This window comes from Chryseobacterium sp. FR054, from assembly GCF_056844565.1.
The window spans coordinates 57,672-288,357 of record NZ_JBXDSA010000003.1; the positions used below are offsets into that span (position 1 = coordinate 57,672).

Annotated in this window: 212 protein-coding genes, 2 tRNA genes and 1 riboswitch (2 of these 215 only partly in view); of the genes, 96 read left to right on the forward strand and 118 right to left on the reverse strand. The window is 39.8% G+C overall.

Annotated features, from left to right (window positions below; all coding sequences use genetic code 11):
• Window positions 1-1,103 carry the 5' portion of a flexirubin biosynthesis tyrosine ammonia-lyase FlxA gene (gene flxA, locus AC106S_RS12995; protein ID WP_482439658.1) on the reverse strand. 418 nt of this gene lie to the left of the window's left edge, so 1,103 of the gene's 1,521 nt are visible here — the first part of the coding sequence; it begins with the start codon at window positions 1,101-1,103; the stop codon falls past the left edge of the window.
• 98 nt (window positions 1,104-1,201) lie between these two features.
• On the opposite strand from flxA, the gene AC106S_RS13000 reads away from it, so the two are divergent.
• Window positions 1,202-2,458 (forward strand): NAD(P)/FAD-dependent oxidoreductase, encoded by a 1,257-nt coding sequence (locus tag AC106S_RS13000; RefSeq protein ID WP_482439660.1) that lies wholly within the window; start codon window positions 1,202-1,204, stop codon window positions 2,456-2,458.
• A 30-nt stretch (window positions 2,459-2,488) separates the two neighbouring features.
• Here AC106S_RS13000 and AC106S_RS13005 read toward each other — a convergent pair whose 3' ends face one another.
• The 6 genes from AC106S_RS13005 to AC106S_RS13030 form a co-directional block, all read right to left on the reverse strand.
• Window positions 2,489-3,094, reverse strand: a complete 606-nt coding sequence (locus tag AC106S_RS13005) for a hypothetical protein (protein ID WP_482439662.1) — start codon at window positions 3,092-3,094, stop codon at window positions 2,489-2,491.
• Between the two features lie 158 nt (window positions 3,095-3,252).
• On the reverse strand, window positions 3,253-3,573 hold the full coding sequence (locus AC106S_RS13010) for a hypothetical protein (RefSeq protein ID WP_482439664.1): 321 nt from the start codon (window positions 3,571-3,573) through the stop codon (window positions 3,253-3,255).
• A gap of 15 nt (window positions 3,574-3,588) precedes the next feature.
• Window positions 3,589-3,858 carry a hypothetical protein gene (locus tag AC106S_RS13015; protein ID WP_482439666.1) on the reverse strand — a complete coding sequence of 90 codons (270 nt, stop codon included), beginning with the start codon at window positions 3,856-3,858 and terminating at the stop codon, window positions 3,589-3,591.
• Between the two features lie 71 nt (window positions 3,859-3,929).
• Window positions 3,930-4,529, reverse strand: a complete 600-nt coding sequence (locus AC106S_RS13020; RefSeq protein ID WP_482439668.1) for a hypothetical protein — start codon at window positions 4,527-4,529, stop codon at window positions 3,930-3,932.
• 23 nt (window positions 4,530-4,552) lie between these two features.
• Window positions 4,553-5,845: a flexirubin biosynthesis putative acyl-CoA ligase FlxY gene (gene flxY / locus AC106S_RS13025; protein WP_482439669.1), complete on the reverse strand. Its 1,293-nt coding sequence runs from the start codon at window positions 5,843-5,845 to the stop codon at window positions 4,553-4,555.
• 148 nt (window positions 5,846-5,993) lie between these two features.
• The gene (locus tag AC106S_RS13030) at window positions 5,994-7,661 is read right to left on the reverse strand and encodes a M23 family metallopeptidase (protein ID WP_482439670.1); all 1,668 of its coding nucleotides are present in this window, start codon (window positions 7,659-7,661) and stop codon (window positions 5,994-5,996) included.
• A 478-nt stretch (window positions 7,662-8,139) separates the two neighbouring features.
• Between AC106S_RS13030 and ileS the strand changes: the two genes are divergently transcribed.
• From ileS to AC106S_RS13070, 8 genes are all read left to right on the forward strand, one after another.
• Window positions 8,140-11,529, forward strand: coding sequence for an isoleucine--tRNA ligase (gene ileS, locus AC106S_RS13035; protein WP_482439672.1), 3,390 nt, complete (start codon window positions 8,140-8,142; stop codon window positions 11,527-11,529).
• A 59-nt stretch (window positions 11,530-11,588) separates the two neighbouring features.
• Window positions 11,589-11,969: a TraR/DksA family transcriptional regulator gene (locus tag AC106S_RS13040; RefSeq protein WP_002983772.1), complete on the forward strand. Its 381-nt coding sequence runs from the start codon at window positions 11,589-11,591 to the stop codon at window positions 11,967-11,969.
• Between the two features lie 79 nt (window positions 11,970-12,048).
• Entirely contained in the window at window positions 12,049-12,294 is a 246-nt protein-coding gene (locus AC106S_RS13045; RefSeq protein ID WP_482439674.1) for a DUF6576 domain-containing protein, read from the forward strand.
• A gap of 16 nt (window positions 12,295-12,310) precedes the next feature.
• Window positions 12,311-12,502, forward strand: coding sequence for a DUF2683 family protein (locus tag AC106S_RS13050; protein WP_482439676.1), 192 nt, complete (start codon window positions 12,311-12,313; stop codon window positions 12,500-12,502).
• Window positions 12,502-13,140, forward strand: a complete 639-nt coding sequence (locus AC106S_RS13055; RefSeq protein WP_482439678.1) for a lipoprotein signal peptidase — start codon at window positions 12,502-12,504, stop codon at window positions 13,138-13,140. Before AC106S_RS13050 ends, AC106S_RS13055 begins: the two co-directional genes overlap by 1 nt.
• Before the next feature lie 12 nt (window positions 13,141-13,152).
• Window positions 13,153-13,797 carry a SanA/YdcF family protein gene (locus tag AC106S_RS13060; RefSeq protein ID WP_482439679.1) on the forward strand — a complete coding sequence of 215 codons (645 nt, stop codon included), beginning with the start codon at window positions 13,153-13,155 and terminating at the stop codon, window positions 13,795-13,797.
• Window positions 13,798-13,828: 31 nt separating this feature from the next.
• Complete coding sequence (locus AC106S_RS13065; RefSeq protein ID WP_482439681.1) at window positions 13,829-14,998, forward strand: hypothetical protein; 1,170 nt, start codon at window positions 13,829-13,831, stop codon at window positions 14,996-14,998.
• 6 nt (window positions 14,999-15,004) lie between these two features.
• On the forward strand, window positions 15,005-15,529 hold the full coding sequence (locus tag AC106S_RS13070; RefSeq protein ID WP_482439682.1) for a hypothetical protein: 525 nt from the start codon (window positions 15,005-15,007) through the stop codon (window positions 15,527-15,529).
• 227 nt (window positions 15,530-15,756) lie between these two features.
• Here AC106S_RS13070 and AC106S_RS13075 read toward each other — a convergent pair whose 3' ends face one another.
• Window positions 15,757-17,118: a hypothetical protein gene (locus tag AC106S_RS13075; protein ID WP_482439684.1), complete on the reverse strand. Its 1,362-nt coding sequence runs from the start codon at window positions 17,116-17,118 to the stop codon at window positions 15,757-15,759.
• 141 nt (window positions 17,119-17,259) lie between these two features.
• On the opposite strand from AC106S_RS13075, the gene trpS reads away from it, so the two are divergent.
• Window positions 17,260-18,228, forward strand: coding sequence for a tryptophan--tRNA ligase (trpS, locus tag AC106S_RS13080; protein WP_482439686.1), 969 nt, complete (start codon window positions 17,260-17,262; stop codon window positions 18,226-18,228).
• Between the two features lie 67 nt (window positions 18,229-18,295).
• On the opposite strand, the gene AC106S_RS13085 is transcribed toward trpS, so the two are convergent.
• The 9 genes from AC106S_RS13085 to AC106S_RS13125 form a co-directional block, all read right to left on the reverse strand.
• Window positions 18,296-19,585 (reverse strand): sensor histidine kinase, encoded by a 1,290-nt coding sequence (locus tag AC106S_RS13085; RefSeq protein WP_482439688.1) that lies wholly within the window; start codon window positions 19,583-19,585, stop codon window positions 18,296-18,298.
• Window positions 19,585-20,256: a response regulator transcription factor gene (locus AC106S_RS13090; RefSeq protein ID WP_482439689.1), complete on the reverse strand. Its 672-nt coding sequence runs from the start codon at window positions 20,254-20,256 to the stop codon at window positions 19,585-19,587. The genes AC106S_RS13085 and AC106S_RS13090 overlap by 1 nt, the downstream gene beginning before the upstream one ends.
• A 103-nt stretch (window positions 20,257-20,359) precedes the next feature.
• Window positions 20,360-20,569, reverse strand: coding sequence for a hypothetical protein (locus tag AC106S_RS13095; RefSeq protein WP_482439690.1), 210 nt, complete (start codon window positions 20,567-20,569; stop codon window positions 20,360-20,362).
• Window positions 20,570-20,604: 35 nt separating this feature from the next.
• Window positions 20,605-21,054 (reverse strand): PepSY-like domain-containing protein, encoded by a 450-nt coding sequence (locus tag AC106S_RS13100; RefSeq protein ID WP_482439692.1) that lies wholly within the window; start codon window positions 21,052-21,054, stop codon window positions 20,605-20,607.
• 419 nt (window positions 21,055-21,473) lie between these two features.
• On the reverse strand, window positions 21,474-22,169 hold the full coding sequence (locus AC106S_RS13105) for a YjjG family noncanonical pyrimidine nucleotidase (RefSeq protein ID WP_482439694.1): 696 nt from the start codon (window positions 22,167-22,169) through the stop codon (window positions 21,474-21,476).
• 200 nt (window positions 22,170-22,369) lie between these two features.
• Entirely contained in the window at window positions 22,370-22,960 is a 591-nt protein-coding gene (locus AC106S_RS13110; RefSeq protein WP_482439695.1) for an RNA polymerase sigma factor, read from the reverse strand.
• 197 nt (window positions 22,961-23,157) lie between these two features.
• Window positions 23,158-23,649, reverse strand: coding sequence for a hypothetical protein (locus tag AC106S_RS13115; protein WP_482439696.1), 492 nt, complete (start codon window positions 23,647-23,649; stop codon window positions 23,158-23,160).
• 84 nt (window positions 23,650-23,733) lie between these two features.
• Entirely contained in the window at window positions 23,734-25,014 is a 1,281-nt protein-coding gene (gene metK / locus AC106S_RS13120; RefSeq protein WP_482439697.1) for a methionine adenosyltransferase, read from the reverse strand.
• Between the two features lie 232 nt (window positions 25,015-25,246).
• Window positions 25,247-26,197 (reverse strand): LysR substrate-binding domain-containing protein, encoded by a 951-nt coding sequence (locus AC106S_RS13125; RefSeq protein WP_062698641.1) that lies wholly within the window; start codon window positions 26,195-26,197, stop codon window positions 25,247-25,249.
• A 132-nt stretch (window positions 26,198-26,329) separates the two neighbouring features.
• On the opposite strand from AC106S_RS13125, the gene AC106S_RS13130 reads away from it, so the two are divergent.
• The 5 genes from AC106S_RS13130 (at window position 26,330) to AC106S_RS13150 (ending at window position 30,631) form a co-directional block, all read left to right on the forward strand.
• Complete coding sequence (locus tag AC106S_RS13130) at window positions 26,330-27,817, forward strand: catalase (protein WP_482439699.1); 1,488 nt, start codon at window positions 26,330-26,332, stop codon at window positions 27,815-27,817.
• 104 nt (window positions 27,818-27,921) lie between these two features.
• Entirely contained in the window at window positions 27,922-28,689 is a 768-nt protein-coding gene (locus AC106S_RS13135; RefSeq protein WP_482439701.1) for an enoyl-CoA hydratase/isomerase family protein, read from the forward strand.
• 43 nt (window positions 28,690-28,732) lie between these two features.
• Window positions 28,733-29,155 (forward strand): deoxycytidylate deaminase, encoded by a 423-nt coding sequence (locus AC106S_RS13140; protein WP_062698645.1) that lies wholly within the window; start codon window positions 28,733-28,735, stop codon window positions 29,153-29,155.
• A 6-nt stretch (window positions 29,156-29,161) separates the two neighbouring features.
• A complete protein-coding gene (gene xerD / locus AC106S_RS13145; protein WP_482439702.1) occupies window positions 29,162-30,076 on the forward strand; it encodes a site-specific tyrosine recombinase XerD in 915 nt (304 codons plus the stop codon).
• Between the two features lie 42 nt (window positions 30,077-30,118).
• A complete protein-coding gene (locus tag AC106S_RS13150; protein ID WP_482439703.1) occupies window positions 30,119-30,631 on the forward strand; it encodes an NUDIX hydrolase in 513 nt (170 codons plus the stop codon).
• Window positions 30,632-30,755: 124 nt separating this feature from the next.
• Here the strand turns inward: AC106S_RS13150 and AC106S_RS13155 are convergent, their stop codons facing one another.
• From AC106S_RS13155 to AC106S_RS13190, 8 genes are all read right to left on the reverse strand, one after another.
• Complete coding sequence (locus AC106S_RS13155) at window positions 30,756-31,214, reverse strand: heme-binding domain-containing protein (RefSeq protein ID WP_482439704.1); 459 nt, start codon at window positions 31,212-31,214, stop codon at window positions 30,756-30,758.
• A gap of 4 nt (window positions 31,215-31,218) precedes the next feature.
• On the reverse strand, window positions 31,219-32,979 hold the full coding sequence (locus AC106S_RS13160; protein WP_482439705.1) for an Ig-like domain-containing domain: 1,761 nt from the start codon (window positions 32,977-32,979) through the stop codon (window positions 31,219-31,221).
• 25 nt (window positions 32,980-33,004) lie between these two features.
• Entirely contained in the window at window positions 33,005-34,267 is a 1,263-nt protein-coding gene (locus tag AC106S_RS13165) for a serine hydrolase domain-containing protein (RefSeq protein WP_482439706.1), read from the reverse strand.
• A gap of 327 nt (window positions 34,268-34,594) precedes the next feature.
• Complete coding sequence (locus AC106S_RS13170; RefSeq protein ID WP_482439707.1) at window positions 34,595-35,524, reverse strand: 2-hydroxyacid dehydrogenase; 930 nt, start codon at window positions 35,522-35,524, stop codon at window positions 34,595-34,597.
• A gap of 235 nt (window positions 35,525-35,759) precedes the next feature.
• Window positions 35,760-36,311 (reverse strand): acyl-CoA thioesterase, encoded by a 552-nt coding sequence (locus AC106S_RS13175; protein ID WP_482439708.1) that lies wholly within the window; start codon window positions 36,309-36,311, stop codon window positions 35,760-35,762.
• Window positions 36,299-37,051, reverse strand: coding sequence for an HU domain-containing protein (locus AC106S_RS13180; RefSeq protein ID WP_482439710.1), 753 nt, complete (start codon window positions 37,049-37,051; stop codon window positions 36,299-36,301). Before AC106S_RS13180 ends, AC106S_RS13175 begins: the two co-directional genes overlap by 13 nt.
• Window positions 37,052-37,189: 138 nt before the next feature.
• Entirely contained in the window at window positions 37,190-39,328 is a 2,139-nt protein-coding gene (locus AC106S_RS13185) for a TonB-dependent receptor (RefSeq protein ID WP_482439711.1), read from the reverse strand.
• A 284-nt stretch (window positions 39,329-39,612) separates the two neighbouring features.
• Entirely contained in the window at window positions 39,613-40,317 is a 705-nt protein-coding gene (locus AC106S_RS13190; RefSeq protein WP_482439712.1) for a WG repeat-containing protein, read from the reverse strand.
• Window positions 40,318-40,676: 359 nt separating this feature from the next.
• Between AC106S_RS13190 and AC106S_RS13195 the strand changes: the two genes are divergently transcribed.
• On the forward strand, window positions 40,677-43,460 hold the full coding sequence (locus AC106S_RS13195; RefSeq protein ID WP_482439713.1) for a bifunctional aconitate hydratase 2/2-methylisocitrate dehydratase: 2,784 nt from the start codon (window positions 40,677-40,679) through the stop codon (window positions 43,458-43,460).
• A gap of 319 nt (window positions 43,461-43,779) precedes the next feature.
• A complete protein-coding gene (locus tag AC106S_RS13200) occupies window positions 43,780-46,050 on the forward strand; it encodes an aconitate hydratase (protein ID WP_482439715.1) in 2,271 nt (756 codons plus the stop codon).
• Between the two features lie 258 nt (window positions 46,051-46,308).
• Here AC106S_RS13200 and AC106S_RS13205 read toward each other — a convergent pair whose 3' ends face one another.
• Both AC106S_RS13205 and AC106S_RS13210 read right to left on the reverse strand, forming a co-directional pair.
• On the reverse strand, window positions 46,309-46,989 hold the full coding sequence (locus tag AC106S_RS13205; RefSeq protein WP_482439716.1) for a LytR/AlgR family response regulator transcription factor: 681 nt from the start codon (window positions 46,987-46,989) through the stop codon (window positions 46,309-46,311).
• Window positions 46,976-48,001 (reverse strand): sensor histidine kinase, encoded by a 1,026-nt coding sequence (locus AC106S_RS13210; protein ID WP_482439717.1) that lies wholly within the window; start codon window positions 47,999-48,001, stop codon window positions 46,976-46,978. The genes AC106S_RS13205 and AC106S_RS13210 overlap by 14 nt, the downstream gene beginning before the upstream one ends.
• A gap of 193 nt (window positions 48,002-48,194) precedes the next feature.
• Here AC106S_RS13210 and AC106S_RS13215 point away from each other — a divergent pair, with 193 nt between their 5' ends.
• Window positions 48,195-50,321, forward strand: coding sequence for a TonB-dependent receptor domain-containing protein (locus AC106S_RS13215; protein WP_482439718.1), 2,127 nt, complete (start codon window positions 48,195-48,197; stop codon window positions 50,319-50,321).
• Between the two features lie 325 nt (window positions 50,322-50,646).
• Here the strand turns inward: AC106S_RS13215 and AC106S_RS13220 are convergent, their stop codons facing one another.
• From AC106S_RS13220 to AC106S_RS13230, 3 genes are all read right to left on the reverse strand, one after another.
• Window positions 50,647-51,663 carry a threonine aldolase family protein gene (locus AC106S_RS13220; RefSeq protein ID WP_482439719.1) on the reverse strand — a complete coding sequence of 339 codons (1,017 nt, stop codon included), beginning with the start codon at window positions 51,661-51,663 and terminating at the stop codon, window positions 50,647-50,649.
• Window positions 51,664-51,758: 95 nt separating this feature from the next.
• Entirely contained in the window at window positions 51,759-52,553 is a 795-nt protein-coding gene (locus AC106S_RS13225) for a hypothetical protein (protein WP_482439720.1), read from the reverse strand.
• A 23-nt stretch (window positions 52,554-52,576) separates the two neighbouring features.
• Entirely contained in the window at window positions 52,577-53,392 is an 816-nt protein-coding gene (locus tag AC106S_RS13230) for a hypothetical protein (RefSeq protein WP_482439721.1), read from the reverse strand.
• A 705-nt stretch (window positions 53,393-54,097) separates the two neighbouring features.
• Here AC106S_RS13230 and AC106S_RS13235 point away from each other — a divergent pair.
• A complete protein-coding gene (locus AC106S_RS13235) occupies window positions 54,098-54,895 on the forward strand; it encodes a LuxR C-terminal-related transcriptional regulator (RefSeq protein WP_482439722.1) in 798 nt (265 codons plus the stop codon).
• 130 nt (window positions 54,896-55,025) lie between these two features.
• Window positions 55,026-57,251: a TonB-dependent receptor domain-containing protein gene (locus AC106S_RS13240; protein WP_482439723.1), complete on the forward strand. Its 2,226-nt coding sequence runs from the start codon at window positions 55,026-55,028 to the stop codon at window positions 57,249-57,251.
• 139 nt (window positions 57,252-57,390) lie between these two features.
• Here the strand turns inward: AC106S_RS13240 and AC106S_RS13245 are convergent, their stop codons facing one another.
• The 12 genes from AC106S_RS13245 to AC106S_RS13300 all read right to left on the reverse strand — a co-directional run bounded on the left by AC106S_RS13245 (window position 57,391) and on the right by AC106S_RS13300 (window position 68,235).
• The gene (locus tag AC106S_RS13245; protein ID WP_482439724.1) at window positions 57,391-58,101 is read right to left on the reverse strand and encodes a HesA/MoeB/ThiF family protein; all 711 of its coding nucleotides are present in this window, start codon (window positions 58,099-58,101) and stop codon (window positions 57,391-57,393) included.
• A gap of 2 nt (window positions 58,102-58,103) precedes the next feature.
• Window positions 58,104-59,228, reverse strand: coding sequence for a 2-iminoacetate synthase ThiH (thiH, locus tag AC106S_RS13250; RefSeq protein ID WP_482439725.1), 1,125 nt, complete (start codon window positions 59,226-59,228; stop codon window positions 58,104-58,106).
• Between the two features lie 9 nt (window positions 59,229-59,237).
• Entirely contained in the window at window positions 59,238-60,014 is a 777-nt protein-coding gene (locus AC106S_RS13255) for a thiazole synthase (protein ID WP_482439727.1), read from the reverse strand.
• Window positions 60,015-60,103: 89 nt separating this feature from the next.
• Window positions 60,104-60,718, reverse strand: coding sequence for a thiamine phosphate synthase (thiE, locus tag AC106S_RS13260; RefSeq protein WP_482439729.1), 615 nt, complete (start codon window positions 60,716-60,718; stop codon window positions 60,104-60,106).
• A 20-nt stretch (window positions 60,719-60,738) separates the two neighbouring features.
• A complete protein-coding gene (locus tag AC106S_RS13265) occupies window positions 60,739-61,326 on the reverse strand; it encodes a thiamine phosphate synthase (RefSeq protein ID WP_482439731.1) in 588 nt (195 codons plus the stop codon).
• A complete protein-coding gene (gene thiC / locus AC106S_RS13270; RefSeq protein WP_482439733.1) occupies window positions 61,323-63,134 on the reverse strand; it encodes a phosphomethylpyrimidine synthase ThiC in 1,812 nt (603 codons plus the stop codon). Before thiC ends, AC106S_RS13265 begins: the two co-directional genes overlap by 4 nt.
• Window positions 63,135-63,146: 12 nt before the next feature.
• Window positions 63,147-63,353, reverse strand: a complete 207-nt coding sequence (gene thiS, locus AC106S_RS13275) for a sulfur carrier protein ThiS (protein ID WP_482439735.1) — start codon at window positions 63,351-63,353, stop codon at window positions 63,147-63,149.
• A 57-nt stretch (window positions 63,354-63,410) separates the two neighbouring features.
• A riboswitch (TPP riboswitch) is annotated at window positions 63,411-63,507 on the reverse strand.
• Between the two features lie 98 nt (window positions 63,508-63,605).
• Window positions 63,606-65,444 carry a T9SS type A sorting domain-containing protein gene (locus AC106S_RS13280; RefSeq protein ID WP_482439737.1) on the reverse strand — a complete coding sequence of 613 codons (1,839 nt, stop codon included), beginning with the start codon at window positions 65,442-65,444 and terminating at the stop codon, window positions 63,606-63,608.
• Window positions 65,445-65,636: 192 nt separating this feature from the next.
• The gene (locus AC106S_RS13285; protein ID WP_482440603.1) at window positions 65,637-66,317 is read right to left on the reverse strand and encodes an RluA family pseudouridine synthase; all 681 of its coding nucleotides are present in this window, start codon (window positions 66,315-66,317) and stop codon (window positions 65,637-65,639) included.
• A 5-nt stretch (window positions 66,318-66,322) separates the two neighbouring features.
• Complete coding sequence (locus tag AC106S_RS13290) at window positions 66,323-66,640, reverse strand: hypothetical protein (RefSeq protein WP_482439739.1); 318 nt, start codon at window positions 66,638-66,640, stop codon at window positions 66,323-66,325.
• Window positions 66,641-66,643: 3 nt separating this feature from the next.
• A complete protein-coding gene (panB, locus tag AC106S_RS13295) occupies window positions 66,644-67,459 on the reverse strand; it encodes a 3-methyl-2-oxobutanoate hydroxymethyltransferase (protein ID WP_482439741.1) in 816 nt (271 codons plus the stop codon).
• 62 nt (window positions 67,460-67,521) lie between these two features.
• The gene (locus tag AC106S_RS13300; RefSeq protein WP_482439742.1) at window positions 67,522-68,235 is read right to left on the reverse strand and encodes a Crp/Fnr family transcriptional regulator; all 714 of its coding nucleotides are present in this window, start codon (window positions 68,233-68,235) and stop codon (window positions 67,522-67,524) included.
• Between the two features lie 89 nt (window positions 68,236-68,324).
• On the opposite strand from AC106S_RS13300, the gene AC106S_RS13305 reads away from it, so the two are divergent.
• From AC106S_RS13305 to AC106S_RS13350, 10 genes are all read left to right on the forward strand, one after another.
• On the forward strand, window positions 68,325-70,703 hold the full coding sequence (locus tag AC106S_RS13305; RefSeq protein ID WP_482439744.1) for a heavy metal translocating P-type ATPase: 2,379 nt from the start codon (window positions 68,325-68,327) through the stop codon (window positions 70,701-70,703).
• A 109-nt stretch (window positions 70,704-70,812) separates the two neighbouring features.
• Window positions 70,813-71,019, forward strand: a complete 207-nt coding sequence (gene ccoS, locus AC106S_RS13310; RefSeq protein ID WP_482439746.1) for a cbb3-type cytochrome oxidase assembly protein CcoS — start codon at window positions 70,813-70,815, stop codon at window positions 71,017-71,019.
• A gap of 27 nt (window positions 71,020-71,046) precedes the next feature.
• Window positions 71,047-73,308: a cytochrome-c oxidase, cbb3-type subunit I gene (gene ccoN, locus AC106S_RS13315; RefSeq protein WP_482439748.1), complete on the forward strand. Its 2,262-nt coding sequence runs from the start codon at window positions 71,047-71,049 to the stop codon at window positions 73,306-73,308.
• 18 nt (window positions 73,309-73,326) lie between these two features.
• Window positions 73,327-73,527: a CcoQ/FixQ family Cbb3-type cytochrome c oxidase assembly chaperone gene (locus tag AC106S_RS13320; RefSeq protein ID WP_062698701.1), complete on the forward strand. Its 201-nt coding sequence runs from the start codon at window positions 73,327-73,329 to the stop codon at window positions 73,525-73,527.
• Window positions 73,528-73,537: 10 nt separating this feature from the next.
• Complete coding sequence (locus tag AC106S_RS13325) at window positions 73,538-74,416, forward strand: c-type cytochrome (protein WP_482439750.1); 879 nt, start codon at window positions 73,538-73,540, stop codon at window positions 74,414-74,416.
• A 97-nt stretch (window positions 74,417-74,513) separates the two neighbouring features.
• Window positions 74,514-75,968: a cytochrome c oxidase accessory protein CcoG gene (ccoG, locus tag AC106S_RS13330; RefSeq protein WP_482439751.1), complete on the forward strand. Its 1,455-nt coding sequence runs from the start codon at window positions 74,514-74,516 to the stop codon at window positions 75,966-75,968.
• Window positions 75,969-75,977: 9 nt separating this feature from the next.
• The gene (locus tag AC106S_RS13335; RefSeq protein ID WP_482439753.1) at window positions 75,978-76,430 is read left to right on the forward strand and encodes a FixH family protein; all 453 of its coding nucleotides are present in this window, start codon (window positions 75,978-75,980) and stop codon (window positions 76,428-76,430) included.
• On the forward strand, window positions 76,421-77,179 hold the full coding sequence (locus AC106S_RS13340) for a sulfite exporter TauE/SafE family protein (RefSeq protein ID WP_482439754.1): 759 nt from the start codon (window positions 76,421-76,423) through the stop codon (window positions 77,177-77,179). Before AC106S_RS13335 ends, AC106S_RS13340 begins: the two co-directional genes overlap by 10 nt.
• 20 nt (window positions 77,180-77,199) lie before the next feature.
• Window positions 77,200-77,940, forward strand: coding sequence for a hypothetical protein (locus AC106S_RS13345; RefSeq protein ID WP_482439756.1), 741 nt, complete (start codon window positions 77,200-77,202; stop codon window positions 77,938-77,940).
• Window positions 77,941-78,021: 81 nt separating this feature from the next.
• On the forward strand, window positions 78,022-78,798 hold the full coding sequence (locus tag AC106S_RS13350; protein ID WP_482439757.1) for a hypothetical protein: 777 nt from the start codon (window positions 78,022-78,024) through the stop codon (window positions 78,796-78,798).
• A gap of 123 nt (window positions 78,799-78,921) precedes the next feature.
• Here the strand turns inward: AC106S_RS13350 and AC106S_RS13355 are convergent, their stop codons facing one another.
• From AC106S_RS13355 to AC106S_RS13365, 3 genes are all read right to left on the reverse strand, one after another.
• Entirely contained in the window at window positions 78,922-79,818 is an 897-nt protein-coding gene (locus AC106S_RS13355; protein ID WP_482439759.1) for a hypothetical protein, read from the reverse strand.
• Window positions 79,819-79,925: 107 nt separating this feature from the next.
• Window positions 79,926-81,194, reverse strand: coding sequence for a serine--tRNA ligase (gene serS, locus AC106S_RS13360; protein WP_482439760.1), 1,269 nt, complete (start codon window positions 81,192-81,194; stop codon window positions 79,926-79,928).
• A 68-nt stretch (window positions 81,195-81,262) separates the two neighbouring features.
• Window positions 81,263-81,787 (reverse strand): hypothetical protein, encoded by a 525-nt coding sequence (locus AC106S_RS13365; protein WP_482439762.1) that lies wholly within the window; start codon window positions 81,785-81,787, stop codon window positions 81,263-81,265.
• A gap of 71 nt (window positions 81,788-81,858) precedes the next feature.
• Between AC106S_RS13365 and AC106S_RS13370 the strand changes: the two genes are divergently transcribed.
• Window positions 81,859-83,091, forward strand: a complete 1,233-nt coding sequence (locus tag AC106S_RS13370) for an oligosaccharide flippase family protein (RefSeq protein WP_482439764.1) — start codon at window positions 81,859-81,861, stop codon at window positions 83,089-83,091.
• Window positions 83,078-83,686 (forward strand): acyltransferase, encoded by a 609-nt coding sequence (locus AC106S_RS13375; RefSeq protein WP_482439765.1) that lies wholly within the window; start codon window positions 83,078-83,080, stop codon window positions 83,684-83,686. The genes AC106S_RS13370 and AC106S_RS13375 overlap by 14 nt, the downstream gene beginning before the upstream one ends.
• A gap of 21 nt (window positions 83,687-83,707) precedes the next feature.
• Here the strand turns inward: AC106S_RS13375 and AC106S_RS13380 are convergent, their stop codons facing one another.
• The 6 genes from AC106S_RS13380 to AC106S_RS13405 all read right to left on the reverse strand — a co-directional run bounded on the left by AC106S_RS13380 (window position 83,708) and on the right by AC106S_RS13405 (window position 90,668).
• Window positions 83,708-84,196 (reverse strand): hypothetical protein, encoded by a 489-nt coding sequence (locus tag AC106S_RS13380; protein ID WP_482439766.1) that lies wholly within the window; start codon window positions 84,194-84,196, stop codon window positions 83,708-83,710.
• A 495-nt stretch (window positions 84,197-84,691) separates the two neighbouring features.
• A complete protein-coding gene (locus AC106S_RS13385; RefSeq protein WP_153396378.1) occupies window positions 84,692-85,471 on the reverse strand; it encodes a (Fe-S)-binding protein in 780 nt (259 codons plus the stop codon).
• Window positions 85,461-86,084 (reverse strand): hypothetical protein, encoded by a 624-nt coding sequence (locus tag AC106S_RS13390; RefSeq protein ID WP_482439768.1) that lies wholly within the window; start codon window positions 86,082-86,084, stop codon window positions 85,461-85,463. Before AC106S_RS13390 ends, AC106S_RS13385 begins: the two co-directional genes overlap by 11 nt.
• Window positions 86,085-86,096: 12 nt before the next feature.
• On the reverse strand, window positions 86,097-87,425 hold the full coding sequence (locus AC106S_RS13395) for a 4Fe-4S dicluster domain-containing protein (RefSeq protein ID WP_482439769.1): 1,329 nt from the start codon (window positions 87,423-87,425) through the stop codon (window positions 86,097-86,099).
• 9 nt (window positions 87,426-87,434) lie between these two features.
• Window positions 87,435-88,385, reverse strand: coding sequence for an MlaD family protein (locus AC106S_RS13400; protein WP_482439770.1), 951 nt, complete (start codon window positions 88,383-88,385; stop codon window positions 87,435-87,437).
• 129 nt (window positions 88,386-88,514) lie between these two features.
• Window positions 88,515-90,668 carry a peptidylprolyl isomerase gene (locus AC106S_RS13405; RefSeq protein ID WP_482439772.1) on the reverse strand — a complete coding sequence of 718 codons (2,154 nt, stop codon included), beginning with the start codon at window positions 90,666-90,668 and terminating at the stop codon, window positions 88,515-88,517.
• Between the two features lie 262 nt (window positions 90,669-90,930).
• Here AC106S_RS13405 and lon point away from each other — a divergent pair, with 262 nt between their 5' ends.
• Together lon and AC106S_RS13415 are read left to right on the forward strand one after the other, a co-directional pair.
• A complete protein-coding gene (gene lon, locus AC106S_RS13410) occupies window positions 90,931-93,336 on the forward strand; it encodes an endopeptidase La (protein ID WP_482439774.1) in 2,406 nt (801 codons plus the stop codon).
• Window positions 93,337-93,525: 189 nt separating this feature from the next.
• Window positions 93,526-94,638, forward strand: coding sequence for an AI-2E family transporter (locus AC106S_RS13415; RefSeq protein ID WP_482439776.1), 1,113 nt, complete (start codon window positions 93,526-93,528; stop codon window positions 94,636-94,638).
• Window positions 94,639-94,742: 104 nt separating this feature from the next.
• Here the strand turns inward: AC106S_RS13415 and AC106S_RS13420 are convergent, their stop codons facing one another.
• Window positions 94,743-94,994 carry a bacteriocin-like protein gene (locus AC106S_RS13420; RefSeq protein WP_482439777.1) on the reverse strand — a complete coding sequence of 84 codons (252 nt, stop codon included), beginning with the start codon at window positions 94,992-94,994 and terminating at the stop codon, window positions 94,743-94,745.
• Window positions 94,995-95,146: 152 nt separating this feature from the next.
• Here AC106S_RS13420 and AC106S_RS13425 point away from each other — a divergent pair, with 152 nt between their 5' ends.
• A complete protein-coding gene (locus AC106S_RS13425) occupies window positions 95,147-95,524 on the forward strand; it encodes a DoxX family protein (protein ID WP_482439778.1) in 378 nt (125 codons plus the stop codon).
• A gap of 47 nt (window positions 95,525-95,571) precedes the next feature.
• On the opposite strand, the gene AC106S_RS13430 is transcribed toward AC106S_RS13425, so the two are convergent.
• Window positions 95,572-96,930 (reverse strand): acyl-CoA dehydrogenase family protein, encoded by a 1,359-nt coding sequence (locus AC106S_RS13430; RefSeq protein ID WP_482439779.1) that lies wholly within the window; start codon window positions 96,928-96,930, stop codon window positions 95,572-95,574.
• A 207-nt stretch (window positions 96,931-97,137) separates the two neighbouring features.
• Between AC106S_RS13430 and AC106S_RS13435 the strand changes: the two genes are divergently transcribed.
• The 12 genes from AC106S_RS13435 to AC106S_RS13490 all read left to right on the forward strand — a co-directional run bounded on the left by AC106S_RS13435 (window position 97,138) and on the right by AC106S_RS13490 (window position 107,374).
• Window positions 97,138-97,554 carry a hypothetical protein gene (locus AC106S_RS13435; RefSeq protein ID WP_482439780.1) on the forward strand — a complete coding sequence of 139 codons (417 nt, stop codon included), beginning with the start codon at window positions 97,138-97,140 and terminating at the stop codon, window positions 97,552-97,554.
• The gene (locus AC106S_RS13440) at window positions 97,512-98,051 is read left to right on the forward strand and encodes a hypothetical protein (RefSeq protein WP_482439781.1); all 540 of its coding nucleotides are present in this window, start codon (window positions 97,512-97,514) and stop codon (window positions 98,049-98,051) included. The genes AC106S_RS13435 and AC106S_RS13440 overlap by 43 nt, the downstream gene beginning before the upstream one ends.
• A 155-nt stretch (window positions 98,052-98,206) precedes the next feature.
• Entirely contained in the window at window positions 98,207-99,085 is an 879-nt protein-coding gene (locus tag AC106S_RS13445; RefSeq protein WP_482439783.1) for a TraB/GumN family protein, read from the forward strand.
• A gap of 99 nt (window positions 99,086-99,184) precedes the next feature.
• Window positions 99,185-99,619 (forward strand): RNA polymerase sigma factor, encoded by a 435-nt coding sequence (locus AC106S_RS13450; RefSeq protein ID WP_482440604.1) that lies wholly within the window; start codon window positions 99,185-99,187, stop codon window positions 99,617-99,619.
• Entirely contained in the window at window positions 99,609-100,214 is a 606-nt protein-coding gene (locus tag AC106S_RS13455; RefSeq protein WP_482439784.1) for a hypothetical protein, read from the forward strand. The genes AC106S_RS13450 and AC106S_RS13455 overlap by 11 nt, the downstream gene beginning before the upstream one ends.
• 243 nt (window positions 100,215-100,457) lie before the next feature.
• A complete protein-coding gene (gene pgi / locus AC106S_RS13460) occupies window positions 100,458-102,098 on the forward strand; it encodes a glucose-6-phosphate isomerase (protein ID WP_482439785.1) in 1,641 nt (546 codons plus the stop codon).
• 62 nt (window positions 102,099-102,160) lie between these two features.
• Window positions 102,161-103,045: a bifunctional 5,10-methylenetetrahydrofolate dehydrogenase/5,10-methenyltetrahydrofolate cyclohydrolase gene (locus tag AC106S_RS13465; protein ID WP_482439787.1), complete on the forward strand. Its 885-nt coding sequence runs from the start codon at window positions 102,161-102,163 to the stop codon at window positions 103,043-103,045.
• Between the two features lie 7 nt (window positions 103,046-103,052).
• Window positions 103,053-103,682, forward strand: a complete 630-nt coding sequence (locus AC106S_RS13470) for a 7-carboxy-7-deazaguanine synthase QueE (protein ID WP_482439789.1) — start codon at window positions 103,053-103,055, stop codon at window positions 103,680-103,682.
• Between the two features lie 43 nt (window positions 103,683-103,725).
• Window positions 103,726-105,096 carry an exopolysaccharide biosynthesis polyprenyl glycosylphosphotransferase gene (locus tag AC106S_RS13475; protein WP_482439791.1) on the forward strand — a complete coding sequence of 457 codons (1,371 nt, stop codon included), beginning with the start codon at window positions 103,726-103,728 and terminating at the stop codon, window positions 105,094-105,096.
• A gap of 115 nt (window positions 105,097-105,211) precedes the next feature.
• Window positions 105,212-105,964 (forward strand): MlaE family ABC transporter permease, encoded by a 753-nt coding sequence (locus AC106S_RS13480; protein ID WP_482439793.1) that lies wholly within the window; start codon window positions 105,212-105,214, stop codon window positions 105,962-105,964.
• On the forward strand, window positions 105,964-106,779 hold the full coding sequence (locus AC106S_RS13485; protein WP_482439794.1) for an ABC transporter ATP-binding protein: 816 nt from the start codon (window positions 105,964-105,966) through the stop codon (window positions 106,777-106,779). Before AC106S_RS13480 ends, AC106S_RS13485 begins: the two co-directional genes overlap by 1 nt.
• Window positions 106,763-107,374: an outer membrane beta-barrel protein gene (locus AC106S_RS13490; RefSeq protein ID WP_482439795.1), complete on the forward strand. Its 612-nt coding sequence runs from the start codon at window positions 106,763-106,765 to the stop codon at window positions 107,372-107,374. The genes AC106S_RS13485 and AC106S_RS13490 overlap by 17 nt, the downstream gene beginning before the upstream one ends.
• 39 nt (window positions 107,375-107,413) lie before the next feature.
• Here AC106S_RS13490 and AC106S_RS13495 read toward each other — a convergent pair whose 3' ends face one another.
• The gene (locus tag AC106S_RS13495; protein ID WP_482439796.1) at window positions 107,414-107,725 is read right to left on the reverse strand and encodes a hypothetical protein; all 312 of its coding nucleotides are present in this window, start codon (window positions 107,723-107,725) and stop codon (window positions 107,414-107,416) included.
• Between the two features lie 87 nt (window positions 107,726-107,812).
• A complete protein-coding gene (locus AC106S_RS13500; protein WP_153396418.1) occupies window positions 107,813-108,619 on the reverse strand; it encodes a M48 family metallopeptidase in 807 nt (268 codons plus the stop codon).
• Window positions 108,620-108,727: 108 nt separating this feature from the next.
• Between AC106S_RS13500 and AC106S_RS13505 the strand changes: the two genes are divergently transcribed.
• Window positions 108,728-109,282, forward strand: coding sequence for a DUF4251 domain-containing protein (locus tag AC106S_RS13505; protein WP_482439798.1), 555 nt, complete (start codon window positions 108,728-108,730; stop codon window positions 109,280-109,282).
• Here AC106S_RS13505 and meaB read toward each other — a convergent pair.
• Entirely contained in the window at window positions 109,279-110,265 is a 987-nt protein-coding gene (gene meaB, locus AC106S_RS13510) for a methylmalonyl Co-A mutase-associated GTPase MeaB (RefSeq protein ID WP_482439799.1), read from the reverse strand. The genes AC106S_RS13505 and meaB overlap by 4 nt on opposite strands.
• 166 nt (window positions 110,266-110,431) lie before the next feature.
• Here meaB and AC106S_RS13515 point away from each other — a divergent pair, with 166 nt between their 5' ends.
• Both AC106S_RS13515 and AC106S_RS13520 read left to right on the forward strand, forming a co-directional pair.
• Window positions 110,432-110,722, forward strand: a complete 291-nt coding sequence (locus AC106S_RS13515; protein WP_482439800.1) for a c-type cytochrome — start codon at window positions 110,432-110,434, stop codon at window positions 110,720-110,722.
• Window positions 110,723-110,746: 24 nt separating this feature from the next.
• The gene (locus tag AC106S_RS13520) at window positions 110,747-111,034 is read left to right on the forward strand and encodes a cytochrome C (RefSeq protein WP_482439801.1); all 288 of its coding nucleotides are present in this window, start codon (window positions 110,747-110,749) and stop codon (window positions 111,032-111,034) included.
• A gap of 21 nt (window positions 111,035-111,055) precedes the next feature.
• Here AC106S_RS13520 and AC106S_RS13525 read toward each other — a convergent pair whose 3' ends face one another.
• From AC106S_RS13525 to AC106S_RS13595, 15 genes are all read right to left on the reverse strand, one after another.
• A complete protein-coding gene (locus tag AC106S_RS13525; protein ID WP_482439802.1) occupies window positions 111,056-112,057 on the reverse strand; it encodes an enolase C-terminal domain-like protein in 1,002 nt (333 codons plus the stop codon).
• A gap of 83 nt (window positions 112,058-112,140) precedes the next feature.
• Window positions 112,141-112,653 (reverse strand): tetratricopeptide repeat protein, encoded by a 513-nt coding sequence (locus AC106S_RS13530; protein WP_482439803.1) that lies wholly within the window; start codon window positions 112,651-112,653, stop codon window positions 112,141-112,143.
• A complete protein-coding gene (prfH, locus tag AC106S_RS13535; protein WP_482439805.1) occupies window positions 112,640-113,338 on the reverse strand; it encodes a peptide chain release factor H in 699 nt (232 codons plus the stop codon). The genes AC106S_RS13530 and prfH overlap by 14 nt, the downstream gene beginning before the upstream one ends.
• A 2-nt stretch (window positions 113,339-113,340) precedes the next feature.
• Complete coding sequence (locus tag AC106S_RS13540) at window positions 113,341-113,886, reverse strand: nucleotidyltransferase domain-containing protein (protein WP_482439807.1); 546 nt, start codon at window positions 113,884-113,886, stop codon at window positions 113,341-113,343.
• 311 nt (window positions 113,887-114,197) lie between these two features.
• On the reverse strand, window positions 114,198-115,589 hold the full coding sequence (locus AC106S_RS13545; protein WP_482439808.1) for an RtcB family protein: 1,392 nt from the start codon (window positions 115,587-115,589) through the stop codon (window positions 114,198-114,200).
• A gap of 26 nt (window positions 115,590-115,615) precedes the next feature.
• Window positions 115,616-116,350 carry a hypothetical protein gene (locus tag AC106S_RS13550; RefSeq protein ID WP_482439810.1) on the reverse strand — a complete coding sequence of 245 codons (735 nt, stop codon included), beginning with the start codon at window positions 116,348-116,350 and terminating at the stop codon, window positions 115,616-115,618.
• 413 nt (window positions 116,351-116,763) lie between these two features.
• The gene (locus AC106S_RS13555) at window positions 116,764-117,747 is read right to left on the reverse strand and encodes a M28 family peptidase (protein ID WP_482439812.1); all 984 of its coding nucleotides are present in this window, start codon (window positions 117,745-117,747) and stop codon (window positions 116,764-116,766) included.
• A gap of 46 nt (window positions 117,748-117,793) precedes the next feature.
• A complete protein-coding gene (gene scpA / locus AC106S_RS13560; protein ID WP_482439814.1) occupies window positions 117,794-119,914 on the reverse strand; it encodes a methylmalonyl-CoA mutase in 2,121 nt (706 codons plus the stop codon).
• 137 nt (window positions 119,915-120,051) lie between these two features.
• Window positions 120,052-123,096, reverse strand: a complete 3,045-nt coding sequence (locus AC106S_RS13565; protein ID WP_482439815.1) for a reprolysin-like metallopeptidase — start codon at window positions 123,094-123,096, stop codon at window positions 120,052-120,054.
• Between the two features lie 136 nt (window positions 123,097-123,232).
• Window positions 123,233-125,335 (reverse strand): prolyl oligopeptidase family serine peptidase, encoded by a 2,103-nt coding sequence (locus tag AC106S_RS13570; protein ID WP_482439817.1) that lies wholly within the window; start codon window positions 125,333-125,335, stop codon window positions 123,233-123,235.
• Window positions 125,336-125,431: 96 nt separating this feature from the next.
• Entirely contained in the window at window positions 125,432-126,103 is a 672-nt protein-coding gene (locus AC106S_RS13575; protein ID WP_482439819.1) for a hypothetical protein, read from the reverse strand.
• A 72-nt stretch (window positions 126,104-126,175) separates the two neighbouring features.
• Window positions 126,176-127,261 (reverse strand): peptide chain release factor 1, encoded by a 1,086-nt coding sequence (gene prfA, locus AC106S_RS13580; RefSeq protein ID WP_482439821.1) that lies wholly within the window; start codon window positions 127,259-127,261, stop codon window positions 126,176-126,178.
• A 55-nt stretch (window positions 127,262-127,316) separates the two neighbouring features.
• Window positions 127,317-128,606 carry an APC family permease gene (locus AC106S_RS13585; RefSeq protein ID WP_482439823.1) on the reverse strand — a complete coding sequence of 430 codons (1,290 nt, stop codon included), beginning with the start codon at window positions 128,604-128,606 and terminating at the stop codon, window positions 127,317-127,319.
• Window positions 128,607-128,749: 143 nt separating this feature from the next.
• On the reverse strand, window positions 128,750-131,587 hold the full coding sequence (locus tag AC106S_RS13590) for an alpha-amylase family glycosyl hydrolase (RefSeq protein WP_482439825.1): 2,838 nt from the start codon (window positions 131,585-131,587) through the stop codon (window positions 128,750-128,752).
• 224 nt (window positions 131,588-131,811) lie between these two features.
• Entirely contained in the window at window positions 131,812-132,864 is a 1,053-nt protein-coding gene (locus AC106S_RS13595; protein WP_482439827.1) for a T9SS type A sorting domain-containing protein, read from the reverse strand.
• Window positions 132,865-133,013: 149 nt separating this feature from the next.
• Between AC106S_RS13595 and AC106S_RS13600 the strand changes: the two genes are divergently transcribed.
• A complete protein-coding gene (locus tag AC106S_RS13600; RefSeq protein WP_482439829.1) occupies window positions 133,014-133,886 on the forward strand; it encodes a helix-turn-helix transcriptional regulator in 873 nt (290 codons plus the stop codon).
• Window positions 133,887-134,262: 376 nt separating this feature from the next.
• Here the strand turns inward: AC106S_RS13600 and AC106S_RS13605 are convergent, their stop codons facing one another.
• Window positions 134,263-134,547 (reverse strand): hypothetical protein, encoded by a 285-nt coding sequence (locus AC106S_RS13605; RefSeq protein WP_309429220.1) that lies wholly within the window; start codon window positions 134,545-134,547, stop codon window positions 134,263-134,265.
• Window positions 134,548-134,641: 94 nt separating this feature from the next.
• Window positions 134,642-136,249 carry a fumarate hydratase gene (locus AC106S_RS13610; RefSeq protein ID WP_482439830.1) on the reverse strand — a complete coding sequence of 536 codons (1,608 nt, stop codon included), beginning with the start codon at window positions 136,247-136,249 and terminating at the stop codon, window positions 134,642-134,644.
• 224 nt (window positions 136,250-136,473) lie between these two features.
• On the opposite strand from AC106S_RS13610, the gene fumC reads away from it, so the two are divergent.
• On the forward strand, window positions 136,474-137,868 hold the full coding sequence (gene fumC / locus AC106S_RS13615; RefSeq protein ID WP_482439832.1) for a class II fumarate hydratase: 1,395 nt from the start codon (window positions 136,474-136,476) through the stop codon (window positions 137,866-137,868).
• A 566-nt stretch (window positions 137,869-138,434) separates the two neighbouring features.
• On the opposite strand, the gene AC106S_RS13620 is transcribed toward fumC, so the two are convergent.
• The 13 genes from AC106S_RS13620 to AC106S_RS13680 all read right to left on the reverse strand — a co-directional run bounded on the left by AC106S_RS13620 (window position 138,435) and on the right by AC106S_RS13680 (window position 150,846).
• Window positions 138,435-139,475 carry an outer membrane beta-barrel protein gene (locus tag AC106S_RS13620; protein ID WP_482439834.1) on the reverse strand — a complete coding sequence of 347 codons (1,041 nt, stop codon included), beginning with the start codon at window positions 139,473-139,475 and terminating at the stop codon, window positions 138,435-138,437.
• Window positions 139,476-139,504: 29 nt separating this feature from the next.
• Window positions 139,505-140,113, reverse strand: coding sequence for a hypothetical protein (locus AC106S_RS13625; protein WP_482439835.1), 609 nt, complete (start codon window positions 140,111-140,113; stop codon window positions 139,505-139,507).
• The gene (locus AC106S_RS13630) at window positions 140,094-140,660 is read right to left on the reverse strand and encodes an RNA polymerase sigma factor (RefSeq protein WP_482439837.1); all 567 of its coding nucleotides are present in this window, start codon (window positions 140,658-140,660) and stop codon (window positions 140,094-140,096) included. Before AC106S_RS13630 ends, AC106S_RS13625 begins: the two co-directional genes overlap by 20 nt.
• 124 nt (window positions 140,661-140,784) lie before the next feature.
• Entirely contained in the window at window positions 140,785-141,720 is a 936-nt protein-coding gene (locus tag AC106S_RS13635; RefSeq protein WP_482439838.1) for a Dyp-type peroxidase, read from the reverse strand.
• A 233-nt stretch (window positions 141,721-141,953) separates the two neighbouring features.
• Window positions 141,954-142,685 carry an ABC transporter ATP-binding protein gene (locus tag AC106S_RS13640; protein ID WP_482439839.1) on the reverse strand — a complete coding sequence of 244 codons (732 nt, stop codon included), beginning with the start codon at window positions 142,683-142,685 and terminating at the stop codon, window positions 141,954-141,956.
• A 4-nt stretch (window positions 142,686-142,689) separates the two neighbouring features.
• Window positions 142,690-144,156, reverse strand: coding sequence for a DUF5687 family protein (locus AC106S_RS13645; protein WP_482439840.1), 1,467 nt, complete (start codon window positions 144,154-144,156; stop codon window positions 142,690-142,692).
• A 54-nt stretch (window positions 144,157-144,210) separates the two neighbouring features.
• The gene (locus AC106S_RS13650) at window positions 144,211-145,860 is read right to left on the reverse strand and encodes a DNA repair protein RecN (RefSeq protein ID WP_482439841.1); all 1,650 of its coding nucleotides are present in this window, start codon (window positions 145,858-145,860) and stop codon (window positions 144,211-144,213) included.
• A 96-nt stretch (window positions 145,861-145,956) separates the two neighbouring features.
• Complete coding sequence (locus tag AC106S_RS13655) at window positions 145,957-146,475, reverse strand: SMI1/KNR4 family protein (RefSeq protein WP_482439843.1); 519 nt, start codon at window positions 146,473-146,475, stop codon at window positions 145,957-145,959.
• 3 nt (window positions 146,476-146,478) lie between these two features.
• Window positions 146,479-147,384, reverse strand: coding sequence for a type IX secretion system protein PorD (gene porD, locus AC106S_RS13660; RefSeq protein WP_482439844.1), 906 nt, complete (start codon window positions 147,382-147,384; stop codon window positions 146,479-146,481).
• A gap of 38 nt (window positions 147,385-147,422) precedes the next feature.
• On the reverse strand, window positions 147,423-148,628 hold the full coding sequence (gene coaBC / locus AC106S_RS13665) for a bifunctional phosphopantothenoylcysteine decarboxylase/phosphopantothenate--cysteine ligase CoaBC (RefSeq protein WP_482439845.1): 1,206 nt from the start codon (window positions 148,626-148,628) through the stop codon (window positions 147,423-147,425).
• 124 nt (window positions 148,629-148,752) lie between these two features.
• Window positions 148,753-149,076, reverse strand: a complete 324-nt coding sequence (locus AC106S_RS13670; protein WP_027372958.1) for a DNA-directed RNA polymerase subunit omega — start codon at window positions 149,074-149,076, stop codon at window positions 148,753-148,755.
• A gap of 41 nt (window positions 149,077-149,117) precedes the next feature.
• Entirely contained in the window at window positions 149,118-150,113 is a 996-nt protein-coding gene (locus AC106S_RS13675) for an outer membrane protein assembly factor BamD (protein ID WP_482439846.1), read from the reverse strand.
• Window positions 150,114-150,216: 103 nt separating this feature from the next.
• The gene (locus AC106S_RS13680) at window positions 150,217-150,846 is read right to left on the reverse strand and encodes a TetR/AcrR family transcriptional regulator (protein ID WP_482439847.1); all 630 of its coding nucleotides are present in this window, start codon (window positions 150,844-150,846) and stop codon (window positions 150,217-150,219) included.
• A 96-nt stretch (window positions 150,847-150,942) separates the two neighbouring features.
• Between AC106S_RS13680 and AC106S_RS13685 the strand changes: the two genes are divergently transcribed.
• From AC106S_RS13685 to AC106S_RS13700, 4 genes are all read left to right on the forward strand, one after another.
• A complete protein-coding gene (locus AC106S_RS13685) occupies window positions 150,943-151,572 on the forward strand; it encodes a TatD family hydrolase (protein WP_482439848.1) in 630 nt (209 codons plus the stop codon).
• Window positions 151,565-152,290: a tRNA threonylcarbamoyladenosine dehydratase gene (locus AC106S_RS13690; protein WP_482439849.1), complete on the forward strand. Its 726-nt coding sequence runs from the start codon at window positions 151,565-151,567 to the stop codon at window positions 152,288-152,290. The genes AC106S_RS13685 and AC106S_RS13690 overlap by 8 nt, the downstream gene beginning before the upstream one ends.
• Window positions 152,291-152,665 carry a ribonuclease P protein component gene (gene rnpA / locus AC106S_RS13695; RefSeq protein WP_482439850.1) on the forward strand — a complete coding sequence of 125 codons (375 nt, stop codon included), beginning with the start codon at window positions 152,291-152,293 and terminating at the stop codon, window positions 152,663-152,665.
• A 237-nt stretch (window positions 152,666-152,902) separates the two neighbouring features.
• A complete protein-coding gene (locus AC106S_RS13700; protein WP_482440606.1) occupies window positions 152,903-153,502 on the forward strand; it encodes a DUF4126 domain-containing protein in 600 nt (199 codons plus the stop codon).
• On the opposite strand, the gene AC106S_RS13705 is transcribed toward AC106S_RS13700, so the two are convergent.
• The 15 genes from AC106S_RS13705 to AC106S_RS13775 all read right to left on the reverse strand — a co-directional run bounded on the left by AC106S_RS13705 (window position 153,499) and on the right by AC106S_RS13775 (window position 170,257).
• A complete protein-coding gene (locus tag AC106S_RS13705) occupies window positions 153,499-154,608 on the reverse strand; it encodes a tetratricopeptide repeat protein (protein WP_482439851.1) in 1,110 nt (369 codons plus the stop codon). The genes AC106S_RS13700 and AC106S_RS13705 overlap by 4 nt on opposite strands.
• Window positions 154,609-156,768: a hypothetical protein gene (locus tag AC106S_RS13710; RefSeq protein WP_482439852.1), complete on the reverse strand. Its 2,160-nt coding sequence runs from the start codon at window positions 156,766-156,768 to the stop codon at window positions 154,609-154,611.
• Window position 156,769: 1 nt separating this feature from the next.
• Window positions 156,770-157,300, reverse strand: coding sequence for an LptE family protein (locus AC106S_RS13715; RefSeq protein ID WP_482439853.1), 531 nt, complete (start codon window positions 157,298-157,300; stop codon window positions 156,770-156,772).
• Entirely contained in the window at window positions 157,297-157,998 is a 702-nt protein-coding gene (locus AC106S_RS13720; RefSeq protein WP_482439854.1) for a DUF4013 domain-containing protein, read from the reverse strand. Before AC106S_RS13720 ends, AC106S_RS13715 begins: the two co-directional genes overlap by 4 nt.
• Before the next feature lie 18 nt (window positions 157,999-158,016).
• Window positions 158,017-159,306: a sigma-54 interaction domain-containing protein gene (locus AC106S_RS13725; RefSeq protein ID WP_482439855.1), complete on the reverse strand. Its 1,290-nt coding sequence runs from the start codon at window positions 159,304-159,306 to the stop codon at window positions 158,017-158,019.
• 33 nt (window positions 159,307-159,339) lie between these two features.
• Window positions 159,340-160,137, reverse strand: coding sequence for a tetratricopeptide repeat protein (locus AC106S_RS13730; protein ID WP_482439856.1), 798 nt, complete (start codon window positions 160,135-160,137; stop codon window positions 159,340-159,342).
• Window positions 160,109-160,627, reverse strand: a complete 519-nt coding sequence (locus AC106S_RS13735) for a hypothetical protein (RefSeq protein WP_482439857.1) — start codon at window positions 160,625-160,627, stop codon at window positions 160,109-160,111. The genes AC106S_RS13730 and AC106S_RS13735 overlap by 29 nt, the downstream gene beginning before the upstream one ends.
• A 9-nt stretch (window positions 160,628-160,636) precedes the next feature.
• Window positions 160,637-162,073: a tRNA (N6-isopentenyl adenosine(37)-C2)-methylthiotransferase MiaB gene (gene miaB / locus AC106S_RS13740; RefSeq protein ID WP_482440608.1), complete on the reverse strand. Its 1,437-nt coding sequence runs from the start codon at window positions 162,071-162,073 to the stop codon at window positions 160,637-160,639.
• A gap of 113 nt (window positions 162,074-162,186) precedes the next feature.
• Window positions 162,187-162,924, reverse strand: a complete 738-nt coding sequence (locus AC106S_RS13745; RefSeq protein ID WP_482439859.1) for an energy transducer TonB — start codon at window positions 162,922-162,924, stop codon at window positions 162,187-162,189.
• A gap of 50 nt (window positions 162,925-162,974) precedes the next feature.
• Window positions 162,975-163,190, reverse strand: coding sequence for a hypothetical protein (locus AC106S_RS13750; protein ID WP_482439860.1), 216 nt, complete (start codon window positions 163,188-163,190; stop codon window positions 162,975-162,977).
• A 13-nt stretch (window positions 163,191-163,203) separates the two neighbouring features.
• Window positions 163,204-163,689: an energy transducer TonB gene (locus tag AC106S_RS13755; protein WP_482439861.1), complete on the reverse strand. Its 486-nt coding sequence runs from the start codon at window positions 163,687-163,689 to the stop codon at window positions 163,204-163,206.
• 113 nt (window positions 163,690-163,802) lie between these two features.
• Entirely contained in the window at window positions 163,803-165,536 is a 1,734-nt protein-coding gene (locus tag AC106S_RS13760) for a thiamine pyrophosphate-dependent enzyme (protein ID WP_482439863.1), read from the reverse strand.
• A gap of 215 nt (window positions 165,537-165,751) precedes the next feature.
• Window positions 165,752-166,951: a diaminopimelate decarboxylase gene (gene lysA, locus AC106S_RS13765; RefSeq protein WP_482439864.1), complete on the reverse strand. Its 1,200-nt coding sequence runs from the start codon at window positions 166,949-166,951 to the stop codon at window positions 165,752-165,754.
• A 259-nt stretch (window positions 166,952-167,210) separates the two neighbouring features.
• Window positions 167,211-168,434 carry a 3'-5' exonuclease gene (locus AC106S_RS13770; RefSeq protein ID WP_482439865.1) on the reverse strand — a complete coding sequence of 408 codons (1,224 nt, stop codon included), beginning with the start codon at window positions 168,432-168,434 and terminating at the stop codon, window positions 167,211-167,213.
• A gap of 299 nt (window positions 168,435-168,733) precedes the next feature.
• Window positions 168,734-170,257 carry a helicase HerA-like domain-containing protein gene (locus AC106S_RS13775; RefSeq protein WP_482439867.1) on the reverse strand — a complete coding sequence of 508 codons (1,524 nt, stop codon included), beginning with the start codon at window positions 170,255-170,257 and terminating at the stop codon, window positions 168,734-168,736.
• A 377-nt stretch (window positions 170,258-170,634) separates the two neighbouring features.
• On the opposite strand from AC106S_RS13775, the gene AC106S_RS13780 reads away from it, so the two are divergent.
• The 3 genes from AC106S_RS13780 to AC106S_RS13790 are packed head-to-tail and all read left to right on the forward strand — an operon-like array spanning window position 170,635 to window position 172,743.
• Entirely contained in the window at window positions 170,635-172,044 is a 1,410-nt protein-coding gene (locus tag AC106S_RS13780; RefSeq protein ID WP_482439868.1) for an MBL fold metallo-hydrolase, read from the forward strand.
• A gap of 4 nt (window positions 172,045-172,048) precedes the next feature.
• Window positions 172,049-172,426, forward strand: a complete 378-nt coding sequence (locus AC106S_RS13785; protein ID WP_482439870.1) for a rhodanese-like domain-containing protein — start codon at window positions 172,049-172,051, stop codon at window positions 172,424-172,426.
• 17 nt (window positions 172,427-172,443) lie between these two features.
• Window positions 172,444-172,743, forward strand: a complete 300-nt coding sequence (locus AC106S_RS13790) for a thioredoxin family protein (RefSeq protein WP_482439871.1) — start codon at window positions 172,444-172,446, stop codon at window positions 172,741-172,743.
• 70 nt (window positions 172,744-172,813) lie between these two features.
• Here the strand turns inward: AC106S_RS13790 and AC106S_RS13795 are convergent, their stop codons facing one another.
• Complete coding sequence (locus AC106S_RS13795) at window positions 172,814-173,566, reverse strand: nitrilase family protein (RefSeq protein ID WP_482439873.1); 753 nt, start codon at window positions 173,564-173,566, stop codon at window positions 172,814-172,816.
• Window positions 173,567-173,674: 108 nt separating this feature from the next.
• Here AC106S_RS13795 and AC106S_RS13800 point away from each other — a divergent pair, with 108 nt between their 5' ends.
• The 12 genes from AC106S_RS13800 (at window position 173,675) to AC106S_RS13855 (ending at window position 183,423) form a co-directional block, all read left to right on the forward strand.
• Window positions 173,675-174,115, forward strand: coding sequence for a DUF6646 family protein (locus AC106S_RS13800; protein WP_482439874.1), 441 nt, complete (start codon window positions 173,675-173,677; stop codon window positions 174,113-174,115).
• 104 nt (window positions 174,116-174,219) lie between these two features.
• Complete coding sequence (gene rseP, locus AC106S_RS13805; RefSeq protein WP_482439876.1) at window positions 174,220-175,701, forward strand: RIP metalloprotease RseP; 1,482 nt, start codon at window positions 174,220-174,222, stop codon at window positions 175,699-175,701.
• An 80-nt stretch (window positions 175,702-175,781) separates the two neighbouring features.
• Window positions 175,782-175,855, forward strand: a tRNA-Asn gene (locus AC106S_RS13810).
• Window positions 175,856-176,402: 547 nt separating this feature from the next.
• Complete coding sequence (locus tag AC106S_RS13815) at window positions 176,403-177,329, forward strand: contractile injection system protein, VgrG/Pvc8 family (protein ID WP_482439878.1); 927 nt, start codon at window positions 176,403-176,405, stop codon at window positions 177,327-177,329.
• Window positions 177,275-178,624, forward strand: a complete 1,350-nt coding sequence (locus AC106S_RS13820; RefSeq protein WP_482439879.1) for a phage baseplate assembly protein V — start codon at window positions 177,275-177,277, stop codon at window positions 178,622-178,624. The genes AC106S_RS13815 and AC106S_RS13820 overlap by 55 nt, the downstream gene beginning before the upstream one ends.
• Before the next feature lie 5 nt (window positions 178,625-178,629).
• Complete coding sequence (locus AC106S_RS13825) at window positions 178,630-179,703, forward strand: hypothetical protein (protein ID WP_482439880.1); 1,074 nt, start codon at window positions 178,630-178,632, stop codon at window positions 179,701-179,703.
• Window positions 179,704-179,713: 10 nt separating this feature from the next.
• Window positions 179,714-180,145, forward strand: coding sequence for a hypothetical protein (locus tag AC106S_RS13830; protein ID WP_482439882.1), 432 nt, complete (start codon window positions 179,714-179,716; stop codon window positions 180,143-180,145).
• A complete protein-coding gene (locus tag AC106S_RS13835) occupies window positions 180,145-180,474 on the forward strand; it encodes a DUF4280 domain-containing protein (RefSeq protein ID WP_482439883.1) in 330 nt (109 codons plus the stop codon). The genes AC106S_RS13830 and AC106S_RS13835 overlap by 1 nt, the downstream gene beginning before the upstream one ends.
• Window positions 180,475-180,758: 284 nt before the next feature.
• Window positions 180,759-180,832: transfer RNA gene (locus AC106S_RS13840), tRNA-Asn, on the forward strand.
• Window positions 180,833-180,894: 62 nt separating this feature from the next.
• Window positions 180,895-181,086 carry a hypothetical protein gene (locus AC106S_RS13845; protein WP_482439884.1) on the forward strand — a complete coding sequence of 64 codons (192 nt, stop codon included), beginning with the start codon at window positions 180,895-180,897 and terminating at the stop codon, window positions 181,084-181,086.
• A gap of 57 nt (window positions 181,087-181,143) precedes the next feature.
• On the forward strand, window positions 181,144-181,905 hold the full coding sequence (locus tag AC106S_RS13850; protein WP_482439885.1) for a hypothetical protein: 762 nt from the start codon (window positions 181,144-181,146) through the stop codon (window positions 181,903-181,905).
• A gap of 78 nt (window positions 181,906-181,983) precedes the next feature.
• On the forward strand, window positions 181,984-183,423 hold the full coding sequence (locus AC106S_RS13855; RefSeq protein ID WP_482439886.1) for a serine hydrolase: 1,440 nt from the start codon (window positions 181,984-181,986) through the stop codon (window positions 183,421-183,423).
• A 90-nt stretch (window positions 183,424-183,513) separates the two neighbouring features.
• Here the strand turns inward: AC106S_RS13855 and AC106S_RS13860 are convergent, their stop codons facing one another.
• Together AC106S_RS13860 and AC106S_RS13865 are read right to left on the reverse strand one after the other, a co-directional pair.
• The gene (locus AC106S_RS13860; RefSeq protein WP_482439888.1) at window positions 183,514-186,087 is read right to left on the reverse strand and encodes a DUF4132 domain-containing protein; all 2,574 of its coding nucleotides are present in this window, start codon (window positions 186,085-186,087) and stop codon (window positions 183,514-183,516) included.
• Window positions 186,088-186,097: 10 nt separating this feature from the next.
• Complete coding sequence (locus tag AC106S_RS13865; protein WP_482439890.1) at window positions 186,098-186,490, reverse strand: hypothetical protein; 393 nt, start codon at window positions 186,488-186,490, stop codon at window positions 186,098-186,100.
• A 274-nt stretch (window positions 186,491-186,764) separates the two neighbouring features.
• Here AC106S_RS13865 and AC106S_RS13870 point away from each other — a divergent pair, with 274 nt between their 5' ends.
• The 3 genes from AC106S_RS13870 (at window position 186,765) to AC106S_RS13880 (ending at window position 190,707) form a co-directional block, all read left to right on the forward strand.
• The gene (locus AC106S_RS13870; RefSeq protein ID WP_482439891.1) at window positions 186,765-186,986 is read left to right on the forward strand and encodes a hypothetical protein; all 222 of its coding nucleotides are present in this window, start codon (window positions 186,765-186,767) and stop codon (window positions 186,984-186,986) included.
• A 92-nt stretch (window positions 186,987-187,078) separates the two neighbouring features.
• Window positions 187,079-189,607, forward strand: coding sequence for a DUF5686 family protein (locus tag AC106S_RS13875; RefSeq protein ID WP_482439893.1), 2,529 nt, complete (start codon window positions 187,079-187,081; stop codon window positions 189,605-189,607).
• Window positions 189,608-189,882: 275 nt separating this feature from the next.
• Window positions 189,883-190,707 carry a T9SS type A sorting domain-containing protein gene (locus tag AC106S_RS13880; protein ID WP_482439895.1) on the forward strand — a complete coding sequence of 275 codons (825 nt, stop codon included), beginning with the start codon at window positions 189,883-189,885 and terminating at the stop codon, window positions 190,705-190,707.
• Between the two features lie 188 nt (window positions 190,708-190,895).
• Here the strand turns inward: AC106S_RS13880 and AC106S_RS13885 are convergent, their stop codons facing one another.
• The 4 genes from AC106S_RS13885 to rplU form a co-directional block, all read right to left on the reverse strand.
• A complete protein-coding gene (locus AC106S_RS13885) occupies window positions 190,896-191,063 on the reverse strand; it encodes a bacteriocin-like protein (RefSeq protein ID WP_482439896.1) in 168 nt (55 codons plus the stop codon).
• 33 nt (window positions 191,064-191,096) lie between these two features.
• Window positions 191,097-191,261, reverse strand: a complete 165-nt coding sequence (locus tag AC106S_RS13890) for a bacteriocin-like protein (protein WP_482439898.1) — start codon at window positions 191,259-191,261, stop codon at window positions 191,097-191,099.
• Between the two features lie 195 nt (window positions 191,262-191,456).
• Entirely contained in the window at window positions 191,457-191,714 is a 258-nt protein-coding gene (gene rpmA, locus AC106S_RS13895) for a 50S ribosomal protein L27 (protein WP_002984034.1), read from the reverse strand.
• 12 nt (window positions 191,715-191,726) lie between these two features.
• A complete protein-coding gene (gene rplU / locus AC106S_RS13900; protein WP_482439899.1) occupies window positions 191,727-192,302 on the reverse strand; it encodes a 50S ribosomal protein L21 in 576 nt (191 codons plus the stop codon).
• A gap of 184 nt (window positions 192,303-192,486) precedes the next feature.
• On the opposite strand from rplU, the gene AC106S_RS13905 reads away from it, so the two are divergent.
• The 7 genes from AC106S_RS13905 to AC106S_RS13935 all read left to right on the forward strand — a co-directional run bounded on the left by AC106S_RS13905 (window position 192,487) and on the right by AC106S_RS13935 (window position 199,933).
• Window positions 192,487-193,374 (forward strand): metalloprotease, encoded by an 888-nt coding sequence (locus AC106S_RS13905; RefSeq protein ID WP_482439901.1) that lies wholly within the window; start codon window positions 192,487-192,489, stop codon window positions 193,372-193,374.
• 113 nt (window positions 193,375-193,487) lie between these two features.
• Complete coding sequence (locus tag AC106S_RS13910; RefSeq protein WP_482439902.1) at window positions 193,488-194,576, forward strand: acyltransferase family protein; 1,089 nt, start codon at window positions 193,488-193,490, stop codon at window positions 194,574-194,576.
• Window positions 194,577-194,726: 150 nt separating this feature from the next.
• A complete protein-coding gene (locus AC106S_RS13915) occupies window positions 194,727-195,305 on the forward strand; it encodes a MiaE family protein (protein WP_482439904.1) in 579 nt (192 codons plus the stop codon).
• 13 nt (window positions 195,306-195,318) lie between these two features.
• Complete coding sequence (locus AC106S_RS13920) at window positions 195,319-195,936, forward strand: DUF502 domain-containing protein (protein WP_482439905.1); 618 nt, start codon at window positions 195,319-195,321, stop codon at window positions 195,934-195,936.
• A gap of 86 nt (window positions 195,937-196,022) precedes the next feature.
• Entirely contained in the window at window positions 196,023-197,399 is a 1,377-nt protein-coding gene (gene tnaA, locus AC106S_RS13925) for a tryptophanase TnaA (protein WP_482439907.1), read from the forward strand.
• Between the two features lie 289 nt (window positions 197,400-197,688).
• Window positions 197,689-198,768 carry an FAD-dependent monooxygenase gene (locus AC106S_RS13930; protein WP_482439909.1) on the forward strand — a complete coding sequence of 360 codons (1,080 nt, stop codon included), beginning with the start codon at window positions 197,689-197,691 and terminating at the stop codon, window positions 198,766-198,768.
• 7 nt (window positions 198,769-198,775) lie between these two features.
• Window positions 198,776-199,933, forward strand: coding sequence for a pyridoxal phosphate-dependent aminotransferase (locus AC106S_RS13935; protein ID WP_482439911.1), 1,158 nt, complete (start codon window positions 198,776-198,778; stop codon window positions 199,931-199,933).
• A gap of 70 nt (window positions 199,934-200,003) precedes the next feature.
• Here AC106S_RS13935 and AC106S_RS13940 read toward each other — a convergent pair whose 3' ends face one another.
• Window positions 200,004-201,221: a PQQ-dependent sugar dehydrogenase gene (locus AC106S_RS13940; RefSeq protein WP_482439912.1), complete on the reverse strand. Its 1,218-nt coding sequence runs from the start codon at window positions 201,219-201,221 to the stop codon at window positions 200,004-200,006.
• 108 nt (window positions 201,222-201,329) lie between these two features.
• Here AC106S_RS13940 and AC106S_RS13945 point away from each other — a divergent pair, with 108 nt between their 5' ends.
• The 4 genes from AC106S_RS13945 (at window position 201,330) to AC106S_RS13960 (ending at window position 207,160) form a co-directional block, all read left to right on the forward strand.
• Window positions 201,330-201,701, forward strand: a complete 372-nt coding sequence (locus AC106S_RS13945; protein WP_482439915.1) for a BlaI/MecI/CopY family transcriptional regulator — start codon at window positions 201,330-201,332, stop codon at window positions 201,699-201,701.
• A 2-nt stretch (window positions 201,702-201,703) separates the two neighbouring features.
• Window positions 201,704-203,146, forward strand: a complete 1,443-nt coding sequence (locus AC106S_RS13950) for a M56 family metallopeptidase (RefSeq protein ID WP_482439917.1) — start codon at window positions 201,704-201,706, stop codon at window positions 203,144-203,146.
• 209 nt (window positions 203,147-203,355) lie between these two features.
• Window positions 203,356-205,347, forward strand: a complete 1,992-nt coding sequence (uvrB, locus tag AC106S_RS13955) for an excinuclease ABC subunit UvrB (protein WP_482439918.1) — start codon at window positions 203,356-203,358, stop codon at window positions 205,345-205,347.
• A gap of 370 nt (window positions 205,348-205,717) precedes the next feature.
• Window positions 205,718-207,160, forward strand: a complete 1,443-nt coding sequence (locus tag AC106S_RS13960; protein WP_482439920.1) for a T9SS type A sorting domain-containing protein — start codon at window positions 205,718-205,720, stop codon at window positions 207,158-207,160.
• A gap of 106 nt (window positions 207,161-207,266) precedes the next feature.
• On the opposite strand, the gene AC106S_RS13965 is transcribed toward AC106S_RS13960, so the two are convergent.
• The 4 genes from AC106S_RS13965 to AC106S_RS13980 form a co-directional block, all read right to left on the reverse strand.
• Window positions 207,267-207,494: a DUF3820 family protein gene (locus AC106S_RS13965; RefSeq protein ID WP_047098941.1), complete on the reverse strand. Its 228-nt coding sequence runs from the start codon at window positions 207,492-207,494 to the stop codon at window positions 207,267-207,269.
• 11 nt (window positions 207,495-207,505) lie between these two features.
• Window positions 207,506-208,597 (reverse strand): AI-2E family transporter, encoded by a 1,092-nt coding sequence (locus tag AC106S_RS13970; RefSeq protein WP_482439923.1) that lies wholly within the window; start codon window positions 208,595-208,597, stop codon window positions 207,506-207,508.
• A gap of 11 nt (window positions 208,598-208,608) precedes the next feature.
• On the reverse strand, window positions 208,609-209,346 hold the full coding sequence (locus tag AC106S_RS13975) for a beta-carotene 15,15'-monooxygenase (RefSeq protein ID WP_482439926.1): 738 nt from the start codon (window positions 209,344-209,346) through the stop codon (window positions 208,609-208,611).
• 71 nt (window positions 209,347-209,417) lie between these two features.
• Complete coding sequence (locus AC106S_RS13980) at window positions 209,418-210,140, reverse strand: hypothetical protein (RefSeq protein ID WP_482439927.1); 723 nt, start codon at window positions 210,138-210,140, stop codon at window positions 209,418-209,420.
• A gap of 46 nt (window positions 210,141-210,186) precedes the next feature.
• Here AC106S_RS13980 and AC106S_RS13985 point away from each other — a divergent pair, with 46 nt between their 5' ends.
• Window positions 210,187-211,164, forward strand: a complete 978-nt coding sequence (locus tag AC106S_RS13985) for an aminodeoxychorismate synthase component I (RefSeq protein WP_482439930.1) — start codon at window positions 210,187-210,189, stop codon at window positions 211,162-211,164.
• The gene (locus AC106S_RS13990) at window positions 211,148-211,774 is read left to right on the forward strand and encodes an aminotransferase class IV (protein ID WP_482439934.1); all 627 of its coding nucleotides are present in this window, start codon (window positions 211,148-211,150) and stop codon (window positions 211,772-211,774) included. The genes AC106S_RS13985 and AC106S_RS13990 overlap by 17 nt, the downstream gene beginning before the upstream one ends.
• On the opposite strand, the gene menD is transcribed toward AC106S_RS13990, so the two are convergent.
• On the reverse strand, window positions 211,771-213,447 hold the full coding sequence (gene menD / locus AC106S_RS13995; RefSeq protein WP_482439936.1) for a 2-succinyl-5-enolpyruvyl-6-hydroxy-3-cyclohexene-1-carboxylic-acid synthase: 1,677 nt from the start codon (window positions 213,445-213,447) through the stop codon (window positions 211,771-211,773). The genes AC106S_RS13990 and menD overlap by 4 nt on opposite strands.
• Before the next feature lie 84 nt (window positions 213,448-213,531).
• Between menD and AC106S_RS14000 the strand changes: the two genes are divergently transcribed.
• Entirely contained in the window at window positions 213,532-214,482 is a 951-nt protein-coding gene (locus AC106S_RS14000; protein WP_482439938.1) for an isopenicillin N synthase family dioxygenase, read from the forward strand.
• A gap of 364 nt (window positions 214,483-214,846) precedes the next feature.
• Window positions 214,847-215,011, forward strand: coding sequence for a bacteriocin-like protein (locus tag AC106S_RS14005; protein WP_482439939.1), 165 nt, complete (start codon window positions 214,847-214,849; stop codon window positions 215,009-215,011).
• Window positions 215,012-215,113: 102 nt separating this feature from the next.
• Here AC106S_RS14005 and AC106S_RS14010 read toward each other — a convergent pair whose 3' ends face one another.
• Entirely contained in the window at window positions 215,114-216,160 is a 1,047-nt protein-coding gene (locus tag AC106S_RS14010) for a PA0069 family radical SAM protein (RefSeq protein WP_482439940.1), read from the reverse strand.
• 123 nt (window positions 216,161-216,283) lie between these two features.
• Window positions 216,284-216,478 (reverse strand): hypothetical protein, encoded by a 195-nt coding sequence (locus AC106S_RS14015; RefSeq protein WP_153396584.1) that lies wholly within the window; start codon window positions 216,476-216,478, stop codon window positions 216,284-216,286.
• Between the two features lie 174 nt (window positions 216,479-216,652).
• Here AC106S_RS14015 and AC106S_RS14020 point away from each other — a divergent pair, with 174 nt between their 5' ends.
• Complete coding sequence (locus AC106S_RS14020) at window positions 216,653-217,003, forward strand: hypothetical protein (protein WP_482439941.1); 351 nt, start codon at window positions 216,653-216,655, stop codon at window positions 217,001-217,003.
• 40 nt (window positions 217,004-217,043) lie between these two features.
• Here the strand turns inward: AC106S_RS14020 and AC106S_RS14025 are convergent, their stop codons facing one another.
• Both AC106S_RS14025 and AC106S_RS14030 read right to left on the reverse strand, forming a co-directional pair.
• Window positions 217,044-219,689, reverse strand: a complete 2,646-nt coding sequence (locus AC106S_RS14025; RefSeq protein WP_482439943.1) for a hypothetical protein — start codon at window positions 219,687-219,689, stop codon at window positions 217,044-217,046.
• Between the two features lie 25 nt (window positions 219,690-219,714).
• Window positions 219,715-220,512 (reverse strand): DUF2797 domain-containing protein, encoded by a 798-nt coding sequence (locus tag AC106S_RS14030; RefSeq protein ID WP_482439945.1) that lies wholly within the window; start codon window positions 220,510-220,512, stop codon window positions 219,715-219,717.
• Window positions 220,513-220,599: 87 nt separating this feature from the next.
• Here AC106S_RS14030 and AC106S_RS14035 point away from each other — a divergent pair, with 87 nt between their 5' ends.
• The 6 genes from AC106S_RS14035 to AC106S_RS14060 all read left to right on the forward strand — a co-directional run.
• Window positions 220,600-221,622: a GDP-mannose 4,6-dehydratase gene (locus AC106S_RS14035; RefSeq protein ID WP_482439947.1), complete on the forward strand. Its 1,023-nt coding sequence runs from the start codon at window positions 220,600-220,602 to the stop codon at window positions 221,620-221,622.
• 143 nt (window positions 221,623-221,765) lie between these two features.
• Complete coding sequence (locus AC106S_RS14040) at window positions 221,766-221,987, forward strand: DUF2795 domain-containing protein (protein ID WP_002662059.1); 222 nt, start codon at window positions 221,766-221,768, stop codon at window positions 221,985-221,987.
• A 127-nt stretch (window positions 221,988-222,114) separates the two neighbouring features.
• Window positions 222,115-225,189, forward strand: a complete 3,075-nt coding sequence (gene secA / locus AC106S_RS14045; RefSeq protein ID WP_482439949.1) for a preprotein translocase subunit SecA — start codon at window positions 222,115-222,117, stop codon at window positions 225,187-225,189.
• A 152-nt stretch (window positions 225,190-225,341) separates the two neighbouring features.
• Window positions 225,342-227,507 (forward strand): TonB-dependent siderophore receptor, encoded by a 2,166-nt coding sequence (locus AC106S_RS14050; protein WP_482439950.1) that lies wholly within the window; start codon window positions 225,342-225,344, stop codon window positions 227,505-227,507.
• Between the two features lie 40 nt (window positions 227,508-227,547).
• Window positions 227,548-228,744, forward strand: a complete 1,197-nt coding sequence (locus tag AC106S_RS14055; RefSeq protein WP_482439952.1) for a PepSY-associated TM helix domain-containing protein — start codon at window positions 227,548-227,550, stop codon at window positions 228,742-228,744.
• Window positions 228,744-230,686 carry the 5' portion of a TonB-dependent receptor gene (locus tag AC106S_RS14060; protein WP_482439954.1) on the forward strand. It continues 181 nt past the right edge of the window, so only the first 1,943 of its 2,124 coding nucleotides appear in the window; the start codon lies at window positions 228,744-228,746; its stop codon lies beyond the right edge, outside the window. The genes AC106S_RS14055 and AC106S_RS14060 overlap by 1 nt, the downstream gene beginning before the upstream one ends.

The window sequence follows — 230,686 nt, forward strand, 5'->3', positions numbered from 1 at the left end:
AAAAGGTAGTTCAACTGCCTTTCTGCGAGCATTGTAAGCTTGGTGACTACAATCTTCAATTTGTCCATTTCCAGAGAAATGTAATCTCCGTGGAAATTTCCTCCGTGATATACATGCTGGGTCTCTACATTGATGATCGGGTTATCATTTGCTGAATTGATCTCATTTTCAAGAACATTTTCGGTATATTCCAATGTATCCAGAACCGGTCCCAGGATCTGCGGAACGCATCTCAATGAATAATATTCCTGTACTTTTTCTTTAAATACTTTCTCCTGCTCTTCAAAATGCGTGTAAAGGTGATCTTCTCTTTTTCTGATCAGCTTACTGTCTGCAAGATGGGTTCTCATTCTTTCAGCTACTTTTTGCTGACCGTAATGTTTTTTGGTTCCGTTCAGCGCTTCAGAAAGGTGATCGTCATAAGCCTGTACAATTTCATTGATGGCACAGGAAAGTCTGATTGATATTTCCGTTAACTGATTGGCTTTATAGGCATTCACAATACCGATTCCCGACATCACGGAAGTCCCGTTCATTAAAGCAAGACCTTCACGGATTTCTACTTTTATCGGTTCAAGACCTTCAGCTTCAAAAACTTCTTTGGTAAGTTTTCTTTCCCCTTTATAAAAAACCTCCCCTTCTCCAATAAGAACTAAGGCCAAATGGGCAAGCTGTACAAGGTCTCCGCTGGCTCCCACTCCTCCGTGTTCAAAGATCAGCGGTGTAATATCCCTGTTGATGAGTTCTGCAAGCAGATGTACAACGGATTGATGTACTCCCGAATTTCCAAGTGAAAGGGTATTCAGCCTTGCCAGCATACAGGCTTTTACTTCCTGAGCAGGTAAAGGATTTCCGATTCCTGAAGAGTGGCTTCTGATCAGGTTATACTGAAGCTGGTGGGTATCCTCATCACTGATCTTGAACTGTGCCATTGGCCCAAAACCTGTATTCACACCATATATTACTTTATTCTTTGAAAATTCCTTTAAAAACTGAAAACTCGTCTCCACTCTGTCTAAAAGTTCTCCGTCCAGTTCTATTTTTTTGTTTTCAATAATGATCTTTTGAAAATCCTTCAGTTGTAAAAAGTTATTTATTTTCATCAATTAAAAGTAATAGTTGATAATTTTGTAAAATATTAATTATTTGTCACTAATTTTGCGGCAAAGATAAAAGTTATTATTAAAATAAAAAATCAAAGATGAGCAAAGAATTTGTTGATGTTCTCGTAATCGGTGCTGGACCTTCCGGATGCGTATCTTCTTCATACTTAAAGAAGAACAATGTCAGCGTAAAAGTTGTCGAAAAAACAAAATTCCCCAGACTGGTGGTGGGCGAAAGTCTGATACCGAGGGTAATGGATCATTTTGATGAAGCCGGGCTCTTTCCTGCTCTGGACAAAATGGGTTTCGAGAAAAAATTAGGGGCGCGTTTCCTTCGTGGCAACGAGGTCTGCATTTTTGATTTCAGCAATAAGTTCGGGGAAGGCTGGGACTGGACCTGGCAGGTTCCCAGAGCTGATTTTGATAATACTTTGGCCCAGGAAGTAATCAATAAAGGAGTTGATCTGGAATTTGAAACGGAAGTAACAGGAATTGAGTTCAACGGAACAGATTCTGTAACCACCGTAAGAACAAAGGACGGAGAGACTAAAGAAATACATGCTAAGTTTGTAATTGATTCCAGCGGATACGGCCGGGTACTTCCGCGCCTGCTGGACCTTGAAAAACCATCAAAACTTTCTCCACATTCTGCTATTTTCTCACACGTAAAAGACATCAACCGGGAAGAAGGGGAAGAAGGAACACTGATCTCTTTCGACATTATAGAAACTGAAGTATGGCTTTGGGTAATCCCTTTTTCCAACGGCAATACCAGCCTGGGAATTGTGGGACCCACGGAATATATTGAAAAGCTATCTGAAAACGGAGATACCGCAGAAGCACTCAGAAAGGCAATTTCTCTGTCGGACTATTATATCAGACGTTTCGGTGATGTGGAATTTCTTTTTGAGCCGAGACACCTGAAAGATTATTCATGTTCTGTGAAAAAATTATATGGTGACGGATTTGCCCTTACCGGAAATGCTTCGGAATTCCTTGACCCTGTCTTTTCATCGGGAATGGCTTTTGCCACAGAATCCGGAATGCTTGCGGCAAAACTGGCGTTGAGACAGCTTAACGGAGAAAAAATCGACTGGCAGACAGAATACACTGATTATATTTTATACGGAGTAGATGTGTTTACGACTTATGTAAAGGAATGGTATACGGGAAATCTTCAGGAATTATTTTTCCATCAGCCTGAAAATCCGGATGTGAAGAAAAAAATATGCGCCGTACTGGCCGGATATGTCTGGAACAAAGACAATCCTTTTGTAAAAAAACATGATACGGTAATAAAGAATCTTGCCAACCTCATCAAACTTGAAAAGGAACAGCAGCAGGAACCATCATAAAAAAACGGTCTGAAATTCAGACCGTTTTTTTTATTTTATCTCCTGATTGATGTTTTTTGCCAGCATCTTTCCGGTGCTTTCATAAGCCGCAGCAATCCGTCCGTATTCCCAGGAAAATTCATTATTCAGTTTTTTTCCGAGAATTTTATCCCCATATAATTTCATCACGGCTTTTGAAGGATTATCTGTTTCTACAAAGGTCATTTCTGATGTCAGCTTTCCTTCCTGAGAGCCGATAAATCCGCCGTACCATCCTGCATAAACCCATTTTGCATCAATAATCAGGGTGTATTTTGTTTTAGCATCACTTTTGAATGTTATTTTCTTTGATTTCCCGTTAAGACCTTTCAAAAAATAATCTAAATATCCTGATGTTTTAAACCCTTCCCATTGGGAGATCCAGTTTCCCCAGACAGCTTCTCCTTTTTTAGCGGTAATATCTGCCTTTCTGTTATCAAGATATTCTGCTTCTGAAAGATTCTTTTCCTGAAAAACAGCATCACTGAATTTCAGTTCGACGTTTACTTCAGTCTGATCTTTTAAAAAATCGAAATTTCCCCATTCAAAATTTATTTTATTCTGGGCAGAAAATGTAGCGGTAAGTGCAATAAATAATAGCAATAGTAATCTCTTCATGGTTATTGATGATTTTTAAATTTTAAAGCTGTAAATATAGAGGAAAAGCCGTGGTTTGGAAATGCTAAATTTTATATTTATTTCCAATCCGGGGAGTTTTCTGGTATTCCTACTGAAAACAGATAAAAAAAGACCGCCGTCAGCAGTCTTTATTATGATTATTTCACTTCTTTCTCAATTTTCTGAGCGAGTGTTTTTCCTGTTTTGGCAAAGCCTTCTCCCACTCTTGTTTCGTTGTTGAAATTACTTCCCCACTGGTCTCCCGGTGCTTCTGTACTTTCTATATCGCACATTACTTTTTTTGTAGTGCTGTCCACAAAAGTAAGTTGTGTTGTTACTTTTGCAGGCTGTTTTACGATTCCCGCATCCCAGCCCGGATAAACCCATTTCACTTTTACCATCAGGGTATACGGACTTTTTGTATTTTCTTTCAGCGTGGTATTGATGTTTTCTTTGGAAAGAACTTTGTTGAATATCACGATAAATTTAGGATTTCAGAGTTCTTCTTTGCTTCTTTCCCACTGTTTTTTCCAAATGTCACCGGAACCTGCTGTTTTTTTGTTCAGCTCTTCCATTCTTTTGGGAATATATTCTGCTTCTGTATAGTTTTCTTTTAGCAGTTTCATGTCGGAGTAGTCAAAAACAACATTAACGGTTTCAACACCTTTCAGGAATTTAAGGTCTCCGCTCTGGATTTTTATTTTTTGTGCCATTGCAGCAACAGACACTGCCAGAACAAGCATTAATGACAATAATTTTTTCATAGTTATACAATTTTATAGTTTTTTCAGTAGTGTAAATATAAATCAAAATCCACTTCAACGGAATCCTGTTTTTATTTTTTCGTATAATGCTCAACCTTCAGGGCCAGCATTTTACCAGTCTTCGCATAGCACTCTGCTATTCTGTCGTTATGATTGGGTATTCCGAAACCGTTATCTCCGGTTGCTTTTATTCCTTCCACCACCATCAGAACATGATCAGGATTATCTGTTTCCACAAATGTCATTGTACTGGTAAGTAATGAAGGATCACTTGCAAGAGGCATGAATGCTCCCAAGTGGATCCATTTGGGTTCAACAATGAGGGTATATCTGGTTTTTTCGAAATGGGTTGAAGCTTCAATCTTTGTATTTTTATTCCACGATAATACAAACTTCTCAGGAAAAGTTTGTGTTTTGGTCAGTTCCCAGTCTGCTCTCCATTTCTCAGACTCTTCTTTTCCTTTGGATTTTTCAATTTCATTCATTCTTTTGGTGATGAATTCATCTTCAGTAATTTTTTTTCTGTCGAAGGTTACTCCTTCAAATCTGAATACTACTTTTAAGAACTTTTCACCTTTTAAAAAGTTATAGTCTCCGGAAATTACTTTTATTCTCTGGGCTGTCAACCCTGCTGAAAGGACAAGCAGGAATAATAAAAAAATTCTTTTCATGGTTATCTGGAATGGTTATCAGTTTATCTTAAATCTATAAATGTTACCGGTTTTCTGCTGTTGGGATGAAAAACGGTTTTAGACAGGATTTCAAAATCAATCACTTCAATTTTAGGACTTACCCTCAGTTTTGCACGGAAATGATCTCTTACTTCATTCACAAAATTTTCATGATCACTTTCTGTACTCAGTCTGATAATGATTTCATCCAGCCCGATCTCATTAGACTGAATAACGATCTGGTAGCATAAAATAGTATTGAAATCGTTTAAAATATCATTCATTGCAGGCGGATACAGTGTTGTTCCTTTGTATTTGATCATCTGCTGTTTTCTTCCAACAACCGGGCCCAGCCTCATGGTATTTCTTCCGCATTTACAAGGCTCATAATGTGCTTTCACAATATCTCCGGTCCTGAATCTGAGCAAAGGAATGGCTTCTACGCCTAACGTGGTAATGGTTAATTCTCCATCTTCACCCTCTTTTACCGGTTCTTCATGATCATCTAAAATCTCTGTGATAATAAGTTCCGGATGATGATGCCCGCCGATCTGAAATTCACATTCAGTAAAAGCCGTACTCATTTCAGTTGAAGCATAGGTAGAAAACAGCTTAATATCCCATTTTTCTTTAATCTTCTGCGAAAGTATATTATCTGTAAAGTCCTGATTCTTGATGCTTTCTCCTATACAAACCGCGCCGTATACGCTGGAATTCTTATAATCGAGTCCGTGTTTTTCGGCATAATCAATCATTTTCAGCAGGAATGAAGGAACCGTAATCAGATACTTAGGTTTGTACCTGAAAATAGAATCCCACTGCAGCTCAGGAATACCCGGACCCATTCTCACTACGCTGGCTCCCATTTTTCTCAGACCTAAAAAATAGGCCAGTCCTGCCATGAAGCGTTTATCAATGGTGGTAATCATCTGGACAACATCCCCTTTCTGAATTCCTGCACAGGCAAAGGAAATAGCTTCATTGTAGGCAAGCCTTTCAAGATCGCTGTCAGACAGTCCAAAAGTTACCGGATCTCCTAAAGTTCCTGATGTGGTGCTGTAATCAACAATTTGGGTCTGTGGAATACAGAAAAAATCATCGTTATGCTGCTGAAGATCATTTTTGGAAGTTGTCGGGATTTTCTGAAGATCTTCCAGTGTCCGGATCTCCGCAGGATTGATGTGGTGTTCCCTGAACAGTTTCTGATAAAAAGGGGAATGGGTTTCAAGATAGGTGATAAGCTCCCGAAGCTTTTGCTCCTGGAACTTTTTTATTTCCTGAATGTCTGATTTCTCGATAGCCGGATGAAAGTCCAATGATTTTAATTTTGGACAAATTTATTAAATTGTAGAATGTATTCCGGTAAAATGAGCCTACGATTTTCAACTGTCAATCCTCAGATGGCCTTGCCGGCTGCCATTTATTCCATAAAAATCCGATAATAAAAAGGTTCTTTGTCCTGTATTATCTCTGAAAAGTAAAGGTTTGCGTATTGGTATTTCCGGCTGTGTTGGCTGTTGTCACTTTTAATGTATGCAATCCGGAACCTTTAGGGCATTGGTCATCAAAAACATATACAAAATCGTTCTTTACCCGGGCAAATCTAAGCCACTTCCCATCCAGTTCCGCACGGAATGAAACAATGTCTCCAACTTTTGTACTTCCTTTTAGCCTCAAAGATCCGCCGCTAATTAACACGCCATCCTTCCAGCCGGGAGAAACTGAAGGCAGGCTGTTATCCAGAACAAGTTTTGCGGTACCCAGTCTGTTAAACCGACCTTCTGCCCAGTCTCCGGTCCAGTTTCCTTTTACAGCTTTTGTATCGCTTCCATAATCCAAAAGGATGATCACTTTCTCTTTATCTTCCCCGTTTAGTTTTCGATTCGGTTTTATTTTCAGGGTATAATCATCATGAACCGGAATATATGGATTATGTAAAACAATAGCATTGGAAACTGAATTGGCTCCGGCATCCTGTTTTTCAGAGATTCTGAAGTTTACAGCATCATAAATCTCATTTTTCCCCAACCGGAGTTCTGCATTTTCTGATGTGATTGTTTTTTCCTGACCCGGCATCACAGTCTTATCTGTGGAAGAAACTTTGTCATTAACTTTACTTAACTGAACTTTTGTTGTCAAACGACCTGTATTTCCATTCACATCCTTCAGGATAATTTCAATATGGTGGATTTCTTCATCCTGAAGACTGATGATCCCCGATAAATCGGGAGAACTGTAATTCTGAAGCTTCATACCCGGAAGGGAAGACAGATGCTGTATTGCTGTTTTATCCCTGATGAATTTAGTGTAATCTATACAGCCATTCAGGTAACGGGTATCATCATAGCTTACTTTGTCGATAGAAAAACCATAGATCAGCTTTCCGTCCATCAGCAGTTCTGCCTGGTAAATCCCAAGATTAAAACCCTGATTGGCTTTATCTACGGCTTTGATTCCCAGACTTATCATTGGTGAATTAACCTTTATCACATCAGTAGTATAATTATTTCCTGATTTTTTAACCGCCACTCCATTAGCTCCCGGTTCATAGGTACTGAAGCGTCTGTCGTACCAGTACAGTCCGCTAATTATCGGAGCTACATGATCCGGAATATTAAATCCAAAGAGTAAAGGATTCAGGCATTCTTCTGTTTTGGTATCCCGTATTTCAAAGTGAAGATGCGGACCTGCCGAACCTCCTGTATTTCCGCTCAAAGCAATCAGTTGTCCTTTCTTGACAGGAAACTGCCCCGGCTGGAAAGTAATATCCTGTTCCCACGTTTCGTCTTTATACTGTCTTTCTTTAACGAATTCATCCAGCTTATCGAAATATTTATTTAAATGAGCATATACTGTCGTATATCCATTCGGATGGGTAATGTACACTGCGTTTCCGAAGCCGTAACGTTCCACTTTGATCCTGCTTACATAGCCATCCGCAGCGGCAACCACTGATAAATTTTCCTGACTGTTCGTTCTCAGATCCAGCCCCATGTGAAAATGATTGGTACGGACTGCACCAAAATTGGCGGCAAGCTGCATGGGAATATTCAGCGGATTCCTGAAAAAGTTTTGGGGATAATGATTCTGAGCTTGTGTGATAACGGTAATAATCAAACAAATAATAAACATTAGTTTGGAAAAGATTTTCATACGGCATTTGGTTTTTTAGGTCTACATTAAATATACGGGTATTCAAGCAATGATCATGCTATTTTATTGCCGCAAACCAAGCAGACTTTTATTTATCTCGCACATGAGCAGATGATTTCGTATAAATAAAAATTCCCAATTAAATAATATGCTGTATGTAAAGGATCTGTACCAGCTGCGGGGATTGGGTTTTGGCCAAAGCCAATGTTTTTTTTATTTTTCCAGCGGGCTAATAAAGCCTGCTTCCATTGAATAAAAGAGCTCCAGGCGACTTGTGATTAACAGCATTAAAACCCAATCATACACCATTCATCATTCACTTTTTGCCATTCTCTGCGTTTATATTTCTGAGATTGAACTTTTTAATAGAAATTACCTGCTGAAAACATATCTTATAAACCGACAAAATTCACTAAATTTGCAGACTTAATTAATCAACGATATTGAGATATTTACAATGAGCCAATTTAAAGAATACAAAAACCTCAACCTTATTGACGTAGCCGACAATGTAGCGGAATTTTGGAAACAGAATAAAACGTTCAGTAAAAGTGTTGAGATTCGCGAGGGCAATCCCGAGTTTGTTTTTTATGAAGGTCCGCCTTCAGCAAACGGTATGCCCGGAATTCACCACGTAATGGCCAGAGCATTAAAGGATATTTTCTGTCGTTTCCAGACGCAGAACGGGAAACAGGTTTTCCGTAAAGCGGGCTGGGATACACATGGACTTCCTGTGGAGCTGGGCGTAGAAAAGGAATTAGGAATTACCAAAGAAGATATTGGCAAAAAGATCTCTATTGAAGACTACAACAGGGCGTGCCGTGAAGCGGTCATGCGTTATACGGATGTCTGGAACGACCTTACCGAGAAAATCGGGTATTGGGTAGACCTTGAGGATCCGTATATCACCTACAAATCCAAGTATATGGAAACCGTATGGTGGCTGTTGAAGCAGTTATACGACAAAGAATTACTGTATAAAGGATATACCATCCAGCCTTATTCACCGAAAGCGGGAACAGGGCTTTCTTCCCATGAGCTGAACCAGCCGGGAACGTACCGTGATGTTTCTGACACTACGGTTGTGGCCCAGTTCAAAGCTAAAAAAGAATCTTCCGAATTATTCAGTGAGGTAGACGGTGATGTACATGTTCTGGCATGGACGACAACCCCATGGACGCTTCCTTCCAATACAGCCCTTGCCGTAGGAAGAGATATTGAATATGTTTTAGTAAAAACCTTCAACCAATATACTTTTGAACCGATAACGATTGTTTTATCAAGAGTTCTTCTTCCAAAGGTTTTCGGTAAAAAATATGCCGAAGGAACCAATGAGGATTTTACCAACTATACTCCGGAAAGCAAAGTAATTCCGTTTAAAGTTCTTAAGGAATTTACAGGGGAAAAACTCGCAGGAACACAGTACGAGCAGCTGATCCCCTGGTTTACGCCGAATGATACGCCTGAAAATGCTTTCAGAGTGATCTTAGGTGATTTCGTAACGACTGAAGACGGTACAGGTATCGTTCACATCGCGCCTACCTTTGGTGCGGATGATGCCAGAGTAGCGAAAGATGCAGGAATTCCTCCGATGCTGGTAAAAGATGAAAATGACAACCTGGTTCCGCTTGTGGATCTTCAGGGTAAATTCATCATAGGGGAAAATGTTCCTGAAGTATTTTCAGGGAAGTATATCAAGAACGAATATTACGATGAAGGTACTGCTCCTGAAAAATCATGGGACGTAGAACTTGCGATCCTTCTGAAGACAGAGAACAAGGCTTTCAAAGTAGAAAAATATGTCCATTCCTATCCGCACTGCTGGAGAACAGATAAGCCGGTATTGTATTATCCGCTGGATTCTTGGTTTGTGAAAATGACGGCTGTAAAAGACAGACTGGTAAACCTGAACAAAGAGATCAACTGGAAACCGAAAGCTACCGGTGAAGGACGTTTTGCCAACTGGCTGGAGAATGTAAACGACTGGAATTTATCCCGTTCAAGATATTGGGGAATTCCGTTGCCGATCTGGAGAACAGACGATCTGAAAGAAGAAAAGATCATCGGATCCGTGGAAGAACTGTACAATGAGATCGAAAAATCCATTGCAGCAGGCTTTATGAAGGAGAACCCGTTCAAAGGTTTTGTGATCGGAAATATGTCTGAACAGAATTATGCTTTGGTTGATCTGCATAAAAATGTGGTAGACAAAGTAGTTTTAGTATCGGAATCAGGAAAAGCGATGAAACGTGAAAGTGATCTGATCGACGTATGGTTCGATTCAGGATCCATGCCGTATGCGCAGCTTCACTATCCGTTTGAAAATAAAGAAATGATCGACGGACGTAAGGCGTTCCCTGCTGATTTTATCGCAGAGGGAGTTGACCAGACCCGTGGATGGTTCTATACGCTTCATGCGATCGGAACGGCTGTTTTTGATTCTGTTGCTTATAAAAACGTAATGAGTAACGGCCTTGTTCTGGATAAGAATGGGCAGAAAATGTCAAAACGTTTAGGAAACGCGGTAGATCCGTTTGAAACCCTTTCCGTATACGGTCCGGATGCTACAAGATGGTACATGATCTCCAATGCCAACCCGTGGGAAAACCTGAAGTTTGATATCGAAGGAATTGATGAGGTAAGAAGAAAATTCTTCGGGACCCTTTACAATACGTATTCATTCTTTGCTTTATACGCGAATGTTGACGGCTTCAACTATTCGGAAAAAGAAGTGGAAAACCGTCCGGAAATCGACCGTTGGATCCTTTCCGAGCTGAATCTTTTGATTAAAGAAGTAAAAGCATTCTACGAAGATTACGAACCTACAAGAGTAGCGAGAGCCATCAATACATTTGTTAACGATAATTTAAGTAACTGGTATGTAAGACTGTGCAGAAGACGCTTCTGGAAAGGAGATTATTCTGATGACAAGATCTCTGCTTACCAGACTTTATATACCTGCCTTGAGGTAGTGGCCAAATTATCCGCTCCTATTGCTCCGTTCTTTATGGATCAGCTGTATCAGGACTTAAATAAGGTAACCGGAAAAGAAAACTGTGAATCTGTTCACTTAACGGACTTCCCGGTTGCTGACGAAAGCTTAATCGATGAAGACCTGGTTGAAAAAACACACCTGGCTCAGACTATCACAAGCCTGGTACTGTCTATCAGACGTGCGGAAAGCCTGAAGGTAAGACAGCCGCTCCAGCGGGTTCTGATCCCTGTTCTGGATAAGAAAACGGAAGAGCAGATCCTGGCGGTGGCAGACCTGATCAAGCAGGAAGTCAACGTTAAAGAGTTACAGTTGATTAATGCTGAAGAAGCATCCCATTTAATTGTAAAACAGATAAAACCGAATTTCAAGGCGCTGGGTCCTAAACTGGGCAAAGACATGAAAACGGTAGGCGGAGAGATCACCAACTTTAGTGCAGAACAGATTTCCACTCTTGAAAAAGAAGGAAAAATTGATATTCAGGGATATGAAATTACGCCTGATGACGTAGAAATTTCAACAAAAGACATCCCGGGATGGACGGTTACTTCCGATGGAAAAATCACTGTGGCATTAGATTTGACGTTAACCGATGAGTTGAAATCTGAAGGAATCGCAAGGGAATTCATCAACAGAATCCAGAACCTGCGAAAAGATAAAGATTTTGAGCTGACAGACCGAATCCATATCTTCATTGAAGAACACTCACCTTTTATTGAAGATATTAAGAAAAATGAGGAATATATTTCATCTGAGGTCTTGTCAAGTAAAATAGAAATTGTATCTTCACTTTCAAATTTTAACGAAATCGAAATAGATGAGGTTAATTTTAAGATAAATGTCGAAAAAAATTAACAGGTAGTTATTGTATTTCAAATTCCATTTCATAATTTTATTAAAAAAGAGAAAAGAATATGTCAGACGAAAGAGTTAGATACAGCGATGCTGATTTACAGGAATTTAAAGCGATCATTAAAGAAAAAATAGAAAAAGCTGAAAAAGATCTTCAGCTGATCAGAGAAAGCTTCATCAATGACCAGAATAACGGTACTGATGATACTTCTCCTACTTTCAAAGCTTTTGAAGAAGGAGCGGAAACGCTGAGCAAAGAACAGAATTCTATTTTGGCAGGAAGACAGGAAAAATTCGTGCGTGATCTTAAGAATGCGTTAATCAGAATCGAAAACAAAACATACGGTGTGTGCAGGGTAACAGGAAAATTAATTCCAAAGGAAAGACTTCTGGCCGTTCCTCACGCTACGCTGAGCATTGAAGCGAAAAATATGCAGAAATAAGCCGTAAGGTTTGTAAAATAATATTGGGTTTATATGGTATTCAAGGATACTTTATAAACCTGATTTTTAATATATACCCATGAGCGAAGTTATTATTCTAGTCATTATCGTAGCCGCAGCCCTGCTGTTCTTCAACAGGGAATGGATCAGAAATAAGTTCTTTCCGGTTCAGCACAGAAACTACACCATTGATGACCGGTTTAATTCCGACAAACGCGACAGGGAGAAGGAGATCGACAGGCTTTTAAGCAAAATGGGCAAAAACGGAATCAATGACCTCTCTGCCAAAGACCGGAAAAGGCTTGACGAGCTCTCTAAAATGTAAAAATTAAAATAAGAAAATGGAATCTATCATTGTACATCCTAAAAACCCTATGGAGCTTAGCGCACTGAAAAGTGTTTTAAAGGAGATGAATATCAAATTTGAAAAGGCTCATGTTAAAAGTTCGTTCAACGGACAGAAAGTAATAAAAAAAGCGAGCGATCATAAAAATGTAAAAGATTCAAAACCGCCAAAACCTAAAGGACAGTAATGAAAAAGATCTTAGCGATAACATTTCTGGTGTTATTAATTGACCAGGCTTCAAAAATTTACATTAAAACGCATTTCAATCTGGATGACAGTATTTCTGTCTTACCTGGCTTTAAACTTACTTTCGTAGAAAATCCGGGAATGGCTTACGGTCTTCATTTCGGAGGGATCATCGGAAAATATTTCCTGGTTATCCTGAGGCTTTTCCTGATCGGAGGAATGGTATACATGTTCAAAAAATGGCTGAAAGAAGGAGCTTCCAATTATCTTTTAATACCTATGGCCATTATTTTTGCCGGAGCCATCGGAAATATTATCGACGGAATGTTCTATGGACTGATCTTCGACAGCGGAACGGTTTACGACCCAAGCATCGACCGGTGGATAGGATACGGTGGCGTTTCCAAATTCGTTCCTTTCGGCAACGGCTATTCTGCCTTCATGAAAGGATGTGTGGTAGATATGCTTCACTTCCCGCTGGTAGACTGGAATGTTCCTGAAAGTGTTCCCTTAATCGGAGGAAAGCATATTGAGTTCTTCAAATACATTTTCAACGTTGCCGATTCAGCGATTACCATAGGAGCAGCTTTGTTATTAATATTCAGAAAAAAAGCTTTCCCTAACGGTCTTGAATTTTAAAAGGAATTCCTGATGAAAACAACAATCAAAAATATGTTTAAAATTTTCCTGCTTCTTCTTGTGGCAGGAATTATTTTTACAGCCTGGGCCAATTACAGCATCAGACAGGAAAGCCGTGAATTTGTATCATACAGGATTGCAGATGTTCCAAAGACAAAAACCGCTCTCCTTCTGGGCACCGGAAAAACCCTGAGCAACGGAATGCCGAACGCTTATTTCTACAACCGCATTCAGGCTGCCGCAGACCTTTACAAAAGCGGCAGAATCCGGTACATCATCGTAAGCGGAGACAACGGTACCAAAGACTATAATGAACCGGAAGATATGCAGTATGCACTGATACAGAACGGAGTTCCGCAGGACAAAATATATATGGATCATGCAGGTTTCCGTACCCTGGATTCGGTGATCAGGGCAAAGGAAATCTTCGGACAGACCCAATTAGTCATCGTTTCACAGAAGTTCCATAATGAAAGGGCGGTTTTTTTAGCCCGCAAAAACGGAATGGAAGCCTTTGGGTATAATGCGCCCGATGTAAACAGATATGCAGGTTTAAAGACCAATCTGCGGGAATATTTAGCGAAAGCCAAAGTATATTGGGATCTTATTTTAGGAGTTGAACCAAAATTTGGAGGAGACAGGATTGAAATAAAATGATTTTAGTATTTTTAAGATCTATAACCATGCTATGAAAAAATCTTATTTTGGACTTTTTGTAACTTCCTTCCTGCTTCTTCTTTCCTGCGGAGGAAAAGATAAAGACACGGGATATACCGATATGCTTTTGGGAATCCCCCAATCCTCCATTGATTCCGTCCGGAAAGCGGAAGATCAGAAACCGGTATACCTGGAGAAACTTACCTTCGACATCGACTCTGCATCGTCCGTAGACTTAATGCTTCCGTTAGGCAATTATCTTAAAGAATATTCTTTTTCAAGCCCCAACATTATTCTTGAGGATCCGGAGCACCTTTCCCAGGTTGAGGATGAATCACTGTTACCATCAGGAATCAGTATCAGGAATAATTTTTCCGATGAAGATTCCGGGGAGGTACTTATGGTCGGGACCTCAGATAATCCTGATATTTACCCGGTTTCGGAGATTAAAAAATTCAATCCCGCGGAAAAAATTCTGCTGGAAGATAAAAATACCCTGATCTTCATTGATTCTTTCGGCCATAAAAAACTCTATTACAGGCAGTATGATACCGCCACAAAAAGATACTACCTCTATACCGCAGAAACCCCAAAGTATAATGATGAAAAACTTCAGTACGCTTCATTGTTTTCAGCTTATAAGAAAGCGAGAAACCTGCTTGCTTTTGATAAAGAAGCATCTCCTGAAAGCCTGAGCTGGGAAAAAATAAAGCCCGGACTTTCGGCGATTGAGCTGAAAAGCTATGACCGTTATTACACATCCCTTCAGAAAGAGCTGAAATATTTCCTGAAAGACAATGACAGCGCCAATATTGAAATGCCCCATCTGGACCTATACCTCTATCGTGATCAGAACCACAGCCAGAAAGGAATAGACCAGACAAAATTAATTGCTGACTCTGATTTTTCAGGAACTTTTGAGGAACTTCCTTTTGAAAACCGCCTTACTGACGGATATTTTAGAAAAAAATACAGGTATGATGACCAGCTTAAATTCATCAAAAGAATCAGCAGCAACAGTATTCTTGTAAGGGCAGAAGACTCGGAAACCTATACTTACAGCGGTCCTCCCGAATATTTCATCATCAGCTCAATAAAGACCGGTAAGGGTCAGTTTTACCTGATCAGTATGACCAATAAGGACGGCAACGACATTATTGCCCTTATGAACGATTACTTCAGTAAACATCTAAAAATCTAATTCACCATGAAACCTATATCTGTTTTCTTATTATGTTCTCTGATGCTGTTCTCCTGCAGTCCTGTGGGAGAGAAAATATCCGGTGAAAATCCGGCAGATCCTAAATTAGTCAATACGGAAGATCATCTGGATCTGAAAAAAGGCGATGTACTTGTGGTCTGGGGGAAACTGGATGCTTCCTTTATCACCAACGGGATCGTTCCTTCTTTCGACCTCATCTATAACCTCAGCCTTGACGGAAATACGGTGAGCAATGCCACCCTGCCGATGTTTTCAGGTTCGGAAAAGAGGATCAATTCCGATTATTCGGTACAGGAAGAAGAGAAAGAAGACAGACAGGAATCTCCAACGGACAGCACTGAAATCAGTGAAGAAAAATCTGTGAAGGCCTCCTGGGAATTTGAACAGGAAATTACCCGTATTCCTATTGAAAAAGATGGCAAATATACTTTCGACTATAAAATAAAGCCTAAAGACAGTGACGGAGAAAGCATGTTCAATAAGACCTCAATCATCCTGAGAAAAAATTAATAATGAATTCTGCCTTTGCATTTGAATGCTGCGCTTATATCCGGAATCATTTTAAACCATTAAGCCGGCTTAACTTCAGCTTGGGATAAAAATACCTGATTCAAGGCAGTTGAAAGCTGAAAGAAGAAAGTCTTCATGCGAAATCCTGCTTAAAAAAAAATGATTTTTTCCTTAGCTCATCTTAAAACTTAAAGACCTTAATGTTTCCAACAGAACGGAAACCTACTTTAAGCTTTTATTTTTTTGTCATTGAGCGTCTGGTAGGCAATGTAATAAATTCCGTAAAAGACAATCACAGTAAGGACCAGGGTAATGGAAGCCGTATTTTTAAGGAAGTCCATCACATAGTCTTTAAAAATAAACTCCTGTGCATAAAGTTCGTTGTAGAAAGGATATACTTTTATAGCTGTTACGATCAGTGCCAAAACTAAAGGGAAAACCCAGGTGAATTTTTTGATGTATGCCACGGTAATGAAAGCGGCAATATAAATAATGCACGACAGAATATCATCCGTTTTTCCGGCCATGATTCCTTTTCTAAACTGAAACAACAAAAGCAATACGATAACGGCAAGGTGTATTTTCTTTGCTTTACCGACATGGGCAGGAGCCAGAAATTTAATTTTGTCATCAAACCGGATCATCAGAAGCGAAATAATGTTGATCACCGGAATCCAGACCGAAGCACCCGCAGCTCCGTAATATTTATTTTTCAGAATACTTCTTTCTTTTAAGAATTGTCCCGTAAACCTGGAACTGATGATGAAAAGTACAACCAGAACGATCGTGCTGATCCACCCGAACATATTCATATTCTTGCCGAGGAAATCCAGTTCCAGCTTAAATGCGCTTTCAAGAAGGGCAAAAAAGACAAATATCACACAGGTGATCATGATGAAAGATGTGATCCAGAAATAACGGCCTGCATATTCCAGGGCATTTTTAGAAAAAGTATAGATATTCTCCCCTCTCACGATACATCCCGTTAAAAATAAAAATGATCCCAGATAAGCTGTACTTTTGATACTGCTGAGGAAATAGTAGATGAAAGTGACGATAAATTCTGTTGATTTTGAATTATAGGAAGCAGAACCGATCAGGTTTTCTATAAATCCTAAATCCGAATGATATAGTGAAAACAAAGCTAAATTCAGCACAAAAAGTTTCACCATAATGTATTTACTGCCGGTCTTTTCTTCTGCCTGATATCTTTTGGCGATCACCCAGACTACAATAAGCTGCAGGATAAGATAGGTCCATTTTCTCAGGGTAACAGAGTTGATCTTTTGCTCAAACGGAATATAATAATCCACCATATCACGGATATCCTTCATAAAAAAGCAGAACATCAGCAGAAACGGAAGACTGATCAGTACGGATTTCCACCGCTTATTCACTATAAAATACCATAGAAAAAACAATGCGTTAACTGCATAAGACAGATTATCCAGAATTTTAGAGAAGGTATTCGGCTGTTCAGGATCAAAATACCGGGTCACAAAATCCGTAACCAGACAGATAAGAAATAAGATCCAGAGACTTTTAAGAGCTTTGAAAAGCTTTGATGAAAGGAAATGGTTATTTTCCATATAAAATGGTGTTTTTACAAATATAATCTAAAAATCCTATACAGAGGTTTCTAAAAATATCAGGGTTCAAAAAGAATTTGCCTGCCACTTCAATCTTTAGTATTTTTGCTTTTTATTTTTTAATCAGATAATTTAAAACAAATGTCAAGAATTCTTACCGGCATTCAAGCCACCGGAACCCCCCATCTTGGAAATCTGCTTGGGGCGATTATTCCTGCTATTGAACTTTCCAAGCAGGAAGGAAATGAATCATTTTTATTTATTGCGAATCTTCACACCCTTACCCAGATTAAGGATGCGCAGACGTTAAGACAGAATACCTACGAAATTGCTGCGGCTTGGCTTGCTTGTGGGCTGGACACCGAAAAAACATTCTTTTACAGACAGAGTGACATCCCTGAAACCTGTGAACTATCTTGGCATTTATCATGTTTTTTCCCTTACCAAAGATTAACACTGGCACATTCATTCAAGGATAAAGCAGACCGTCTTCAGGACGTGAATGCGGGTTTATTTACCTACCCGATCCTGATGGCAGCAGATATTTTACTGTATGATGCAGAGATCGTTCCCGTAGGAAAAGACCAGCTTCAGCATCTGGAATTTGCAAGAGATGTGGCCGCCAGATTCAACAACCAGATGGGAGAAATTCTTGTTCTTCCACAATCTGAACTTCAGGAAGACACGAAATATGTTCCCGGAACGGATGGCCAGAAGATGTCTAAATCCAGAGGAAACATCATCAATATCTTCCTTCCTGAAAAGGAACTGAAAAAACAGGTCATGAGCATTGAAACGGATTCCAAAGCCCTGGAAGAACCTAAGGATCCTGAAACCGACAAAGTTTTTGCGATCTATCAGCTGATTGCCACTCCTGAACAGACGGAGGAATTAAGAGCCAGGTATCTTGCCGGAAATTTCGGATACGGACATGCTAAAAAAGAGCTGCTGGATCTTATTATGGTGCGTTTTGCCAAAGAAAGGGAAACGTTCAATTATTATATGAACAACCTTGATGAACTGGAAGCAAAATTACAGCAGGGTGCCGAAAAAACAAGACCGGTTGCCCTGGAAACCCTGAAAAGAGTAAGAACAAGCTTAGGATTTTAATGCTAAGTTTCATCCATAAGAAAACGGCTGTCCGGTTTTGGGACAGCCGTTATTTTTTGCTGAAAAATCAATACTGAATTATAGCTTTTGTAAGAATGAAGGAATGCATGCCCTCTTCAAACCGATAAATAATATCCCAACCGGGGTATTGCCGGATGATTGTTCTGATAATCGACAGCCCAAGTCCGGTAGAGCTGTGATCTGATCCCTGTTTATAGAAACGGGTAAAAATCCTTGAAGAATCCAGAGGTTCTGAAACTCCGGTATTCCGGAAGGTCAGTCTGTTATCCTCCACGATAATCTCTACGGTTCCCTCCTGATGGGTGTATTTCACTGCATTTTTAAGCAGATTGGAAAGCAGAATTTCCGCAAGATCAGGATTGAAATCGGCGATAAAGTAGCCTTTTTCCTCTATATTTACCTTAATTTTTTTAAAATCAGTAAAATCTTCGTAGCTCTTTACCAGACCGGAGATCTTTTCATTAAAATCCAGTTTCGAGGTTTGGCTGAACTGGCTGTTTTCAATTTTGGAAAGCATCAGCAGCGATTTATTCAGTCCGGCCATCCTCCTAAGATCGCTTTTTACTTCTGTAAGCAAAAGAAGACTGTTTTTGTCAGGATTTTCATTCTGAATGGCCAGATCAATCTTGTTGATTACAATCGCCAGCGGAGTCTGAAGTTCGTGTGATGCATTTTCGATGAACTGTTTCTGCTGATGAAATACCAGCTCATTCCGCTCAATCATTCCGTTGATCTCTACATTCAGCTCTTCAAACTCTGTTATTGAATAATCCCGGATCTCCTGAACGGCAGAGCTCCCGAACTGATATTTTTTAAGCTTTTCCAGAATGGCATAAAACGGACGCATCGCTTTATTGAGCAGATAACCGTTGACCACTACAATACTGATAACAAGAAGAATATACAGCACAATCAAAGCTGTTGTAAGATCATACACCAGCTCATCCTGTTCTACGGTAGATGTCCGTATTTCCAGGCGCTGTTTTTTCCCGAACTGATCGATAAAATCCGTTTCAAGGACTCTGTAAGGCTGGTCTTTATCGTCATACTCCATGTAAAACATCTTGTTGTAGAGCCTGTTTTTCTCCCTGTATTCCGTTTCTGTAATGGGTCTGATCTTAAATTCATTAAATCCGAAATCTTTGCTGTCCAGCAGTTTCGGATCAAGGTAAACCGCTTTAATGATCTGTATTTTCCGGTCTTTAAGCCCATCATCCACATTATCGTAAACCTCATCCAGAATATAGGCATAAAAAAGCCCGGCCCAGACTGCAATAATGAGCAGAAGGATAACAATCAGGTATTTTATGGTATAATATTTTAACGAAACTTTCATCAGACAAATTTATAGCCTATCCCGTAAACAGCCTGAAAATCGGCTTCCGCGTGGAGTGTTTTCAGTTTTTTGCGGAGATTCTTAATCTGTGAATAAATAAAATCCAGACTGTCTGCCTGATCGATGTAATCGCCCCATATCGCTTCTGCCAGAGTGGTTTTCTGAAGTGTTTTTTCCGGCTGAATGACAAAATAATACAGCAGATCATATTCTTTCCTGTTCAGAACCAGTTCCTCACCGCCTACTTTTACAATTCTGTTCTCGGGATCAATGGAAATATTCTTATATACGATTGTATTTTCTCCATCCTGATTTTTTCTCCGGATCACAGACCTTATTCTCGCCATCAGTTCTGCCAGGTGAAACGGCTTGGCCAGATAATCATCCGCACCTATTTCCAGCCCGGCTACTTTATCGTCCACAGAATCTTTGGCTGATAAAATAATTACAGGATCTTTTTTATGCATTTTTTTGATCTCTCTCAGCAGCTCAATACCGTTTCCGTCCGGCAGCATAATATCCAGAAGAATGCAGTCATATTCATAGGAGATGATCTTGTCCAGTCCGGAGCTGTAATCCGGAGCATATTCCACAATAAAGTGTTCTGCCTCCAGAAAGCTCTGTACGGTTTCTCTCAGCTCCGGTTCGTCTTCAATAATTAAAATCTTCATACAGCGGTCATTTATCTGCAGCCACCGGCAGGGTTCAACATTAAATTCTATCAAATATATAAAATTATAACCTCCGTTGTGGAGGCTATAACTGATCTGTTCTTTAAAAATGAGTTTTTATATGTCTTCCGTCTGCATCAAAAATGAAGCAGAGGCCATTCATCAGGCTTATTTTATAAGCATTGAACCCTTTTTCAACAGAGACTACAATGCTGCACGGATAATGTCTTGTTAAAAAAGACACGATCGTTTTTCTAATTCTCCCGGAAGAGGTATTTTCTGCTTTTCCTCGGATTATATTCCAGTTTACCATAATATCAGGATTTAAGGTGTTATCAATAAATTATATTAGTCGTCAATTTTTCTGAAGTTTCCGTTTTTGTCGAACTCCAGGTCCAGGCCATTCGAAAGCTCGGCCTTGTAAGACCATCTTTCTTTCTCGATTTTTACGATATATGTATTCGGGAAGTTTTTGGATGCATAATTCCTGATGGAAACGGGGATGAATCCGTAAGGCAGCTTCTGATGCTTTCCGTCTACTTCTTTCCAGTTTCCGCTGCTGTCAAATTCCACCTTCATTCCGTTACCCAGGTATACTTTGTATTCGTCAACTCCGTAGATGGCTCTGTCTTCAACAGCTGAACCCACAGCAATCCCTTTGAAATTGGCAGCAAGAAAATTCTTTGCTGTTTTAGGAAGCTGGCCGGCATTAATAGCTCTGTCCTGGGCGAATATAAAACCACTTGTCATCATAAAGATCAAAATAAATGCTCCGGTAATTTTTCTTACATTTTTCATAATTCTATATTTTCTGTTGTTATTCTGAAGCAAAGTTCAGAATCAATTTGGGAAAGAATTGGGAAACGAAAAAAATGGATGAAAAAATAAGAATATAGATATTGGTTATGATCAATGTACTTCTTCCGCGCAAAGCTGATGATTGACATTGTTGATTTCAGGAAACAAAGAGGAATCAACTCCGTTGATTTGATGAAGTGGATATATTAACCAATTAAAAAATCGGGTGATATATGAGAGAATTTTTCGCTCGCAGATCGGGCGGATAACGCAGGTCTTTTACTTTCTGCGTATTATTTTGCTTTAAAACGTTATAGGTTTTTGAAACCTATAACGTTTATATTAGTACAACCATCTGCTGATCTGTAAGAGATAAAAATAACCTCACAAATCAACAGATCATTCTATGTTAAAAGTTATTACAGATATTCTTTAATCTGTTGAAGATGGGTAATGGCTTTCAGGCCATCCCTCTGCCTATCTTCCTTATAAACATTGAAGAATATGGCATCCATCCCGAAGTCTGTGGCTCCCATAGCATCGGCAATCCAGTCGTCACCAATGAGGATACTTTCTTCTTTTTTCGCATCAGAAAGCCCTAAGGAATATTCGAAAATCTTAGGATCAGGTTTTCTTACTCCTATGGCATCGGCACTGGTAATGGTTCTGAAATAGGGAGCTATTCCCGACAGGGTACATTTTCTTTCGGTTACTTCCTGGAAGCCGTTGGAAATAATATGCAGCGTGTAATTCTTTGCCTTCAGATATTCCAATACATCCCGGGCTCCTTCCACCAGTTCATTATACCCTACAATATTGTCGAGAAAGTTTTCTTCAAAATAAAGAGCGAGTTCTTTATTCTCAACTCCAAAATGCAGGAAGGTATCATAAAAGCGGTGTTCTCTCAGGTATTCCTTACCAATAATCCCGTCTCTGATCTTTTCCCAGAGTTCTTCATTGATATCATGGTATACAGCATGAAACTCTTCAAAGTCAATATGATACTTCAGAGAGATTTGCTGTGCTTCGAAAAGGTCTTTAATCGTAAGATAGGCATTTCTGCGGTGATCCCACAGTGTATTGTCGAGATCAAAATAAACGTGCTGCATTTTCATACAGCACAAAGTTAATTTTAATTTTTGGAAATCGGATAATTCCTGGCCCTGGTTTTTACTACCTCAAGGCTTTTGGAATAGCTGAGCAAAAAATCAATTGTTTGTTTCTTAGGTTTCAAAGTTTTCACTTTTAAGGAATCATTTTTTTTCATAGGCGAAGTATGTTTTCCTTTAAACGTGAAAATTTTAAAAATATTATCCTATCGTGTCAATACAATATTATTTTCGTCCATGATTTTTCTCAGGTTAATCAGTGCATACCGCACTCTGCCCAGGGTGGTATTGATACTCATATTGGTATGATCGGCGATTTCTTTGAAGCTTAATCCGTCAAAAAATCTCAGTTTAATAACTTCCTGCTGGTTCTGAGGCAGAAACTGAAGCATTTTTAACAGGTCTTCCTGAATCTGAAGCGTCACCAGGTGATCTTCAATATTTTCCGAGGGTTCTCTGATCAGGTCAAAAATAGAATACTCGTCGGTTTCAAAAGTAGTTTCTGAAACTTTAACGTTTTTGGCTTTCACTCTGAAATGATCAATAATAAGGTTGTGCGCGATCCTCTTTGCCCAAAGAATAAATTTTCCTTCTTCGTTGTAACGCCCTTCTTTCAACATCACAATAATTTTTATGAATGTATCCTGAAAGACATCATTGGCCAGATCTTCATCATTAATTTTGTAAAAAATGAATGTAAACAGTTCTCTCTGATGACGATGGATAAGGGTTGATAAGGCCTCCTCGTCTCCTTTCTGATAAAGGGAAATTAGTAAGCTGTCCGATTTTGATTTCATAACTCTTCTCAATAATAAAATATTTGCAGACCAGCAATCCTCCAGATATTTCATCTGGTCCTAGCTGTAAATACAAAACAGTTTTTCAGAGTAAAGTAAAATCAATAGGCGGTACAATTATTATATGGTGTAAATATAATAATTTTTTAATAACTGTTAACCTATTATTAAATTTTTACAAAAGAATTTAAAAAAAATCATTTAAACATGTCATGAAGGAAGACAGTAGGGATATTTAATGTAAAATTAATATTTAAACCCTTCATCTCTTTTCCGTTTAATCTGGCATTTCCTACCGGAAAAGCATACCCTCCGGTAAGATCCAGTATCCCGAAAAGCGTCATCCCGATTTTAGGGGCAATATATTTATTGGTTCCCTCTGCTCCTACCAGAAAATAATAAGAATGATAAAAATCTACATTCTTTTCGAAGTTAAGAAGAACATCGGCCTGGAGTTTGGGCATTATGGCAAATTTTGAATCGGCAGACCCCATCATGGCAGATCCGCCCAGCCTGTAAATTACATCATCATTCTTCAGGAAAAGCAGTTTTCCGCCCACTTCTCCAAAACTCTGATTCTGGTATGTATATCCTACGCTGATCATTTTATGCATGGTGTATTGCGCTTTAGCTGTCATACTAAGGAAAAACACGGAAAATAAGGTAACTGCTGTTCTAAAACTCATCATCTTTAATCTATTTAGGGTGTAAAATTAAAAAAAACTGCCTTATCCTGAGATAAAGCAGTCCTGTTTATTCTGATGGAGAGAAAATTAAATTCCGAAAGTGGCTTTAATTTCGTCTACTTTGTCAAGTTTTTCCCATGTAAAGAACTCCAGATCCTTGAGGGTAAGTTCATTTTTCTGTCCTTTGTTGAACGTTTTGTCAGCTATATAGTGCTCTTTCCCCATATGTCCGTAAGAAGCTGTTTCCTGGTAAATCGGGTTTCTTAATTTCAGATGCTGTTCGATAGCGTAAGGCCTTAAATCAAAGATGGAAGATACTTTTTTAGCGATATCCCCATCGTGAAGATCCACTTTGGCTGTTCCGTAAGTATTGATATATAAACCACAAGGTTCAGCGACTCCGATTGCATAAGAAACCTGTACCAGAACTTCATCAGCAACTCCCGCCGCTACAAGGTTTTTGGCAATGTGTCTTGTTGCATACGCTGCACTGCGGTCTACTTTTGACGGATCTTTTCCTGAGAAAGCTCCACCTCCGTGCGCTCCTTTACCTCCGTAGGTATCTACAATGATCTTTCTTCCTGTAAGACCTGTATCTCCGTGGGGACCACCGATTACAAATTTCCCTGTCGGGTTGATGTGATATTTGATCCCGTCATTGAATAAAGCTTTAATATCATCAGGCTGCTGTGCTACCACTCTTGGAATAAGGATATTCCTGATATCTTCACGGATTTTGTTCAGCATTTCCTCCTCTGTTCCGAAATCATCATGCTGGGTAGAAACTACGATAGAATCAATTCTTACCGGCTTGTGGTCATCAGAATACTCAATCGTTACCTGGCTTTTTGCATCAGGACGTAGGTAGGTAATCTCTTTATTTTCTCTTCGGATTGCGGAAAGTTCTTTAAGAATGGTGTGCGCAAGATCTAACGCAAGCGGCATATAGTTGGCAGTTTCGTTGGTAGCATATCCGAACATCATTCCCTGGTCTCCTGCTCCCTGAGCATTTGCTTTAGCATCAAAAGATTCATCCGCTACCGCTCTGTCAACTCCCTTATTAATATCCGGAGACTGTTCGTGAATGGCAGAAATAACTCCGCACGAATCTCCGTTAAACATATATTCTCCTTTCGTATACCCTATTCCGTTGATTACTTCTCTTGCAATAGTCTGCACATCAAGATAGGCATCAGATTTTACTTCTCCGGCCAGCACAACCTGTCCGGTTGTTACCAGTGTTTCACAGGCCACCTTAGAGTTTTTGTCATAAGCCAGAAAATGATCGATTAATGCATCGGAAATCTGATCGGCAATTTTATCCGGGTGTCCTTCTGAAACTGATTCAGACGTAAATAAATAAGACATATTATTCTTTGTTTTTTAGATTAAAAAAATAGAGGAAGAAAATTAAGAATAAATTGCCCGGGAAAAGAAATACTGTTTTAGCATTTTTTTATAGAGGTTGCAATCAGGTCAAATTTTTCCTCGTTCATAAACGTGTGCAAATTTAAGTACTATTTTCTTAATACTCAAAATTTTTGTTTATTAATTATATTTTTCTTGAAATTAATGACTTATATCATTTTAAGCTCTTCGCTTACTGCGGCTTGATGCTCACAAATTCTTTAGGACTTTCGTGATAGTTCAGTTTAAGTTCCAGAGAATTTTTAATAGAGTGTGATAATTCGTCTATGATCTTCTGCTTGAAGGTAGGCTTATAATAAATAATGCTGATCTCCCTGTATGGGAAAGGTTTTTTGAACCTGAACACATTTTTCTTCTGTTCTTCGGAAAGCTGGCTCAATGCCAATTCAGGCAGAATACTGATTCCTCCCACTTTGTCTACCATATGCACCAGAGTCTGAATGTTGGATGCCAGGAAATCTAAATTTTTAGGCTTCAGAGTATTTTCTTTCAGGTGGCAGATATTTTCAAACTGGTTTCTCAGACAGTTTCCTTCTTCCAGAAGCCATACTTTTTCCACATTCAGTTCTTCAGGAATAATGTATGAATTCTTTTTATTGGCTTCCGTGTTGGAACTGTATATCATCAGCTCTTCATTGAACAGGAAATCCTGGTAAAACTCATCTGCGGTATCATAAGGAGTAGAGATAATTCCTGCATCCAGTTCACCTGCTTTGAGCGCTTTGATAATATTATCCGTAGTCATTTCCTTTACATTCATCTGGATTTTCGGATTCTGTTCCAGGAATTTAAAAATTTCAGTGGGCAGGATGAAAGAAGAAACGGTAGGAATGATTCCCAGATTGATGGTACCGCCCAGAATATTATTTAAAAGATTGGCTTTATTTTTCAGTTCATTGACAGATTCTATTATTACCTTTGCCTGATCAATGATCTGAAGGCCAACATCCGTGGTACGGATCGGGTGCGTGGTTCTGTCGAAAACTTTCACATCCAGTTCATCCTCAAATTTTTGTATCATTGCACTTAGGGTAGGCTGTGTAATGAAGCATGCCTGAGCCGCTTTACCAAAATGTTTATACTTATCTACTGCGATAAGATACTCCAATTGCTGAATGTTCATCTGATTAATATTATCTATTACAAAGATATGATGTTTTTGCTATCAGCAATCAAAAATTCAAGTAAATTTGATATTTAATACGTCTGTATATAACAGCATACAAGGGAAAACAATCATACAAATCATAACTATATGGATTCTAAAAAATTAACGCTGAGCAACGGCGCTCCTTATTTTGAACATCAGGACTCCCAGACCGTAGGTCCGAGAGGTCCGGTACTCCTTCAGGATTTTATCCTTCAGGAAAATCTTGCACATTTCGTTAGAGAAAGAATCCCTGAAAGGATTGTACATGCCAAAGGGAGCGGAGCATACGGAACATTTACCGTGACCCATGATATCAGCCGGTACACCAGAGCCAAATTATTTTCAAAAGCAGGAAATTCGTGCAGAATGTTTGCCCGGTTCTCTACTGTGGGAGGCGAAAAAGGAAGTGCAGATACCGCAAGAGATCCGAGAGGATTTGCTTTAAAATTTTATACTGAGGACGGAAACTGGGACCTTGTAGGCAACAATACCCCAGTGTTTTTTATCAAAGATGCCAAAAAATTCCCGGACTTTATCCACACTCAGAAAAGAGTACCGAAAACCAATCTGAAAAGCGCTACGATGATGTGGGATTTCTGGAGTCTTAACCCTGAATCCCTTCACCAGGTCCTTATTCTGATGTCTGACAGAGGAACTCCTTATGGTTACAGACATATGCACGGATTCGGGTCTCATACTTTTTCCATGATCAACAGTCAGAATGAAAGAGTATGGGTAAAATTCCACTTTAAAACCAAACAGGGAATCAAAAACTTCACGGATGCAGATGCTGTAAAGATGGCAGGAGAAAATCCTGATTTCGCTCAGGAAGATCTCTGCAGTGCAATTGAAAACGGAGATTTTCCTAAATGGACAATGTATATTCAGGTAATGACAGAGGAACAGGCCAGAGATTTCAGATGGAACCCTTTTGATGTTACCAAAGTATGGTCTCATGACGATTTCCCGTTAATTGAAGTGGGAGAAATGGAGCTGAATGAAGTGCCTGTCAACTATTTCGCCCATGTGGAACAGTCCGCTTTCTCACCGAGCAGCCTGATTGACGGAATCAGCTTTTCACCGGATAAAATGCTTCAGGGAAGATTATTCTCCTATCCGGATGCCCACAGATACAGAGTGGGGGTAAATGCCCACCAGCTGGAAGTGAACCGCTGCCCTTTTGCTGTTAACAATTACCAACGTGATGGATTTATGGCAGATTCAAGCCACTATCAGGATAAACCGAATTATTACCCGAACAGCTTTGATGACATCAAACCTGATCCTGCCTACAAAGGCTATGAGTATGAACTGGATAGCGCTCATGTAGCCTACTACAACCGAAATGAAAACGATGACGATCACTATACCCAGCCTGGACTTTTATATACAAAAGCAATGACTGCTGAAGACAGGGAACACCTGATCAGTAATATTGTGGGAAGTATGAAGAGCATCAGCGGGCCTAAGAGAGATGAAATTATCAACCGCCAGTTATGTCACTTTTTCAGGACAAATATAGAGCTTGGCATGAAAGTGGCATCACAGCTGAACATCAACATTGATGCAAATATGATGAATCACTCAAAATAAGTATTTTGAAAGATAAATCAATTAAAAGGAAAAAAAACTAACATTTTTTCCTTTTTTTTATAAAAAATTCATAATTTGCAGAAAATAATATTTCAAAGTGGAAAATGAGTTACGATAATATATTATTAGAAAAAGAGGACAAACTAGCTGTTATCACCATAAACAGACCTGAAAGTTTAAACGCTTTAAATGCAAAAACGATTCAGGAAATCAGTTCTGCAATGGATGAACTTAACGCAGACAATACCTGCAGAGTGATTATTCTGACAGGAAGCGGAGAGAAATCATTTGTTGCCGGGGCAGATATTAAAGAATTCAGTGATTTTGGACAGGAAAAAGCCGAGGAACTGGCCAGAAACGGGCAAAACACCCTGTTCAACAAAATTGAAAACCTATCTAAACCTGTAATTGCTGCCGTAAACGGTTTTGCATTAGGGGGAGGTTTAGAGCTTGCTATGGCATGCCATATCAGATATGCATCGGAAAATGCCAGACTCGGACTTCCTGAAGTAACCTTAGGACTTATTCCCGGTTATGGAGGAACTCAAAGGCTTCCGAAGCTTGTAGGAAAAGGTATTGCCAACGAAATGATCTTCTCAGCCAAAATGATCCCGGCGCAGAAAGCAAAAGAGATCGGACTGGTAAATGAAGTATACCCTATTGAAGATTTATTAACCAAAACAAAAGAATTAGCAGGAACCATTGCCACCAACTCACCAATGGCAATTTCCAAGGCCATACAGGCCGTAAACTTATCTGACACGGATAAAGGCTTTGAAACAGAGATCCAATCTTTCGGAAAGCTTTTTGATATGGCAGATAAGAAAGAAGGAGTGACCGCTTTCCTTGAGAAAAGAAAGCCCAACTTCTAAAGATTTTTAATCCAAATTATTTCGAAAAAACTAATGCTGCGGTATGAATAAGTTTGACAAAGCTTATCTAAAAATGGCCCAGGAATGGGCAAAACTATCCTACTGTAAGAGAAAACAGGTAGGAGCTCTTATCGTAAAAGATAGGATGATTATTTCAGATGGTTACAACGGAACTCCTTCGGGGTTCGAAAACTGCTGTGAAGATGAAGAGGGAAAAACACACTGGTATGTACTTCATGCAGAAGCCAATGCCATATTAAAACTGGCCGCTTCCACTCAGTCTGCTCATGGTGCGACGTTATATTTAACACTTTCGCCGTGCAAAGAATGCAGCAAACTGATCCTGCAGGCAGGAATTACAAGACTGGTGTATATTAATGAGTATTCGGATGACGACGGAATATCGTTCCTGAGAAACCATAACATTGAAATAGAACAAATATCGGACTGTGAACTAAAAAAATAAGCACAAATGACTTGGGATGAAAAGATCAAAGATTTTGAAATATTTCTTCGTTTCGAAAGAAATTTTTCAGAAAACACTCTCGATGCCTATATTCGAGACATTAAAAAATTAAAAGATTACGCCGTAGAAGATCTGGCAAACGTCGGCCCGGACACTATAGGCTACGAAAATTTACAGGAGTATATTTTCAATCTTTCCAAACAGAAATTCAGTGAAAGGTCTCAAGCCAGGTGGATCTCTTCTATAAAAGCCTTCTTTAAGTTTCTACTTGAAGACGAGTTCAGAGAAGATAATCCTGCGGCACTTCTTGAAGGTCCTAAACTGGGGTTGTATTTACCGGATACCTTAAGCCTGCAGGATATCAATAAGATTATTGCGGCCATTGAGGTAAATACAGAACTGGGAAAGAGAAATCACTGCATTATAGAGGTCCTTTATGGATGCGGGCTCCGTGTATCCGAGCTGATCGATCTTAAAATATCGAATATCAATTTCAAAGAACAGTACATCAAAGTAAACGGAAAAGGAAACAAAACGCGTTTTGTTCCTCTGGCCGATTATACTGCTGAACTTCTGGAAACCTACATTAAAGAGGTACGCTCAAAAAGTAAAATCAACAAAAAGTATGAGGACACGCTGTTTCTGAACAGCCGCGGAACATCCATGTCCAGGGTGATCGTATTTCTGATCATCAAGGAACTTACGGATAAGGCCGGGGTAAGTAAGAAAATATCTCCGCATACCTTCAGACATTCTTTTGCAACACACCTGCTTCAGAATGGTGCAGACCTCCGTTATATCCAGGAAATGCTGGGACATTCAAGCATTACCACCACGGAAATCTACACGCACCTGAAAACGGAAGAACTGCGGGATGTTATCCTGAGCTACCACCCGAGAAATATTAATATTACTCAGTAAAATGAGGGTCCATCTGCTCTTTGAAAAAACAATTATAATCAGATGAAATTATTGAAATACTGCCCAAGCTGTGGCAGAGAAACACTGCATTGGGACGGCGAAAAAAAATGGAGCTGTCCCGAATGTGGTTTTACGCTTTACAACAATGTTGCCGGTGCCGTAGCCGTTGTTATCCGGTGTGGTGATGAAGTTTATCTTACCCGGAGAAACCGGGATCCTAAAAAAGGAAAACTCGATCTGGCCGGAGGTTTTGTAGACCCCGGAGAAAGTGCGGAAGAAACCTGCAGAAGAGAACTTTTTGAAGAGCTTCAGCTTGATGTGGATATTTCAAATTTAAAGTATATCACCAGCCTTCCCAACATTTATCAGTACAAAGAAATTGATTATAATACAATTGATCTCTTTTATGAATACACCGTTGCAGAGAAGTTTGAAGTTAATCTTGAACTGTCGGAAATTTCAGAAGCAATCTGGATTCCGCTGGATCAGCTGGATCCTGTTGATATTGCTTTCGATTCTCAGAAGAGGTTTTTTGAAAGCTATTTAAAGAAGTAAATTATATTATATCCTCCCGTAGATTTTACAGGTCCCGCAGAGCAGTCTGTTGGATTCATAAAATCTGCGGGAGTTTTTTATGGTAAAAATCTTCCGGAGAAGTCTTTGGAAAAACCGGCAGTAATCAGTAACTTTTTGATTTCAGCATTTCTTCAAAATAGCTGATGAGCAGTGCCCTTTCTGCTTCTGAAAGATTGGCCTCTTTATGGTAGACAATATAGCCCGGCATAGGCATTGTTTTGGCCTGAACAGTCTGGATAGACTTACTGAGCATATTTTGTTTCAGATCTTTGTTATACGTTCCCCAGACAGAAAAATTAAGATGTTCCCTACCTTCATTGATATGGCTTTTTACCGACCACGAAACGGGAGCAATATAAGCATACTTAGGATAAACCGTTTCATTGGAATGACAGTCGTAACAGGCTCCTTTTATTAATGTCCTGACTTTTTCCGGGGTCTTATTTACATCTGCGAAATTTACCGCAGCATCTACCGGCTTATTAACCTTATCTACCGGAATAAACTGAATCATGGCAAAAACAACCAAAGTCCAGAATATGACTTTCTTTACCGTTTTCATTGTTTTATTTTACAGGAGTCAGGACTGCGGTTTCAGACTTCAGTTCTTTATTCACTTCTTTGCGGACCGTTTTTTCAGGTGTTTTTTCTGAAGGAGGTGAAGCAGTCTGCACAGGAGTGGCTCCTTTCGGATTATCCAGTGTTCTGGTGTCTTTAAGATCCCATTCTTCACGGGTTTCCCATAAGCCCCTTACGATGGCCTTTTTATAGAAAATATAAGAATCTTCAGCGAAAGTTTCCGTTTCGAAATCTGCTTCATCCCAGTATTTATTTCCGTTATTATCTACCAGTATCCTTACAATATACTCATCAGGTTTCAGGATATCGAATTTAATCTTATTCCCTTTGGTATATCTTGAATAAACGACCTTCTCCGAAGAGTCCAGAAGCTGGATCCAATAATTGGCATCCGGCACATTGGTAAGCATAAACTCAAGACTTCCATAATCTTCAACTTTGCCTACTTCGAAATCAAACCGTTTGGACTGTACATTTTTAGCATAGAAAGAGGATACCGTTTCTTTCGGAATGGTGAGCTGGTATTTCTTTCCGCTCACAAAATCCGAGTGAATCTGAATCTGGTACGGATTGGTTTCAGATATTTTTGCTGTAAATTCCTGAGTGGTAAGGCTGTCACTTTTAAGAGTCCATTTTTCAGGACTGATCTTATCAATGATATAGGCAGATCTTATTTTGAAATCTGAATCCGGCGCCAAAACAGAACCTCCGTTATCATTATCAAGATCCATTACATTTTTCTTGTTATATTTATAAAACACAGAAACAGTATCCTGCTTAACCCCTATATCATAACTGAATTTGAGATTTTCAGTTGAAGTCTGTCCCACATCATTTTTCTCAGCATCAAACCAGATCCTTACCGAGTCTGATTTTGGGCGGTGCGTTACTTTAACATCTTTAAGTTTATCTGTAACGGAAAGAACCTTTGCATCATCCGGATTCCCTTCAAAAGTCATCAGGACCCCACCGGGGCTTTCCTTCATTTCTTTGTATTTCAATGGTTTTCCGGAAGGATAAACTTTAAGATTAAGACCTGAAATGGATTTTTCAATATCAAGCGGTTCTTTCTGAAATCCAATCTTTTCTTTTCCGGGATCATAAACAGAATTTCCGTTTTCATCATCAAAAGCGATGATCTTATATTTTCCCGGCGAAAGGTAGTTCAGTTCATAGTATCCATCCTCATCCACCTTTGTTATATAATAAGGCTTCTGTTTGTAATTGATCGTATCTTTTATCTGGTAGAGTCCTACTACCAGCTTATTTTCATTACCTCCGGCTTTCTTTTTGATGGCTGTGGCATCACTTATTTCCCCGCTTACGTACAGATCGTCCAGCTTATCTCCCGTAGAGAAAGCAAAGTTGAAGTAACGCAGGATATTCGCTTCATTATTATCTGCAATAGAATTCCCGAAATTGAAGTTATACGTGGTATTGGCCTGTAATGTATCTTCCCACTGAATCAGAACAAACTTATTGGCAATATTGGACGGAAGGATGCGCTTTATCTGTTTAATAGGCGGAGAAATGATCAGGTTTTTATTAATATCCTTCAGGGTTACATATTCATCAAAATCCAGCCTGAGTTCCCGGATATCTCTTTTTACATTAACTCTGGTCGTGTCAATATTTGAGCTTAAAAATTTGGGAGCCAGGGTATCTTTAGGGCCTCCAACCGGAGATCCCACTCTTGCACAGGAGAATGCAAGAATACAGATAACGAATAAAAAAAGAAGTCTTTTCATGAATATATTTAAGCAAAATTAAACATTATTCTCCATAAACTTCACGTCCGGCCTCTAAAGTATCTTTATTATCATTCATCACGCTGTGAAGCTTATCTTTCTGAACCGGAAAATCTTCAAATAATCCGGATAATGCAAGTGCTGTGTAGACTTTGTTTGAATATTTGTTTCCGATCGCCACAATGGTTACTTTTGATTTCAGCAGGTGGGCAAATACAGAATTGGTTCCATGCCACCATCCGTTATGGTAGGTAAGCTTCTCGCCATTGTCGAAAATCTTCATTCTGAACCCCAGCCCGTAATTATTCATTCCTGCTTTTTCGTTGCTGTATGGAGTGAAAACCATCTGCATCAGTTCGGGCTTTAGAAAATCTTTCGAATACATGGCCTTTGAAAAATTGTAAAGATCTCTGGGTGTTGTATAAACATTTTTATCTCCGTAAATAAGATCCAGACGGTCCAGAGGATAAAGTCTGTTTGCTCCGTAATAGAAAGACTGGGATGCTGTGGGAATATCTTTTTCCTGGAAAATGAAGCTGTTGTTCATTTTTAAAGGGGTGAAAACCATTTCTTTCATTGCCTGAGGAAAAGGTGTTTTTGTAACCTTCTCAATCAGCAGCGCCAGCATGGCAAAATTGGTATTGCAGTACATAAAACCGGTATCCGTATCTCTTGCCATATCAGGTTTGTATTTAATGATCATATCCAGGATGTCCTGATTGGTAAGAAAGGTTTTTGAAAGTTCAGCAGGAGCAGGCTGTATTTTCGTGATGAAATATTCGTATTTCGGGAGGCCGCTTCTTTGGTCAAGCAGGGTCTGTACCGTTACATTGGGATAAGGGAAGCCCGGAAAAAACTGGGTAAGATGATCTGAAAGTTTAATTTTCCCGGCTTCTACAAGCTTCATCATCGCCATGGCCGTCAGGGTTTTTGAAACGGAAGCCACATGCAGCGGTGTATTTTTATCAATCGGCATCTGATTTCCCTCTCTTCCGAAACCTCTGTAATTTTCATACAGGATTTCATCACCTTTTGCGACCAGAATTCCTCCGCTCAGATCGCCACCTTCCCAGATCTTTTTATAATACTGATCGATATATCCCACCAATGCCTGCTTATCTGAAATCTGGCCGTCTGCTTTTGTAAAAACGTTATCCAGATCTACATTTCCATAGTTCGGAAGATCGGTCGTGTTTGCAGCCTGAACCTCTTTGGATTCAGATTTTTTTTTGCAGGAAAACAGGGATAAAAAAACAGTTAAAATGAGTATAAGATTGCGCGTCTTCATGAGATTCAAAAATGAGCGGCAATTTAATAAAACTGTAAAAAAAATGTTGGATATGGCAGGGATATTATGAATTATTTAACATTGTCGCAGAATAAAAAGACAAAGAGATCATATCAGGAATGTTTAAACCTGGCCACAAAAGCTATCTGTACAGCTATTAATGACATCACAAAGGCTCTCAGAAAGAGTAAAAATCAAAGATTTTTGAAGGCGTATGTGTTCTGTTTTTTCAGAATATCAATTTTAAATAAGGTATTCCGATCTGATCTTTTGTGGTTTAATAAAAAAGGGGTAAACCGCCTTATCATCATGTTCCCTGTGTTTTTACTAACAGTATGAGGCTACAATTTTATCCACAATAAACTGGGCCAGTTTTTCTTTACTCTGATGCGTCCATCCTGCAATATGGGGGGTTACAATAGCCTTTTCAGATTCCAGAAGGTATCGGAGGTCTTCATTTTCAGTTTCCAGGTGCTCAAAAGATGACTTTTCATATTCAAGAACGTCCAGGCAGGCTCCTTTTATTTTTCCGGACCTCAACCCTTCAACTAAACTTTTAGTTTCTACATTTTTCCCTCTTGCCGTATTCACGAAATAAAAATTGTTTTCCATCTCTGAAATAAATTTTCCATCTACAAGATAATGGGTTCCGGAAGTGAGCGGAATATGAAGACTTACCACTTCAGCCGACTGTTTAAGCTCTTCCAGGGTTACCTGTTCTGCAAATTCATCAGAAAGTCCGGGAAGAATATCATGAAAGATTACTTTACAGCCAAATCCTGAAAGTCTTTTTGCAGTAGCTTTTCCCATATTTCCGTAACCAATCAGGCCTACTGTTTTTCCAAGCAGCTCATCGCCCCGGTTTTCTTCACGCTTCCAGATACCGTTTTTCACTTCCTGGGAAGCAATGAACAAACGGTTCATCAGAATCAGCAGCATCCCCACCACATGTTCGGCCACAGAGTCCCGGTTGCCTTCCGGTGAATTGATCAGCTGAATGCCCAGCTTTTCCGCCGCGGGAATATCAATATTTTCCATACCGGCCCCTACTCTTGCAATGAATTTCAGATTTTCACCTTTCTCCAGGAAGTTTTTGTCTAAAGGAATCCTGCTCCTGATGATAATTCCGTCGTAGTTATGAATCTTATTGCATACCTCATCATAAGAAGAAGTAAAATCTTCCTCCAGTATAAAGTTTTTAGCTAAAAGCTGTTCGGTGATAAGGGGATGGTTTTTATCTAAAAGAAGTATTTTCATATTAAAAACACAAATAGCACTAATTTAGTTTCACCAATAATATAATTTACAGGTCCCGTTGATAAGTCTTTTTACCCTGTTGTTAAACTGAGCCGTATTAAAATTAATCAATACCCCTCATTTACAATAACTTAACGCAAGGCAGACAATCCTCTGTATTTTCCTTCATTTTATCCGGGCACAAATCATTTGTGAAAATTTGTGCCGGATTTTGTATTATTGGTGCTTATATTTTTTATTTTTTATCCTTACCGGAGGCTTGCGGCTCCTGTGGCTCCTGGAATAATTTCTTCAGCTCAACAGATTCCAGAGGTTTCATTCTTCCGGAAAGGATGAGTGAAAGTTCTTTTCTTCTGAAAGCGGCAGCGTGTCTCAGCTTTTCCTCTTCAGTTTCCGGGATCATGTCCGGAATAGGAATAGGGCGGTTGAACTCATCTACGGCTACGAAAGTATAAATTCCTTCATTGGTATGGATCTTCTTCTGATTGATAGGATCATCCAGCCATACATCCACATACACTTCCATAGAGGTAGAAAATGCTCTTGAAACTTTGGATTCAAGAACCACTACTCCTCCTTCAGGAATAGGATGATTGAAGGAAACATGGTTTACTGAAGCGGTTACCACTCTTCTTTCGCAGTGTCTTGCGGCAGAAATAGACGCACAGCGGTCCATTTTTGCTAAAAGTTCACCGCCAAAAAGGTTTCTCAGGGAGTTGGTTTCGTTCGGAAGAACGATATTGGTCATAATAGTCAGGGATTCTGACGCTTTTTTTACTTTTGCCATTTCTTAGTGTTGTTTGGAACTGCCGGAGCTGGTTTTATATTTTGCCCGGCCGGTTTTGCCAGTGAATCTTTCTTCAGAGAATCGGAAACCACAGGAGCCGGGGCCTGCACAGGTGTTTTCGCCGTATCTTTAGGAACAATCCTGTGTGTGGAAGTCTGTACGGAAACATGATCAAAGGATTTTTTTCCGAAAAGCAGTTCTCTCTGTGTAAATGCATAATATAAAATGCCCGAAACCGGAACCGCAAAAAGGAAGATCCAAAGAATGGATTTTTTTAACCGGTAATCTTTTTCCCTGTTTTCCGTAATGTTTACTTTCTCTCCATTGCTGATATCGGAAATCCTGATCTCTTCCAACCCGTAAAAGTCGGGATGGCCGGATTCTATTCTTTTTCCTTTAAAATGGGTATCTCCTTCTTCAACCGTAATGGTTCCCAGATTCTGAATTTCCAGAACCTGTTCCGCCTGCAGTTTTTTCTTCCAGAAATCGGTCTGGATCTTTAAATCACTTTTGGAAGCTTCAAGAGACATCTGTTTTTGAGCAGCGATAAAAGCCGCAAGTTCTTCAGATACAACTTCATAATCCACTGCAAAGACAATCTCGCTCGCAGGGGGAAGAATGCTCCCGTTTTCAGAATTAATGATTGCCTTCGAATTTTTAAGCGAAAACACACCGAAACCGGGAACTGTCACAGTACCAAATTGTTTCAGATATTCTAAAATGTATGCCGAAATATTCATCTGACGGCAAATTTATAACTTTTTCATGACTTTTAAAGACATTTCGTTCAATATGAAAAAAGACCGCCGAAGCAGCCTTTTGATGATTATGTATTAAAACGAAAGTATTAAAATCGGTTTTCTATATTAATTTATCCATTATTGAATTCTCCAGCTGATCCCGAACATAAAATTGGTTCCCGCCTGTGAAAAATAATATGGTTCTCCTCCGTAAACTGCTCCGTTATTGACATATTTTTTATTAAACAGATTGTTTACCAGTAATTTCAGAGCGATATCATTATTGGCAATTTTAAACTGATACTGTGCATTGAAATCGGTAAGAAAATAATCCTTCAGCTGCAAATTCTTATCTTCCGTATTATCCAGATACTGTTTTCCTACATATTGGTTCATTAAAGCAAACAGGAAGCTCCTGGAAGGACTAAATTTCAGTGCTAAATTCGCAATAACATCCGGTGAGAATGATATCTGGGTATTCCCAAGATTAATAAGACCGCCCTTACTTTTAATATTGAAATCCTGATTCCTGTTCTGGCTTAAACTCAGGTTTCCGGATACCTCCCACTGCTTCGAAAGCTTTGCCAAAGCTCCGATTTCAATTCCCCTTCTGTAACTTTTCCCTGAATTTGTTCTGATGAATGCCCCTACATTATTAAGTTCTCCGTTTAAAACCAGCTGATTGACATAGTACATATAATATAGATTCGCAGTAAAGGAAACAATTCCGAACTGTTTTTCGATTCCTGCCTCAAAATCATGAAGTTTTTCCGCTTTCACATGATTGTCACTCATCAGGTCGTCCCTGTTGGGCTCCCGGTGAGCATGGGCATAGGAAAGGAATACTTTTCCGTTTCCGATTTTATAGTTCACTCCGGCTTTCGGATTGAAGAACAGCCAGTTTTTATCAAGATTTCCTCCTTCTCCGTCTCCTGCCGTAATAATTTTCGTGTTGTAATCGATATTTCTGATCTGAAGATCTCCGAAAAACTCAAAACGGTCTCCCGTTCTCCATAACGCTTTTGCAAAACCTGCTATTTCACTTTTTACAGAACGGTTTCTGTAATATTCATACTCATTGATCTCCGGAAAGTAAACTCCTGTTACATTTCCGAAATGTCTTCCGTAATACTGATTGGCGACCACTCCGAAATTCAGGTCCACATTTTCAAGCTTTCCGTAAAGGGTGGAAACCATTCCGTAGAAATCATTATCCAGCCATTTCTTTCTGATAAAATCTGTTATATCAACCGGAGAACCGCTGACAACAGGCACCTCCAGATTATAGTTGCTGTAATGGGTTTCCTCAGCATCTGTTTCATCTACTCTTTTATAATTTTCATAGTACCCTCTTCCTTTGGTATAATGCAATGTTGTTTCCAGATTCCAGCGGTCACTGAATTTCTGTTCCCAAAGTAACTGGTAATGATTTTGGCGGTAGTTGTCCGTTTCATTATCATAGAACTTTTCTTCTCCTGTAAACAGATCAGTATACTGTCCCGAATAATTGAATTTAGGATTCGTTTCCCAGGTGGCCCGGTCGATCCCGTTCCATGCCTGATATGTTTTTTCCTTACCCCCGAAAGCCATCAGACGGAGCCTGGTTTTTCCTTCTTCAAACAAGGCGGTAAAATTGTAAGAATCCAGATTGGATGACGCCCGGTCTATATAACCGTCAGAATGAATCTTCGTATATCTTCCCATTACAGACAGCCTGTCTTTCCAGAATTTCCCGGAACCCAGCTCCGCTGAATATTTGTAAGTATTGAAAGACCCGTAGCTGTCATCTGTCCTGAAATACATTTTCTCATCCGGTTCTTTTGAAATCACATTGATACTCGCCCCGAATGCTGAAACCCCGTTATTGGAAGTCCCCACTCCTCTCTGGATAACAATTTGTGAAGCAGAGCTCGTAAGATCGGGAACATTCACGAAGAAAGTTCCCTGGCTCTCGGAATCGTTATAAGGAACACCGTTCATCATCACATTGATCCCCCTGCCTGCAACCCCACGGATTCTGAATCCTGTATAACCGACACCGTTTCCGGCATCCGAAGTTGAGATCACAGAAGTCTGGTTCTTTAAAAGAATCGGAAGATCCTGTCCTACATTTCTGCTGTCCACATCTTTCTGAACATTGATGATCTCTTTGGCAACGGGAAGTCTTTTGGTAAAATTAACAGCTTCAATCTCTCTGGTTTTCAGAGTGTCTTTATTCTGTGCCTGGATAAAGGCTGCAGAGCCTACGCTAAGCCCTAAAAAAAATAATCCTTTCATTCTATAAATCTTTAAAATTTAATGAATAAAAGGGGCGGATTATGATGAATAATGAGTAACCGGGAATATGTAATATCTGAGATGTACTCATTGCCATTACCTATTGCTCATTTTTAATTTCCCTAAACAGCATTACCCGTTCCAGGTTCATTGGGTATAATCTCAGCTTGTTACAGCACCCCTTTATTTCAGCCGCGAAATTACAAAAAATAAACGGAATAAAAAGAAGCTGAATATCAGAGTCGGACAACCTCCATTCTTTCTTTAAAGAATAAGATTTTCTTCTAATAGGTTTTATTATCCACGTCTATATAATAATAATTGGTTCCGTCTTTGGTCACTTCAAACATTCTCCCGAGTTTCCAGCTGAAATTTCTTTTGATATTGGAATATTCGAAAGGAATGATAACTTTATTATGAACATCAATCACCCCGAATCGGTCGTTGTGGGAAGCCACAATCATAGGATCGGAGACATCATCCCCTTCCATAATAAACAGATACTGATACTGAGGATAGATCTTAAACTGCCTGTAATCCATAGGATTTTCGAATGTTGCCTTTTCAATGATTCCGTAAAAGCCGTTGAGCACATACGCCTGGTAAAGCTGCTGCTTATATTCTTCAAACTTACATTTTCCGAGATCTTCCTCTTTGAACTGATACACTCTTTTTCCGGCCCTGTCTACACGGTAGGAAATCATATCCTTTTCTACGGTAGCATAATTTTTTGTACCGAATTTCCTTACCTTTTCGTTGGGGGAATTCAGCAGGTTGCAGTCTTCATAAAAGAATACGGCAATATGATATTCCGGCTGAATGATGAACTTTCCGTTCTGGTTGACATATCCGAATTTCCCATCCTTTTTCTTAGGAATCAGAACCGGAAGATCCTGTTTAATCACCACAAGATCAGATTTGGATTGAGCTTCTGACGGAGCTTTTTTAGCGGCAACTTTTCCTACATTCTTAACCGGTATTTTTTTCACGGATTTAGCCTGTGAAAAAATGAAAACTGAAATAAAAACGCACAAAAAATTAAGGATATTTTTCATATTCATCATTTGTCTGCAAAATTACGGCCAAAAATAGAAATTATCAAATTCATATTTATAAAGAATCTAAATAATTTCATTCTCATAAAATCGTAAAATTTCGTAATTTTGGGGAGCATTTTGAATTGTTTAATCATTTAAAAAACTTTTAAAAAAAACGTAGATTATGCTGACCTTACCGGTGAATGTCGCACCAACATGCGAGATGTCAAAATGCCATTAACTGTATTTATACAGACCACTAAAGAAGCAGCAAAAAATATTCTACCTTTTAATATTGAAAGACTTCTATTATGAATATGTATAAGGATTACCTCAAAGAGATTGAAGAAAGAAAAACCCAGGGGCTTCATCCAAAGCCGATTGACAGTGCTGAATTACTAAGCGAAATCATTACACAGATTAAAGATTCAGGTAATGAGTACAGGGCAGACTCTCTTCAGTTTTTCATCTACAACACCTTACCGGGAACGACAAGCGCAGCCGGTGTAAAAGCTAAATTTTTAAAAGAGATCATTCTTGGTGAATCCATAGTAGAAGAAATATCTCCTGCTTTCGCATTTGAACTATTATCTCATATGAAAGGAGGTAAATCCATCGAAGTATTATTAGACTTAGCTTTAGGTAATGATTCTGCCATTGCCAAACAGGCAGCTGAGGTTCTTAAAACTCAGGTTTTCCTTTATGAAGCGGATACCAACCGTTTAAAAGATGCATACAACAGCGGTAACGCAATTGCAAAAGAAATTTTAGAAAGCTATGCACAGGCTGAATTCTTCACGAAGCTTCCTGAAGTGGCTGAAGAAATCAAAGTGGTTACTTATATTGCCGGTGAAGGAGACATTTCTACCGATTTACTTTCTCCGGGTAACCAGGCACACTCAAGATCAGACCGTGAGCTTCACGGTAAATGTATGATCACTCCTCAGGCGCAGGAAGAAATTAAAGCTTTACAGGCAAAGCATCCTGATGCAAGTGTGATGCTTATCGCTGAAAAGGGAACTATGGGAGTAGGCTCATCCAGAATGTCGGGAGTAAATAACGTGGCGTTATGGACAGGAAAACAGGCCAGCCCTTATGTACCATTCGTGAATATCGCTCCGATTGTTGGAGGAACCAACGGTATTTCCCCTATCTTCCTTACCACAGTAGATGTTACCGGAGGAATTGGTATCGACCTTAAAAACTGGGTAAAGAAAGCAGATGAAAACGGAAACCCAGTCCGAAACGAAGCTGGAGAAGTAATTCTTGAACAGGCTTATTCAGTAGCTACCGGAACTGTTTTAACCATCAATACAAAGAAAAAGAAATTATATAACGGAGATCAGGAACTCATTGATCTTACGAAGTCCTTCACTCCTCAGAAGATGGAATTCATTAAAGCCGGAGGATCTTACGCAATTGTATTCGGTAAGAAATTACAGACATTTGCCGCTCAGGTTCTGGGTGTTGAGGCTCCGACCGTTTTTGCTCCATCAAAAGAGATTTCTCACGAAGGGCAGGGCCTTACAGCCGTTGAAAAAATCTTCAACAGAAATGCAGTAGGCACAACGCCTGGAAAAGTATTACACGCAGGTTCAGACGTTCGTGTACAGGTAAACATCGTAGGGTCCCAGGATACAACAGGTCTTATGACTTCCCAGGAACTTGAATCGATGGCTGCGACTGTAATTTCACCTATCGTAGACGGTGCTTACCAGTCAGGATGTCACACGGCTTCCGTTTGGGATAAAAAAGCTCAGGCGAACATTCCTAAGCTCATGAAATTCATGAACGATTTCGGTCTGATTACAGCCCGTGACCCGAAAGGTGAATACCACGCCATGACCGATGTAATTCACAAAGTTCTGAACGATATTACCGTAGACGAGTGGGCCATTATCATCGGTGGTGACTCTCACACAAGAATGTCTAAAGGAGTAGCTTTCGGAGCTGACTCAGGAACCGTTGCTCTTGCATTAGCAACCGGTGAGGCATCCATGCCAATCCCTGAATCTGTGAAAGTAACCTTCAAAGGTGAAATGAAACCGCATATGGATTTCCGTGACGTGGTTCATGCTACCCAGGCTCAGATGCTGAAACAGTTCGGCGGAGAGAATGTATTCCAGGGAAGAATCATTGAGGTTCACATCGGAACACTTCCTGCTGACCAGGCATTCACCTTTACAGACTGGACTGCCGAAATGAAGGCAAAAGCATCGATCAACATTTCTGAAGACAACACCCTGATCGAATCACTGGAAATTGCTAAAGGCAGAATCCAGATCATGATCGATAAAGGAATGGATAACCATAACAAAGTGCTTCAGGGATTAATTGACAAAGCTGATAAGAGAATTGCTGAGATCAGATCAGGTGAGAAACCTGCTCTTACTCCGGATGCCAATGCTAAATATTATGCTGAAGTAGTGGTGGATCTGGATGTAATTGTTGAACCAATGATTGCCGATCCGGATGTAAATAATGATGATGTTTCCAAGAGATATACCCACGACACCATCAGAGATCTTTCTTACTACGGTGGTGAGAAAAAAGTAGATCTTGGTTTCGTAGGATCCTGTATGGTTCACAAAGGTGACCTTAAGATCGTTTCTCAAATGCTGAGAAATCTTGAAAAACAACAGGGAAAAGTAGAATTCAATGCTCCGCTGGTAGTGGCAGCTCCTACTTATAATATTATTGACGAGCTGAAAGCTGAAGGAGACTGGGAACTGCTGGAGAAATATTCAGGCTTTGAATTTGATGACAATGCTCCAAAAGGAGAAGCCCGTACTGAATATCAGAATGTAATGTACCTTGAGCGTCCGGGATGTAACCTTTGTATGGGGAACCAGGAGAAAGCAGCAAAAGGAGACACTGTTTTAGCGACTTCAACCCGTCTTTTCCAGGGAAGAGTAGTAGAAGATTCTGAGCGTAAAAAAGGAGAATCCCTGCTTGCTTCGACTCCGGTTGTCGTTCTGTCTGCCATCATTGGAAGAATCCCGAGCATTGATGAATATAAAGCTGCGGTTGAAGGTATTGATCTTACGACTTTTGTACCTTCCATTAAGGAACTTACAAGTACAAGTGCCCATTAATACAATTGACAGATAAGTCGCAAGACTATTGAAAATTATATCATTGAAAGATTTTAGTCCTTTAGGATTTAAAATCTTTCAATTTTTTGTTTAGAACGTTTCTATTTTATGATAGTTACGTTTTTTTTTCGATAAAATCCGGAAAATAAATTCTATTTTTTCTTAAATTGAAAGTTATAAAATCTATTGATTTTTGAGATCAAAATACCCCTGTTCATGAATTATAGGAACATTTTTTGATATATAAAAAAAGATTTTTCCTTTTCAGATATTAAAAAAAGGAAGCATTAACGGAAAAAGAACAAAACTACAATAAGATATGACTTTTGATATTGATATGATCAAAAAGGTGTACGAGCGGTACCCGGAAAGAATTGCAGCAGCAAGACAAATCGTGGGAAAACCTCTTACCCTTTCAGAAAAAATTCTTTACACTCACCTTTGGGAGGGAAATGCTACACAGGCTTACGAAAGAGGTAACTCTTACGTAGATTTCGCACCAGACAGGGTGGCAATGCAGGATGCAACCGCGCAAATGGCGCTTTTACAGTTTATGCAGGCCGGAAAAACCAAAGTTGCCGTTCCGTCAACGGCTCATGCCGATCACCTGATCCAGGCGAAAGTAGGAGCCGATAAAGACCTTCAGGAAGGGATCAACAAAAACTCTGAGGTATTCAACTTCCTGAGTTCCGTGTGTGATAAATACGGAATCGGGTTCTGGAAACCGGGAGCAGGGATTATTCACCAGGTGGTCCTTGAAAATTATGCATTTCCGGGAGGAATGATGATCGGTACAGACTCTCACACGGTAAATGCCGGCGGTCTGGGAATGGTAGCCATTGGTGTAGGAGGTGCTGATGCAGTAGATGTAATGGCAGGAATGGCCTGGGAACTTAAAATGCCTAAGCTTATCGGAGTAAAATTAACCGGTAAAATGAACGGCTGGACCTCTGCGAAGGATGTTATCTTAAAAGTGGCAGGAATTCTTACCGTAAAAGGAGGTACAGGCTGCATCGTGGAATATTTCGGAGAAGGAGCGGAATCTCTTTCTGCAACAGGTAAAGGTACCATCTGTAATATGGGGGCGGAAATCGGAGCTACGACTTCCACTTTCGGGTATGATGATTCCATGAGAAGATATCTGGCTGCCACCGGAAGACAGGACGTGGTAGATGCTGCCGATAAAATTGCGGAACATCTGACAGGTGATGCAGAAGTATATGCCAATCCTGAACAGTATTTCGACCAGTTGATTGAAATTAACCTTTCTGAGCTGACTCCTCACTTAAACGGACCTTTCACTCCGGATCTTGCTACTCCGGTGGCTGAATTCAGAGCTAAAGCTGAAGCCAACGGATGGCCTCTTGAAGTTGAATGGGCCCTGATCGGTTCCTGTACCAACTCTTCTTATGAAGATTTATCAAGAGCAGCTTCTATTGTGGAGGATGCGGTATCAAAAGGAGTTAAACCAAAAGCTATTTTAGGAATCAATCCAGGCTCTGAGCAGGTGAAATTCACAGCAGAAAGAGACGGATTCCTGAATTCTTTCAGAAAATTTGAGAACGCAAGAATCTTTACGAATGCCTGCGGACCATGTATCGGTCAATGGGACAGAGAAGGTGCTGAAAAGGGAGAGAAAAACTCTATTATTCACTCTTTCAACCGAAACTTTGCAAAAAGAGCTGACGGAAACCCGAATACCCATGCATTTGTAGCCTCTCCTGAAATGGTAGCAGCTGTTGCTATCTCAGGAAGATTAGACTTCAACCCGATTACAGATACTTTAACGAACGAAGCCGGCGAGCAGGTAAAACTTGACGAGCCTAAAGGATTTGAACTTCCGGAAAAAGGATTTGCCGTAGATGACAACGGATATCAGGCTCCGTCAGAAGACGGATCCAAAGTGGTGGTTAATGTAAGTCCTACTTCAGACAGGCTTCAGTTACTGGAAGAGTTCCCGGCCTGGGACGGTAAAAATATTACAGGGGCTAAAGTACTGATCAAAGCTTTCGGAAAATGTACAACCGACCATATTTCCATGGCAGGGCCGTGGCTGAAATACAGAGGTCACTTAGACAATATTTCAAATAACATGTTAATTGGAGCTGTAAATGCCTACAACATGGAAACCAATAAGGTTAAAAACGAGCTAACCGGTGAATACGGAGAAGTTCCGGCTGTACAGAGAGCTTACAAAGCTGCAGGCGTTCCAACCATCGTTGTGGGAGACCAGAACTATGGAGAAGGTTCATCAAGAGAGCATGCTGCTATGGAGCCAAGACACCTCGGCGTAAAAGCTGTTCTGGTAAAATCCTTCGCGAGAATCCATGAAACCAACCTTAAAAAACAGGGAATGTTGGGAATCACTTTCGCCAACGAAGCAGATTATGACAAAATTCAGGAAGATGACACTGTGAACTTCCTGGACCTTGATCAGTTTGCTCCGGGAAAACAGCTGACTTTAGAATTCGTTCACAAAGACGGAACCAAAGACATCATTATGGCCAACCATACCTATAATGACCAACAGATCGACTGGTTCAAGGCAGGTTCTGCCCTTAACCTGATCAAGCAGCAGGAAAAAAATTAATTGTTAGATTATTAATCATAAAAGACGGTTTTCATGGAAGCCGTCTTTTTTGTTTTTATTCCATTAAAATGATTCTATATCAAGATTCCGGCACAACTATAAAAATTCAACAGGAGCGGACTAAAATTCTGCTTTTATAATGAATTACAATGGCTTTAGCCAAAAAAAATCTGCTCAATCTCCGGAATCTGCGGGAGAATATTTTAGTAATGATAAAAACGGACCTAAACCTTACAGGTTTGAACAGCCCTTCTTTTTCTATTTCAATCGCTCTAAAAGATTAGCTCTATAACTATCACCAATTGGAATTTCCTGTTCTGCCAACATCAGTTTTTTTGCTCCGATACTTTTGATTTTATCCAGATTGATGATAAAAGATTTATGAATTCTTATAAAATTTTCTGAAAGCTGATTTTCAAGGGATTTCAGGGTATCCAGAACAATATATTCCTGATCTGCAGTCCGGATGTTTACATAATCTTTGATGCTTTCAATATAAAGGATCTCGTTATAATGGATGCGGTGCTGCTGACCTGAAGATTTCACGAAGAAATACGGTTCTTTTTTATTTTCAGAGAACGAAAAACGTTCCTGAGCCTTGATGATACTTTTATAGAATCTGTCAAAAGTAACGGGCTTCAGCAGATAATCCACCACATGATGTTCGTAGCCTTCCAGTGCATATTCCGAATAAGCGGTCGTCAGAATATATTTGTGTGTATCGCCCATGATCTTCATAAAGCTGATCCCGTTAAGTTCAGGCATCTGAATATCCAGAAAAATAAGATCGCAGCTGTTATTCCGGATATATTCCAGTGCTGTAATGGGATTTTCCGCAGAAAAAACAAGTTCTAAAAAAGGAATCTTCCTCACGTAGTTTTCCAGCAGTGAAATTGCCAGCGGTTCATCATCAACGATAATACATTTAATGGTTCTCATGCGGGAAAGTTATTTTCAAATCTACGACAAATTCAGATTTATTTTCGCGGATAGATAACTGATAGCTGCCGGGATACAGAATTTCAAGTCTTTTTCTTACATTTTCAATACCTATTCCTGAAAAATCGTCTTTGTACCTGCTGTTTTTAAAATTATGCAGATAGAAATGCAGGGATCCCTGATCATCAGAAATTTTAAGAATAAAACCTTTATCTCTGAAATCACCATGTTTAAAGGCATTTTCCACAAACGGAACCAGCAGCATCGGTGAGATTCCCTGGTTCGGAAGGGTGATATTTTTTTCAACAGTCAACAGTTCAGGATTTTTTATTCTCAGGCTTTCCAGAGCGATCAGGCTTTCAATATATTCCATTTCTTTTTCCAGCGGAATCACGGGTTTTTCAAGGTCTTTGGTGCTGTATCTCAGCAGGCGGCTCAGTTCTTCTATTGCCGGAAGTGCCTTTTCAGAATTCTGGTAAACCAGTGAGTAAATATTATTTAAGGAATTAAAAATAAAATGTGGATTGATCTGTGTTTTCAGAGCCTGGAGTTCTGCATCTTTCTTTTCGGTCATCAGTTTGTTCTTTTCTGCCTCCATTTCAGAATATAATTTGAAAATACATAAAACCGTACTTACAAAAATGGTAATAAAGCTGAAATAAATATTGTCATAGAAGTAAAAGGCCAGCCCGGTTCCTTCCGCATAATTTCTTATTCCAAAGAAGAGAGGTGTCAGCATCTCTTCTACGGAGTACCGTACTACAACAAAACACAGTATACTGACGAGGTATCCGATAATAAATTTATAGGTTTTATTCAGATCAAAAAATTTCGGTACAATCCAAAAGTAATTAATATAAAAACAGGAAAAATTAGTGATAAAGAAGGTAACCGAAAAAATAATACCGGGCTCGTCCTGTCTCTCTATGCTAAGCCTGAAATCCATCACATCTCTGGTTAAGTACAGAAACCAGAAGAAAAGGTGAAGGTATAAAAGCTGTTTCTTTTTCATAAGATAAAAATAAAGTTTAAAGCAGACAAATACGGCTGGTTTTCGATAAACCCGGTAAAATTTCCGATGAATTTTTTTTGCCTTATAAAAATCCGGGCTTTATCTAATCGCTATTTTCCCACCTGTTCTTTCCTGATAATTTTGCACAAAAGGTAACGGAGATCCCGACCTGCTGCTATTAAAATTAAATACCATGAAAAAGATAAGTCTTCTTACTTCTGCATTATACAGCCTCTTTCTGTCGGCACAAACTGCGGGTGATACTGTAAAAGTAAAAACCATTGAATCTGTATCGCTGGAAGGAAAGAAAAAAATCATAGAACGAAAGGTAGACCGTCTTGTTTATGATGTTCAGAATTCAATGGTTTCCCAGGGAAGTTCCGGAACTGAAGTTCTGGCGAATACTCCTTTGCTGAAAGTGGATGAGGACAAAGGGCTTCTTTCTATTATAGGAAAAAGCGGAGTTTCAGTGATGGTGAATGACCGGATGCTTAATCTCTCCGGAACGGAACTGATGAACTATCTGAAAAATCTGCGCTCAGAGAATATTGCTAAAATTGAAGTGATCACCACGCCCCCTGCCAAATACGATGCCCAGGGAAACAGCGGAATCATCAATATTGTCCTGAAGAAAAATCAGAATCCGGGATGGAGCGGTTATCTGAATACGTATTATAAGCAGACTACATTTGCCGGATCCGGAGGAAGCGCAGGTGTGAATTATCAGAATAAAAAGCTAAAAGCCTCCTTAAAACTCCGCGGCTACGATGAAGACAAACGTTCCGTAGAAAACTACAATGTGATCAGCAACAGATCGTCTAAGAGCAAAGATGAAAGAAAGGATATGAATGACGGACTGGGAGCCAATCTCAGCCTTGATTATGCGCTGACCGGACAATCAAATATTGGTTTGATCTATGATATTGCCAACGGACATTCCAATATGGATATTACATCTTTCCAGGATTATTTTAACGGTGATGCTCGTATTCTGAGAACCCATACCGATTCCAGGCACCGTTCCACGTCTAAATCCAGAATGCTCAATCTGTATTTCGATCAGAAGTTCGGAGAACATAAATTGAGCCTGGGGGCCAACTATTATGGCAATTTACCCGAAAACAATGTTAATTTTACGACCACAGATCTTTCTGATCATTCGGAGCAGATCGTCAGAAATCTTTCTTCCGTGGATTATAAGATTTATTCGGGGCAGGCAGATCTGTCTTTAAATTTTAAAAAAATCCAGCTGGAAACCGGGCTCAAGTACAGTCAGTTTTCCAACCGTTCAGACATTGGTTATTTTAACCTGACCGGAGGTGATTATGTGATGAATCCGGAGAGAAGTAATCTTTTTGATTATGATGAAAAAAATTATGCCGCATACTTCAGTGCAGGCAAGGATTTCAGCGAAAAGTGGTCTGCAAAACTGGGCTTGCGTTATGAATATGCTGAAACAAACGGATACTCCATCAGTACACAGTCTGAATCTGAAAATAAATATGGGAAACTGTTTCCTTCTGCGTATGTTTCTTATAAAGCCAATGACCATAACCAGTTCAGTCTGAATTATTCCAGAAGGATCAACCGTCCGGTGTTCCGGGCTCTGGATCCGTTCAGATGGTATTCTAATCCGTACAGTTATTATGCAGGAAATCCCAGCCTTCTTCCTTCTTTCAATGACAATCTGGAATTCAATTACATCTTTAGGAATAAGTGGTCTGCCAACCTTTATTATCAGAGGTCTACCGGTAATTTTGACCAGATCACATTCCCGGACGGGATCTATATGACCAGTACCTATGAAAACTATTACAATCAGGACAATTACGGGATCAACCTTAATTATACGGATACATTTTTCAAAATGTGGGAAAGCAGCCTTTCCGCTTCATACAGTTACAGCGATACACAGATCACCAGATTCAATGCAACGGTGATGAACGGGAGTTATTTTTACTATTCTTCCAACAATACGTTCCGGCTGAATAAGGAGAAAACCATTTATTTTTTCCTTAATTACTGGCAGTCTCTTCCGTCCAGAGGAGGTAATTCCACCTCAAAAAGCAATGCGAGCCTAAATGCAGGCTTTAAGCTGAGTCTGATGGATAAAAAGCTTCAGATGAATGTGTCTGTGAATGATATTTTCAGGCAGGCAGGATACCGCGGAAGTGCTTATTTTGAAGATAATGTTCAGACATTTAACAATTACTGGGATGCCAGAAGACTGAATGTAAGTGTGACTTATAATTTTGGAAACCAGAAAGTAAAATCCAATACCCGCGCTGTGGATTTTGAAGAAAAACAAAGGGCTCAGTAAAATTAAAAACTTTTAACCTTCTCTATATAAAAACTGATAACCATGAAAGCTTTTATTAACCGTACAGATTAAAAGGAGGGAAGCCGGAATCTGCTTTTCGTCATATATAATGACTGAAGCTCCCCCTCTAAAACTTAAATGATAAAAACAAAAACAGTTTCAGATCTTTTATCGATTCCAGCTCCCATTAAACCTCTTAACATCTCCTAATTATGTTCGTTTACATGAGAAAGGACAATTAATATAATTAGTCCTATTTTTTACAGTTATTGAGAAAATACTTCAGTGAACTTATCTCTGTTCATAAAACACCGAAGTATTTTTTCTAAAATTTAAGCCGGTCTTTTAAAATTTCAAGATGTTCATCCGTAAAGTCTAAATGAGTGACAAAGCGTACCAGATTCCGCCCGAAAGAAACGCAATAAACTTCTATTTCACTAAGCTTGTTTACCAATTCACCGGAAGTAATATGTTCAGGTAATTCTGCCAGTACAATGTTGGTGCTGATGGGATAGATTTTCTCAATCCAGGAATTTGAGGCCAGTATTTTTCCCACTTCTTTTGCCCTGCGATGGTCTTCTTTCAGTAAATCAACATGATGATCAAGAGCATATATTCCTGCTGCGGCTAATCCGCCGGCCTGTCTCCATCCGCCCCCCATAGCTTTTCTGTAACGCCTGGCCTGTGCTATAAAATCTTTTTTACCTAAAAGCAGGGAGCCTACCGGGCAGCCAAGCCCTTTTGAAAGGCATATTGAAATACTGTCAAATGTTTTTCCAAAATCAAGCGGGGTTTCTTCAGTTTCAGCCAAAGCATTGAAAAGCCTTGCCCCGTCTAAATGAAGAATAATACCATTTGCAGTGCATACTTCTTTAATCTTTTTGATTTCATTAAAGTCATAAATACTTCCACCTCCTTTATTTACGGTATTTTCCAGAGAAACCATTCTTGTGACCGGCTGGTGAACATCATTGGCATTATTAATGTTTTCCTCTACCATTTTAGCCGTTATTCTTCCCAGATTACCGTCAAGAGTTCTTACAGATGAAAAAGCGTTCATTGCAATTCCGCCGCCTTCATATAAATAAATATGGGAAAGCTTATCACATATGACCTCATCGCCGGGTTTTGTATGCACTTTTATGGCAAGCTGGTTGGTCATGGTTCCCGTAGGACAGAACACAGCTGCTTCCATTCCGAAAAGACGGGCGGCTTTCTGTTCCAGTTCGTTTACAGAAGGATCTTCCCCATATACATCATCTCCTAATAATGCTGCATCCATCACTACTTTCATTTCCTTTGTCGGTAAAGTGAGTGTGTCGCTTCTTAAATCGATTTTCATCTTAATAATGTTTAAAAAGTTTTATAGCATAAGCTGTTTTCGGAGAGAAAATTCCGTTTATGTTAATTGGTCTGTATTCTTTTTTACTGAGGTGTTTAATCAATAGGAATAGCGTATAAGTAATTTTCAAGATAACTGGAACTGAACGTATAATACCCTGCCGGCTTCTGCTCTATCATTACATATAAAGTCTGAGACGCTCCGGTCACTTCTACGATAGAACTTCCGGCAATGGATCCTATTCGCGTAGGGTTAGGGGTAGTGGAATTGAGCATTCCTCCATAGGCCGTATTAGAACCTGCAGGCCCTAAATGAGTGAAATTATTATGTTCCAAAGCCATAAAATTAGATGGATTGGTTGATAAATAGGTACGCAACCAATAGCTGATTCTAGGCCCGCTACCTGCTGAAGTGCCACCAATATTGGTAAATGTGAAACAATTATTTACAATCCATTTTCCCTCAGGTAAAGTAATAGAGAAACCACTGTAATTATACAGACGTGAGGTTTGACCTGCCTGTCCCGAATCAAATGTTACCACAGAGGGTGGCAGGGTTCCTCTTACATTAGGTCTTAAAATCGCAGGTAAAACCCACCTCGCCTGTCCGTCATTTCTGCTCACTAATATTTTATTGTTCCCCTCTGTACCGTCTGTGATTTTTATTTTTCCGTTAACATGCAGTTTGTTATCCGGATTTAATATCCCTATTCCAACATTTCCTGTTGAGTTTTTTACGACAAAATCGTCATTTTCCTGTATCACGGGACTATTATTTTTCATAGCATCTACGTGAAAAATCCCCTGCGGATTGTCTGTCTGAATGCCAACCTGTCCGAAAAACAGGGAACTAAATAATAGAGTAAATATTGATATGTAATGTGTTTTCATCTTTCTAATATTTATTATCTCTATTAATTAATAGGAATTGCATAAAAATAGTTTTCCGGTAAACCGGCATTGAACCTGTAACTGTTTGTTGGCAACCTGTTCTCTAATAACAGATAAATAAGTACTCCGCCAGGTTTTTTTACATCGATCAAAGATCCCCCGGAGATAAAGCCATACCTTGTTCCACTAAAATTCACTGAACTTCCTAATATCAGTCCTGCATATGCAGTCCCTGTCCCTGCAGTCCCCATCTGAATAAAATCAGGTGAACTCGCAACAGCAGTTGGGCTGGTAGAAAGATAAGCATGCTGCCAAAACGTACCAGTAGTATTTCCTATATTGTCAAAAGAAATTCCTGCGTTGATTACCCATTTTCCTTCCGGAACGAAAATAGTAACCCCTGAGTTTATCGGGTTGTTCTGTCCGTCTCCGGTAGTATTTGTACCATTAGGAGTTGCTAAAACAGCATTGGTGTAATTGCCCAAAACAGTTGATCTGTATACTCCGGGAGCAGTCCATGTTCCAACCCCGTTGTCATCACTGGTTAATACTCTTCCCGCTGCCTGGGAACCGTCTACTATTTTTATCGCTCCCCTGGTTTCACTATTAATATGAAGTTTTGCAGTAGGGGTGCTCGTTCCGATACCTACATTTCCGGCAGGGGTAACAGTAAAGTCGTTAAGCTGCTGTGTTGCGTTGGGATCGTCCGGTGCAACCGGATTGTCTTTCCCGGCATCTACGTGGAAGGTTCCTTTAGGATTAGTTGTATTGATGCCTACCTGGGCGTAAGCTGTACCATTCAAAGCAATGAATGAAAGGATTAATAAATGTTTTTTCATTATAAATTTATTCTAATAATTGTGACATAAACAAATATACTTTTATCTGTTGATGCAAACAATCACTTTGTGTTAATTAAATACTAAACATAAAATAATATCACTAAATAATCTGATAAATATTAACCTGTTGCTTATATGAAATTATTAATATAATATTATTTTATCTTCTTAAATGCAAAATCGAAATCGTCCGATCATTGAGGTTTAATCATTCTGTTTTCAATATGAAACAGTAACATGCTAAAATTACAGTTCTCTCCTATTTACTGAAATCCCTTTGTTTTCAGAATTTTTTTAAGTAAATAAGTTTAGATCACTTTTTGTTGAACTAATTTTCATCATTTGTGTTTAATTTTTTTTGCAAAATTATTTTTTTTAGTATTCTTAAAAAATAATGGATATCTACTATTTTTTTAAAAAATTATTTTTTTAGACCTTCCAGAAGATTTTGAATACGCGGACTTTACCTATCCGAATATGTACTCATCCAACGGTAAAAAGACCTTATTACAGCCTTTCCCGGCTCCTGTCCTTCAAAATATCAAACCCCTGATATTCTGAATACTTACGTTTTTTCTTATTTAAATCTTAAATTATTAAACTAAAAACTTTATCTTTAAATGGCCATAGTTTCAGGAAAGTTTACGGTTTAACCGAACGTTTTCTGCCTAAAAACCTATCAACTTAATTACATCTAATTATATGGAAAGAAAAAAGATAAATTCTATGAGTGTGCAGGAATTTATGGAGAAAAACAAATCACACAAAACACTTGAGGATCATGATTATGTTGAATTATTTTCCGAAGTGATCTCTATGGCTAAAACCTATGCGGTGGGTCCTTATTTTTACATTAAAACAAGTAATGCAGAGCATAAAGCAAAAGAGCTGAGTAGTAATATTACTGAAATGACCCCTTTTTCAGAAGAAGAATGGTTCTGTAATGATCTTTCCTATTTTTCATCAGCATTTCATCCTGAAGATCTTGAATATGTTTTATCAGCGACTACCTTAACAAAAGAAATATATTTCAATGCGAGTGAGGTATCACGTAATAACCTGAAATTTAACATTTATACAAGATATAAAAATAAAAACAACGAATACAGGTGGGTAATAATGCAATCGCACTTCTATATTAATAAATACCAGGAAATTGAAAGTGTGCTGTATATGTTCTACGACTTATCCCATATTTCAGTAACAAGTGTACCTCTTCTTACTGTCACAAATTATAATAATAATACGCTGGAATATTATAAACACATAGACGACAAAATTCAAAAGATTGACGTCAAAATTCCTACGATCACCAAGCGGGAAAAAGAAATTTTAAAATTAATGATTCAGGGGTTCAATTCTCCCGAAATTTCTCAGAAATTATCTATTTCCTACACTACGGTTGAGAATCACAGACAGAACTTAAGAAGGAAAACCGAAACCAGAACCTCTTCAGAACTGGTTGCTTTTGTTTTGAAGTACAATTTGTTGCACATGTAGGCATAGGAACAGAACATATTTCATAATGACAGCAGTCTGGTTAAATAACTATTTCTGAAAATAAAATTGTTTGAGCAGATGTAACAAATTTTATTTTTTAGCGTCTAACCGGATAGTAGTAAAAAACATTATGAAAAAAACTTTATTCGCTATATCGCTGATAAGCTCTCTGTTTGCTTTTTCTCAGGAAAAGAACAATACCTCGAAAGAAAAACAGATTGAAGGGATTGTGATCACCAAAACTAAAAAAGCCATCGAACAGAAGGCAGACCGTACTATTTTTGATTTCTCGGAACAGCCGCAGCTGAATACAGGAAACGTTCTTGAAGGCATAAAAAAGCTTCCGGGACTGGTTTCTACGGATATTGCCGGAATGATGTACCAGGGAAAAATGCTGGATGTATACCTGAACGGCCGCCCTTTAAACATCACCTCTAATGAACTGAATTCTTTTCTTGAAGGAATGCCTGCCAATTCCGTAGAAAGAATTGAAGTGATTACACAGCCGGGAGCAGAATTTCCGGCTACTTCCGGAGGCGCAATCATGAATATCATTACGAATAAAAATGCCAATAAGTATTTAACAGCTACCTATTCCGGAAACTATTCATTCTCTGACTATGATAAATACAGAAGCCGGACGAGTAATTCCCTGAATCTGAATGCGAGAAATAAGTATTTCGGATGGCAGCTGAACGTAGGCCAGAACTACCGTGAAAATATGATGATAAACCAGCAGGATGAGCTGCTGAGCAGTAATACGGACAGGGTAAGCCGCGGTTATTTTGCAAAAGCCGGTGTTACCTTTGATCTGGGTATGGACAGGCTATTGCTGAACTACGACATTTATCACAACAATAATGATAATTATACGTTAAGCAGCGGATTTGCAACGAAAATAATTCCGGATATAACCAATCCAAATGGATATTACCTGAAAGATTATACGTTTAATAATAATTTTGACGCTTCGAATTCCAATAATGTAAGACAGGAAGCCGTGGTTACCTACCAGAAGCGTTTTGATGACAAATCTAAAAAACTGGATTTCCAGTTCGGCTTTACCAAATCGGATAATAAATTCAACCAGGACAATATCCTGAGATATGAGTCCTTTACCGACGGACAGCCTGTGGGCAACCCTACGGGAAATATCCTGAACAACAGCACAGACATGAGAATTGCGAACTTTAAAGTGGATTATTCGCAACCGATTAAACTGATGGACGGAGGTAAGGTAAGCTTCGGAGGTTTATATGAAAAAATGGACTTCGATACGGAAAGCAGAGGTATAACCAACCTTGAGTACCAGAGACAGACTGCTTCCACCTATCTTGAATTCCAGGCCAAGCTGAAAAAATTCGACTTCATCCTGGGTGGACGTGCCGAAAATTATGATATTTCCGGAACAACAAAAGTATACAGTTCGCAGAACGGCCTGACAGAAGCTGCTCTTCTTCCTTTCAATAAATTCAAATTCTTCCCGAACGCCAGTGTACAGTACAACCTGATGAACCAGGTGTATGTAGCTGCCAATTATAACAAGAAAATCAGCCTTCCGAGTATTTCTGCCCTGAACCCGAATAACACGACATTCGGAGGACCTAACACACAGATCAACGGTAACCCGAATCTTCAGCCTACGATATTTGATAATTACGAGGTGAAAGTTTCCGCTTTTGACTATGCTTTCATCGGATACAGTGTAAGTTCGGCAAAAAATCAGGTAGCACAGCTTATCATGAGGGACGGAAAAAACCTGTATAACCAGCAGGTGAATATTTCCAATATGAGAATCCATAATTTCAATGTAGGTCTTCCGATTCCGTTTATGGTTTTCAGCAAACCTCTGAGTGAGATTATGAAATTCAACTTCAATCCGGACAAGATCAACTTTATGTATCTTTATGCGGGTTATCAGAAGCATGAAATCGATGGTCTGAACAATAAAGGTTTCTGGATTTTCAATGTGATGACGCAGCTGATTCTTCCGAAAGAAATAACGTTAAATGCCAATTACAGCTATTTAACCCCTAAAGGAAGTTATTTTTATTTTACCGCAGACAAGCCATTCAACAATTCTCTGAACCTGACCCTGACCAAGAAGTTTATGGATAAGCGTTTAACGGTTTCATTATTTGCGAATGATATTTTCAACTCCCAGGTAATGCAGGCCCATTCCAGCCCGCTTCAGGGAATGCCGGTAACCATCCGTTCTAAAAATGATACCAGAAATTTCGGAATCTCGATCAATTATAAGATTCCTACCAAAAACAAACTGGCAAAAGAGGATCCTAATATCCTGAATCAAACCAAAAAAGAAGAAAGCGGAGGAGTAATGCAGACCCCGCAATAAAGATTTATAAAGGCAGTACAATGGTTACTGCCTTTTTATTTTTAAGGGTATCAAAGAATTATATTTCGTCATATTTACGGAGTTTATAAGTGTTATGAGGTGCTGAGGAAAGAAATTACAGCATCAGTATTTTATTCCATTAAAAAACTACGGTCTGGAATCTCCAGTTCAATGTATCCACTAAGGTAAGCTGATTTAAACTCACCGGGAGATCTGCAATAATTTTCAAAGCCTGAATAGCCATCATGCTGCCTATTATGCCGGGTAATGCTCCTAAAACCCCAAGGCTGTCACAATCCGGAATATCCTCATCAAAGGGAGGCTCGGGAAACAGGTCCCTAAGATTTTTACTGCCATTATGATTAAATACCGCAGTCTGACCCGAAAACCCGGAAATACTGCCAAACACCAGAGTTTTTTTCAGTTTTACGCAGATATCATTAATCAGGTACCTTGTTGAGAAATTATCTGATCCGTCAATAATAATATCGTATTGGCAAAGAATTTCTCCGGCATTTACTTCATTTATTTTTTCCTTAATTCCTATACATTTAACCTGATGATTAAGCTTTTTTACAAATTGTTCCGCGCTGGTAACTTTAAGGGTTCCCACAGTATTTTCGTTATGAATGATTTGGCGGTTCAGATTATGCAGCTCCACCTCATCAAAATCCGCAATCCCGAGAGTTCCCACTCCGGCTGCTGCCAGATACTGAATAACAGGGCTTCCCAAACCTCCGGCTCCTATCACAAGAACTTTGGAACTCCGTATTTTTTTCTGCCCATCCAAACCGATCTCTTCTATAAATATCTGCCGGCTGTACCGCTCAAAAATATCTTCCTTTTTCATGTTCAACCTCTATAACTGCTGTAAACGGAATCCCAGTCTTTCATTACCGGATCATATCCCGCTTTTTTTATTATATTCCTGATCTCTTCCATGCTTCGCTCATCGCTGGTCTCAAACTGTTCCAGAGATTCTTTATCCACAGCGTAACCACCGGGGTTTGTTTTGGAACCTGCACTCATCGCCGTTGCTCCCAGGGAAATAATATGGTTTCTGAATGTCTCGTTTTCACGGGTGGATATGGAAATTTCAAGGTCTTCATTCCAGATCCTGTAAGCACAGATCAGCTGGAGCAGATCTCTGTCTTCCATGATAAAATTGGGTTCAATGATCCCTTCTGCCGGCCTGAGTCTGGGAAATGAAACAGAAAACCGGCTCTTCCAGTATATTTTCTGTAAATAATCAATATGAAGGGCATTAAAAAAACTGTCCACCCGCCAGTCTTCCAGACCAAGCAGGACCCCAAGCCCGATTTTATGGATTCCCGCTCTTCCGATTCTGTCAGGGGTCTCCAGCCGGAAATGAAAGTTTGATTTTTTGCCTTTAGGATGATATTCTTTATACACTTCCCGGTGATACGTTTCCTGATAAACCAGCACAGAATGTACCCCTTCCTGATGCAGTACCGAATATTCCTCTTCCGAGAGGGGCTGTACTTCAACCGAAATATTGGCAAAATGAGGTCTGAGCAGCCTCACTGCATTCCGGAAATACGGAACACCTACTGTTTTGTTCGCCTCACCGCTTACCAGCAGAACATGGTTTACTCCCATAGATTTTAAAACGGAAGCTTCCACCATTATCTCGGTATCCGAAAGTGTTTTTCTCCTCAGCGGGTTATCAAGACTGAAGCCGCAGTAGGTACAGATATTCTGGCATTCATTGCTGAGATACATCGGTGCGTATAGCTGAATCGTTTTACCGAAACGTTTTTGGGTAGCCATCCTGGCCATTTTCGCCATCAGCTCAAGTTTTTCAGCAGCGGCAGAAGACAGCAGATTCAGAAAATCATCCGGTGTTTTATGCTTTTTCTGAAGGCTCTTCAGTACATCGGACAGCGTTACACTTTCCAGCCTTGCTTTTACCTCATCCCAGTGATAAGCTTCAAAAGTATCTTTAAAACTGCTCATTCTCCTGTATTATCCGAATAAAAAAGACGTTAACGGGCTGGAAGCTTCCGCATGATCCGTAACGGCACCCAATCCGGATTCAAAAGCTCTTCTTCCTGCAATGACTCCTTCTTTAAAGGCAACAGCCATATTCACCGGATTTCCCGCCACAGCAATTGCTGTATTTACCAACACCGCATCCGCTCCCATCTCCATTGCTTTGGCGGCATCCGATGGTGCTCCTATTCCCGCGTCTACCACCACAGGCACCTTAGTCTGACTGATGATGATTTCAAGAAAATCAAGTGTTCTCAGCCCTTTATTGGTTCCGATAGGAGCTCCCAAAGGCATGACCACAGCAGTTCCTGCATCTTCAAGACGTTTGCACAGTACCGGATCAGCATGAATATAAGGCATGACCACAAACCCCAGTTTTGCAAGCTCTTCGGTAGCGTAAAGAGTTTCTACCGGATCGGGAAGAAGGTATTTCGGGTCGGGATGAATTTCGAGTTTTATCCAGTTGGTTTCCAGAGCCTCTCTGGCGAGCTGGGCTGCCAATACCGCTTCTTTAGAAGTTCTTGCCCCTGAAGTATTGGGGAGCAGATGCACACGGGTATTTTTCAGTGAATCCAGCAAACCGTCTTCCTCAGCCTGGGAATCGATCCGCTTCAGAGCCATCGTCACCATATTGGTCTCCGATGCCGTAACGGATGCTGCCATTTCTCTGAGATCACCGAATTTACCCGTTCCCAGAAACAGTCTTGATTCAAATATCCTGTCTGCTATTATTAATTTCTGATTATCCATATTTTACTGTTTATTTTTTCTAAAGTTATATTCCGCTGATAGTGTTGTTAATGATCATTAACCGAAATCTTTCGTTCAAAACAATTATTTCAGATCACTGCTTTTTTAAACTCCCGAATCAGTGCCGGCTGACCGGTAATCACTCCTGATACCGCAACGCCATAGATCCCGATCTGCCGTAAGGGCAAAACATCTTCAAGGGTGACACTGCCAATGGCAAAGATCTTCGGAATCTCCAATGCTTTTTCCTCCAGATTTTTAATAATTTCCCGGTACCCTTCAAAGCCAAGAACAGGACTCAGTTTTTCTTTGGTAGCTGTAAACCTCAGCGGCCCCAGACCAATATAGTCACACGGCTCATTCATTCTCTGAAGAACATTATGGATGGTATTGGCTGTCCCTCCTATTATTCTATGATCGCCCAAAATCAGCCTTGCTTCCTCAATTGAGGTATCATTAAGCCCTAAATGAACGCCATCTGCATCGGCTTCTTTCGCCAATTGAATATGATCATTAATGATAAGGACGGCCCCATATTCTGAACACAGCTTTCTTGAAACTTCACAAAGCCGGGCCAGCTCATTTTGCGGAGCATTTTTCCACCGGACCTGAATCCACTGTATTCCGTTATCCAGAGCATTTTGTATATTAAACTCCTGTTCTTTCCTGGTATTCCCCTGTGATATGTACTGTAATTTCTCCATTGTTAATTTCTTTACACCGATTACAAAAGAAGATTTCGTTGGCATTTTTCAAAGACCTGTAAAGGATGTTTACTTTCCCAGACCGCACCCAACAAAGCCACTCCGTCTACTTTATGGCCTGATATTTCCCGGATATTATTTTCATTGATCCCGCCCAGCGCAATCAGTTTTACATCAGGATTATTTCTATGGGATATTTCATGAATGATTTCCGTATTTTCACCATATCCTTTTTTTGAAATACTTGGAAAAACCGGGCTGATAAAAGCATATTCCCATTCTTTCCCCAGCTCATTGTACGTTTCAATATCATGAACGGATGTTGAAACGGTACCCTTACCGGTGTACCGTTCATAGTCTCCGTTCTTCCCGGCCTCTTCCCTGAAGTGAAAACGTGAAATTCCATAATCATCGGCTACTTCATAATGACTGTGCAATACCAGCTGAGGATAAAAAGAGGCATCAATCCTGTCAAGAAACCCGGTCAGTTCATTTCTGCCGGTCAAAGGTTTCCGGATATGAAGCAGGCTCAGCCCGCTCCGGAACAATTGATTGATCGTTTCCGCTTCATCAGGAATGATCAGCTCAGGAGTGATAACTACGATCATATATAAATTTCTTTTCCTTTTTCTATAAACTCCTGTGATTTACCCAGCATTCCTTTTTCAGCAGATTCCCTGATCTCCTGGGTAATTTTCATGGAACAGAATTTAGGACCGCACATGGAACAGAAGTGGGCAATCTTTGCACCTTCCGCCGGAAGAGTTTCGTCGTGATATGCTCTGGCGGTATCCGGATCTAATGAAAGATTGAACTGATCTTCCCAGCGGAACTCAAATCTTGCTTTGCTCAATGCATTATCCCTGTACTGTGCGCCGGGATGCCCTTTTGCCAGATCAGCTGCATGAGCTGCCAGTTTATAGGTAATTACCCCATCTTTCACATCTTTTTTATTGGGAAGTCCCAGATGTTCCTTTGGTGTTACATAACACAGCATGGCACAGCCGAACCACCCTATCATCGCTGCTCCGATTCCGGAAGTGATGTGGTCATAACCCGGAGCAATGTCTGTGGTAAGCGGTCCTAATGTATAGAACGGCGCTTCATGGCATTCTTTAAGCTGCTTATCCATATTCTCTCTGATCATATGCATCGGAACATGGCCGGGACCTTCAATCATCACCTGTACATTATGTTTCCACGCAATTTTCGTTAGCTCCCCTAAAGTTTCCAGTTCGGCAAACTGCGCGGCATCATTGGCATCTGCAATCGATCCGGGGCGGAGACCGTCGCCGAGAGAAAAAGCAACATCATATTTCTTCATGATCTCACAGATCTCTTCAAAATGAGTATACAGGAAGTTCTCCTTATGATGGTAAAGACACCATTTAGCCATAATGGAACCGCCTCTTGAAACAATTCCTGTCACCCTGTTAACGGTTAAATGAATGTATCTCAGTAACACCCCTGCATGAATGGTAAAATAAGACACGCCCTGCTCTGCCTGCTCAATCAGAGTATCTTTAAAGATCTCCCACGTCAGGTTCTCAGGAATTCCCTTTACTTTTTCCAGTGCCTGATAAATAGGAACCGTCCCAATAGGAACCGGGCTGTTTCTGATGATCCATTCCCTGGTTTCATGAATATTTTTTCCCGTGGAAAGATCCATAATGGTATCTGCTCCCCAGCGGCATGCCCATACTGCTTTTTCAACCTCTTCTTCAATGCTTGACGAAACAGCACTGTTTCCGATATTGGCATTGATCTTAACCAGAAAATTCCGTCCGATAATCATAGGTTCACTTTCCGGATGGTTGATATTGTTTGGAATAATTGCCCTTCCTGCTGCGATTTCATCTCTTACAAATTCCGGGGTAATTTTATTTTTGGGAGTATTCGCTCCGAAACTGTTTCCCGGATGCTGAAACGCCATTTCTTTTGAGACGGATTCCAGCTGCCCGATCTTCTGGTTTTCGCGGATTGCGACATATTCCATTTCAGGGGTGATGATGCCCTGCTTTGCATAATAAAGCTGGGTCACCTCTTTTCCCTCCCTTGCAACTTTAGGGTTATGGTTATAGGAAAAGCGCAGTTCATCAAGACCTGGATCTGCAAGACGGGCTTTACCGTATTCTGATGTAATACTGTCCAGAATCTCAACATCTTCCCTGTCAAGAATCCACTGCTCCCGGATTCTCGGCAATCCTTTCAGAATATTAATTTCTGAACTTTCGTCTGTATAGGGACCCGAAGTATCGTAAACCGTTACCGGGAGATTACTTTCCAGAGTACCGTTACTGAGTTTTGTAGGACTTAGCTGAATTTCGCGCATGGCAACCTTTACAGGATGCACTGTACCTTCAACATAGATTTTTTTAGAGTTCGGAAAAGGCGAACGTGTGATTGAATGAGCCATAAGTGTATTTTATTAGCCGCCCTGAGCAGCAGTGATGATTAATATTGAATCTTTATCGCTGAGAATAGTCTCTGCCCAGGCAGACAGCGGAATAATACGGTTATTGAGCGCTACGGCAATCCCTTTTTTCTTTCCTGGTAATTCCAAAGCGATGAGTGCTTCCAGATTTTCAGGAAGTATGGCAAATGTTTTTCGGGTGTGGTTGATTGTAAGTTCCATTCCTAATAATTTAAATACACTTTAGGAATGGCCGTTATTGTACAATAGAATGTACAGCAAAAGTCACCTACTTTTCCCTACGCTGGTATGATCCAGATCAGGTTCAAAGGGTAAAGTCTCAGTCTGTTGTTTACAGACACCCCTAAAGTATGGGACGAAGTTAGTTATTTTTTTCAGAACGGGCAAAATTAGTCTGCAAACAAAAAAAGCGATGGAATCCCACCGCTTTCTGTATTGAATATTATTTTTTTATTATTTCTTAATGATTTTATGGGCCGATTTTGTTCCGTCTTTATATTGAACATTAAGAATATATAATCCTGTCTTAAGCTCTGATAAATTGATTTCTGAAGAAACATCATCTACCGTTCTGATCATTCTTCCTGAAATATCCGTCACAGAAACGGATTTCACTTTTTCTATATCAGAAATAGTGATCACATCACTGAATGGGTTCGGATAAACTTTCAGAGGATCTTTTTTAGCCACTTCTGAAGTTCCCAAAGTTTGGGGTTCATAAGAAACGTTATCGATAGAAAGGCTTCTGGCAGGTGTTCCGAGATTTTTCAGAGCCAGTTGGGTTACCCCTGCCGGTAAAGCCGGAATATCAAAAGAAAATGGATATACAGTATTAGTACTGGCAACACTGAACGTTGTTAATTCAACAAAATTATTTGATGTATCCAGATAACCGATCTGAAGAATACCTCCTGCTGTTACAGAAGCCAAAGCATCAAATTTCAGTTTGTATTCCCCCGACTGAAGTGTACTCATTGGAGGAAGTGTAACATAACCGATATAAGAAGTTCCCGATGTCCATAAATAGAGAGTCTTACTTCCTGTAATCGTTGTACTGTTTGAAATGTGACCTCCGGTGGTAGTCCCTAAATTAGTCCAGCAGGCAGGTAAAACACCAGCAACTCCATTCACAGTACCCTGATAGTCTTCAAATCCTTCAAAATAAGCTCCGGGAAGAGCGTTGCATTGCGTTGCAAAACTTGTGACTGAAGACCAGCTGCTTTTCTCAGTTGGGCTGCAGACTGACCGTACCCACACAAAATAGTTGGTATTCGGCTGCAGTGATAAGTTTGCAGAAAGTCCGGCTATACCCGTTTGGCTGGGAGGGGTAGAAGAATCGGGAGCTGTATTGGAAGTGGAATAATACACATCATATCCGTTCCCGGGAGAAGGAAATGGGGCATTCCAGTTTACAGTAGCGGCAGTGGTGGTTATTCCGGTTACCGTGATTCCTGAGGGCGCGAAACAGGTTGGTGGTATCCAGGTATAGGTCAACCCTTCCGTTGGCATTCCGGGAATAGCGTTTGTCGTATTAAATGACTGACTGCTAGTGCTGGAATTTCCTGCTGTGGAGTTGATGAATTCCAGAGATGAGGCATTAAGCCTGTTATTAAAATCGCTGGTTGAACTTCCCCTCAGCCCGATCTGAACAGTTGAGGAAACGGCAGTGCTCCCTACTAAAAATGATCCGCTGCTGTACGTTGTTTTGATGATATTAGAAGTTTCCTGCAAAATAACCTGAAAGGAGAAAACATAGACAGAAGTTGTTGAAATACTGTAAGAAGGTCTGAAATCTTTCCACTGTATCACCACTTCCCGGTTGGGAGCAGTTCCTCTTACATCCCAGCTGATATTTCCGGTTGTATTACTGATGCTGAATACACTGTTAAGATCCTTTCCCCAGGCAGAAATAGCCCCACTGTATCCGGTAGTAAGAGATGATATAGGGGAATAAGTACTGCCGGTAGGAGCTGTTGAGCCAAAGGTTACAAATCCGTTTGTGGAAACATTAAGGGAATTATAGACAATTCCGTTAAAAGCAAAATCAAAAGGCAGACTAACCGGATAAATGGAATCATCGAGGCTTGTAGAGGATGTATTCCCTGTGGCTTCCGCTAAAACAGTCCCTGAAACAGGAGTATACGTTTCAGATGATTGAGAAAATACATAACTGCTTACCTGTGCATAGGTCATACCCGTACCACCTGACAGGGCAACCAACCCCAGTAAGGCACTCTTTAAATAATTTATTTTTTCTTTTCGTTGAGAAAAAAACTGATAAAAATGCTTCATAATGAATTATATTTAATTACAACTAATATACATTTTATTTATCAATATTTCATTATAATATAGAATATATTAAAAATAAATCATTAAACATGAATAAAATTAAAATTATCAACAATAATAATGTTTAGACAAAATAAAATACTACGGATGAGCCAAAAAAAGAAATCCTGCAGATACTGCAGGATTTTTATTCTAGTCTTCACAAGCTCTCCAGACGGCATCATTCTGCGGAACGGGAGCCGTAATTTCAATTTTCTCTTTAATTACCGGATGGATAAACTCCAGTTTTCTTGCATGAAGATTAATACCGCCATCGGGATTGGAACGGGGAGAACCATATTTGAGATCTCCTTTGATGGGAACCCCTGTTTTGGAAAGCTGGGCCCGGATCTGATGGTGCCTGCCGGTTTCAAGATCAATTTCAAGAAGCATATAGTTATCCAGTGTTTTGATCACATGGTACGTCAGAATTGCTTCTTTGGCCCCTTCCGTTGCTTTGGGAAATACAATTGCTTTATTGTTTTTCTCGTTTTTCTTTAAATAATGAACCAGTCTTTGGGTTTGCGGGATCATTTCTTTCCCCACTACCGCCCAATAAGTCTTTTTAATCTCCCTGTTTTTTACCATCTGGGTAAGGCGGGAGAGCGCTTTGGACGTTTTGGCATAGATCACCAAGCCCGAGGTAGGGCGGTCTATACGGTGCACAAGGCCGAGGAACACATTCCCCGGCTTGTTATCTCTTTTTTTTATAAAATTTTTGATGGTTTCCAGTAATGACTCATCACCGGTTTTATCACCCTGTACCAGTTGCCCGACTTTTTTATTCACCACCAGTAGATGGTTATCTTCATACACAATCTGCTCCTCCATGATCTTATTTATCGGGGTCTGTTGGTCAGTGAAAGAATAATTCCCCCTAAAAGCCCCAGCGTTTTAATGAATGAAAGTTTTGAGCCTTCCGGTAAAAACGCCCCCACAACACAGATGAGCGCAGCAGCATACATGGCATAGGACAGGTTTTTGTTCAAAAACAAAGGTGCCTGAATAAAGAAACTGGCTCCCATGAGTACATAAAATATTTTTCTGGAAAGAAGTTCGTTGATTGCCGGGGAAAACAGATTGAACCAGCCTACTGCAAGACATATAAGTGCTGCAATTGACAACATTCCCTGGAGTGATTTCTGTTGACTGTTCATAGATTAATAACTTTCATTCTCATTTGGAAATTCAACACTCTTTACATCTTTCACATATTGGGATACAGCTCCCGTAATTTCAGTATAAAGGTCGAGATATCTTCTCAGGAATTTAGGACTGAATCCTTTGTTCATTCCTACCATATCATGATATACCAGAACCTGCCCGTCACAGTCTGCACCGGCACCGATTCCGATAGTTGGGATAGAAATACTTTCCGTCACTTTTTTAGCCAGCTCAGCCGGAATTTTTTCCAGAACAATAGAAAAACATCCTAATTTTTCTAAGAGCTGTGCATCTTCGATCAGTTTTTCAGCTTCTGCTTCTTCTTTTGCTCTTACTTTATAGGTTCCGAATTTATAGATAGACTGCGGAGTTAATCCCAGATGTCCCATCACGGGAATTCCGGCATTGATGATTTTTTTGATCGATTTGGAAATTTCTTTTCCACCCTCAATCTTCACAGCGTGTGCTCCGCCTTCTTTCATCATTCTTACCGCAGATTCCAATGCTTTTTCAGGATTGCTCTGATAAGTTCCGAAAGGCAGGTCTGCTACAACCAAAGCCCTGTCGGTTCCTCTTACCACACTTTGAGCGTGATAAATCATCTGATCCAGGGTAATAGGCAATGTAGTTTCAAAACCGGCCATTACATTGGCAGCCGAGTCTCCGATCAGGATGGCATCCACTCCTCCTGCATCTACCATTTTTGCTGTGGTAAAATCGTAAGCGGTAAGCATGGTTATTTTTTCCTTGTCGAATTTCATTTTACGCAAGGTTTCTGTGGTAACTTTTTTAATTTCAGAATGAACAGACATAATGTATCTATTTTTAAAAGTTAAAAAGTCGGCTTGCGCCGACTTAAATTTTTGTATGATTTTTATAAAACTACGTGACCCAGTTTCATGAGTTTGTCGTGATTCAGGATTTTGATATTTCTGCCGTCTACCTCGATGAGACTGTCTCCTTTAAATTCGGAGATCAGACGGATGGCACTTTCGGTAGCCGTTCCGATAATGTTGGCAATCTCTTCTCTTGTTAAAGAAATTTTGATGAACCCTTCAGGATCAACTCCCAGTTTCTGCTCCAGTAACAGTAATATTTCCGCCAGTCTTTCCCGAACGGTTTTCTGGGCAAGGAAAGTGATGGTATTGGAAGATTCTCCCAGTTCGTAAGCGATTTTCTGAAGCATAACAAAAGACAGCTGCGGATCTACCTCAAGAAGATACATGAAGATGTCTGCAGGAAGGAAAATGCATTCAATATCCGTCATAGCCTCAGCCTTTGCCTGGAAATTTTCCCCGCAAAGCAATGAACGATAGCCGATGATGTCCCCCTCTTTGATAAACCGTAAGATCTGGTCTTTTCCGAAAGCTCCTGATTTGGATAATTTAGCGGCTCCTTTTTCAAGAACGAAAACACCTCTCGGCGTTTCTCCATCTTCGAAAATGGTATCATGTTTCTGAAAACTCAGTCTTTTTTTGCCGTTAATATATTTTTCAAAATCTGCACTGGAAAGTCTTTCCTTAAAAGATTTATCATTAAAAACCCTGGCGAACCTCTCTTCAATTGCAATCTGTTGTTCCTGCGACATTTTATATGACATTTATCACAAAAATAGAACTTTTTAACTCGATAAACAAAAAAAATTGTTATAATTTTGTAGTTCAATATTTTAGGGAGGTGAGCGAGAACTGTTTTCATTGTGGTCAAGGTATAGAAAAAGAGAGAATTCTGTTTGATGAAAAGACTTTCTGCTGCAACGGCTGCAAGTCTGTATACGAGATTCTGAATACCAACAATTTAAGTAATTTTTATGAACTTAACAAGAGGGCAGGAATCCGTCCGAGCGACGAAAGTTCTTCACAGTTTGATTATCTTGACACTCCGGAGATCTTCGAAAAGGTTACCGATTTCTCTGAAGGGAACACCAGCCTTGTCACTTTCAAAATCCCCGTAATTCACTGTTCATCATGCATATGGCTACTGGAAAGTCTTCATACCCTGAATAAGAACATCAATTACTCTCAGGTTAATTTCACCCGTAAGACCTTACAGATCTCGTTCAACCATAACGACTTCAAATTAAGTGAACTAGCTAATTTTTTAACGAATTTAGGATACAAACCCGTCATCAGCCTTGAGACCGCAGATAAAAATGTGGATCATCTCGATAAATCGCTGCTGGTAAAATTTGCAATTGCCGGATTTGCATTCGGAAACGGAATGTTCCTGGCATTCCCCGAATATGTGGGCGGAGAAGATTACTGGATGGAACATTACAAAGGGCTTTTCAGAGTACTGATGTTTCTTCTGGCCTGTCCTGTTGTTTTCTATTCGGCCTCGGATTATTACAAATCCGCATGGTACGGACTGAAGAACGGAATTGTAAACATTGACGTTCCCATCGTTCTTGGCATCTTTGTTTTATTTGGAAGAAGCATCTATGAAGTGGCCACCGATTACGGTCCGGGATACTTTGATACCTTGTGCGGACTTCTCTTCTTCATGCTGATGGGTAAGATTTTCCAGAAAAGAACATACAGCGCGCTTTCTTACGACAGGGATTACAAATCATTCTATCCTATTGCCGTTACCAAAGTTGATTTTGAAGGAAAGCAGGACAATATTCTTCTTTCTGAAGTAAAAGTAGGAGACCGAATTCTCGTAAGAAACCAGGAAATTATTCCCGTAGATGCCATCCTGATCAATGGGGAAGGAAATATTGACAACAGCTTCATCACAGGAGAAAGCGTAAGCATCAGTAAACAGCCGGGAGATAAGATTTTTGCCGGAGGAAAACAGATCGGATCTTCACTGGAGCTGGAAGTCATCAAAGATGTGGATCAAAGTTACCTCACCCAGCTCTGGAACAAGGAAGCTTTCAAAAAGCATGAAACAGGACTTGACACGCTCACCAACAGCATCAGTAAATATTTCACATTCATTATTTTAGGGATTGCCGTAATCGCCGGAACGTATTGGGCATTTATTGATCTGGAGAAGATGTTCCAGGTAATCTCCGCTATCCTGATCATTGCCTGTCCATGTGCTCTCGCTCTATCCGCACCGTTCACTTTCGGACACATTATGAGGATATTAGGCCGTAATAAGTTTTATGTAAAAGATACTCTGACGATTGAAAAAATCGCCAAACTTGATACCATTGTTTTTGATAAAACCGGAACAATTACCCACCGAAAAAAATCAAATATCAGGTATGAAGGCTCTGAAATCAGCGAATTTGACAATCTGAATATTAAGACTTTACTGAAAAACTCCAACCACCCGCTTTCCAAATCCCTGTATGAATTCATTGAAATAAATGATGATTATTTCACTGTTGAAAACTTCAGGGAAATTTCAGGAAAAGGATATGAGGCCGAAGTACGCGGAACCCTGTACAGAATAGGGTCTGCACGATACAACAACCAGGAGCCCAAAAACCTGGAAACCGCTGTATACATCAGTAAAAACGGAGAATTTCTGGGTAAATTCATTTTCAAAAATGAATACCGTCCAAAACTGAAAGAACTCTTCACAAAACTTACAGACTACAAAATATTCATCCTGAGCGGAGATAATTCTTCTGAAGAAAACCAGCTTAAAGACCTTATCCCAAATTTCAGGGGAATGGCGTTTAACCAAAGCCCGGAAGACAAGCTGAATTACATTAAAAATCTTCAGGATCAGCATCTTAAAGTAGCCATGCTTGGAGACGGCCTTAATGATGCGGGAGCGCTCAAACAAAGCAATGTAGGAATTGCAATTGCCGACGACACGAACAGCTTCACTCCTTCATCCGATGTTATCATGAATGGTGAAAAAGTAGTGACCTTAGATAACTATCTGAATGTATGCAAAGGCTCTATTACAATTGTGAAAATGACATTCATAATCAGCTTCCTTTACAATATCGTAGGCTTAAGTTACGCAGTTACAGGTCATATGCATCCGCTTTTCGCTGCAATCATCATGCCAATCAGTTCGATTACTGTTGTTACATTTACCACACTTGCTACCTGGATTTTAGGCCGGAAATATTTCAAAAAAGGGGCTTAAACCCTCTTATTTAGACTGATTTTAAATTAGCTGAAATCCGCATTTCGTGATGAATGTCATTATTTTTCACTAAATTTGAACCCCGAAAATAGGTTAATTTTGTTGTCCAATGGATATTCTATATTTAATGATCGTCTGCAGTGTTTCTTTAGCTGCGATCTTCCTGGTCGTATTTATAGTGTATGCCAGAAAAGGGCAGTTTGAAGATGACGAATCTCCTGCTGTCCGGATTCTTTTCGATGATGAACGTGTCAGAGAGAATGATGAAAATGGCGACAGAGATAAAGACGAAAAAGAAAAAGGAGAGAATAAATAAATTTGAGAAAAATAGTGAATAGTTGATATGGAAACACAAAAGTTTAGTTATGACAACAGTATTGTCCGTGCGTTCCTCTATGCGACCATCATCTTTGGTTTTATAGGGTTTACGTTTGGGCTTACGGCGGCATTAATGCTTTTCTACCCTGAATTACCCGAGTTCTTTTTCGGAACTGATGATACAACCATCAATAGTCTTGCATCGGGCAATATTCAAGGGCTAATAAACACTCATGGTGCATTTGGTTTTGGTAGAATCAGAATGCTGCATACCAATACCGTAATCTTTGCATTCGTTTGTAATATCGTTTATGTGGGGGTATACTACTCTACACAGAGATTATTAAAAACAAGAATGTATAGTGATACATTGTCATGGATTCATTTCTGGACCTGGCAGCTTATGATCGTTGCGACGTTCATTACCTTCTTTATGGGAATCAATACATCAAAAGAATACGCTGAGCACGAATGGCCGATTGATATATTAATCGCTATCTCGTGGATTATTTTCGGGGTAAACATGATTATGACGATTGCCAAGAGAAGAGTAAGACACCTTTATGTAGCCATCTGGTTCTACTTAGGAACATGGGTTGCAGTGGCAATGCTTCATATTTTCAACAACCTTGAAGTTCCATTATCATTCACTGGCTGGAAATCTTATTCTGCCTATGCAGGTGCAAAAGATGCCATCGTACAATGGTGGTACGGTCACAATGCAGTAGCATTCGTACTTACGACTCCGGTTCTCGGTTTAATGTATTACTTCTTACCAAAAGCTGCAGACAGACCGGTATTCTCGTACAAACTGTCTATTATTCACTTCTGGTCTTTAATTTTCGTATATATCTGGGCTGGTCCTCACCACCTTCAGTATACAGCACTTCCGGCATGGGCACAGGCTGTGGGAACAGGTTTCTCAATTATGCTTATCGCACCGTCGTGGGGAGGAATGCTGAACGGACTCCTTACTTTAAGAGGAGCATGGGATAAAGTAAGAGAGAATCCTATCCTTAAGTTCTTCGTAGTAGCGGTAACATGTTATGGTATGGCAACTTTCGAAGGTCCGCTTTTGGCAACAAAAAACATCAACAAAATCGGTCACTTCACAGACTGGGTTATTGGTCACGTACACTTAGGAGCTCTTGGATGGAATGGTTTCATGGCATTCGGGGTTATCTATTACCTGGTACCGATCATGTGGAGAACAAAACTTTGGTCTGTAAAATTAGCAAACTGGCATTTCTGGTTAGGGACATTAGGAATCATTTTCTATGCAGTACCAATGTATATTTCAGGATTTACACAGGGATTAATGTGGAAGCAGTTCAATCCGGACGGAACCTTATTATGGAAAAACTGGCTTGATACCGTTACTGCAATTATTCCTTACTTCAAAATGAGATTCTTAGGAGGTCTGTTCTATATTTCAGGAGCCATCTTAATGATCGTAAACGTAATTGCTACGGTAAGAAAAGGATCATTCCAGAAAGAAGTTCCTGCTGAAGCACCTGCTTTAGCCAATATCGGAAACAAACGTAAAGAAGGGGAAGGATTCCACCTTTGGCTGGAAAGAATGCCAATGTTATTAACAGTTCTATCTTTATTCACGATTTCAATCGGTAGTATGGTAGAAATTATCCCTACCCTATCTCTTAAGAAAAGTGTACCTACCATTTCAGCGGTAAAACCTTATTCACCACTTGAACTGGAAGGTAGAGACATCTATATCCGTGAAGGATGTAACGCCTGTCACTCTCAGATGATCAGACCGTTCAGGGATGAGATCGTAAGATTCAACGGTAAAAACGGACAGTACTCCAAAGCAGGGGAGTTTGTATACGACAGACCATTCCTATGGGGTTCTAAGAGAACAGGACCGGATTTACACAGAGAAGGAGGTAAAAACCCAAGTTCCTGGCACTACAAGCACATGTACAACCCAAGATCTACCTCTGCAGGATCTATCATGCCACGTTACCCTTGGTTAATCTATACTGACCTGAACAGATCTAAAATGGTAGACAAACTGAAGCTGATGAAGAATACATTTGATGTACCTTACACCAAAGCTGAAATTGACTCTGCGAACACATGGGCAGATAACCAGGCGAAGAAAATTGTAAAAGATATCTTCTCTGAAGCAGCTGACCTTAAGAAGGAATATGCCAAAAAACCGGAAGGAGAACTGGAGAAAAAAGAGATCGTAGCACTTATCTCTTATCTTCAAAGGTTAGGTACAGATATCAAGACGACTGAAATCAAAACAGCAAGTAATAACTAAAAACATTAAAAGGTTCACATGATTCCTCAGAACTTTAAAGATATATTATCCAATACAGAAAACGCTGGTTTCTACCAGACGCTGGCTCTGATTTTCTTTTTGCTGTTCTTCGTAGCTTTGGTAATCTATGTTTTTAGCAGGCCTAAAAAATATTACAAAGAAGAAGAAGAGGCTCCTCTGGGGGATGATGAAGATGACGATTTTAATTTAAAAAATTAAACTATTTATTATGAAACAAAGAACACCTGTTGTTGTAAACATCTTAATAATAACCGGACTTTTAATAGTTTTTTATTATTTATTTGTACAGAGCTACTCGTTCTTAGCCTCTCCTTATTTCTGGGGAACTGTTGTGATCAGTGCCATTTTAGCATACATCCACAGTGCTATCGGGGATTTGATTGAGAATAACAAATTCAAAAAATTATCTCCGGAAGAAAAAGCAGCTTATCTTGCAGAAAAGAAAATCCCATTCTTAAAAAGAATGTATGATGCAGCTTTCAAAAAGCAATCTGAAACTGAAGAGAAAGACATCCTTATTGACCACGGTTTCGACGGGATTATGGAGCTTGACAACCAGTTACCTAAATGGTGGGTAGGTTTATTTTACTTTGGGACTGCTTTTTGTATTGTATATATCGCAGCTTACTCTTTCACCGATTTTGCTCACCCGCTAAGCGAGTATGAGAAAGAATACAAAGAACAGATGGCTGCTATTGATAAGTATATGAAAGAACAGCCTCCTGTAACGATTGAATCTGCAAAATATTCCGCAGATAACATCGCAGCCGGTGAAGAAGTATTCAAAACCAACTGTGTATCTTGTCACTCTGAAGGAGGTAGAGGAGGTATCGGGCCAAACCTTACCGATAACTACTGGCACAACCAGCCTGAAAAAACCCTATTCAAAAACGTATTCCACGTGGTTGAAAACGGGGTAACAGGTACGGCAATGCAGGCCTGGGGTAAAAATGGGGTATTAACCGGTACAGACATCCAGAATGTTGCAGCCTATGTATACCACATCAACCAGGAACAGCAGCCGATTACTCCTGCTCAGGGCGGTGCTCCACCATATGGAGATGAAGCTCACTGGGAAAAAGAATAATTTAAAAAATTAGAAAACATATGAAAAAAACATAATTTGTTATTAGATTAAAAAATAGTAACGAATTATGTTTTTTCTTTTTTAAAACATACACAATATGTCAGACATAGAAGAAACAGAGGTACGAGGCGGACAGGGACAGGTTCTGGACCCTGAAACTTACAGAGATTCTATAGGGACAATGGAGCAATCCGGAAAAAGAAAATGGGTATTTCCAAGGAAGCCAAAAGGAAAATATACCAATTATAGAAATATTGTAAGCTATCTTTTATTAGTTGTTTATTTTACCATACCGTTTTTGAAGATCAATGGAAACCCATTCTTCCTCTTTAATGTTATCGACCGGGAATTCTTTATTTTCGGACAGCCATTCTATCCACAGGACTTTTTTATCCTGACCTTAGGTGCTATTGCTTCTTTAATTTTTATTATCGTTTTTACGATTGCGTTCGGAAGAATTTTCTGCGGATGGATATGTCCTCAGACAATTTTTATGGAATCGATCTTCCGTAAAATAGAATATCTTATTGAAGGCGACCGCAACAAGCAGATGAAACTGGACAGACAGGAATGGAACAGTGAAAAGATCTGGAAAAGAAGTCTGAAATGGTCTGTATACATTGTGATCTCACTCATCATTACCCATTTTATGTTCATGTATATTGTGGGCTATGAAGAAGTAATTAAAATTGTATCCGAAGGACCGTTTGCCCATCCTACGAACTTTATGGTAATGATTCTCTTTACGGCTGCGTTTTACTTTGTATTCGCATGGTTCAGAGAGCAGGTATGTACGCTGGTATGTCCGTACGGAAGATTACAGGGAGTTCTGATCGATAAGGATACCATCAATGTTTTTTACGATTTTAAGAGAGGGGAAAACAGATCAAAATGGAGAAAAGGGGAAGACAGGAAAGCAGAAGGCAAAGGAGACTGTATAGACTGCCACCAATGCGTTGTGGTATGTCCTACGGGAATTGATATCCGTGACGGGCAGCAGCTGGAGTGCATCAACTGTACCGCCTGTATTGATGCCTGTGATGAAGTGATGGAAAAAGTAGGTCTTCCGAAAGGGCTGATCAGATATGCTTCCGAAAACGAAATTGAAAAAGAAACACAGTTCAAATTTACTGGAAGAATGAAAGGATTTACCGTATTCTTATTCCTGCTGGTAGGATTTTTAGGATTCCTTCTTTATAACAGAGGAGAAATGGAGGCTAAATTCATTAAACCTGCCGGAAGTACATTCTTCGTAAGAGACGGAAAAATTACCAATACGTACAATTACACCTTCCTGAATAAAACAAACGACAAAAAGATCGTAACGATAAAAGTCATTGATCCTGCTCACGGGGAAATTACTTACAGTGCTTCCAGCAAGATCGAGATAGAACGCGATAAAATTTCAAAGGGAACCATCAATATCAGTTTCCCGGAAGGTGAAATGAAACTTTCCAAACAGAACATCACTATTGGTGTTTATGATATGAAAGGAAAGCTGGTAGACTCTTACCAGACTTATTTTGAAGGACCATTCAAACTGCAATTTTAATTTTAAAAGATGAAAAACTTTAGTTGGGGACACGGTGTTGTTATTGCATTATTCGCATTCATCGTTTTTATTTTATCCATGTTGTTTCTCTTTCCGAACGGACAGAAAAATTCTGAAATGGTAACGGACAATTATTACGAGGAAGAACTTCAGTATCAGGATGTAATCGATGCCAAGAAAAGAGCGGATGAACTGCAGGAAAGGCCGGTATACAGCCAGGCCAAAGACGGAATCAGAATCACGTTTCCAAAAGATTATAACAATACCAATACTACGGTAAAATTTGTTTTAAACAGAACCGACGACCAGAATTTAGATATCAAAAAATCTGTACAGCTTGATGCCGGCCAGTCTTTTGTAATTCCTTCCCAGGTTTTAAAGATGGGAAATTACACCTTAAGACTGTCATGGACCAGGGATAAAACAGACTACCGAATGGATTATGATGTGATATGGAAATAGGACTTGTTGTATCGGCTGTCGCTTTAGGATTTGCTTCCGGTTTTCACTGTATCGGAATGTGCGGACCTATTGCCCTGTCGATGGGACTTACCAAAAAACAGGCAGCTAATTTTTATCTTCAGAACCTTACCTACCAGTTTGGCAGGATCTTTACCTATTCTCTTTTGGGTGCGATCCTGGGCATTGTAGGGGAAGGGTTTGAAATGGCAGGCTTCCAGCAGTATCTTACCATTACGGCAGGAATTCTCCTGATTGTTATGGCTTTATTTTCTTTTGGCGGAAAAGATTTTGCTTCAAAGATTCCTTTTCTTTCAGGATTTTTATTTTCAGTAAAATCGAATTTGGGACGGCTTCTTCAGAAAGCAGATTACCGGTCGAGATTTACCACCGGGATCCTGAACGGTTTCTTACCCTGCGGAATGGTGTATATGGCCCTTACGGCTAGTCTTGCAGGCGGAGGAATATGGCAGGGCGCTGTATATATGGCTTTATTCGGGCTGGGAACCCTTCCGTTCATGTTTGCGGTAGTTCTGGCCGGAAACCTCATGAATCAGGCTTTCAGGCTGAAAGTGTTAAAGGCTTTTCCTGTGATTATGATTATTCTCGGAGGATTGTTTATCCTGAGAGGTCTTGAGCTTGGAATTCCTTATATCTCACCAAGAGCCGAAGCCATGGGCATCTCCAAAGATCATAATGGGGCAAACTGCCACATTGAAGGACACGACCATACCTCTTCAAACTGTCATTAAACCGGGTTATTTCATTTCCAATGAGGAAAATATTTTTTATATTCATTATCAGCTTTTTTATCCTGCAGTCGTGCAATGTAACCTCTGAAATTGTTTACCATAAAGATGCTTCTTCCACTTCTGTAACCGATATCGATATGAAAAGATTTATCGCTGAAATGAAAGCCGCCACCCCGGATTCCCTGAGAGATAAGAATGAGTACAGCGATCTGGATAAATTCCCGGCTGCCTGGACCAGCCTTCAGGAACTGGAACAAAAGAACAGAGATGTAAAGGACACAGACCCGGATCACATCCGGATCATGAAAAAGATCTTTATGAAAACCAACAGGGAAAATAATGAACCTACCGGTGTTTCTCTGAAAACAGAACACTTTACCCGCGATGATTACTCAGTACTCAGCCATTATATTAAAAATGAGAAGCTGCCCGTCGATCAGAACCTCTTCAATATCTGGGACGGAAAAACCCTCACCATCAATACAGAAAATTTCAATCTGAAAAATATTGAAGCTGCAATCATCTCCAAAGCTTCCAGAGACAATCCTCAAAAAGTGGAAGGAATGATGACGATGTTCTTTAAAAACATCAGCACAACCCTGAGGTTTGAGAATAAAATAAAATCGATTACAGGGAAGCACGACTGGTTTAAAAAAATTGATGATTACTCCGTAAAGATCAGTTATGATCTAAAAACGATTTATGATCAGGATAAACCATTCAAAAATGCAGATAAGAGCATTGTGATCGTTACAGAATAACAGAGACTGCTGAATTCAGCAGGTTTTTTTATTGGTATCCGTTTTGTAATAGTATATTTTCAACCACAAAAAATTTTAATAATGATCAAACAGATGCAATGGATATGGGTGGCGGTACTTTTTGCTGTGCTGCAGTCCTGCTCCATTAATACAGAAACCACTTACTATAAAGACTCTGCTACCAGTATGCAGTCCAATATTCTTATGGATAAAAGCGTCATGGGAATGATGAGTATGATGGGTACAGATTCACAGAAGCTTAAAGAACTGGATCGTCTTCCCACAGAATGGAAAAGCCTCTATAATGTTCAGAAGAATGGGAAAATCACCATTAATGAAGACTCTGCAAAAGCCCTGAAAAAGCTCTATATGAAGGTAAATAAAGATAAAGGAGAAATCCTGGGACTTTCTTTAAAATATGATAAGCTGATGCCTTCAGAGATTACCCAGCTCCTGAACAGTGACAAACGTCTGAAAAAAATTCCGCTTCAGGATATTGCCGTATGGAACGGAAAATCGCTGACTATCAATACGGATAAGTTTAATTCCGACGGAATCCTTAAAATGCTGGAAGAAAAAGATCAGCCCGAGAATACAGTTCCCCAGTCTAAAAGCGATTCCATTGAAGCGTATGGAAAGCAGATGGCTTCAGGAATGGCCGGAATGCTCAGAATGTTCAATCTTACGTTTACCAATACCCTGAAATTTCAGAAACCCATTAAAAAAATCGAAGGAAAGCATGATTTTGTAAAACAGATCGATAACAAAACAGTTCAGATCACAGTAAGATCAAATGATCTGATTGACAATAAAAATCTTGTTGATAAAGATAAAAAGGTAATCATTACTACCGAATAAAATAATAACCCATCGGATTCCGATGGGTTCTATTTTTATCTTGAATTCAGGATAAGAATTTATAAATCGTACACATACATGCATGAAAAGCAATTATCATTAATGATAACCAAGCTCAGTTTTTTAATATCTTCTTACCGGAAGTACAATCATATTCTGAGGTTTTACCATATCTGTGCTGATGATATCACCATTCATCTGGAACGTAACATCAAATGCAGAATTCTCATTCTTTTGGGTAGAAGTCCATATCGAACTACCTCCCAAAGCTAAAGAAATATTAGCCTTTTTAAGTTCTTTGGAAAGCGTAAGCAATTCTTCACTTGAAGGGAGAAACCAGTCAGAAACACCTCCTCTTACCAGATCAAGGCATACTTTAGCTGCACAGTTAGCTCCCGGATTGTTATTTGCAATGAGGGTTGAATTTTCGAGTCCTTTACCAAAATCATGTAAAGTACCGGAAATATAGAGATTTAAATCTCCCCAATTGGCTCCCTGTGCGCTGGTTCCGTAATATACTTTCTGCGGATGAATTTCCATATATCTCCAGCCGTCTTTATATTCACCTTTATCATAGCCAACATAAGCACCAGAAGTACCGAAATATCCGGTTGTTTTGAAAGAAGTTTCTGAAGTGTAGGTATATTTACCGTCAGCTGTCTTTATGTATCCCCTTACATAATAAGTTGTAGCCGGCAGCAGGCCGGTAACGGTTACTTTATAATCTGTTGTCCCTGTGGTATAGGTATCCACAGAAGGATTATTACCTTTAGTAGGATTGGGTGAAGTAGAGTAAACAAATCCCGGAACTTCAACCTGCCCGTCCTTCTGCTCAATACGTCCTCTGAACAGAGCGGTTGTCGGGAAAATATCACCTGTCACTCCTATTGTATTCTTTTTCTCCGGCACTGTTACAACCGGATCTATAATGATTTGAGCCGGATCATCATCACTCCCGCCACAGGAATAAAAAAATAATGCTATGAAAGCATACAAAACGAAATTTAATTTCTTTTTCATGGTTAAGTTTTAGCCGCAAAAATAATAAATTTATTTAAACAAATGAATCAAGAAAAAACCTCCTATCTTACGACAGGAGGATTCTATTTTAAATAATTGATTTCTGTTTAGCTGATCAGATCAAATCTCGCATATTCTGCAATTTTCTTAGGAAGTTTAATTCCTTCTGCTGTCTGATTATTTTCAAGCAAAGCCGCCATAATTCTCGGAAGAGCCATTGCAGATCCGTTCAGCGTATGAACCAGCTGAGATTTGCCATCTGCTTTGTAACGGCACTTCAGACGGTTGGCCTGGAAAGTCTCAAAGTTAGAAACAGAGCTCACTTCCAGCCACATTTCCTGTGCTGCGCTCCACACTTCAAAATCATACGTCATTGCAGAAGCAAAACCGATATCTCCACCGCAAAGTCTCAATACCCTGAAAGGAAGTTCAAGATCGGTAAGGATTTCTTTGATATGCTCTACCATTTCTTCCAGAACAGCATAAGAGTTCTCAGGTTTTTCTATTCTTACAATCTCTACTTTTTCAAACTGGTGAAGACGGTTCAGACCTCTTACATGAGCCCCGTAGCTTCCGGCTTCTCTTCTGTAACATTGTGAGAAAGCCGTATTTTTTACCGGAAGATCCTTTTCATCGAAAAGTACATCGCGGTAAAGGTTTGTCACCGGAACTTCTGCCGTAGGAATCAGGTATAATTTATCTTCGTTAATATAGTACATCTGCCCTTCTTTATCCGGCAGCTGGCCAGTTCCGAATCCGGAAGCTTCATTCACTACGTGAGGCGGATTTACTTCCGTATATCCCTTGTCCACATTTTTATCTAAGAAATACTGAACCAAAGCCCTCTGAAGCCTTGCTCCTTTTCCTAAATACACAGGGAAACCTGCACCGGCAATTTTCACACCCAGTTCAAAATCGATCAGGTTATATTTTTTAGCCAGTTCCCAGTGAGGAATCGCTCCTTCACCAAGACCTTTCACATCATGAGACTGATAAATGATTTCATTATCTTCAGCAGAAGCACCGCTTTTTACCAGTTCATTCGGAATGTTCGGAAGCTGATACAGAATATTCAATAGTTCCGTTTCTTTTACTTCCAGCTGAGATTTCAATTCTGAGCTCGACTCTTTGTACTCTGCTGTTTTAGATTTTGCCGATTCCGCTTCTTCTTTCTTTCCTTCCTTCATTAAAAGTCCAATTTCCTTGGAGATTTTATTGATCTCGGAAAGCTGGGAATCTAATTCAAACTGGATTCTCTTTCTTTCGTCGTCAGTAGCAATAGCTTCGTCTACCAACTCAAGATTCTTGAATTGTCTTTTTTTAAGACCTTCTAAAACGCGTTCTTTATTGTCGCGCAAAAAATTGACTTGTAACATTTTATTTAGATGTTAAATATTAGCAGGTTAAACTTAAACACTAAGCCAACCATTTTACAAATTTAAAATTATTTTACGATAGTAACCGTATTTATTGAATTGGGTTCGTCCGCTCCCTTTGAAAATACCGGACTTCCGTTGTATAATACTTTTGAAACCTGGAATAAGGACGGTGTCCACCGGTAGTCGATTATCATGACATCGCTTTCTATCACCGTCTGATCACCCACTTTCTTGGAATAGGTAAAGGTCATCCTGGAACGGTAATTTTTACTGTCCGGGCTGATGGAATCAAATACGATTCTTTTGGCACCGGCCACATACTCAAAATAGTACAAAGAATCAGCCGTCATTTTGAGTGAAACAGGAACGGGTGAAACATCTTTGTCTCCATCTATATCATTCACGGCATATGCTGTATAAGATCCCGGTTTTTTGGCATTCAGCAGGTCCTGTCCGGCTCCGTTCTTTACATAGATGTTCATGATCTGATCTATTCTCTGCAGAGAATCATCATCACTTCCGCATGAAATCAGTAAAAAAAGGATGGCAGTAAGTTTTGCCGCAAAAAAATATTTGAAGTTGAATTTCATCAGCTGTTAATTTTCAATAATCTTTTTTATGCAAATGTATAATTATATATTTGTTCATGTAATATTTTAACATGTTTTTAAACAAACTCAAAAGAATAAACGGCAGCCATGTTACCACCATCTTCAAAGGAAACTTTATTTCAAAGTTTGTTCTGGTGATCGGGGGGCTGCTGCTGGCTAAATATTACGGGTCTTCCGAGTACGGTATTTTCAGTATTTACCTGAGTATCATGAGCATATTCGCCATCGTTCTGAGCCTTGCCCAGGAGCACCAGATCATGCTTGAAGGAGATGAGCAGGATATCAATAATAATTTCAGCGCTTCGGGCATTATTTCCGCGGGCGTTACTCTGTTCAGCTTTCTGCTGGTTCTTATTCCCTTTCATATTTCCAAAGATATTCTGTTCTTAGGGATCTTTTCGGGATTCATTTATCTTTTTACCAATAATGCCAAGTTTCTTCTGGCTAAGAAAAAACGTTTTAAGCAGGTTTCCATACTCACGGTTATCGATTCTGTGGTGAGTTTTCTGTTTCAGGTGATATTCGTTTTCTTTAAAATAGAAAACGGCCTCGTTATCGGAAGCCTGATCGGTTTTCTGACCGCTTTTTTTGCAGCGATTTATTATTCCGGAGCATATTTTGTAAAGCCTGATTTTCGGAGGTACCTTGCCAATACGAAAAAGAGACCGGAAATTTTTAAATACACCTACCCTTCCACGCTGATCAATGCGCTTGGCAATAATATCATGCCGATCCTGATCTCATTATATTTTGCAGATTCCCTGCTTGGAGAGTATTCTTTAGCGGTAAAAATCATGTCTGTTCCCCTTCTTCTCATATCATCTTCCATCGCAACGGTATATTATCCGAAAGCGGCTGAAATCAACAACAGGGGGAACAGCAGAAATGAACTGTTTGCCTACACCAGGAAGATGAGCCTGATGAATTTTTATATTATTTTTGCGCTCTATCTTCTCATCAATATAGCCGGAATACCGGTTCTGAAGCTGTTTTTCAACAAAAACTGGGAGCATCTGGGGCTGTTTATTTTCCTGATGTCATTCGGGTACCTTACCCGGAGTCTTATCAATCCTATTTCGGATGTATTGCTGATCCTGAAAAAGAGCAATGTTGCCCTGGTTTTCAATATTTATCTTTTCCTCGCGAATATTGCTGCGATTTTCATTGGAAAAGAAAAAGGAATCAGCTATCTGGTGGGTATTTTTTCCCTGTTTTTGTTTTTAGGCTATGGATTTTTGTATTTTTACATCATGTTTATGCTGAAAAAGAATGAATCCGATTAAAAAATTTATTGAGTACCAGATATTTCACAGAATTAATAATTTTTTCTACCCGCAGTATTACCGTCAGAAGTACGAATACATGGTACCTCATGTTCTTTTTTTTCAGTATACCGTTCCGCAGAAATTTCTGAGAATCAACGGGAGGGTTCCGTGGCCGGTACATTTTACATCAGAAGTACGCGCCCATCAGAATATAAAGAAAGGGATTTTATGTGATCCTGGAGATAACCCGAATATCTATATCCAGGCGACCAACGGTATTATTATCGGAAACAATGTAGGATTCGGTGCCGGAACATCCCTTATTTCTGCGAATCACAATCATAATGATCACAGCATCCACGACAAATGTCCGCCGATCACCATCGGTAATAATGTATTTGTGGGCACCAATTCGGTGATTTTGCCGGGCGTTACTATCGGAGACAATGTGGTGATAGGCGCAGGTTCTATTGTGGCTAAGGATATTCCGTCGAATTCCATTGCGGTAGGAAATCCCTGCAGGGTGATCAAACAAAAAGAACCTTATATTGAAGACTTTTCCAAAACGGTTTTTAACAGAAAACTGCCTGAAGGCTTCAATTTAAAGTTCTAAATGTAATGTTATGCGATATTTTTAAGCAATACCTGCTGCCCAGCTTTTTTCAAGCGGAAGTAAGAAATGGCTTAAAAAATCAAGATAGGTATTTTTAGAGAAGTCAAAAACCTGAATATCTTTAGCTAATTCGCCGTTTCTTAACCGGGTTTTAAAGTCGATTAACTTTAATGTTTTCACTTCACCGTTTTCTACAAAGCTGGCTTTCATCCTGTCGAAAAGTCCAAGCTTATATTCTTCATCAATCTCTCTCATCACTTTCCCTAAGGCATCAATGCTGCAGCCTGAAGCCATTTCTTTCTCTTCGTCTACGCAAACCACAATAAACTGGTTTTTCTCGATTTTAAATGAGGAAGAAAGCGGTTTTCCGTGAGCTGCCCATGTAGCAAGGAAATCGAACAGTTTTTCAGTAATTATTTTAGCTTCTTTTGTTTCAAAAGGTCTTGATGCCGGGTATATAATCACTCTGTAATCGTTGGTTTCTACAATATTGGATTCTTCAATTTTCATATCTAAGCATTTATTTTTTTACCGGATATGATGTCCATCTGCATTCCTGCTTACCGGCAAGAAAGTCAGGTAAGAAGATATCATATCCTGTCAATTTTTAAAGTATAAAATTAAGAAATATTCCTGATCAGAGAAAAGAGTAATAAGAATTTAAATTTTTAAAATTAATCGCAATGATAGACCAGAATGAATAATTACAGTGTTTTTTTAAGATAAACAAAGCCGCTTCGCTCATTTTTTTGAAATACAGAGTTTAAATATACATCCAATTATACCACCTAAACCTGACAGGTTCTGGAAACCTGACAGGTTTCAATTCATTTCTCTACAAGCTTTTTAATAAAAAAATCCGGCGCGGTGAGCTTTGCTCAGCGCGCCGGAGAATATCTTTCAGACTGAAAAATTTATTTTGTTTTAGCTGTAATTTATTCAGATGAAGGCAAAGAAAAACCCACGACTAAGTGTCTGGGTTCTTATATTTTATGGAAAAGAGTTTTACAGATCTTCCGCTTCGGCAAGAAGCTCTACAATATCTTTTACAGCTACTTCAGTATTCTTATTGAAATGTTTCACTCCGTCGGTCATCATCGTATTACAGAAAGGGCATCCGGTAGCAATCACTTTAGGCTCAAAAGACAATGCCTCTTCCGTTCTTTCGATATTGATGTCTTTATTTCCTTTTTCAGGCTCTTTGAACATCTGTGCGCCTCCTGCACCACAGCAAAGACCGTTGGTTCTGCAACGTTTCATTTCTACCAGCTCGGCATCCAGTTTTTCAAGAAGAATTCTTGGCGCTTCATATTCGTCATTGGCTCTACCCAGATAACAAGGATCGTGGAAGGTAATTTTCTTTCCTTTAAAGGCTCCTCCTTCAATCTTCAGTCTTCCTTCTTCCATTAAGGTTTTAAGGAACTGGGTATGGTGAACGACCTCATAATTTCCACCCAGACTCGGATATTCATTTTTCAGGGTATTGAAACAGTGCGGGCAGGCCGTAACGATTTTTTTCACTTCATAGGCATTCAGTACCTCAATATTGGTAAGGGCCATCATCTGGAAAACAAATTCGTTTCCGGCACGTTTTGCGGGGTCTCCGGTACAGCTTTCTTCCTGTCCCAGAACAGCAAATTCAACACCTATCTTATTCAGTATCTTGCAAAATGCTTTTGTAATTTTTTTGGCGCGGTCGTCAAAACTTCCTGCACATCCAACCCAAAATAAAACTTCAGGGGATTTTCCTTCGGCAGCATATTCTGCCATTGTTTTAATTTGCATTCTTTTTCTGTTTAATTAAAAAATCAGCATAGTATTCCTTAGCTTTTGTCATGATTTCTGCCGGAACTACCGAAACATAGAGAGGATTGGCTTCATCGTAGTTCAGATATTTCCAGAATCCTTTGGTCGTTTTATCGTTCAAAGCTATAATCATGCTCTCTTTGCTCATTTCCAAAGCGGAATCATTGATAAACCGGGCTTTCATTCCCTGCATTTCCATCATCCCCAGCATCATCTTTTTCTTTTCCTCATCAAATTTCTCTTTAAGGAAAGTCATTTTCATTTTCATCGGATAGGTAACAAAAGCGTATTTCACGTCATCTCCTGTTTTTAAGACCTGTGATACACCGAAAGCATTTTTATCGGTATTAATAATCTCTATTTTGAATTCTTCATTGCCTTCGAGCAATGATTTGAAAGAGTTAGACAATGTATTTCTGTCCATTTTCTCAAAGATTCCCGGATGGGTCATGTCCAGCATCTTATCATAGTCTTTCTTTTCGAGCAGGGACATGAAAGACTGTGAATCTTCAAGGATTTTCTTTTCATCAGCCGACTGTGCCATTATAAAGACTGAACAGACCAGCAAAAAGGTTAAGAATAGTTTTTTCATCTTTTCAGATTTTTAGTCATTAGCCCAATTCAGACGATCTGCCTGATTATACTGCCACGGTGCGGCATTATTTTCCACGTTGGTCATCATAAGATTTAATTCCTGTGGGGCAGCAGACTGTTCCATCACAAGGAATCTTCTCATTTCGAAAATAATGGAAAGCGGATCCAGCAATACCGGACAGGCTTCTGTACAGGCATTACAGGTTGTACACGCCCAAAGTTCTTCTTTGGTGATATAATCGTTCAGAAGTTTTTTGCCGTCATCTACAAATTTACCGTTCTTGTCTATATTTCTTCCTACTTCTTCCAGACGGTCTCTGGTTTTCATCAGGATCAGTCTCGGAGAAAGTTTCTTGCCGGTAATGTTGGCCGGACAAACTGAGGTACAGCGTCCGCATTCCGTACAGGAATATGCGTTCAGCAGCTGAACCTGGTTCAGATCAAAAATATCTTCAGCACCAAATTTAGACGGAACATCTGCTTCTGCTCCTTCTGCCGGAGCAGCATAAGGATCGGCATTAGGGTCCATCATCAGCTTAATTTCCTTAGTAACTGAATCCAGATTGTTGAATTTTCCTTTTTTATCAAGATTGGCAAACCACGTACTCGGAAATGCCAGGATAATATGCAGGTGTTTTGAATAATAAAGATAGTTCATGAAGAAAAGAATCCCCACAAAGTGGAACCACCAGGCGGCTTTTTCTGTAAAGTACAGGAATCCGTCACTGAAACCACTGAACAGAGGTGCCAATACCGTAGAACTGATCGGGAAACTTCCGTGTTCAGGAAGTAATCCTCTCTGCTGTAAAACCCAGTCTGCGGTATTCATTTTGAAGAATGCCATCATCAGGGCAAATTCAATGATAAGAATCCAGTTGGCATCGTGTTTCGGCCATCCGAAAAGTTCTTTCATCGTTAATCTTTTCACCCCATAGAAGTTTCTTCTGATAAAGAATACCACCACACCGATAACAACCAGCAATGCCAGGATTTCCAGGGTAGCCGTAAAGAAATTATAGAAACCGTGTCCTAAAACTGAAGCCAGGAACCTGTGGGTTCCGAACAGTCCGTCTACAACAATCTCGATAAGTTCGATATTGATGATAATGAATCCTACATAGACAAAAAGGTGAAGAATACCGGCTACAGGACGCTTTACCATCTTGCTCTGCCCCATTGCCACTCTGGCCATAGTTTCCCAGCGTTCAGATTTCCTGTCGCTCCTGTCGATTTCTCTTCCCAGTTTAATATTTCTGTAAATCTTCTGCAGGCTTTTGGCAAACAGCCCGAACCCGGCAACCAGTAAGATCAGGAAAATAATGTTATCAATGTACTCCATAAGGCTATTTTAGTCTTTATTGTTCTTTCCAAAAACTGAAAAATTGATATATCTCTTAGGATTGGCTTTCATATCTTCGATCAGGGCATTCAGATTGGTAGATGCTGAATTCAGATTGTTATAAAGCTGTTCGTCTTTCATCAGCTTTCCTAAACTTCCCTGCCCGTTATCTATTCCGGCGATCACCTGATTAAGCTTACCTACCGTAGCATCCAGGTTGGCAATCGTAGCATTCAGTTTTTTGGTATCGATGCTTTCTGCAAGATTTCCGTATTTATCCAGGGTTACCTTTCCGCTCTCCATAGTAACGGCCGCATTATCGAGTACTTTCTGAAGTTTCGGATCATTGTGTCCTACAAGACTGTTTACGCTTCCTGCGGTAGTCTGTAAAGCGCCTACGGTTTTATTAAGGTTGGCCAGAAGAGCTCTGATTTCTTCTCTGTTCTGCGCGTTTACTACCTGATTGGCATTAGCCATCAGAGAATCCACTCTGTACAGAACCGTCTGAAGCTGATCCTTCACAGGACCTACCTGAGAAGAAAGACTTCCCAGCGTTCCCAGTTTGAAAGCTCCTTTCAGGGTATCCCCGTCTTTTGCAGTCGGGCCGCCGTATACCAGATTTACTCTCATTTCTTTTCCGGACATCAGCCCGGGTTCAAAAATCTCAAGAGTTGAATTTTTTGAAAACTCAAATTTATCATCTACCGTAATCTTTACGATAAAATTGATCTTCCCGTCTTTGGAGGTCTGAGGGATGATCTTATCAACCTGCCCCACCTTTAATCCATTGATAGAAACCGCGGAAGACTGTGCCAGCCCTTCCACATTGTCGTATTTTGCGTAAAATATATTATCGGTAGTAAAAAGGCTTCTGCCCTTCATGAATTGAAACAACAACACAAAGCCTACAATAGCCAAAAGTGCGATCACACCAGCTTTTAATTCTTTACTGAACTTCACTTGCTAAATTTTTTCTAATGAGCAAATATAATACATTTTAAATTAATGTTTTTCTTTATTGCTCTGCGTTAAATACAAAAAAACCACCAAAAAATTTCGGTGGTTTTTCTATCTGTAAAATTTGATTTCTTATTGTTGCTGATTACCCAGCTTGTTCCAGATCTCAATTCTGTAATCCTGAATATCTGCATTATCCTGAAGACTCTTCATCCAGGCCTGTCCGAACATTCCTGAATTTCTCTGGGTAACAGATTCTGTGAACTGTTTAAGATCACCAGGCTGTTTGTTTACTGTTTCTGATTTTTTGATCAGCACATACACTCCTGTTCCCCCTTCAATAGGGTTAGAAAGTTTTCCTTTTGCCACTCCAAAAGCAGCACCTGCTACTTTAGGCTCCATAGCCCCTGCTACCGAAGGGTTAAGGATATTTACCTGAGCGGATTGTTTTGCAGAAGCAAACAATGTAGCGATCTGATCTAAGCTGGAAGCTTTAGCGCCTGCAATTTTATCAGAGATCTGTTTTGCAGCCAGCTTATTTTTAACGAGCACTTCGATCTGGTCTCTTACGGATTCCGGATCAGCAAGGCCTGCTTCCTGTTTTCCGTTAAGGTATACTACGATCTTATCTCCTGTTCCTTCTACGGTAAAGAATTCCGTATCTCCTTTGGCTCTTTTCTTATCGAAAGCCCAGGCCAGGATTTCACCATCTTTATCAGTACCAAGTCCCTGAAGCTGTCCGTCAAATCTTTTAGCTGTTTTAGGGTTGGTGAACTGGTAATTACCTTTTTTAGCAATATTCACGAAATCGTTGAATGATTTCCCCTGCACCTGCTGGATGAATTTTCTTGCTTTTTTGTCAGATTCTGCTTCCGTAGCATCAGAAGGCTTAACTTCTTTCACAAGGTTAGCTACCTTATAGCTCATCGCTCCTGCTTTTTTATCTTCAATATTGATGATATGATAACCGAACTGGGTTTCCACTACGCCCGTAGCCCCTTTAGGGTTTGCTGCAAGGAATTTAAGGAACTCAGGAACGAAAGGGGTTTCCGGTGTTGTCCATCCTAAACTTCCTCCCTGTGCTGCAGAGCTAGGGTCGTTAGAAAGCTTGATGAAGTCTGTAAATTTACCGGGGTTCGCTTTTACGATAGCTCCGATAGAATCTGCCAGTTTTTTAGCCTGATCTTTGGATCTCGTTACTCCTTCTCCCGCAGGACTTCCTTTGAAAGCAATAAGGATATGTCTTGATAAGGTAGAATCTGATGTCTTTTTATCCAACAGTTTAGAAACTACATAGAAGTTCTGTTCTTTGTAAGGTCCGAAAACCTGTCCGATGGCAGCTGCAGGAATCTGCCCCTGGATCGTCTGAGGCAACTGATTAGGTTTCAGATACTGAGCATTGAAAGGCATATCAGAATTAGCCATTACAAACATAGAATCGTTCTTTGTGTTCTGGAAATTCTCTGTACCTCCGCTTGCATCTGTTCCTCCTGAATACAGTTTTGTAATTTCTTTCTGAGCGGCTGCATCATCTGCAGCACTAGGCAGAGAAGGGAAATATACAATCCCCAGATTTCTGCTTGCTTCAGCTTTGAACATTACAGGGTGCTGGTTGATATAATTCGCAAGATCCTGTGTAGAAACATTGATTTTTGTTTTCTGAAGATAAGCTGCATAATCGATCTTTACAAAATCGATATCGGCAAGCTGATCTCTCTGCTTCATCAGCTCTTCAGCTTCTTTCTTTCCAGTAGTGATGCTTCCGGAAATATTGGCAAACACCTGTCTTGCCATCAATCTGTACTCGATTGTTTTTCTGGTTTTCAACCACTGGTTATATCCCTGAGGATCGGTGTTCTGTAATGTTTCAATCTGTTTTTTTAATTCTTGTGTTTTAAAGTTACCTTTCTCATCAAAGAACTGCTGATTCTGAGCAAACATCTGATCATACTGGATCTGATTCCAGAAATAATCATCTGTCATTTCAAAGCCCATTTTCTCAAACTGCTGCTTGATAAGTTTGGATTGTACAAGTAACTGCCACGCCTGCTCCTCAAGTCCGTTTTTCGGACGGCCTTGCTGTTCAGCCTGCTGCTGCAACACGAAAAGCTGATCATTGAACTCTTCGCGGGTGATCTTGTCACCGTTTACTTTTCCTAAAACATCAGGATTTTTACCAAAAACCTTGTCAATACTGTCCGGGTTCACCAGAAACGCCAATAGCGCCAGTGCAATCACCCCCATTAATAGCCAAGGCTTACTCCTAATCTGTCCTAAAATTGCCATTTTATAAATTATAGTTTTTTATCAGTTTGCGAAAATACACATTTTTAAGAAATTAGAGAAACGGAACTTCTTTATTTTAATTTTTTTCCGACAGAAAGCAGGGAAAAAAGGAAATTTTGACCATATTTTTTATCAAAAAGTAAATGGCATAAGTATTGTGCATTTTAACAGACCATAATATGTTCAGCATTTTCAGCACATATTGTGAGCAATCACGTTAATGATTTAAAACGAAGATGACAATTTGTCATCCCCAATAATTATGACAAAATTTGAAGATATAAGTTTAGAGGAAATGATCAGCGATGGATTTGATATTGTGGCCGAAGAGATCAATCTTTCAGACTTTTCAGAGACGGAAAAGAATTCCGGGCAGACAGTGTTCCCTATTCTTCCCGTTAGAAATATGGTGATGTTTCCGAATGTGGTAATTCCTATCACTGCCGGAAGAAAAACATCGATACAGCTTCTTGAGGAGGCCCAGAAAAACGGAGACTTCATCGGAATTGTAAGCCAGAAAAATTCGGATCTGGAGCAGCCGGACGAGAGAGATATTTACCAGACCGGGACACTTGCCAAGATCATTAAAATCATCAAGCTTCCTGAAGGCAATATCACCGCCATTACGAAAGGTTTTCACAGGTTTAAAATAAAAAAGATCGTAGATACACGTCCTTATTTCAAGGCCGAAATCACGAAACTTAAAGATTCCAGACCCAAAAATAAAGAGGAATATGAAGCTTTGCTGGAAAACATCAAAGACCTTGCCCTTAAAATCATAGAACTGGACCCGAATATTCCTAACGCAGCTAATTTTGCCATTAAGAATATCAGCAGCAATGATGACCTGCTGAATTTCATCTGCACCAATGCCAGCTTCTCATCCATCGAAAAACAAAGCCTTCTTGAAGAAAAAAGCCTGATGGAAAGAGCCAATAAGTGCTACGAAATGATGCATGAGGATTTCAGAAAGCTGGAACTCAGAAACCAGATCCACCAAAAGACTTCCAAAGATCTTGATAAGCAGCAGAGAGAATATTTTCTGAACCAGCAGATCAGAACGATCCAGGAAGAGCTTGGAGGCGGGCCTGAAAGTGACGTGGAAGACCTGATCCTCAAGGCTAAAGCTAAGAAATGGAGCCAGGAAGTGGAAGAACATTTTCAGAAGGAGATCAACAGGCTTCAGCGTCAGAATCCTAATTCTCCGGATTATAATGTACAGAGAAATTATCTTGATTTCTTTACAGATCTTCCGTGGGAAACCTATACAAAAGATGTTTTTGATATTGCGAGAGCTGAAAAAATACTTGACAAGGCTCATTTCGGGCTGGAAGATATCAAGAGGAGAATTCTTGAACACATGGCAGTTCTGAAGTTAAAGAACAACATGAAGTCTCCTATTCTATTACTTGTAGGACCTCCGGGAGTGGGTAAAACCTCTCTGGGGAAATCGGTAGCTGATGCGCTGGGAAGAAAGTATGTGCGCTTATCCCTGGGAGGGCTTCATGATGAAAGTGAGATCCGCGGACACAGGAAAACCTATATCGGAGCGATGGCCGGAAGAATCCTTCAGTCTATCAAAAAATCCGGAACCTCCAACCCGGTGATTGTTCTTGATGAAATTGACAAGATCGGACAGGGACTTCACGGAGATCCAAGCTCCGCATTACTGGAAGTTCTTGATCCTGAGCAAAATAAATCTTTTTATGATAATTTCCTGGAAATGGGCTACGATTTGTCCAAAGTCATGTTCATCGCCACGGCCAACTCGCTTTCTACGATACAGACCCCGCTTCTGGACAGAACCGAAATCATAGAAATTGCAGGATATACCCTGGAAGAAAAGATTGAGATCGCCAAAAGGCACCTTATTAAAAAACAGCAGGAAGAAAACGGGCTTAATGCCAAATCTTTCAAACTGGGCAATGCAGAACTGAAACACATCATTGAAGCCCACACTTCAGAAAGCGGAGTAAGAACCCTGGAGAAAAGAATTGCTTCTATTGCAAGATGGACAGCACTTCAGACCGCATTGGCAAAGGAATACGACCCTAAAATCTCAGTAGCAAAAGTGGATGAAATTCTAGGAGTTCCGAGACCTAAAAGCTTATCTGAAATCACAGGAGTTCCCGGTGTGGTAACCGGACTGGCCTGGACCAGCGTAGGCGGAGATATTCTGTATATTGAAAGTATCCTGAGCAACGGAAAAGGAGCATTAACGATGACCGGAAATCTGGGAACCGTAATGAAAGAATCTGCAACGATTGCTTTAGAATATATCAAAGCCAAACATGATGAACTGGGTATTCCACAGGAAGACCTGGACAAAAAGAACATTCACGTTCACGTTCCGGAAGGGGCCACTCCAAAAGACGGACCTTCCGCGGGAATCACAATGCTTACATCAATGGTTTCTTCATTCAAAAATAAAAAAGTAAAATCACATCTTGCAATGACCGGCGAGATCACGTTAAGAGGAAAAGTACTTCCGGTAGGAGGAATCAAGGAGAAGCTTCTTGCGGCAACCAGAGCCGGAATCAAAGAGGTTATTCTCTGCGAGGCCAACAGAAAGGATGTGGAAGAAATCAAAAAAGATTATCTGAAAAACCTTACCGTACATTACGTAAACAGGATGGATGAACTAATTGCTATTGCTATCGAAGATTAATTATAACATATCAACTCTCAATAAGGAAACGCGTCTCATATTTTTGGGATGCGTTTTTTCTTGCCAGATAAAGGTACCACACGGCCAGGATCTTATATTTCACCAATGAAAAGAAATATGTTAATTAAGTCAAAATAAACTTTCAATTCGGCAGGTTTTCTTATTTTTATCCTACATATTTGAAAAATTATGAACTTTCTCAGACTCCCTTTTCTTGTCAATCTCACGCTTGTTGTCATTTCCATTATCGGACTGGGCTATCTGCTTACGCTTGGACAGAGTATTTTAGCACCGTTCTTTCTGGCTTTTTTAATGGCCATGCTGTTTCTACCGGCTGCTACTTTTATGGAGAGAAAATTAAGGTTTCCAAGATCCGTATCCACCATGACATCGGTATTTATCATGCTGGCGATTTTATCGGGACTTATCTACTTTTTCGGATCTCAGCTTTCGGATTTCAGTAAAGATATTCCGCACCTCAGAGACCAGTTTACAACCGTGTTCAGCAATCTTCAGCATTGGATTTCTAAAACATTCAACGTAAAAGTAGATGAACAGCTCGATTACATCAACCAGGGGCTGAATAAACTGCTTTCTTCTTCAGGAGTAATTCTTGGCTTTACCTTCGGAATATTTTCTTCCGGATTCGGATTCATTGTTTTCTTTACGCTTTTTTTCATTTTTATTCTGAATTACAGAAGGGTTCTGAATAATTTTATTGTTACGGTTTTCAACGAAAAGCATAAATCCAGCGTACAGGAGGTGGTTACTGAGATCAGGGTGATGACGAAGAAATATATTTTCGGGCTTTGCCTTCAGGTCTTAATCGTTTCTATTCTTACCTCTATTGTTCTTACGGTTCTGGGCGTAAAATATGCCGTCCTTCTGGCTGTACTCACAGGCCTGCTGAACGTGATTCCTTATCTTGGCATCTGCATATCATTATTGATTTCCTGCTTTATCGCTTTTGCAACGGGAACTCCTTCTACCTGTATTTACGTTGCCATCGGATACATTGCCGTGCATGTTATTGACGGAAATATCGTCCTCCCTTTTGTTGTAGGTTCCAAAGTAAAGATCAATGCTTTATTTTCTTTCATCGGAATTATCCTGGGAGAACATCTTTGGGGGATTGCAGGAATGTTTCTCTGTATTCCGGCTATTGCGATCATTAAGATTATCTTTGAAAGAGTGGAAGGTCTGAAACCCTGGGGCAAACTGCTTGGAGAGGAGGAAAAGCCCAATAAAAAGAAAAAGAGCTACAAGATTTCCAAAAATATTACGCTGAAGGAAATGGACTGATGCGTGGGCAAGGAGGAATATCTTCTTCAAATCAGAACATTAAACTTTCAATTGTACACTGCAAACAAAAAAATCCGTCTCTGCTGAAACGGATTCTGTAAGTTTTATAATGCGCAGAACGGGCTCATTCCGTTAGGACATGTTTCTGTACAAGGAATATAATCTTTAATATCCGGACAGTATCCCATATTCGGATCTGTTCCGCCTCCACCTCCGGAACCTCCTCCTAAACAGGGATGACCGGGAGGAATTTTACACGGACAGCCTACCGGGCCGATATCACATAAATCAATTTTAATTCCGCCATGGATTTCTCTTAAATCTGTACGATTCAGTTTCTTAAGATTTTTCAACATAATATTCTGGTTTAATTTGTTTCTTAAAAATAGCAAATTAATTGATAAAAAAACACCATTAACATTACATTAACCTTTACAATATATTTTTTTCATGAAATTGATAAAAAATATGATGCTTTTATTTTACATTTGATATAAAATCATCAATTATGAAAATCATAAAGTTTATTATTTGCCTGCTGTTCGCTCTGATGTTTATGAATGCAGGGCTGAACAAGTTTTTCCAATACGCTCCAATGCCCAAAATGACTGATGAGCAGATGAAGATTTATGCCGCTTTCAACGAAATCGGCTGGCTGTTTCCATTGGTAGGCATTGTAGAAATCATTGGCGGCATCTTATTTATCTTCCCAAAAACCAGAGCGTTGGGTGCTGTTATAATTCTTCCCGTAATGGTTGGAATTGTTCTGCAGAATGTATACAGAGATCCAAGCCAGACAGGCATCATCATGTCTGTTGTACTTTTCCTGATCAATATCTGGGTGATTATTGACAACAGAGAAAAGTATAAAAATTTAGTCAGTTAGCAGATCTCATATTACACCAACCGCTTTTCTGCAACCGGTCATCTGTTTTATATAAACGCACTGAATCCCGTGATCGATCTTCCCACGATCAGGGAGTTGATTTCTTTTGTTCCTTCGTAAGAATAAATAGCCTCGGCATCTGCCACAAACCTTGCCACATCATATTCCAGCAAAATACCGTTACCCCCCATTACTTCTCTTGCCCTGGAAACAATATCCCGGGTTCTGAGGGTACAGAAAACCTTAGCCAGTGAAGCATGTTCATCTTTTAATATGCCTTCATCCTGCATTTCGGAAAGCCTGAAGACCATGGTCTGCATGGCGGTGAGATTGGAAAGCATCTCCACAAGATGGCCCTGGATCATTTGAAACGAAGCAATAGGTTTCCCAAACTGCTCTCTTTTCCGTGTATAATCCAAAGCACTTTCATAGGCTCCTCTTGCGCATCCGGTAGCCATCCATGCAACTCCTGCCCTGGTCATCCGCAGTACTTTTCCGGTATCTTTGAACGAATCCGCATGCTGCAGGCGGTTTTCTTCGGTGACCAGACAGTCTTTCAGGGTAATCAAACCATTCTGTACGATTCTCAGAGCCATTTTTCCCTTGATCTTTTCTACCGAATATCCGGGATTGTCTTTTTCAACAATGAAACCTTTCACCTCACCACTGTCCAGATCCCTGGCCCAGATGATAATCACATCTGCAAATGTGGCGTTTCCGATCCATTTTTTCTGGCCGTTCAGAATCCATCCTTCCGGTGTTTTTTTACAGGTTACCGTAAGCCCTCCCGCAGCTCCGGAGCCTACTTCCGGTTCTGTAAGGCCAAAAGCTCCGATTTTTTCAAATTTCTGCATCTGCGGAAGCCACTTCTGTTTCTGCTCTTCCGATCCGCAGATATAAATAGAACCCATTGCCAGCCCGGACTGAACGCCAAAGAAAGTAGCAATGGAAGCATCTATCCTGGCCATTTCCATCGCAATAACGCCTTCCATCAGAAAAGGCATTCCCGGACAGCCGTAGCCTTCATAGGTAACTCCGCAAATATTCAGTTTCTGGAATTTTGGGATCAGTTCGAAAGGAAATTCATCCCTGAGCCAGTAATGGTTGACCAGCGGTTTCACCTCTTTTTCCATGAACGCTCTTACTTTAAGCTGAATTTCGCGCTGCTCCGGGGTTAAAGTATGATAAATATCATAGAAGTCACCATCCACAGGCGGAAGTTCTTTTTTCTTCTTATCAGGATCCAGCATTTTCATCAATCCGTTCAGCTGTTTATCATCTAATCGGGAGAAGTTCTGCATCAGTTTCGGAAGATCTACTTTTTGAGAAATTGAACCCAGCTGTTCAAAATCTATGGATCTGAATAATTCTATTACGTTTCTGATTTTGGAAAAAGTATTGGACATAATAATGTTTTAAGGGTTTGGCTTGTAAAAGACAAGCAAAAATCACTCCGAAAACAAAGGACTGCGTTCAGAAATATTTTACAAAACACTCATTTACAATTCATTAAAACCGAATTTTTCTTTACAAACTTTTTACGCTGAATTTTCAAAGGTTACAAAAGATCCTGTCTGAACTTTGGGATAAGCAAACCATTAAACATCAACGCTATGAAAACGACCTACCTCAAACTATCATTATCCGCTGTTCTTTTACTGGGAATTCTTTCATGTAAAAAAGTAGGAGCACCCGACGCTGAAAGCAAAGCCTACGAAATGGCAGATTCTACTGCGGTACCTGTTACAGACAGTATATCTTCTGCTGCTTCTATCCAGGTAAAGGACAAGCAGTTCATTAAAACTGCCGATGTAAATATGGAAGTAAAAGATGTGTATGAAGCAACCGTTTCCATTGAAAAATCGGTTCAGGAGCTGGGAGGTTTTGTCACTCACAGCAACCTTACCAGCAATGTGGTTTCAGAAAATACCTACAACACGTCTGAAGAAGAAGCCATGCTCATCAAAAATACCAGACAGAAAATACGATGCAGGTTCGTGTTCCCGCTGAAAAGCTTGGTGAATTTTTAGCGTTGGTTAATGATAAAAAACTGTTCCTGAACTCAAGGGCCATTCATGCGGAAGATGTAACCTTTGACATCAAATATGCGGAAATGGAAGGGACAAGGATAAAAAAAACCGGTGAGAACATTGACAAACTTAAAGCAACAAAGGATAAAGTGGAGCTTGATGACCAGAATATGTCAGAAGGAAACCTTCAGAAGCTGGCCAGTATGAACACCGGAAACGATCTTAAATACAGCACCATTGACATCTACATTAAAGAGCCCCGGCTGCGCATTGCCCAGATTGCCGTGAGCAATACCACCAATATTGACCATCAATATAAATTCAATTTTATTTATGATGCTAAAAATGCTTTTGTTGAAGGTTTTTACCTGATTCAAAAGATTACGGTAGGTCTTATTACAGCCTGGCCGCTCCTGCTGATCATCGCTGCTGTGATCTATTTTTTAAGAAAAAGAAAGACAGTAAAGCCTGAACAGCCTAAAATTTCAGAATCATAAAAGCTATCCTAACCAACTGGTTATCATCATAATTTTAGATTTTACAGACCTCCTTTTTCAGGGAGGTTTTATTTTTTTTCAAAAAAAACTGTAACGAGTGGTGTACTGCTCTTACCTACTGTTTAAAAGAATAGAAAATCAAAAAAAATTATAACATGAAAAATTTAGTAAAACTCGGATTCGCAGCATTAACTTCAATGATTTTTATGACAGCCGGCGCACAACAGGGTAAAAAACAGAACAGTGAAAACAGTGTTCTCTGGGAAGTAACGGGAAATGGTCTTTCACAGCCGTCTTATATTACCGGAACCTGCCACATCATGTGCAGTAAGGATTTTGAAATAAAACCGAAGGTAGTGAAGGCTCTTGAAAAAGCAGACCGCTTTGTAACGGAAATCAATTATACGGATCCCAAAGAAATGGCAGCCATGCAGGGAATGTTTCAAACGGATAAGAAATTGTCGGATCAGCTTACGGCAGAAGATGCCAAAGAACTGGATAAAATTCTTGCTGATTACGGAACCAATCTCAAAAACATGGATAATTCCTCCTCTCAGGCTCTGTATGCGCTCATTTCCATGAAAGCCGTTCCATGTCCTCAGACTGAAATAAAATCTTATGAAATAGAACTTTTACAGACAGCCCTTAAAAACAAAAAAAGTATTGACGGTCTTGAAAAAGTGGAAGATCAGCTGACTTCAATCAATAAAGCATATGATCTGAAAGAAGTCATTAAACAGCTGAAAAATGGCAGGGAGTACGAAGCCCTTCTTAAAGGAATGATTGATGCTTTCAAAAAAGAAGATGTACAGTCGGTTTACAGTCTCTTTAAAAATGATAAATTTATGAGCGATAAACAGGAAAAAGCAATGCTTACAGACCGGAATAAAAACTGGGTGGAAAAAATGCCGGCTATGATGCAAAAGGGAACGAATCTTTTCGCAGTTGGCGGTGCCCACCTAATGGGAGATAACGGAATCATCAAGCTGCTCAGAGCCAAAGGATATACTGTAAAACCGGTATCAGAGCTATAATATAACCCAAACCATGACATTATCGTGAGCAGTCAGACTGAAGCCACTTTTTTAACGCTGATCAACCGGCACAAAGGTATTTTATATAAGGCCTCCCGCATCTATGCCGATTCTCTGGAAGACCGGGAAGATCTTCAGCAGGAAATTCTCATCCAGCTATGGAAGTCTTATCAGACCTTCAAAGGAGACAGTGAGTTTTCTACCTGGATGTACCGTGTAGCGGTCAATACGGCAATTACTTATCTGAAAAAGGAAAAGAAAAGAGCACAAAACCACACGGAAGCTCCCCGGCATTTCGAGGTACAGAGCGAGGAATACAATCCCGCAAAAGACAAGCAGCTGGAAGTCTTTTACCAGGCTGTTCAGGAGCTCAATCCTTTGGAAAAAGCGGTAATATTCTATTTCATGGAAGGAATGTCTCATAAAGAAATCGGCAGCAATTTAGGTCTCAGTGAAGGCAATGCCCGTGTAAAACTCAACAGAACAAAAGAAAAAATACAGCAAATCATCAAAAAAACAGGCTATGAATTTTGATCAATTAAAAGAACAGTGGAATAATGAAGAAAGCAATGTTCATATTCCGGACAATATAGAACACTTACAGGAAAGCAAGCATCCGGTTGAAAGGATAAGAAAAAGTATGAAAAAAGAATTTCCCGCACAGGTGCTGGCTGTAATTCTTATTGCCTTTTTTCCTTTACAGTTTGGATTTCCCTCATCACAGTATGTGATTTACTATACATCCTATGTTATGATGGCTGTAATATCCTGCTATTATCTGTTCGGGTTCTATCAATTTTATAAAAAAACCGGTCTTTATACCGGAAACACCAGGAACAGTCTCTGGAAGATCTACCATGAGCTCCGTTTAAACATGGAAAGATATCAGTCTTTTGGATTCCTGCTCCTGCCGCACTTCCTGATTACCATAGGACTTTTGATCTACAATACTCTTGAAGAAAAAGGAAAATCGCTGAGCCAGCTTGCAGAAAGCTATCAGCTGGCCCTGATCCTGATTGTACTTATCGGTACACTTGGAGTAGTTGCCAGTATTGTATTATGGACAAAATACGTTTACGGCCGCAATGCAAAGCAATTGGAAAAAATCCTTGATGATATGGATGAATAGATTTCCGTCTTCAGCATTTCTCCGCCGGAAAAAATTTATTTGAAGACTCTTAAAAAAACAATAACCATGAAACCTCAGATCAGATTCCGGGGTTTCTTTTTTTAAAAAAACGTTATTTATCACCCTCAAATTTATTTGAGGTTTTATTTTTCCTTAAATTTGCAGATCGGAAATAAAATGATATGAATTCTGATCTTTTTTTGACGGTTCTTTTCATTTTCCGGTTCACATAATTCTTATCCTATGCTATCAAAAATAAATCCTATAGAGACTGACAGCTGGAAAGCGCTTGATGAACATTTCGCAGGAAATGATTTCGATCTGAGAACGCTTTTCCAATACAACCCGAACCGTTTTAAAGAATTTTCTATCCAAAGAAATGATTTTCTTTTTGATTATTCCAAGAACCTGATCGATTCCAGAACAAAAGCTCTTTTACTGAAACTTGCAGAAGAATGCCAGTTGAAAGATGCCATTTCCAGGATGTTTTCCGGAGACAAGATCAACGAAACCGAGGGAAGAGCCGTTCTGCATACTGCTTTAAGGGATTTTTCAGATAAAGAAATCCTCGTAGACGGAGAAAATATAAAGCCACAGATCAGGAAAGTGCTTGATCATATGAAAGCGTTCTCCGAAAAAATTATTTCCGGGGAACATAAAGGTTTCAGCGGAAAAGAGATCACGGATGTGGTGAATATAGGAATCGGAGGATCGGATCTTGGTCCTGTGATGGTATGTTCAGCTTTAAAACATTTCAAAACAAGACTGAACGTTCATTTTGTTTCCAACGTAGACGGCAATCATATTGCTGAGACCGTGAAAAACCTGAATCCGGAAACCACATTATTCATTATCGCTTCCAAAACGTTTACCACACAGGAAACGATGACCAATGCCTATTCTGCCAAAGACTGGTTCTTAAAAGCAGGTAAAGAAGAGGATGTGGCAAAACACTTCGTCGCTTTATCCACTAATATTCAGGAAGTTAAAAAATTCGGAATTGCAGAGGAAAATATCTTTGAATTCTGGGACTGGGTTGGCGGAAGATATTCGCTTTGGAGTGCTATTGGCTTAAGCATTGTTCTTGCGGTAGGCTACGACAACTTCGAACAGCTTTTAAAAGGAGCATCCGATACTGACCAGCATTTCCAGACAGCTGACTTTTCAGAGAATATTCCTGTTTTAATGGGACTTTTAGGAATCTGGTACCGTAATTTTTACGCTGCAACAAGCTATGCCATTCTTCCTTATTCCCAGTATCTGGACAGGTTTGCCGCCTATCTTCAGCAGGGAGATATGGAAAGCAACGGAAAATGTGTAGACCGGAACGGTGAATTTGTAGAATACGAAACCGGCCCTATCATCTGGGGAGAACCTGGAACCAACGGACAGCATGCATTCTATCAGTTGATTCACCAGGGAACAGAACTTATTCCGGCAGACTTTATCGCTTATGCCAGGAGTTCTAATAAAGTTTCTGACCACCAGGATAAATTACTGGCCAACTTTTTTGCTCAGACTGAGGCACTTGCCTTCGGAAAAACAGAAGAGGAAGCGGGAGAGGAACTTAGACATTCCGGTAAATCTGAAGAAGAAGCAGACAGACTGTTGAATTATAAGGTCTTCCACGGCAACACACCCACTAACTCCATATTATTCAAAGAATTAACCCCTTTTTCACTGGGACAGTTAATTGCGATGTATGAACATAAAATATTTGTTCAGGGAGTGATCTGGAATATTTTCAGCTTTGACCAGTTCGGAGTGGAATTAGGAAAAGTATTAGCCAATAAAATCCTTCCTGAACTTGAAAATAATGAGACCATCAGTTCTCATGACAGTTCTACCAACGGACTGATCAATTATTACAAAGAAAACAAATAAAACCGGCTGGCTTCAGCATATGATAGTATCTAATAAATCTAAATAAAGTAAAAAAAGTAAAAATGGCAGAAATTCTTGACGGATTAAAAGTATCCAAAGAAATAAAAGCAGAGATCAAGGCTGAAGTGGAAAAGATTCTCGCATCAAAAAGAAGGGCTCCGCATCTGGTAGCTATTCTTGTGGGAAATAACGGAGCAAGCAAGGCATATGTAAACGCAAAAGTGAAAGACTGTGAGGAAGTAGGATTCCAGTCCAGTCTGATTAAGTTTCCAAGCACCGTTTCCGAATCCGAACTCCTGGAAACAATTGACGAACTGAACAAGTCCAAAGCAGTTGACGGATTTATCGTTCAGCTTCCTTTACCGGATCAGATAGATCAGGAAAAAATCATCAATGCCATCGATCCGAGAAAAGATGTGGATGGTTTCCACCCTGAAAATTTTGGAAAAATGGCCTTGGAAATGGATACTTTCCTTCCGGCTACCCCTTTCGGAATTCTGACGCTTCTGGAAAGGTATAATATTGAAACCAAAGGAAAAGACTGCGTTATTATCGGAAGAAGTAAGATTGTAGGACGACCGATGAGTATCCTGATGGGAAGAAAAGATTTCCCTGGAAATTCTACGGTAACCCTTACTCACTCTTACACGAAAGATATTGAAGAATACACCAAAAAAGCAGACATCGTGATCACAGCTTTAGGAGATCCTCACTTCCTGAAAGGAGAAATGATCAAAGACGGAGCCGTGATTGTGGATGTAGGAATTACAAGAGTAGATGATGATTCTCCAAAAGGATATTACCTGGCCGGTGATGTAGATTTTGACAGCTGTGCCGCCAAAGCAAGCTGGATTACACCGGTACCGGGAGGAGTTGGCCCCATGACAAGAGCCATGCTGATGAAGAATACCATCATCGCTTATAAAACTTCGGTTTATAACGACTAATTTTAAAATGAATAAAGAACAAGATATTTTATTAAAAGAAGGTAAAATGCTCCCTGTGATGGAGCATTTTTACACTTTACAGGGAGAAGGTGCCCACACCGGAAAAGCCGCTTATTTTATCAGGCTGGGAGGCTGTGACGTAGGCTGCCACTGGTGCGATGTGAAAGAGAGCTGGGACCCCAACCTTCATCCCCTGATGAATACGGAAGAAATTGCAGAAACAGCAGCAAAACACTGTAAAACAATCGTTCTTACCGGCGGAGAACCTTTAATGTGGAATCTGGATATTCTGACTTCCAGGCTTAAGGAACTTGGATGCAGCATCCATATTGAAACTTCGGGAGCCTACCCAATGAGCGGGCAGCTGGACTGGATCACGCTTTCTCCAAAGAAAACAGGTCTTCCGAAAGAAGAAATCTACCAGAAAGCCAATGAACTAAAAGTCATCATTTTCAACAACCACGATTTTACGTTTGCCCAGGAGCAGGCATCAAGGGTTTCCGGGAACTGCCGGCTGTACATGCAGAGCGAATGGAGCCGCCGTGATGAGATGTATCCTAAGATCACCGATTTTATTTTAGCCCATCCGGAATGGCAGGCATCAGTTCAGACCCACAAATATCTGAATATCCCGTAAAAATACGTACCTTAGCCTTTCGTATCCGTTATAACACCGATAGATGCAGAGAATTCGATACTCCAGATACCTGAAATCGATCATCATTTTGCTTGACCTTATGGTTATTGCATCTATTTTTATATTCTTTTTTGTCAGCAGAAACGAGGATTTAAAATATCACGAAGAAACCTGGTACCAGAATATTTTTTCACTGATACTGCTGTTTTTGTTCTGGATGCTGCTGAGCGGCAGGACAAAAATTTACAATATCCCGAGAAACCTTACCTACACCCTGTTTCTGGAACGTCTCCTGGTTCATTTTTTATTTTTTACACTGGGCGTTCTGCTGATCGGGAAAGTAAGTAAGAATGTATTCTTCACTTCAGATATTTACTGGCTTTTCTTCTATCTTTTTTTCTGTATTTTCTTTACAAGATCGATTATATTTTTCTCTATTAAATATTTCCGGTCTCTGGGAATCAATTACAGAAACGTTATGTTTCTGGGAGAAACAGATGCTACCGATATTTTAAAGAATATCTTCAAAAACAGAAGAGATTACGGATACAAAATATTTGAATATGAAAATTCCGATATTAATAACACAGAGTTAGTCACTTTCTGGAAAAAGAATGGTATCCATACCCTGTTTTTATCCACGGAAAATAATTTTGGCGAAGAACTGGAAACAGAGATCTTCCGGCTGGCAGAAGACAATAAGGTACATGTATCTCTGATTCCCAGCATTACCCAAAGTGACTTTTTCCTGTATGATCTCGGCTATATCCAGACCCAGCCTGTTCTGAACCAGGCCAAATATCCTCTGGATTATTATGCCAACTCACTGGTAAAAAGAACCTTTGACATGGTATTCTCCATTATTATCCTGATTTTTATATGTTCATGGCTGTTCCCTATTGTTGCTCTTTTAATAAAGACAACATCCAAAGGGCCTGTTTTTTTTGTTCAGAAAAGATATGGTTTTCATGAGGAGGTATTTGACTGTCTTAAATTCAGAACCATGGTGGTTAATGACCAGTCTACCATCAAAACAACTGAAGAAAACGATTCAAGAATTACCAGAATCGGAAAATTTCTGAGGAAAACCAGCCTTGACGAGCTTCCACAGTTTATCAATGTACTGAAAGGGGAAATGTCCGTAGTAGGGCCACGCCCTCATATGCTGGCTGTGGACAACTATTACAAACCCAAGATCGGAAGATACAGTTTAAGAAGTATGGTAAGCCCTGGTATTACGGGACTGGCCCAGGTAAGCGGTTTGAGGGGAGATTACGGAGATGTGGAAGTAGAAATGAAAAAAAGGATTCTTGCAGATGCCTTTTACGTAAGAAACTGGAGCTTTGTTTTGGATCTGGTCATCATTTTCAAGACGGTTTTCCTGGTTATTGGCGGAGATAAAAACGCGAAATAAATTAAACATACCAAGATCCGGATTGCGGAAATCTGTTGGATTCTGAGATTCAATAAGGCTCAGATCTTAAACTCGGTCTTAACTTTAATTAAATAAAAAAGTCTAATTTAGCGGCATGTTAAAAAAGTTTTTCACAGCAGTAGGAGAATACATCCTCCTTCTAGGTAAATCCTTACAGAAGCCTCAGAAAATGAGGGTTTTCTGGAAGCTGTTTATGAGAGAAATCAATGATTTGGGAGTCAACTCTTTCGGGTTAGTTGTCTTTACATCTATATTCGTAGGAGCGGTAGTGGCTATTCAGATGTTCAATAATTTTGATGCTTCCTCCTTTCCTATTCCTCCTTCTTTTGTGGGATATGCCACCAAAGCGGTTCTTGTCCTGGAATTTGCACCTACCATTATCAGCCTGATTCTGGCAGGAAAAGTAGGCTCTTATATCGCATCCAGTATCGGGACGATGAGGGTTTCCGAGCAGATTGACGCTTTGGATATTATGGGGGTAAATTCTCCTAACTTCCTTATATTCCCTAAAATTATCGCCTGTGTGATCTTTAATCCGCTCCTTATTGCCATCAGTATAGTATTTGGTATCCTGGGTGGGTATATTGCCGGGATTTTAACGGGAAACTGGACGGAAAACGATTATATTGTAGGGATCCAGATGTATATGCCGAACCTGTTTGTTTATTATGCCTTTATAAAAACTACGGTATTTGCTTTTATCATTGCTACGGTTCCTTCTTATTTCGGGTATAATGTAAAAGGCGGATCGCTGGAAGTAGGACGGGCCAGTACACAGGCAGTAGTATGGACGATGGTGTTCATTATTATTTCTGAATTAATTTTAACCCAATTAATATTAAGCTGATGATTGAGGTAAAAGATCTTAAGAAAAGTTTTGGAGATGTTGAAGTGCTTAAGGGAATTTCAACTTCGTTTGACAAAGGAAAGGTAAACCTGATCATCGGGCAGAGCGGCTCGGGAAAAACCGTTTTCCTGAAAAGTTTACTGAATGTATACCAGCCATCATCAGGAGAGATCCTTTTTGACGGTAAAGATATCAATACCATGACCCGTGATGAAAAACAGCATCTGAGATCAGAGATCGGAACTGTATTTCAGGGAAGTGCCCTTTTTGATTCACTTACGGTGGAGGAAAATATTATGTTTCCGCTGGATATGTTCACCAACCTTACTTACAGAGAGAAAAAGAAGAGGGTTTTTGAGGTAATTGGCAGGGTTCACCTGGATAAAGCCGGCAGAAAGTTTCCTTCTGAAATCTCCGGAGGGATGCAGAAAAGGGTGGCCATTGCCAGAGCAATCGTCAACAATCCGAAATACCTGTTCTGTGATGAGCCCAATTCCGGGCTGGATCCTTATACTTCCAACGTGATTGATGATCTTCTGCTGGAAATTACCAAAGAATACAACACCACCACCATCATCAACACCCACGACATGAATTCTGTAATGACGATTGGGGAGAAAATTGTATACCTGAGACTGGGAATCAAGGAATGGGAAGGAAATAAAGACGTACTGATCACTGCGGGCAATAAAAATCTTATTGATTTCGTTTATTCTTCAGAACTGTTTAAAGAGCTGAGAGAATATTTACTTGAAAATAACAAAACGATTGAAAATACAATCACTAAAATAGATGATAATGAAAAAGGTACTTAGTATAGCATTAATCGGATTTTCGATGCTGGCTTCCGCACAGATCTCACTGGCAGGTAAGGCCAACTTAATATTCCCTACGGGATCTCCTTCCTGGAAAAACATCAAGGGAACGGTAAATGAAGCAATTGACGGGACAGGAAAAAACAATGCCGGTTTCAATGTAGGACTTTCATTAAAAGTTGGGCTTCCGACTTCTCTTTTTGTAATGCCGGAATTATATTATACCCACTTCAAAAATGAATTTACAACCGAAAATACCACTTTTGATGTAAAAAGCAACCGTATTGATATGCCGGTTCTTTTAGGATATAATGTACTGGGCAATATGCTGGGCGTTTTTGTAGGACCTGTGGCCAGTTATAATTTAAGTACGGATAATACGTACAATGATTTTAAAGAAAATGCCAAAAACAACTTCACGGTAGGCTACCAGTTCGGAGCCCAGCTGGAAATAAAAAAACTGATCGTGAATGCGAGATATGAAGGAGCTTTCAGTAAGGATGAGAGAAACTTCATCAATAAAGTTTCGGGATCGGAGATCAGATATGATAACAGACCGAACTTATTTATGGTAGGTTTAGGATATAAGTTTTAAATCAATCGAAATAACAACTATAAGAAAGCCCTCTGAATCTTAGATTTGAGGGCTTTTATTCTGTTCCTGAAGTTCTGCTTCCCGTTTGGCAATATCCGCCGCCTGTTTTTCAAGTTCTTCTTTGTCTTTCTGAAGCTGTCTGAATTCTTTTTTCTTCTGTTCGGCCTTCATCGCACTTCCTTTGCTCAGATAGCCTACCATCCCTCCGATGATCAGTCCGATTCCAACTCCGGCCATCATTCCCATCATATGGGAGAGCGTAATTTTTTCAACGGTAAAATCCGTCGTCAGGTAAAAAAGAAGTGCCGAAACTGCAAGCAGTATAAGCCCGGTAATTGATAAGCTTTTCATAATATCGTGTTTAGTGGTTGTAGTAAAAAAGCCTTACTAATTTACGAAAAAATAAAATAAGGCTTTATACAAGATTAAAAATTCAAATTATATCTTTCCTCCGGCCGCTTTATAATATTCTAAAGCTTTTGGAAGGTTTTTGTTGATATCTGAGATCCTGGTTTCCGGATTAGGGTGGGTAGACAGGAATTCCGGCTGCCTTGCTCCTGAAGAAGCGGCTTCCATCCTGTTCCAGAACGGTACTGCCTCTCTCGGGTCATAGCCTGCCATCGACATCAGATACAGCCCCATCTGATCTGCTTCAGATTCCTGGCTTCTGCCGTATTTCAATAAGGCAACCTGAGAACCGATAGGATATGCTTTTTCAAAAATACTGGCCCACTGCGCATTGGAAATAGTACTTCCTAAAATAGCTCCTCCATACTGTGCCATCATAGCCTGGGAAATCCTTTCATTTCCATGTCCTGCCAATGCATGGGAAACTTCGTGCCCCATTACTACTGCCAGACCGTTATCATTTTTAGTAACCGGCAGGATTCCTGTATATACGGCAACTTTTCCACCAGGCATACACCAGGCATTCAGCTCGTTACTCTGTAACAGGTTGAATTCCCAATTGTAATTGGCAAGATCTGCCGATCTTCCTATGTTCTGATAATATTTTTCTGCGGCACTTTTTATTCTGCTTCCCACACTCACCACTCTTTTAGCGTCTGCTGTACCGGTGATGATCTTGGATTTAGACAATGTCGTTTTATATTCCTGAGCAGACATTGTTAGTATTTCTGAATTATTGGCGATCTGTAATGAAGACCTTCCCGTAATGGGATTGGTCGTACAGGCTGAAACTGTCAGCGCAATTGCCCCTATTCCTAATAGTTGTGTTATTTTCATTGTTCGGGTGTGTTAATAATTCAACATTTACAATTTCTATTCCAAAATGGTTATGAAAGAATATATTTGCATACATTTTGCTATTTAAAATTAACAATAATTATGGTTATGAAAAAGTATATTTCATTTATATTTATTTTTGGATTTCTGTTTTTCTTCCAAAGCTGTTCTTCACAGGCTTCAGCAGATCCGAAAATAGTAGACGCTCTTGTGAATTCCCGGGAGTTTACATTTTATGCGCAGCGTGCCAATCCTACCAATTACGATGTCATCCGGGTAATGAATTCAATCCCCAATTCCACTGCATCAAGAATACTTGAATTAAACGGAAATTACACCATAGAATTCCGTGGGAATAAAATGGATGTTGTTCTGCCTTACTTCGGGAGAGTCTTTACCTCAACCAATTATGGAAATGCTGACGGCAACAGTTACAGATTTACCTCCAATGATTTCAGCATCAGTAAATCCCAGAATAAAAAAGGTACATGGACTTTAATAATCAAGCCGAATGATATAAAAAATGTGGAACAAATCAATATAGAAATTTTTAAAACCGGAAAAACCTTTGTATCGGTGAGAAGTAATGACAGACAGCCGATTACGTATGACGGATATATTTCAAAAAATGAAGAAACCAAAAAAGAGGAAGCTAAACCTTAATCTTTTTTCGATAAAAACTTCTCAACAAATAATTTTGCTTCAGTACTTGGATTGGAAACCATTTCTGAAGCATTTTTTTTGTGCATGATATAGGCTTCCTCTACTGCATCACTTTTTTTCATCAGGGCGAGTATATATTCCTGCACCCAGTACTCAAAACGTTTTTCAGCCTGCTGTGTACGGATTTCTTCAAATCTTCCGGTTTTCTTTTTCAGGCTGATGAATTCATCGATTTTTCCGTACACCTCATCCAGCCCTTCATTATTCAGTGCTGAGCCCAGCAGTACGGGAATTTTCCAGTTCTTTTCTTTGGGAGGAATAAAGTCTAGAGCACGTTTCAGCTCCAGCCTTGTATTTTTGGCTTTCTGAAGATTATCCGGATCTACTTTGTTAATGAAAATAAGATCTACCATTTCCATAATACCGCGTTTGATCCCCTGAAGTTCATCTCCGCCTCCGATAATTTTAAGAAATAAAAATACATCCGTGATATCAGCAACCAAAACTTCAGACTGACCTACTCCTACGGTTTCGATAAGAATATAATCATAGCCGGCTGCTTCGCAGATCATCATGGTTTCAAAGGTGGTATTGGCTACACCGCCTAAAAAACCGGAGCTTGGTGAAGGACGTATAAAAGCATTCTCTTCTTTAGCCAGCTCTTCCATTCTGGTTTTATCTCCTAAAATACTTCCTTTATTGATAGAAGAACTTGGATCAATAGCCAGAACCGCTACTTTTTTCCCGTTCGCAATGGCCAGCCTCCCGAAACTTTCGATGAACGTAGATTTTCCGGCACCGGGAACGCCTGTTATTCCTACACGCACAGACTTTCCGGTGAAAGGCATTATTTTTTTCAGAAGTTCTTCTGCCTGGATTCTGTGTTCTGCCTTTTTACTTTCGGCCAATGTAATTGCTTTTGCGATCAGGCGTTTGTTTCCTGACCGTATTCCTTCTATTAGCTCTTCTGTAGAAAATTTCATTGATCCAAAATTAATAATTAAAACTGAAAAGGCAATATGTAAAGGCATGGCAAAAGGCTTTAGCTGATTATTAATTTTTATTTCTTCTAAATTAAAACTAGCAGCAGACCGCCCAACGGGAAAGGGAAATTCCTACATTTGTTATTATTCAAAAAAAATAAGAAACATGAAAAAAATAGCTGCTGGCCTATTACTTACCGGAATTTTATTGGCATCCTGTACCCCGAAGGCTTCTACCGCTTCTCCTGCGGGACCTGCTGTTTCTTCGGCTGAACAGATTGCCCAGGGAAAAGTAATATTTGAAAACTCGTGCGGAAAATGCCATAAACTGCCGGATCCTACCTCCCATACTTCTGTACAGTGGGTAGGTATTATGAACTCTATGGCACCGAAAGCCAAGCTGAATGACGAGCAGCACCAGTGGGTCTATGATTACATTGTTTCTGTAAAGAAATAAGCATCAACAAACAAAATAAGGGATATGAAAAAATTAATTTTAAGTATGGCTGCCGGTTCTGCGTTTCTTGTATCATGCGGACCTAAAAGTACGGCTGTAACAGGCCCGAAGTATACGGCATCTGAACAGCTTGTTCAGGGTAAGACTATTTTTGAAAATTCATGTGCCAAGTGTCACAAGCTTCCGGATCCTGCCAAACATGACGATCAGGGCTGGATAAAAACTCTGAGCAGAATGGCTCCAAAAGCCAAGTTAAATGATGATCAGCACCAGATGGTTTATGATTATCTGATTTCTGTAAATAAAAAATAAGCTTTCTTTTGAAAGCTTATTTTATTTCAGTGCTATCCCTAAACCCGGCTTTCCTGAGAGAATAATCTTCCCGTTCTCTACAAAATTTCCGGAAGCATCATCATTGGATATCAGATTGGCGCCGTCCAGATCTGCAAAATCTGTGAGCCCGGCCAGAACACAGCCCGCAGAGATTCCAACGGTAGATTCTGTCATACACCCGATCATTACTTTATATCCCAGTTCTTTTGCTTTTCTGATCATTTCCAGAGCAGGAGTAAGGCCACCACATTTCATCAGCTTAATATTGACGCTTTTATAATAGGGAATCAATTTTTCCAGAGAATCTATATCCCGGCAGTCTTCATCTGCCATCCAATTGGCAGAACCCTCTTTTTTTAAAACTGTATACTGATCAACCGGTCGTGGCTGCTCTATGTAGGTAAATTTCTGTATTTCTGAGTTTTGCTGAAGCCAGATACAATCTTCTTCGGTAAAACTGGCATTGGAATCCAGGGCGATATTCCGGTTGAGTTCCAGCAGTTTTTTGATATGATCTTTATCCAATCCTTTGCATTTCACTTTAAATCTGTTCCAGCTGCTTTCTTCTATTTTCCGCATCTGATCTTCAATATTTCCAACCGAAATGGTAATAGAACTTTCTGTAAGATTTTCAGCCGGAAGACTGTTCAGTTCGATAAAACTTTTATTTTCGAGCTTCCCGAAAAGATCCCAATAAGCACAATCCAGGGCTGACAAGAGGAATGGATGCAGATTCATTGCTGAAATGGTTCTGAAAAATTCAGCAGGATGAACAATGGTCTGATTTTCCAGCAAAGGCTGAATTTCCTTCAGTTTTATCATAAAATCCTGAAGACTGATCCGGTAATAATCTATCGCCACACACTCTCCGTATCCTTTGAAGCCCTGATACGATAATTCTATGAGAAGAGCATCTCTCCGGTTATAATTTCCGTAAGCAATGGAAAAGGTTTCTTTCAGCAGAAGCTGCCTGATACCGAAACTGACTGTTATTTTCATCATTTTAACTTTTAATTGCCGAAAATAATACGGCTAGAAGTAACGTTATATAGTCTCCCGTTTATTAAAACTACAAAAAAGGAGACTTATTTTGTCCCCTTCTTCTTCTTTTTTTTGCTTTCCGGCATTTTACTTCTGATGAATTTCTCTTTCTCCTTCAGTTTGTCTGTCATAGATTGGGTAAGGCTGGTCTTCTTGGCTTCTTTAAGGCTTTTTAAAGCTTTTTTAAAGTCACCTTTTTTTTCAAACAAAAGAGATTGGGAGCAAAAAAGGTCAGTCTTATCTATTCCTTTGAGCTTTAAAGCGAATTCTATTAACTTTTCGGCCTGATCATAATCTTCGTTATTCAAAAGACAGCTGATATAGTATTTCGGGGTGTTGATATTACCGATATTATTTTGCAGAGCTTCTTCAAAATAAGCTTTTGCCGTTTCATAATCTTTCAGCACTTCGGAATGTATTCTTCCCATCAGGCATAGGCTGTCGGCATCCTGCGGATCATAGGCAAGGGCATAGTTGAGCGCTTCAAGGCAGTCTGCAAGGTAGTAAGGATAGTTGTCTACCGCTTCAAAATAGTATTTATTCTTAGTTAAGGTCATTGTTGTCGTTTTTAAGGTCTTTTTTTAGGGCATTTCTTTGCTTTTTAAAAGATTTGTCCTTTCTGTTCTTTTTAAAATCGGTTCCTGTAAAAGTCCGCACCGGGCTACCTCTCTGTACCTGAAGGTGATTGTTCCAGGTATCCTGCATTCGTTTTTCCAGCTGGCGGATGTAAAGTCCCGCGACTTTTTCCTTTAATCTTGCCACAGCCAGTTTTTTATTTTCCAGCTGCGAACGTGAATCCTGTGCGAAAACACTTTCTCCTGTCGGTATATGTACGGCACGGACTGCTGTATTTACTTTATTCACATTCTGGCCGCCACTTCCCTGACTTCTTGTTGTCTGGAACTGAATATCTTTTTCACTGAAATTTATTTTTTCCAGTCCTTCCAGTTCAAAGATTCCGATAAACCAGTTACTCCGTTTATGAAGTTTTCTGAAGGTACTTTTTCCTGTCCAGCATATGCTTCCCAGCCAGCTTTTCAAAAATGCAGCAACCTCTTTCCCTTTTAAAAGGATGGTTACCGATTTCAGGGTAAGGTTTTCATCCCCATTCTCACGGTGGATGATTTCGTAATCTATTTTATTTTCTTTGACTTCCTCCAGGAAAACCTTCAGAATTTTCGCGGTTACCCACTGACATTCCAAAGGTCCTCTTCCTGAGGTGATCTGAATTAATTTTTCCATTGTTATTCCGGTATTTTACTTAATAAGGGATGCCCAACCGGATCTGTTCCCTTTTGTAATAATTCTTTTGCAGCCATTACTGCCCAGCATTTATCACTTGAATGAATGTTTCTGTAAAATGAAAGTAAAACATCAGGCTTCACAACGGTAAACCCGTTGGTTTCTATGGTTTCAAGATCATTTCTTTCAAAAAAATCGATGGTGATTCTGTGAAATTGATCGTTTTCCAGTTCTACTGTTTTTTCATATCTCCGAAAATTTTCTTCACTCGGCAAATGATCGTAACGGGTCCCGACTTTCTGAAATCCGTTCTGCTGAAGGATCATTACTACTTCTGCTACATTTTCTTTCCTCACAAAAACATCAATATCTTTGTGATCATGTGCATGCTTATATTCCGTATGTCCTTTTTCTGACATGAAGTGCCATGCCCAGCCTCCTGATATAATGACTTTATCTTTTAATTTCTCTAAAATTTCAAGCCCTAACCGGATTCTGAATTCCGGCCAGACCTCTCCATATCTTTTTATATTATGCGGTGCTCCCATTTTTTTGTTTTTTTAAAACCTGTTTAAATTTCTAAATTTGATTTTTTGTATAATGTTCAAATCCTTATTTAAATCACATTCTTTGCATTTTTTCTAACGCAGAGTTTTCATTTTTGAAACTGCTGATTTTAAGGGAGCAAAGAATAGAATCAACTCCGCTGATTCGTCGAAGCACATGGATAAACATATCGCTTCATCAGCGACGAAGTCGCATCACTTTGCTCACTCAAAATAAGGCAAAATCATTCATCGACTTTGCTGTTAATGTTTTTTTGTAGATCTGAAGAAATATAAAATTTAGTCAGATCAGTTTATTTATCCATTCTCACGATTCTCGGCTGGAATGTTCCCAGGATGTCTACCAGATCACTCTGTGCATTCATCACTTCATGAATATCCTTGTAGGCCATCGGGGCTTCTTCCGTATTTCCGCCCATCAGAGTGACTTTCTTTAATTTCAGCTCTTTTTTGATGTCATTCTGTGTGAATAAACTTCTGCATTCTGCTCTTGAATGAGCTCTTCCGGCTCCGTGTGAAGCTGAATTCAGGGCGTCGGGATTTCCTTTACCCCGTACGATGAATCCTTTCGCTGTCATAGATCCGGGAATCATTCCCAGCTCATTTTCACTGGCGGGGGTGGCTCCTTTTCTATGAACAATGACTTCTTTTCCGTTGTGAATCTCTTTCCACGCAAAATTGTGATGATTTTCGATTCGGGCTTTTACTCTTCCTCCCACGGCTTTTACCAGTCTTCTGTGAATATCGTCATGGCAGGCTGAGGCATAGTCTCCGGCAAGATTCATCGCGGTCCAGTATTCCAGTCCCAGATGGGTATTCAGGTCAAGCCAGGCAAACTGCTGGGCTTCTTTCGGAAGCGGGCACTGCTCTGCGGCTACTCTGGAATAGTACTGAGCAATCTCAGCTCCCAGTCCTCTTGATCCGCTGTGCGAAAGGATTCCCAGATACTTTCCTTTTGGAAGCCCGATCTGTTCGTCTTCTTCCGTGATTTCCACTTCACCGAATTCCACGAAGTGATTTCCTCCTCCGGAAGATCCCATCTGTCTGATGGCTTTGCCTTTTAATCTTCTCAGAATAGGGATCAGATCAAAAGTATCCCTATCGAAAATTTCATGTTCTACGTGAGATTTGTGGGTCTCATACATTCCGAATTTGGTATGTTCGGCCAGTGCTTTTTCATATTTTTCTCTGGCACCGTCAAGATATGAAACCGGGGTATCCAGGATACTCAGACACATTCTGCATCCTATATCCATTCCTACTCCATAAGGGATGACCGCGTTTTCCACTGCCAGTACCCCTCCTATCGGAAGACCGTAGCCACTGTGTGCGTCAGGCATCAGTGCTCCCTGCACCGATACCGGCAGCTTTAAAGCGGTATACAGCTGGTTTTTGGCTTCTTCAGAAATATCTGATCCGAAGATCTGAAAAGAGGCACGCTGGGTATTCAGCATTCTTTTTTCTGTTTTCTTTGAAGACAAAAGAGACTCAGCGATCTGCCCGAAGGTTAAGTCTTTTTCAAAATGCTCCGGATTCAGCAGGATTTCCTTTAAAAGAGATTTTACATAATGAATGTTTTTAGTCGCAAAATTTCTTTTCATAACTTCCAGAGCCACGTTGATACTTTGATTGTTCGGGTAGCCCAGTTTTAATATATCTTTTCCTTTTAGTTTTAAATTTCCCATTGTTTTTGTTTTAAATAATAGCGGACTTAAACGTCCAGATAGTGATCTGCAATCTCGGTTGCAGACATTGTGCAGGCAACATATTTCCTGCGTTTGATAAGATCTGTTTTATACTTCATTTCCCAGCGGTAGGATCTGCCATAAATGGTTTTATGAATGATTCCTTTTACTTTATGCTGCCCCAGGTACGACTCCAGCTCTGCATACTCTTTTTCCAGCTCTGCATCCAGGGGTTTGTAGTGGGTAATCATATGAGGTCTCACTCTCAGGGTAAATCTCCACGGCTCAATGAATTCGTAGTAAATCTGGTTGGACTTCCGGAAAGGACAGTATTCTTCTTTTTTCAGGAAATACTGCTTTTCTGCTGGGGTAAGTCCAAACTTCGGACTGATCCAGGAATATGAGGAAACACGGTTGAGTTTCTGCTCCCGTTCTACGTATATTCTCCGCCCGGACTTTTTTTTCTTTTTCAGAAACTGCCGGCTTCCGGAATACATATAAGTATTTATTTTCTTCAGAATTCCTTCGAAAAATGCCCCGTCTTTGCTTCTCATCACATCATCCCTTACGACAAAGAATCTTACAAATCCCAATTGGTAAGGTTGATCCAGAGGAATCAGCGGCCTATTTCTTCTTATTTCCCAAAGCTCATCACTACGTTTATATTTTTTTCTTATCTGTTTTTCTACATCTTTTTTAATTGTTCTTTTTCTGCTTCTCAGACTTCTCAGCCGATAAGACAGAAGGTTATCATCTTCCATTTAATAGAGAGTTCAGCGGTGAAGTACCAGACATTGACTTCTGATACATCACATGCAATTCTTAATCAACTAAAATTTCAGTTGACGGGTTTTACAATGAAGGACTCATGATTCTGAACATGAAAGTTTCAGACATTTCATCCTGTAATGACACTAAAAAAGATTCCGGGAAAACTTCTGAGTTTGAAATATTGCGCAATAAAAAACCCGAAATCTCGGCGACTTCGGGTTTTGATATTTCGTTATACTATTATTCTAAGAGTGTACCAAACCACGAAGCCTTTCCGCCATAAGCGGTAATCCAGTTGTAGAATTCTGATTCGTTTTGAACATTGCTTCGTTGTTTTTAATGGGTTAAACTTTATTTTCAGGTGCAAATATATACATTTTTCTTATCATCCAAATATTTTTTTTCATTTCAGGTGAATAATGCTGAGAAAAATGGCATCAATTACTTTTGTCATCCTATTGATATCAAGCGTTTCCAGGGTATCTGTGGTCTGGTGATAATTTTTGTTCCTGAAAAATGAGGTATCAGTGATCATAAGAGCGGGAAAATTGAATTTCCAATAGTTCAGATGATCAGAAAAATCTACTCCTTTCACAAATCCCGGGGCGGGAAAGGTTTCTGTCTTTATCTGATTTGAATCTTTAAAACGGTCTATAAAGTTTTTCACAAATGGCCCTGCCCCACTGAACTTTTTAACCAGGGTAATGAAATCTCCTTTGTTTCCGTAAATCCATGAGAGTACGCCAACAGGGAAATCCTGAGACCTTTTTTCATCTTTAAAGTAGCCGATCATTTCCACACTTGCCATACCATACACATCAATTTTGTTATCCTTCAGGTATTTTGCATGGATGTAACTCCCCATATTTTCTGTCCTGAAATAAGGAGGTTCTTCCAGCGTATAGGCAACCAGATCTATCCGGTAGTTCAGCTTTTGTCCTTTAAGCATTCTGGAAAGTTCCAGAAGAGCAGTAACTCCGGTAGCATTATCATCCGCACCCTGCTGATCTCCGCAAACATCGTAATGAGCGCCTATAATGATTCTTTTGCTGTTTTCCGTACCAAAGGAACAGATTACATTTTTATAAGTCTGCCCATCCACCTGATATTCCTGAAAACCTGTACTGTCACTATAAGCTTTAAAAGTCTGGTGAATATAATCCGCTACCGCATTCAGCTGATCCTTATTTTTATGATTCCGGAATTCCGGGGTTTGGGTAAGGGCTTCCAAATGTTTCTGTACCCGTTCCCTATCAGCAGGAACCGGGGACTTTTTTGCCGGTTTATCTTCTTTACCTGAAATAAATAAAAAAAATACTGCCAAAAATAAACCTGCGAGGAGAATCAGCTTTCTCGTCGCAGGCTTTGTTATATTTTTAAAACCCATAAGGATGTGCTTTTAATTTCTTTACGGAAATTAAAGATTTTCGGGTTTAGTTTTCTAAAAATTTTTCTAAAATTTCCACAGCGCATTTAGGAAGATTGGTTCCCGGGCCGAAAATAAAGTCGGCTCCGTTGGCATACAGGAATTCGTAGTCCTGCTGTGGAATTACACCTCCCACAACGATTGTAACATCGTCTGCACCTAATTTTTTCAATTCTCCCACTACCTGAGGAACTAATGTTTTGTGCCCGGCAGCCAGTGAAGATACTCCCAGGATGTGAATATCATTTTCCACAGCCTGTTTGGCTACTTCTTCGGGTGTCTGGAAAAGCGGTGCCACATCTACATCAAATCCCATATCTGCAAATGCTGTCGCTACTACTTTTGCTCCTCTGTCGTGGCCATCCTGTCCCATTTTGGCGACCATAATTCTTGGGCGGCGTCCTTCTTCCTCTTCAAATTTCTGCGTCAGATGAAGGGCTTTTTCAAAGTATTCGTTTTTTCCGGCATTCATGGCATATACTCCAGATATGGTTTTAATATTGGCTTTATATCTTCCGAAGGTTTCTTCCATCGCGTCGCTCATTTCGCCAAGCGTTACTCTTCTTCTTGCCGCTTCAATGCAAAGTGCGAGAAGGTTACCTTTTCCTGTTTTTGCGCTTTCACGGATTTCGTTCAGGATCTGCTCTACGGCTTCGGTATTTCTTTCGGATTTTATTTTTTCGAGTCTTTCGATCTGTTTTCTGCGTACTTCGGTATTATCAATATCCAGGATTTCAATTTCATCCTGTTTTAAAGCTGTTCTGAATGAATTTACCCCGATGATGAATTCTTCTCCGCTGTCAATTTTTGCCTGTTTTCTGGCAGCAGCTTCTTCAATTCTCATTTTTGGGATCCCGGCTTCGATGGCTTTGGTCATTCCTCCTTCCTGTTCTACCTCATCGATGTATTTCATGGCTTCATCAATCATCTGCTGGGTAAGGCTTTCTACCAGGCCGCTTCCGCCCATAGGATCTACCACATCACAGATTCCGCTTTCCTGCTGAAGGATGATCTGGGTATTTCTGGCAATCTTTGCGGAATAATCCGTAGGAAGGGCAATCGCCTCATCTAAGGCATTGGTATGGAGAGACTGTGTTCCTCCTAAAGCTGAAGACAGGGCTTCGATAGCGGTTCTTGTGATATTGTTAAACGGCTCCTGTTCTGTAAGCGACCATCCTGAGGTCTGCGAATGGGTTCTTAATGCCAGCGACTTCGGGTTCTGCGGATTGAACTGCTGTAAAAGGGTTGCCCAGATGTATCTTGCGGCACGCATCTTGGCAATTTCCATGAAGTGATTCATTCCGATGGCCCAGAAGAATGAAAGTCTTGGAGCAAAATCGTCTACGTTCATTCCCGCTTTGATTCCGGTTCTTACGTATTCAAGACCGTCTGCAAGGGTATACGCCATTTCCAGCACCGGAGTGGCTCCTGCTTCCTGCATATGGTATCCTGAAATGGAGATAGAGTTGAATTTCGGAATGTTCTGTGAAGTATATTCAAAAATATCTGCAATGATCTTCATTGAAGGGGCAGGCGGATAGATATAGGTATTTCTTACCATGAATTCTTTCAGGATATCGTTTTGAATGGTTCCTGAAAGCAGTTCCTGCTTCACTCCCTGCTCTTCTGCTGCTACGATATAAAATGACAAAATAGGAAGTACAGCTCCGTTCATCGTCATAGACACTGAAATCTGGTCCAGCGGAATTTCGTTGAAAAGGATCTTCATATCTTCTACTGAATCTATGGCTACTCCTGCTTTTCCTACGTCTCCCACCACTCTTGAATGGTCGGAGTCGTATCCTCTGTGGGTAGCCAGGTCAAAAGCTACGGAAAGTCCTTTTTGCCCTGCGGCCAGGTTTCTTCTGTAAAATGCATTGGACTCTTCAGCGGTAGAGAAACCTGCATACTGTCTGATCGTCCAGGGTTTCTGTACATACATGGTGGAATACGGTCCCCGGAGATAAGGAGCAATTCCGGGAGAGGTCTGTGTTAATGTTTTATTTTTAACATCTTCCTGGGTATAGGATGATTTTAGCTCCAGTCCGTCTTTTTCAAAGCTGTAAATTTCTCTTTCCTGAGGAAGTACATTAAAGTCCGGTTTTTTCACAGAAATTGTCTTTCGCATTCCAATAATTTTTGTCTCTGTAAAGTTAATTTTTTTGAACGAAACATGAAACTTATGTTAACATTCTGTATGTCTGATTTTTAACATAAAAAAAGACCGGACAAATGCCCGGTCTGTGTTATGGATCTATGATCTTATTATTTTTTGATCAGTTTGGTATTGTATGTATTTTTATCATCTTTAATAGTGATTACATACATTCCTTTGATAAGAGAAGCAACATTAATTCTCTGACCATCTACTGCTCCTTCCTGAACAAGTCTTCCATCTGCACTGTAAATCTTATAATCTGCTTTTCCTTTCAGATTCTTAACTTCTACGAAAGTATCTGCAGGGTTAGGATAAATAGAGATTTCTGATGGTTTTGTATTGTTGGTCTCGTCTACACCCAATCCGCTTGTGATTTTAACGGTGAAGTCCATAATACTACCTGCTCCGCTTGATAAGGTTCCACATGGATTGCTTACCGCGCTGGAATAGTTAGACACCACTCTCATTCTCAAAGTCTTATTACCGGAATAAGCTGTTGCCGGAACCGTAAAGTTTCCGGTTACGAAACCGATACCAACACCTCCGCTTACCTGAGAATAGTTTGTAGCAGGGCTGTTGTAAACTCTCTCCGTTGTTTCAAACACTCCGTTTCTGTTATAATCGATGAATACGTTATAAGTCATACCGGCACCTGCCTGATAAAGTCCGTAGATTGTGATCGGATATGAAGTTCCTTTAACCAGATTAACAACTGCTGAAGGATTTTCGCTTATATCTTTATATGATCTGAAAGTGGTATCTGTATAATCAACATTTGATACAACCACTTTAGCAACATTTCCAACAATGTTAGCTCCTGTATTTACTATACAATAATCAACACCTGTTTTCAGTCCTTTTGTTTTGAATGTATAAACAGGGGAGAAAGCTCCTGCAACAGAGTTCACTACTGCTGCCACCTGAACTTCATAGTTTGTTTCATCTTCCAGAGAATTCAGCAGAACAGAGTTTGCTGAACTTGTAACATTCGTCCAGTTGGTAGTTCCCTGTTTTCTGTAATTAATAGAATATTCTGCTCCGGATACGCTGTTCCAGGCCACTCTTGCAGAAGTTTTCAGTACGTCTGCATCAGTTGTAGATACTCCGGTAGGTGCATCCATTGTAGAAGTAGGCGCACTTCCGATCACTACTTTAGGGGATACGGCAAAGAAAACGTTACCAATAGCGGAGATTCTCAATTTAACAGGTCCTGTTAAACTTGCAGGCATTTGAGCGGTATAGCTTCCTGTATTAGGAGTAGAGGCTACAAGTTCTGTCCATGTTGATCCATTCACAAGATCTGTTGTATATTCAATCTTTACATTTGATACGTTGTATGGAGCTGCATTGGTATTGGCAACATCCCATAAAATTGTATTGGTTGCGTTATTATACAGTATTGTTGCATCGGTAAGCCCGTTAAATTTGAAAGGCCCGTCGCTTTTAACCACTACTGTTGTTTCGGCAGACACCAACATTGGTGTAATGTTTTCGTCTCTAACGGTTACTGCATATTTAAGTGTTCTCGGAACGTAAGAAACAGTTTCCCAGTTTACTTTGTCTGTTAATGTTCCGGCCATTACTGCAGGCAGAGAAGGGAAATATCTTCTTCCGCTTGCGGTACCGAAGTACGATCTGGTTAATGCTCCCTGAGTATTATATCCCCAGCCGCTGTCTCCGGAAATGGTTGCAAGCTGGTTCACGCTGTCGTACTGTTCCCAGGTATATTTTAACGGATCGTTTTCCGCATCTGTTGCAGCTGCATCCAGATAGTATGCTGTTCCTTTAGGAATATTATATACAGGCAGCTGAGCGATTACCGGCGCTGTATTGGTTGTAATATTCTGTGCTACACCACAATTCGCCTTATTGTCCAGATTATTTAAGATCTGATTAACAGATGAATAATGGAAGTAAGCATCGGATCTCATGGCAACATTGTCATCAGTAATTCCTGCGTAGCCCATGATGGTAGTACCACCACCCGGCTCAACATTTACTCCTGATCCTTCTGTACGGTTTGAGAAGGTGTGGTTTCCTCCCAGCTGGTGTCCCATTTCATGGGCAACATAGTCTATATCGAAGGAATCTCCCCACGGTTTACCATCACTTGGAGAGGTATAACCTGATCCTTTGTATGCTACCGGTGATCCCTGATTCAATGTCATATCATCACTACATACACATCCGATACATCCGGCATTACCACCTCCGCCGTCACGTCCGAACAAGTGTCCGATATCGAAGGCAGCTTCTCCTACGCCGTTATGAAGGGCATTCATAAGTTCAGCATTCCATGCCCCTCCAGTTCCTGCATCAGAATTTGAATACGGGTCAGTAGCAGGGTCTGTATAGACAACATTTGGGTGATCCTGTAAAAGTAATTTAATTGCAAAATCCTTCTGGAAAACTCCATTTACACGAGTCATTGTATTATTCATCGCGATTAATGCCACAGCTTTCTTTTCGTCTTCCGTAGCGGTAACAGGTATACCTGCCTGCGTCATGAAGTACCTTGTGTATTCTCCTGTAACGGAAAGAGCTAGCCTGTACGTTCTGAACTTAGTGCTTGCCGGTCTGTTTGTGATTCCTATTCCGGAAAGATTTTTTTTTCCGTTCGCCTCTAAAGATTTAATGTCTTTAAAGTTCTTCTCTTCTGCAGTACACTCAAATCCGTGCTCACTCTGTGTTCTATTGGTTTTATAGAAAACACCATATGTTTTTTTATCATTAGTGATCGGCTCTATAAACTGAAATACGCCATCTTTAATGATCATGGACTGCATTTCTGTTGGAGATGTACTGAATCTTAAGTATTTGGAAGGATCATCAACCCCTACACCTACATAAGAACCTAGCTGATATCTGTCTGCTAAAGATTTTTCCATTACAGGATCACTATATACAGCAAATTTTTCAATCTTTCCTTCTGCAGTAGGCAATGAAACAATAACTGCCTGTGCATTTTTTCCAGTTTCAACAGCATCTTTCAGAATATTTCTAAGAGACTGTAAGTCTACTCTGTACGAGTATTTAACATCTACCTCTTTCCTGATCTCAGAGGTCTTTTGTGAAGCGGGCTCCCATCTCTGTGCATTAAAGCTGGCAACACCTGCTGCCAATGCACAAACTAGTAGAATTCTTTTTTTCATAACTTTTCTAACTGAATAGAATTAATAATTTTTAAATATCCAGCACAAAAGTAACGAATACCCATAATATAGAATCAAAAAAAATGGATAATTTTAATAAAATCATCCATTTTAATTATTTTTGCACTATTTCAGCCTATTTTTTAATTCCCATCTCAAACAAAGCAAAAGAGATAAGATCTGCATTTTCACCAATCACCTGTTCGGTTGATCTTCCTGCTCCGTGACCTGCATTTTTCTCAATTCTCAGCAAAATCGGATTTTTACATCCCTGTTTTTCCTGAAGTTCAGCACCGAATTTGAAAGAGTGGGCAGGCACTACCCTGTCATCATGATCGCTGGTAATAATCATGGTTGATGGGTAGCAGGTTCCTTTCTTCACGTTGTGTACCGGAGAATAAGATTTAAGATATTCAAACATTTCTTTGTTATCTTCTGCTGTTCCGTAGTCGTATGACCAGCCTGCACCTGCTGTAAATTTATTGTATCTCAGCATATCCAGAACACCTACTCCCGGGAAAGCAACTTTCGCCAGATCAGGTCGCATGGTCATGGTTGCCCCTACCAGAAGTCCTCCGTTTGATCTTCCTGAAAGGGCCATATATTCTTTGGAGGTATAGCCTTTGCTCTGAAGATATTCTCCTGCCGCAATAAAGTCTTCAAAAACATTTTTCTTCTGCATTTTGGTTCCTGCATCATGCCATTTTTTACCATATTCACCACCGCCACGGATGTTCGGAACAGCATAAATACCTCCGTTTTCCATCCAGATCGCATTCACCACGGAAAAGGCAGGCTGCAGACTGATGTTGAATCCTCCGTAAGAATAAAGAATGGTAGGATTTTTACCGTCAAGTTTGGTTCCTTTTTTATAGTTGATCATCATCGGAACTTTGGTTCCATCCTTAGATGTGTAGAAAACCTGTTCTGAAACATAATTATCCGGGTTGAACTTTACTTTAGGTTTTTGGTATACTTCTGATTTTCCGGTATCCGCATTGAATTTATAGGTTGTGCCCGGCGTAATATAGTTGCTGAAAGAGAAATACAGCTCTTTTTCTGTTTCTTTACCTCCGAAACCGCCTATATTTCCTTTCCCCGGAAGGGTAATTTCTCTTATCAGTTTTCCGGTTTTGTCGAACTGTTTTACCTGATCTATCGCATCAATCATATAAGTAGCAAAGAAATATCCGCCACCGGAAGAGATTCCCAGAACATTTTCAGTTTGTGGGATTACGTCTTTCCAGGTTTCAGGAGCCGGATTTTTGATGCTTGTCTTTACCAGACGCATATTCGGAGCGTCTTTATCTGTGAAGATGAAAAGATCGTCGCCCTGAGTATCTACGATATTGGCATTGACATCAAATCCTTTTACGATCTGAACAAAATCTCCTCCTTTTTTAAGGTCTTTAATATAAAGTTCGTTTCCGTTGGTTGCATTGGCTGCAGAAATGATGAGATATCTCTGGTCTTCGGAAACACCTGCTCCTAAATATCTTCTCGGAGTTTTATCGCCTCCGAAAATTAACTTGTCTTCAGACTGTTTGGTTCCCAGTTTATGAAAGAATACCTTATGTTTGTCGGTCATACCGGAAAGTACGGTACCTTCTTTCGGTTTGTCATAGCTTGAGTAATAGAATCCTTCATCACCCTGCCATGAAATTCCGCTGAATTTTACATCTACCAGTGTTTCATCGATCTGTTTTTTAGAAACCGCATCAATGATGATGATCTTATTCCAGTCGCTTCCCCCTTCAGAAATAGAGTAAGCTGCCAGGTTTCCTTTTTTGTTGAATGACAGGTTGGAAAGTGAGGTGGTTCCTTTATCAGAAAATTTATTGGGGTCTAAAAATATTTCTGTTGCTTTTGTCTTATTGTTGGTTCTGTACAGGATAGACTGTGCCTGAAGACCGTCATTTTTATAATAATAGGTATAATCGCCTTCTTTGAAAGGTGCTGAAATTTTTTCGTAATTCCAGATGTCTCTCAGCTGGTCTTTAATTTTATTTCTGAAAGGAATTTTTGAAAGATAATTTTCGCTGTACGCGACTTCTTCATCCACCCATTTTTTGGTAGCATCCGAATCATTTTCCAGATCTCTGAACGGATCAGAAACGGCATTGCCAAAATAGGTATCTGTCTGGCTTCCTTTTAATGCTTTAGGATAGTTCATTTTTTGAGAATAAAAAGATGCTGAAAACAGAACTCCAGCAGTTAACAAGATAGGTTTAAAATTCATGTCGAACGATTTTCTCAAAAATACGTAAAGTATATGAAATAAAAAAAGCCCCGGAATCAGGACTTTTGATCTATAATTTATCTTTTTTATAATGTTTTAAGACCCGAAACTCTCAAAATAGAAATCAGTAAGGGAGGTTACAATTTCATCCGGACTTCCGTTCCAGTAGTAAATTTTACCGCCTTCCGTAAGCTGATATAAGCTGAACTGAAGGTCTGTTGTTACTTCTTTATCTGCATTTTTGAAACTCTGAACACTTTCCGTTAAATATTTTTTCAACTCTTCGGCCCTGATCTTCTTTGGATCACCGGATGGGCTTTCAGGCATCTTAGATGGTACTTTAAAGCTTACCGAATAAGTGATTTCAGCGATCTTCTGGTCTTCCACATATTCATTCTGCACCATTTTCACCTCTTTAACGGTAACTTTCCCATTTTTGAAATTATCCATCATGGCTGTGAAATAATCTTCCGCTTCTTTTCTGCCGGAATCTCCCGCTGATTTTGAAAATACGGATAAAAAGCCGTCTGTACTTGCTTTCAGGGTTTCTGCAGAAACGGTTTTAAAATCTACCTTATAGGCATCCTGCCCTTCTACGGTCGGTTTCAGATACTCATTTAATTTACTGAGTACGGCAGGATCGTTTTTAACGAAAGTCCCGAAATACATTTCAAATACTTCCTTCGGTTTTTTTACCTCAGCCTGTGCCATCAGATTCTGCCCGATCACAGCCAGAACAAACAGTAAAACAATTTTAAAATTTTTCATATTCATTTAAGTGATTCATGTTTTATGCAAAAAAAGCTCCTGATGAACAGAAGCTTTCTATTATGTTGTGATTTATAAATTTTCTTCCTCTCCTTTCATCTTCTCTGCATTTTCCGCCATGATCACGGCATCGATCATTTCGGAAATATCTCCGTTCATATAGGCATCCAGATTATACATAGACTTGTTGATTCTGTGATCTGTTACTCTTCCCTGCGGATAGTTATATGTTTTGATCTTTGCAGAACGGTCTCCGGTAGATACCATGGTTTTTCTCTGCGCAGCAATATCACCCTGAACTTCCTGAAGTTTGATGTCATACAGTTTCGCACGAAGCATTTCCATCGCCAGTTCACGGTTAGCCAGCTGGGAACGTGCCTGCTGACAAACCACTACAAGCCCTGAAGGTTTGTGGGTAAGCTGTACTTTGGTTTCAACCTTGTTGACGTTCTGTCCTCCGGCACCCCCTGAACGGGAAGTCTGCATTTCGATATCCGCAGGATTGATCTCTACATCCACTTCTTCTGCTTCCGGAAGTACTGCAATCGTAATTGCGGAGGTATGTACTCTTCCCTGGGATTCTGTTTCCGGAACACGCTGTACACGGTGAACTCCCGATTCAAATTTCATGATTCCGTATACGCCTTCTCCTTCCACTTTCATGATCAGTTCCTTATAGCCTTTTGCCGCTTCATTGGAATCTGTTACCTCATGTCTCCATCCTTTGGCTTTGAAGTACATGGTGTACATTCTGTAAATATCCTCTACGAAAATAGCGGCTTCATCACCACCTGTTCCGGCACGCAATTCTACGATAACGTTTTTATCATCTGCGGGATCTTTCGGGATCAGTAAGACTTTCAGTTCTTCTTCAAGACCCGGAATTTTAGCCTGAGCTTCAAGCTTTTCTTCTTTGGCTAGATCTACAAGGTCTCTGTCTGATCCGTCTGCAATGATTTCGTCAGATTCCTCAATGGCATCCAAAGCTCCTTTGTACTGGTCGTATACCTTTACAATTTTTCCTAAATCACTGTATTCTTTGTTTAAAGAAGAATATTTTTTCTGATCTGAAATAACATCAGGCTGTATAATAAGATCGGCAACCTCATTATATCTTTGTTTTATAGCTTCTAATTTTGGAATTAATGATTTAGACATTGTAGAATTTTTGAGAGTGCAAAGATAAGAATTATTAATTCAATTTAAAAACGCTTTAGTTTTCTGATTTAGAAAGTCTTCGGTCCAGCAGATACAAAACAATTCCGAGGGCTATAATTCCCAATCCTATGAGGCTCTCTCCGGGATTATGAACGAATGTAAAGTAAAGAATATACACGCTGAACAGGAGAAAAACGGCTGGAAAAATATAAAAAAGACCGGATTTAAAGATCTTCCGCTTAAGGAAAAAAACAGTAGAAACAGACAGGCTGGCAAACAGCTGAAGAATAAAAGCGGTATAGACAAATATTTCTTTAAAGCTTCCTGTGAGGATAATAACTGTGGCAATCACCGCATGGGCAAAAATGGCCCGTACCGGAATTCCTTTTTTATTGCTGGCGGCCAGTGATCTCCACAGATGATTTTCTTTAGCAAAAGCCTGTGTAAGCCTTGAACCTACCCACAGATACCCGCTGATGGTAGCAATCAGCTGAAGGGCTATAAAAATATTAACCACTTTCCCGAAGCTGCTTCCGAGCATATTCCGGGCCGCCTCGCCCATCACGTCTTCTTTTCCTGCCAACTGACTTACCGGAGCATGTTTCAGCATGATAAAATTTACCAGAAGATAGCAAACCGTTACAAAGAGTGTTCCCAGGATCAGAGATTTGGGAAGGTTCCGGTGGACTTCCTTTATTTCTCCTGCAATATAGGACGCGGAGTTCCATCCGGTATAGGAATAGGTGACGAAAACCAGAGATGTGGCAAAGGCAGAAAGCATGATTTCATTCTGCCAGCTGCTGTCGAAATTGAGACTGTTTCCGGCCGGAGAATCTGGAATAAAGATCCCTAAACCGATAAGAACAACAATAAAAGCAATCTTGATGAAAGTGAAGAAGTTATGAAACCGGCTTGACGCCTTTAAACTGAATGATAAGCTTAACGCTACAAGGAAGATCATCCCGATCGCAAAGCCATTTCCGAAGGATGTATCAAATGCTGAAAGGTATTTTGACATGGCAAGTGCTGCCAGGGCAACCGGTGAAGAAAATCCGATGATTAAAGAAATCCAGCTTACCAGATACCCGAATACCGGATGATAGGTTTCTTTCAGATAGAGATAATCTCCTCCGTTTCCTTTGAAATAAGATCCCAGTTCAGCATAACAGAACGCTCCGAACAATGCCAGAATACCGCCAATGATCCACAGAAAGAAAATACTGTATGTATTGGTTATATCCGATAACTGGAATCCTAAGGTCGTAAATATCCCTGTTCCTATCATATTGGAAACCACAATGGCTGCGGCTGTTTTCCAGCCTATCTTATGTGAGCCCGTATCCATCCCGTTAAAAATATATTTTCAAAAAATTCCCTATTGGGCTAAAGTTTATTAACATCAAAGCAGTTTAACCTTTTTTATCTGAATTCCGGCAGATAAATTTAAAAAAAGCAAACCTGCTGATGGGCAAATTTGCTTTTTTAATTTTACTTTATCATCATTTTCCGGATGGCCGTTCCTGTTTCGGAGTTCAGGTGAACCAGATAGGTTCCGGCCGGATAAGCTGTTTTCAGCTCATAGGTTCCGTTTTCATTATTCAATCTGAATGAATCCATTTTTTTACCGCTCATATCGTAGATGATGATTTCCCCGTTTTTCACTTTATGGTAAATGAATTTTGCCATACCGTTTTTCACAGGGTTATCTGCAATCTGAAGCGACAGTTTATGGGCTGCATTCTCATCTTTCACAGAAAGGGTCCCGGAATAATTTCCGAAAATCCTGAATTCTCCCGGCTGCAGCGTAATCGGAGCTGTTGTGGAAGCAATATTGGAAACCGTATTATCCATCAGGTTCTGCCACTGCCCTGTGTAAGGGAAGTAAGGCACCACATTCTGAGCTGATGTCGCAAAATTGGCCAGCACCACTACATTTTTCATCCCACTGATGGCAGTGTCATAAACGTAAATTCTTGTGATCAGCCCATTCGGATCATTCGCCAGGTTGTTTGATTCTATGGTGTATGTCTTCGATTTGAAAACCTGATGAGTATTTCTGATGCTGATGATTTTAGCCCAGGTATCATATACGGATTTCCTGTTGATATCGGTATCATATCCCAAAGTAAAGGCAACAGGTTTTTCATCTGTCCGGCATCCGCTGCTGATGCTTCCGTCTGCACATCTGTTGATGCTGAATTCATAGCCGAGTTCACCGAACTGCCAGATCATCTTCGGACCGGGAACAGTAAAGAATACCGCTCCGAAAGTTTTCATCCTGTCAAGAGCCGTATTCAGGTTTTTAACATTATATGAACCTTCAACAGCACCATAAGCCAGGTTTTTAAACATCAGACGTTCTTCATCATGACTTTCTCCGTATCCTACGGCATGCATCTCCGTAAACCCGTGAAGCGCATGATTCATCCGGTCATAATTGCTGTTTTCCTTATAGCCCATCGTATTCTGGTTGTAAGGATCTGTCTGTTTATTCCAGAGCAGTACTCCTTTTCCTTCGGAAGTCCTGTAATTGGCCCACTGCTGTTCTTCGGCATCTGTTCCCAGGTGTTCAAGTATCATATAGGAGTTTGGATCTGCGGCCCACTGTCTGTCTGCATAGTACTTCATAATGTCTACCCTGTCCTGCTGATAGGCATTGGTACAGGCTTCATCATTTTCAGAGCAGTTTTGGGTAAAGCCTTTCGTTAAATCCCAGCGGAATCCGTCAATTTTATATTCTGACAGCCACTGCTGAAGGCATCTTTCAACGTAATATTTCGTTGATGAGCTTGTATGGTTGAAGTCGTTAAATACATTATAGGAATGTTTCGGAACCTGGTTGAAATAAGGGTTATTGGCTGCGATATCTCCATAGCCGTCTCCATCAGGATCGATATTCCAAAGTCTGGCCAGAGGGGAGCGTCCTGTGGCATGATTAAAGGCAATATCCAGAATCACGGCAATTCCGTTCTGATGGCAAAGATCCACAAATTCCTTGAATTTTTCAGGGGTTCCATAGGCTTTATCTAAGGCATAGTGGAAGGAGGTGTTGTAGCCCCATGAAAGGTTCCCTTCAAATTCCATAACAGGCAGCAGTTCAATGGCATTGATATTCAGTCCTTTCAGATAAGAAATTTTATTAATCAGCGACTGCCAGTTTTTCTCCTGGGTAAAATCCCTCAGCAGCAATTCATATATGACCAGATTCTCTTTGGCAGGTCTCTGGAAATTGGTTACCTGCCAGTTATAGGGTGTCTGACCTGTTTTAAACACAGAAACTTCAAAATCCTGTCCCGCAGGAAAAGGGGGAAGATTCGGATAAGTGGTACCGGAGATCCATTGGTCGTCATAAGAAGACAGGATCTGTGGAGAAAAAGGATCTGCCACTTTTTTCATATCATTGGTTCTGTACTGGAAAGTATAGAGCTGCTGGGGCGTTAACCCTGTTATCTCAATCCAGTAAAGATCAGGGTTTGAAGTATCTCTTTTCATTAAATAAGAATCATTCACCACCCAGTTATTAAAACTTCCGATGACGTGAACAAAGTTTTTGTGAGGGGCATAAAGCGCAAGTCCTGCTTTGGTCTGGTCTGTTGGATGATAATTAATTCCCTGTCTGATCCAGCCAGGAATAGCCTCTGAAACTACATTTCTGGGAATCTGAAGGGTAAAGTTCACTTTTTTTGAATTGGAAGCTGCATCTGTTGCAGTAAGCTCCATCTGGGCATCCTGGGTTACAGTGTAAGTATAGGTGTAAGACTGTGAAGGAACCGTAGCAGAGTTCACAACAGCTCCGTTTGCTTTTAACTGAAATGCAGCATCTACATTGGTTGTCGCGGTAATATTGATGGTATTTCCCGCCGGAACCGAAGTAAGGCTGTTGGGGGCAGGATTCGTCAGGCTGATATTTAAAATTCCTACGTTGATAAAAATATCGGGAGAGGTCTGGTGCGATCCTGTTTTATCTTTTAATAAAAACCCGAATCTGCCAATTCCGGTTCTTCCATAAAAAGCGGTTGGGGTAAAGGTTAAAGAATAAGAATCTGATCCTGCATCATAATTCAGTTTATTGAGCTCATTGGAATTGTTCCAGCTGCCGTTGGTAGGACAGTCCTGGCTGTTCTGGTAATTGGTGTCAAAAGACCATGTCCAGATATATACCGCATGATTGGAAATTCCCCATGCTGTTTCGTCAATCTGATCTCCGGGAACCGTTAGCGTCACAGCATCCGTTTCATTGAACGGACTGGGTGTTATGGTATAGCTGATCTGTCCGAAAATCCATACGGCAACCAACAGAAAAACAACAGAATATAACTTTTTCATATCTTATTTTTTATCGAATATAGGATATTTTTTTTCGCGATTTCATTTTCTGTGGTATCATTTTTAAAATATTTCAGTTTCCAGGGAAAAAAATTAACCCAAAAAAGGCCCATGAAAATCTTCATGAACCTTTCCAATAAAAGTAATTGTAATGAACTATATTTTATCTGTTCTACCAATAAACCGCAGACAAAGCTTTTATTGGTCCATCAAATGATGGGACATTAATTTTTAATCACTTTTTTAGAAAAACGCTGCCCGTTCTTTAATGTTAATTCTACGAGGTAGTTTCCATCGGGAAGTCCGCTCATGTTGATCTGATTATCTGAAAACTGTATATTTATTTTCTGTCCGGTCATATTGAACAGATTTACACTTTCAATCAGGGAATCTGCCTTTATATAAAGGATATTCTTTACAGGATTGGGATAAATTCCCACCGTATTCACTCCGGCCGTTTCTGATATTCCCAGCACCAGTCCGCTTTTGATGCATCTCACGGCTGCTCCCTGTCCTCTTGGTGCCCCTGCCGAAGCGTTCGCGATTATTGTTCCCACATAAAGATATTTTGCTCCGAGAGAGGAAGTATCGGAACTCCAGAAATACCCACGCTGCCCTACAAATGTAAATCCTCCGTTTCCTGAACTCCTGTAACCCGAAGCGGGCAATTTCAGGTAACTGCTATAAGCGCTTGCCGGGTTATTGATATTTTCTGAGCTTACCAACGTCTCCCATTCCGACTGTGTAGGCATCTGCCATCCGGGTCCCACTGCCTTACAGGGATCTATTCCTCTTCCGGGTGTCACATTTCCCAGATCTGAAGCCGTCCATTGGTCTCCTCCCTGGAATTCTTTCCACCATTCAGGATCTCCGGCTATATAGGAACTGTTTCCAGCCAGCCCTGATGGAAAGTTTTCATCCGGAGCAGCGGTAATTGCGGAATTTCTAAGCTGATGTCCGTCATCCCATCTTCCCCATTGGAAAAGATCGCCGTATGAATCCACGTCTGCTTTATCCACAGCTACCCGTGAACTTCCGAGGTTCTGCTGAAGCCAGATTTTCCCGTCCTTACCTCTTACTGTGGTATAGGTAACCGGCTGTCCCTGATAGCTAAAAGTTACACATCCTGTATCTCCGGGAGTATTTCCGGGATCTGTATTATTGCAGTTCTTTGGTGTAAGTGATGTTTGCTGTCCATATGCAAAATTTCCGGCAGCTATAATGGTCATCAGGCCTATCCCTATTTTATACATTGCAAAATGTAAATTTTGAATCATCTTCAATATTATTTTTAATTATTCTAAATTTAATTTAATTTTGCACAAAAGTAATCGACCTGATTCATCCTGAGTTATCATTTTCAAACTTTTTGTTATCAGCCTGAAGCTTTATTTTTTAAATGTACCCTACCGTAAACCTGTTTCGTATGAAAGAAGAGTCTGATAATGGAATAATCTTCAGTTCCGGAGATATAGAGATCTTCCTGCATGAAGAGCTCTGCTCTGAAACAATTTTAAGATCTGAAGTGATTGAAAACAGAGAAAGCTTCAGCTTTATTTTTATACTAAGCCCAGCCGTACATCTTGAAGCGCCAGATTGCGGAACAAAGTTCTTATTCAGGAAAAATCAATATATCCTGCATTACTCTTCTCAGGAACATACCGCTGAATTATGGACAGAGCATGAAGAAGGATTAAAATTCATCAGAATTCAGATCAATTATCAGTATATCTTCAATCTGCTGGCTCCGGAAACCAGTAAAGAAAATGCTTCTGTCCTGGAAAATATGATCCGCAACAATTATGTTTTTATTCATCAGGAAACACCTCCGGAAATGACCGTGGAAATGCATATGATCCTGAAGGAGATCATCACTTATTCTAAAAAAGGGGTCATGCAGAAGCTATTTGTAGAAGCCAAGATGATCAAACTCCTGATGCTTGTCTTTCAGCAGTTCAGTGAAAAAGATACGGTTCAGAGCAGTTCCCCGGTCTCCTCCAGAGTAAGAAGATTTATTGATGAAAATTATCATAAAAATATTCGTGCTGAAGAGATAGGAAGGCTGATGGGTATCAGCCAGAACAGAATACGAAAGGCATTTAAAGCACAATATCATATCACGGCTGCCGATTATATTCTGGAACTCAGAATGCTGAAAGCCAGGAAAATGATTATAGATGAAAAGATCATGATCAAAGAAATTGCAATTGAATGCGGGTATGAATATGTACAGAACTTTACCCGTGCCTTTAAGAAGAAGTTTGGGGTTTCACCGGAAAATATGAGAAACGGGAGATAAATACGATCAAAAAAACACCTGATGATGACCGGCAGTTTTTTGTTAATGCAAAGTTTCATTCTTATACCGCCAATCTTACATTGGATGAAGCGATGTTTAAACTATCTTAACAGGATCAGACATAAAGCATTTTGGGGGAAATTTTTATTAAATGTGAAGGCAGACAAAGGATGAATAAAATTCTGATGTTTTTAAGATAAACAGAGCCGCTTCGCTTATATACGAAATACAAGGTTATCTCTAAATACAGCTTATCTTAATAGGTTTACGTTGTTTTTCAATAAAAAAACCGCTTAATTTCTTAAGCGGTTTATATATGTTGTTTTGCTTTGATATTACTTTTTCAGAATTCAGGTGAAAAAGCAATGACAATCAATTAATGATGATGTCCGTGATCGTGGATGAAAGGTCCGTTCCCTTTAGGCTGGCTGTATATTACTTCTACCCCTTCCTGCTCGTTAAGCTGCTTGCTTCTGATATCTTCCGGATCAAAAGGTTTTACTTTTCCGAAATATTCTTTCAGACCTTCAGTTAACCACATTGGGATCACCAATCCGAAGAACATGAAGATACACCAGAATCCTACTAAGAACATAATTATAAAGAATACAGTCCAAAGGAACTGGTAGAACGGCCAAAATGCTGATAAAATCGTTATCATTTCTCTTAAAGATTTTAGGCAAAAATAGGACTTTTTTATTTTTTACACAAAAGATACAAGCCCTATTTTATAATTTATTTTGATTTTAAACTAATTAATGGGCAAGATCTGCAAAGAAATCATTGCCTTTATCATCTGTAATGATGAATGCCGGGAAGTCTTTCACCTCAATTTTTCTTACGGCTTCCATTCCTAATTCCGGGAAGTCTACCACATCTACGGATACAATATTGTCTTTGGCAAGAATAGCTGCCGGACCGCCTATTGATCCCAGATAGAAGCCTCCGTATTTACCGCAGGCATTGGTTACATCTTTGCTTCGGTTTCCTTTGGCCAGCATAATCATGCTTCCTCCGTGGCTCTGGAATTCATCCACATACACATCCATTCTTCCTGCCGTGGTAGGTCCGAAACTTCCTGAAGCCATTCCTTCCGGAGTTTTAGCCGGCCCCGCATAATAGATCGGGTGATTTTTAAAGTATTCAGGCATCGGTTTTCCGCTGTCGATGATTTCTTTGATTTTTGCGTGGGCAATATCTCTTGCAACAATCAGGGTTCCGTTCAATTTTAATCTTGTTTTGATCGGGTATTTTGAAAGCTCCGCCAGAATTTCCGGCATTGGCTTATTCAGATTGATCTCAACGGCTTCTTCCAGGTGTGGAGGTGTGTCTGGCAAGAATCTTTTCGGATCCTGTTCCAATTGCTCAAGGAAGATTCCGTCTTTTGTAATTTTTCCTTTGATATTTCTGTCTGCAGAACATGAAACTCCCATTCCAACCGGGCAAGAAGCAGCGTGGCGCGGAAGTCTGATCACCCTTACGTCATGCGTTAGATATTTTCCTCCAAACTGGGCTCCGATGGCACTTTCCTGGCAGATCTTCTGCACTTTCGCTTCCCATTCCAGGTCTCTGAAAGCCTGTCCGGCTTCATTTCCTTCGGTAGGAAGGTTGTCATAATATTTTGCAGATGCTTTTTTCACAGCCGCCAGATTCGCTTCTGCGGAAGTTCCTCCGATTACCAGTGCAAGGTGGTACGGCGGGCATGCTGCTGTTCCAAGATCTGAAATTTTTTCTTTGATGAACTCTTCAAGAGATTTTTCGTTCAGAAGAGATTTTGTCTTTTGATACAGGAAAGTTTTATTTGCCGAGCCTCCTCCTTTTGTTAAAAATAAAAATTCGTAATAGTTTCCTTTTTTAGCATAGATATCAATCTGTGCCGGAAGGTTTGAGCCTGAGTTTTTCTCCTCAAACATTGTTAAAGGAACGACCTGGGAATACCTCAGGTTTCTTTTCTGATAGGTATTAAAGATCCCTTTACTTAAATATTCACCGTCTTCAACTCCGGTGTAGACATCTTCCCCTTTTTTCCCCATCACAATGGCTGTTCCGGTATCCTGGCATGAAGGAAGCGCTCCCTCAACAGCTACCGCGGCATTCTGCAACAGATTATACGCTACGAATCTGTCATTATCTGTTGCTTCAGGATCGTCAATGATTCTTCTGAGACTTTCAAGATGGGAAGAACGGAGCATGAACGATACATCTGCCATAGCTTCTTCTGCAAGAAGTTCCAGTCCTTTCGGATCAACGGTTAAGATTTCCCTGTTTCCCAGCTGCTCCACTTTCACATAATCTGATGTAAGTTTCTTGTAAACCGTATCATCTTTCTGAATCGGATACGGATCCTGATATCTAAATTCCATATTTACTTTTTTCGAAAAATTTAAGTCGCGTAAAATTACGCAATGATATTTTCCTTGTCTTCAAACCATGAGTAAAATCAGTCATTTAAATCGATATTTATAATGATTATAAATTGCGGGGTTCTGAGTTAATAAGTAACTTTATAGGAATTAAATAATCGGGCCACGAAACTTATTTCAAAACAGTGGTTTAAAACTAAAAAGGTTATCAAATTTCAATCACAATGAATTACAGAATAGAAAAAGACACTATGGGCGAGGTTCAGGTACCCGCAGACAAATTCTGGGGTGCGCAGACTGAACGTTCAAGAAACAATTTTAAAATCGGGCCGGAAGGATCTATGCCCCACGAGATCATTGAAGCTTTTGCCTATCTGAAAAAGGCTGCGGCTTATGCAAATACGGAATTAGGCGTGCTTTCAGCAGAAAAAAGGGATATGATTGCCAAAGTATGTGATGAGATTCTGGAAGGAAAGCTTAATGACCAGTTTCCTCTGGTGATCTGGCAGACGGGCTCCGGAACGCAGTCGAACATGAATGTCAACGAAGTTATTTCAAACCGTGCTCATGTAAACAACGGCGGAAGTTTAGGCGGTCACTCGGAAATTCATCCGAATGATGATGTAAACAAATCGCAGTCTTCCAACGACACCTATCCGACAGCAATGCACATTGCAGCTTATAAAAAAGTAGTGGAAACCACTATTCCTGCTGTTGAAAAGCTTAAAAATACCATTTCTGCCAAAGCGGAAGCCTACAAAGACATTGTAAAAATCGGAAGGACCCACCTGATGGATGCCACTCCGCTTACACTCGGGCAGGAATTTTCAGGATATGCCGCCCAGCTGGAATTCGGTTTACGGGCTTTAAAAAATACATTACCTCATCTTTCGGAACTGGCATTGGGCGGAACAGCTGTGGGTACAGGTCTGAATACGCCTAAAGGCTATGATGTAAAAGTGGCTGAGTATATTGCCGGATTCACGAATCATCCCTTTGTAACAGCTGAGAATAAATTTGAGGCTCTTGCGGCTCACGATGCGATTGTAGAATCTCATGGTGCACTGAAGCAGCTGGCGGTTTCCTTGTTCAAGATCGCCCAGGATATCAGGCTTCTTGCTTCCGGGCCACGTTCGGGAATCGGGGAAATTCTTATTCCTGAAAACGAACCGGGTTCATCCATTATGCCGGGAAAAGTGAATCCTACCCAGAATGAAGCGATGACTATGGTTTGCGCACAGGTTTTAGGAAATGATACAACGATTTCTTTTGCCGGAACGCAGGGCAATTATGAGCTGAATGTCTTTAAACCGGTAATGGCCTATAACTTTCTTCAGTCTGCCCAGCTGATTGCTGATGCCTGCATCTCCTTCAATGACCATTGTGCTGCCGGTATTGAACCGAACCGTGAAAGAATCAAAGAGCTGGTAGATAAATCCTTAATGCTTGTTACGGCACTGAACACCCATATCGGGTATGAAAATGCCGCAAAAATTGCCAAAACAGCACACAAAAACGGTACAACCCTGAAAGAAGAGGCTATAAATCTCGGACTTGTTACGGCTGAACAGTTTGACGAATGGGTAAAACCTGAAGATATGGTTGGCAGCCTGAAATAATGCAGAGATTTATTTGAAGCCAATAAGAAGCTGTTTAAATTTTATTTGAAAAAAATGTATCTGTGATTATCAAACTTTTGCGCCTCCTTTGTGATCGAAAAATTTCGCCACAGACGCGCAAATTTCTTATTGTTCCCAAAGAACAGACGGATTTCACAGATATTTGTGAGTATTTTTTCTCTCGCAGATTTTATGAAGGGACTAAGCCTTATAGATGAGTGAAAAATCTGCTCAATCTGCAGCATCTGCGAGAACAATTAAAATCTTTTTAAAGGTCTGATAAAGATTTGAGTGTTACGCAAAAAATCAAATTTAGAAATTTAAACCCGCTCTTAATGTTTTAAATAAGATCTGCTGTTCAACAACATAAAAACCTCAGAAATCCTGAGGTTTTTCTATTAAAATAATGAATGAATGAAAGGCTGGAAGTTATTATTTAACCGATAATTCCGTATCAAAATAATTTTTTAATGGCTTTACAATTCAATAAAGCCGGATGGTCTTTTGCTAAGGCTGCATTTACTTCTCTTCCAGCTTCCTTTCTGTTGATATGAATGGTTACGTTTTTACCACCAGAGTCCTACTCCGAAAACAAGGGCCTTATCATTTTCAAAGCGGTTGTCTTTAAAGAAATTTCCGAAATCTTTTTTCACAAAAATGCTGAAATCGTTGTAGGAAACAGTGAACTGCCCGCCATAAATAAAGGGATTTACCTGATAATTGCCTCTTTCACGCTGGCTGATACCATCTCCTTTGATGATATTGTTGGTTGACATTTTTACGCCACCATAAATATTGGCTCCTATTTTCAGACCTTTGTGGTAATCCCTGTACTCAACATCCATTCCGGCATTTTTCAGCCTGGAGAAATTATACTGTATTCCCAGCGGCATTACAATGTATCCTGTTCTCAATTTACTTTTGCTTAAACCTTTTTCATAATTCGCCAGGTAGACATCGGCATTTCCGTCTTTTGTAAAGAACATATCATTGTCAAGATTTAATGTTCTCCACGAAAATCCGATCCCGGAAATCAGTCCCCAGTGGCTGGTTCTGCTGAACTGATAGTTGAATTTAAGTCCAAATTCAAAATTTCCCGCATAACCTAAGTTTTTATCAAGGCTGTTATCGGCTTTACTGTTCGTAAGATTCATTATTCCGTATGAAATATATCCTCCAACGTCTTTTGTAGGACGGAATTTCTTCAGAAGCTTCTCTTTCAGTTCTTCTTTTGAAGTGACATCAGAATTCAGCAGTGAATATTTTACCTGTTTCTGAATAACGGTATCCAGATCAAACCCGAGATCTTCAATCCTCTGATCTATTTTTTGAGAGTAACGGTCTGCAATCACAGCCTTCTGCTTATCAAATTCAGATCTTTCAAGGTTTTTATTCTGAAGTTCCAGAAGTTCCGCTTCCATATTCTTTTTTTCTTCCTGGATGATCGCATCTATTTTTCTGGCGTATTCATCTACTTTTTCCTTTACGATAGGACTTACTTCGCTGTCTTCTTTTGACGGCAGGTTAAAGCTGAGTGTTTTTTTCTGTGCATACACCGAGCCGGATAACAGACACAGGAATCCCATCAGGATAAATTTCTTGATCATATTATTAATTTTTTATCGTTAAAAAAAGGTTATTTTCCGTTCAGATCTATGGAAGCAACGTTGCTTTCCTTGGTTTTCTGAATAATATCTTTGTGCTCTACGGAGAAGAGCAGTGTTGCCGGGTCTACATATCTTTTCTTTTTGCCCGGAATTTTTGCAGAGTCTTCGGCCTTTGCCATAATTCTTTCTACCGGAATCTGAGGAATAGAAGGGGTTATCAGAGGAGCTTTTTCTTTTACTGAAGGCTTGTTTACCTCTTCAGCCAGTGCTTTTGGAGCAGGAATTTCTTTGATCGTCTCAACCGGTCTGCTGTTTTCCTGAATAATATCCTGTTTTTGGTCTGCAAGAGCAGGCTCTGTTTTCTTATTCAGGTCTGCGGGTGCCTGAATTTTTTCGGGCTTTACCACCGTCATATTATTTTCAACATTCCCTTTTTCTGTATTAAAGAAGAGAACAAATCCCAAACCGAAGGCAAGAAGTATACACGCTGCCACAAGGATACGGTTCATCTTAAACTTTGAAGGGGCTGCTGTCGTCTGCATTTCAATTTCAGCCCAGAGATCTCTTGAAGGAGTAATCTCTCTTTCCTCAATCTGTTTTTTGATGCGTTGGTCTAAATTATCTCTGAGTGTGTTCATTTTTCATTGTTTTTTGTTGTTGAAGATAAAGTACTCTTAGCTTCTCCTTAGCGCGAAACAGCTGTGTTTTGCTTACGGAAACAGAAATCTTCAGTGTTTCGGAAATTTCCTGATGCGAAAAGCCCTCCAGAACATATAAGTTGAAAACCATCCTGTAAGCATCCGGAAGCTGATCCAGAAGATCCTGGGCATTGAAGTCGAATACCGGCTGTTCGTCATAGGTTTCAATCATTACAGCAGGATTTACATCATCAATATAAAAAACCGTTTTGTGGCTTTTGATAAAGTTGAGGCATTCGTTCACTACAATTCTTCTCGCCCAGCCTTCAAGGTTTCCATCTCCCCGGAATGTTTCAATGTGTTTAAAGATCTTACAGAAAGCCTTGATCACACAGTCTTCTGCCTGATACAGATCACTGATATAGCTTTTGGCCGTACTCAGGAATTTTTTAACGTTCTGCTCATAAAAAACTTTTTGAGCAGCCGGTTCCTGTTTTTTCAGGCGGTTTAGCAAATCCTCTTTTTTATTTCCGAACAAAAGCTTCATGATTAATCTGTTTCTACTATAAAGACAACAAAAGTTGATAAAGGTTACACAAAAAAATATTTTTTTTCAAAAAAAGGATAAAAGGCAATAAAAAAGACAGAATCAGCTTCTGTCTGTATGGTAATTATCCTGAGAAATCATCCAGCATATTTCTGGTAGGCACAAAGAAAAGTGTTCCTGTAACAGCTGTACTGAAATCCAGTATCCTGTCATAATTGCCCGGAGGATCCCCGATAAACATATTGGTCAGCATTCTTTTCGTGGTACTGAATGTACTGGCATAGGAAATAAAATAGGTTCCGAATTCGTTGGAAGAAGGACTTCCGAACGGCATATTATCTCTCACAATCTTCAGTTCCTCTCCGTTTTCCCCTTCAATATTGGCCAGAGCAATATGTGAGTTGGAAGGCTTCACGTCATCAGACATTTCAATATCGTTTTCTTTGGACCTTCCGATCACTTTTTCCTGATCTTCCGTGGAAAGGCTTTTCCAGGCATTCATATTGTGAATATATTTCTGAACGAAAAGATAGCTACCACCCTTATACTGAAGGTCTTCATCCCCTACTTTGGCAAAAAAGTCCCTGTCGTCACCATGCGGATTTTCCGTTCCATCTACAAATCCCAGGATTGAACGGGCATCCCAATATTTAAATCCATGAATTTCCAGAATGCTTTCCGCAACGGAACCCAGAAGAGCTGAAATCTCAATGGCCATATCAAAGATCAGGCTTTTATTGTCTGCTCTCAGATGAAAATGAAGATCTCCCTGCGTGGAAACCGCCGTATGTTTTATCCCTTTTATTTCTTCGAAAACAACCAGCTCTTTAGGGAGCGGCGTAGGAAGTTCCAGCATTTTCCATGCTTCCGCACCTATTCCCATCACACAGCTTACCCTGCTGTCCGGAAACCTGTTGAACGCGGAGTTATTGAGATTAAGAACCAATGCACAGAGCCGCTGAAAAACACCTTTCAGCTGTGGGCCGTCGTGAAGTTTCCAGACCATAAAAATGGTATTGCTGTTAGGATAATCCGTAACGTTTTGTGATTCTATTCCCATGTCTTTCTTTATTTTTTTAAGTGTATCTTAAATTTAAGAAAATTATCAAAACTTAAGTACCCTTCTGTGCATAAAGTATTCAACTTAAAATGGCCGCAGTATTAAATCTTTTGTGTCTGTTGTAGTTAAAATAATTTCCCGCAGACCGCACAAATTTCACAGATCTTTGTGGATATTTTTATTCCCGCAGATCAGGCAGAGTACGCAGATTTTAAAAACTTGGTGAATACAATTTAAACAGGTTCCTGAGTTGTTGCTGGAGAAGATACCTGGTCTGCAAAGTACTGTTCCAGATCTTTCAGGGTTTCCGGGTTGGTTCTGATGTCTTTTACAAGCTGTCCTTTATTCACCACCACAATTCTGTTGCATACTTCTGTGGTATGGGAAAGGTCGTGGCTGGAGATCAGGAAAGTAACCCCATCCTGCTTGGAAAGTTCCTTGATCAGATTCTTAAGTTTGATCTGTGTAGACGGATCCAGGTTGGCAAACGGTTCATCCAGAATGATGATTTCAGGGTTTCCGATAATAGCGCCTACAATTCCCACTTTTTTCTGGTTTCCTTTGGACAGGTCACGAACATATTTTCCTGAATTTAAGATTTCTCCATTGAAAAGATCATGAAACTGCTTCAGAAACTCATCTACCGTAGCTTTGTTCTGTCCTCTCAGCTCCCCGATAAAGTAAAAATATTCTTCCGGAGTAAGGTATCCGATCAGAAAAGTATCATCTACAAATGCGGAAACTTTGCTTTTCCATGCTTCGGATTCATTCACTTTGATCCCGTTGATGCTTACAGATCCCGTTGATGCCTGAATCAGGTCAAGCATAAGGCTGAAAAGGGTGGTTTTTCCGGCACCGTTGTTTCCTACAAGTCCGAAAGTTTCGCCGTTAGGAATTTCCAGGTTCTCTATGTTAAGAACAGTAGCTGTTCCGTATGTTTTGGATAAATTATTTATAGTAATCATTGTATTAACCTTTATTTTTGAATGCGTCTATTGTACTGTATTTCTCTCTTTTATACTGCTTTACGATAATATCGAAGATCTTTTCTCTGATCAGGAAACCAACCAGCCCCAGAAGCGCGATGCTTATGACTCCTCCTGTAATTCCGAAAATATATTTCGACACGGCAAAAACGGCCATAGGAAGAAGCATTTTAGGAATCAGAAGCAGTAAAGCTTTGATATTGAAGCTGTTTTTCTGTCCGAATCTTTTTTCTTTTGAGTTAAGATCGATCTGGGTTTTATTGAACGCTCCCGACCAGAGGGTAAACTGGGAATTAACCCCGATATTGTAAATTCCTGCTGCTAAAAAAGTGATATAAATTTCCCAGCCGAAATATACATAAGCCAGCGCCAGAATTACGGATGCTGCCGTTACCATATTCATCAGCCACCATTTTGCTTTTAAATATTCTTTGTAAGGAACGTTCAGTGTCATCATCAGCGGGTAATAAGAGCTGTCGAAAGCCGGAACACGCTGTCCGAAAAGAAACTGGAATCCTCCCGTTACAAACAGTCCCATAAACATCATCATCGCAGGGGTTTTGTATAATGGAGACGAAAACATGAGCATTCCATAGAAAAGGAAAAGAAAACTGCCCAGAAGGATACCTTTGGTTACCTTATTTCTCTTCAGCATTTTAACATCGTTGTTGATGAAAGTTCCGATCACGCCATACTTGTTCAGGAAAGCGATATTCTCTGTTCTTCCGACTTCTTTTTTAGCTTCAAGCCCCTGATCCAGGTAAAATACTTTACGTATATAGCTGAAAACGACTCTCCATAATCCCAAAAACAGGATAACCGGAACGGCCACAAAATAAGGTTTCTCATACAGGCTATAAAAGAGCTTTTCAGACCAGGAAAGCACCGGAACGATATCGTAGTAAGCCAGTCCCGCCACTGCTACGAAAACACATCCTATAACAACGGCAACTGTTTCTTTGTCATTAAAAAGGATATTGATAAAGTTGTTTAAATAGAACAGCAGTGAAATTCCGAGCAGCCAGGTTAAAATACCGGCGAAGCTATATCCGTTGAACAATGCAATTCCGCAGAATGTTATAAAAAACAGGGAGTTCAGCCAGCTGAATGCGGAAAGAAAGGTCTTTACCAGCATATAGTTGACCAGGGTATTCTTCGGAATATTCAGGGTAAGGAACGGTTTGATGTTCTGGGTAGGCATTTCCTGCCAGATATACTTCATGATCAGATCTACTGCCCATGCCACGATTAAAAACCGGGAAACGACCTTAAAAGGATCCTGATGTATTTCTTCCTGTATATAAAAGAAAGCGATGAATGCACCGCCTGCCAGGCAGAACATAAAATAGCCGATCCCGATAAACCGCAGGATCTTCATCGCAAGATTCACTCCTACGGAAGAGCCACGGAAAAAGCTTTTGATTTCAAGCCTTAGGAATTTTAGAAACATATCTTAGTTTTTTACATATTAGTAAATATAATGTAAGATATGTTACAGTTTTTTTCAGCCTATCAATTCTTTTGCCTGTGCCAGTGCAGCTTCGGTAATTTTGCTTCCGGAAAGCAGCTGGGCAATTTCGTTTAGTTTTTCTTCTTCGCTTAAAGGGACAATAGTGGATTGGGTCTTCCCTGCAATGTCCTGTTTCAGGACTTTATAGTTGTTGTTTCCTTTGGCGGCAACCTGTGCAAGGTGGGAGATCACGATCAGCTGCATATCTTCCGACATATCGCGCATCAGATTTCCGATTTCTTCGGCTACTTTTCCGGAAACTCCGGTATCAATTTCATCCAGGATCAGGGTAGGAAGTTCGTCGCTTTCCGCAATAATTTTTTTTACAGCCAGCATTACCCTTGACCTTTCCCCCCCGGAAATAGCGGTCTGAATCGGTTTTAAAGGGAATCCGGAATTGGCCTGGAACAGAAGCTGGATACTTTCTTTTCCGAATAGATTAAACTCCTGAACATCTTTCAGCTCAATATCTACTCTGGCTTTTTCAAGTCCTAATTTTTTAAGGAGGCCTTCTGCTTTTGTAATAAAGACAGGAACGGACTTTTTCCTGTTTTTGGAAAGTTTTTCAGCCAGTGACTGAAGTATTTTTTCTTTTCTGACAATGTTTTCTTCAATTTCTTCAATAGCAGCTTCCAGTTCTGAAGCACCTTTCTGCTCTCCTGCCAGCTGGTCTCTGAGTTCAATCAGCTCATTAAGGTCAGAAACATTATGTTTAAGCAGCAGTGCATTGATTTTATTGTTTAATTCAGTGAGAACAGCCAGGTTTTCAGGATTGATCTCTATTCTTTCGGCTTCATGTTCCAGTTCGGAGATAATATCTTTCAGCTCTACAAAAGAGGTTTCAAGCCTTTCATTCAGCTCTGCAAAAGTTCCTGAAACTTCTGCGATTCTCGACAGTTTGTTTTTAGCTTCGTTAAAGAAAGAAAGAATGCCCACTTCTTCCTGATGGAACCGGGAAAGGATCTGACTGAGGTTTTCGGAGATCATTCCTGCATTTTCCTGAATGGAAAGCTGGTTCTGCATATCCTCGTAATCTACGTCATCCAGCTTCAGTTCTTCCAGTTCATTCAGAAGAAACATTTTGTAATCGCTTTCTTTCCTGTTTTCCAGAAGCTGGGTCTGCAGTTTTTTCAGCTGGGTTTTCAGACTCTGGAAGTCTGAGAATTCATTCTGATAGTCTTCAATTAATTTTTTATTTTCAGAAAGCCCGTCGATGATTTTAAACTGGTATTCCGGAGTAAATAAATTAGAGGTTTCAAACTGGGAATGAATATCGATCAGCTGTGAAGAAAGTTCTCTGAGTACATCAAGGGTAACCGGAACATCATTGATGAATGCTCTCGATTTTCCGGAAGGAAGGATTTCTCTTCTGATAATGGTCTGATGTTCATAATCCAGGTCATTTTCTATAAAGAATTTTTTGAACCGGTTATTTAATGCAAATTCGGTTTCCACAACACTTTTTTCTTCTGCACTGGAAATGGACTTCACATCCGCCCTTTCGCCGAGAATAAGCCTGAGCGCTCCTAAAATAATAGATTTTCCTGCTCCGGTTTCTCCGGTAATGACCTGGAGACCGTTATTCAAAGATACATCAAGGGTATCGATCAGGGCAAAATTTTTAATGTAAATTCTTGAAAGCATGGATAATCCTCGGTTTTATCAGATATTAATATGGAATGTAAAAATAAGTTTTTTTAGTGAAAGCAGAAACGGCAGCTTCTGAATAAATATAAAAGCTTAGTCTTTTGAAATATCAGTGAGCATTTCGCAGAAATCTCTGTATTGGTATTCGAAAGTTCCGGTATCTTCATGATCCCAGCGTACGACGGCATTATGGTTATGGGTATCAAAGCACAGCATTCCCCAGTCGCTGTAAAAGGCAAACGGAACATAGCCTTTATCCAAAAAAAATTCTCCCGGATAGGTATCAAACATCATTTCCCGGAGAGATGCCCGCCATGTGTTAACCGGATGTGGACAAAAGGAGACCTCTGAGATCTGCAGCTCATAAAAATGTTTATGTTTCAGGAATGTCTTAAAGTCTTCAGGAAAAACAAATCCCGTCTCCTCTTCCAGTTCCTGAAGTTCGGCATCGGTGACTGTACTTTTCACCGGAAGCCAGAATTTCCATTCTTCATCCGGCTGATCCGGAGCCAGCATTTCTTCTTCTATATCACAGGGCAGCTGGTTGATTTCATTTTCAATCCAAAAACTGAGGGTTCTGTCAACAATTTCCTCAATTGTTTCTTTCATCATCATTTAATTCTTCCATTTGCTCCATTTGTTCTCTGAGTATTTCGGAGAAAGAATCATCATCAGCTGTTTAAGGTCATTCATCACAATTCCTCCGTTGTTTCCGGAATTGAAAACATTAAAGATCTCATCACTTTTGTTGTCTATAAACAGGTTGAAGAAATAAGCCTGCTGGAAAGAGTTTTCATACATTTTCAGCTGCATAAGTGCATCAAAGATCACTTTTTTTGCAGTGGTCTGATCCTGGTTGAACAGGTTATCCAGCCCCGCACGGTGATAGCTGTATATTGTGGAACGCAGCTGGCTCCAGTTCGGGTTGATAATTTCATTGATCAGAATGGTACGGCTCCTCGGCTCATTGATGGTATTCCAGCCTTCATAGTTTCTGTTCTGGGAATTCTGAGCGATCTGCTGTGCTTTTGAAAACCACGGCGACCCTCCCATAGACTGGAAGCTGTCTGCATCATACCCTAAGATCAGATACACGTAAAAGCTCACCACATCGATCAGGTTCTTACCGGAAAACTGTCTTTCATTAAAAACAAGGTTTTCATTTTCAACATATTCAAAAGCAAATCTCTGATCCTGAAGGTTAACCAGAGGAGATTCGTATGAGGTATTGTAAACCGGACGAACCGCCTGGATCACAATGCTTCCTTTATATCTGTTTCCGTCTTTCTCGGCAACAACAATAGCAAAGTTGCACTTTACCTTTTCAAAATTCTGAAGCTTTTTACCGGTCCAGCTTGTATTGTTTATAAAATCCCTGAGACTTTTCTCCAGAGCTTTATAGGCCTGCTGGTTACTTCCTCCCAGCTGCTGGGAGTTGACCTGCACGGTAGCAAGCAGTTCCTGGGAAAAACTCAGTTGATATATAAAAAGCAGGAAAAATAGGCTTATGATTTTTTTCATTATTCTTACTAATAATTGAGAACGGAAATTTATTAAAATTATTTTAAAAGTTGAGCCTCAACAAAATCCAGAATATCTCCGGCTACTTCATCTTTTGATTTAAGGTTAAATTCCTTTTTCTCCGTTCTGGTAAATATTTTAATTTTATTGGTATCGTTTTTAAAGCCTGCTCCTTCATCGCGTAGGGAATTCAGGACGATCATATCAAGATTTTTCTTTTCCAGTTTTCCTTTGGCATTTTCTTCTTCATTCTGGGTTTCCAGGGCAAAGCCTACTAAAAACTGATGGGTCTTTTTCTCGCCCATTGTTTTAAGAATATCGGGATTCTTAATCAGTTCAATCGTAAGGTTTTCATCATTCTTCTTGATTTTTTCTCTGGCAACCTCTTTTGGGGCATAATCTGCAACGGCAGCACTGGCAATGCCTATATCCACACCTTCATAAAATTCAAAAACTTTGGCCAGCATTTCTTTTGCGGAAGTCACTTTATGCAGTTCAATAGCTGCATGGTGAGTAACCTGTGAACTCGGTCCGGAGATCAGAATGACCTTTGCTCCCCGTTTTGCAGCTTCTTCGGCTAAAGAAAAGCCCATTTTCCCTGAAGAGTGGTTTCCGATAAATCTTACGGGATCAATGGCTTCATAGGTAGGTCCTGCTGTGATGAGCACTGTTTTGCCTTTAAGGGTTCTGTTTTTTTCTGAAGAAGCAAGGAAGTTTCCGATGGTATTGCAGATGGTATCCGGTTCTGCCATTCTCCCCTGCCCTACCAGTCCGCTGGCCAGTTCTCCGCTTTCCGCCGGAATGATCCTGTGGCCATAGCTTTCTGCCAGTTCAAGATTTTTCTTGGTGGAAGGATGTGCATACATATCAAGATCCATCGCCGGGGCAATGAATACCGGGCATTTGGCAGACATATACGTTGCAATAACCAGGTTATCGCACATTCCGTGGATCATTTTCGAGAGGGTATTGGCTGTACACGGTGCTATAATCATTACCTCTGCCCATAACGCAAGTTCCACATGGCTGTTCCAGGTTCCGTTATCCCCGTAAAAGTCGGAATAAACAGGTTTTCTGGAAAGGGTGGAAAGACTCAGTCTGGTAACGAAATGTTCCGCATCTGGTGTCATGATTACCTGAACTTCAGCTCCTTTTTTAATAAAGTCCCTGATCAGGAAATGGATTTTGTAAGCCGCAATTCCCCCGGAAACAGCGATAAGTATCTTTTTACCGGAAATACTCATTTAGTTTTAATTTTTTGAATCACTAAATTACTTATTTTTTCGCACAAAGACGGTTTATGCAACGACAAAGGTCATAAAAGAAAAGAATTCCCTTATGACCTTCATATATAAAAAACACAAATGACTATTTTCTGTCTTCTGTCTTTCTGAAATAGATATCTTCGTTTAGCCACTCTTCAATAGCAATTGAAGTTGGTTTTGGAAGCTTTTCGTAATGCTTGGAGATCTCAATCTGTTCTCTGTTTTCGAAAACCTCTTCTAATGTAGAATTGTGAACAGCGAACTCATCAAGTTTATTGTGAAGTTCCGTACGGATCTCTGCATTGATCTGTTCTGCTCTCTTTCCCATGATAACAATAGCTTCATAGATTGAACCTACTTTATCTTCAATCTTATCTTTATCGTAAGTAATTGTATTTACTTCTGCTTTTGTATCTTTTACACTCATTTTGAGAAAATTATTTTATTTTAAGATGGCAAATTTACGAATTATCTTTGAATTTTGAAAGTAGCTGCCGGAGGAGGGGTCTGAAGTGCCGCACTGTCCCTCTGGATCTGCATTGCTTTCTTTTCATTGCTGATCTGATCTTTGATCTGCTGGTCTGTTTTATTCTTTGCTTCCATTCTGGCGGCTTCTCTTTTCTGCTTTTCAGTCAGGGTTGCCAGTCTTGCCTCCGTCTCTTTTTTCACAACTACGAAATTCCGTTTTTCTCTTTCAAGTTTTACTCTGAGATCTGCTGCTGTTTTTGCATATTCTGTATCCGGAAGCTCTTTTTCTACCATTTTGGTATAGGAAAGGGCACTTTCAATACGTTCATCTTTAAGGCTATACACTGATTTCGTTGCCAGTTCGTACCGGGATTTCATGATATAATCATAAATTTTCGGACGGAGTTTTGTACTTGGAAAGTCTTCCAGCACATTATCCAGTGCTACATTAGCAGCTTTATAATCACCCATTTTGAAATACTGTTTTGCATTTTCATAGGCTTTGAATTCTAATTTATAAGTCAGCTCATCAATAAGCTGTCCGATATTTTTAGATCTTTCCGAATTCGGATAATTGGTGAGGAAATCCTGCAGTTCATTGATCGCCGTTTCGGTAGTTGACTGGTCGAGGTTATAATCCATAGAACCTTCATAGTAGCATAAAGCAGACATATAGGCAGCTTCCTCGGCTCTTGGATCTTTAGAGAAGTTTACGGCAAAATTCTTAAACTGATGCCCTGCCAGCTTATAGTTTTTATCGTAATAATTGGCATAGGCGGTATTGAAACCTACGTTAGGGAAATCATCCGTTCCCGCCACAAGGTTAGTCAGTCTGTCGTAAAGGGCCAATGCATTCTTCCACTTCTTTTTGGCGAAATTTTCATTAGCTGCTTTTAATATAAAATTCTTGTCAGCACTTCTCATGGCTCTTTCCTGCTGGCTTATGCATGATGAAACCACTGCTACTGCAAAAAGGCCTAAAATATATTTTTTCATATAAAAAATTCAACAGTTTTCGGATTATACAGCCGATTTACTAATTTGCAAAAATATAACTTTTTTGCCAATAGATTTTTTTTTATGAATATTTAACGTAATTTTAGTCTGCAGCGTATCCCAAAATGGCAAAAACACTGAGTAAAAGATTCATTCTTACTTTTTTCTCTGCTTCTTTGGCGTAAGCCTCCTCATTTTTACTCGGTACATACAGCTCATAGAAATTTTTGTTCCGGATCACAAATAAGGTAGAACCGATAATCATCGTAAGAATATCTTCAGGTTTCGGGGTAAAGGTAAAGACTCCTGAAGCCACTCCTTTTTTGATCACCTCATCGAGTTTTTTCACAAAAAGCTGATAGAAATCCAGCAGTTCGTCTTTTAAATTGTCGGTATGTCTCAGTTCCTGGGTAACAAAACCATGAAAATAGTTGTACCGGAATAGCTGGGAAACAATATATTTGATCATTTCGCGCATCTGCATTTCCGGTTTTCCTTCCTTAATGGTATCTGCAAATTCCGAAAAGTTCTCTCTGGTCTTCAGCACCCTGTACTGATAGAGATAAGACATCATTTTTTCTTTGGAACCGAAGTAGTAGGAAATCATCGCTACATTGATGTTGGCCTTGGAACAGATATCTCTTACAGAAGTTCCTTCGTATCCTTTTTTTGCAATCAGTTCTTCAGCAATGTCCAGTATGTGAATCTGTTTTTCTGTAAATTTTTTTCTCATTGAGATGCACTTTGAGTAAAGTTAAGAAATTTTTAACAGATTTATAAACGTTCGTTTAATAATTTTAAATTAATTTTCTGGATAATCGTATTTTTGATGATGGATTTTTTTGATTTTCACCACCATAAGGAAAGTATTACGTACGGGATCTATAATCTGGATCCGGGAGCTCCTTTCCGGACTACTCCTTTTTCTGCAGGAATACATCCTAAAGATATCGGTGCGGATTCCCTGGAAGATCAATTCAGGTGGCTGGAGTCCTGTATCTCAGAAAACTGCTTTGCTATTGGAGAATGCGGACTGGATTCTATGGTTCCTATTCCCCAGAAAATTCAGGAAAAAGTTTTTTTAAAACAGATCCGTTTATCCAATGAGGTCAGAAAGCCGCTTATCATCCACTGTGTAAGAAAATTTTATGAGGTGATTTCTTTTAAAAAGAATGCTGAACAGGCAATGATCATTCATGGTTTTAATAAAAAGAAGAGAATTGCAGAGGATCTGCTGGCCAGGAATTTTTATCTGAGTTTTGGAAAAGCCGTTTTGTATCATTTATCTTTGCAGGATATTTTAAAGGCTGCACCTTTGGATAAAATTTTCTTAGAGACTGATAATGATGATTTTAACATTGAAGAACTGTATCATAAAGTCTCGGAAATAAAGGGTATTTCACTGGAAATGCTGAATGAACAAATTTTAGAAAATTTATACACAATAAAAAATGGATAAATACTGGCTGGAAAGAACAGAGCTTCTGATCAAGGAAGAGGGACTGGAAAAACTGAGTAAAGCGAATGTTCTGGTTGTAGGATTGGGCGGTGTAGGATCATTTGCCGCAGAATTTCTGGTGAGAGCCGGTATCGGGAATATGACCGCCGTAGACGGTGATACCGTAGACATCACGAATATCAACAGACAGCTTCCTGCCCTGCATTCCACGGTAGGAATGCATAAAGTGGATGTGGTTGCGGAAAGACTGCTGGACATCAATCCTCAGCTTAACCTCATCAAGATCAACGAGTTTCTCAACCCTGAAAGAATGGATGAAGTGCTTGATTCCGGTAAATTTGATTATGTTCTTGACTGCATCGACAGTGTTACTCCCAAACTGTGTCTGATAAAGGCCGCCAGAAAAAGAAAGATCAAGATCATCAGTTCCATGGGAGCCGGCGGAAAGACCGATCCGAGTAAAGTAACGGTAAGAGACATCAGTAAAACACAAAACTGCTATCTCGCCAAACAGGTAAGAAAAAGACTGAAAAAGGAAAAGATCCATAAAGGATTCAGGTGTGTGTTTTCTAATGAGCTTCAGAAGGAGGAAAGCCTGAAAATGACTGACGGAAGCAATTTTAAAAAATCATTTTACGGTACTATAAGCTTTATTCCGGCTATTTTCGGATTGTATGCTGCGGCCGAGGTGATCAATTATTTAGTGAAACAGGATTAAATGCAGCCATTCAAATACCCCAAAGCAGAAAAGCTCAAAAAAAACACTGAGATTTCTTTACTTTTTGATAAAGGTAAATGGAGAAGCTGCGGCCATCTCAGAATCATCATCCTGAAAGATAAGCCCGGTCAGCCAGTGGAAAGTACCAGATTGGGAGTTTCCGTTTCTAAAAAATATTTCAAAAGAGCTGTACACAGAAACCGTATCAAAAGGCTTTTAAGGGAATGCTACCGTTTGAATAAAGACCTGTTTAAAAATTCTTTTGGCGAAAAAACGATGGCTATGCTGTTCTGGGCTTCTCCGGAAATGCCGCTAAAATTTCAGGATGTTGAGGCGGAGTTTATTAAGCTATGTCAGATGCAGAAAAAGCCTTAATGGGCTGTTAAATCTGAAAGACCGGTTTTTTTAACCGCAAAAGGAGCAAAAGTTTTTACGCTTAAGTTATTTTTTTAAGATTAAATACTTTGCACATAGAAGTTCGCATAAGATGAAATGCTCTGATTCCTATGTATCCCGCAGTGTAAAATTTTATCGGAGATAAAAAAACAGATGAGCACAATTTATGCTTTGGTTTTTGTAACTTTAGGGAAAACAATAAATCTGAAAATGAATATGTTAGACAACATTCCCTATTTTTCTTATGTTCTGAGTGCTTTTATCGGCATCGGGCTTGCTGCTGCGACAGGTTTCAGGGTATTTCTCCCCATGTTTGCGGTAAGTCTCGCTTCCTACCTTCACTGGATCCCGATGAGTGAAAATTTTGAATGGCTTTCCGGTCTTCCTGCTTTAATTACAACCGGTATTGCTACTGTTGCTGAGATTTTAGCTTATTATATTCCGTTTGTGGATCATTTGCTGGATACGATTTCGGTTCCTATGGCCACAGTAGCCGGATCGATATTATTTGCCAGCCAGTTTGCCGATCTGGGAACATTTCCGCAATGGGCTCTGGCATTAATTGCAGGAGGCGGAACGGCAGCAACGATCAGTTCTGGCTTTGCCGGAATCCGGGCGGCTTCCACAGCGACAACAGGCGGACTGGGAAATTCTGTGGTGGGAACTACTGAAACAGCAGGAGCGGGTATTATGTCCGTACTGGCGATGGCTGCCCCTTTTGTTGCAGCGGTTTGTGCCGTGATCCTTATTATCCTGGTTGTTGTGTATGGACGTAAAGCGTGGCGAAAACTTCGGAAAATCCGTACAGAGCCTTAGCCCTTGCATTTCAGGTCTGATGAAGGATCATCTTTGGCAATTAACAGTCGGATTCTTTCCGCATCTTCAGTTAATTTCAGCTGACAATAGTAGGAAAACAACCTGCTTAAAAGGATTCTGTTATGATCAGGAATCAGTTCTTCATACTTCTTCAGAACATTGAGGGCTTCTTTTTTTCTGTTGAGCATAAGAAGATATCCTGCACATCTTAAAAATAATTCTGTCTTTTCAGAGGGAACAAAAAATACTTCTCCTTTATCATCTTTAGCCGCTTCAAAGATCTTTTCCGGATCTGTATTGTGAAAGTCTCTTCCTATTTTATTAATTTCCGAGAGTGCCTTTTCATTCTGACTTGTAACAATGAGTATCTGAATTTTCAGGTTTTTATAGGCTATAACATCGAAACCGGATGCATTTTTGCTTTTCTCTGCTGTACGGATGATATTCAGTGCTTCGGTGTATTTTTTCAATGAGAATAAAGCGTGAGCTTTATTAAAAAGAGCCAGGGAATTATCTGGATCTGAAGCCAGTACTTTGCTGTAAATCTTTAAAGCGTCCGGTGTTTTTCCTTCTGCTGTAAGATCCGCCGCACGGTTCAGCATTTCATCATGATTTTCCTGAATGGTCTTTTTCCCGGTGAGATACTCTGTGATCAACGGAATAAACTCTTTTGTCATTTTCTGATAATAGGCGAGATGTTCTGCATCACTTTGGGACTGGGGCCTTCCGCCTGATAGAAATCTATCAAAAGACTGAGCGGTTATTTCAACCTCAAAGCTGCCTTTATTATAGGCCGCTACTACGGAAACGGAAAAATTACAGTTTTTATCTTTTGTTTTATTGATCTTATCAAAAAATGCTGATCCTACAATTTCTTTAAAGGAATTAAAAGACGACCCTGTTGATTCCCATCCGTGGCTTAGTACGGACTTTGCCTGAGGCATCTCATTTAATCTGGTAATCACAGCTTCTTCACTCAAATGCTTTACCGGAAGCACCATTGTATATTGAAGTGTACTGACAGGGAATTCTTCATCAAGCCTGACCTGAGCCGATGAAAAGGAGAGAAAGCACAGCAGAACAATACATACCAGTCGTACGGTCATTTATTTACCGCTTTTAATATCATTGACTTCCTTGATTTTAGCATCAAAATATTCTGCTTTCTCAGGGTGTTTTTTCTTTAAAATTCCAAATGCTTTAATGGCTTTACTGTACAGCTTCTGCTCAAGATAAAGATTGGCCAGGGTTTCTGTCATCAGGTGGGAAATATCATCATTTCTTTCCTTAACCACATAGGTACTTTCTTCTTTTAACTGACTGATTCTCGGATTGTTTTCGATGAATGTCTCGATCGCTTTTTCTTTGATCTCTGTTTTTTCTTTTTCAATCTCAACGGTTCTGTCAATTTTCAGCCAGCTTTGCCATGTATTGATAAAACCTGGAACATTACTGTCAAGAGCAGGCTGTTCCTGTTCTATATTCTGTACAGGTTTTTCGTTTTCTGTTTCGTTTTTAGTTTCACCACCGGATAAGCTGGAGATATCTGATCCGAAAAATGAAACACTCATCACCGGAGCCTGTTCTTCAGAAATGGTTTCACGGTCTTCTTTTTCAGCTGTTTCCGTGATCTCTTCTCTTTCTTCCTGAACAGCTTCCGTTTCTTTTACAGAGCTTTCAGCAGTTATCTCTTCATCAATTTTTTCCTGCTTTTCTTCAGTAATCTGAACCGGTTCCTGAGCTACATCCTCCATCTTAATTTCCGGAGAAGTGACTTCTTTAGCAATCAGGGAGTCCGGAACATGGGCATCTACACTCATCGGTTTCCATGCTGTATTGATTTCAGGAGCCACTTCCGGTTCTCCCGGCTCTTCCGCAGGAACTTCTGCCGGCACAGTTACCGGATTCCCGTTCTCAACCATATTCTCTGTAACGGCTTCTGATCCGGATTCTTCTTTTAATTTAGGTTCATCGCTTCCTGTTGACCAGAAATGGAAGTTCTGTGTTTCGGCAAAACTGATCTCATGATCTTCTGTCTCAGGTTCTTCCTCTGTAATTTCGGCTGCAGGTTTTGTCTCCTTCATTTTCTTTTCGACCTCTTCAATCAGACGTCTCATTTCTTCTTCATGCTTGTTCACAGCAGGCTGAGCAATTTCTGCCATCGCTGTTTCTTCGGTATTCACAGGCTGAATTTTTACATCAGGCATGAAAGAGTCTGTTCCGTGGAAGCTTATTTCAGCCGGATCTTCCTGCTCTGCTGAAGTATCCTGTGATGTTTCAGACCGGATGTCCTCAACAGCAGGATTTCCATTTTCTTCTGCGCCCGGTATCAAAGGTTCTATTTCATGAAAACCGGTATGATCTTCTATTTCTTCTGTTATTTCTTCTGAAGGTTTCTCTTCGCTGATGATCTCTTCAGGTGTCAATTCCGCACCCATTTCCGTTTCAGCAATTTCTTCTTTTTGTTCTCCGGAAAGCGTGTGTGCCGATTCAGGATTAGTTTCTTCATTAACAACACGTTCCAAAGGATCAATTTCATGAAAGCTCAGATGATCTTCCTGAATCACCTCTTCTTTTTCTTTTGCTTCTGAAAGCTGATCCTGATTTACAATTTCTTCAGGAGTAAATTCAGTATTTTCTTCCCCGGCTGTATCGGTATCTGGCTTCTCCTGAACCGGTTCCTGGATAAGGCTTATAGGATTTGAAACAAATTCCGTCTTCTGGGTAACCAGGGTACCTGATTCCAGGGTAGATTCAAGGTCTATGGTTTCCGCCTGCTCTTCATTCAGGAAGTTTTCTTCTCCTTCAAACAGAATCCTGTTTCTTTCTCCGTTTACATAAATATGGGTAACTTCCTGAGGAGTATTGAGCATACAGGCTGCTGTTTCTTCTTTATTTTCTTTTGCCTGCTCCTCGGTCGTTTCTTGTCTTTTGAGAGGAAAAGCTTTGTCTTTGTACCCGAAGCGGGCCGGCTTTGCAGCTGGTTTTTCAGCTGGTTTCTCTTCTGCCTGTTCAACAGGTTGGGTTTCCGGACGGATTTTCCCGTTGATCAGCTGGTAAAGGATCTTTTTATCTGTGGTATACGCAGCGGTTATGGAGAGCTCTTTCTGATAATTTTCCTGATCATAAAGGTGAACTCCATATAAATGAAGTGCCCTGATGTTTTGAACATATGGAAAGGCATGAATTTCTTCTTTCAGAAGGTTCAGGTCTTCTGACTGAATATTTTTCGGATTCTTTAATAATTCTAAAACTCTGGGATTCATCTTACCAATTCGCTACAATATCGTTAAATATCTTGTTAATAATTCTGTCTGTCACTACCTTTACCTGGGAGGCTTCAATCTCGCTCTGGGTAAGGTTGCTGTTGAACACCACTTCATCCGTATAGGCTCTGTCAAAGCTCAGATCCGGATGGAGCTTATTTTCATAATGTACCTTTACCGTAATGGTTAGCTTGCTCTGTGCCTGCTGAACGATTCCACCGGAAGGATTTTCCTGTGTTCCTGAACTGATCGTAGTAGGGGAAAAACCATAGTCTGAAATTTCACCTTCTATCAGAATATCCGGATTTGATTTGGTTCCTTTTAATGTAGTTCTCTGCAGAAACCGGTTCTGGATGTCCGTAGAAAACTGCTGGGAAAGGGTTGGATTCACCAGTGATGCATTATTCGGAAATTCATTGATCTGAACAGTTTTTTCGTCTGTGAGTGAAGATAAAGACCCGCCTGTAAACGAGTAACACTGCTGAAACAGTGAAAGAACCACAAATCCAAATATTATTTTTAATTTACTCATACTGTTTTTTGATTTGAACTTCCCAGTATATTTTTAAAGGAAGCATATTTAATACAGATGCCAAGAGGTATTGTAAACAGGACACCAATCCCGCACAGGATCGCCCCCAGCTGAGAAATAACTCCTACCACAATAGTGAACAGAAAGATCATGAAGAAGTTTCTTCTGGCCAATTTCCATGAAATAGAAAAGGCTTCTCTTATGCTTGTAATTCTATACAGCGAGATCAGAGGCTGTACAAAGTACATGGATATTGATACAGCAAACAGCAGAACAATAACCAGCAGGAACCAGATTCCCATGCCTCCGGCAAATAAAGCGGCTCCGGTATCTGAGAATTCCCCTTCTGTTGCAGAAGCAGCGAACAGGATAGGAAACAGTGATATCTCAACCGGAATCATAATAATGAAAAGTACAATGAATAGAAATACAAAGAATTTAAGATAGGTTACAAAATCTGTAAAATCAAAAATATCCCCTACCTGTACTTTTTGTCCTTCATCTACTTTCCGGCATATCTTATAAAAGTTCCCCAACGCCATCACTCCTAAAAAAGGAATAAAGCTCATCACAAACAGAAGCAGGGTTGCCACAATAAATCCGCCAATATCTTTTTTAAAAAGATCAACACCTTCGGATATGAATTTTCCAATATTCATTTCATATCCATTGATGGCCGTTACATCGAAATTCTTCATTTTTTTTGTTTTTTACTTTTAGTCTTCCAGGTTATATTGTTTTATTTTTCTGTATAATGTTCTCTGTGAAATACCCAATTCATCCGCGGCTCTGTTTCTCCGTCCTTTATGCTTTTCCAACGCCTTGATAATCAAATCTTTTTCATTATTCTGAAGTGACAGAGACTCCGGTCTGTTTTCTTCTACTTCAATATCTTCGATATCTTCATAGCTGTCCTCGGGAGTTGAAATAATAGACGGGGTCTGTACCACAGGGTTTTTATCTTCAAAGTACAGCAGGGAGTTGTGGTTTACGGGAGCCGCCTGTTGGGTTTCCGCGGCATAGATTCTGTTGATCAGGTTTTTCTCCTGATTGCTCAGATCACCGGCCCCTCTGTTTTTGATGAGTTCCGAAGTTAAGGATTTTAAGTCATTAATATCACTTCTCATATCGAAGAGAATTTTATACATAATTTCCCTCTCACTTCCGAAGTCGTTCTGCTTTTGGGCAGTCTGGTTATTCACCACCATCGGAAGGTGGGTTTCCATCGGAATATATTCGGCCAGCTTTTCTACTGTGATGTTTCTGTTTCTTTCCACTACGGTCATCTGCTCTACAAGATTTCTCAGCTGGCGGACATTTCCGGGAAAGGAATAATTATCTATATAGTGGATGGCAGCCGGGTCCAATTCCAGTTCCGGCATTCTGTATTTTTCTGCAAAATCGATAGCAAATTTTCGGAAAAGCAGGTGAATATCTCCTTTTCTTTCTCTTAAAGGCGGCATATCGATCTGTACGGTATTTAAACGGTAAAATAAGTCTTCCCGGAATCTACCGTCATGAATGGCTTTCATCATGTTGACGTTGGTAGCAGCCACAATCCTCACATTGGTTTTCTGTACCTGTGAAGAACCTACTTTCATAAATTCACCGCTTTCAAGAACTCTTAAAAGGCGGACCTGGGTCTGCAGGGGAAGTTCTCCTACCTCATCCAGAAAGATTGTTCCTCCGTCTGCCACTTCAAAATAGCCTTTTCTGGTAGCCGTGGCTCCGGTAAATGCTCCTTTTTCATGCCCGAACAGTTCGGAATCTATGGTTCCTTCGGGAATGGCACCACAGTTTACCACAATATAGGGCTGGTGCTTTCTTTTTGATTCGGAATGAATGATTTTAGGGATAAATTCTTTTCCTACCCCACTTTCCCCGATCACCAGCACGGAAATATCCGTAGGGGCTACCTGGATTGCTTTTTCCAAAGCCCTGTTCAATGCAGGATAGTTTCCTATAATCCCAAAGCGGTTTTTTATGTTTTGTAACTCGTTGCTCATAAGTAAATGTTTGATTATTGATTTAATACGGGTTTACAGGGTTTCAATCTGCGATCTGTAAACTTTGTTGAAATGATGGGTATAAGGATCTTTCATGATCTTCCCTTCATCATACGTTTTTAATGCTAACGTCTTTAAATCCAGATAATCTTTGTTTCTGATCTTAGAAACTTTACTTTTAAAGTATATATTCTCGGCAAAGTCGTATGCTTTGCTCTGTTTTTCGAAATTTTTTAAGGCCAGATCGTATTGCCCCAGTTCAAAGTAGGTAACCCCCAGCTGATAATGGTCATACAGTCCTTTGAAATAATTTTTGGAAGCAAGGAGCTTTTCAATGATGTCGGCCGCTTTTTCTTTCTGACCTAAAGCACTGTAAGACAAAGCCCTTACCACATCCAAATGATAATCCCCGTTTTGAGATCTTCCCAGGTCTTCGGGATAGTATTTTTTCAGTTCTTCAAGATCCTGAATAGCCCCGGTATAATCCCGCAGAAACTCAAACCTGCACCATCCTCTGTATCCCAGATGTCTTTTAGGATCCAGGGCAACGGCTTTATTAATGAGAATTCTCCAGGTGATAAAATCACCGTTTTTAAGATAAGGAACGGATTTTTCCATGTAGGAATGAGAAAAATCCGGACAGAGTTCAATGGCTTTGTCAAACCCTTCCTGGGATGCCTGAGAACCCTGCCTGTCGGAAGCCCAGTTGTATAATTCACAAGCTTTTTTGCAATTCTCACCCTCTACTGCATTACAGTTGACCTGTGCAATAGTATTGGTGTAAACGATAAGTAACAAAAAGCTAAGGTAATACCTCTGAAACTTTTCCATTTTCAATTTTATAGGTTAAATACTGGTAGTAATCTACTTTAAAACCTTCTATTTCTTTAGTCTGCCATCCGTCCAGCGATCTGGTAAACTTTAACAGTTTCTTTTCCAGTTCCTGATCTAAATCTGAACTCTCCAGATCCGGATTCATATGCTGTACTCTGAACAGTCCTGTTTTTCCTTCACAATTTACTAAAAATCTGACCGTAATATAGCCATTGATCTTTTTTTCAGAATGTATATTTTCTTTATTCAGTTTTTCAATAATTGCAATCTTCTCTCCTTTATAATCAAACTCCCTGGCTCCGTGATAATACTGAAAACTGAAAGGCCTGTCTTTTCCTTTTCCGCATTTTTTCAGATCCGTATCATCCAGATTCTTATCAAAATGAATATCTCCTACCGTATCCGGATATCTGCTTATCGTTTTCTCAGTCTGACATGACATCAGAATGAAAGAAAACAGAGCAAAGAAGGAGACTGCTTTGATCAAAACTTTAAATTATTCTGCTTTTCTCCCTAAAAGTGTGCCCTGTGTATTGTCATAGACAAAAACATTCACAATGTCACCAATTTTCTGTCCTTCCTCTTTATCGAATACACAGACTGCATTCTGGGAGTTTCTTCCTTTCCACTGATCTTTGTTCTTTTTGGAAATTCCTTCAATCAGGATCTGGTGTGTTCTTCCCACGTAAGATTTCATACGCTTTCTGGAAAGTTCACCCTGAAGGGCAATCACCTCAGCCAGTCGTCTCTGCTTCACATCAGCAGGAATATTGTCTTCCATTTTTTTGTGTGCCGGCGTTCCCGGTCTTTCAGAATAGGCAAACATGTAGCCGTAGTCATATTCCACTTCTTTCATCAGGCTTAACGTATCCTGGTGATCCTGTTCAGTCTCATTGCAGAATCCAACGATCATATCCTGGGAAAAAGCAATATCCGGGACAATTTCTTTCGCCTGTTTAATCAGATCCAGATATTCTTCACGGGTATGCTGCCTGTTCATTGCCTGAAGCATATTATTACTTCCGCTCTGTACCGGAAGGTGAACATATCTGCAGATATTCTCATGTTTCGCAATCATTCTGAACACGTCAAGGCTCATATCCTGTGGATTGGATGTAGAGAACCGTATTCTCATTTCCGGAACGGCTTTAGCCACCAAATCAAGCAGCTGCGCAAAATTTACAGCTGTTGCTTTCTGCATCTCCGAAGCTTTGGCAAAATCTTTTTTAGGACCGCCTCCATACCATAAATAGGAATCTACGTTCTGTCCCAAAAGGGTGATTTCCTTATATCCGTTTTCAGCAAGATTCTTGCATTCTTCAATGATGGAGTGCGGATCACGGCTTCTTTCCCTTCCTCTTGTAAACGGAACCACGCAGAAGGTACACATATTATCGCATCCTCTGGTAATGGTTACAAATGCAGTGACTCCGTTTCCGCCCAAACGGACCGGATTGATATCGCCATAGGTTTCTTCTTTGGAAAGGATAACATTGATGGCGTCTCTTCCGTCTTCCGTTTCCTGCAGAAGATTGGGAAGATCCCTGTAAGCATCGGGACCTACAACAAGGTCTACCAGCTGTTCTTCTTCCAGGAATTTTGTTTTCAGTCTTTCGGCCATACACCCTAAAACACCAACCGTCATATTCGGTTTTTCTTTCTTCAGATTTTTGAACTGGGAAAGGCGCATCCTTACGGTCTGTTCCGCCTTTTCACGGATAGAGCATGTATTCAGAAGAATAAGGTCTGCCTCTTCTACTTTCAGGGTGGTGTTGTATCCCTGCTCATTAAGGATAGAAGCTACGATTTCAGAGTCAGAGAAGTTCATCTGACAGCCATAGCTTTCTAAAAACAGTTTTTTAGAATTTTCCGGTCTTTCAGCAATAGCAAAAGCTTCTCCCTGCTTTGTTTCGTCTATATATTTTTCCTGCACGGTCATCAAATTAAAGGTTCAGGACTCAAAATTGAATGTCTTTTCCTGTTCAATTTTAAATCCAAAACAGATTAGTCTGCAAAGATACAAAATATTGTGACAGAATGGCAGGGCTATCTTTCATTGAATGTAATTGAAAATTTTACAGGAAAAGCAAATTTTTCTTTAATCGGGATATTAGAATATAAAGCAGGTTTCCAAACCTTTTTTAATCTTGAAAGGGTTCGCATGAAATCTATATTAAAGCTTTTATTATCTATTGAGGGATATATTCTCGGCTTGGTAATATGCCCTTCCTCATTAATATAAAATTCTAAATTAACCTCTCCATTAATATGATAATCCGCAAAAAGCGCCTGAAAATTATCATGAAAGTCCTTATTGAATGTCTTTAATCCTCCAGGGTACTGTGAGTGCAGAACAAAATCATCCGCGTTATACCCTGTTTTGTAGTTGCTCATCAGGTCTTTTGGATAAAAAATGAATTCTGTAATTGCTCCGAGGGTGTTTCCTTTAACCTGTGCGGGTTTCCATCCTTTAAGATTTTTCAGGACTTCCAGGGAAAGATCATATGCGCATTTGTTTTTTGCGATATTCAGTGTATCACTATCCTGTATCAGTTTAACGCCTCCCATGTCAGTCACAATAATCCTCGGCTGATAAATTTCTTTTTCCGCACACTCTTTTTTGTTGTTCCCGGTCAGGTATTCATGGGCATCTTTATAAAAACCGGCCAGGCCTCCTTCGTAAAAGTCCTGTCCTTTAGGGTAGCTTTCCAGAACATTCATCTGGGCATAAGAAGTCTGGCAAACTGCTGATATGAAAAACAGCATTAAAATTTTTATTTTCATCAATTGATATTTTAAACTTTCAGTAAGATTCTATTTATTGTTCAAAAAAATTATCCTGCAGGATGAAACGTCAGGGGGCAGCCTGAAAAAAGATTCAACCGGACGTCCGCATGAAGCATATTCATAAACTGTTTGCGGAGAGCCTCATCACCACCCGGAAATTCCGCTTTCTGTGTATATGCCGGAGTTCCGGTCTGTACTGTATTCTGAGAGAACCCTTCAATTCCAATAAATACTAAAGGTAATAATAAAAGATATTTTTTCATCTATAAGTAGCGATTACAAATCTATTCCTATAGAGGAGAAGTTCATTTTAAGTTTGATCTGTGAAGTAACGGGCTGACCGTTGCATGATGCCGGTATCCAGTTTTTTTTAATTCTTCTTACGATGTATTTCATATCATCAAAAAAATAAGTGCTGTTGGCTACTTTTGGGGAGCCTTCAATCTGGGTTACTTTTCCGGTCTTATCTACCGTCAGGGTAAAAGTGAAATCACCACTCAGAACATAGAAATCAGAATTAAGGTAATCATACATGAATTTTCTGAGGGTATCTTTATACACAGCTACCCCGCCGTCGAATGAAGCCGCTTTGAAATCGTTACAGTTTTTGACAGCAACCTGCAAAAACGGTTCTTTGATATCTATTTTCAGAATATTTTTATTATTCTCAGTAATAAAATTATCGTCTCTTTCTTCAACATCCTGCTGTGCCCATGTAAGATTGCTGGCAAGAAGTGCTATAAATACTATTAGAGCTTTCATAATATGATAAATGTTTAAAATTACTTTAACAAAGGTAAATATTTAAAGTCTTTTCGAAAAAGAAAAACTTCACACAAATGCGTGAAGTTTTCCTGTATTTTCCTGTCAAAAGCTTATAACAATCCTTTAATATGTTTATAATTAGATTTCACCGTTTCCAGGACTTCTTCCATTTTTCCACCCAGCATAAGCTGCGCCATAGATTTTGTCATTCCCAATACCTGGTCCAGCTCGATCTTCGGAGGAAGTGCCAGTGCATTCGGATTGGTGAATATATTGAGAAGATAGGGGCCTTTATGATCCAGGCACCCCCGGATTGCTCCTTCCACATCTTCAGGTTTGTGGACGTTTTTTCCGGGATACCCCATCGCCTGGGCAACCATTGCAAAATCAGGATTAATCATATCCGTCTCATTATCCGGCATTCCGCCTACTTCCATTTCCAGTTTTACCATTCCGAGGGTTCTGTTGTTGAAAACAATGAGTTTTACGGGAAGGTTATACTGAAAAATGGTAGCCATATCTCCCAGAAGCATAGATAATCCTCCGTCTCCACACATGGCAATAACCTGCCTGTCCGGATGTGCCAAAGACGCTCCAATTGCCATTGGCATTGCATTGGCCATTGAGCCGTGATTGAAGGAGCCCAGCATTTTCCGTTCTCCTGTTCCGGTAATGAATCTTGCACCCCATACACAGCACATTCCCGTATCTACCGTAAAAACAGCATTCCTGTCTGCCAGGCGGTCTAAGGTATGGGCCACATATTCCGGCTGTATGGCATTTTCTTTCCCGAAATCTTTAACATAGGAAAGCTGGTTTTCTTTTACTTTTTCATAGAATGCGAGCTGCTCATTAAGGAAGTCCGTGTCGGTTTTTTCCTGCAGCAATGGCATAAGAGCCTTAATTGTTTCTTTTACATCTCCCGTCAGTCCCAGCTCAAGCCTGGCCCGGCGCCCCAGCCTTTCGGGACTTTCATCAATCTGAACTATTTTATTTTTGACCGGCATAAATTTCTGATAAGGGAAATCTGTTCCCAGAAGGATGACCAGATCTGCTTCGTGCATGGCGTGGTATGCGGAAGGAAATCCAAGCAGACCGGTAAGCCCTACTTCATTGGGATTATTGGGCTGGATCGCCATTTTCCCACGGAAAGAGTAGCCTACGGGGGCTTTCAGCAGCTTCGACAGCGCTACGATTTCAGTATTGGCATTTTCTGCCCCGACTCCTCCATAGATTGTCACTTTTTTGCTTTGGTTGACAAGGGCTGCAAGCTGCTTCAGCTCATCATCTGAAGGTCTGATCACCGGATGGGTTCTGAATATGCGGGCAGACGTGGATCCTTCTTCTGCATCCAGTTCAGAAACATCCCCGGGCAGGCCGATTACAGCAACTCCTTTTTTAGAAACAGCATGCTGAATCGCAGTCTGCACCATCCTCTGTACCTGTTCCGGTCTTGTGATCATCTGGTTATAATGACTGCAGTCGTCAAACAGTTTTATGGTATTGGTTTCCTGGAAGTAATCCATCCCCATCTCATCGCTGGGAATGGTGGAAGCAATGACCAGCATCGGCACATGAGAGCGGTGTGCGTCATAGGCTCCATTGATCAGGTGTACATGGCCCGGGCCGCAACTTCCGGCACAAACAGCAAAGCCATCAAGTTCCGCTTCGGCAGCGGCAGCATAAGCTCCCACCTCTTCATGCCTTACATGAATCCATTGGATGCTGCTTTTTTTAACGGCAATATTAAGATGATTAAGACTGTCTCCTGTAACGGCATAAATTCTTTTCACATTGGCATTTTCGAGCATTTCTACAATCTGCTCTGCTACGTTTTTAGCCATAATTCAATATTTTTTGGTGGTTGTTTTTTACTATCTCTTTCAAAGTTAGACAATAAATTATAAACTTACCAGGGATGAATATTAACATTGAGAGAAAAAATACAGCCGGAAAAAGATGTTAGCTATTATGAAATCAGTAATTCCCCGGAAGAATGCCCGGGTTTGGCGCTAAAAAACTCCGCCAGTTTTAGACTGCGGAGTTCTTTTTTATAGGTTTAGATTACTTCGATCTGGTTTCTCAGCAGATCTTCAAATTCGTCTCTTTTACGGATCAGATGTGCTTTTCCGTCTAAAAACAGAACCTCAGCAGGTTTTAATCTTGAGTTGAAGTTTGAACTCATTTCAAAACCGTAGGCTCCTGCATTGTGGAAAGCAAGAATATCTCCTTCCCTTACTTCGTTTAATTTCCGGTCCCAGGCAAAAGTATCGGTTTCACAGATATTTCCCACTACGGTATAGATTCTTTCGGCTCCTTTAGGATTGGAAAGGTTTTCGATCATATGGTAAGAATCATAGAACATAGGACGGATCAGGTGATTGAACCCTGAATTGACTCCTACGAATACTGTTGCCGTAGTCTGTTTGATCACGTTTGCTTTTACCAGCAGATAGCCGCTTTTTCCTACGAGGAATTTCCCTGGTTCAAACCATAATTCGAACTTTCTTCCCGTAGATTTGGTGAATTCCGAAAGTACTTTTTCCACTTTTTTACCCAGCGTTTTCACATCAGTTTCCTCTTCGCTGTCCTGGTAAGGAATTTTGAATCCGCTTCCCATATCCAGGTATTTAAGGTTCGGAAAATGCTCAGACAGTTCAAGCATAATATCAAGAGCCTGGAGGAAAACTTCCGGGTCTTTGATCTCACTTCCTGTATGCATATGAAGCCCTTCCACGTTAAGATCTGTACTTTTCATCACTCTTTCGATATGACGAAGCTGATGGATAGAAATTCCGAACTTACTGTCGATATGTCCGGTAGAGATTTTATAGTTTCCACCGGCAAAAATATGCGGGTTGATTCTGACAAAAATAGGATATGAATTTCCGAATTTATTTCCGAATTGCTCTAAAATAGAAATATTATCGATATTGATGTGTACCCCCTGCTGCATTGCTTCTTCAATTTCTGCAAGATCTACACAGTTGGGCGTGAAAAGTATTTTTTCTTTTGGAAATCCTGCCTTCAGCCCGAGTTTTACTTCGTTTATCGATACACAATCCAAAGAAGCACCCAGGTTCTTGACATACTTCAGGATGTTGATATTGGTCAAAGCTTTGGCAGCATAAAAGAACTTGGTGTGTTTTAAAAAAGACGATGTAAGTTTCTCGTATTGAGTTTTAATGGATTCTGCATCGTAAACGTACACCGGTGTGCCAAATTCAGTGGCAATCTTTAATAATTCTTTTGAATTCATAATTTCATTTTAACATAAAAAAAGGCAGATTCTTCGAAAAGAGTCTGCCGCATTGATTATTTTTTATGCAAGACAACTCTTTTAAATATTCCAAACCTTAGAGAACTTTACAGCTCCCTTTTTTCCAGTTTTTATTTGTTTAAAAATTTGCATTGCTTTATTTTATTTTTGCAAAAATACTATTTATTTTTTATTTAAAGTCTATTGACCTGAAAAGCCGTTTTTCACGATAAAAATTAAGAAACCGTAAATTTCTCTGTTATTTCGGTAAAGGTAAAGTCTCAAAATCCCCGCGAAGAATTGCCAGCTGTAATTCATTGTTGAGATCTGCGGAAGAAAGAGGCAGATCGATCTTCAGTTTGGCCAGCTTGCTTAGAGTCTGTATCTGTGTAAAAAGTTCATAAAAGCCATAGGAAACCACTTTTCCGTTCTCAATGATCAGGAATAGTTTTTCTCCCAGTTTGCGGCCGGTACCCAGCCAGAGCTCATTTCTTTTCCTGAAATCTATTTTCTTTCTGAAATCATTCACATCATTGAATTCTTCCCGGGAACCGATAAACTGTACGGCTTTTGATCCCTGGGTGAACGATCTGAATTTTACGATCGGCTTTTCTGTTTTATTCAGTTTATTTTTTTCAACAACATATTTTCCGTTTCTGAAATAAAGTCCGAAAGGAAGGTTTTCCCTTTTCTTGATTTTCTTTGAATTAAGGATCAGCCGGGCAATAATATCCGTTCCTGTAAGTTCATAGCTGATCTGCTCAGCCTCTTTCTGTGCCTGTTCCCATTTTTTGGACTTGGAATTAAATACCTTTTTCGAGAATTTATTAATATCCTGAACATAATCTGAAAAAATAATCTTTCCGGATTCAGTCTGAAAATATACGATTCCTCTTTCGTTGGGAAGATCCTGTGTAAGCTCTTTGATCTTGTTGATATAGCTTTTGGCATTAGATTCTTCGTGCTGCTTCTGAATGATCTCATTTTCGGTATCTTTTGATACGAGAAGCCTGAACAGTTCCAATGTAGCTCTTGCATCTCCATCTGCCCTGTGATGATTCGTCAAGGGAATTCCCAATGATTTCACCAGTTTTCCCAATGAGTAGCTTACCTCATCGGGAATCAGTTTTTTAGCTAAAGGTATTGTATCTAAGGTATTGATTTTATAATCATAGCCCAGCCTTTTAAATGACTGGCGCAGCATCCTGTAATCAAAATCGATATTGTGCCCTACCAGTGTTGTATTTTCGGTAATTTCAATAACTCTTTTGGCTATTTCATGAAATTTCGGGGCAGTTTTCACCATTTTCGGGGTAATACCTGTGAGTTTTTGTACAAAAGGGGTGATATCACTTTCGGGATTCACAAGAGATATAAACTGGTCCGTAATTTTCTGACCATCATATCTGTATATGGCGATATCTATAATGCATTCATTTCTATAACCTGCACCATTACTTTCTATATCTATAATTGAATACATTGAATTTTCTTGCTATACTGCTGTTTTTTTAAGTTCAAATTAATAATCCCTGTCCTGAGCAGTCTGAAACAAAGCGACAGAAGACTTAATGCATTCCCCGATTCCTCCGAATAACCGATGCACTCACTTTTATCTGCCAGCCGTGGCAGCCCTGCTAAAATAACAAAAAATATGTCAAAAACAGTAAAACATGCATTAATGCTGTGCATGACCGGATTCAATAGAACCGGACTCACCAACTAAAAAGCTGATTTTCTTATTTCTAGCACTTATTTTTTATCGGTATAAATTAATTTTCATTATCTTCTTCTTCCCCCCAGACCAAACATTCCGAGGATTGCTTTTGCCCCTTCTCTCATCAGGGTACTGGTAAACGTTCTTCCTGCTTTGCTCTGAAGCACCTGTTCAAACATTCCCGGCTCTTCTTTCACCGGTTTTGTTTTTTGTGCAGGAGAATTCTGAACAGCCTGTTCCATTCTGGCTGTCAGCATCTCATACGCCGATTCCCGGTCTATGGCCTGCTCGTATTTGGCAACCATCGCTGATCTTGATGTAAGTTCAGAAATTTCGGCATCGTTCAGAACATCCATTCTGGATTCCGGAGAGATCAGATAGGTATGTACCAGTGGGGTCGGGATACCTTTTTCATCCAGAGCCGTTACAAACGCTTCTCCTATTCCCAGATTCTGAATCAGATTGGGTGCATTATAAAATTCGGTTGTCGGATAATTTTCAACGGCCTTTGAAATCTCCTTTTTATCTTTTGCTGTAAATCCTCTTAAAGCATGCTGAATTTTAAGTCCCAGCTGAGACAGTACATTTTCGGGTACATCTCCGGGGATCTGTGTAATGAAATAAATTCCGACCCCTTTGGAACGGATCAGTTTTACCATCGTTTCAATCTGGGATAAAAGGGTTTTTGAAGCTTCATCAAAAATAAGATGGGCCTCATCAATGAATAAAACAAGCTTAGGTTTCCCGCTGTCTCCTTCTTCCGGAAAAGTCATATAAATCTCTGCAAAAAGCGAAAGCATGAAAGTGGAAAACAGCTGCGGTTTATTCTGAATATCCGATACTCTTAAAATATTCACCACCCCTTTTCCGTCTCTTGTTTCCAGAAGATCATGTACGTCAAAGCTCAGTTCGCCGAAAAAACCGGTTGCTCCCTGCTGTTCCAGAGCAACAATAGATCTCAGGATTGCCCCTAACGAAGCGGGAGCAATTGACCCGTAATTGGCCGCAAGTTCTGCTTTTCCCTGTGCATTATCCGTCACATACTGAAGCACTTTTTTCAGGTCATTCAGATCAATCAGCGGCAGTCCTTTATCATCACAGTATTTGAAAACGATAGACATTATGCTCTGCTGGGTATCGTTCAGCTGAAGGATTTTGCTTAACAGAACTGGGCCGAATTCAGTTACCGTCGCTCTTAATTTCACTCCTTTTCCACCGGAGATGCTCATCAGTTCTACCGGAAAAGCCTGCGGATTGTAGGGAAGCTGTGTTTTTGCATACCGCTCTTCAATAACCGGATTCATCTGCCCGGCTTCTGCAATTCCCGAAAAGTCACCTTTTATATCCAGTACCAAAGAAGGAATTCCTGCATGGGAAAGCTGCTCGGCAAAGACCTGTAATGTTTTGGTTTTCCCTGTTCCGGTAGCTCCTGCGATCAGACCGTGTCTGTTGATCGTTTTCAAAGGAATAGTAACATTCACTTCAGGAACCACTTCCCCGTCCAGCATTCCTTTTCCCAATATAATATGTTCTCCTTTCGGAGTGTATCTTGCATTCAGTTCTTCAATAAATTGTGCTTTGTCTGCCATTTGCTCTTTTTTTAACATATAAATATAAAAGTTTTTATAAAATATCCGGTCATTTAAATAATATTCCGGAAAAATCTGAATTAATATCTTCAGAAAACATTTTCAGGCTCTGCATGTGCAAATTTTAAACCATGAAAATAAAAAAAAGGAACAAAATACTTTATCTGCCTGCAATACATAAATATTTTCATTTAACGAACATGATAAAAAACAGTCTACCGAATCAGTATGCTTTTATCTGCTTTTTTACCTGAAAACACAGGGAATTAGGGTTAGAAAAGCTCAGACATTGACAGAAACTATCGGCCGGATTTAACATTTCATTTACATTTCATCTAATACTTCGTATCTTTATCTAAAATTTTAAAAAGACCCTCATGAAAATTGAACAAATATATACGGGCTGTCTGGCTCAGGGAGCTTATTATATTGTATCAGAAAACGAAGCTGCAATTATAGATCCGCTGAGAGAGGTAAAACCTTATCTGGACCGTCTGGAAAAAGACCGTGTTACTTTAAAATATATTTTTGAAACTCATTTTCACGCTGATTTTGTTTCGGGGCATCTGGATCTGAGCAAAAAAACAGGAGCGCCTATTGTATACGGCCCGACAGCACAACCTGAGTTTGAAGCTGTCATTGCTGAAGACAACCAGATCTTTGAGATCGGAAAAATAAAAATAAAAGTTCTCCATACTCCGGGGCACACCATGGAAAGTTCTACATTCCTTCTCATCGATGAAAACGGAACGGAGACCGCAATTTTTACAGGGGACACCCTCTTTTTAGGAGATGTGGGAAGACCTGATCTCGCTCAGAAAGCCACCAACCTGACCCAGGAAGATCTTGCCGGAATTCTGTATGACAGTCTTCAGAGTAAGATTCTCCCTCTGAATGACAGCATAACGGTTTATCCGGCCCACGGAGCAGGTTCTGCCTGCGGAAAGAATATGCAGAAAGAAACTGTGGATATTTTAGGAAATCAGAAAAGAACCAATTATGCACTGAACCAGCCGGACAGAGAATCTTTCATCCGGGAAGTTCTGGACGGGCTTACTGCTCCTCCAAAGTATTTCGGGATGAATGTTGCCATGAACAAAGGCGGCTATGAAAGCCTGGATGTAGTGATGAACAAAGGACTGACCCCCGTTTCCCCTGTTGCTTTCGAAGCACTGGCAGAAGAAACAGGAGCATTAATCCTGGATACCAGAAGCCCTGTGGAATTTCACAAGGGATTTATTCCGAATTCTGTAAATATCGGCTTAAAAGGAGATTTCGCCCCGTGGGTAGGAACTCTTATTGTAGATGTAAAGCATCCTTTGCTTCTGGTAACTGATGAAGGAACTGAAGAAGAAGTAATCACAAGATTAAGCCGTGTCGGTTTTGATAATGTTTTAGGATATCTGGACGGAAGTTTCAGCGCATGGAAAAATGCAGGAAATGAAACGGATGAGATCAGAAGAATTTCACCTGCTGAATTTGCAGAGCAGTTCGATGAAAACTCAGTTGTCATTGATGTAAGAAAACTGACCGAATATACTGCCGAACATATAGATAATGCTTATAACAAACCTCTGGATACCATCAGTGACTGGGTACACAGCATTGACGATTCTGAACATTTCTTCCTCCACTGTGCCGGAGGTTACCGAAGCATGATTGCAGCAAGCATCCTTAACTCGCACGGAATCAGAAACTTTACTGAAATAGAAGGTGGATTCAACGGAATCAAAAAAACGGAAAAATTTCCGACCACTGACTTTGTCTGCCAGTCAAAAACTTTATAAACAGATGAAAGAAACCGTTTTTGGACTTATTTTCGCATTATCTTTAGTGTTAACTTCCTGTAAAACAGCCGACACAGCCGCTCTTCCGAAGACAGGCCTCCGCGAAGTAGTGAACAGCCCGGAGGTTACTTTGATAGATGTAAGAATTCCTGAACAGTACAATGCAGGAACGGCCAGGGATGCTATCAATATTCCTCTGGCAGAAATACAGAATCATACGGATGCCCTTAAAGGGAAGAAAGTTGTTGTCTTCTGTAACAAAGGGATTCAGGCAGATCAGGCTATGGAAATTTTAAAGAAAAACGGCGTGGAAGCCTATGATGGAACCAGCTGGAAAAATGTAAAAGCTATCCAGGACGAAAAGCAGTCCGGAAAACAATAAAACCTAAAACCAGAATTATGTCACAAAAATTTCAGGAAATCATTGACTCGGAAAGACCGGTACTTATTGACTTTTTCGCAACATGGTGCCAACCGTGCAAGGTACAGTCTTCTGTTCTGAATACCGTAAAGGAAAATGTAGGAGAAGGAGCCAGAATCATAAAAGTAGATGTAGACCAGTATCCTGCTCTGGCGGCTCAGTACGGGGTGCGCGGTGTTCCTACTCTGGCGGTTTTCAAAAACGGGGAACTTTTATGGAAAGAAAGCGGCGTACACGATGTCAATACACTGACGGAGCTGCTTAAACAATATGCTTAAAAAACTTTAAGGCCGGGATTGAGGTTAGGGCAGTGAATACTTTGCCCGTATTCAGTCCCGGTCTTATTTTTTATAATTCAATAGTAAACTGATCCCTGTCATTCAGGAACTGGAAATGCTGTCTGAAGTTTTTCAGTTCTTCCCTGTCCAGTTCAGCAGAAACAATATTTCCCTTCTTTTCTGAAATTTCTTTTCCGTCTGCAAAAAAACAGTGTGAACTTTCCTGGTAGAAAAGATTATTTCCATCAGTTCCTATCCTGTTCAGTCCAAAAACAAAGGCCAGGTTTTCTATGGCTCTGGCTTTCAGCAGGTGCTCCCAGGCTCCCACTCTTTTTTCAGGCCAGTTTGCCACATACAGAATGGCATCATAATCATCATTATTTCTGGCAAAAACAGGAAAACGCAGATCATAGCATACCTGAAGCAATATCCTGAATCCTTTATAGTTAACGATCATTCTTTTATTCCCCGGGGTGTACACTTTATCTTCCCCTGAAAAAGAGAACAGGTGTCTCTTATCATAAAATACCGCTTCACCGTCCGGCTGTACAAAATACATTCTGTTGTAGAATTTTCCATGCTCTTCTACGGGAGCGCTTCCACAAAATGCCGCATTTTTTTCCCGTGAGATTTTTTTCAGGAATTCCAGGGATTCTTCATTTCTGTCTGAAACTTCTGCCGCATCCATACAGAAACCGGTAGAGAACATTTCGGGCAGTAAAAACAGATCAGCATTCTGATCGCTGAAGTACTCTTCAATCAGCTGAAAGTTTCTGTCTTTATTTTTCCAGACAATATCTAAATTAAGTCCTGTAATTTTCATAAACTTTGTTAAAAAACTTCACTAAAAATACGATTTTTCATTGATTTCGGTTCTATTTTTGATGCGGATATTTTTTATTCGTCACATTCAATTAAAAATGTAAAATTTATGAAGAAATTGTTTTTTGTGTTTATGATCGTTTTTTTCGGAACAGCAGCGCAGGCTCAGGCCTGGACAGGCAAGGGCGATCAGAAGATCCAGCTGGGGCTTAATGCCTGGGGATACGGAACTGGAGTTACAGGAACTTATGACTATGGGCTGAACAAACTTATATCTATCGGAGCCGGGCTTAATGCTTATTTCGGTGACTATAAAGACAATGATAAGGATAACCGTGTTTTTGTTTTCGGAAGGCTGAATTTTCACCTTCAGGAAGCTCTCGGCCTTCCTTCCAAATGGGATATCTATCCGGGAGTAGATCTTGGGGTTCTGGGTAAAGATTTCGGAATCGGTGCTCATATCGGTGCCCGGTATTATTTCACAGAAAAAGTGGGTGTTTTTGCCGAAGTGGGCAACAATGGCAGTCTTGGAGTTTCTTTCAATCTGTAACGCTCTCTAAAATATATGACAAAGCTTCTCATTTCGAGGGGCTTTTTTATTTGGCATAGTTTTGATAATTGTTACCTTTGCAAATTAAAATCTAAAATTTATTAATGGAATTAGCAATCAAGATTTTCCAGTTCATACTAAGTATTTCTATTTTAGTAGTTCTTCATGAGCTTGGACATTTTTTACCAGCGAAATGGTTCAAAACCAGAGCAGAGAAATTTTTCCTGTTTTTCGATCCCTGGTTTTCAATTTTCTCAATGAAGAAGATCAACGGAAAATGGCAGTATAAATTTTTATCCAAAAACCTTCCTGATACGGAAATGATTGAAGCAGACGGAAAGCAGCAGGAGGTTCCTATCGATATATCAAAACTTCCGGACAGTGACTGGAGAAAGCATCCCGAACAGACCAAATACGGTATCGGGTGGCTTCCTTTCGGGGGATATGTGAAAATCGCAGGGATGATTGATGAGAGCATGGACAAAGAGCAGATGAAAAAGCCTGCACAGCCCTGGGAATTCAGATCAAAACCGGCATGGCAGCGTCTGATCATCATGCTTGGAGGAGTTACAGTAAACTTTTTCCTTGCCTGGATTATTTTCGGATGTCTTTCTTATTTCAACGGGGAAACCTCTTTTGATACCTCTAAGGTAGATGCTCCGATGCATTATACGGAGATCGCCAAAGCGATGGGCTTTAAGGACGGTGATAAAATTTTAAAAGTAGATGGAAAAGTTCAGAATAATCTTGACAAGTTATCTCTTGATATTTTATTGAGTGACCAGATCACAGTGTTAAGAGACGGAAAAGAACTTACTTTCAATACCAATGATGACGGGAAAGCTATGGCATTTAAAGATGAAAATCCAAGAGCTTTTCTTACACCCAGATTTGCAGCAGTAATTGATACTATTGTGAATCCTAAAACGGCAGCAGCAGGTCTAAAAGTGGGTGACCTGGTAACTTCAGTAAACGGACAGAAAATTGCTTATTATGATGAATTCCGTACTGTTGTTGGGAAAAACCCGGGAAAAACCATCAATGTAGAAGTATTGAGAAACGGAACACCGGTTCCTTTGAGCCTTGAGGTTTCCAAAGAGGGAACTTTAGGACTTGCTTCCTATAAGCAGATGGACAAGTATGCAAAAACAGAAAACTTCACTTTTGTACAGGCTATCGGAAGAGGCTATACAAGAAGTATCGAGAGTTTAACCTACCAGGTGAAACAATTCAAACTTATCTTCAACAAAAAAGTTCAGGGGTATAAGAAGGTGGGCGGACCGCTTGCGATCATCAAGAATATGCCGGTAGAGAAATCCAAAGAAGGGAACGTATCGATCAACTGGACCCTATTCTGGGGCTTTACGGCTATGTTCTCCGTATGGCTTGCTTTCCTTAACCTGATCCCGATTCCGGGGCTTGACGGCGGGCACGTACTGTTTACATTATGGGAAGTGATTACCGGAAAACCGGTTCCTCAAAAGGTATTGGAAAATGCTCAGATGATTGGAGTTATCTTCTTACTTGGACTGATGGTACTGATCTTCGGAAGCGATATTTTCAAGGCAATTACCGGAAGTTTATAAGATTTTTGAATTTTTTTGAAAAAATATTTGTAGGGTATAAATATTCGTCCTATATTTGCACCACTTAAAACAAAGGACATTCCTCCTTAGCTCAGTTGGTTAGAGCATCTGACTGTTAATCAGAGGGTCGCTGGTTCGAGCCCAGCAGGAGGAGCAAAAAGACTTACAGAAATGTAGGTCTTTTTTTGTTTTATCATGGTCAAGGTTGATAAAGGATCCGGGATCAGACGCAAAAGTTGTGGACTAAAGCAAAAAGCTTGGTTAATCTGAAGAGGAAAACTGTGGACCGGATTCAAAAGTTTTATACTTTTCCCCGGATGTTGTAAAAACCTTATAGGTTTAGGGAGCAAAGTATAGAATCAGCTTCGTTGATTCGCCTAAGCTTGTGGATAAGATCTTAGAATTACTTATTTAATGTTTTTCCTAAAAACCTCTCTAGCCAAAAATCCGGGACTTTAGAGGAGTACTTCAAAATAAGAAATCAAGGGAAGGTTTGTTTTTCTATACAGGTACTTACACGATCCATAAAAAGAGGTTTTACACCGGATAAAACCAAAGTTCTCTTAATATGATTGTAGGCATCTTAACCATTAAAAACCAATCGTAGTTTTACTACACTTTTAAAGTTTTTCAAAATTTATATACGTAGCATCATCCGTTTATCTATATTTGGTGATATAAACACAAATATCACAGCATTAATGAGAAAGAATATTTCCAATTCTGAAAAGATTTCAGAGAACCATATAGCAGGTATTAACCGTGTGGTTAAACTTGACATTATGGTTGAAGGGAAATCTATCAATCATTTTAAACACTTCCGTTTACAGCAAAGTGCCAGAGCACACCATTATTTTGAATTGACTCTGGCTCATGATTCTTTGGGAGAAGTACAGAACCATAATCTTGAAGAAGCCCAGCAATTTTTAGGAAAGCGAATTACAGTAACATTTAAATATAAAGATCCTGAAAACGAAAGTCCTGAAAGAACATTTGTAGGAGTCATTACAAGAATTGCATTTAGCCAGGAACAAATGAGTCTTGGTAATATTGTATTTAAAGGATACATCCCAACAATTTTAATGGATTCGGCCCCTCACACACAGAGTTTTGGAGGTAGTCAATCTGTGAACACAGCTATTATTGCGGATAGAATCATTAAGGAAGCATTAGGAACAAGCAAGTTTGATTTCAGAGTAGAAACTCAAAATAAAAGTTATATCAATTACAGCTCGCAATATTGCGAAACACATTATAATTATCTTGCCCGTTTAGCAGAAGCATACGGGGAGCAGTTTTATTATGATGGGTATGTTTTGCATTTTGGAAAACTCCCTGCACCTGAAAAGCCTATCCAGCTTGTTTATGGAAGTAATATTACAGATGTACAGGTAGAGTTAAAAGCAATTCATACAAAACCTGAATACTTTGGGTATAACAGCAGTAGCCATGCAAAAATGCTGGGTTCTGATGATGACATTAAACACTTAGGAAATTTATCAGCAAAAGCCTATGAACTGAATGATAATATTTCAAAACAAGATCACTTACTCCCACCCCTGTCAATGCGAATATGTTTCTGGATGTGGATGATTCCCAAAAGAGTGCAAGAGGAAGTAAAGCCGTAGAAGTTTTTACTGTGTCTGGAAACACAACTGTTCCTTTCCTGTTTATAGGTTGCGTGGCAGACATAGATATGAGAAATCAGGACAGCAATCAAACCTCCCACTTCACTACATTAATGATGACAGAGGTGAGCCACGAAGTAAATGCCAGAGGTTATTATACAGGAAGTTTTGAAGCCATAGCCGAGGGAACGGGTTTCATGCCAAAACCTAATTTCATCATGCCAAAAGCAGAACCACAGGTGGCAACTGTAATCTCCAATGTTGACCCTTTGAATCAGGGCAGAATACAAGTACAGTTTGATTGGCAGTTGAATGATACCACTCATTTTATCCGGATGATGAGCCCTGATGCCGGCGGCACAGATGCAGTAAGCCAGAACAGAGGCTTTGTGGCTGTTCCGGAAACCGGAGACCAGGTAATGGTTAATTTTGAATACCATAACCCAGATTTTCCTTTTGCAATGGGTGGTATGTTTCATGGTGGTGTAGGCTTGGGAGGTGGTATGAATAACCGTGTGAAATCTTTACAGACCAGAAGTGGGCACAGATTGGTATTTACAGAAGATGAAAGTATTTTACTGACCGATAAAAGTGGCAACGAATTAAGATTTGATACAAAGGGAAGCAATATCAATATTACCGCTCCTGAAACCATTACTATAAAATCTAAGAACCTGAAGTTTGATATTGAGGAAAATATTGAAACCAAAGCAGGCAAAAATATGGATACCCATGTCGGACAAAACATAAAGATTACTGCCAGACAGGAGATTAGCCAGGACAGTGGTAAGAAAACCATCATTAATGCCGGAACCAATACTGAAATATCAGCAAAAGCACACCTGGACCTTTACGGTAAAGAAAAATTCATAGGATATACCGATGGACAGACAGAGTTCGGAGCAAAAGACAGAATGCATGTATATGGAGCAAACTCATTATTAACGGCTAAAGATAAGATTGAGTATAAAGCCCCTCAAATGAATAAGCTTCCTGAAAATGGTGAGTTTGATTATACCAAAGAAAAACAAATAGTAAGCGCCCAATGGATGGATGGTGATATGAAGGAGGTTATCGATACGGCTTTCATGGGGGAAAAGATAAGTATTTTGGTATATACTCGAAATTATGATGAAGGTGAGACTATTGACGTTGATGTTGAACATGATTATAATAATGAGAAAAAGAAAGTGATTTATTCAGGAACTGTAAATAAGGAAGGGTTTGCAGAGTTAAAAGAAAAGGTTGAGATAAAAAAGAAAGAAAAAGAAGATACGAAAGAAACTAATATATAATTATTATGTCTGGAACAGTAACAATAACGGGTATAAATGGAAGTGTTAACTTCCAGCATTTGAAAGTAAATATCGCTCCATTCAAGCAGTACATATTGGTTTCTGGATTATTTTATCCTGATGACCACAACAATTATAAGCTTTCAGGCTCTTTTGATAAATATGTTCAAAGCTATGTGAAGAAAATCATCCAAAGCCAAAAGGAAAATGATTTTATTATTTATGATGTTAATATTTTAGAAGGAACTATTACTAAAACTGAATATTTTGCAAACTCATCGCCTAAGAAAAGCACACTAACATTTGATAAAGTAATCAATAGTGACTATGTGACAGCTAATAATAGCATTCGATTTGAGAACAATAATAAAAAGGTAGTTTCAAAAACGGATATTTATAAATTGATTGAAGATATAGGAGCAAATAACCCTAATACATTACAGGAAGTTCATGTATTTTCTCATGCATATTGGAATGGTCCAATTTTAGTAAATACAGATAGTGGAGGAGGAGATTGTGATATGAGAAAAGCCGACTTTACTTCAGGGATGATTAATGCTACAAATTTTAAAAATGCATTTACTAGTTCTGGCTTTATGAAAATCTGGGGATGCAGCTTTCCTGTTGCAACAAATGCTCTCTTTTCAAAGTTTAGGAATAACAAACAGTATAGTACTACTAAAACAATATCTGATTCTACTATTTTTAGTTTTGTACCTAGTACATTTTATTATCATCCTAGTGGTTCGTTACCTGTTGATTTGACTCCTCAAATCAATGGCATATTAGGAACAACCTATAAAGTAAATGACTCAATAAAGCTAACATTTTTAGAAATAAAGAAAATACTAGCATATAATTACCTTAGTGTATATGCAGGAGTAATTGCAAAAAAAACAGGTATTAAGGTTATATCTGCATTACCGGCAACTTATGCCAATATAGACCCAACATTTCATATTGCACCAAGTACAATGGCAAATGTAACATTCTATAAAAAGCATTTAGATATTAAAATTGAAGATGGAAATTACGGTCTCTATGATGAACCAACGGTTCAAAGGTTAGAAGCAATCTAATAGTTAAAAAATGAAAAAAATAATCTTATTTTTTGTCATATTATTGAACATTTTAATAAATGGACAAATAAAACATATTTATACTGGAAAAGTAGATAGTATAGTGATAAAGAATTTTTCCTATTATGATAAGGAAACTTCTACCGTCAATGATACTAACGAAAGTAACTCTATTCAACTCCTGAATAGTAAAAAATTGAAAGGAAAACAAATAGCTTTACTTAATAGACTTTTAATAGCAAAAAAAAGCTATTTGCCTGAGAGAGCTTTGTTATCACATTTTAATAAAAAAATTGAATTCTTTCTTAATGGTGATAAAATACAGGATATTACAATTTCAACATTGACTAAGAATATCACAATCTATAATAGAGAAAAATTGGTTTATAAAGCTAAAATGTCATCTTATCTGGAAAAAGGAATTTTAAATATTGAGAAATAATGTCCTGGCATATCACTGATACCACCCAGCTAAAATGTGACAAAGGAACTTCACCGGCTCCGCTCACAGTAACAAGTCAGTCTTTTATGAAGATTGAAGAAAAGCTACAGGCGACAGAAGAGGATAAACAACCTAATACTAACATAAAACCTTTTGGAATGTGTAGCGTTTTAAGATCTTCCTGTTCACCTTCACCTATTAAATGGGAGAACGTTTCTGATTTTGAAATTGAGGGTAAAAAGGAGCTGTTAGATAGTTCTACATGCCAGTGCTCCGCTGGTGGCAAAATATCAGTTGTAAAGTCAGTCCAGAGCTTTGTTGAGGAGTAAAAAAGTCTGGTTTTAGCCAAAAACCTAATGTCACTTTTGTTGAAGTCATCTTGACTTTAAATTAAATAGATGAAAAAATATATCTATGCATTTACCTTCCTGTAAAGAATAAAAGCATATCTCATTGATCCGGTCTGAAGTACCTTCAAAAAAAATTGAGCTTGTCACAATTTTATTTTCCTGAAAAATAAACGGATAGCCAATTTCATTCAATATTAGAGAGCAAAAATTTGCTTGGTACTGATATTCCTGTTATATTTGCACCACTTAAAACAAAGGAAAATTCCTCCTTAGCTCAGTTGGTTAGAGCATCTGACTGTTAATCAGAGGGTCGCTGGTTCGAGCCCAGCAGGAGGAGCAAAAGACTTACAGAAATGTAGGTCTTTTTTTGTTTATGAATAAAAACTAAACGATCAAACCATGAAAAACAAAAAATTCCCGTCCATCATCTTCATTATTATAGCCATCATATTAGGAACGGCATTATATAAACAATTCGACAGTGAGACCCTGAAATTTAAGAACACCTACCTGGCGATTCTCTATTTTACCACTTTTATATCCTGTGTCTATATTGTGATAAAAGATTACACCAACAGACCCCAAAAGTAATTTCCGGAATGGTGCCCTATTTTCAGTAATTTTACAGTTAACTATTCAAACCGACAGATGAAATTCAGATTTTTATTATTGGTTCTGCTGGCATTTAGTTTCGTTGATGCACAGGACGAAGAACTTGATGCGTCTAAAAAAGCAAACGTCAGTAACATCATCTCTTTATTTAAAAGGAACAATGTAAATGACATTTCAAATATGATCAGTTATCCCCTGCAGAGAGAATATCCTATTCCTGATATTAAAAACAAAAAGGAATTCCGGCAAAGATTCAGTGAAGTTTTTGATAAGATTCTTATCGGCCAGATTGCCCGCTCAAAAACCGCCCAATGGACGGAAGTCGGCTGGAGAGGAATCATGCTGGATAACGGATTGGTATGGATAGACAGCTACTCAGGAAAAATACTGGCTGTAAATTACAAAAGTCCTTTTGAAAAAAACTTAAGGGAAAAACTCATTCAAAAGGAGAAAGAGAATGTACACATTTCGTTGAAAAAGTTTGAAATCCCGGTATACAAAATGAAGACGAAACAATACCTCATCAGGATTGACGAAATTTCTGACGGTAAATACAGATATGCTTCCTGGAAAGCCGGCAGTAAAGAAAATACCCCGCCGGATATTATCCTGAATAACGGCGAACTGGATTTCCTGGGAAGCGGCGGAAATAACGTAATTACTTTTACCAGCGGAAATTACACCTATAAAGTTTACAGAAATATCATCACTGAAGAAAACGGAGCAGAAGCGACCCTTGAAGTAGAAAAAGACGGCCAGATTATTTTAAGCCAGAACGGAACATTAATAACCGGATAAAAAAGTACAAATCATTTATTCCATGTAATGAAACAGAAGCAGAAACTGTCTTAACAGAAGTAAAACGATCCACAGTAAATGAAACTACCCTTCCTGTTCACCCTATTTTTATCCCTTTCTTTTCTGGGATATTCCCAGAAAACAGATCCTTCGAAACCAATCGATCATTACATAAAAGAGGTAATGAAAGCCAGTGATATACCCGGGCTCGCCATTGGAATCATCAAAAACAATCAGGTTATTTACCAGAAGTATTACGGCACAGAAACATTGGAAAGCCCTAAGAAAGTCAACCCAAACTCCATGTTCAGGGTTTACTCTACAACCAAGCTGATGGCTAATGTTGGTATTTTTCAGCTTATTGAACAGGGAAAAATCGCTTTGGAAGATCCTGTTTCAAAGTATTTCGACAATCTGCCGGAAGCCTGGAAAGAAGTGAAAATAAAACATCTTCTCACCCATTCTTCAGGAATTCCCGATATTGTCTACTTCAACGACATTCCTGTTGATGCATCCAATATGGAATCGCTGGCACGGCTGTTCAATGAAAAAATGGATTTTAAAACAGGCAATGAATACAGATACAATCAGACCAACTACCTTTTACTTACCATGATTATTGAAAAGGTAACAGGACAGCATTTTGAAGACTTTATTATCAACAACCAGTTTCCGGATTCCCGTAAAGAAGTGGTATTCTCTTCCAATTCTCTGGAAAACATCCCCAACCGGATTATAAAATATGATTACAATGCACAAACAGACCGATATGAAAAATCAAAACACGTAAGCGGTGTAAGATCTCATTCCGGAAATGGCCTGGCCATCACCCTGCCTGCTTTTTTAAAATGGAGCACTGAGTTCAATAAAAACAAATTCCTGAAGGAACAGACCAGGAAAATGATGTGGCAGCCTTTTGTTTACGACAATAGTAATTACCCTTTTGCCTACGGCTGGGAAATCAACAAAATAAATGGTTTTTCATCTTACGGATTTTCAGGAGGCAATGTAAGTGTTTACAGAATTTATCCGGACAGCGACCTGTCTGTCATCATCATGTACAACGGATATAAGGGATTCCCGGTTCAGTATCATATGGTGAATCATATTGCCCAGATGATAGACAACAGATTGAAAGATCCCTATTCACTGGCCGAAGAATCTGTCATTTCCGGATTCATGAAAAAAGGGAATCCCGATGCAGAAAAACAATATTACAGCATTAAGGCAAAAAATCCGGCCTGGGATTTCGAAAATACGATCAACACTATTGGCTATGTTCTTCTGGGGCTTTCAAGAGCTGAGGAAGCAGTCAGAGTTTTTGAAATTAACGTTAAAGAGCATCCAAAGTCAGGAATGGTCTTTGACAGCTTGGGAGAAGGCTACCTTGCCGTTAAAGACTATAACCGTGCTTTGGAAAACTATAAAAAATCACTGGAACTGGATCCTCAAAACGGCAATGCCGAAAACAAGATCAAGGAGATCAGACAGGCGATGGAAGCAGCAGGTAAAAAATAAATACTCTGCAAACCTTTTCATAAAAAAGACTTACCCATCTGCGTAAGTCTTTTTTTTAGTCATTCAAATTCAGCCGCTCCAAAAAAACTTTTATTTCCTGGCGATCTGTGAGGTGATGGTAGAATCGGTTATCTTATCATCATTCGCCAGCAATAAGGCCTTTGAAATAATCACAGACAGCCCGTTATCTCCTTCAAATGGTAAAAACAGCGTACTGCCGGTATCTTTTTTACTTCTGTCCGGAACAATACACAGATATTGGTCATTGGGCTCCATCAGGATATTGGTACTTCCGATATGAATTTTATAGGTCCTGATCTTCCCTTTTACCACCACAAACTTATCTTCAATATGAGTAACAGATGCTATTTTCAGGCGGGGGATAAGATTCCGGAGAATTTCTTTCCTGTTTTTGGCAATTTCCGACAGGTTACCGAATGAATAAGACTGCCAGTAATCCCTGTAAGCAGGCAGACCTCCCGAATCGCTCCAGGCAGGATCATTCCCTACACTTGCCACTCCCACAAAAAGATCCACATCTCTCATTGCCTCTGAAAAAGCGATGGCGGGAACATCTATGAGATTCATCACTTCACGGGTTTCCGTATTGATGAATCTGATCTGATCCGTCGTTACATAATTCCAGATTCCCGTTGCATTGAATTCATCATGGGCATTTAAGGCATTCACCCAGTATTCAACGGAAATATGATATTCAGGCATCATTAATTCCGCCGTATCGCTATCTCCGCCATCCCAGGCTCCGATAAGCCTTGCTTTCCAGTTTCTTCCTTTAGCCAGCGTAACATACTGATGCTGTTTGAGAATATGGGAAGCCATCCTGTTGCTGTATGTTCTGGTATTGATTTCCGCATCCGTCAGAAGATAAATTTCCCGGTAGGCCTGTTTAAACGGCTGCTGGATCTCTCCCTCCATTAAGAACTGCCGCCAGGCTTTCACCTCAGCAGTACCACTCGTTACGGGATGCCATAAAGAAACAGTGTCATACTGCTCAATATCAATCATATTATAATCAATATCAATCCATTCTCCTTTCAGATAAACAGCCAGCCGTTCTTCTTTTTCTTTGGAAAATTTAAAGATCACTTTTCCGATCACAAACGAAAGAAGCCCGTGGTTAAGATATTTCTCTTTAAAATACTCCAGACTCAGGACCCTGCTGCTTCTCATCATCCTGTCGAATCTTTCCTTCTGTGACGAAGTTGTCTGGTCAATCTGCTTCTGCGTGTCTCTGATCTTTTTCAGTTTTGCAGCCGCATTATCTTTTACAGCCTGCGGCACGGATTTCTGCTCAGATCCGTCGGGCTTAAACCATCTTAAAACAGATTTTCCGATTCCTGTCAGCTCAAGAACACAGGTATAGCCTTCAGTTTCATAAGTTATTTTATAATCTTTCAGTTTAAAATCATCCACGGCCAGATCTTCAATTTCTGATGAAGAAATCTTTAGTTTTTCAGCGGCTTCTCTGATGTATTTTTCAATAAGGTTTAATGTATTGTTCTGCTTAATTTTTAGTTTTAACCTTGAAAGCTGCGCTATTCCATCCAGACCTTTTGATGCATACAAGGTATACAGGCAGGCATTTCCTATACCCGCTGCCGCCGGCCCTTTTTCAGGAATTTTTTTAAAGCACCGCTCTGCCAGCTTACCTATTACCTGTATGGTAGCATTATCATGAAACCATGATGACATCCAGACAAAGCCTTTCACCGCATCAGCATTCAGTGCGCTCAGAAATTCACTGGTGCGGTAGGTATAAACCCGGTTATTATAACGGTGTTCATGCTGGGTAACCGATTCTTTAAGATCGATGATAAACCGGAACCAGTCATGAATTACTTTTTTAAATTTGTCGGATCCCAGGCGGTCAATAATTTCTTTCGCTTCATTCAGGAATTTTTGGGAAGGTTTTCCCCCTGAAGCTTTTTGAGCTAATGCCATAAGCTCAAACCAGCATGATCTTTCTTTCTCCTTCTGACCGTTGATTAAGTCGTTGGCAAAATCCCTGAACGCATCTTCACCTAAAAAATAAACCGGCCTGGCAGCATCACTTCCATTACCTGTATGATGAAGGTAAGATTTGATTTTTTCTTCCAGTTTTATATGATCTTTGTAGTAGTAAACATTCGGTTTTTTATCAAAACTTAAAATTTCGTTGAGAATTTTTTTAATGGATTCAGGGGCTTCATCAGGAAAATTGAATTCCACCTGTTTAAACCATCCTGCAAGCGGCCAGGCAATAGCGCCGTGGTTATAATAATCCGATTCAGCCGTATGAGTACAGAATGCCTGATAAATGTTCAGCAGTTTTTCTTCCGGCAGTTTCATCCTGGATTTAAAGAAGGTCTGAATATACGAATAAGCCATCTGGATTTCTTTATATACAGGATCCGTAGAAGTATTCCTGTAAGATTTCTTTTTCTCAGCGGCCGAGGTCAGAAAGACTATAAAATCTGCTTTCTTATGGTCATCCCATTTTTTAACCACCTCATTGTAAATCTGTATCTCCGAAAAAGTGATGTTATAAAAATAATTGGAAACCTTTTCATACTGCCTTATTGATTGCTGTAAGGTTTCCCTGAACTCTTTATCTTCTTTTTTTTCTAATCCTACAACGGATTTTATCTGATCAAATATTCCCATATTCTTAAGATTAGCCCCCTACAAGCGGGGTAAGTTTTATAAAAGAAATTTTTGATGTACTTTTCAAAACGATCTTCCGGTTCAGATCATCTACCTGCTCATTATCCACAAGTATGAAGAAACCGTTCTTCTGAAAGGCATCCAGTGCTATATAAGCCTGTTTCTCCGCATCTATCAGCTGTCTTTTTTTCAGTTTATATCCATTCAGGGTCTTTTCTGCGTCCAGAGGCTCAACAAGTCCGTTGAAATATTCAGGCAGACGGCTGTTATAGTTTTCCACTTCTATGGAAACTCTTTTACAAATGAGCTCTTCCACGGAAATCGCTTCATTTTCAACCTGAATTTCGACCTGGTTGGTAACGGTTCCGTTCAGCAGCTCATCAGAAATAATAATATTCATCATGGATCGGGTGTTTGTTTAGATTTAATTATACGGCTTTTATATTGACTAAAATACCATTTTTCCGGTAATCTTCAATATTAAGCATACAATGAAATGGCATTTTAATCCGGAATTGTGGAAAACATGTGGAAAACGTATTAGTATGCTGTTAGAAGCCCATTAATAAACTGTTTAAAAGCCTGTAAAAATTATGAATAACATGTAGAAAAGCTGTGAGTTTCATGTGGAACACCTGTAAAAAAAGTCTCAAAACCTATGGATAACATGTGAATTGATGCAAAACCAGGCAGAAAACAATCCACAGAAACAACTTCATGACCAGGTAACCAACATTCCTTTTATTTTTTCAGAAAACTTAATTTCAGGACTTTACAGACTTATCCACAGCACCGTTGGAAAACCGGAAAAAGCTCCCGCAAGAGAAGCACTTATAAACATTCCTTCAGAACCTCTTACCCCACACAATCTTATACACTTATTTTCGTTACATTTGTAGTTTTGTGATTAATCGCATAAAACGCTAAAAATTATGATCTTTTTACAAGAAACTGCACGCTTTTTGTTTATGCTAATTGCCTGAAGAACCAAATGATGTTAAACAACAACTTTAAATATTACAATCTCTTTTTTGTATTTTTTATATCCTGTCTGGCGTATGCCCAAAACACAGCTAACGGCAGAATTGTAGACGCCAAAACCAATAAGGAGATTACGGGCGTGGATATCTTTATCAACGACAATACTGAACCCGCTCTGAAAACTTCACTGGGAAGTTTTACCGTACAGTCCGACAGTCTTATTCGCCAGTTGAAATTTTCGAAAAAGAATTACGTTACCGAAACCGTTGCCATCACTCCTGAGAATGTGGAAAATATTTTCGTAAAGCTTGCTCAGGAAAAAGAAAATACCATCGCCGAGATTGTAATTCACAATGAGAAACCGAAATACAAGAACAAGAAGGAAAATCCCGCATATGCCATTATGCAGGAAGTATGGAAGAGAAAAAGAAATAACGGTTTAGAGAAATTCGATACCTACACTTACAAAGAGTACGAAAAGATTCAGTTTGATGCCAATAATCTGGACAGTGCCTTTATGAACAAAAAGATCTTCAATAAGCTGGATTTTATCTTCGATTATGCAGATTCCACAGCCAGCGGAAAGATCGGGCTTCCTATCTTCCTGAATGAATCCGTTTATGAAAATTATGGAGAGAACAAACCGGGAAAAAAGACCAAAAGATTGCTGGTAGCCCAGAAAACATCAGGATTCCAGGATAATCAGGTGATCACCATCACAGCCAAGAATCTTTACAGGGATATTAATATTTACGACAATACGCTGAATTATTTTGATATCGGGTTTCCAAGCCCTGTCGGATCCAACGGTTTCAGCACCTATGACTACAATCTGACGGACACCATCTCTATTCACGGAGAAAACGCTTACAAGATACGGTACCAGCCTAAAAGAAAAGAAGTTTTAGCCTTCCAGGGTTATCTTTATATAGATACGGACAGCTATGCCGTTTTAGGAGCGACTTTAAAATCAACTCAGAAGATCAACGTTAACTTTATCAACAGCATCTCCACCGAACTGGAATACGATAATCCTGATGAAAACACATTTCTTCCGAAGAAATTCATCACCGAAATAGAACTGACCCCTTTCGCCAAAAAGAGAACTTCCAAAAGCATTATCGCCAAGCGGACCGTAGATTATTCCCAATACGATTTCAACAAACCTCTTGACGATAAGGTTTTCGCCCGCAAACAGGAAGAATACGACGATAAGTTTGTGGATAAAGATGATGCCTATTGGGTAAAAGCAAGGCCCGATACTTTGTCGAAATCTGAGCGCGGCGTGTATGAGATGCTTGACAGACTTCAGCAGACCCCAAAATTCACCCGTATCGTTAAAATATACGAAACTCTCGCTTCCGGATACTATAATGCTTTTAAAGGGATTGATATCGGCCCTATTTTCTCCATTTACGGGAAAAACGAAGTGGAAGGCGACAGGATAAGACTTGGCGCAAGAACTTATTTCGGACAGAACGACCCGTGGAGACTTCAGTTTTATACGGCTTACGGATTCAAAGATCAACAGGTGAAATATGGAGCGGAAGCACGCTATATGTTCAACCGGGTCAACAGATTCATGATCGGGGCAGGAACCAAAAGAGACATTGAGCAGCTTGGAGTACAGCTCACTACCGACGACGGAATCATGGCAAGAACCTTCGCATCTTCCACCTTATTTGCAAGAGGAGAAAATGCCTCATTAAGCTCCATCAACAAAACCAATGTTTTTGCTTCTATTGAGCCGTGGAAAAATTTTCAGGTAAGAATAGACGGAACTTTGCAGAGCATCAAATCTGCCAATCCGGAAAAATTCAGCCTGATGTATTATCAGGATGGCAATCTTCGGAAAACAGTGAACGATTCCCATGTTACATTAAGCCTTATCGCAAGACCGGGAGCCAAATTCTCACAGACCGGAGTTGACCGTTACGAGCACGGAACTCTTGCTCCGACCATTATATTAAGATACACCAGAGGAATTGAAGGACTATTCAATGCCGATTACAATTATAACAGGCTTCAGTTCATGTTTTACAAGCCTGTACTGCTTGGAAGCTGGGGGAAAACCCTGGTGAATTTTGAAGCCGGGAAAACGTTCAATACCGTTCCTCTGGCGCTTCAGAATGTCATTCCGGGAAACCAGTCCTACAGCCTTGCGCAGAATACCTTTGCCCAGCTTAATTATTATGAATTTGTAGCAGATACTTACACCACCCTGCATCTGGAGCATCATTTCAACGGGAAGATACTTTCATTCATTCCCCTGATCAAAAAGCTTAAACTCAGAGAAATTGCTTTTATCAGAGGAGCGTACGGAACTTTAAGCGATGCTTCAAAGGCGGTTAATGTTGATGGATTCAAATATTCCGCACCAAGTGATCAGATCTATTTTGAGTACGGTTTCGGAATCGAAAACATCGGATTCGGAAATATCAGAATTTTCAGAGTGGATTTCAACTGGAGAGGAAATTATCTCGACCGTCCCGGCATTTCAACATTTGGAATAAAAGCAGGATTCCAGGTAGGATTCTAAAACAGAACTTAAAATAAAAAAACCGCAGCTTCATGAAAGTTGCGGTTTTTTTCTATCTCTAAAAATAAATTCATTAAAAAATAAACAAACTGAAGCTGCAGTTTGTTTTTATCCTGTTCCGAAAAACAAAACCCTAACAAAGATAAAACAATACTAAAAATACAAATTATATTAAAATTATATCAACAAATTAATTTATTGACAAATATTTTTAATTAAAACAGAAATATTAATAAAAATTAATAACTTAGTGGTAATATATAAAAATACTAACTATGAAGAAATTACTCTACTCTTTACTGTTTACAGCTACACTTACCAGCGCCCAGGTTACAAGTTTCCCCTGGACAGAGACATTTGAAGATGCTTCACCAACCTCCTCACAATGGGTTTGTGAATATATTGCAGGAACCAACAGCTCCGTACCAAGCGGTCTGTTCTGGAGTATAAAAAGTACGACCAGCGTAGGATATTACAGCTCAACAGGAGCATATGAAGGTTCTAAAATGGCCGTATTTGATACAAGATCACACACCAGGGATGCCGTTGCAAGATTTGTCGGCCCTGTGATGAATCTATCCGGCGTTTCCAATCCCACCCTGGATTTCTATTACAGAAATATGGATTGGGGCGGGGACCAGAATATTTTAAACATCTATTACAGAACTTCATCTTCTGATGCATGGACTCTTATTACTTCATTCAACACGAACGTAGCGACCTGGACCAATTCCGGCGCGATCAGTCTTCCGAACCCTTCAGCCACCTACCAGATTGCCCTGGAAGGAGTTGCTCATTATGGTTATGGATTAGATGTTGACAACCTGAAAGTAACCGCGTCAACTTTGGGTGTTTCCGATGTAAACTATGAAGCTTCAAGGCTGAAAATATCTCCGAATCCGGTAAGCAGTGTTTTGAATATCAGCTCGAAAGACAAGATTACAGAGATTACCATTCATGACGCTTCCGGCAAGATCATTAGAACCGAAAACGTAACTGACAATCAGGTTTCTGTTGACTATTTAAAATCCGGTGTATATTTTATTACCACCAAAAATGCGAACGGAACCCGCAGCACGTCGAAATTTATCAAAAAATAAATGACAACTAAAAAAACGATCATTTTAACCAGGGCGGAAATTTCCGCTCTGGTTTTTTATTCTGACAGGCGGCTACCTTAAAACCAATAACAACATCGATTTTTTCAGAAACAAAGATCTCTATTTCTTTTATATTCAAAAAAAACCTCAGCAATGCCGAGGTCATTTTTCAATTATTTTATTTTATACTAACATGCGCATGGGTCCGGATCCATTACCATATTCATACAACGTAATCTCTGCTGAGGCGTCCATGAACACCATTCGGCACAGGTTGTTGCAGGAGTCGGGCAGATCATAGCTCCTCCTTCAATGGTTCTCAGCTGTTTTTTTGACAGTTTTTTCAGATTTTTCATAGTAATTTGTTTTTAAATTGGTTAATCTATACGTTAGCAATTGCACGGCATATCAAGAACTGCGTTCAGGCAGAAATCCTTTTGCCATTCGGTCCATCCACACCATTCCCAGCACCATTCAGCGATTGGAGGACATTTTTGTGCTCCGCCGTTAATTTGCCGTAAGTTTTTCTTTGTTAATTTTCTCAGATTTTTCATAGTATTTTGTTTTAGTCTGGCTGCCTACTCTGTATGCTTTTCGGCTTCCGCAATTGATTTGTTATTTGATAGTTAACAAATATAAAAATATTTCACCAATAATGGATTATTAATGAAAAAAATTATCTTTTAACGTAAAGACACAAAAAAACCTCAGCAACTGCCGAGGTTTTTATTTTTATAAAACGCGTAAAATTATGCGTTCGGTTCTACAGATACGAAAGATCTGTTGTTTGCTTTCTTTCTGAAAACTACTTTACCGTCTACTAATGCGAACAGAGTGTGATCTTTACCGATTCCCACGTTATCACCCGGGTGGTGCTGAGTACCTCTCTGTCTAACAATAATATTTCCGGCAATAGCTTCTTGTCCTCCGAAAATCTTCACACCTAATCTTTTAGAGTGAGACTCTCTACCGTTCTTGGAACTACCGACTCCTTTCTTGTGTGCCATTTTATTACTGGATTATTTATTAAGTGCTTTAAATTGATCGATATTCTTAATGATAGCAGCATCTACTTCCTCATGAGTAAGAATATTCTTTTCTAATTCAACTTTAACTGCCTTACCTAAAGTAATTAAAGTTTCTCTGTTCTCTTTAGACTGAGACAAGTTGTTTTTCTTTAAGTGATAGTTCAATTCGTGATCTTCACCAAAGTTAACAGTTGCATGGTCTGAAAGAACTTCTGTTTTCACAGTTTCTTTTTTAGCTGCTTTTTTTGCACCTCCCTCAAAACCTGTAATACCTGTGATTACAATTTGAGTTAAAGATTGTCTGTGACCGTTTTTCACTTTGTAACCTTTTCTTCTTTTCTTTTTGAAAACGATTACTTTATCAGCTTTAACGTGATCAAGGATCTCTGCTTCCACAGTGATTCCGCTTACAGCTGGGGCGCCTACAGTGATTGCACCGTTTACAGTAAGAAGTACTTTATCGAAAGAAACCTTTCCTCCTTTGTCTCCTTTTAAACGGTTTACAAACAACTTCTGGTCTTGCTCAACTTTGTATTGAAGCCCTGCTATTTCTACAATTGCAAACATTGTTTATAAATTTTTAGTTATTTCGAGGTGCAAATATAAGAATAAAAATCTAAATAACTTACAATCAACACCCTATTTTTTTACAGCTTATACATTTCACTATGCTTTGAATAATTTTTGAAACTAAAGTACTCACAGTTAATGGATAATTTCATACCTTCGTTATCACCAAAAAATATTTTATATGAAATTTAACTTTAATTCCTGCTTATTTGCCGGAGCCCTTGCCGCATTCTCTCTCACAGGATGCCGTGATGACAAAATGGACGAAAGTGTTCTTCCTGAAACCCAGACTGAAAGCTCAAAGATTGAGCAACCGGGAGAACGGGAAAAAGCCTGCTACTATGTAGACCAGTACTGGTCTTCCTCCTCCGTTCTGAAAACTGCCCTTCAGAACTCTGCCGACACTAATTTTATGAATGCCCAGATGACCAGAATTGCAGGTCTTTGGGGAAGAAGCAACCCAACCCTCCGTTTTGTGGACGATCCTTCCAATTTTAATTCTACGTACAACGCCATTTCTTATTCCACAGGAAAGATCTATTACGGATACGCGATCTATTATGATGCAAAAAACAAAGGCGGCGATATGGTGAATGCCATGATCCTGGCTCATGAATACGGCCATCAGCTGCAATATATTTTCGGGCTCCCTTCCGTAAGCGAATCTACCGCAAGACCTAATGAACTGGAAGCAGACGGCTTTGCCGGATACTACTTACGAAGACCCAACGGCTATAATAAAACGAACTTCTCCGAAATTGCCGCAGCTTATGAATTTGCACAGAGTATAGGTGATTATCAGACTTCAAGCCCGGGACATCATGGAACGCCGGCACAGAGAAGGTCTGCCGTACGTCTGGGCTTCCTTCTGGGACAGTATGATCTTAACGCATCCAACTTTGATTATAATTTCTTCTATTATTATCAGGGTGTACTGAACGGAACCTATAAAATGGGTAAAAACACTCAAAATCCTGAAATTGACGCTTATATGAGCCAGTATATGGATGAATTGAGAAAAATCCAGTCCGGAGAAATTTCTGCTGAAGAATTTAAACACCTTAAGTAAACATTCATTTTTAGTATATTTAATAAGGCGGCAGAGCATTGATTGTTCTGCCTCTTTTGTTGATTTGATAAATATCCAAAGTTTATTTACTTTTGAACCATATCCTGTAATACATGAACAGAGACCTTTACATTGATTTTGCCAAAGGAATGGCAACCCTTTCCATTATATTTATCCATACGGCTTTCTGGTCGGGACAGTTTTATATTCCCGCAGAAGTCCGGGTGTTTTCCCTGGTGTTTGATGTGGCTCTTTTTTATGCCCTCAGCGGAATCACATCAGGCTCAAACATAGAGAAGACATTTTACAGGCTTTTAAAGCTGCAGATTACTTACATGATCTTCGTGACTTTCCTGTTCTTCCTTGACTATTTTTTCAAAGTCTTCGGGCTTTCTTTCTTTTCTCCGGAATGGCTGCAGAAATTCTATTCAACCTTTGGGTCCAAATATTCCACAACAGCCGTTTCAATGTATCCTCAGTGGCAGAATCTCGGAAACTGGTACCTTCATCAGTATACCAATGCAGATACTTTTCCTGTGGTAATGGGGAGTTTCTGGTACCTGAAAGTATATTTTATTCTCGCAGTATTCGGGGTTTTGATCCTGCGTTTCTTTCCGAAACATATCAACTGGTTTATCGCGCTGTGCATTGGCCTTACGCTGTTTTTTAATATTCTCCCTGAATATTATCCGGGGGGACAGGTGGGCTATGTAGCCTTCTACCTTGCTGTTTTCCTGGCCGCTCACCAGATGCGGGGCAAAAAAATCCCGTCAAAAATGATCCCTGTACTATACAGTCTTGTTGCTGCCGCTTTAATCTGGATGTTCTGGTATTATGGAAACGAAATCTTCTATAAAATCAACAAAAATAAATTTCCGCCTAAAATTCCTTATATCATCTGGTCTTTATTTTCTCTCACCACATTATTTGTCTTATACAACAGATTAAAGATCACCAAAGAAAGCTTTGTAACCCACATCGGAAAGAATGCCATATTTTTCTATTTCGCCCAGGGAATCAGCTCATCTTTAGTGTATTTCATTGTTGTTGCATTGCAGGAAAATATGCCGTGGTGGCTGATGATGATTATAATCTATGTTCTCAATGTTATTCTGGCTTTCGGTATTGCAACAGGTTTAAAAAAAGTGGATACCTTAGGATGGAAAATTCTGGAATCTTTAAGAAACAAAACAGCTGCCTGATCAGCCATGCTGAATTCTTTAAAGTAAGACGGTGCTGATCGTCAATAATTCCGGATATCATTTAAATAAAAACCAACAGAAAGTAAATTCTGCGGAATGAGAAGCATTGAATATGTCTAATTTGTTTTAAATTTACAAAAAATTTAGTGCATGTTTAAGTTGAAACTTCCCACCGATCCGAGGTGGGCAAATATTGCAGAGGGAAACATTGAAGAAATTTTAACAGACCATGCGTGGTGCGAGCAGAAAGCAGCAACCAATGCCATCGGCCTGATCACCATGCTTCCTGAATATCCGGAAATCGTTACAGAACTTCTTGCAATTGCGCAGGAAGAACTGGATCATTTCAACCAGGTACATGAAATTATTAAAAAAAGAGGATACCGTTTCGGAAGAGCCAGGAAAGATGACTATGTGAATGAACTGGCTAAATTCATCATCCAGGGAAGCCGGGAAGACCTCATCGTAGACAAGATGCTTTTCGCTGCCATGATTGAAGCCAGAAGCTGTGAAAGATTCAAAGTGCTTACAGAAAATATTAAAGATGAAGAACTTAAAGAATTTTACAGGGAACTGATGATCTCTGAGGCCAATCATTACACTACTTTTATCGGTTTTGCAAGACAGCTTGGTGATCCTGAAAAAGTAAACAGACGATGGGATGCATGGCTGGAGTATGAAGCCCGTATCATTAAATCTTACGGAAACAAAGAAACAATACACGGTTAAAAAAAAGATCCATTTGAAAAAGCTGAGCTTCGAAAATATTGCCAATTTTTTTCTGAAAAATTTCTTTCAGGGACTGGTTATTATCGGCCCCATAGGTCTTACGATTTTCGTCATCTGGTATATTGTAAGTGCCATTGACAATATTATTCCTTCTGTTGCCAAAGAAATTCCGGGGCTGGTATTTGTTTCAACAATCCTGTTCACTGCCATTCTCGGATATTTAGGAAACAAGTTTGTGATAGGAAAGTTCTTTTTCGATACAATGGACAGTCTTCTGGAAAAAACTCCGGGAGTAAAACATATCTACACCCCTACAAAAGACGTTATGTCTTCATTTGTGGGAGATAAAAAAAAATTCAACGATCCTGTCTGGGTAAAGACCAATGAGAATCCGGAGATCTGGAGAATCGGCTTTTTAACTCAAAAAGAGATGTCGGACGTTGACAAACACAATTACGTTGCGGTATACCTGCCTCATTCCTATGCTATTTCAGGATGGGTAATTGTTACGGAAGAAAAAAACATCAAACCTGTGGTCGGGATGACTGCTGCTTCAGCCATGAAGTTTGCAGTAAGCGGCGGTGTTGCCGGATTCCACTCCGATGATAATATATTTAAAGCTCCTGAGTAACATCTTTACTCCTTTAAATATACTTTGATGAATTTGAAATTATTTTCAAACAATTTCCTTTAACAATCTAATAAATAACATAACGCATGAATTTACCGTACGCGGAGCCTTTCCGCATCAAAATGGTGGAAGAAATCCGCCAGTCTACAAGAGAAGAAAGAGAACAATGGCTTAAAGAAGCTAATTATAACTTATTCAATCTGAAATCTTCACAGGTTTTCATCGACCTTCTTACCGATTCAGGAACAGGAGCTATGTCTGACAGACAATGGGGAGCCCTGATGACCGGAGACGAAAGCTATGCCGGATCCCGTTCTTTTGAACAGCTTCAGAATTCCGTTGAAAAAATCACCGGTTTCAAATATTTATTACCAACCCACCAGGGAAGAGCTGCCGAAAATGTTCTTTTCTCCGTGCTGGTGAAAGAAGGGGATGTGGTACCTGGAAATTCTCATTTCGACACCACAAAAGGTCATATTGAATTCAGAAAAGCCCACGCCATCGACTGTACCATTGATGAGGCTTTCGACATCAATGATCTTCATCCTTTTAAAGGAAATATCAACCTTGAAAAACTGGAAGAGGTTTATAAAAGCCACCCAAAAGAAAACATCCCTTTCTGCCTGATCACCATTACCTGCAACTCTTCAGGGGGGCAGCCTGTATCTTTAGAGAATATGAAGGCTGTAAGAGAATTGTCAGACCGTTACGGAATCCCTGTTTTCTTTGATTCGGCAAGGTTTGCGGAAAACGCATACTTCATCAAAAAAAGAGAAAAGGGCCAGGAAAACCGGAGTATCAAAGAAATCTGCAAAGAAATTTTTTCATACGGAGACGGAATGACTATGAGTTCTAAAAAAGACGGCCTGGTGAATATCGGAGGGTTTATAGCATTAAACAGTGAAGAAATCTTCAGAAAAGCATCCAATTTCACAATTATCTACGAAGGATTCATTACCTACGGAGGAATGGCCGGAAGAGATATGGCCGCATTAGCAGTAGGCCTTGATGAAGCTACTGAATTCGCCTATCTTGAAAGCAGAATTTCTCAGGTAGAATATCTGGGAAATAAGCTGATAGAATACGGAATTCCGGTTCAGAAACCTATTGGAGGACATGCCGTATTCATTGATTCTCTCAATTTCCTTCCTGGTGTTTCCCGTGAGGAATATCCTGCCCAGACCTTAGGACTTGAGATTTACAAGGAAGCCGGGATCAGAACAGTTGAAATCGGAACATTACTGGCAGACAGAGACCCTGAGACGAGAGAAAACCGGTATCCGAAACTGGAACTGGTACGCCTTGCCATACCAAGAAGGACATACACCAACAATCATATGGATTATATTGCCGCAGCCATTAAAAATGTATATGAAAGGCGGAATGAGATCTCGAAAGGGTACAAAATTACCTGGGAACCAGATCTGTTGAGACATTTTACAGTACAGCTTGAGGAAGCATAAAAACATAACCGGGATCTTTTCCCGGTTTTTTTATTCAAAAGAAGTCCGAAAACCCTCCTGTTTCTGATGACAAATATCCGTTACCCAATTTCTGGATTTGTTGAAAAATCCCTTCAAAAAAACATAATAATCTTATGCTTTTCATCTTATTAACCTATGATTTTAAACCGAATTCATTTATTTTTTTGAAATCATGAATGTTTTTAATTTACATTTGCACATACTTAAAAAAACGGTTTACCCACAAAGTAGACCTAAACACTAACTTGAAAAACTCCATTATTCCGAAATGAACAAAATTGCTGTCGTGGGCGCTGGTATATCCGGCTTAAGCATAGCGGGTTACTTAGAAAAACACAATCTGGATTACCATATTTACGAGCGGAGAGAGAAGGACGATTTAACAGGGCATGGCTTCCTGCTTCCTCAGGAAGGAATCGAGTACCTGTCTCAGATTACAGACCGTTCTCAACTCTTTGAACATGGTAACTTTTTAAAGAAATACATCCGGTATTCCCATAAGGGCAGGATACTCGCAGAAAAAGACCTGGACAATGTTTTCGTTATATCAAGAAGTTCGCTCATCCGGATTCTGGCTCAAAATATTCCCGCAGAGAAAATCACTTACGGAGAAACGCTTGTCCACTGCCCCGATCAGCAGGGAAAATTAAAAAGAACTGACGGCTCCTATATCGATTCTGACATGATCATTGTTTCCGACGGATCTAAAAGCAGAATCAGGAGAGAGATCTTCAAAGATGAGAATATGAGGATGGTAAGAGAAAATGAGGTCGTCAATATCATCAGATGTAAAGAAATAGCCTCCCGTTTAGACAGTAATTTCATGAAGTTTCATCATGAAGACGGCGGGCTTACTTTCGGGATTCTTAAGCTTTCTTCAGATACCGTTTTATGGTATTCCCAGTTTGACAATGAAAAATATACGATCTGCGAGCAATGTTCGGTAGAAAGCCTTAAAAGATACATGTTTGAGGTCTTTGATGACTGGGACCCGCTGGTTGCAGATATTGTGAAAGGCTCAAGCTACGAAAACGTTCACCTGTGGAGGGTTTATGAACTGGAAAATCTTAATCCGTTTTATAAAGATCATTTTGTTTTTATAGGGGATGCCGCACACCCTCTCATTCCATTTACCAGCCAGGGGGTTACTTCTGCGCTAAAAGATTCTTGTGTACTCACCCAATACCTGCTTGAAGAACAAGATATGACAGAGGCTTTCAGAAAGTTTGAAGCGGAAAGGAAACCGGAAATAGAAACCCACATCCGGAACGGAAGGATTCTTCTCGACCAGTTTCTGCTTCCTCTTCATCTGCAGACCGAAAATATTTTACCCATCTCATATAAATAATAAAAAAATGTTTACCAATAACGACATCAATTTTGAAGCCTTAAAGAGGAAAGCCTATAATGGAAGATGGGCAGCCATAGAAGACGGAATTATCCCCCTTACTGCGGCAGATCCGGATTTCAGAACAGCCCCGGCCATTGAGGAAGGAATTATAGAATATTTAAAGGATGGCTATCTGAGCTATGGTCCTTTTTCAGGCCTTCCTGAATTTAAGAAAAGTGTTGCAGAGCATTTTAACACAGAAAAACACGGAAGTTTTACCCCCGAAAATGTACTGGCCGTTAACAGTGCTGCCCAGGGAATGTTCCTGGTTGCGTCATATGTATTGTCTCCGGGAGATGAAGCCATCATCCTGGACCCTGTCGACTTCCTGTTTAAAAGATCTGTGGAAGCCGCAGGAGGAACAGTGAGATTATGCCCTGTGGATCATATTACCGGAGATATAGATTTTGAAAAGCTGGTTTCATTAATTCATCCGAAGACCAGGCTGATCAGCATCTGTAATCCGCACAACCCACTTGGAAAAGTTTATTCCAAAGAAATACTGAAAAAAGTATCTGACATTGCATCTGCCCATGATCTGTGGGTAATGAGTGACGAAATATGGAGCGATATTATCTATGACCGCAAAGATTTCCATACCTATTCTTCTGTTTCGGAAGAAGCAAAGAAAAAAAGTTTTACGGTTTACGGATTTTCGAAATCATTCGGAATTGCCGGACTGAGAATCGGGGCCGTGCTTTGTAATGATGTTGATATTCTTGAAGATTTTACGGAAAAATCGAACTTTAATTCAACCATAGAGGGAGTTTCCACGCTGTCGCAGATTGCCGCAAGTGTAGCCATAGAAAAAGCCAAGCCCTGGTATAGAGAATTCCTGATGCATCTGCAGGAAAACCGAAATCTGGCTTTCAACAAATTAACCCATTCCGGAATTTTAACCCCTAATCTTCCTGAGGCCACTTTTGTATTGTTCCCGAAGATCGAAAACGGGATGTCCAGTGAAGAGTTTACCCGGCATGTCCTTGAGCAGGGGAAAGTTGCGCTAGTTCCCGGTTCGGAAAGATGGTTCGGAAAAGGAGCAGAAGGTCATATCAGAATCTGTTTTTCTACTTCACAGGAGATTCTGGAAGAAGGACTTGACCGGATCATTAAAAGTTTTTAGGATGGGTCGGAACTTCTTGCACAGTTTAAAAATTAAAAATCTCCTGAGAATTTTTTCAGGAGATTTTAATTTATTTTTTTGAAATTCTATACAGTTTTCCGCTGTCTGTTACCGCATATAAATTACCGTCCATTCCGTCAAGAACATCCCGGAACCGTTCTTTCTGATCTGCCAGCAGGCGTTCTTCTCCTACAACTTTATTGTCTTTCATCACAATCCGGTTGATATGTTCACCACTTAAGCATCCGATGAACAGATTTCCTTTCCATTCCTCCATATTTCCGGTATAGAAAGCAACGCCGCTTGGAGAAATAACAGGATCCCAGTAATAAACAGGCTGTTCGGTATCTTTTCTCCGGGTAATTCCCTCTCCTACTTTCTGACCGGAATATTCAATTCCGTAAGTAACATCTCCCCAGCCATAATTTCTTCCCGGGAGTATCAGATTGATTTCATCTCCTCCCCGGGGCCCCATTTCCACATCCCAGAGATTGCCGTTAGCATCAATAGCCAACCCCTGAGGATTTCTTATTCCGTAAGCATAGATTTCAGGTTTATATCCTTCTTTTCCTATAAACGGATTGCCCGGAGCGGGCTTCCCATCTTTGGTGATTTTCAGGATCTTTCCTAAATAATTATCGGTTTTCTGGGCATATACTCTCGTTACTTTATCCGATCTCTCCCCTGTACTTACAAATAGATAACCGTCCTTATCAAAGACAAGCCTGCTGCCGTAATGTTTATCCCCATCGTAAGAAGGCTCTGCCCTGAAGATTACTTTGACTTCCGAAATACTTTTCAGGTCCGCGGACAGCTTTCCTTTAGCCACCGAGGTGAGGTTTCCTTTTCCAAAAGGTTCTGAAAAGCTGAAATAAATGACAGCATTGGTTTTGAAATCCGGATCCAGAGCTACATCCAGCATTCCGCCCTGCCCTTTGGAATCTACTTTCGGAAATCCTTCAATTTTAGAAACCTGTTTTCCGTCCGCAGAAACAATGTTCATATACCCTTTTTTATCGGTAATCAGAAACTTTCCGTCCGGCAGGTTGATAATCCCCCACGGGCGGCCCAGGTCTTTATTCAGGATTTCCACCTGATAGGCTCCTGTCGTTTTTACAGCCTTTATTCTGGTCTGCCCTTTGAATGCCGGCTGGTAATCAGAATTAGGTTTTTCTGTTTCCACACTGCCGTCCTTCCCGGTCTGCTGGGCCTGTACAGGATTCTTTTTGCACGAGGTCAGGAACAGCAGAAGACTGAGCGCAGGAACATAAAATTGATTGAACTTCATAACGTTGTGATTAATGGATTATAAAATTAAATGGAAAAATAATGCCATAAAAATTTGCAGGATTAAATTTTTATTCTACATTTGTAGAACAAAATACAACATTGTAGAATGAAAGAGATAAAACTAACCGATTCTGAAAAAGATCTCATGGAAATTCTTTGGGACAGAAAAAAGATCTTCATGAAAGAAATCCTGGAATCCTATCCCGACCCCAAACCTGCCTCCACCACTATTGCTACCCTGCTGAAACGAATGCAGAACAAAGACCTGGTAGGCTATACATTGTATGGAAATTCCCGTGAATACTATCCTAAAATAGAGAAAGGGGAATATTTCAATGAGGAAATGACCTCAATGATCGACCGTTTTTTCAACAGTTCCGTAGCTCAGTTTGCATCGTTTTTTACTTCCAATGCCAAACTCAGCCAGAAACAGCTGAAAGAGCTCAGAAATATAATAGATAAACAGATAAAAGAATAGATATGTTTTCCATCATTCTGAAAATTATTCTGTGTTCTTCTATTTTCATTGCGGTCTACTATCTGCTGCTTGAAAAAGAAAAAATGTACAGATTCAATAGGTTTTACCTGATCGGCTCGCTGATTCTGGCTTATATAATTCCATTTATCACAGTAACTTCAGAGGCTCAGATTTCTGAAATGGGCACAAAGCCCCAGCTGATGTTTGAAGAAGCAACACAGCAGATGGTCTTTGTACAGCCTGCGGAAGAGAGCTTCAACTGGACGAATACTGTATGGATCTGCTATGCAGCTGTTACTGTGATATTACTGATAAGGAATATTTCATCTATTGCAGCTATAAAAAAAATACAGGGCAGGAAACAAATATATCAGCGATATCATGTTGTTCTGACAAAAAAAGGGTTTTCACCATTCAGCTTTTGGAATACCATTTATTTAGGAGAAAACTATATGCAGAATAATATGATCGATCCCAGAATATTCCTGCATGAAAAAAGCCATCTTGACCAGAAACACAGTATTGATCTTATGTTTATTCAGCTGTTGAAAATCTTTACATGGTTCAATCCTGTTCTTTTTATCTATAAAAAGGCCATGACAACCAACCACGAGTTCCTGGCTGATGAGGCTGTACTGAACAGTAAGTTCAATATGACAGATTATCAGAATTTAATTCTTGATGAAATTGTCAGCAGCCAGGGACCTTCATTAACCCATTCATTTAATTTTAACAATACCAAAAAACGATTTATCATGATGAACACAAAAAAATCTAAATTTATTCTGCTTAAAAAAGCAGCAGGATTTACCGCACTTGTTGCCGCCACAGCCCTGTTTGCCGAAAAAAAATATGTGAACACTGTGGCAGATATGCCAGGCTCAAAAGAGGTTGTTTATAAAAGTCCCGGCAATACAACAGTTCAGGACCCGTACAAGGAATTTAAAGATATTTTAAACAGATATTCGGATCTTCTCAATAACAGGAAGTATGCGGAATTCTCAAAAAAAGTAACGGAAGAGGACAAAGCGAGACTGGAAGAACTTTACGCTCAATTAACAGATGCTCAAAAAGATGAGCAGAAGATTACCTTTATCAGTGTCCCTGCTTTAAAAAAAAGAACTCCTACTGAAAAAGAACTCAGTTCATTTTTAAACAAAAGCAATTATGCCGTATGGATAGATTCAAAAAAAATAGAAAACAGCTCCTTAAAAAATTACAAAACTTCTGATTTCTCCCACGTATCAATCAGTAAGGTTTATAAAAATGCGAGAACAGCCAGAAATCCACAACCTTATCAGGTCTCTCTGATGACTCCTCCTTTTTTTGAAAAATCGCAGAAAGAAATGCCTTTCAAGATCATGGGCTTCAAAGGACAGGCATATAAAGGCTCACCCAATATTGCCACTTCAGAAAAATCATCCGGTCTCAAGCAACAGAACTAACTCCAATACAGAAATTAGTTTCCCAAACGGCAAAAATTTCACTCAGAAGGGTACTCACCATCGATAAGAGCGCTAATTTTTTTAGCGCTTTTTCTATTCCTGTATTTTTTTAACTTAAAACTTAATCCGCGCTATTCCTATTTTCAGATAAAATACTTTATTATGGCTAATTATTTCTTTCGTATTTTTGTTCTATACATCATTTCCCTATGAACTTTAATCTTCATTCAGAATATAAACCTACCGGCGACCAGCCGCAAGCCATAGAAAAGCTTACCGAAGGAATTGAGATCGGCGAAAAATATCAGACCCTTCTCGGAGTAACAGGTTCCGGGAAGACCTTTACGGTAGCCAATGTGGTACAGAACGTACAAAGACCCACCCTTGTTCTGGCTCACAACAAAACCCTGGCGGCACAGTTATTCATGGAATTCAAAGAATTTTTCCCGGATAACGCCGTTGAATATTTTGTCAGCTACTATGATTATTACCAGCCGGAAGCCTATATTGCGACCACCGGAACTTATATTGAAAAAGACCTGAGCATCAACGAAGAAGTGGAAAAGCTCCGTCTTTCAGCAACAGCAAGTCTGCTTTCAGGCAGAAGAGACGTACTGATTGTGGCTTCGGTTTCCTGTATCTACGGTATCGGGAATCCGACAGAGTTTCACAAATCATTAATCTCCATAGCTATCGGTGAAAAAGTAACCAGGACCGCTCTGCTTCATTCCCTGGTAAACGCATTATATGCCAGAACATTAAATGAATTTCAGAGAGGTACTTTCCGTGTAAAAGGGGATGTGATTGATGTCTTTCCTGCTTATGCCGACAACGCTGTCAGGATACAGTTTTTCGGGGACGAAATTGAAAAGATCCAGAGTTTTGATCCCGTAACCGGCAATGTGGAATCCAGTTTTGATCAGATCCAGATCTATCCTGCCAATCTTTTTGTTACCTCGAAGGAAACCCTCAACGGAGCGATCAGAGAAATTCAGGACGATATGGTAAAACAGGTTGACTTCTTCAATTCCATTGAAAAACCTCTGGAAGCCAAACGTCTTCAGGAACGGACTGAACTTGACCTTGAAATGATTAAAGAGCTGGGCTACTGCTCAGGAATTGAGAACTATTCAAGATATCTGGACGGAAGACTTCCCGGAACAAGACCATTCTGCCTGATCGATTATTTTCCTAAAGATTTTTTAATGGTCATTGACGAAAGTCACGTAACAGTTCCCCAGGTTCACGCCATGTACGGTGGCGACCGGAGCAGGAAAGAAGCACTGGTAGAGTACGGATTCCGGCTTCCCGCTGCGATGGATAACAGACCTCTTAAGTTTGAAGAATTTGAAGGAATGCAGAATCAGGTAATTTATGTTTCTGCAACCCCGGCTGATTATGAACTGGAAAAAACCGGAGGTGCCTATATTGAGCAGATCATCCGCCCTACCGGGCTTTTAGATCCCATTATTGAGGTAAGGCCTACCCTGAACCAGATTGATGACCTGATGGAAGAAATTCAGAAAAGAGCTGATGCCGATGAAAGGGTACTGGTCACTACCCTTACCAAGAAAATGGCGGAGGAACTCACCAAGTATTTCACCAAATTCGGGATCAGAACAAGATACATCCACTCCGATGTGGAAACTCTGGAACGTATACAGATTATGCAGGACCTTCGTCTCGGCCTTTTTGATGTACTGATAGGGGTTAACCTGTTAAGAGAAGGACTTGACCTTCCTGAAGTTTCTCTTGTTGCTATTCTTGATGCTGACAAGGAAGGAATGCTGAGAAGCAGAAGATCTATGATACAGACCGTAGGAAGGGCAGCGAGAAATGTGAATGGAAAAGCGATCATGTATGCCGATAAGATCACAAAATCCATGCAGGCAACCCTGGATGAAACGGAATACCGCCGTGCCAAACAAATACAGTATAATGAGGAACACGGATTGACCCCCCAGGCTCTGAATAAAAAAATATCCGAAAATCTTGTTGGCAGAAGCAAAGATTTCCCTGATGAAAAGTATACCCAAAAGGAGATCCTTCAAAAGGTGGCGGAAACCAAAGCAAGCTACGCAAGTGAAGATCTGGAAAAAATGATTGTTCAGAAGCAGAAAGAAATGGAGGCCGCCGCTAAAAATCTTGACTTTATCAAGGCTGCAAAACTGAGGGATGAGATTGCCGCTTTGAAAACATAGTTGAACAATAAAAATACGGGACGACATTTATCATGTTGTCATCCAAATCGTAATATGCCTTTATTATGGCTCTTCTGATATTCAAATCTCAGATATTCATTCAAAACTCAGCATAAAAAGACACAATACGAAGATTATTAAAACATTGATTAAAATACGTAGTCATTTTGTAGCTATTCATACCTGTAATCGTAGCTGCTATGTAGCATATAAAAAATAGTCCCGTTAATATTTTATATACAAATTTGTAAGTAAGAAATCATAACATCAGATATTAAAAAACTGAACAGAATTTATTTTAAATATCATTTGAAAAAAAATTAAAAACAATGAACCACAGATAATTACAAACACAACAAAAACATCAATTATGAAAAAGAAATTATTATTTGCAGCCGGATTATTCTTACTGCAGAAAGCTAATGCCCAGGTTTCCGGAATCGAATGGCAGAAATCTTATGGAAGTTACAATACAAATGATATTTACATGAATATTCATGGGAATGCTTCCGGAAACGGGTTCTTCTTTACCCAAAACTACAATGTCTATCCATCTCCACAATATGGAATTCTGTCAAAGACAACTCCTGAAGGAACACTGTTATGGAATAAAGAATTTTCACAGACTAATACGGAACACGCTGCAAACATATATGATATACAGTCTGCAACCGGAGGTTATGTATTGGCGGGTGTAATAGTTCCGACAAGTGACAATGACTCTTTTGCAAAACAGGGAAGAATGATCAAGGTTGATGAGAACGGAAATAAGCTTTGGACCAAAAATTATCCGGTGTCAGCAGGGTGGAATTTTATCCATATGACTAAAGTTATTGCCACCCCGGACCATGGCTTTCTTTTAGGGGGAATAATATCTAAAAGTGCTGATGATACTGATTTCTTTATCTTGAAAACCGATGCAGACGGAAATGAACAATGGCGGAAAACACTTGGTGGAAGTAAATGGGATTTTTTAGATGATATAGCTGTAAATTCTGAAGGTAACTTTTATCTTTCCGGAAGAACCCAATCAATAGATGGAGATGTAAGTAATGGAATAAATATAACCGGCACCTACGCCACCTGGGCTGTTAAGGTCTCCCCTACAGGAATACTTCTATGGGAAAATGCTTTTGATGGCGCTTCACATGATTATCCGTATGTAAGAATTACCGATACTTCAGATAATGGATGTGCATTGATTTATTTGCAGACTAAAAACACTACGTTCGGGGTAGAGATCACCAAGTTTCAATCTAATGGAAACTTACATTGGCAGAATGATTATACTCCGTATCCTGATTTCTGGAATGATCTGAATATTATAAAATCGGCAAATGGACAGATTGTCTTCGGAAGTGGCGGCAGCTTTCTAAAGGGATTAAATATAGATGGAAATATTTTGTGGAGCTGGCAAAACCCTGACACAACGTATACCCTTCGTAATGGGGAACTTATGCAGACACCGGATAAAGGGTATCTGTTCACAGGAAACAATGTGAACGAAGGTAAAACAGGTGCCATCAAACTTGCTCCTGATGCAGTATTATCCACACAAGATGCGAAATATACCGGCGGAAACGATATTTACCCCAACCCATCCAACGGAAATTTCGAAATTACTTCAAAAAGCGGGAAAATCTCCTCAATAAAAGTTAGTGATGCGAGTGGAAAAATTGTTTATACAGAAAATCCGGCAGCTTCAAAGCAGCTGTTTCATCTGGAAAACCTCTTAACAAAAGGAGTTTATTTTGTAGAGATACTTTCTGAAAATAAAAAGAAAGAAACGAAAAAAATAATTATTAAGAAGTAAAAAATAAACCTCTGAAGTAAGCCTGTTTAACGGACTCATTTCAGAGGTCTTTCATAGAACCTGCAATGATAAATACTGCTGATATTCTATAAGATTATTATTCTTTTTACATTCCGTTTCTCACTGAAGCCCTGATAGGGGCCAGCAGATCCATGAGTCCGTTCAGCTTGATCTCATACACGGTTGAAAGCTGCATTCCCAGTTTTCCTTTAGGCATCCCGTTTTTGTTGAACCATTCCAGATAACTTATCGGAAGGTCGATCAATACGGTTCCTTCGTACTTTCCAAACGGCATTTTAAATACACAGATTTCTTTTAATATTTCCGGGTTTATTCCTTCCACTTTTATACAATTAAATCAACATTATTACCTTCCTCTCTGTCCATGCCCGGGAGCTGAAGCTCAGGCGGTGTCTCTTCCTCTGAAAATTCATTTCTGTATACCTGAATAAGAAGAAGCGTAAATGAGATCAGGATCGGGCCGAAAATAAGCCCCATAAATCCAAAAAGGTTCATTCCCATAATAATTCCGAATACGGTATTCAGCGGATGGATATTTTCAAGCTTTTTCAGAAGGGTAAAACGTAGCAGGTTATCTGTAAGGCCTACAACAACTATACAGTATGCAGCTAATCCTAACCCCTGTCCTGTATTGCCTTCCGCGATCATAAAGATACATACCGGAACATACACTATGGCGGCACCCACAACGGGAATCATGGAAGCTGCGGCAGTAAGAGCAAAAAGCAATACCGGCCCCGGTGCTCCAAAAATGAAATATCCTATCAGCCCGACAATTCCCTGCCCCAATGCCACAACAGGAATTCCTATTGCATTGGCCATAATCAGCTTTCTGAGCTTATCGCCGATTAAAGAAATATTCGCTCTTTTCAAAGGAGCGGAAGAACTGAGGATTTTTTCAAACAGCCTCGGTCTTTCCAGCATAAAATACAGGATAAAATACATGGACATTATTACGGTAAGCGTATTAAAGGTTCCACTCAGGGCAGACGTTGAAAACTTACCTGCGGAACTCTTCAGCTTATCCATATTTTCCTTACTGAGAATATCAAAGCCCACTTTGGAATAAATATAAGTATGTATCTTATCCAGAAATACATTGAACTTCGTCATATAGGCCTGGGCATTCCCCAGCTTCTCAATCAGAAGGTCGGCTATAAAATAAACAGGAAGAATAAGGATAACAAGACTTGCCAGCATCAGGACAAGCGCCGAGAGCCAGGGCTTCCACTTCTTTTCTTCCTGCAGATAGAAATTATACCTGCGGCAGACTACATAAATCGTAATTGCCCCAAGAACTGAAGGAATAAAAAGCGAAAGATTAAAGCAGATGAGTCCTGCAAGCACCAGAATTATAGCAAGCAGGGAAATCTGTTTTATGACATTACTGCTGATCTGATTATCCTTATTCAACATCAAATTCTATTTTAATTTTTGGTTAAAATCTGTCTTGGTTTTCCTAAAAAGGCACAATATACAGAGTAAGCCACAATCAGGATAAACGGAGCCGTAAGAATGATCCCGATTCCGCAAAGAATAACCCCCGCAATAGAGATCAGCCCGCCTACGATGGTTGCTCCCAGAAATGTTCCGTAATTTTCTTTAGCAATATTGAACGATTTTCCTAATGCTTCAGTAGCAGATGCATTTTCAAATAAAAGAATAGGATATCCCAATATTAGTAAAGGGTACACGAAAAAGGCCGGAATCACACATAAAGCCAGGGCAATACTTGAGATAATTCCTGAAATAAAACTGTAAATCAGGATATTGACAAAATTCTGACGGTACCCGATAAAAAGATCCCCAAAATCAATCTGGCTCTTGGTATTGTACTTATTGACAATGTAGATCAATCCTACATATAAAGGTGCCAATAAAAGACCCAAAAGACTGGATAAAGTAAGATACATTGTAAAGCCCGGGGCATTCCAGTAGCTGAAGCTGGAGTAATCTCCTCCGCTGTTTCTCATCTCTTCCATCATAGCCGTAGAATTAAAGCCACTGACAGACTGGACTATAAAACTCCCGATAAGGTAAATTACCATAGCCACAATTCCATAAAGGAAAACCCCTTTATACATTTCAAAAGCATGCGAAATGATAGATCCCGTATCTTTGTTTGGAACGGATCCCTGCTGGTCAAATTCGTTAAATTCAGACATAGTTTAATATTTAATGATTCCATCAAAATTAACTTTTTTTGGCAGAAAATCATATTAAACCCATGTAAATTTTACTCTTTTTCTGAAAAAACACTTTTGTAAAGAGAATAAATCATTGCATTCCAGAAAGGAAATGTAAATAATCCCCCTACAAGAAAGAGGGCAAACCCTGCATATTTAAAGGCGACAGCTACCAGAATTCCCACCCATATCTGAACTGAATACAGCCTGAGTGCTTTAAAATTCAAGGAGATCGCTTCAAAAATACCTTTATTCATAAAGAACATCAGGGGAGCAACAAAAACGGTTACTGAAACCCACAGTACAGCCAGGAATATGGTAGGAATTCCCATTCTGTAAATCATAGCCCAGAACAGATAATATCCGATATACTTAAAAAAGTTAAGCCCTTTATATCCGGCAAAAAGATCTCCAAGCTCGATTTTTTCATTCAGGTCAATCTTTCTGAAGATCTGGAAAAGTCCCAGATTTAATGGATAAAGAAAAACTGATGTACCCAGAATGGCATAGCTGAACATCTGGTAATTCTCAGTAGCCCCGATTGCTGACAGCTTTTCAAGATAGGCTTTACTCCCCTGTTTCAAAGCTTCCGCCAGCTCCTGATTCTGCTCCCAGATCCCGTATCTCCCGGCAAAGAAAAACATAGAAGTAAAAAACACAGCGAAAAATACAATGGAAAACATCAGCTGAAAAATCAAGGTCTTATTCCAGTAAAAAAAAGCCTGTTTCAATATAAATTCTGCTCCCGGTCTCTGAGGATATCTGTTCTGCATCAAAATTTTTTCTGCAAAAGTAATCATCAATAAGTATTTTTGCCGAATGTTTTCAGTGAATCATCAAAAATTTGTGAAAATGGACGAGCTTTCCCATCAGAAAGTTCCTTACTTTTTCATGATCGACTTTCTTTCGGAAAATATAGAAATATATACAGAAAGTGAGATCAAAAAATCAGGCTTATTAATTGATTTTCAGGGCTTTTCAAATACAAAAAGCAAACATAAGCTCAACAAAAAGATCGTATGGAAATCATTTCCCGAAACCCTGGAAAATTTTAAAGAGGGATTTGATAAAGTTCAGAAAAATATACGCCTGGGAAACTCTTATCTTGTCAACTATACAAGAAAAACCGAAATTCAGACGAATTTAAGCCTTGAAGAAATTTTTTATCATTCAGTTGCGAAATATAAAGTTTTTTATAAAGATTTTTTTGTATTTTTTTCTCCCGAAACTTTTGTAAAGATTATAGACGGCAAAATCCTGACCTATCCCATGAAGGGCACAATTGATGCTTCTGTGGAGAACGCCGCAGAAGTGCTGAAAAACGATAAAAAGGAAAAGGCAGAGCATTATACGGTAGTGGATCTCCTCAGAAACGATCTCAGCATGGTGGCAGATGATGTAAAAGTAGATCAGTTTCAGCATATCGACCTCATCAGGACCTGGCAGAAAGACCTCTACGCCATGAGTTCTGAAATTTCAGGAACCGTAAAGCCTGAATTTGAGGGAAAAATAGGAAGCATAATGAAAAAGCTGCTTCCTGCAGGATCCATACTGGGAGCCCCAAAGCCCAAAACGCTGGAAATCATCTTAGATGCTGAAGGCTATGACAGAGGGTATTATACAGGAGTCTGCGGCTGGTTCGACGGTAAAAACCTTGACAGCTGCGTTATGATCCGTTTTATTGAGAAAGAAGGAGAACGTCTTTATTTCAAAAGTGGCGGCGGCATCACCCATATGAGCAGATTAGAAGACGAATATCAGGAAATGAAAAACAAAATTTATGTCCCAATTCATTGAAAGCATTAAAGTAGAAGACCAGGAAATCTTTTTACTGGAATTACACCAGAAGCGTGTTAACCAAACCTTCGCTCATTTCGGGAAAGAAGGCTCCATCGATCTTGCCAAGATCTTTAAAAACCTTCAGCATGACGAAGACGGGCTTTTCAAGCTCAGGATCTCTTACGACCTGGATAAAAGGGTAAGAACACAGATGATTCCCTATGCCATTCCCGAAATTCACGACTTTCAGCTGGTAGAAAACAACAGCTTTGATTACTCATTCAAATTTGAGGACCGCAAAGAATTAGACAAAATGAAAATGAAGTCTAAGGCAGAAGAAATCATTATTGTTAAAAACAACCATATCACCGATACTTCTTTTTCCAATATTCTTTTTCTTAAAGGGAAAGACTGGTTTACTCCGGCTACCTACCTTCTCAACGGAGTACAGCGGCAAAACCTGCTGAAACAGAAGAAAATAAAGGAAACGGAGATCACCCTGCAGAATATCAAGCAGTTTTCCCATTTTCAGCTGATCAATGCCATGAATGACTTTGATGATATGTTTATTTATCCCGTAAGCAGAATTACCAACCTGCCGGGAAATGAAGAATATCTGGACCTTTAGTTGCCTTTCATAAACTCGAAATAAGCTTTCTGAACATCCGCACTGTTTTTGCCATAAGTATTTACTTCAAGAATTTTCGGTTGTGCATCAGGTTTGAAAAAATTCTCCAGAACCCTGTCAAGTGTAGGTTCATCTTCTACTTTGATGTAGGAAAAGCCGAAATGTTTTGCCAGGTGTTCCGCATTCTTACGGTGTTTGGTGGCAATAAACTCATCTAAGGTGTTAGGATTCGCGTTGCCTGGTCCCGGAATGATCTTAAAGATATTTCCTTCCCCGTTGTTGAAGATAATAATCCGCACAAACGGTGGAATATACTGATTCCACAGCCCGTTGATGTCATAGAAAAAACTAAGATCTCCGGTTATCAGAAGAGTCGGATTCGCATTTTTAATGGCAAATCCCATCGCGGTAGAGGTACATCCGTCAATACCGCTTGTTCCTCTGTTGCAGTACATTTTTCTCTTTCCGAAATCAAACAGCTGGGCATACCGGATTGCTGAGGAATTGCTGAAATGGATATTATAATTCTCCGGAATGGTCTGGGAGGCTTTATTAAAAAAATAAAAATCAGAGAAATCAACCTTATTCAGGAACTGCTGATGTCTGGCATCTTTTTTATCCCTTAAAACATCCCATAAATTGAAATAAGGTCTCGGTTCAAGACTGATAAAATTGAGTAGTTTTGAAAAGAAAACTTCCGGTTTTACTTCAATTTTCTCTGTCAGGGAAAAATAGGTATCCGGCTGCCATACTTCATCCAGATGCCAGTGCTGTTTCGGATGTGCTTTTCTTAAAAACTGCTTTACCTTTTTTGAAACCACATTTTGCCCTACCGTAATCAGAAGATCCGGAGCATAAGTTTTATAATCTTCTTCCGTGAAATTAAATATATACCGGTCTATATGTCTGAAAAACTTTTCATGATACAGATTGGAGTTCGCCTCGCTTAAAACTACCACAGAATGATTTTTTACCAGTTGTGTCAGCTGGTTTTCAAGCTCGGGGCTGTAATCTCTCGTTCCCACCAGGAGCATGATTCTTTGGGAAGTATGCCAGTCTGCAATCAGACCGGATGGGATCTCATAATCCTTATGTTTAATGGTTTTTTCCACGGTAGGAAACGCCGGAAGCTCGGAAACCAGCTCGTAAAGAGGTTCCTCCAGAGGAATATTGATGTGTACCGGCCCCTGTTTTTCAAAGCAGAGTTCCACCGCTTTTTTAATGAGATCAAAATTCACATCTTCCGCATCCTCTTTACTGTCTTCCAGAAGCTGAAAATCTCCGTAAGAATGCTGATGAAAAATATCTTTCTGCCTGATCGTCTGCCCGTCGAATATATCTACAAAATCAGTCGGCCGGTCAGCAGTCAGGATCAAAAGAGGAATATTCTGATAGAAAGCTTCTGTAACGGCCGGATAATAATTGGCTGCCGCAGAACCGCTGGTACAGGTAACCGCCACCGGCTTCTTTTCACTTTTTGCCATTCCCATTGCTACAAAAGCGGCACTTCTTTCATCTACGATGCTGTAACAGTTGAACGCATCAATCTCTGAAAAATGAATCGCCAAAGGAGCATTTCTTGATCCCGGGGAGATCACAACATCCGAAATTCCGTACTGCTGAAGAAGATGGGCAAGTATCTGAATACTTCTCTTAGAAGAATATTTTTTCATACAGCAAATTTAACTGATAAATAATGATTTTAAAATCATTTAAACTAAAAAAAATGTAATTTTGCTATTCGTAAATTTCTAAAAATGGATAAAATACCTAGTGTAGACCTGCGTGATTTCCTTTCGGACAACCCGGAACGCAAACAGAAATTTGTAAATGAAATCGGAAAAGCTTATGAAGAAATTGGTTTTGTAGCCTTAAAAGGCCATTTTCTTGATGACAAACTTGTAGATGATCTGTATGGTGAGGTAAAAAACTTTTTTGAGCAGCCAGTGGAAACGAAACAGAAGTATGAGATTCCAGGAATCGGTGGCCAGAGAGGGTATGTAGGCTTCGGTAAAGAAACTGCAAAAGGTTTCAAAAAAGGAGACTTAAAAGAATTTTGGCATTTCGGACAGTATCTGTCTGATGATTCAAAATACAAATCTGAGTATCCGGACAACGTAATCGTTGAAGAACTTCCAAAGTTCAACGAGGTAGGTAAGGAAGCTTACCAGATGCTTGAAAAAACAGGCCAGTATGTATTGAGAGCGTTAGCACTTCACCTGGGTCTGGATGAATTCTATTTTGACGATAAAATCGCAGAAGGAAATTCTATTTTAAGACCGATCCATTATCCGCCGATCACGGAAGAGCCGGATGATGCCGTAAGAGCGGCTGCACATGGAGACATCAACCTAATCACCCTTCTGATGGGTGCCCAGGGTAAAGGTCTTCAGGTTCAGAACCACAACGGAGACTGGATTGATGCCATTGCAGAACCGGATGAACTGATGATCAACGTTGGAGATATGCTTTCAAGACATACGAACAACAAACTGAAATCAACGATTCACAGAGTGGTAAACCCGCCAAGAGAATTATGGGGAACTTCAAGATTCTCTATTCCGTTCTTTATGCACCCGATCAGTGCTATGTCTTTAAACGCCCTTGAAAACTGTGTGGATGAAAATAATCCAAAGTTATACGAGGACACAACAGCAGGAGAATTCCTTCATGAAAGACTGATAGAGCTGGGTCTTATCAAAAAATAAATCATAAAAAGTCAATAACTGATCTTTAACCGGTTTCATCGCTGCTGTCAGTTATTGACTTTTCTTTTCATTCCGCAGTTTTTTCTTATTTTTCTCAATCTGCTGAAATCTCTGTTTTTCTTTCTCCTTACTGCAATTCTGTAACACAATAAAATCCAGCTTTTTCCGTCAAAAACAGAAAGCATGCTGCCGATTTCCCGGATATTTTCTTTTTTAATCTGAATTTTTCCAATTCAGATGCAGTTTTCAATACATATTATTCGCCGATATTTAAAAAAATATAAAAATTACACACTTTCACTCTATGAATGAAAAATATTTTTAATTATATTTACCATACTCTTAACTTTCAAATTAAAACAATATGAAAAATTTAAAAAAACTCAACAAGGGCCAGTTAAAAGGTATTTCTGGAGCCGGAATTACACTTCCTGAACAGGATTTCTGTATGTATTACTGCAATGGGATAATTATCTGTGCAACCTGCAGCGACGATTTCAAATGTCCTGAAGGAGACCCAACGATGTAAAATTCTGAAATACTGAATAATATAAAACCATCCGTATCTTTTGAACGGATGGTTATTTTTTGCAGGCATAAAATATTTAAAATGGTAAACCCGGTAAAAATATCAGTCAAACAGCCTCAGCTGCTGATCTTTTGCTCCCGTAAAACCGGCCGTACTAAGTTTGGGAAATTCTTTACCGTCAAAGAATTTTTTCCTTCCGATTTTAAAAGTGTTATGAATCATTTCTGCAATATTGCCTTCTCCTCTCTGTCTGTCGAAGAATTTTTTCTCCCCCAGTTTTCCACCGCGCATGGAACGGATCAGATTCAGGACTTTCTGTGCCCTGTCCGGGAAAGAATTTTCAATCCACTGTACAAAAACAGGCTCAACGGTGTCATTCAGCCGTACCAGTGTATATCCGAAGCTTTTCGCGCCGGCATCCGAAATGGCTTTCAGAATTCCTAAAGGTTCATCACTGTTCAGACCGGGAATGACCGGGGCTACCATTACATGTACGGGGATTTTATGTTCAGAAAGAATTTCAACTGCTTTCAGCTTATTTTGGGAGGAACTTGTTCTTGGTTCCATTTTCCGTCTGAGCTCTTCATTCATGGTCGGAATACTCAGAGAAACGGAAACAAGATTTTGCTCTGCCAGAGGCTGTAAAATATCCAGATCTCTTAATACCAGGGCATTTTTCGTCAGCACATTCACAGGATGCCTGTAATCAAGGCATACCTGAAGCAGTTTCCTTGTAATTTCAAACTGCCTTTCTGCGGGCTGGTAACAGTCTGTATTTCCGGAAAGCAGGATCGGAGCGGGCTTATATCCTCTTTTCTGAAAAAATTTTTCCAGAAGCTCCGGAGCATTTTTCTTCACCATGATCTTTCTTTCAAAATCAATTCCGGCACTGTATCCCCAATACTCGTGGGTTGGCCTTGCAAAACAGTAGGAACATCCATGCTCACAACCCTGATAAGGATTCATAGAATATTCCATCGGAAGGTCTTCACTTTTTACCTGATTCACGATCGTCTTGGGAAAAACTTCTGTAAAAGAAGTCTTCACAGTTTCGAGATCTTCATCTTCAGGCTCAAAAGTATACCTGTCGAAACGATTGACTACGTTTCGCTGAGCGCCCTGTCCTTTTATGAAATTTCCGTTCTGCATGATGATGTAAAATTAGAATGGATTTTTCATAAAATAATGATTTTTAACACTAAAGTTATCCACAAAAAAATCCGGACCTTTCAAAAGAGCCGGATTTAAACATAAATTAAATATATTCTTTTACTACTTCACTGCGTAAAATTCTACTCCATGATATTCATCTTCCTGGTTTTTTTCATCAAAGTGTCTGTGATAATCCGAATAGGTATCACTGTATTTTTTATCTTTTTTAGTCAATATTTTTTTTATCCCTATAAAACTTAATACCGCCAGAAGTCCAACTCCTCCTGCCAGTAAAACTCCAACTTCTTTTTTCATATTTTTGTCCGATTTATTGTTTGATCTATTGCAAAAAGTGTACCTATTCTTTTTTTTCAAATTATAAATTTTGTTAACATTAAACTTTATCATCATCAGAAATGCAATCTGTTTTTTTATTATATTTAGTGAAGTAATGGTTTAATTATTGCACTACTCTTAAAAAATATTATTATGGAAAATTCAGAGAACTTTGACAGGATGACCACCTTGAGCCAGGTGATGAAAACATTGTCGGAAAGAGGAATACACAGAGAGTTCCGAATGAACGAAAACTGCGAAATGAAGTTTGAAAATTCTGACACGGTATACCAGCCTTCTGATCTTACCATTTTAAAAACCTACCGTTTTGAAGGCGACAGTAATCCGGACGACAATGCTGTTTTGTATGTAGTAAAGGACAATGCCGGCAACCGCGGAATGATTATCGATTCTTATGGAGCCGACAGCAATTATGCCGGAGAAAAGTTTGATGAATTTCTAAGAAATATTCCGGTTCAGGAAAGCGAAGAATACAATTTCTAGATCTTCTCCTGACCCTTACATTTAAGATTCAGTCCCGGAGCTATTCCGCTTCGGGATTTTCTTTTTTCTTAAACACATTCCGTAAAAAGCCTTTCTTCTTCTCTTTAGGCTCAGGTTCTTTTTTCTCTTTTTTGATCTCCTGTTTAATTTCCTTCACCGACTCTTTCACTTCCTTTACGGAAGAAACCGCGTTTTTTACAGTCTTTTCCGTTTTGTCAACATTCTTTCCGATCAGAGTTTTCTTCAGTCCCTGTTCAATGCCTTTCCAGAAAAGATTAAAGAATGATTTTGTAGGATCGCGTTCCACCCCCTCCACATCAACCGCTTCCGGAAAGTTGCCGGAATTGGATCTCAGAAAGAGATTGGCAACGGCAGTTAACACTCCTTTTTTCTCATGATTGTGCTTATTTAAAACAGCGATCTTCAGATCTTTATGCTTCATATTGAAAGTCCCGTGAAGCCCGGCAGGATTACCTTTAAAATTGAACAGCATTTCCTGAATCGTTCCTGAAGTTGCGGTTACATGAAGATACGGCCTGATAAACGGATTGATGCCGTTAGCCGGAAGACCGGACGTTTTTCCTGAGATAGCAAATGCATCATTCTGATCTGCCACATCAAAATTCCAGTTCACAGAAAGAGGTGCCAGATTCATAAACGAACAGTTGATCTTAATATCTACACGGGTTGGTCTTCCTTTTGTTTTCGCCGAATTCAGGTTTTTAACGTTCATATTAAAGTTGCTGAACGTAAGTTTCCCCGGTCCTGCACTTTCAGGAGTATCCTCTTCATATACAAGTACTGAGTTTTTCAGATCCAGATTACTAACCGAAAGCGGGATTTTGACAGATCTCAGCAGTTTAGAATACAGTGGTTTTACTTTAGGATCATCCTTCGGGATTTTACTTCTGAAAATATTGGCATCCGCAGACTGTATAGTGACATTGGATGCGTTGATCGATTTCCGGGACGAAAACAGATCCCAGTTTCCGTCTGCCGTAATCTGTGAAGCCTTCAGGTCATACAGGTCCCTTTCCACAGGGATCATTCTGATAAACTGAGCTCTCGAAACGAGAGGCTTCATAGCAAAATTATTGATCTGGACTTTATTTTTATTCAGTTTAAGAAGGCCCACACTTAAGTTATAGAATTCCGTTGTGTAAGCAAAATTCCGGGTAGTAAGAAAATAATCCTTCACCTTAAAATCCAGTCCCTGATGATTGGATTTGGGTGTAATTCTAACCTCATTAGCCGTTGCATTGAGATCATGAAATGCCAGTGGCTGCTTCCCTTTATCATAAATAAGACTGGAATTTTTAAGAGAGATTTTCTGAACTCTTACAGACCCTATCATACCTGATCCGTTTTTCTTTTCCGGCTTGTTTTCTCCGGCTTTAACGGTTCCGCTGACATTTTCAACGAGAATACTTTTAAGATCCAGATTCAGCTTTCTGTTGACAAACTCAAATTTGCTGATATCGAACGTCACAAGATCCGTCTTTACATCCATGGTTGTTGTTCCTGCCGCCGGAGTTCCCGGTTTCAGCAGGATATTTCTGATCTCACCCCCTTTCGGATTTAAAGCAATACTTCCAACTGTAAAGTCCTGATGATTGAAGTACTGTATATTTTTCCCCGAAAACAGAAAGTCTTTGTACCCCACAGGAATCACTTCTGCCGCTGTTACCTTATCAAATTTCAGCTGGCTGACATTTAAATTAAGACTTTGAGCATACAGCAGCCTGTTCCCGTCAGGTTTATTGATCTGTACCGATGCGTTATTAAGCTTTACGCCATCCAGACTGACCTCGAAATTGAATTTTTTCTCTGATTTTTTCTGCTGAACTCCGGTATTATGAACCACAAGAACGGGATTCTGAAAATCGGCATTGCCCAGGGAAATTTTATTTTTCTTCAGGACTACATCTTTGAAATCCATCTCAGGTATGGAAAATTCAAACAACCTCGTTTTTTGCGGGTAATCTTGTTTAAACTGCTCAAAAGTCAGCTGCGGAATCAGCCGGAAATCTTTGACTGACATTCGCCCGCCTGTTGTATTGATTACACTGATGGTGATGGCGTATACATCATCCGGACGGAAGAAAAACCGCTCTCCTCTGATGTTATAACGGTCGAAAACAACCGGCAACTGATCTTCCACAGACTCTTCAGTCATCTGAAGGTTTTCAACAAACAGATTCAGCTTCTCTACCGATAAAAGCTTCTGTCTGGTATGCCTGAAAATATTTATCGTTCCATTGCTGATCCTGATATTCTCAAAAGAAACAGGATTTCTTTTTTTTCCGGTTTTTTTATCCACCGGCCTGGCAAGGCTGATATTCAGATTAGGATTGGCCAGCAGCAGGTCTGAAGAACTGATCCTTTTATTGAACAGGGCATCATAAATCCCGAAACGGCTGATCTTTAATGTATCAATCGTTCCCTGAAGCCCGATCACATTTGTATTCTGGGGGTTTTTACTGTTGACGGTAATCCCCGATGCCAGGATATTTCCCGTTCCCAGGTCTACATCAAGGGTCTTATAGGAAACTTTATAATCGGTATTCTTTTTAATATAATCGGGCAATTGGGTCTTAAGCCACATATTGAGACCGAAATTGGCTGCCAGAAGAATAACCAGCAGAATTCCGGAACCTATAAGAAGCTTTTTAACCCATTTTTTCATATTGTGATTTGCTTTACCTATAAAATTAATTTTTCACTTCCAGTTCAATCACATATCCTTCGTGTCCCCGTACATTGATGAAATCTCCTCCTTCAAAGCCCAGATACTGGCCTTTAATTCCAGTCAGTTTTCCTGTAAACTCAGGCTTTTTGTCCAATGTGAAAGAGCTTACTTTTGAAGGTTTTTCATAAGGATAGTCAAATTTCCATAGATTTTCACCTTCGCGGTAGAATTTCTGAAAATCTTCCGGGAAATATTCTTTGATTTTTTGCTGAAAATCAGCAAGGTCTATCTCCCCTTCAAAATCATCCTGAAGCATTTTCTTCCAGTTGGTCTTATCAGGCAGATGTTCTTTAAGGGCTACTTCTATCATCCCTGCTTCGTAGCGGTTTTCGGTTCTGGCAATGGGCAGGGCAAAAGTAGCCCCCTGATCAATCCATCTTGTAGGAATCTGGGTATTTCTCGTCACTCCCACTTTTACATCACCGGTATACGCCAGGTATACGGTATGAGGTTGCAGCTGTATTTCTTTTTCAATCTCCAGATCTCTTTCTGCAACTCCCAGATGCGCCGTAGAAAGCTCCGGCCGGATAATGGTGTCACTGGCATAAGGGCTTTCAAAAAAACAGCTTTTACAGAAGCCCATTCTGTAAACAGGTTTGTTTTCGCCGCAGTTTACACATTGAAATCCTGTATGCTTAATGCGAAGTTCTTTTCCAAACAGCTCATTCATATGAATAAGATCCCCTGAAAGATTTAGATAATATTGAACCGGCTGATCGTCGAAACTTGTCATTTTTAAAATTTGCCCTTGAAACTGCATCGTATTTATATTACTTTTTTAAGTAAATTTAATGATTATATTTTCAAAAAGTAAATTTATATTTTTGTACGGCAAAAAAAATCACAAATGGTTTATCTAATAACAGGAGGAAGCGGATTCATCGGATCACATTTAACAGAAAAATTATTAAGAAACGGACATTCTGTCATAAACGTTGACAATTTTGATGATTTCTACAATTATCGGATCAAAATTAAAAATACTTTAGAGTCTACGGGCAAAAATCCGGATTTTGCATTTTCTGATAAAGATCCGGATATCAGATTGCTGGCACAGCTTACTCAATCCGACAGATATACTTTTTATTATCAGGACATTAGAGACAAAAAAGGGCTTGAAAACATTTTCAGAACTCATTCCATTGATATGGTTATTCATCTGGCGGCCCTTGCCGGAGTACGGCCCTCCATTGAAAGGCCGTTGGAATACGAAGAAGTTAACATCAAAGGAACCATGAATCTCTGGGAACTCTGCAGGGAATTCAACATTAAAAAATTCATATGCGCCTCCTCATCAAGCGTTTACGGAAACAACGAGAAAATTCCTTTTGAAGAGACAGATAATGTAGACAACCCTATCTCCCCCTATGCTGCCACCAAAAAATGCGGGGAAGTTCTGGGACATGTATATCATCAGCTCCATGACATCGATATGATTCAGCTGAGATTTTTTACCGTATACGGCCCGAGACAGAGACCGGACCTGGCCATTCATAAATTTACAAAACTGATTTCCGAAGGACTTGAAATTCCTTTCTACGGTGACGGAAATACCGCAAGAGATTACACCTATATTGATGATATTATCGATGGAATCATCAGGTCTGCCATTTATCTGGAGAACCATTCCAGCGTATATGAAATCCTGAATCTGGGCGAAAACCAGGTCGTTACTTTATCTGAAATGGTAGCTACGATAGAAGCCACCCTCGGAATATCTGCCATCAGAAAAAATCTGCCAATGCAGCCCGGAGATGTCCGGAAAACCAATGCTGATATAGCAAAAGCGAGGACATTAATAGACTACCAACCCGGCACAGACTTCCAAAATGGCATAAAAAAATTTGTGGAATGGTTTTTGAGAAAATGACATCAGATACGTTGCCGGCATAGCTGTAATGCTTTATATAACGGACAATGAACAAAAATTAATTAAAAAGAATTGAAAATCAAGTCATAAAAAAGCATATAATATAAGCTATTTTTATACTTTTGCAAAAAAATTAGAAAATTATGTACTGGACATTAGAATTAGCCTCATATCTAAGTGACGCACCTTGGCCAATGACAAAAGCAGAACTTATTGACTATGCAATCAGAACTGGTGCACCTATGGAAGTAGTGGAAAACCTTCAGGCTATTGAGGACGAAGGTGAGATCTATGAATCAATAGAAGAAGTTTGGAGTGACTATCCTACGGACGAGGATTTCCTTTGGAACGAAGACGAATATTAATTAAAGCAATAAGCTTTAAGCACAGTGCTTAGAGCTTTTTTGCCCTTTTCCAGATATAAAATTCACACGATAAGCGTGTCAGTAAAACGCTTAAAGCATATTGTTTTAAGCATAAAGCAAAAAATTTATGAGTTTTTTAAACAAAGTTCTTAAAGGGTTTTTGGGAGACAAAAAAGCGCAGGACCTAAAAGAAGTAAAAAAAGTTGTAACAAAAATCAAAGCTGTAGAACCAGCCATCCAACAGCTCACTGATGATGGACTGAGACAAAAAACTGCTGAATTTAAAGAGAATATAAAATCTGCAACCAGCAAAATAACAGCTCAGATAGAAGAGGTAAGAGAGCAGGTAAAAAATTCAACTAATGTAGATGAAAAAGAAGCTCTTTTCTCAAAGATTGAATCTCTGAAGAAAGAATCATACGAAATTGAAGAGAAAGTTCTGCTGCAGATTCTTCCGGAAGCCTTTGCTTTGGTAAAAGAAACCGCAAGAAGATGGGCCCAGAACGGGGAAATCCGTATCACAGCCACAGACTGGGACAGACAGCTGGCTGCTGCCGGAAAAGATTTCGTAGAAATCCAGGGAGACACTGCTATCTGGAAAAACTCATGGGATGCTGCCGGGACTCCCGTAGTCTGGGACATGGTCCATTATGACGTTCAGTTTATCGGAGGGGTTATTCTTCACAGCGGTAAAATTGCCGAAATGGCAACCGGTGAGGGTAAAACCCTGGTAGGAACACTGCCTATTTACTTAAATTCACTTCCGGAAAGAGGGGTACACGTAGTAACCGTGAATGACTACCTGGCTAAAAGGGACTCCGCATGGATGGGACCTCTTTACCAGTTCCACGGAATGTCTATCGACTGTATCGATAACCACCAGCCCAACTCAGACGGAAGAAGAAAAGCATACAATTCAGATATTACTTACGGAACGAATAACGAATTCGGATTCGATTATCTGAGAGATAACATGGTAACTTCACCTTCAGAACTGGTACAGAGAGAACTGAATTTCGCGATCGTGGATGAGGTAGACTCTGTATTGGTAGATGACGCAAGAACTCCTTTAATCATTTCCGGACCTGTTCCTCAGGGAGACAGACAGGAATTTGATGTTCTTAAACCTTCTATCGACAGAATCGTTGAAGTGCAGAAGAAAACCGTTTCCACTATCTTCAATGAAGCTAAAAAGCTGATTGCAGCAGGAAACACAAAAGAAGGAGGATTCAAACTCCTTCAGGCTTACAGAGGTCTTCCGAAAAACAGACAGCTGATTAAATTTTTATCGGAAAGCGGAAACAGAGCATTGCTTCAGAAAGTGGAAGCACAGTACATGCAGGACAACAACCGCGACATGCCGATCGTAGATAAGGACCTTTACTTCGTGATCGAGGAAAAAAACAATCAGGTAGACCTTACAGACAAAGGAGTAGATTACATGTCTCAGGGGAACTCTGATCCCAACTTCTTCGTTCTTCCGGATATCGGAACCGAAATTGCTGAAGTGGAAGCTAAAAACCTTTCCAAAGAAGAGGAATTTGAAGCTAAAGAAAGACTTTTCTCAGATTTTGCTGAAAAATCTGAACGTGTACACACCATGAGCCAGCTGTTGAAAGCGTACACCCTGTTCGAAAAAGATGATGAGTATGTAGTGATTGACGGTGAAGTGAAAATCGTTGACGAGCAGACCGGACGTATCATGGAAGGAAGACGTTATTCAGATGGCCTTCACCAGGCAATTGAAGCAAAAGAAAATGTAAAGATTGAAGCTGCAACACAGACTTTTGCCACCGTTACCCTTCAGAACTATTTCCGTATGTACAACAAACTTGCGGGAATGACAGGTACGGCCGAAACAGAAGCAGGCGAACTCTGGGAGATCTACAAACTTGATGTTGTAGTAATTCCTACCAACCGTCCTATTTTAAGAAATGACAAGCAGGATTTGGTTTACAAAACCAACCGTGAAAAATACAATGCCGTAATTGAAGAAGTTGAAAAACTTACCGCTGCCGGAAGACCGGTTCTTGTAGGAACAACTTCTGTTGAAATTTCACAGCTACTTTCCAAAGCCCTTCAGCTAAGAAAAATCCAGCACCAGGTACTGAATGCGAAGCTTCACAAAAAAGAAGCAGAAATCGTAGCAGGAGCAGGACAGCCTGGAGTGGTAACCATTGCCACCAACATGGCAGGTCGTGGTACCGATATTAAACTTTCCAAAGAAGTAAAAGAAGCAGGCGGTTTAGCCATCATCGGTACAGAAAGACACGATTCAAGACGTGTGGACAGACAGCTTAGAGGTAGAGCAGGACGTCAGGGAGACCCCGGAAGTTCCCAGTTCTATGTATCCCTGGAGGATAACCTGATGCGTTTGTTCGGTTCTGAGAGAATAGCTAAGATGATGGACAGAATGGGTCATAAAGAAGGAGAAGTTATTCAGCACTCCATGATCAGCAAGTCTATTGAAAGAGCTCAGAAAAAAGTGGAAGAAAACAACTTCGGGATCAGAAAGAGACTTCTTGAATATGATGACGTAATGAACAAGCAGCGTGACGTAATCTATAAGAGAAGAAGGAACGCACTGTTCGGAGATCACCTGAAGTATGACATTACCAACATGATCTTTGATGTGGCCAATTCTATTGTAGCTAAAGGGAAATCTTCCGGAAACTTTAAAGATTTCGAATACGAAATTATTAAAACCTTTACGATGGAATCCCCGGTTTCTGAAAGTGATTTCAAAACGAAAAACATCCAGGATCTTACCAATATCCTCTTCAAGGCTGCTCAGGAAGATTATCAGATGAAGCTTAACCTTCTGAAGGAAAAATCATTCCCTATCATAGAGAATGTATACCAAAACCAGGGATCGATGTTTAAAATGATCCAGGTTCCTTTCTCAGACGGCCATAAAACAATGACCATTGTAGCTGACCTGAAGGAAGCTTATGATACACATTGTGAAAGCCTTATCAATGATTTTGAAAAGAATATTACCCTTTCCATCATCGATGAAAACTGGAAACTTCACCTCCGTGAAATGGACGACCTCAGAAGATCTTCCCAGGGTGCCGTTTATGAGCAGAAAGATCCGCTTGTTATTTACAAACAGGAATCATTCCACTTATTCAGTGAAATGGTAGACAAAATGAACAAAGAAATTATTTCTTTCTTATATAAAGGAGAGATCCCTTCATAGGAAATAATTAATAAAATACGTTAAAACCCCGCTTCAATACTACATGAAGCGGGGTTTTGTTATTTGGTGTATAATAAATTTATGATAAATATCAATCCTGTTATTTATTTAGAACAATTAAAAACAATATATTTGCAGAAATTTTGACTTTCATGAAAAATGCACTGATCTGTGCCTCTATGCTGGGTTCCATGCTGGCTGTTGCTCAGGAAAAAGATACCCTCAAATCCAATGCCATTGAAGAAGTTGTAGTCAGCGGAAGGTATTATCAGAAATATAAACTTAATGAAGTTTCCGGCTCATTAAGGCTTCAGACTCCTATTATAGAGCTTCCTCAGAATGTACAGTCAGTCAGTTCACAGGTTTTATCCGATCAGCTTACCCTTAATATGTCTGAAGGCATTGTACGGAACGTAAGTGGCGCAAGGAAAGTGGAACACTGGGATAATGTGTATTCCAACGTTTTCATGAGAGGTGCAAGTATTGCCACCTATATGAACGGAATGAATGTTTCTTCTACATGGGGCCCCATTAACCCTGATGCATCCATTATAGACAGAGTAGAGTTCGTAAAAGGACCTGCCGGATTCATGGGATCAATGGGCGACCCTGCCGGATTTTATAATGTGGTAACCAAAAAACCAACCGGAAAATTTGCAAACAGTGTAAGATTTACAACCGGAAGCTATAATCTGTTCCGTGGCGAAGCAGATCTGGACGGGGTACTTATTAAAAACGGAGTTCTGGATTACCGCCTGAATTTAATGGGCAGCTCCAACAAATCATGGGTGGAAAACGACAAAACAAGCAAAATCATCATTGCCCCTTCCATCACCTTCAGACCTACAAAAACAACGACTTTTACGGCGCAGTATAATTTTCAGCACATGAAATTCAACCAGCCGGGTGCTTATATCATGTCGAAGGAAGGTTATGCCACACTAGGGGTCCACACTAACTTTAACGATCCTAATTTTAAAGAAACAAAAGTAAGAGATCAAAGCTTATTTTTAAGCCTGGATCAGAAACTCTATAAAGACTGGGTATGGAGTACACAGTATGCCTATATGGACCTGAATTATGACGGAGGCTCATGGTGGGGAGATTTCAGAACCCCCGATCCCAACATCTTCTCAAGGGATCTGAGCAACTGGCAGGCTGTAGGAAAAAACCACATTTTCCAGACGTATTTAAGAGGAAGCCTGAACACCGGAAATATCGTACACAAAATTATTGCAGGATTCGACTACGGAGACAGAAAATACCAGGCTGATTTCTCATCAACGGGAAGCGGAGGCTCTATAAACATCCACAATATCATGTATGGAGTAGATCCCGCTACCCTGCCGTCCAATGACGCTTATTTCCTGAACCGAAATGCAGCATTCTATGATGATGAAGGCGTAAAATATACTTCATATTATGTGCAGGATCAGATTGAAATGTTCAATAATAAACTTCGTCTTACCCTGGCGGGAAGATATACAAGCGGAACAACTTACGCAGGGTATCCCAATCTGGGAGAAGTAACTCCCGATAAAGCCGGGGAGTTTACACCGAGAGTGGGCGCAAGCTATTCCATCTCAGAAGATTTTTCTGCATACGGAGTATTTGACAGAACATTCTCTCCACAGTCTGCCAACACCTTTACAGGCTCAATATCGGCTCCGCTGAAAGGCCAGAACATTGAATTCGGATTGAAGAAAGACTGGTTCGGAGGAAAGTGGAATTCAACATTTGCAGTATATGAAATCAGAAGGAAAAACATTCTAACCAAAGATTTTGTAAACAGTACTCCTTCACAGACTTTTTATTATGCCAATGGAGAACAGAGAGCCAGAGGTTTTGAAGCAGATCTGAAAGGAGAAATTGTAAAAGGGCTGAATATCATCATCAATTACGCCTATACCGATGCCAAGACAATTAAAGATACCAATCCTGAAATTCTTGGAGCAGCTTCTCCGGGTAATGCTAAAAATGTACAGAATACCTGGGTTTCTTATCACTTCAGCGACAGCCTGTTAAAAGGATTTGGTATATCTGCCGGGTATCAGTATCAGGGAGGAAGAGTTTCCTGGTATGGTACAAATTCCGGAAACCAGTCATTGCCTGATTATTTCGACACCAATTTCGGGATCACTTACAGAGCCAGGAAATTCGATGTGAACCTGATGCTCAACAACGCTTTTAACAGAAAACTGTTCAGCGGGTATTATGATCCGGGATACAATACACCGAATGATACCAGCGACGATAAATATGTGTGGATCTACAATGCACCACGCAACTGGAGACTCTCAATAGGATATAAATTTTAAATAATGAAAGTTAGCCCTTCACCGGGTTAACTTTTTTGATATGAAGAAAAAACATCATCATAAGAAGAAAGTTTCTCCCGCAAAAAAGTGGTCGGCCAAACTGCATCTTTGGCTGGGTTTATCGGTGGGAATCATTGTCTTCATCGTTTCACTTACAGGAACTTTGTATGTTTTTAAAGACGAGATACAGAACAGTCTGCGCCAGGAGGCCATTTATGTAAAAAAAGCTGCTGCCGAACCCATCTCTGTTCATGTCCTGAAGGAAAAAATCAGCCTGGAACTTCATGAAAAATTTCCGCTGAATTCCGTAGAAATATCTCTTGATAAAAATAAGTCCTACCGTTTTCTGTATTATGAAAAAAATAAAAAAGGCTGGAATTATTTTGAAGAGGTAAAGATCAACAAACTGGTGTATGTAGATCAGTACACCGGAAAAATCCTGGCCGTGTATGATGAGAAATATAATTTCTTCAACATTCTGAAATACATCCACTGGAGTCTTCTGCTCAATTCTGAATGGGGAAAATATGTTGTAGGCATTCCGACCGTTCTTTTTATTTTTATGCTGATCACCGGAATTGTTCTGTGGTGGCCGAAAAATAAAAAAGCAAGGAAAGGACGCTTCTGGTTCAGCTGGGAAAATGTAAAGACCTGGAAACGCAGAAACTATGATCTTCACAATATATTAGGCTTCTACGCTTCATTTATTGCTCTTTTAATGAGTATTACAGGCATTTACTTCGCTTATCCGTACGTGAAAAATGTCATTCATTTTACATTATCCGGATCTGCAGACCTTCCGAAAGATAAAGAAATCAAGTCCCCGGACTCTCTGATGCTGAAAAACAGTTCAGTATATGATCTTACGGCGGCTCAAACGAGAAAATTATATGCAGAGTCTGCCAGCTTCAGAATTCCACTGAGCGGAAAAAACAAGAAGGGAAAAGATCTTAAAAACATTCCGGTAACAGTTTACGGAGAAGAAGGAAGATTCAGTGACCGGAGTACGCTGGTATTTGATAAATATTCAGGAAAGCTTCTGGCTGAAAAACCTCATCAGAAATTAAGCAATGCAGAAAAATATGCCAATGCCAATTATGATATCCATACAGGCTCCTATTTCGGGCTGTTCGGCAAAATCATCTGGTTCATCACCGGGCTCATCTGCACCTCACTTCCCGTAACCGGATTTCTGGTATGGTGGGGCAAACAAAAGAAACAAGGAAAGAAAATATAATGAGAAAAGCGCTTTTATCAGCTGCATGTTTAGGATCTGTTACGGTTTTTGCCCAGGTGAAGGACAGTACCCGGACAAACCATGTGGAAGAAGTCATCATGACGGCTTCCAGAAAAAAAGAAAACATCAAAGAAATACCAGGCTCGGTAACCGTTGTCGCCGAAAAGCAGATCCAGTCTCAGCTGACCGTTAATTCAGATATTACAAGTATTCTTCAGTATACCGTTCCCAGCTTAGGAACCAATTCCGGGCAGACCTCCAATACCGGGCAGACCTTAAGAGGGCGCCAGGTTCTTGTTCTTATCGACGGAATCCCACAGTCTACCCCCCTCAGAAACGGAGCCAGAGATCTAAGAAGCATCGATCCGTCCGTTATCGAAAGAATTGAAGTCATCAAAGGAGCATCTTCCATTTACGGAAACGGGGCAGACGGAGGAATCATCAACTATATCACGAGAAGAAGCAATTCCGATAAGAAAATTTCCGGACTTTCACAGATCGGGTTTACAGGACAGCCTTACGAAGGCGGGGGAACACTTGGGATAAGAGCCAGCCAGCTTTTATCCGGAAAGATCAGCAGGTTTGACTACGTATTCTCCTTAGCTTATGAAAGGACAGGCTACATGAAAGATGCAGATGGGATATATCTTACCCCCACTTACAGTACTGCCAAAATGGATAATTATAACGGTATGCTGAAATTGGGATACAATATTGATTCTGATCAGCGGATTGAAGCATCCTACATCGGCTACGCCTCAAAATCTGATCTTAATTTAGGATTAAAAACCGGAAATTACGGAATTACCCCAACAATCGGGGATGGTATAGGAAAAAGCCTTGAAACCACGCCCCAGGGAACGCCTAAAAATCATAATTTCAGAATCAATTATGACAACCGCAATCTATTTTGGGGAACCACTTCACTGAATTTTAATGCCTATATGCAGGATTTCAAGACAGTATACGGTTATAGTGACACTTTCTTCGGCGGCGGACAGTCCAATGTGATCTCCAAAAAATACGGAGCCAGAATTAATTTTGATACCAGATTATGGAATGCCCGGAATTCACAGGCTGAAATCATGTACGGAATGGATATTCTGAACGACCAGACCGTACAGAAACTGGAAGACGGCCGCTACTGGACTCCCGATATGAGTATGACCAATCTCGCCCCTTTCCTGTTGATAAAAGTGGATCTTTTAAAGAAGCTTACCCTTAAAGGAGGACTCCGATACGAAAATATGAAAGTTAAAGTCGGTGATTTCAACACACTTTCTACGCTTAAAAGCGACGGTACTTTTACCGAAAGTATTTTTGTAACCGGCGGAAATCTGAAATACAATGCCCTGGTAGCCAATCTTGGAGTACGTTATAACATCGAACCGTTTCTGAACCTGTTCGGAAGCTTTTCCCAGTCCTACTCCATCAATGAACTGGGTAGAATTCTGAGAACCTCCACGCAGGGAACTATCCAGAATCTTGAAACCAAACCGATCATCGTTAACAACTATGAATTGGGAGCAACGGGACAGATTTCAAAATGGGTAAACTATGAGATCACCTCTTATGTGAGTACTTCAAAACTGGGGGCCTCATTTGTTCAGAGCCCGGACAGAGCTTTAACTATTCAGAGATCGCCTGAAATTGTTTACGGAGTGGAAGGGTTTTTACATTTCACCCCTGCACGATGGATCAGTTTCGGAGGAAGTTACAGCTGGATGGAAGGAATTACTTCATTAAAAGATGACGGGGATTATTCAGCCAAAACCAACAACAGCAGGATTTCTGCTCCTAAAGTTCTTGCTTACGTACAGGCAAAGCCTATCCCTTCTCTATCTCTGGGAATCGATATGCTTCACGCTTTCCGGCAGGACAGATTCCAGCCTAATGTCAAAACCGGATTATTCGCTTACGGAGAAGGTTATGTCCCAGAATA

Excerpts from the sequence above, each read along its gene's own strand:
- AC106S_RS13590 (WP_482439825.1), bottom strand. The coding sequence starts at position 131,587 with ATGAAAAAGTTATATTCTGTTGTTTTTCTGTTGGTTGCCGTATGGATT.
- AC106S_RS13650 (WP_482439841.1), bottom strand. The coding sequence starts at position 145,860 with ATGCTTTCAAGAATTTACATTAAAAATTTTGCCCTGATCGATACCCTT.
- tnaA (WP_482439907.1), top strand. The coding sequence starts at position 196,023 with ATGAATTTACCGTACGCGGAGCCTTTCCGCATCAAAATGGTGGAAGAA.
- AC106S_RS13595 (WP_482439827.1), bottom strand. The coding sequence starts at position 132,864 with ATGATTCAAAATTTACATTTTGCAATGTATAAAATAGGGATAGGCCTG.
- AC106S_RS13100 (WP_482439692.1), bottom strand. The coding sequence starts at position 21,054 with ATGAAAAATGTAAGAAAAATTACCGGAGCATTTATTTTGATCTTTATG.
- AC106S_RS13215 (WP_482439718.1), top strand. The coding sequence starts at position 48,195 with ATGAAAAAGATAAGTCTTCTTACTTCTGCATTATACAGCCTCTTTCTG.
- AC106S_RS13030 (WP_482439670.1), bottom strand. The coding sequence starts at position 7,661 with ATGTTTATTATTTGTTTGATTATTACCGTTATCACACAAGCTCAGAAT.
- ileS (WP_482439672.1), top strand. The coding sequence starts at position 8,140 with ATGAGCCAATTTAAAGAATACAAAAACCTCAACCTTATTGACGTAGCC.
- lon (WP_482439774.1), top strand. The coding sequence starts at position 90,931 with ATGACAAAATTTGAAGATATAAGTTTAGAGGAAATGATCAGCGATGGA.
- AC106S_RS13435 (WP_482439780.1), top strand. The coding sequence starts at position 97,138 with ATGAAAACGACCTACCTCAAACTATCATTATCCGCTGTTCTTTTACTG.
- AC106S_RS13755 (WP_482439861.1), bottom strand. The coding sequence starts at position 163,689 with ATGAAAGCTCTAATAGTATTTATAGCACTTCTTGCCAGCAATCTTACA.
- AC106S_RS13150 (WP_482439703.1), top strand. The coding sequence starts at position 30,119 with ATGAAATTATTGAAATACTGCCCAAGCTGTGGCAGAGAAACACTGCAT.
- AC106S_RS13000 (WP_482439660.1), top strand. The coding sequence starts at position 1,202 with ATGAGCAAAGAATTTGTTGATGTTCTCGTAATCGGTGCTGGACCTTCC.
- AC106S_RS13690 (WP_482439849.1), top strand. The coding sequence starts at position 151,565 with ATGGATAAATACTGGCTGGAAAGAACAGAGCTTCTGATCAAGGAAGAG.
- AC106S_RS13380 (WP_482439766.1), bottom strand. The coding sequence starts at position 84,196 with ATGAAAATTGAAGAATCCAATATTGTAGAAACCAACGATTACAGAGTG.
- AC106S_RS13405 (WP_482439772.1), bottom strand. The coding sequence starts at position 90,668 with ATGGCAATTTTAGGACAGATTAGGAGTAAGCCTTGGCTATTAATGGGG.
- AC106S_RS13750 (WP_482439860.1), bottom strand. The coding sequence starts at position 163,190 with ATGAAAAAATATCTTTTATTATTACCTTTAGTATTTATTGGAATTGAA.
- thiE (WP_482439729.1), bottom strand. The coding sequence starts at position 60,718 with ATGGAGAAATTACAGTACATATCACAGGGGAATACCAGGAAAGAACAG.
- AC106S_RS13065 (WP_482439681.1), top strand. The coding sequence starts at position 13,829 with ATGAAAAAATCTTATTTTGGACTTTTTGTAACTTCCTTCCTGCTTCTT.
- AC106S_RS13880 (WP_482439895.1), top strand. The coding sequence starts at position 189,883 with ATGAAGAAATTACTCTACTCTTTACTGTTTACAGCTACACTTACCAGC.
- AC106S_RS13340 (WP_482439754.1), top strand. The coding sequence starts at position 76,421 with ATGGAAATAGGACTTGTTGTATCGGCTGTCGCTTTAGGATTTGCTTCC.
- AC106S_RS13775 (WP_482439867.1), bottom strand. The coding sequence starts at position 170,257 with ATGGCAGACAAAGCACAATTTATTGAAGAACTGAATGCAAGATACACT.
- AC106S_RS13415 (WP_482439776.1), top strand. The coding sequence starts at position 93,526 with ATGAACTTTCTCAGACTCCCTTTTCTTGTCAATCTCACGCTTGTTGTC.
- AC106S_RS13975 (WP_482439926.1), bottom strand. The coding sequence starts at position 209,346 with ATGTCTGAATTTAACGAATTTGACCAGCAGGGATCCGTTCCAAACAAA.
- AC106S_RS13375 (WP_482439765.1), top strand. The coding sequence starts at position 83,078 with ATGAATCCGATTAAAAAATTTATTGAGTACCAGATATTTCACAGAATT.
- AC106S_RS14025 (WP_482439943.1), bottom strand. The coding sequence starts at position 219,689 with ATGAAAAAATGGGTTAAAAAGCTTCTTATAGGTTCCGGAATTCTGCTG.
- AC106S_RS13800 (WP_482439874.1), top strand. The coding sequence starts at position 173,675 with ATGAAGAAATTGTTTTTTGTGTTTATGATCGTTTTTTTCGGAACAGCA.
- AC106S_RS13110 (WP_482439695.1), bottom strand. The coding sequence starts at position 22,960 with ATGAAATCAAAATCGGACAGCTTACTAATTTCCCTTTATCAGAAAGGA.
- AC106S_RS13015 (WP_482439666.1), bottom strand. The coding sequence starts at position 3,858 with ATGAAAAAATTATTGTCATTAATGCTTGTTCTGGCAGTGTCTGTTGCT.
- AC106S_RS13335 (WP_482439753.1), top strand. The coding sequence starts at position 75,978 with ATGAAAAACTTTAGTTGGGGACACGGTGTTGTTATTGCATTATTCGCA.
- porD (WP_482439844.1), bottom strand. The coding sequence starts at position 147,384 with ATGAAAAAAATCATAAGCCTATTTTTCCTGCTTTTTATATATCAACTG.
- AC106S_RS13125 (WP_062698641.1), bottom strand. The coding sequence starts at position 26,197 with ATGAACATTCAGCAATTGGAGTATCTTATCGCAGTAGATAAGTATAAA.
- coaBC (WP_482439845.1), bottom strand. The coding sequence starts at position 148,628 with ATGAGTATTTCCGGTAAAAAGATACTTATCGCTGTTTCCGGGGGAATT.
- AC106S_RS13500 (WP_153396418.1), bottom strand. The coding sequence starts at position 108,619 with ATGAAAATAACACAACTATTAGGAATAGGGGCAATTGCGCTGACAGTT.
- AC106S_RS13585 (WP_482439823.1), bottom strand. The coding sequence starts at position 128,606 with ATGGATACGGGCTCACATAAGATAGGCTGGAAAACAGCCGCAGCCATT.
- AC106S_RS13795 (WP_482439873.1), bottom strand. The coding sequence starts at position 173,566 with ATGAAAATTACAGGACTTAATTTAGATATTGTCTGGAAAAATAAAGAC.
- AC106S_RS13395 (WP_482439769.1), bottom strand. The coding sequence starts at position 87,425 with ATGGAGTACATTGATAACATTATTTTCCTGATCTTACTGGTTGCCGGG.
- AC106S_RS13175 (WP_482439708.1), bottom strand. The coding sequence starts at position 36,311 with ATGGCAAAAGTAAAAAAAGCGTCAGAATCCCTGACTATTATGACCAAT.
- metK (WP_482439697.1), bottom strand. The coding sequence starts at position 25,014 with ATGTCTTATTTATTTACGTCTGAATCAGTTTCAGAAGGACACCCGGAT.
- AC106S_RS13825 (WP_482439880.1), top strand. The coding sequence starts at position 178,630 with ATGTCTGGAACAGTAACAATAACGGGTATAAATGGAAGTGTTAACTTC.
- AC106S_RS13625 (WP_482439835.1), bottom strand. The coding sequence starts at position 140,113 with ATGAACACACTCAGAGATAATTTAGACCAACGCATCAAAAAACAGATT.
- thiC (WP_482439733.1), bottom strand. The coding sequence starts at position 63,134 with ATGGCTCATTCAATCACACGTTCGCCTTTTCCGAACTCTAAAAAAATC.
- AC106S_RS13490 (WP_482439795.1), top strand. The coding sequence starts at position 106,763 with ATGAAAAAGGTACTTAGTATAGCATTAATCGGATTTTCGATGCTGGCT.
- AC106S_RS13465 (WP_482439787.1), top strand. The coding sequence starts at position 102,161 with ATGGCAGAAATTCTTGACGGATTAAAAGTATCCAAAGAAATAAAAGCA.
- fumC (WP_482439832.1), top strand. The coding sequence starts at position 136,474 with ATGAATTACAGAATAGAAAAAGACACTATGGGCGAGGTTCAGGTACCC.
- thiS (WP_482439735.1), bottom strand. The coding sequence starts at position 63,353 with ATGGAACTTACAATCAACCACACCCGAAAAACATTTGCCATACTTCCT.
- AC106S_RS13720 (WP_482439854.1), bottom strand. The coding sequence starts at position 157,998 with ATGAAGAATTTCGATGTAACGGCCATCAATGGATATGAAATGAATATT.
- AC106S_RS13420 (WP_482439777.1), bottom strand. The coding sequence starts at position 94,994 with ATGTTGAAAAATCTTAAGAAACTGAATCGTACAGATTTAAGAGAAATC.
- AC106S_RS13545 (WP_482439808.1), bottom strand. The coding sequence starts at position 115,589 with ATGGGAAATTTAAAACTAAAAGGAAAAGATATATTAAAACTGGGCTAC.
- AC106S_RS13045 (WP_482439674.1), top strand. The coding sequence starts at position 12,049 with ATGAGCGAAGTTATTATTCTAGTCATTATCGTAGCCGCAGCCCTGCTG.
- AC106S_RS13640 (WP_482439839.1), bottom strand. The coding sequence starts at position 142,685 with ATGATTACTATAAATAATTTATCCAAAACATACGGAACAGCTACTGTT.
- AC106S_RS13140 (WP_062698645.1), top strand. The coding sequence starts at position 28,733 with ATGAATAAGTTTGACAAAGCTTATCTAAAAATGGCCCAGGAATGGGCA.
- AC106S_RS13020 (WP_482439668.1), bottom strand. The coding sequence starts at position 4,529 with ATGAAAAGAATTTTTTTATTATTCCTGCTTGTCCTTTCAGCAGGGTTG.
- AC106S_RS13875 (WP_482439893.1), top strand. The coding sequence starts at position 187,079 with ATGATGTTAAACAACAACTTTAAATATTACAATCTCTTTTTTGTATTT.
- AC106S_RS14010 (WP_482439940.1), bottom strand. The coding sequence starts at position 216,160 with ATGCAGAACGGAAATTTCATAAAAGGACAGGGCGCTCAGCGAAACGTA.
- AC106S_RS13520 (WP_482439801.1), top strand. The coding sequence starts at position 110,747 with ATGAAAAAATTAATTTTAAGTATGGCTGCCGGTTCTGCGTTTCTTGTA.
- AC106S_RS13180 (WP_482439710.1), bottom strand. The coding sequence starts at position 37,051 with ATGAATATTTCGGCATACATTTTAGAATATCTGAAACAATTTGGTACT.
- rplU (WP_482439899.1), bottom strand. The coding sequence starts at position 192,302 with ATGTTTGCAATTGTAGAAATAGCAGGGCTTCAATACAAAGTTGAGCAA.
- AC106S_RS13225 (WP_482439720.1), bottom strand. The coding sequence starts at position 52,553 with ATGAAAACACATTACATATCAATATTTACTCTATTATTTAGTTCCCTG.
- AC106S_RS13165 (WP_482439706.1), bottom strand. The coding sequence starts at position 34,267 with ATGAAGACGCGCAATCTTATACTCATTTTAACTGTTTTTTTATCCCTG.
- AC106S_RS13620 (WP_482439834.1), bottom strand. The coding sequence starts at position 139,475 with ATGATCAAGAAATTTATCCTGATGGGATTCCTGTGTCTGTTATCCGGC.
- AC106S_RS13320 (WP_062698701.1), top strand. The coding sequence starts at position 73,327 with ATGATTCCTCAGAACTTTAAAGATATATTATCCAATACAGAAAACGCT.
- AC106S_RS14035 (WP_482439947.1), top strand. The coding sequence starts at position 220,600 with ATGGTTTATCTAATAACAGGAGGAAGCGGATTCATCGGATCACATTTA.
- rseP (WP_482439876.1), top strand. The coding sequence starts at position 174,220 with ATGGAATTAGCAATCAAGATTTTCCAGTTCATACTAAGTATTTCTATT.
- AC106S_RS13055 (WP_482439678.1), top strand. The coding sequence starts at position 12,502 with ATGAAAAAGATCTTAGCGATAACATTTCTGGTGTTATTAATTGACCAG.
- secA (WP_482439949.1), top strand. The coding sequence starts at position 222,115 with ATGAGTTTTTTAAACAAAGTTCTTAAAGGGTTTTTGGGAGACAAAAAA.
- AC106S_RS13930 (WP_482439909.1), top strand. The coding sequence starts at position 197,689 with ATGAACAAAATTGCTGTCGTGGGCGCTGGTATATCCGGCTTAAGCATA.
- AC106S_RS13085 (WP_482439688.1), bottom strand. The coding sequence starts at position 19,585 with ATGAAAGTTTCGTTAAAATATTATACCATAAAATACCTGATTGTTATC.
- AC106S_RS13685 (WP_482439848.1), top strand. The coding sequence starts at position 150,943 with ATGATGGATTTTTTTGATTTTCACCACCATAAGGAAAGTATTACGTAC.
- AC106S_RS13390 (WP_482439768.1), bottom strand. The coding sequence starts at position 86,084 with ATGAAAAAACTATTCTTAACCTTTTTGCTGGTCTGTTCAGTCTTTATA.
- AC106S_RS13960 (WP_482439920.1), top strand. The coding sequence starts at position 205,718 with ATGAAAAAGAAATTATTATTTGCAGCCGGATTATTCTTACTGCAGAAA.
- AC106S_RS13855 (WP_482439886.1), top strand. The coding sequence starts at position 181,984 with ATGAAACTACCCTTCCTGTTCACCCTATTTTTATCCCTTTCTTTTCTG.
- AC106S_RS13255 (WP_482439727.1), bottom strand. The coding sequence starts at position 60,014 with ATGGATAATCAGAAATTAATAATAGCAGACAGGATATTTGAATCAAGA.
- AC106S_RS14030 (WP_482439945.1), bottom strand. The coding sequence starts at position 220,512 with ATGCAGTTTCAAGGGCAAATTTTAAAAATGACAAGTTTCGACGATCAG.
- AC106S_RS13985 (WP_482439930.1), top strand. The coding sequence starts at position 210,187 with ATGTTTTCAGTGAATCATCAAAAATTTGTGAAAATGGACGAGCTTTCC.
- AC106S_RS13730 (WP_482439856.1), bottom strand. The coding sequence starts at position 160,137 with ATGGAAAAGTTTCAGAGGTATTACCTTAGCTTTTTGTTACTTATCGTT.
- AC106S_RS13705 (WP_482439851.1), bottom strand. The coding sequence starts at position 154,608 with ATGACCGTACGACTGGTATGTATTGTTCTGCTGTGCTTTCTCTCCTTT.
- AC106S_RS13005 (WP_482439662.1), bottom strand. The coding sequence starts at position 3,094 with ATGAAGAGATTACTATTGCTATTATTTATTGCACTTACCGCTACATTT.
- AC106S_RS13425 (WP_482439778.1), top strand. The coding sequence starts at position 95,147 with ATGAAAATCATAAAGTTTATTATTTGCCTGCTGTTCGCTCTGATGTTT.
- AC106S_RS13715 (WP_482439853.1), bottom strand. The coding sequence starts at position 157,300 with ATGAGTAAATTAAAAATAATATTTGGATTTGTGGTTCTTTCACTGTTT.
- AC106S_RS13350 (WP_482439757.1), top strand. The coding sequence starts at position 78,022 with ATGATCAAACAGATGCAATGGATATGGGTGGCGGTACTTTTTGCTGTG.
- AC106S_RS13990 (WP_482439934.1), top strand. The coding sequence starts at position 211,148 with ATGTCCCAATTCATTGAAAGCATTAAAGTAGAAGACCAGGAAATCTTT.
- AC106S_RS13645 (WP_482439840.1), bottom strand. The coding sequence starts at position 144,156 with ATGTTTCTAAAATTCCTAAGGCTTGAAATCAAAAGCTTTTTCCGTGGC.
- AC106S_RS13345 (WP_482439756.1), top strand. The coding sequence starts at position 77,200 with ATGAGGAAAATATTTTTTATATTCATTATCAGCTTTTTTATCCTGCAG.
- AC106S_RS14020 (WP_482439941.1), top strand. The coding sequence starts at position 216,653 with ATGGAAAATTCAGAGAACTTTGACAGGATGACCACCTTGAGCCAGGTG.
- xerD (WP_482439702.1), top strand. The coding sequence starts at position 29,162 with ATGACTTGGGATGAAAAGATCAAAGATTTTGAAATATTTCTTCGTTTC.
- AC106S_RS13235 (WP_482439722.1), top strand. The coding sequence starts at position 54,098 with ATGGAAAGAAAAAAGATAAATTCTATGAGTGTGCAGGAATTTATGGAG.
- meaB (WP_482439799.1), bottom strand. The coding sequence starts at position 110,265 with ATGAAATTTTCTACAGAAGAGCTAATAGAAGGAATACGGTCAGGAAAC.
- AC106S_RS14000 (WP_482439938.1), top strand. The coding sequence starts at position 213,532 with ATGGATAAAATACCTAGTGTAGACCTGCGTGATTTCCTTTCGGACAAC.
- AC106S_RS13245 (WP_482439724.1), bottom strand. The coding sequence starts at position 58,101 with ATGAAAAAGGAAGATATTTTTGAGCGGTACAGCCGGCAGATATTTATA.
- lysA (WP_482439864.1), bottom strand. The coding sequence starts at position 166,951 with ATGAATTCAAAAGAATTATTAAAGATTGCCACTGAATTTGGCACACCG.
- AC106S_RS13610 (WP_482439830.1), bottom strand. The coding sequence starts at position 136,249 with ATGGAATTTAGATATCAGGATCCGTATCCGATTCAGAAAGATGATACG.
- AC106S_RS13185 (WP_482439711.1), bottom strand. The coding sequence starts at position 39,328 with ATGAAAGGATTATTTTTTTTAGGGCTTAGCGTAGGCTCTGCAGCCTTT.
- AC106S_RS13950 (WP_482439917.1), top strand. The coding sequence starts at position 201,704 with ATGTTTTCCATCATTCTGAAAATTATTCTGTGTTCTTCTATTTTCATT.
- AC106S_RS13940 (WP_482439912.1), bottom strand. The coding sequence starts at position 201,221 with ATGAAGTTCAATCAATTTTATGTTCCTGCGCTCAGTCTTCTGCTGTTC.
- AC106S_RS13095 (WP_482439690.1), bottom strand. The coding sequence starts at position 20,569 with ATGGTAAACTGGAATATAATCCGAGGAAAAGCAGAAAATACCTCTTCC.
- AC106S_RS13600 (WP_482439829.1), top strand. The coding sequence starts at position 133,014 with ATGAAAGAAGAGTCTGATAATGGAATAATCTTCAGTTCCGGAGATATA.
- AC106S_RS14055 (WP_482439952.1), top strand. The coding sequence starts at position 227,548 with ATGAAGAAAAAACATCATCATAAGAAGAAAGTTTCTCCCGCAAAAAAG.
- AC106S_RS13860 (WP_482439888.1), bottom strand. The coding sequence starts at position 186,087 with ATGGGAATATTTGATCAGATAAAATCCGTTGTAGGATTAGAAAAAAAA.
- AC106S_RS13170 (WP_482439707.1), bottom strand. The coding sequence starts at position 35,524 with ATGAAAATACTTCTTTTAGATAAAAACCATCCCCTTATCACCGAACAG.
- AC106S_RS13040 (WP_002983772.1), top strand. The coding sequence starts at position 11,589 with ATGTCAGACGAAAGAGTTAGATACAGCGATGCTGATTTACAGGAATTT.
- AC106S_RS13075 (WP_482439684.1), bottom strand. The coding sequence starts at position 17,118 with ATGGAAAATAACCATTTCCTTTCATCAAAGCTTTTCAAAGCTCTTAAA.
- pgi (WP_482439785.1), top strand. The coding sequence starts at position 100,458 with ATGCTATCAAAAATAAATCCTATAGAGACTGACAGCTGGAAAGCGCTT.
- AC106S_RS13970 (WP_482439923.1), bottom strand. The coding sequence starts at position 208,597 with ATGTTGAATAAGGATAATCAGATCAGCAGTAATGTCATAAAACAGATT.
- AC106S_RS13160 (WP_482439705.1), bottom strand. The coding sequence starts at position 32,979 with ATGAAAAGACTTCTTTTTTTATTCGTTATCTGTATTCTTGCATTCTCC.
- AC106S_RS13475 (WP_482439791.1), top strand. The coding sequence starts at position 103,726 with ATGCAGAGAATTCGATACTCCAGATACCTGAAATCGATCATCATTTTG.
- menD (WP_482439936.1), bottom strand. The coding sequence starts at position 213,447 with ATGAAAAAATATTCTTCTAAGAGAAGTATTCAGATACTTGCCCATCTT.
- AC106S_RS13205 (WP_482439716.1), bottom strand. The coding sequence starts at position 46,989 with ATGAGAACCATTAAATGTATTATCGTTGATGATGAACCGCTGGCAATT.
- AC106S_RS13135 (WP_482439701.1), top strand. The coding sequence starts at position 27,922 with ATGAGTTACGATAATATATTATTAGAAAAAGAGGACAAACTAGCTGTT.
- AC106S_RS13200 (WP_482439715.1), top strand. The coding sequence starts at position 43,780 with ATGACTTTTGATATTGATATGATCAAAAAGGTGTACGAGCGGTACCCG.
- AC106S_RS13480 (WP_482439793.1), top strand. The coding sequence starts at position 105,212 with ATGTTAAAAAAGTTTTTCACAGCAGTAGGAGAATACATCCTCCTTCTA.
- AC106S_RS13605 (WP_309429220.1), bottom strand. The coding sequence starts at position 134,547 with ATGATAACGATTTTATCAGCATTTTGGCCGTTCTACCAGTTCCTTTGG.
- AC106S_RS13630 (WP_482439837.1), bottom strand. The coding sequence starts at position 140,660 with ATGAAGCTTTTGTTCGGAAATAAAAAAGAGGATTTGCTAAACCGCCTG.
- AC106S_RS13915 (WP_482439904.1), top strand. The coding sequence starts at position 194,727 with ATGTTTAAGTTGAAACTTCCCACCGATCCGAGGTGGGCAAATATTGCA.
- scpA (WP_482439814.1), bottom strand. The coding sequence starts at position 119,914 with ATGCGAAAGACAATTTCTGTGAAAAAACCGGACTTTAATGTACTTCCT.
- AC106S_RS13980 (WP_482439927.1), bottom strand. The coding sequence starts at position 210,140 with ATGCAGAACAGATATCCTCAGAGACCGGGAGCAGAATTTATATTGAAA.
- AC106S_RS13570 (WP_482439817.1), bottom strand. The coding sequence starts at position 125,335 with ATGAATTTTAAACCTATCTTGTTAACTGCTGGAGTTCTGTTTTCAGCA.
- AC106S_RS13780 (WP_482439868.1), top strand. The coding sequence starts at position 170,635 with ATGAAAATTGAACAAATATATACGGGCTGTCTGGCTCAGGGAGCTTAT.
- AC106S_RS13850 (WP_482439885.1), top strand. The coding sequence starts at position 181,144 with ATGAAATTCAGATTTTTATTATTGGTTCTGCTGGCATTTAGTTTCGTT.
- trpS (WP_482439686.1), top strand. The coding sequence starts at position 17,260 with ATGTCAAGAATTCTTACCGGCATTCAAGCCACCGGAACCCCCCATCTT.
- AC106S_RS13230 (WP_482439721.1), bottom strand. The coding sequence starts at position 53,392 with ATGAAAAAACATTTATTAATCCTTTCATTCATTGCTTTGAATGGTACA.
- serS (WP_482439760.1), bottom strand. The coding sequence starts at position 81,194 with ATGTTACAAGTCAATTTTTTGCGCGACAATAAAGAACGCGTTTTAGAA.
- AC106S_RS13935 (WP_482439911.1), top strand. The coding sequence starts at position 198,776 with ATGTTTACCAATAACGACATCAATTTTGAAGCCTTAAAGAGGAAAGCC.
- AC106S_RS14050 (WP_482439950.1), top strand. The coding sequence starts at position 225,342 with ATGAAAAATGCACTGATCTGTGCCTCTATGCTGGGTTCCATGCTGGCT.
- AC106S_RS13445 (WP_482439783.1), top strand. The coding sequence starts at position 98,207 with ATGAAAAATTTAGTAAAACTCGGATTCGCAGCATTAACTTCAATGATT.
- AC106S_RS13240 (WP_482439723.1), top strand. The coding sequence starts at position 55,026 with ATGAAAAAAACTTTATTCGCTATATCGCTGATAAGCTCTCTGTTTGCT.
- AC106S_RS13635 (WP_482439838.1), bottom strand. The coding sequence starts at position 141,720 with ATGGGAATAGAATCACAAAACGTTACGGATTATCCTAACAGCAATACC.
- AC106S_RS13845 (WP_482439884.1), top strand. The coding sequence starts at position 180,895 with ATGAAAAACAAAAAATTCCCGTCCATCATCTTCATTATTATAGCCATC.
- AC106S_RS13865 (WP_482439890.1), bottom strand. The coding sequence starts at position 186,490 with ATGATGAATATTATTATTTCTGATGAGCTGCTGAACGGAACCGTTACC.
- AC106S_RS13470 (WP_482439789.1), top strand. The coding sequence starts at position 103,053 with ATGAATAAAGAACAAGATATTTTATTAAAAGAAGGTAAAATGCTCCCT.
- prfH (WP_482439805.1), bottom strand. The coding sequence starts at position 113,338 with ATGGAAAAATTAATTCAGATCACCTCAGGAAGAGGACCTTTGGAATGT.
- AC106S_RS13910 (WP_482439902.1), top strand. The coding sequence starts at position 193,488 with ATGAACAGAGACCTTTACATTGATTTTGCCAAAGGAATGGCAACCCTT.
- rpmA (WP_002984034.1), bottom strand. The coding sequence starts at position 191,714 with ATGGCACACAAGAAAGGAGTCGGTAGTTCCAAGAACGGTAGAGAGTCT.
- AC106S_RS13115 (WP_482439696.1), bottom strand. The coding sequence starts at position 23,649 with ATGATGAGTTTTAGAACAGCAGTTACCTTATTTTCCGTGTTTTTCCTT.
- AC106S_RS13280 (WP_482439737.1), bottom strand. The coding sequence starts at position 65,444 with ATGAAGCATTTTTATCAGTTTTTTTCTCAACGAAAAGAAAAAATAAAT.
- AC106S_RS13060 (WP_482439679.1), top strand. The coding sequence starts at position 13,153 with ATGAAAACAACAATCAAAAATATGTTTAAAATTTTCCTGCTTCTTCTT.
- AC106S_RS13540 (WP_482439807.1), bottom strand. The coding sequence starts at position 113,886 with ATGGGAGCACCGCATAATATAAAAAGATATGGAGAGGTCTGGCCGGAA.
- AC106S_RS13050 (WP_482439676.1), top strand. The coding sequence starts at position 12,311 with ATGGAATCTATCATTGTACATCCTAAAAACCCTATGGAGCTTAGCGCA.
- AC106S_RS13495 (WP_482439796.1), bottom strand. The coding sequence starts at position 107,725 with ATGAAAAGCTTATCAATTACCGGGCTTATACTGCTTGCAGTTTCGGCA.
- AC106S_RS13680 (WP_482439847.1), bottom strand. The coding sequence starts at position 150,846 with ATGAGAAAAAAATTTACAGAAAAACAGATTCACATACTGGACATTGCT.
- AC106S_RS13785 (WP_482439870.1), top strand. The coding sequence starts at position 172,049 with ATGAAAGAAACCGTTTTTGGACTTATTTTCGCATTATCTTTAGTGTTA.
- AC106S_RS13370 (WP_482439764.1), top strand. The coding sequence starts at position 81,859 with ATGTTTTTAAACAAACTCAAAAGAATAAACGGCAGCCATGTTACCACC.
- AC106S_RS13210 (WP_482439717.1), bottom strand. The coding sequence starts at position 48,001 with ATGAAAAAGAAACAGCTTTTATACCTTCACCTTTTCTTCTGGTTTCTG.
- AC106S_RS13710 (WP_482439852.1), bottom strand. The coding sequence starts at position 156,768 with ATGAATCCCAGAGTTTTAGAATTATTAAAGAATCCGAAAAATATTCAG.
- AC106S_RS13265 (WP_482439731.1), bottom strand. The coding sequence starts at position 61,326 with ATGATCGTAGTTATCACTCCTGAGCTGATCATTCCTGATGAAGCGGAA.
- rnpA (WP_482439850.1), top strand. The coding sequence starts at position 152,291 with ATGCAGCCATTCAAATACCCCAAAGCAGAAAAGCTCAAAAAAAACACT.
- ccoS (WP_482439746.1), top strand. The coding sequence starts at position 70,813 with ATGGATATTCTATATTTAATGATCGTCTGCAGTGTTTCTTTAGCTGCG.
- AC106S_RS13670 (WP_027372958.1), bottom strand. The coding sequence starts at position 149,076 with ATGAGTGTAAAAGATACAAAAGCAGAAGTAAATACAATTACTTACGAT.
- AC106S_RS13830 (WP_482439882.1), top strand. The coding sequence starts at position 179,714 with ATGAAAAAAATAATCTTATTTTTTGTCATATTATTGAACATTTTAATA.
- AC106S_RS13870 (WP_482439891.1), top strand. The coding sequence starts at position 186,765 with ATGCAAAACCAGGCAGAAAACAATCCACAGAAACAACTTCATGACCAG.
- AC106S_RS13790 (WP_482439871.1), top strand. The coding sequence starts at position 172,444 with ATGTCACAAAAATTTCAGGAAATCATTGACTCGGAAAGACCGGTACTT.
- AC106S_RS13365 (WP_482439762.1), bottom strand. The coding sequence starts at position 81,787 with ATGAAATTCAACTTCAAATATTTTTTTGCGGCAAAACTTACTGCCATC.
- AC106S_RS13355 (WP_482439759.1), bottom strand. The coding sequence starts at position 79,818 with ATGAAAAAGAAATTAAATTTCGTTTTGTATGCTTTCATAGCATTATTT.
- AC106S_RS13505 (WP_482439798.1), top strand. The coding sequence starts at position 108,728 with ATGAAAAAGTATATTTCATTTATATTTATTTTTGGATTTCTGTTTTTC.
- AC106S_RS13300 (WP_482439742.1), bottom strand. The coding sequence starts at position 68,235 with ATGTCGCAGGAACAACAGATTGCAATTGAAGAGAGGTTCGCCAGGGTT.
- AC106S_RS13220 (WP_482439719.1), bottom strand. The coding sequence starts at position 51,663 with ATGAAAATCGATTTAAGAAGCGACACACTCACTTTACCGACAAAGGAA.
- AC106S_RS13525 (WP_482439802.1), bottom strand. The coding sequence starts at position 112,057 with ATGATGAAAATAACAGTCAGTTTCGGTATCAGGCAGCTTCTGCTGAAA.
- thiH (WP_482439725.1), bottom strand. The coding sequence starts at position 59,228 with ATGAGCAGTTTTAAAGATACTTTTGAAGCTTATCACTGGGATGAGGTA.
- AC106S_RS13675 (WP_482439846.1), bottom strand. The coding sequence starts at position 150,113 with ATGAAAAAATATATTTTAGGCCTTTTTGCAGTAGCAGTGGTTTCATCA.
- AC106S_RS13890 (WP_482439898.1), bottom strand. The coding sequence starts at position 191,261 with ATGAAAAATCTGAGAAAATTAACAAAGAAAAACTTACGGCAAATTAAC.
- ccoG (WP_482439751.1), top strand. The coding sequence starts at position 74,514 with ATGTCAGACATAGAAGAAACAGAGGTACGAGGCGGACAGGGACAGGTT.
- AC106S_RS14005 (WP_482439939.1), top strand. The coding sequence starts at position 214,847 with ATGAAAAATTTAAAAAAACTCAACAAGGGCCAGTTAAAAGGTATTTCT.
- prfA (WP_482439821.1), bottom strand. The coding sequence starts at position 127,261 with ATGTCTAAATCATTAATTCCAAAATTAGAAGCTATAAAACAAAGATAT.
- AC106S_RS13555 (WP_482439812.1), bottom strand. The coding sequence starts at position 117,747 with ATGGGTTTTAAAAATATAACAAAGCCTGCGACGAGAAAGCTGATTCTC.
- AC106S_RS13430 (WP_482439779.1), bottom strand. The coding sequence starts at position 96,930 with ATGTCCAATACTTTTTCCAAAATCAGAAACGTAATAGAATTATTCAGA.
- AC106S_RS13325 (WP_482439750.1), top strand. The coding sequence starts at position 73,538 with ATGAAACAAAGAACACCTGTTGTTGTAAACATCTTAATAATAACCGGA.
- AC106S_RS13835 (WP_482439883.1), top strand. The coding sequence starts at position 180,145 with ATGTCCTGGCATATCACTGATACCACCCAGCTAAAATGTGACAAAGGA.
- AC106S_RS13550 (WP_482439810.1), bottom strand. The coding sequence starts at position 116,350 with ATGGAAGATGATAACCTTCTGTCTTATCGGCTGAGAAGTCTGAGAAGC.
- uvrB (WP_482439918.1), top strand. The coding sequence starts at position 203,356 with ATGAACTTTAATCTTCATTCAGAATATAAACCTACCGGCGACCAGCCG.
- AC106S_RS13745 (WP_482439859.1), bottom strand. The coding sequence starts at position 162,924 with ATGAAAATAAAAATTTTAATGCTGTTTTTCATATCAGCAGTTTGCCAG.
- AC106S_RS13515 (WP_482439800.1), top strand. The coding sequence starts at position 110,432 with ATGAAAAAAATAGCTGCTGGCCTATTACTTACCGGAATTTTATTGGCA.
- AC106S_RS13575 (WP_482439819.1), bottom strand. The coding sequence starts at position 126,103 with ATGAAAAATTTTAAAATTGTTTTACTGTTTGTTCTGGCTGTGATCGGG.
- AC106S_RS13905 (WP_482439901.1), top strand. The coding sequence starts at position 192,487 with ATGAAATTTAACTTTAATTCCTGCTTATTTGCCGGAGCCCTTGCCGCA.
- AC106S_RS13455 (WP_482439784.1), top strand. The coding sequence starts at position 99,609 with ATGAATTTTGATCAATTAAAAGAACAGTGGAATAATGAAGAAAGCAAT.
- AC106S_RS13700 (WP_482440606.1), top strand. The coding sequence starts at position 152,903 with ATGTTAGACAACATTCCCTATTTTTCTTATGTTCTGAGTGCTTTTATC.
- panB (WP_482439741.1), bottom strand. The coding sequence starts at position 67,459 with ATGTCTGTTCATTCTGAAATTAAAAAAGTTACCACAGAAACCTTGCGT.
- AC106S_RS13195 (WP_482439713.1), top strand. The coding sequence starts at position 40,677 with ATGAATATGTATAAGGATTACCTCAAAGAGATTGAAGAAAGAAAAACC.
- AC106S_RS13760 (WP_482439863.1), bottom strand. The coding sequence starts at position 165,536 with ATGGCTAAAAACGTAGCAGAGCAGATTGTAGAAATGCTCGAAAATGCC.
- ccoN (WP_482439748.1), top strand. The coding sequence starts at position 71,047 with ATGGAAACACAAAAGTTTAGTTATGACAACAGTATTGTCCGTGCGTTC.
- AC106S_RS13155 (WP_482439704.1), bottom strand. The coding sequence starts at position 31,214 with ATGAAAACGGTAAAGAAAGTCATATTCTGGACTTTGGTTGTTTTTGCC.
- AC106S_RS13130 (WP_482439699.1), top strand. The coding sequence starts at position 26,330 with ATGGATTCTAAAAAATTAACGCTGAGCAACGGCGCTCCTTATTTTGAA.
- AC106S_RS13815 (WP_482439878.1), top strand. The coding sequence starts at position 176,403 with ATGAGAAAGAATATTTCCAATTCTGAAAAGATTTCAGAGAACCATATA.
- AC106S_RS13070 (WP_482439682.1), top strand. The coding sequence starts at position 15,005 with ATGAAACCTATATCTGTTTTCTTATTATGTTCTCTGATGCTGTTCTCC.
- AC106S_RS13655 (WP_482439843.1), bottom strand. The coding sequence starts at position 146,475 with ATGATGAAAGAAACAATTGAGGAAATTGTTGACAGAACCCTCAGTTTT.
- AC106S_RS13885 (WP_482439896.1), bottom strand. The coding sequence starts at position 191,063 with ATGAAAAATCTGAAAAAACTGTCAAAAAAACAGCTGAGAACCATTGAA.
- AC106S_RS13385 (WP_153396378.1), bottom strand. The coding sequence starts at position 85,471 with ATGCAAATTAAAACAATGGCAGAATATGCTGCCGAAGGAAAATCCCCT.
- AC106S_RS13725 (WP_482439855.1), bottom strand. The coding sequence starts at position 159,306 with ATGAGCAACGAGTTACAAAACATAAAAAACCGCTTTGGGATTATAGGA.
- AC106S_RS13945 (WP_482439915.1), top strand. The coding sequence starts at position 201,330 with ATGAAAGAGATAAAACTAACCGATTCTGAAAAAGATCTCATGGAAATT.
- AC106S_RS13770 (WP_482439865.1), bottom strand. The coding sequence starts at position 168,434 with ATGTATTCAATTATAGATATAGAAAGTAATGGTGCAGGTTATAGAAAT.
- AC106S_RS13530 (WP_482439803.1), bottom strand. The coding sequence starts at position 112,653 with ATGACCTTAACTAAGAATAAATACTATTTTGAAGCGGTAGACAACTAT.
- AC106S_RS13105 (WP_482439694.1), bottom strand. The coding sequence starts at position 22,169 with ATGAAAATGCAGCACGTTTATTTTGATCTCGACAATACACTGTGGGAT.
- AC106S_RS13290 (WP_482439739.1), bottom strand. The coding sequence starts at position 66,640 with ATGAACAGTCAACAGAAATCACTCCAGGGAATGTTGTCAATTGCAGCA.
- AC106S_RS13485 (WP_482439794.1), top strand. The coding sequence starts at position 105,964 with ATGATTGAGGTAAAAGATCTTAAGAAAAGTTTTGGAGATGTTGAAGTG.
- AC106S_RS13090 (WP_482439689.1), bottom strand. The coding sequence starts at position 20,256 with ATGAAGATTTTAATTATTGAAGACGAACCGGAGCTGAGAGAAACCGTA.
- AC106S_RS13565 (WP_482439815.1), bottom strand. The coding sequence starts at position 123,096 with ATGAAAAAAAGAATTCTACTAGTTTGTGCATTGGCAGCAGGTGTTGCC.
- AC106S_RS14015 (WP_153396584.1), bottom strand. The coding sequence starts at position 216,478 with ATGAAAAAAGAAGTTGGAGTTTTACTGGCAGGAGGAGTTGGACTTCTG.
- AC106S_RS14040 (WP_002662059.1), top strand. The coding sequence starts at position 221,766 with ATGTACTGGACATTAGAATTAGCCTCATATCTAAGTGACGCACCTTGG.
- AC106S_RS13820 (WP_482439879.1), top strand. The coding sequence starts at position 177,275 with ATGTTTCTGGATGTGGATGATTCCCAAAAGAGTGCAAGAGGAAGTAAA.
- AC106S_RS13440 (WP_482439781.1), top strand. The coding sequence starts at position 97,512 with ATGCAGGTTCGTGTTCCCGCTGAAAAGCTTGGTGAATTTTTAGCGTTG.